A 226,031-nucleotide genomic window follows, 5' to 3' on the forward strand; every position below is an offset into this window, starting at 1 on the left:
AATCAGTCAAGCGTGCCAGCTTCCATCGCCATGCGTGCGAACTCGGTCCTGAGACGCGGCAAGGCGAAATCCGCGAAGGCGCGAACTTTGGGAACCGACATGCGGCCCTGCGGTGCCAGAAGATGAACCGGCATCGGCGGATGCTCGGCATCGGCCAGCACGATCTTCAACTGTCCGTCGTGGACATGGCGCGCGACATGGTAGGAGTAGAGCCGGGTAAGGCCGGTGCCCGCAACGGCGGAATCGACCGCTGCGCGCACGCTGTTGACGATGTAGCGCGGCGTGAACTGTACCGTGCGCGGGATCAGCGAACCTTCGGCCGGCGTAAAGGTCCAGGAATCAAGGCCGAAATTGGTGAAGGCGACGATCTGGTGCTTGGCGAGGTCTGCCGGCTCGTCGATGCGGGGATGACTGGCGAGATAGCGTGGGGAAGCGACGACGACGCGCCTGATATCGCCGCCGATGCGTGTTGAGATCAGCGAAGAATCCGCGAGCAGCCCTATGCGCAGCGCGATATCGACGCCTTCGTCGACAAGGTTCACGAAGCGGTCGAGCAGCAGCAACCTGGCCGAAACCGCCGGGTAGAGATTGAGGAAGTCGTCGAGGATCGGGCGCAGCATCTCTTCACCGAGGATCGGCGGCGAAGAGATCGTTACCGTGCCGCGCGGAGCCGCGCGCTCGCCGCCTGCGAGCATATCGGCCTCTTCGAGATCGACCAGCACCCGCCGGCAGGCGGCTGCATAGCGCTGGCCCGCTTCACTGAGTTTCAGCGAGCGGGTCGTCCGGTGCAGCAGTTCGACACCGACATGGGCTTCGAGCAGGTTCAGCGCGCGGCTGACGGCCGTTGGCGATCGCTTCAGCCGACGGGCCGCACCCGCAAGGCTGCCTTCGTCAATCGCCGTGACGAAGACCTTCATCGCATCGATACGATCCATTCTGCCGACTTTCGCAAGAGATGACGTCAATCAGCAAGAATTCGTCTGCAAGACGGCGGAAGTAAAGGGCCGACAGCACTGCGCCGGAAAGTGCTGTCCCTTCTGGGCTACGCCGGAAAGAGGCGAGCGATCAAATCGGACGCGGAGCCCTGCCAAAGCTCGCCCTTGCCGGTTCCCGACCACAAGGACAGAAAGTCTGGCGACCCCTTCGCGGTGGACGCCGCTCTGATGTCACGCGTGAACTTGTTCTGGGCCGGAAAGGGCATTACGGCGGCGGCATCCACCTCGTTCATGAAACGGTTTTCGACGCCGCGCGCAAACCGGCCGGAAAAGGCCCGCGTCGTTCGCGTCTTCCGCTCCGTGCCCTCTAGCGCCGCGCGATAGGGGGCCGACGTCCCAGCTTCGGCGGTCTTGAGGAAGGCCGTACCCATCTGCACGGCGCTGGCGCCTTTTGCGAGAACGGCTTGGATGTCGGAACCCGTCATGATCCCCCCCGCGGCGATGAGCGGTACCTTGACCTTTCCCAGGCTCCAGGCGAGCAGGTCTTCAAGGCCGATTTCGCTGTCCTCGGCGGACGGGTCGAAGATACCTCGATGCCCGCCGGCCTCGTATCCCTGCAGCGTGATGGCATCGACGCCGCTCTCTTCGAGTGCCAGGGCTTCCTCGGGCGTCGTTGCCGTGCCGATGATCAGCATTCCTGCGTCACGAGCAGCGCGCATGTGCTCGGCGGGCAGAACGCCAAAGACGAAGCTCAGCGCCGCAGGCTTTGCCCGCAGCACCGCCTCGAACTGCGCGTCGAAATCCTCTTCGTAGGGCGCTGCAAATTCCGGCGTGGGCAGGCCGAGTTCGACGCGGTATCCCGCCGTCGCGCGCCGGGCGCGCTCGAGCGCCGCGGCGTCGATCTTCGGCTGCGGATGCTGGATGAAGAGGTTTATGGCGAAGGGACAATCTGTCCGGGCACGCACGGCCTGGGCGAACTCTACGATCGCCGGCGGGCTCGAATAGGCCGCGCCGATCGAGCCGAGCGCGCCGGCGGCGGAAGAGGCTGCCACGAGCGCCGGCGACGAAGGACCTCCGGCCATCGGCGCGACGATCAGGGGATGTCTCAGGCCGAGTTTCGAAAGGGTGCCCTGCATAGTCGTGTCCTCGCTGCGTGTTGCCTGCCATCTGGCAGCGCTGCAGAGGTAGGGTGAGCGGTTACGGACGCAAGGGCAGGCGCCACAGTTTACCCGAATATCTTGTGGGTCGCTCGCGGCAGGTATGGCGGAGGCGATGGCCCCCTCGGGACCGTCGATCGCGCGGCAACTGTTGCAACACAGTCGGTTGACTGGCACTGTCGCTCGGTGGCGAGAGACCTTTCCAAGGAGCCCGCGATGTCGCGACAGACGGACAAGCAAGAGACACTTCCGAGCCTTGTCGAACACTACCGGCCCGTGCAGCTGAAGGCCGTGCTTGCGGCTTGCGCAATAAAGCACCGCGAGCCTCCGCCGCCATTACCGGAGGAGCGCCACTACGGATCGCAATTGCCGGAGGGATTTCACCTGCCGCAATCTGTCTACGACGACTGAGCGCCGGCTCCGCCCTCAGTTCGTTGCCAGCGTCCAGGCCATGCCGGCGAGCGCGCAGGCAAGCAGCGTGGTTATGACCGACACATTGAAGCGGAAGATCGCCACGCCGGCCGCGAGCGTCAGCAGCAGTGACGGCAACACCAGCGACCCTAGGACCGGAATATCGAGCGCCAACGGCCCGAGCGTCCAGGGGGCGACTTCGGCAAACAGCGTGTGCAGGCCAAACCAGACCGCAAGGTTGAGGATGACCCCGACGACGGCGGCGGTGATCGCCGACATGGCGCCGGTCAGCGCGACGTTGTTGCGCAACCGCTCGATGAAGGGCGCGCCCAGGAAGATCCAGAGAAAGCAGGGAACGAAGGTGACCCAGGTCGTCAGCATCGCTCCGAGGGTCGCAGCCGCCATGGGCGAAAGCGTGCCGGGATCGCGATAGGCACCCATGAAGCCGACGAACTGGACGACCATGATCAGCGGCCCAGGCGTCGTCTCGGCCATGCCGAGCCCGTCAAGCATCTCGCCCGGCTTCAGCCAGCCGTAGTGCTGCACCGCTTCTTGGGCGACATAGGCAAGTACGGCATAGGCGCCACCGAAGGTGACCACCGCCATCTGGCTGAAGAAGAGGCCAATCTGGCTGAAGACGTTGCCCGTGCCGAGAATGGCGACGAGCAACGCCAGCGGCACCAGCCACAGGGCAAGCAGGATCGCCGAGATCCGCAGCGACCAGGCGAGGTTCGGGCGCGCATGCGCGGGAATTTCGTCGCCGAGCACGGAGTCTTCGTCCTTGAGCACCGGACCCGTGCTGGCCTTGTGGCCTCCGCCGATGCGAAAGAAATCCGAGCCGGAACGTGCACCGATGTAGCCAAGCACCCCGGCTGCAAGAATGATGAGCGGGAAGGGGACCCGGAAAACGAAGATGGCGATGAAGGCGGCTGCGGCAATGCCGATCATCACCTTGTTCTTCAGTGCTCGCCCGCCGATGCGGAAGACGGCCTGAACGACGACCGCGAGCACCGCGGCCTTCAGACCGAAGAAAAGGCCCTCGACGACCGTGACATTGCCGAAGGCGGCGTAGATGTAGCTCAGGCCCAGGATCGCGAGGAACCCCGGAAGCACGAAGAGGATGCCGGCGACAAGGCCGCCGGCGGTGCGATGCAGGAGCCAGCCGATATAGACGGCAAGCTGTTGCGCCTCGGGTCCCGGCAGAAGCATGCAGTAGTTGAGCGCGTGCAGGAAACGGTGTTCGCCGATCCAGCGCTTTTCATCGACCAGGATGCGGTGCATGACGGCGATCTGTCCAGCCGGCCCGCCGAAGCTCAGCGCCGCAATCCGCGCCCAGACCCGGACCGCTTCGCCGAAGGAGATGCCGTGGCTTTCCCGTTGCCGCGCCGGTCCCGGCGCGGCCCTGTCCGCAATGTCGGTCATCTCAGGCGTCCTTCTTGGCCGAGGGCCAGTTGTGGGTCTCGTTGGTAGCATCCCGGCACCAGCGATAGAAGGCGTCGTAGAGCAGCATACCGGCGTCCAGCTGTTCCAGATCGTCCGCATACATGCGCGAAAGCCCGAGCGAGGCAGCAAGCAGGCCAGAGGCCTCCGGCGCGAGTTCCAGGCGGGCGGTATCGGCAGCCCGCACGATCCTGGCGAGCCGCAGCAACGGGGCCGTGGCAAGCCCGAATTCCTCGACCATGACGTCGAAGGTGCAGCGCTCGCCGCGGTGGCTCCAGCGCACGGGCGCGTCGATGTCGAACGGTGTCGCCCGGAAGCGCTCGCCGACCATCTCCACTTCCGACGGCGCTACGTAAAGGAAAACGGCATGCGGATCGACGAAGCGCCGGATCAGCCAGGGGCAGGCGATGCGGTCGATCTTCGGCCGCGCCCGGGTGACCCAGACCGTGTGCCCTTGGGCGTTCCGTTCCGGTAGAGCCGAAGACGGCACGGCGGGGCTGCCGCCTTCGACCCACGCCTCGAACCCGCCTTCGAGCACATCGGCGGAGATGCCGGCATTGCGCAGCCAGGCGGCAACGCCATGGCTGAGCTTCTTGCCCTGCTGGCAGATGACGATCGCCGACGCTTTGTCGACGTCGTGTGTCCAGTCCTGCACAGTGCGATAGTCGCGCCGGGCGGATCCCGGGACGAGACGTGGATCGGCGTCGAAGTCCTCGTCGACGCGAACGTCGATCAGCGCGGGACAGTTCGGCGTGCCGATGAGGCGAGCGAGTTTTTCCGATGATATTTCGAGATACGACGACATGACGCGTCCTCCGGATGAGCGGTTCTATGGACGCGATGCTTCGGCTGGCGCCTCATGGGGTGATCGCACCCCCATCCGCGAAGTTTGCCGCCGTTGGCCGCACGCTGTCAAGCCGCGCTTCGGCGGCGACTTTACGGGACATGGCGAAAGCGCTTCGCACTGAGGCGTGATCCGAGGCAAACTACCGAAGGATTGTTACAGGTCTTTGGCGGCAGATCTCAGTTACCGTCAAGGAAGCGACCTGAGTGCCGAAGGTCACACTCAGGTCGCGGAGAACGGCATTCGGGCTATTTGCCGGCCTCGTTGGCTGCGGCCTCGATGACGCCCGCAACCTTCTCCGGTTGCGACGCAAAGACAGCGTGGCTGGCCTTGATTTCGGTCACCTGGCTGCCGGCGCGCTTGGCCATGCTTCTCTCCAGGTCCGGGTTGATGGCGCGGTCATCGGTCGCGACGATCGACCAGCTTTTCTTGGTGCGCCAGGCGGGGTCGCCGACCTTGGCGGCGAAGACCTCCTTGGCGGCAAGGACCTGCGATTTCGCCGCAAAGGCCGCCTCCGCCGCAGGCAAATCGGCGGCGAAGTCGGCCGGAAACGCCTTTGGGTCGAGATAGAGATACTTGCCGTCCGGGGTTTCGCGCACGCTCATGGCGGCCGCAGGTTTCGATCCGGCGAGCGCTGCAAGGTTTTCGCCCTTGTCGGGCTGAAAGGCGGCCACATAGACCAGGCCTTCGACCTTGCTATGGTGTCCGGCCTCGGTGATGACCATGCCGCCATAGCTGTGGCCGACGAGCAGGGTCGGGCCATCCTGGAGATCGAGGATGCGGTTCGTCGCCTCGATGTCCGCGCCGAGCGACGTCAGCGGCTCCTGGACGACGGTCACGTTGAAGCCGCGGCGCCCGAGGATTTCGGAGGCTTCTCTCCAGCCGGAACCGTCGGCAAAAGCGCCGTGAACGATGACGATGTTCTTGATCTCGGCTGCTTGCGCTGCGAAAGCGACGACGCTTGTCGCCAAGGCAAGCGCGATGGTCGGGAGGATGCGGTGGTTCATGCGATCGTTCCTTCTTCTGTTCGTGAGGCAACGATCGCAATCTGTTCAGGCGAGGTATCCCGGATGTGTCGGTCTTCGCCGCAATATGTACCGCATTGTAGCGGCTCAATCTCGACGCCATGGCGAGAGGCCGAAGCGCGGTCTTTCACCCTGCGTGGCAAGGTACAGAGGCACACCGCGCGAAGGCGCGCTACGATTCAACCAGGATCACAAGCGATGACGGCACAACCCCGTCATAGGCCATGGCGTCCACCGCAGCCTGGCTTTGCATCGCCTGCGAGAGGGCGCCAATATCGGGAACATCCATCATGACGGCCACGCGCGTCGGGTCCTTTGGGTCGACGAAGGTCCGGATGTTGGTGATGCCGAGCGCGCCGAAGAGTTCCTTGCGTCTCGGCGATTTCAGCCAGTGATCGGCGCCTTTGGTAATGTTGTGATGGGCGATGATGGTCGGCATCGGATCCTCCCTCTTTTGACGCTGTGCACCGGCGTCGCAACTTTCCCGGCGCATCCGCGTTCCTTCAACGGAACGGCCTGAAGGCCGGGCTGTCAATTAGCCCGTCAGAGGTAGGCGCGTTTTTTCTCTGGCAACTTGAAGGAAGAGGTTCATGCCGAAATTTATCACCATCGGATACGGCGATCGCGCCGGCTACGATCGCACGGCGGCAGTGGTGCGCGATGCGGCGCATGCGCATGACGCGCGACTTCAGGCCGATGGCGTGTTGATGGGGATTGCCGGCGCGCCCGTGCAGGTGCGCAATGCGGATGCGGCGCGGGTCGAAACCAAGAATGGTCCGTTCCTGTCATCCCCGTTGCCGGTGGCCGGTTTCGCGGTGATCGAAGCGGCCGATCTCGACGAAGCCATCGCCCTGGTTTCGCAGACACCCTGCGCCGTTGCTCACGGCGTGGTCGAAATCTGGCCGCTTAAACTTCCTTAGGGAGTCGCCCAGGAGACCTGAGCGGCGAGCATGGATTCGGCCTCATCGGCCGTCTGGCGCTGGGATTCCGTGGCTCCGGCCGGAGCGATCTTCATCTCCGGTCGACCTTCCCTGAAGATCTTCCACTTTGTTGGTCGGAAGGCGATGCGGCTGTGGTCGCCGGCAGCGGCGCGCTCGGGCGAGAGTTCGATCTCGACATGCGGATGGTTGCGGCCAAGGTCGAGTTCGAGATGACGGGTGCCGGCAACCCGGCGGCTGGCGGCAACGAGGCCGGCAAGGCAACCGCCGGAGCCGTCGACCAACTCGATGTCATGCGGGCGGAAGTGCAGTTTCGCGGGGCCGTCGGGCTCGGACGGGGCGCGCAGCCCGATCGGCCGATCCTCGAACCAGATCTCGCCGTTCTGCAGCGTAACATTGAGGCAGTTCGACTGGCCGATGAAGCCGTAGACGAAGGGCGAGACCGGATGGTCGTAGATCTCGTCGGGGGTGCCGACCTGTTCGATCACGCCCTTGCTCATGACGACGACGCGGTCGGCGAGCTCCAGCGCCTCGTCCTGGTCATGGGTGACGAAGATCGTCGTGTGGCCGGTGCGGTCGTGAATGTCGCGCAGCCACTTGCGCAGTTCCTTTCGGACCTGCGCGTCGAGCGCGCCGAAGGGCTCGTCGAGCAGAAGCACGTTCGGTTCCACCGCCATGGCGCGGGCGAGCGCCACGCGCTGGCGCTGGCCGCCCGAGAGCTGCGCCGGATAGCGCTTGTCGAGGCCGGAGAGCTGCACGAGGTCGAGCAGATCGAGGGCGCGCTTGCGGATCTCGGCCGACGGCGGTCTGCGGTTCGACGGGCGGACCTTGAGGCCGAAGGCGACGTTGTCGAGCACGGTCATGTGGCGGAACAGGGCATAGTGCTGGAAGACAAAGCCGATGTTGCGCTCCTGCACGGTCTTTTGCGAGGCATCCTCGTCGCCGAAGAAGATCGTGCCTTCGGTCGGGCTTTCGAGCCCGGCAACGAGACGCAGAAGTGTGGTCTTGCCGGAGCCGGAGGGGCCGAGCAGCGCGATCAGCTCGCCGGAGCGGATGTCGAGCGAGACGTCGTCGAGCGCCGGGAAGCGGCCGAATTCCTTGCGGATGTTGTGAACGCGCACGTCCATGACAATACCTTTCGAATGCCGGCTTTCCCGGTCAGTGCCTGCGGCTGGCGGCGATCTCGGCGCTGTAGCGGATCTCCAGCGCCGTCTTCAAAATCAGGGTGATCAGCGCCAGCAGCGCCAGCAACGCCGCCACCGCGAAAGCGGCGACGAAGTTGTATTCATTATAGAGGATTTCGACCTGCAACGGCATGGTGTTGGTCTCGCCGCGGATATGGCCGGACACCACCGAGACGGCGCCGAACTCGCCCATGGCGCGGGCGTTGCACAAAAGCACGCCGTAAAGCAGCCCCCATTTGATGTTGGGCAGCGTCACATGCCAGAAGGTCTGCCAGCCCGATGCCCCGAGAGACAAGGCTGCCTCCTCGTCGCTACTGCCCTGTTCCTGCATCAACGGGATCAGCTCGCGGGCGACGAAGGGGAAGGTGACGAAGACGGTGGCGAGCACCAGGCCCGGCACGGCAAAGAGGATCTGGATGCCGTGGCTCTGCAGCCAGGGACCAAGGACACTGTGCGAGCCGAACAGAAGCACGAAGACGAGGCCGGAGATCACCGGCGAGACCGAGAACGGCAGGTCGATCAGCGTCGTCAGGAAGGCCTTGCCCTTGAACTCGAACTTGGCGATCGCCCAGGCGGCGGCCACGCCGAAGACGAGGTTGAGCGGCACGGCGATGGCGGCGACGATCAGCGTCAGGCGGATGGCGGAAAAGGTTTCGGCATCGCCAAGGGCCAGCACGAATTCCGTCACGCCCTTGCGCAGCGCCTCGGTAAAGACGGCGGCGAGCGGCAAAAGCAAAAACAGTGCGACGAAGGCAAGCGCCGTGATCGTCAGCGTCAGTCGGGCAAAGCGGCTTTCGGAGGTGGCGGCGGCCAGTTCCGGCAGGGCGGCGCGAGGGCCGGAGGCCGGACTGAGACCGGGACTGGGTGCTGAGGCGGCGGTCAGGTCATGCGACATAGACATATCTCCGCCGGCTCCAGGCCTGGATCGAGTTGATGAGGAGCAGCATGGCAAACGAGATCGCCAGCATGACCGCGGCAATTGCTGTCGCAGCCGCATAGTTGAACTCTTCGAGCCGGATGACGATCAGCAGCGGGGCGATCTCGGAGACGTAAGGCAGGTTGCCGGCGATGAAGATCACCGAGCCGTATTCGCCGACACCGCGGGCAAAGGCGAGCGCAAAGCCGGTGAGGCCGGCTGGCAAGAGCCCCGGCAAAAGCACCCGGCTGATCGTCTGGAAGCGGCTGGCGCCAAGGGTGGCGGCAGCCTCCTCCACTTCCTTGTCGATCTCCTCCATGATCGGCTGCACGGTCCTGACCACGAAGGGCAGGCCGACGAAGATCAGGGCAATGACGATGCCGGCCGGGGTGAAGGCGATCTTGAGGCCAAGCGGCTCCAGGAACTGGCCGATCCAGCCGTTCGGGGCATAGAGCGTCGTCAGCGCAATGCCGGCAACCGCGGTCGGCAGCGCAAAGGGCAGGTCGACCATGGCGTCGATCACCCGCTTGCCGGGGAACCGGTAGCGCACCAATACCCAGGCGAGGATGACGCCGAAGACGAGATTGATAACGGCAGCGATAAAGGCCGTGCCGAAGGAGATCTTCAAGGCATTGAGCGTGCGCGGATCAAGCGCCAGCGCCACGAACTGCGCCCAGCCGAGCCCGCTGGCGCGAAACACCAGACCCGACAACGGGATCAACACGATCAGAACCAGCCAGCTCAGCGTGATCCCGAGCGACAATCCAAATCCAGGCAAAACACTCGGCTGGCGAAATCGCCACCGGTTCCCATTGCGTCGCTCCGTCACCTTTCGGTCACCTCTTAGCCCCGCAGCCGCGAGCGGCTGCGCTATCCCCTCATCCAAACCGATCTTCAAACCGCCGGTTGGCCGGCTTGTTCGAGCGCCGGTATCTTTCGGCGCCAAACTACCAATTTCATGGGCTCCAACAACGCAAATTTTTGACGCTTCGGCGGCCGGAAGGGAAACTGATTTTCGCTTCTGACCGCGTCTCAAGAAACACTCTGCTCCCAACTTTGTTCCATGCCTGACATCTAAAATGATGGAAGGCAAACGATGCAGCTGAAAAGTTATGCTATAGAATTTATAGATATTGAATGTTCCTTGCTTACGCGCTGTGTCCCACTCTTCCATAATCAAGCCATGAATCGGGCGCGGCAGAATGCGCGGCCGTTACTTTGAAACATTCTCGTAAGCGGCTGATGTCATGGCAACAACGCTCATCATTCCCGGGCTGTTCGGATCGGGCAGCGGCCACTGGCAGCGCCATTGGCTCAATGACAATCCGCAGGCGGTTCTTGTCGAACAGGACGATTGGGATCGCCCGAGGCTCGATCTCTGGCGCGACAGGCTCGAACACGAGATCTTCCGGCATGGAACAGTCGACCTCGTGGCCCACAGCCTCGGCTGCCTTCTGGTCGCCAATCTCGTGCGGCGCCCGCTCGCCCGGCAGGTGCGCAGCGCCTTGCTCGTCGCGCCGTGCGATCTCGGTCCGACCGATCGGCTTCATCCGGGCGCCATCGACTTCGGGTCGATGCCCGACCTGCCCTTGCCTTTTTCGAGCCTCGTCGTCGGCAGCCTGAACGACCCCTATATGCCTTTCGACCGCCTGCGTCATTTTTCGACCCGCTGGGGGAGCCGCCTCGTCGATCTTGGCCATGCCGGGCACATCAACATTGCCAGTGGTTTTGGCCGCTGGTCGCATGGCTATGACCTATTGAGGGTGTTGAACGGGATTTCGCGTCGGGAGTTTGCACGTGCGCAGCCGGGCGAATTTTCAGAGCAGTTACCCTTGCCAAACGGCGTGGCTTGAACGCTCCAGAGCATGGCGAGGGAGACCGCTTTGCGTGGTCGTGTCACACGGCCCTTGATGTCGGCGCCGTTTCGCGCTCTAATAACGCACAAAGTTTATAGAGTATACCGTCTAGGGATGCGCATGCGCCAAGGTGCCAGGCCAGCCGGGATAGGACATACGGGCTCGACCGTCCTTGCGGCGGACGATATCTTCTCGCGACCCTGCAGATGGTCGCCGATACCCTCACAATTCGGTCGGTGTCTGCGTTGAGGACCGAAACAGCCATGCATTTCAAACTTTGCCGGCGGGGCCGGCCATAGGAGAGTGCACATGACTGTCCATGGATTGTTTGCCAAGACGTCTCCGACGGAAATGAGTTCCAGGGGCAAGCCGCATATCGCCATCGTCGGCCGCGGTTTTTCCGGTGTAATGATGGCTATCGCCCTGATGAAGTCTGTGCGGGCCGCCTTTCACGTCCATCTCTTCGATCCGCAACCGACGATCAGCGGCGGGCAGGTCCTGGCCGCCGCCCAGAGCGGCGAAATCCTCAACAGCCGCGTTCGCGACCTTTCGGTGGCCGCCGGTCAGCCCGAAGACTTCAACGACTGGCTCTCGGCCAATGCCGAGTTTCGCGCCGCCGTGCCGGCCGCCATTCCCGGGTTCCAGCAGATCTTCGTGCCGAAGAGCATCTTCAGCGACTATGTTTACCAGCGCTTCTCCGAGGCGCTGACGCGCCGGCCGGATATTTCGATGCAGCTCTCCTGTCAGGCGGTGCTTGGTCTTCGCAAGCAGGCTAATGGGCGCTTTCTCGTGGTGCAGGAGAACGCGACGGTGGAATGCGACGCCGTTGTGCTGGCGACTGGTTTTGGTTTGCGCCGCGGCGAGATGGAAGTTGCCGACGAGGAAAAGCCACTGGTGCGCGCCCGTCGTCTCGTCGTGCCGCGCCACACGGTCCTGCTCGGTAGCGGAGTCCGGGTGGTCGACCGCCTGCTGCAGCTTCGCGATAACGGCTTTGCCGGCGAGGTCACCATCCTCTCCCGCCATGGTTTCCTGCCGCAGCCGCATACCCGTCTTTCGGCAGCGCCGACATTTCCGGTCGAGCCGATGCCGACGCGGCTCGGCGAGATCGTTCGCTTCGTCCGGCAGGCCTGTGCCGAGGCAGAAGAAGCAGGGCTCGGCTGGCAGGCGGCCATGAACGGCCTGCGTCGACGGGCGCGGTCCTTGTGGCAGGCGCTGCCTGAGGAAGAAAAACATCGCTTTAACCGGCACCTGCGGTCGATCTACGACAGCCACCGCAATCGCCTGCCGGCACCCCTCTACCTGCGTCTCCGGCAGGAGCTTGCCAGCGAGCGGACCGTGCTACGCAAGGGCTGGGCCGGCCGGCGCCGTCCGGAAGGGTTGATGGTGCGCTTTGCCGGTGAAAGCCAGGAGACGCTGCTGTCAGCCGACCAGGTGATCGACTGTCGTTGTTCGGCGCCTGACCTTCAGGCGCCGTTGATGCAGAGCCTTTTTTCCGGCGGCCTTGCCGAGCCCGACGAACTCGATCTCGGCATTGCCGTCAGCCCGGCGGGCGAAGTGCTCGCGGGCGGAGCCCCGACGCGCGATCTCTACGCAATTGGGCCGCTCGGCGTCGGCAGCCTGCCCGACATCGATCTCGTGCCGGAAATCGTCACGCAGACCTATGCCGCGGCGCGACTGATCGCAACCCGGAACCGGGTCACTCTGAAGACTGGCTAAGGCTTGCCGCTTAACGCCGCGTTGCCCAGGGCACCAGCCAGCGCTCGATGAGGCGTGCCGCCAATTCGAACAGGAAGGCGACAGCGGCGATCACGACGATACCGGCGATGACCACGTCGGTCACAAGGAACTGGGCGGCGGACTGGATCATGAAACCGAGGCCGCGGGTTGCGGCGACGAGTTCGGCCGCCACCAGCGTCGACCACCCGGCGCCGAGCGCGATACGGGTTCCCGTGAGGATCGAGGGCAGGGCGCTCGGCACGATGACATGGCGCAGCACCTGCAGCCGCGACGCGCCGAAGGAGCGCGCCGCATTGACGTGATCGGCCGACGCGGAACGGACGCCCGTTGCCGTCGAAAGGATGACCGGCGGTAACATCGCCAGTGCAATCACCGCAATCTTCGACGCTTCGCCGATGCCGAGCCAGATGATCACCAGGGGAAGATAGGCAAGCGGCGGCAGCGGTCGCAAGAATTCGACGATCGGATCGAGGATGCCTTTGCCGAGACGGCTCGCTCCGATGGCAAGGCCGGCGGGAATGCCGGCGACGAGGGCGACGGCAAGCGCGCCGAAGATCCGCAGCAGGCTGGCGCCGACGTGCTCAGCGAGCGTCGCATCGACAAAACCGGTGATGGCAAGGCTCCGGAGTGCCTGGTAGACGGCAACCGGTGACGGCAGGAACAGCGGCGAGACGAAACCATAGCTGGAGGCAAGGCTCCAGAGGAAAAGCAGTGCCGTAATGGTCGCGAGCGAAATCCAGACAAGCGGCAATGGTGGTCGGTCGGCGCTCTGTTCCGGTTGCTCGTCTAGGTGACGTGCCGTCGGCATGATGGGCGGCAGGCCTTCAACCGAGATGCTCATGCGGCAATTCCTTCTTCTTCGGCATGGATGAGCACGGTCAATTCGTCCTGCAGGCGGCGAAAGGCGGCTGAGCTGCGGATTTCCGAAAGCGGTGTCCCTGCGAGGTGATCGCGGCCGAAGGTCGTGAAGATTTCGCTGGTGATCCGGCCGGGGTTGGGGGCAAGCACGATAACCCGCGTTGCCAGCAGCAGCGCCTCCTCGATGCTGTGGGTGATCAGGAGGGCGCCGACGCGATTCCGTTGCCATATGTCCAGAAGAAAGCCCTGCATACGGCTGCGGGTCAGCGCGTCGAGCGCGCCGAGCGGCTCGTCCATCAACAGAAACTTCGGGCTGGAGGCGAGCGCACGGGCAATGCCGACACGCTGGCGCATGCCGCCCGACAGTTCCCAGACATGCCGCTCGGCTGCATCGCTGAGCCCGACCTGATCGAGAAGGGCTCGCGCCCGCCGAAGCCGATCCGCCTTGGAAAAACCGCGCAGGCGCAGGGGAAAGGCGACATTGTCGAGGGCAGTCAGCCACGGATAGAGTGCATCGTCCTGGAACACGACGGCGCGCTCTGCCCCTGGGCCGGCGACCGGCGCGCCATCGAGCCGAACGCGGCCGCTGCTTGGTTTCACGAAGCCGGCAGCAAGATTGAGAAGGCTGGTCTTGCCGGAGCCGGAGCGGCCGATGACGACAACGAACTCGTCGTGGTCGATCGACAGATCGATCGATGCAAGCACCGGCGTGTTCCGGCCGGCATCGGCCGCGTATCGCAATGTGACATTCTCAAGCGAGAGGACGGACATGCTGTTCTCCTGGCATGGCGAAGTGCGCCCGCCCGAAGATTTCATCCGGGCGGGCAGCAATTGAGTGAACGTCAGAACGAGAGTTTTGCCGCTTCCTGCGCCCAGCGGGCGGAAACGTAGGGCGCGTAGTCGGGGAGGACTGCCGGGATCTTGCCCTGTTCGAGCAGGAAGGCCGAGGTCTGGGCGATCGCCTTGACGGTCGCGCCGCCGAGAAGATCAGCGCTCGCCTGCTCTTCGAGCGAAGGGAAGTAATAGCCCTTTAGCAGGTTCGGCACCTCCTCGGGCTTTGCACCGGTGAGCCGTGCGATCTTCTCGGCCTGGGGCGAGCCCGCGCTCCAGGCCTCCGGCTTGGTGCGGTAGTCCGCATAGGCGTCGCCGGTCACCTTGACGAAGCCGGTGACGATTTCAGGATATTCCTCGGCAAACTTCTTGCTGACGATCCAGGCGTCGAAGGTCGGTCCGCCCCATTTCGCGACGTCGCTCGATGTCGCAAGCACGGTCGCGGTCTTCTTGATTTCGGAGAGAACCGGATCCCAGACATAGGCGCCATCGATATCGCCGCGCTGCCATGCAGCGGCGATCTCCGGTGGCCGGAGGTTGAGGATTTCAACCGCCTTCGGGTCAATGTTCCAGTGTTTCAAGGCGGTGAGCAGGCTGTAATGCGCCGTCGAGACGAAGGGCGTTGCAATCTTCTTGCCGGCAAGCTCTTCCGGCTTGTCGATTCCCTTGACAGCCAGCGCCTCTGCGTCGCTGATCAGGCCGACGACGAAGATTGTTTCGAGCGGAATTTGGCGGCTCGCGGCGGCGGCCAGCGGCGAGGATCCGACATAGCCGATGTCGATCGACCCGGATGCAAGTGCCGCAATCACGTCTGCGCCACCGTCGAATTTCTGCCAGGTGATCTTGGCGCCGGTCACCTTCTCATAGGTCCCGTCTGCCTGCGGCACGCGCGACGGCTCGACGATGGGCTGGTAGCCGATGGTCAGCGTCGTTTCGTCCGCATGGGCTGGAAGGGAAAGCTGGCTCGCCGCCAAGAGGGCGGCACTGGCGGCAAGAAGGGTGCGTCTGCGGATCGTCATCGTATGCTCCTCAACGGTTGCGGCTTCCTCGGGAAGTCCTGACATTATGTTGATTAAAAGCATGGATTTTATGTAGATAAATTATTCCGCTTTTTGCGGCTTTGCAGAGAGCCCATTCCAAATTTGAGATCCGTGGCAGCGCTCTGTGCCATGCATGGAAAGCAGCGTCAGAACTGCACGCCGCCGTAGCGGCCGTTGTGGTAGACGATCGGTTCGCCGGTCCCCGCGGTAATCGCCACCACCCGACCGAGGATGATCGCATGGCTATGGCGCTCGATGATCTCCTCGACCTCGCAATCGATGGCGGCAAGCGCGCCGGCAAGCGCCGACGCGCCGCTGGCAAGCCGGATCCATTCGGCGCCATCGTAGCGAGCGGCGCCCTTGGTGCCATCGACACCGGAGAAACGCTCGGCGACCCTTTGCTGTTCGCGCGACAGAAGGTTGACGCAGAAATGCCGATAGCGCTCGATGACCGGCCAGGTGGAGGATGTGCGGTTGATGTTGACGATCATGGTCGGCGGATCGACGGCGAGCGCGGTTGCGGAGGTCACGGTGGCGCCGGTACGCTCTTCGCCTATCCCTGCGGTGATGACGGAGACGCCACCTGAGAAGTTGCGCATGGCCGCCTTCAGCGCCGGCGTGGTGATCGACCCGTAACCATTGGCGGTCGGAACGATGGCATCGAATGCGGGAGAAGCGGCAAGCGCAATGGTCATGGCCAAATCCTCGAAAAATTTAATCTAATTCCCGGTCGCTCACGGCTGTTGCGGGAAAAATTTTTCCTCACATCAAAAATGATCGTCCGAATTCTTATTGTCAATAAATTTTATAGAGTTTATGCTTTTTGGCAATCGAGGGACGCTCTTGCGTGCCTCCGAAGGAACCTGCGAGGAGGCTTGCGCGAATGGGAATTGTGCCCGACGAAATCCCCGAGAAGATCCCCGAAAAGATCAATGTGCTCTGGTTTCTGCCGACCCACGGCGATAGCCGCTATCTCGGAACCACGCGCGGCGGCCGAAACGTGGACCTCAATTATCTCAAGCAGGTCGCGCAGGCCGCCGATACGCTCGGCTACTATGGCGTGCTCATCCCGACGGGGCGGAGTTGCGAGGACAGTTGGGTGGTCGCTTCGGCGCTGGCGCCGCTCACTGAAAAGTTGCGGTTCCTGATCGCGGTTCGGCCCGGCCTGCTTTCGCCCACGCTCGCGGCACGCATGACGGCCACGCTGGACCGTCTCTCGGGTGGACGGCTGCTGATCAACGTCGTTACCGGCGGCGATCCGATCGAAAACAAGGGCGACGGCATACATCTCGCGCATGGCGAACGCTACGAGGTGACCGAGGAATTCCTGAACGTCTACAAGGCCGTGCTTCGCGGCGAAGAGGTCGATTTCAAGGGGAACCACTTCGATATCGAAGGCGGGAAGCTCCTGTTTCCGTGCGTACAGCAGCCCCACCCGCCGCTTTACTTCGGCGGCTCCTCCGGCAAGGGCCAGGAGGTGGCAGCGCGCACGATCGACAAGTACCTGACCTGGGGCGAGCCGGTCGAGGACGTTGCCCGCAAGATCGCCGAAGTGCGCGCCCTGGCCGAAGCCGAGGGCAGGGACGTTACCTTCGGCATCCGCCTTCATGTGATCGTTCGCGAAACCGCAAAGGAAGCGTGGCAGGCCGCCGACGAACTGATACAATATGTGGATGACGACACGATTGCTGCCGCACAGAAGGTGTTCGAGCGCATGGATTCTGTTGGTCAGAGCCGCATGAGCCGCCTGCATGGTGGTCGCCGTGACAAGCTCGAAATTGCTCCCAATCTCTGGGCCGGCGTCGGCCTGGTGCGCGGAGGGGCAGGAACGGCGCTCGTCGGCGATCCCGATCAAGTCAGGGCGCGCATGGAAGAATACCGACAAATCGGCATCGACAGCTTTATCCTGTCCGGTTACCCGCATCTCGAAGAGGCCTATCGCTTCGGTGAACTGGTTCTGCCGCATCTGCCGCTGGCCCACGCCATCCCGGCACGCGAGACGTCGATCAACACCGGGCCGTTCGGCGAAACCATCGCCGGCGATCATCGCCCGAAGCTGAAGGTCTCCCAGTCGTGACAGCTGTGCGGCGACCGGTCATTGCCATTGTCGGCGGCGGCTTCACCGGCGCAGTGGTCGCGGCGAACCTTGCACGCCATGCCGCCAGCGACGGCGCCGCCATCGTGGTCTTCGAGCCGCGAGACCGGCTCGGCGCCGGCCTTGCCTATGATAGCGGCAATCCCGCCCATCGCACGAATGTGCCTGCGGCCCGCATGAGCCTCGTTCCTGATGATCCCGACGATTTTTTGAACTGGCTGGCGGCCCATGGCGAGCCACGCGGCGACCCGGACGCAAGGGCGGCCGATGGCCATCTTTATGTGCGGCGGGCGGTGTTCGGGCGATACGTCGGCGCGTTCGTCGCGCCGTTTGTGCGGAGCGGCAAGGTCGTGCACCGGCGCGAGCGCATCGCGCGCATCGAGCGGCGTGGAGCGCGCTGGAAGCTGACCTCCGACGCTGGGACGGAGCTGCTGGCCGACATCGTCGTGATCGCCACGACGCATCCCTCGCCTTGTGCGCCGAAGCGCGTTGCACAGGCGCTCGAAGGCCACCCGCGTTTCGTCGCCGACACTACGGTCGCCGGGTCTCTTACCTGCCTTCGTCCCGATGATCACGTTCTGGTGCTTGGAAACGGCCTGACGGCGGCGGACGTGATTGCGTCGCTGAGGCTCGCCGACCACCGCGGCTCGATCGTCGCCCTGTCGCGCCGCGGACTTCGTTCGCGAGGCCACGCGGGAAGGGCACAGGAACCCTTCGGTGATTTTGTCGGTACCCCGGCGCGAACCGCGCTCGAACTGCTTCGACGCGTGCGCCTGGCGGTGCGGCAGGCCGCTCTGGCGGGGCTCAGCTGGCATGCGGTTTTCGACGCTTTGCGTAGCCAGGGCGGACAAGTCTGGCGGGCGTTGCCGGTTGCAGAGCGACGCCGCCTCGTGCAGCGCCTGCGACCGTTCTGGGACGCCCACCGGTTCCGCGTGGCGCCGCAGATCGATGACGCGATCCGACAGGCAATCGAGACGGGACAGTTGCGTGTCCTCGGCGCTTCGATCGAAGGCGTCGAGCGCTACGGTCAGGTCATCGCGGTCGATATCCGTCACCGGCAGACGCGCATCCGGGAACGCCTGTTGTTCGATGCCTGCGTCGTGACGACCGGTCCGGCGCATACGGGTGTTCTTTCCAGCCAGGACTGGCTCGCGGATCTGGCGTCGAAGGGCTGGCTGCGCCTAGACAGTGTCGGACTGGGGCTTGCCTGCGATGAGGCGAGTCGGGCGATCGGGACGAGTGGCGTGGCCGAGAGATCGCTGATCGTTGCCGGGCCGCTGGCGCGCGGCACCTTCGGCGAACTCATGGGCCTGCCACAGGTCAACGATCACGCCATCTTCATTGCCGATGAGATCGCCGAGATGCTGGCGCGGCCGGACAGGGCCGCCACCCGCCGCAGGTCGGCGTCATCCGTTCGGCAACGACTGGTCACGACCCTCGACGGCGCCGCCAGGCGTTGAAGCCGGAGCCTCGCCGTCGAGCCGGCGGGACCAATCTTCGACAGCCCGCGTCTGCAGGCGCTTGGCTGCATAGTCCCGCCAATTCGGGGGCAGGATGGCGAGATCGGCGATTTCGGACAGGGCATCGCAGTTGAGCGTATCGACATAGAGATAGTGCCACAGCCGGGCGATCGTCCATTCGGGATAGCGCCGCTCGACGAGTTGCATCCGCTCACCGGGCGAAACCAAGCCGGTTTCGATGACCCGGTAGTACCATCCCGTTCGGCCGGTCTGCTGGACGCGGCGGGCCATATCCGGCAGATCGAAACGGCGGTTCAGCTTCCAGCAGGGTTGCCGGCCCTGGCTCACCTCCAGAAGGGCTTTACCAAGGCGAAACCGGTCGCCGACCGCGACATCTCTTTCCGTCAATCCCAAGGCCGAGATGTTCTCGCCGAAGGCGCCCGGCTGCTCCAGCCTGGTTACGCTTCCGAGATCCTTGACCCAAGCCTCGTAGTGGTCGCGCGGGTAATGATGCACGGCCTTATCCGGGCCACCGTGCCTCTTCAGATCGCCCTGATGGTCGCCGGCAAAGCCGGTTGTGCCGAGATGTACCGGCCCGAGAGCCTGGTGTTTGTCGATACCGCTTAAGGTTCCGCGGTCGTCGATCGGCGTGAGGGTGCCGATGAGCAGGGCGTCGAGCGCAATCGGGGCCTGTTCAACCATCGATGTTCTCCAGCCATTCGCCGATCATCGACGCGGCCGCCGCCTCCAGGCGAGGCCCGTAACGTCGGGCGTCGGCGCGTAGGCCCGGCACGCTGAGCCCGGCGGTCGCCAGTTCGCAGGCGTGACCGACAAGCCAGCGTTCAAAGGCCGCGCCGGCTTGGGCCTCCGGGTGAAACTGAAGGGCGAGCACTGTATTGCCGCGCGCGAAGCCTTGCTGCGCGATCAGCGATGTCGAGGCCAGCAGGTCAGTGCTGGCCGGCAGGTCGTAGGTGTCACCGTGCCAATGCAGGACGGAGACGTCGGCGAGATGGCGGAGAGCCGAGGCCTCGCCTGCGGCGCTAAGGCTCAGCGGCGAAAACCCGATCTCCTTCAGGCCGGAAGGGTAGACGCGGGCACCGAGCGCGCGGGCGATCAGCTGGGCGCCGAGGCAGATTCCGAGCGTCGGCCGGTTGCCGGCAAGACGTGCCTGAAGCATGGCGATTTCCCCGGCGATGAAGGGATAGGCCTCGTCTTCATAGACACCGATCGGACCGCCGAGCACGATGACGAGATCGGGCTCCAACGGATCGAAAGAGAGGTAATTTTCGTCGCCGACATCGCGGTACTCGATTTCAAATCCCGCCGCCCGCAGCGGTCCGGCAAAGCTGCCGAGATCTTCGAAATGCACATGTCTGAGGGCGAGTGCCATTCTGGTCGTCATCGTCTGTTCTCCCATGCTCAGAGGTTCTATCCGGCACGCGCGTCGGGCACGCATCCTTCGCTCGTGCACCCGGCTGAAGTGGCGGTGGCCCCGCTGAAATCGGGGATCGGGGCGGAAAGGAGTGTCGCAAGACGCACGCCGATGACCATGTCGTCTTCGATGCCGAAGCGGTGGTGTTCGACATGACCGTCGCGTCCGATGATGATTGCCGTCGGCGTGCCTCGCATGCCGTAGCGCTCCATCGTTTTCGGTATCGGTCCCTGCTCGGAAGGCTGGTCGACGGCGATCGGGAAGGTCAGGCGATACTCATGAATGAAAGCCTTCAGCGCCTCGGGTGTCATGACCGCGTGATGCTCGAACACCGAATGCAGGCCGAGGACCTGAAGATCGGTATCCCGAAAAATGCTCTGGACGCGCTGCATCTGCGGCAGTCCGTGCGAAACGCAGGCCGGGCACAGCATCTGAAACGCATGAAGGAAAACGACCCGGCCGCGAAGCCGCGCAAGGCTCGGACGTTCCTGTGTGTTGAACCAGGTCGAAACGGCCAGTTCCGGAGCCGCGGTCCTGTGATTGCTGTTCATTGTCCTCATCTCCAAGACGGCCGGGCGAACGCTCGTCGCCCGGCCTTTGCGACATGTGCGGATCAGGCGGCTTCGCGAACGAGCTTCACGCCGGGGAAGTCGACCGGAACGGCAAGCGCGACGTTGATGTAGTTGGTGAAAAGGTTGAGCGCGACATGCGCGATGATCTCGACGACGTCCTCGTCATCGAATCCGGCGTCGCGCAAGGTGCGTACATCCACGTCGGATACCTGTCCGCGCGCCTCGACGAGCTTCTGTGCAAAGGTAAGGGCCGCCGCCGTCTTCGGATCGGCGGACTTGCCGTGCTGCGCTGCCGTCATCTCCTCGGCGGTCGCGCCGGCCTTGCGGCCAAGGGCAGTATGAGCCGCCAGGCAATAGTGGCAATCGTTGCGATCCGCGACGGCAACGGCGATCTGCTCGCCGAGCTTGGCGCCGAGGCGTCCCTTGCCGAGCGCGCCGAAGGAGCCCCACATGCTGGCAAGGGCCGCCGGTGAATTGGCGACGGCGCGGAACATGTTGGGTGCTACCCCGAAGGCGGAGCGGATTTCGCCAAGCAGTTCGGCGCTGGCGCCAGTTGCCGAAACGGGGTCGACTAGATTAATTCTGCTCATGGTTTTCTCTTTCTATTTGCTGGAGGGAGAAAATTGCCGGTCCGCCGATGGCAGTCGTCGGACCGGCGCCGACATCATCGTCTGTCCGCTTGCGACGCAGGAAACAGCGCTCGCGAATTCCGATGGTGAAGCTTGTGGCGAGGCGCCGGGGGGCTTAGCGACGCCTTCGGAACCGCCGGCATTGGCGCCGGCGGCTGGATCGTTTCGCATGATCAGACCGTCTCGCGATTGAAGAGACGCCAGGCGGCCCTTTGTGCTTCGGGTTCTGCCGTTTCGTATTCGCCGCAATCGACGCGCAGTTCCGCCGGTCCGAACGCAGCATCGACGAACGCGCAGTGATGCGGCGCCTTCGGGTCGTCATAGACATGCGGCCGGAAGTATCGACAGTTGACGCACATGCGCTGTTCCGGGATGGCGCCAGCCGCCTGCAGACTACGGATGATCTTGACGAGATGCATGAGCAGATCTTGCTGCTCCAGCCTCGAAAGCGAAGCGATGGCATCCTCCGTGGCCGATGCGAGCCGCCCCGCCTGTCGCACTGCGTCCTCGCCGGCCGGCGTGGTGGCAACCGAAAGGGCGCGCGCGTCGCTCGGATCCGGCCGCTTCTCGACCAGCCCCTTGCGCAAGAGCGCGTTGACCGAGTCCGTCGTCGTCGGCTGGCTGACGCCGAGATAACCGGCGATCTGTTTTACCCGCATTCCGCTGCGTCTACCGGCAACCAGGAAGGTCAGGATCTGCAATTGCGTCGGATTGAGGCCGATCGCTTCAGCACTCGACCAGGCCTCGGTGCGCATGGCCGTCGCTACGCGGGAAAGGCCGTCGCCGATACGGTCGATCAGGGGCGGTGTCGTGTCAGGTTCCTTGCTCATGTGGTCATTAATATAGGAATCCTATGTATTGTCAATGCCGACAAAAAAGCGGCGCGAATTTGACGCGCATCAAAGTGGAGGGGGCGTCTTAGGCTTAATCCTCTTCTCGAACAACCCGAGCACGGGCTGGTCGCTCAAATGGAGAAGACGATGTTGAATGCAATCAAGAGCGGATTTGGTATCGCGATCGCGGCAATGCTGGTCGCCGCACCGGCAGCCGCCGCGGACTTCGAAGTGCACATGCTGAACAAGGGCAAGGACGGCGCGATGGTTTTCGAGCCGGCGTCGCTGAAGGTTGCGCCTGGCGACACGGTCACCTTCATCCCGACCGACAAGGGACATAACGTCGAAACCATCAAGGGCATGATCCCCGATGGCGCCGAGGCCTTCAAAAGCAAGATCAATGAAAACTACAAGGTGACTTTCACGGCGCCGGGCGTCTACGGCGTAAAGTGCACGCCGCACTACGGCATGGGCATGGTCGGCGTCGTTCAGGTCGGCGATGCGCCGGCCAACCTGGAAGCGGTCAAGGGAGCGAAGAACCCGAAGAAGGCTCAGGAACGCCTGGACGCAGCCCTCGCGGCGCTCGGTAACTAAGCGACTTCTAGCGCTTCGGAGCGGGGTGGGGACAGGCCGCTCCTGGCGTCTGCGCACTGGGTGAGGCGCGGGCGCCATCATGCGGAACCAATGCGAAGCATTCGCGTTGGTTCCGCATGGATCAGATCACTGCCGAATTGTTCCCGCCATCGCAAATTCCCTATCCGGTCATTTTTGCGCGCATTCTTGGAGCGCTGCTGATGGGCGCGGTCATCGGCTTCGAGCGCGAGGTCAAGGCACGACCAGCCGGCCTCAAGACCCATATGCTCGTCTGCCTCGCAGCCTGCACCTTCGGCATCATCTCGATCGAAAGCGTCCGCCTCGGCGGCTTCTTCGACGAACGCGTCCGCATCGATCCTCTGCGCGTGGTGGAGGCGGTCACAGCCGGTGTCGCCTTTCTTGCAGCCGGCACAATCGTCTTGTCTCGCGGCGAGGTTCAGGGCCTGACGACCGGGGCCAGCCTCTGGCTTGCCGGCGCGATCGGCATTTCGGTCGGCTTCGGCCATTGGATCGTTGCCGGCCTGGCGGTCGGTTCCGCCTTCGCCGTTCTCACCATCATCGGCTACTTCGAAGCCAAGGCCGTGCGACACCAAAAGCCTGACGTGGAGCCGGAGGGTAAGGCGAGCGACGAGGGCGGCAAGAAGCAAGCCTAACGATAGGTTTGCGATAGTCCTGAGCGCCGTCTCGAGTCTTAGGGTAATACCCTGCCGTCTCAGGCTAGGTGCAACGCAATGCTATTCTGCACAGAAAGGTTGTGTCCCGCTGGCGCCCTCGACCCGGCGTCGCCATCGTGTCTTCAGGGGCGAGCCCATCTGTTTATGACCCGGTGAAGGCCGCCTGCGCCATATGGCGTGGCGAGGAAATGTGTTCGGCAATCCCGATCGAAACGGCTAAGCTCGTAAGCGGCCTGTTTCCAAGGAAGGTTCAATGGACGCCACCGGTTCCCTTGCTGCCAAGCTGTTGTCGGAGACCCTGATGTTCGACCAGACGTCATTGGCTGCGTTGGAAGCCTTGGCCGCCAATTCCGATCGCGGCATCGTGCGGCGCGGCGAGATCCTGGTCCGCCAAGGCGAGCCGTCGGACCGGTTTTTCGTGGTCCTGTCCGGCCGCTTTACCGTCCACCGGGATGACGTCTCCGACCCTATTGCCGAGATAGGGCAGGGCGAACTCGTTGGCGAGGTCGGTTTCTTCGCCGGGCTGCCGCGCATGGCTACGGTCGTTGCTGCTCGCGATTCCATTGTTCTTTCGATCTGTGACCACCAGTTCGAAAAGGCGGCGAGTGCCCTGCCGAGCCTGCGCCAATCGGTCACCACGTTTCTGGCGCGACGGTTTGCCAAGCAGGCACCGGCTTCGCCGCATGCCAAGGGCGCCTGCCGGATAAGGACGCTCGCAATTGTTGCTGCCGGAAGCAGCCGGGTTTCTCCCCGCTTCATCGACCTACTGCGCAAGGCTTTTTCCGGATCCACGCGCACGGCTTTCCTGGCGAGGGCCGACATCGAAGAGCGCTTTCCCGGCGTTCCGATCGATGATCAGCCGGTGCTGGACTGGCTCAACCAATTGGAAGCCAAGACCGGAGGCATCGTCTACATCACCGACGACGAACCAAGCGACTGGACGCGTGTCTGCATCCGCCAGGCCGATGGTGTCCTGTTGGTCGGCGAGCCGTCCGGCTCTGCAAAACTCAACCCGTCAGAGCAACTGGCGCTGTCAGTGCACTCGCCATCGAGCGTGCGGCTCGTTCTGGTGCATGACAAGCGCGCCGCAACGGTCGTCGGCACCAGCGGCTGGCTGAACGAGCGCCCCGGACTCCGGCAGCATCATCACGTGGCGCTCGAAGACATTGAGGATGTCGAGCGTTTGGTCCGCTTCATTGCCGGCCAGGCGAGGGGCTTTGTCGCAGCCGGCGGGGGCTCGCTCGGATGCGCGCATCTTGGCGTCCACAAGGCTTTTATCGAGGCCGGCGCCTCCTTCGACTATCTGGGAGGCACCAGTTCGGGAGCGGCGATGATGGCGGGCTTCGCCCGCGGCATGAACGCCGACGAGATCAATCGTGGGACGCACGAGATCTTCGTCCGCAGCCGCGCGTTCCGTCGCCTGACCGTGCCGCAATATGCGCTGCTGGATCACAAGGTGCTCGACCGCACCCTGCAGGCGGAATATGGCGACGTTCTTATCGAAGACCTCTGGCTGCCATTTTTCGCGCTGTCGACCAATCTCAGCACAGGGCAAGCGCATGTCCATCGCCGCGGAAAACTGTGGCAGGCCGTCAGGGCGTCGGGCTCGATCCCCGGCATACTGCCGCCCTTCTTCACGGCCGACGGTGACATGCTGGTCGACGGGGCGATCATGAACAATCTGCCACTGGAACAGATGAAGGAACTGAAGACAGGGCCGAACGTCGTCGTGAGCCTGGGTGGGGGCGGTCCGGGAAAACAACACATCGACTATGACAGTATTCCCGGCGCGTCCGAACTGACCGTTCGGTTGCTCAACCCCTTCGGCCGCTCGGGCTTGCCGAAAATCCCCAACCTGATCCAGGTCATTGCCGCAAGCATGCTGGCGCACCGGCCGCAGGAGATCGCTCTCGGGGAAAAGGACATCCTGATTTCCCCGCCGGTTTCAGCCGCGATCAGCTTTATGGATTGGAGCCGGCACTCCGAACTGTTCGCCGAAGCCTATCATTGGGCGAAATCATGGATTGATGAGCGTATTGGCGAGAACGACCCGAGGATGGAGGCCATTTGCGGCCTGCCGGCCCGCTATGGCTCGCCGGAAACACATGGCAGCGCGCAGGCGCATTCCGCGCTCTAGGATGCGCCCCGGCATCCGTGGCCTGATCGTTATGTAAGGCCCGCGAGTGCTTTGCATGCGCATGGATTTTCGACTGATCTTGCCGCCCCTGTTAAGTTGTCACTGTCCTCTTGCGGTTGTGGTATTTTAGGATAGCCTTGCATCGGGAGAGCCAGTCGCGGTTCTTTCGTTTTGCAGTGAAAAGACCAATGAATAGAGGGCCATCGGAGATATAGCGGCTCACATTCGAAAATGTTTCGTCCCCGAATTGCACTGCCATTTGGGTTTCCTTGGATGTAACTGCGGGACGTCCCTGGTCATGTGATGCACGGAAACCGTGTATCGCTTCGTCACAGAGCGCCCATTTGCTTGAAGTGGATCGACGTGATGTCTGACAACAAGAATGCCGGCGCACCTCCAAGTGCACAGGACCTCAGAATGCAGATGCTCCAGCGTGAAATGGACGAGATGGACAAGGAGCGGCGACTAAAATCCATCGAAGAGCAAAAGCTCGCCGACTTTGCCGCGGATTTTCTCAAGAAGCATGTAACGGAAGAGGAAATCGCCATCGTTCGCCGGCTGGTCGCGAACGCCGTGAAGGCCGGCAAGTTCGAAGCGATGGTCTACAGCTTCCCGTCCGAGCTTTGCACCGACAGCGGCCGCGCGATCAACAGCGGCGACCGGGATTGGCCAAACACGCTGCAGGGAAAAGCAAAAGAGTTCTTTGACCGCTATCAGGCCTTCGGCAAGCCAAGTGGCTACAAGTTGAAGGCGATGATCATCAACTTCCCGGGTGGCGTGCCCGGTGACGTCGGGTTCTTCTTGAACTGGGCTCCCGAAAAAGCCTGAGTACGACCGTCCCGGCGTCGCATCGCGTTGTCGCGCTGCGGCCCGTCCCGATCGAAAGCGTTCAAAGCCCGCACCTTTGGTGCGGGCTTTTCAGTCTTATAAAACGTCGGGCACGTTTCTACGCACGTGGTCGTCCGCAGCAAAGTCATCCGGTCGTTTCTGGCGCTTGCCGAGATCGGGCTCCGAGAATTTCACGCGCTCGTATGGGATCGACGAGAGAATGTGCGAGATGCAGTTGATGCGGGCACGCTTCTTGTCATCCGACGGTACGATCCACCAGGGCGCGAAATCGGTGTCCGTCATACGGATCATCTCGTTGTAGGCGCGGGTATAATCCCACCAGCGGCGATAGGATTCGACGTCCATCGGACTGAGCTTCCACTGGCGCAGCGGATCGGCAATGCGCTGCCGGAAGCGCTTTTCCTGCTCCTTCTCGCTGACGTCGAGGAAGTATTTGAGCAGGATGATGCCGCTTTCGACCATGGCCGCTTCGAAACGCGGCGCGAGCTCGAGAAAGCGTCGGGCACTGTCATCCGAGCAGAAACCCATAACGCGCTCGACGCCGGGGCGGTTGTACCAGGAGCGATCGAAGATCACGATCTCGCCGGCGGCGGGCAGGTGCTGGATATAGCGCTGCATGTAGATCTGCGACTTCTCGCGGTCGGTCGGCGCCGGCAGCGCGGTCACGCGGAAGACGCGTGGGCTGACACGCTCGGTCAGCCGCTTGATCACACCGCCCTTGCCGGCCGCATCGCGGCCTTCGAAGACGATGACGATGCGCGCGCCTGTTTTCTTCACCCAGGCCTGCAGATGGGCGGTTTCCTGCTGCAGCCGGGCGAGCTCCTTGGCATAGCCCTCGGATGACGAGTCGTCCGAAGTCGTCGCGTCATCGGCTATTTCGCCTTCGCTCTTGTCTTTGCCCTTTTTCTTCTTGCCGTCATGCTTGCCCATTTTTCCCTCCCGTTCGGACATGGTCATCTGGCTTGATCTCGACAGAACCGGTCGGCTGACCGTCGTTCCGCCCGTACTTGGTCTCGTAAGCGTCGAGCGCATCTTCCATTCCCTCGAAGATCATGCCCGGGCCGATCTTCTCGACGACTCCGGAGCGCTCGAGCAGGGCGCGCGCATCGGTATGCAATTCGGCCAGGCCGAGCGTGACGCCGCGGTTCTTCAGGTCGCTCTGCAACTCTCCAAGCATGTCCGCGGCGGTGCTGTCGATTTGCGGGATGGCGCTCGCATCGATCACCAGCCAGCGGGTAGGTTTCGGCAGGCTCTCGGCGATCACCTCGAGGCGCTCGCGGACGTAATCGGCGTTATAGAAAAGCAGACTATCTTGAACCATGCAGGCACCGAAGCCTGGAACCGGGCGTGCCTCGGTCACGCGATGCAGCTTGTAGAAGCCGTCGCGCCCGGGGATGCGGCCCAGCATGGCGTCGTGCGGATACATGGTCTGCAAGATGAGGTAGACCAGTGTTGCAGCGATGGCGATGACCACGCCGTTCAGCACGCCGAGGCCGATCGGTCCCCAAAGGGCAATCAGCGCGAAAATGAACTCGATGCGGTTGACGGTCCAGATCCGTCTGAGGCCGTCGATGTCGATCAGGCTGAGCGCCGTTGCCGCAAGGATCGCCCCGAGCGCGGCGACCGGCAGAATGCGAAGGACGTCACCAAGAAAGAGCAGCACCACCATCAGGGTCCCTGCCGCAACGAGGCTCGCGATCTGCGAACGCCCACCCACGGCAAAGTTCACGGCCGTGCGTGAATCCGAGGCGGTCACCGGAAACGTCCCGAACAGTCCTGCCGCAATGTTGGCGGCGCCGAAGCCGCTCAGTTCACGGTTCGGATCGACGCGGTAGCCGCCGAGCGCCGCAAAGCTGCGCGCGGCGATGACGCCGGAACCGAAACTGACGAGGAAGATTGCCGCGCCGCCGGTCAGCAATCCATCGATCGGCAGACCCTCGAGACGAGGCAGGACGAAGGTCGGCAAGCCGTCGGGAATGTTGCCGACGACCGTCATGCCGCGCCCTTCGAAGTCGAAGAGATATGACAACAACACCGCGACGAAGACGACGATAACAGGACCTGGAACGGGTGAGCGATAGAAGCGGGCGACCTGCAGCAGCGCAAAACACGCCAAGGCAAACACCAGAGTGGGCCAGTGGATGGAGCCGGCCTGCCTCAGAAGTTCGAGAATAGGGCTGATCAGCCCGTCCGACTCGATCTGGACGCCGGTGACGCGCTTGATCTGTCCAACCAGAATCGAGAGGGAAATTCCAGCAAAGAAGCCTGTGAGGATCGGGCGCGACAGAAAGGTCGCGAGCACGCCGAGACGGACGAGGCGTGCAATCAGGCAGAGCATGCCGACGATGAGGGCCAGCAGGGCCGCCGCCGTTACGCGGTCAGCGCTACCGGCAGAGGAGGCGAAGACCGTCGTCAGCACGGCCGCCAGCACCGTCATCGTCGCCGCATCCGGTCCGACGATCAGTTGCCGCGACGGACCGAAAAGGGCGTAGGCGACAAGCGGCGTGATGCTCGCATAAAGGCCCGTCTCGGGCGGCAGCCCGGCGATGGCGGGATAGGCGATGGCGCTCGGCAATCCGACCGCGGCAATGGCGACGCCTGCGGAAATGTCGCTGCGCAACCAACTTCCCTGATACCCCTTAAGGTTGTCCAGAAGCGGCAGGCGAGGCAGGTTCAGCATGCTGACGGTCCCCGGGGGCCTCTTAAAGTGCTCTAAACGCTACAAATCAGGCTGCGCGGGTAGCGCAAACACTGCACTCTACCATTGCGTACATTAGGGTTGCAAAACTTTCCTTTCATCGGCTTCGACAAAAAGAATAAAAGTTGCAGACAATTAGAGGTGGCCTGCCGCGTCGATCCGGCAAGTGCCGGACCGAGGGATCTGCACGAAGTTATGAAGCCCGTGTCAGCTGAGCTTTAACGCTTCAGTAGTAGGGGGAGACACACGCCTGCCGCGGACCGTAATACGGCTGGAACGTGTCGTCATAGGCCCTGTAGGACCGGTAACGAGCGTAGCACCAGCGGGTGTGGGCGCTGCCTCCGTAATAGGTTTGGCGATAGTAGCGCGGCGCATAGTAGCGCGGGGCGGAATAGGTCGGGCCGTAATAGCCTTCGTCATAATAGCCCGGGCCATAGTAGCGAGGCTGCGCGAGCAGCCCGCCGATGATCGCGCCGGTTGCCAATCCGCCGAGCGCCCATGCCCAGTCATCGCCACCGCCGTGGTGATGCCCGTGGTTGTAGCCGCCGTGATAGCCGCCGCCGTGGTGCCTGTACTGAACCGGTTGGACTTGAGATGCCTCGATCTCCGCCGTAACGGCTGGAGGAAATGCCATGGCCGGCGGAACACTCGTAGCCACCGCCGCCAGTGACAAGGCAAAGATTGCTAGCCTCTTCATTTGGCTTCACCTTCTTTCCACCCCGCACCCGATTATAGCGCGGAACCGGTTCGATGGCACTTCGTTTTCCAGGGTGCTTCCGCCGCCCGACCAAGCGGCTGTCTATTTGACGACAGTCACGCTCAATACGCCTTCTTCGATCTTTCCGTCTTCATAGGGGGAGCGAATGACAAGCCGGTCGCGGCCGGTTTAGCCGGGGTTCGGCGTATAGTAGGCGACGACGCCATTCACCTTGGTTGTCGCGCATTTTGACTGCTTGCCCACCAGTTTCGGATAGACCGCCTCGTGGACAATCTCCAGGTGGCCATGCTTGGGCTTCTCCGCAATCGTCATCGCCGGATAGTCGATCTGGCTGCAGTTATCGTCGATATGCCAGTTCTTGGCGACGAGCGTCTTCACCCCGCTGCGCGCCGTGATCGATAGCGCCTGCTGCCGGGAATCGTCGGAGGTTGTGGTGCAAGCCGACAAGGCGACAACGATTACGGGCAAAAAGAGATATCGAAAGGTTTTCATGAGGAATCCTGAGAATACTTTAAGTTTGGATTTAAGTCTCATGAGGGCCCGGGCCGCACCCGTTTCATCGAGATGCACCCCTTGGATCAACACGTTTTGCGTGTGCGATCATGCATTTTTTGGTCTCGGGGGATAGGGGGTGTCCTTCGCTCGTCGATCACGTGGCTTTCAAACATTCCGGGCAAACCGGATGAGAACCTCGTTCACGACATCGGGGCGCTCCTGCGGCAGCCAATGGCCGCTGCCGTGCACGATGATGCTTTCCTTGAGCTGCGGGACGAGGGGCGGCATTGCATCGACAATTTCGCGCATCCCGGGGATGGTGAGGCCCGTGTCGCGCTCGCCGACCATGAACAGGGCAGGAATTTCGACCTTTACGCCGGCGAAAGCGGCCTGCAGCTGCCAATTGCGATCGAGGTTTCGATAGTAGTTCAACCCTCCGCGAAAACCGGTCGTGGCAAAGGCGCTGATGTAGGTGTCGAGGTCTGCAGCAGTGAGCCAGTCGGGCATGCTGTCGGGCAGCGGCGCAAGCAGTCCATGCCGGCGCGATACCATGCCGAACGGATTGGGTGTCTGGTCTCCGGCCTGTCGCGCGCCCGCGTCGCCGGAAGCCGCAAAGAGGATCTTTCGCAGCGTCTGGCCGATGTCACGCTCTAGCTCCGCCTCGGCGACATCAGGCTCCTGGAAATAGAGCGTGTACAATTCTGCCTCGTCGGTCCGCGGGAAGATCCGGGTCGGCGGAACGGGCGGCTGGCCCATCATCGGCACGCTCATGGCGACGACGCCGCAGAAACGGTCGGGCCGCATATGTGCCGCCTGCCAGGCAACGGTCGCGCCCCAGTCGTTACCGACGAGGATGGCCGTTGATAGGTCGAGGGCATCCAGCAGAGCAATCATGTCGCCGACGATGTGAAACACGCTGTATTCGTCGACCGATGGAGGACATTCCGAGAGGCCGTAGCCGCGCATGTCAGGCGCGATCGCGCGAAAGCCCGCCTCCGCAAGTGCCGCTACCTGGTGCCGCCAGGCATGGGAGGTCTCCGGGAAGCCATGGCAGAGCAGAACGGCCGGGCCGTTTCCCCGTTCGATAAAGCCCATGCGGATGGTTCGGGTCTGGATTGTCTGGGCCTGCATCTTGGTTCCTTCTCGACACCCTGATACCGTACTTGTATAAGTTACGGAAACAGGTGGCGTCAAGAGTGCGTAACTTATAGTGTTACGCTATGGGGTGTCGAATGAAGCAAGACAGCCGGTTGGCGCGGATGATCCATGTGCTCATACACATGGCACTGCTCGGGGGACGGGAGACGTCAGAGACCATCGCCAAGATGCTGAACACCAACCCGGTGGTCGTTCGCCGGACGATGGGGGCGTTGAAGCGCAAGGGTGTCGTCGGTTCCGAAGGCGGCCGGGGAGGGGGCTGGGCGCTTCTGCGGCCGCTTGGGGAGTTGACGGTGCTCGATGTGCAGCGGGCGCTGGACGATGGGCAGGTTCTGGCGGCAGGCGTGTCCGAGGACCATCCGACCTGCCCGGTGGAGCGCGCAGCGAATGCGGCGCTGGTGGACGCCTTCGAAAAAGCGGAGCGGACCCTGCTGCAGGAGTTTGCCGAACTCAGGCTTTCAACGATTGCGGAGCGTGCGATGAAGGATGCTGCGGGGTCTCAGCGGGCAACGCACCTGGATCATCAAGCCTGAAGGCGCCATGCATGTGGGCGATGAACAGGCGAAGCGGCAGCATCGAGCGAGCTTGTGGTCAGGCCCTTTCGCCAAAAACTGAGCCGGCGGCTCTGCATGATCGTCCGGCAGGACAAGCGGCTTGATCTCGGCCTTCGAAAGACGCTGGCGGCGCCTGAGCGGCCCGTCAGCGAGCAGGACTAGGCGCGCGATACCGACGACCGTCTCGCCAGCTGATGCTCGCGCCAGATCGTGAAGAGACCGGCGCCGACGACGATGAGCGCGCCGACGATCATGTTGTGAGTGATCGTCTCGCCGAAGAGCATGACGGCGAAGATCACGTTGAGGACCAGCTGGAAATAGGTAACCGGCTGGACTTCGGCTGCCGGCAGCAGTCCGTAGGCTTTGATGAGGAAAAAGTGACTGAGGGTGCCACAGACGCAAAGCGCGGCAAGGGCAAACCAATCGGACGGCACCACCTCTGTCCAGTAGAACGGGCCAACCAGCGAGATCGCCACGGCGCCGACAACACCGGCATAAAAGAGGCTCGTGACGGCCGAATCCTCGCGACTGACGGCGCGGGTGGCAATGCTGTAAAGCGCGAAAAGCACAGAGGCTGCGAGCGGCAGAAGCAGCGACATGTCGAAGTGCACGTTGACGGGATTGATGATCACCAGAACGCCGATCAGACCGATCAGAATGGCCGCACCGCGCCGCCATCCCACGGTCTCCCCGAGAAGAGGGATCGAGAGGATGGTGATGATCAGTGGTGTCGCCTGAAAGATCGACTGGCTCATGGCGAGCCCGGCGTGAACGTAGGAAATGACGATGACGACGATTTCGGCGACGAGCAGCAGGCCTCGCACGACCTGCAGCCAGGGATGGCGCGTGTGAGCGGTCTTGCGAAGTCCACCCGATGACGAGGCGGCGAAAGCGAACACGAAGAGCGCAAACGCCCAGAATCGGATCATCGTGATGAACAAAGCGGGGTAGCGGTCGCCAAGATACTTGGTGATGGCGTCCTGGCCAGCAAAGATGCAAATGGCAAGGAAGGCAAACAGATAACCGCGGGTCTTGGGGCTCATTGCACTACAAACTCAGAATCGCTGGCCCCCTGAATAGCATAGTCTTGTCGCCGGGGCTTGAACCAAACGAATTCGGTTTGATGATCCTGGATCCGCGGCAGCAGGCGAGGGGCGCGTCGAGCCGGGACTGCCCCCGCGAAGGGGGCAGCCTGCCGCAGCTCAATGATATTTTTCCTGCTTGCGCGTGAGGATCGCCGGAGCGTTCAGACCGGCGATCGGTTGGTTGACATCCGTCGGAATGTCGCCTGACAGCTGCAGGTCGAGATAGCGCGCGCAGCAGACCCTCAGGAATGATGTGAAGTTCCCGAGATCATGCCCGGCATCGATGGACTCGTGGTGCAGCTTGGTGATCAGCTGCGTGACGTTCATACGATCGCGCCGCGCGATCTCCTCAAGCTTCGACCAGAAGAAGTTCTCCAGCCGGACGCTCGTCACCATGCCATCGATGCGCAGCGACCGGGTGGTGCTCTCCCAGAGCCGCGCATCCGCCTTTATGAACAACTCGCACATCTCGCCCCTCCCGTGGCCGCCTTCTCAGGCGGCGTCTGTTTGTAACAGGGCCGAGGCGTCGAGCACAGCCATGAACTGGCGCAGCCACGACGGATGGGCGGGCCACGCCGGCGCGGTAACGAGGTTGCCGTCGGCGACCGCGTCGCTGATCGCAATATCCGCATAAATGCCGCCAGCAAGTTCGACCTCCGGACGGCACGCCGGGTAGGCCGAACAGGTGCGGCCCTTCAACACGCCGGCCGCCGCCAGCAATTGTGCGCCGTGGCAGATGGCCGCCACCGGTTTTCCCGCCGCGAAGAAATGCTGGACAGCCTTGATGACATCCGGGTTGAGACGCAGATATTCGGGCGCGCGACCGCCGGGTATGACCAGCGCGTCGTAATCTTCAGCGCGGATGGCGGAGAAGGTGGCGTTGAGCGCAAAATTATGGCCGCGCTTTTCGGAATAGGTCTGGTCGCCTTCGAAATCATGGATCGCGGTCGCAACCGTCTCGCCGGCATTCTTGCCGGGGCAGACGGCATGCACCGTGTGGCCGCAGGCGAGCAAGGTCTGAAACGGAACCATCGTTTCATAGTCTTCGGTGAAATCACCGGTGATCATCAGAATTTTCGAGTTTGCCATTTGTTTCCTCCCAAAAACCAATGGGCGGAGTTTAGCAATCCGGCTGAGGCAACGGGTACTAGCGGAATACTACAAAGGAAAATTCAGGGCAGGGCCGCGGACTATTTCACGGCCGTCGTTATCTTGGCGATCCCTTCCAGAGTGCGATGGACCGGGCACTTGTCGGCAATCTCGGCGATCTTGGAGCGAAGCTCGTCTGCGACCTCGCCCTCGATCGCTATGACCCGCTCGAACCGGTCGATCTTCCCGCTGTCGGCGCGCTCCGTTGCAGCGCAGTCTTCGCAATCCCGCGCATGGATCTTGGAATGCGAGACCTCCACCTTGATGCGCCCGAGCGGCAGCTTCTTGTGGTCGGCGTAGAGGCGCAGCGTCATGGAGGTACAGGCAGCAAGCCCGATCGACAGGTAGTCATAGGGCGATGGCCCGGAATCGAACCCGCCGACGCTTTGCGGCTCGTCGGCAAAGAGGCGATGCCTGCCGGCTTGAACCGAATTCTGAAATTTGCCTTCGCCCGTTTCCGTCACCTGGACCTGTTCCACCGGCTCCGTGCCCTGCGGAGTGTCGGCCACGAGATAGCGGCTCAGCCACTCCGCAATCACCCGGGCGGCGTAGGCGGCATCGGCAGGATCGGTGAGCAGATGGTCGGCCTTGTCCAGCGAAACGAAGCTCTTCGGATGTTTGGCCGCCTGGAAGAGGTCGCTGGCGTTTTCGATGCCGACCGTTTGATCCAGCGGCGCGTGGAGAATGAGAACGGGTTTCCTGAGCGTGGCCACAGCCTCATGAAGGCGCTGGGCGCAAGCGTCGTCGACGAACTGTTTCTTGATCAGGAATTTGCGACCGGCAAGATCGACTTCGGCGGCATCACTTTCCTCTATTTCCTTGAGGCTCGCTCCGAAGTTCTTGAGCACATGGCCGACGTCCGCGGGTGCGCCGATCGTGGCCACGGCGCGAACTTCCGGAATTTCGTTGGCAACCGCAAAGACGGCTGCACCGCCAAGCGAATGGCCAATCAGGAGCGACGGCGCCTCGAAGTGTAGCCGTAGATAGTCGGCGGCCGAACGAAGATCCGCGATGTTGGACGAAAAGTTGGTCGAGGCGAACTCGCCCTCGCTTGATCCGAGGCCGGTGAAATCGAAGCGCAGGACCGCGATCCCTTCGCGCGCGAGTTCGGCCGAGATCTGACGCGCCGCCGCCAGATCCTTGGAGCAGGTGAAGCAGTGGGCGAAAACCGCATAGGCCCGCACCGGGCCGTTTGGAAGGTCGAGTCTGGCGCCAAGGGTAGCGCCGGAATGGCCGGTAAATTCAAGTCTTTGACTGTTGAAGTTCATGTGATGCTCCAGGAAGGAGAACAATCATCCCAAGGTCGCAACGACTGTCCTGAATTCGAATGATGCGGCCGGCGTCCATGTCCGCCGAACCTGGCGGCTGCATGCGGACACGGTTCGCCAGACGCTCGCCGGGGCGTTTGTTACTCCGCGGCGGACCGTCGCGGCAGCACCCAGTTCGGACGCGGGAAGTGGCAGGTATAGCCGTTCGGATAGCGCTCCAGGTAATCCTGGTGCTCCGGCTCCGCCTGCCAGAAGTCGCCAACGGGTTCCAGTTCCGTCACTACCTTGCCCGGCCACAGGCCAGAGGCTTCCACATCGGCAATGGTGTCCTCGGCAATGCGCTTCTGTTCGTCATCGACGTAGTAGATCGCCGAACGATAGGAGGTGCCGATGTCGTTGCCCTGACGGTTTTTCGTGGTGGGGTCGTGGATCTGGAAAAACAGCTCCAGAATCCGCCGATAGGAGGTATTCGCCGGATCGTAGAATATCTCGATGCCCTCGGCATGGGTACCGTGGTTGCGATAGGTCGCATTGGGCACGTCGCCGCCGGTATAGCCCACACGGGTGCCGGTGACGCCGGGGAGCCTGCGGATCAGATCCTGCATTCCCCAGAAGCAACCGCCGGCCAGAACAGCTCTCTCGGTCATTCAGATATCCTCCACCTGGTTCGTGAGCGCGTCTTCGCTTTGTCTCCCACTGGCTGCGGGCCAGCGCGGGAGATGGACTGTAATATAGGAACTCCTGCTGCCAAGATCAGGAGGTCGGTTCCAATCCGCGTTTTGGCTCAGCACGTGTCGAGTTGGACGCGCAAGCGCACGCGGCCCGTCAGGATCGCGGGAAGGGCGAGTTAGCTCTCCTTCCTATGCAACCGCAACGGTGACGATGCGCGCGCTAGTTTGCTGTCGGGGCGAGCAATCCATTCTATCGGGCGGCTGCCTCGCTTCCACGGGCTGCAGCCCTTCAGCTCGCCATCGGCATTCCAGGTGCGCGGTAACCTGTTTTCCCAAGGAAAACGGCGCCCAAGTAAGCAATCAAGAATTGCATGGCCGCGGGAAATAAATCTTCACTTGCCGCCCAGCTTCCGTTAATGCGCGAGGGGTCTGCGCCTAAGAACCTGCGCGCATGAGGAGAACCATCTTGAATGTCGATGAGAAGCTGGAACCAATTCTAACGGAAGTGCTGAGGCGCAACGCCGGCGAGCTGGAATTTCACCAGGCCGTACGGGAAGTGCTTGAAAGTCTGGGGCGTGTCATTGCCAAGCATCCGCGCTATGCGGAACAGGCCCTTATAGAACGGATCTGCGAACCCGAGCGGCAGATCATCTTCAGGGTGCCTTGGGTCGACGACGCCGGGCAGGTACAGATCAACCGCGGCTTCCGCGTGCAATTCAACTCCGCACTTGGGCCCTATAAGGGCGGGATACGCTTTCATCCTTCCGTCAACGTCGGGATCATCAAGTTCCTCGGCTTCGAGCAAACCTTCAAGAACGCCCTGACAGGCATGCCGATCGGCGGCGGCAAGGGCGGCTCCGACTTCAACCCGAGAGGGCGAACGGATGGGGAAATCATGCGATTTTGCCAGTCGTTCATGACCGAGCTCCACCGACACCTGGGCGAATACACGGACGTTCCTGCCGGCGATATCGGCGTCGGAGGCCGGGAGATCGGCTATATGTTCGGCCAGTACAAGCGGCTCACCAACCGGTATGAGGCCGGGGTGCTGACGGGCAAGGCGCTGATTTACGGCGGCTCGCGCGCACGCAAGGAGGCAACGGGCTTCGGTGCGACCTACTTCGTCCAGCGGATGCTCAGCACCAAGGGCCTCGATTTCGAAGGCAGGCGCGTGACCGTATCGGGATCCGGAAACGTCGCTATCTACACCATGGAAAAGGTCGCGGAGTTCGGTGGCAAGATCGTCGCATGCTCCGATTCCAACGGTTATGTCGTCGATGAGGACGGTATCGATCTTGAATTGGTCAAGCAGATCAAGGAGGTTCGCCGTGAGCGGATATCCGAGTACGCCAGGCTGAAAGGTTCCAGGGCACACTATGTCGAGGGCGGCTCCGTCTGGGACGTTCCTTGCGATGTCGCGATGCCCTCGGCGACCCAGAACGAGCTCACGGGCAAGGATGCCCGCACTCTGGTGAAGAATGGCGTCATCGCAGTAGGCGAGGGGGCAAACATGCCGTCGACCCCGGAAGCGGTTCGCATTTTTCAGGATGCAGGGGTCATGTTTGCCCCTGGCAAGGCCGCCAATGCGGGCGGTGTTGCGACATCGGCTCTGGAGATGCAGCAGAATGCCTCTCGCGACAGCTGGACGTTCGAGCAAACCGAAACACGGCTTGCCATTATCATGCGGTCGATCCACGACCGTTGCGCCGAGACCGCCGAGGAATACGGGAACCCCGGCGACTATGTGCTCGGAGCCAACATCGCCGGCTTTGTGAGGGTCGCCGAAGCGATGGACGCGCTCGGCGTCATCTAATGCTTCTGCTGGAGGGAGCCGGCTTGCGCTGGCTTCCTTCAGTAATTCGTCGAAGCTCTTGGGGCTGAGACTGTAGTACCACCGGTCACGACTAGTTTCGTGAGCATGGCGCGCGATCCTATGGGGAGGCCATACCACGCTGCTGGCTGGTCCGGGCTGCGAGACGGTAGCAAGAGCCAATCGGCGCAGATAGAATTTATGAAGCGACGAGACCGTCGAAAACCTCGAGCATGGCATCGCTGATCGCCTGGCCGAGGGCGGCCGCGGTTTGCGACAGGGTTTCCTCGTCTGCGCCCTGGGCTGCGATTGCGAAGGCTGCGCCTTCTCCCGTCACGATTTCCTGAGCGCGCTGAATGGCCCAAAGGGCAAAGTCGTTACGATCGCTGATTTCTACCGTTTCCATGATTTCCTCTGATTGTCCGTGTGGAAGAATTCTTGTGGCTTTGCCGGGCGGCCGAGAGCCCGGGGTCGGCTTCATAATCGGTTTGGCCCATCTAACCGTCAACGGCATCGCTGCCAAAGCCCTAGAACCGGTTGCAGGGTGCTTTGAAGCCTTAAAATGGCATCCCGGCTATCCGCCCATTTCCGTCGACTGTCAATCCGCAGTCAATGCCGCTTTGCAATTGCCTTGCCTTATCAGAGGCTTCGGGTCATCTTTTGAGAGACGTCGGCCTCCGTTGCGCTGCTGAAGTCGACAATCGTAAGCGCCTGTTTGCGGAGCATCTTTTAGCTTACGTCCCGCTTTCAACGCTCATCCGGCGCGCGCTCGACGACCGACCGAGTCACCACGCGCCCTTTACCCGATTTTCAGGGGAGCTCGAAAACTACATGTCTTAGGAAGATGCCGAACATGCGGTGCGCACGGTCATAGCGTGGTGCCGGATCGACGCCGCACCGCCAGTGCTGATCCGCTCCAGCAACCGGCGAACCTGGCGGGTGCTCAGCTCAAGCACATGTGCCGCCGACACCAACGTCATGCGTCCGGCGATCACCTTCGACAAAACCTCAATCCGCTGCAGATCGCGCTCGCTCATCGCAATCAATCCCATCCGCAATCTCCCAGGTCATCAAAACCCGGGGAGAGTGACATTCCAACTTTGCAGGATCAGGACACTTTAACTTTGCGGCTACAGATTTTGTCAAAGCTGAATAGGGCTGCGACGTCGCCAGCCATTTAGAAATGCGACACTGCCCGCCGGCTTGCTCTGCCAGTCAGCCCCCGATCCGACCGGCTGGTCCGGGTTGAAAGGGCGGAGCGGGGGCGGGTGATGACACTCCCCTTCGGCTTTAGCTTTCTCAGTAGCAATTGTTTTGTCGCCGGTTGATACTCGCTTGCACCTGCATAGGGCGAGGTAGGGATCACAGCCGCACGATGCTTCCGGAAATCAAGCTGCATGGTGACGTCGATGTCGCCGCACTGTCCCCACTTCTTCGCGGTATGCTTCTTTCGGTTGCCTATGCTGACGGTGAGGGCGGCATAGGATTGACGGCGACCGGCGCCATGAACCGCAAGTTCGTGCATTGGGCCGCTGTGCACTTCCTTTGGCCAGGCTTCACAGCCGAAGACCTCTACAGCATCAACAAGGTGCTCAATGAAAGCGACATGCCGCCGCTTTGGGTGGTGCGCGACATGACCCGTCATCTGAAGCTTCTTCGTCGGAAAAAAGATGTGCTGCTGCCAACCAGACGCGGCCGGGAGTTCCTGGTGAACCCGCAAGCCTTCTTCGATCTGATCGCCACGGATTATCTCTATTCGTATGTCCATACCACCGAGCGGGAAGAGGAGGTCCGAGCGCGGTTACGCTGGTGGCGCATGTTCCTCAATCTTCTCAATATCAAAGCCAGGGAAGGGTGCACGCCAATAGACGTTGTGAAGATCCTCTATCCAGATTTGGCGCCTCTGTCGGACACCGAAATGACCATAGAAGCCTGGAAGTTGAAATCCGATCTCCAATATGGCGTCTTTCGGCGCTTGTGCTGGCTCGGTGTGCTCTATGAGGCACGAGAGGGGCTCACGCTCCTCCAGCATGGAGCCTTCCACAAGACGCCACTTTGGCCAGCTTGCCTGCAGTTGGAATCGGATACGCAGAGCGACATCGGCGTGCATTGACGCTCTTTATTCCGCCGCTGGCCGCCTCATCAACGCTTTCTCTCGTCGCGCAATCACCGCCGGATCGTTCATGAAATCCGTCCGCCGGCCAGGCTTGGGACCACGCTTCTGGTAGCCGTTGGCTGTGCTACCGTCTCGAATGCCGAACATATGATCCGTTTGGCCCGTTCGGCTCGGACCACTCTTGCTGCGCTGCTGTTGGCGTCCGGCCTGCATCTCGGCGACAATTGACAGCATGTCGTCCAGCCGCTTGTTGTCGACGACCTCGGCACGATGCACCGAGCGCAACGTATCGAAGGTCCTGTAGGGCAGGGCAAAGCTCTCGTGCATGATCTCAAGCCGACCGTCCGGATAATCGCAGACAATCACCTTCTGGCCCGCCAATGGCCTGGAAATCTCGGTCGGATCGAGAATGAACAGCACCTTGTCGTAACGCAGCGTCAGGGATTGCGACAGCGTGCGCACTTCCTTGCGGCACATGGCACCATCGAGGTTCTCATGGTCGGACAGCGGCCGGTGCATGTCCTTCGGATTGCGTGGTTGCTTGCCAAAACGAGTGTTGAAATCTGCAATGAACTCAGGCGCATAGACATTGGCAGCTTCGATCGTATCGATGCCGCGAAGTCGCATCTCCTTGACCAGCCGATCCTGCAATGTCTGGTTGGCACGCTCCACTCGACCCTTGGCCTGCGGGGTGTTGGCACAGATGATGTCGATATTGAGTTCATAGAGCGCCCGTCCGAACTGCGTCAGGCCGCTTGTCCGGTCTTTCTTCGACGCATGGAGCGAGCGGAAAACGCCGTGCTTGTCGCTGTAGAAGGCCAGCGGCTTGCCCCATTGCTGCAGATAGGCCTTCGTCGCGTGCAGATAATCGAATGTATTCTCCGATCCAGCAAAGCGAAGATGTAAAAGCTTGCCGGTGGCGTCATCAATATAGACGAGCAGGGCGCATTTGGGGCCGCGGTTCTCGAACCACCAGTGATGCGATCCATCGATCTGCACCAGTTCGCCAAAGCAGTCGCGCCGGCCACGTGGCTGGAAAACCCGTTTCTTGCGTTCCCGACGCGAGATCCAGATGCCAGCCTCGGTCATCCATTGCCGCAGCGTTTCCTTGGCAACAGAAATCCGGTGCAGCTCGATGAGCTTCTCGCGCGCCAGCGTCGGACCGAAATCCAGATAGCGTTCGCGGATCAGATCCAGCGCCGCATTGCGGAAATCCTCGCCGTGGCGCCGATTGCTCGGCCGGGATCGCTTCTTCGAAACAAGACCGGCCGGACCATCTTGATCATAAGCCTGCAGCAGTCTGTGGATCTGACTTCGACTGAGGTTGAGCAGTTCGGCAGCCTGGACAACGCTCAGGCGCTCGTCACGGATCTTCTGGATGACTTCGAGGCGATGCAACTCTTTCTGCGACATGGTGATCAAACAGGACATGACGACTCCGACCGCTCATGGTCTCGACCAGGCTGAAGGTCGTCATCCTTGCTCCCAACGTTGGCTTTGACCAGTGCGTCGAGAGGCGAGACTGTCGCATCTCTAACTGGCCCAACTGTCGCATTACTAAATAGCCACTACAGATTTAAGTCGCATAACATACATTATGGAACTAACTTGCAAACACCCATTCGGGCCGCTTTAGCGGTTCCGTGCGGTGTCATCGAGGTCGATCCCGGCAAGACGCTGGTCTACACGTTTGCTGATTTCGAGCTGCACTGGACAATCCAGCCGGACGGTGACTGCTGCATTCGTCGGCTGGAGCATCGGGGCTTCGACCTTGAAAACCCGCAACACCGCTTCGCCGACGAAAACATGCCGACTGTTGGCGCACACTCGTCTTGCCGCGCTTGGCAACTCGAGGCCGCTCACATGACACCTTCGGCTTCTTGATCCGAGGCGCGGCAAACTAAACCTGCTGCGATCAAACTCCGAAGGCCCGGCGCCGATCACGTTGATCGTATTCTGGAAGACTGGCTATCGACCAGGCGGGCGCAAATCGGGCTCCCGCTACTCAGCGCCGGATAGCTCTCGCCGATTTTTAAGGGTGGACAGGAAGTTCTGCCGGAACATCTTCCCCTGACCTTCCGGCCATCATCCATGCCGGTTCCCACTGCCATCAAACATGTGGAGCGCTTCGGTGCTCGCCCCGACCTTCACCTCGTCACCGATCTCGTTGCGCGCGCGCCCGGAAACGCGAAAAACCAACTCGTCGCCGTTTTGGAGGCGACCGTGTATGAGGCTTTCGGCTCCGACCAACTCGATGCCGTCGATGCGCACCGTCGCTTCGAAGGCTCGCGCTGGAGCATCGGCTGACATCGGCGAAATATCTTCCGGACGGACGCCCAGCGTGTAATCGCCAGTCGGCCTGGTCACATCTGCGGCAAGCGACCAGCCCGCCGACATGTCCTTGCCGTGCAGCAGGTTCATCGAGGGCGAGCCGATAAAGGTGGCGACGAAGGTGGTCGCGGGCTTCTCGTAAAGCTCCAGTGGCGTGCCGACCTGCTCTATGCGGCCGGCGCTGACGACGACAAGCCGGTCGGCAAGCGTCATCGCTTCCATCTGATCATGCGTGACATAGACGCTCGTCGTTGCGAGCGAGCGCTGCAACCGCTTGATTTCGATGCGCATCTGCCCGCGCAGCTTGGCATCGAGGTTCGAGAGCGGTTCGTCGAACAGAAACGCGGCGGGTTGGCGAACGATTGCCCGCCCCATGGCAACGCGCTGGCGCTGGCCGCCCGAAAGCTGCCGTGGTTTGCGGTCGAGATAGGGCTCGATTTCAAGCGTCCTTGCGGCCGTGGCAATGCGCTGGTCGATCTCGGCCGGCGGTGTCTTCCGGTTCTTGAGCCCATAGGCAAGGTTCTGGCGCACCGTCATGTGCGGATAGAGCGCGTAGTTCTGGAAGACCATCGCGATGTCGCGCTCTGCCGGCTCGACGTCGTTGACCCGACGCCCGCCAATCAGGATATCTCCGCCGCTGATGTTCTCGAGCCCGGCGATCATGCGCAACAGCGTGGACTTGCCGCAGCCGGACGGCCCGACAAGAACGACAAACTCTCCGTCCTTGATCTCGAGCGAAACGCCCTTGATCGCTTCCACCGTGCCATAGGTCTTGCGGACGTCATTCAGGGTAATTTCAGCCATTACTTTTCTGTCTCCACAAGACCTTTGACAAACCAGCGCTGCATCAGCACGACCACGACGATCGGCGGGATGATTGCAAGGATCGCCGTCACCATCACATAGTTCCAAGGCGTCGAGGCGTCGGTAAAATCGATCATCCGCCGGAGCCCGATGATGATTGTGTTCATCTTCGCGTCATTGGTGACGAGCAGCGGCCAGAGATACTGGGTCCATCCATAGATGAAGAGGATAACGAAGAGCGCCGCGATGTTCGTTGCCGAGAGCGGCAGCAGGATATCCTTCATGAAGCGAAACGGACCGGCATTGTCGATGCGCGCGGCCTCCACCAGCTCCCCTGGTATCGTCAGGAAGAACTGGCGAAAGAGGAACGTCGCCGTTGCCGACGCCATCAGCGGCAGCGTCAGCCCCGCATAGGTGTCGATCAAGCCGAGATCGACGATCACCTTGTAGGTCGGCAGGATGCGCACCTCGACCGGCAGCATCAGGGTGATGAAGATCATCCAGAAGAACAGCATTTTCAGCGGAAAGCGGAAGAAGACGATCGCAAAGGCCGACAGGAAGGAGATGACGATCTTGCCGACAGCGATCGCGATCGCCACGACCGTCGAATTGAACAACAGCCGCTCGAGGCTGACGCCGACGACACGCTCGACGCCGCCGCCGATCGCCTCCCGATAGTTCTCGACAAGGTGATCTCCGACCACCAGCGACATGGGCGGCCGCACGATTTCGATCGAACTGTGGCTTGAGGCGACGAAGGTATAGTAGATCGGCAGCGCTACGATGATGATCCCGATGACGAGTATCAGGTGGCTTATCGCAGTTGATATGGGACGGTTCTCGATCATCTGCGCCTCACGAATAGTGGACCCGCTTCTCGACGAAGCGGAACTGGAACGCCGTCAGCGCAATGACGATGATCATCAGGATCACCGACTGGGCTGCCGAACTGCCGAGGTCGAGATTGACGAAGCCGTCGTTATAGACCTTGTAAACGAGCGTCTCCGTGGCCTTGGCGGGGCCTCCGCCTGTGACCGCGTGAATGATGCCGAAGGTGTCGAAGAAGGCGTAGACGGTGTTGACGACGAGCAGGAAGAACGTCGTCGGCGCAAGCAACGGGAAGACGATGGTCCAGAACCGTTTAGTGCCGCGGGCACCATCGATGGCTGCCGCTTCGATCAGCGACTTCGGGATCGCCTGCAGGCCGGCGACGAAGAAGAGGAAGTTGTAGCTGATCTGCTTCCAGGCTGCCGCCACGATCACCAGAAACATCGCCTGATTGCCGTTGAGCAGCGGATCCCAAGCGAAGCCATTGCGGCGCAGAATGTAAGAGAAGGTGCCCATTGCCGGGTTGAACATGAACAGCCACAGCATGCCGGCAACAGCCGGGGCAACCGCATAGGGCCAGATTAGCAGCGTGCGATAGACGTTGCGCCCGCGCACCACCCGGTCGGCCGCCGTGGCGAGCAGCAGCGCGAGCGCCATCGACAACAGCGCGGTCGCAAGGCTGAAGGCCACGGTGACCTTTAGCGAATGCAGATAGTCCGGGTTGGCAAGGATTGCCCGGAAGTTGGCGAGACCGACGAAGCCGGATTTAAGGCCGAACGGATCCTCGCGAAGCACCGACTGGTAGAGCGCCTGGCTGGCGGGCCAAAAAAAGAAGATGACCGTCAAGACGATCTGAGGTGCCAGCAGAAGATACGGCAGCACCTTGTTTGGAAACACGACGGACTGCATGGACTCCCCTCCCCATCAAAGACCGGTCCGCACCGCCTTTCGGCGATGCGGACATTTCGTTTTGGGGGTCAGTTTCCGACTGCAGTCTTGATCGCTGCGTTTGCTTTCACGACACCTTCGCTGAGCGCGGTCTTGGCATCCTTCTGGCCGGCAAGCATCGCTTCGAACTCTTCGTTGAGGATGTCGCGAACCTGCGGAAGGTTGACCAGGCGGACGCCCTTGGAGTTTTCGGTCGGCGCCTTGCCCATCATCTGCTTGATCGGCGTCTCGCGGCCCGGGTTCTTTTCATAGAAGCCGGACTTCTTGGTTTCCTCATAGGCTGCAAGCGTGACCGGCAGGTAGCCCGAAACCTGGTGAAGCTGGGCCTGGGTTTCCGTTTTCGAGAGGAAATGGAAGAACTCGGCCACGCCCTTGTATTCGCCATCGCTCTTGCCGGCGAAGACCCAGAGGCTTGCGCCACCCGGGATGGTGTTCTGCGGGCCATGGCCCTCATAGTAGGGAAGCTCGCCGACACCGTAGTTGATGCCCGACTTGACGATGTCGCCGAGGCCACCGGAGGATTCCGTCAGGATAGCGCACTCGCCCGACATGAACAGCTGCTTGGCTTCCGAGGTGCGACCGCCGTAACGGAAGGTGCCGTCCTTGGCGAGGTCGGCGATCGACTGGAAGTGGTCGACGAAGAGCGGCGCGTCGATCTTCAGTTCCACTTCGAGCCCGGCAAGCCCGTTTTCGTTTGTGCCGTAGGGCACATTGTTCCAGGCCGAGAAGTTTTCGGTCTGGATCCAGGTCAGCCAGGTCGAGGTGAAGCCGCAATTTGCCGCGCCGCTCGCCTTGATCTTCTTTGCCGCTTCGAAGACCTCGGGCCAGGTGGCCGGCGGCTTGGCCGTATCGATACCAGCCTTCGTAAAGGCGTCCTTGTTGAAATAGAGAATCGGGGACGACGAGTTGAAGGGGAAGGACAACATGGTCCCGTCAGCCTTGGAATAGTAGGCGACGATGCCCGGCAGATACTGGTCCTTATTAAACTCGTAGCCGCCCTTCTTAAGCACCTCCGCCACGGGGACCACGGCACCTTCCGCGCCCAGCATCACGCCACTGCCGGCGTCGAACACCTGCAGGATGGCGGGAGCCTGCTTGGAGCGGAACGCGGCGATACCCGCGTTCAGGGTCTCGCCATAGGTGCCCTTGAACACGGGGACAATCTTGTAATCCGACTGGCTTTCATTGAATTCCTTGGCAAGCCTTTCAACGGTTTCGTTGTTGGCGCCCGTCATCGCGTGCCACCAGGCAAGCTCCGTTGCCGCGAAGGCGTTCGAGGCGGCGAAGATCGAGATTGCAGATGTGGCCGCAAGCGTCCATTTCAAAACTCTCATGGCGGTTCCTCCCAATATTGAGACGACAAGTCTCGGTGCTCAGTCGCGTTGATCCTCCTCAATCAGTCGCGCCTGACTTTCGCATCGAAAGTGCGCTGATTAAAAACGAACGATAACGAACCTGCAAGAGAAAATAGAATGCAGAATTCGCAAATTTCCGCCTTCGGAATATTCGTTCTGTTTCATATATGAACGCTGGAGGCACAATTGTCCCGGGCGAGATACAAATCGCCAACCACCCACAGCCTGCGCGACCGACTTGCGGCCGATGGACTTGCCCGCCTCCTCGCCTTGATGCCTGTCGCCCTCCTGCTCTGCTAGGGGCGGCCGCCGGGGTTCTGACACTGCAGCCTATCGACGCGCCTTGGGACGTGTCGCGAGCACGTTGCGGATCGCAAAGCTCGAATGGATCCGGGAGACCCCCGGTAAAGCCGAGAGAATCTCCTTGTGGATGCGTTCGAACTCGCCGGCATTGGCGACTTCGACGCGCAGGAGATAGTCCGATCCACCGGTCATCAAAAAACACTCCCGCAACTCGGGATGTCTTCGTACAGCCGCCTCGAACCGGTCGAGATAGTCCTCCGTCTGGCGGTCCAGCGTGATGTTGATGATAACGGCAATGCTGGCCTCGACGTTCGAGGTGTCCACCAGGGCGGTATAGCCGCGGATGACGCCGGACTGTTCCATCAATTTTATCCGCCTTAGACAAGCGGATGGCGAGAGCCCGACCTCGGTCGCGAGGCTGGCATTGCTCCGGCGCGCGTCCAGGCGCAGCAGCCGAAGGATATTGCGGTCTATGGTGTCGAGCGCGGGCATTGCAGATTATTCCAATTCTTCGCTGTTTCATTCAAAGATCACGAATCCGCGCAACGATCAATCGACAATTCGTCGACAATTCTGCGATCGTTTCACTACCCTCCGGACAAGTTGGGAGGCTCGGCCATGGACGGCGCAGTCAGGGAAAATACGCAGCAGAAAGCGATCAAGGGCGGCGCCTCAGGCTACCTCACGATCGATCTTGCGGCGCTCGTTCGCAATTACGACCGGCTTGTGTCTGAAATTGCGCCGGCGCGGGCCGCAGCAGTCGTCAAGGCGGATGCCTATGGGCTTGGCGCGGACCGGGTCGCGGCGCGCCTCTATGACCACGGCTGCCGGCACTTCTTCGTGGCCCAGTTCGTGGAAGCTCGGCGCCTGCGACCTCAGCTTGCCCGCGATGCGATGATCTTCGTTCTGAATGGCCTGCAGCCGGGCAATGAGCTCGCCTGCGCCGACGATGGCATCGTTCCAGTCATCAATTCCCTCGAACAATTGCGGCAATGGGCCGGTGCGGCTGTAAACCTCAACCGTCGCCTTCCCGCGGCGCTGCAGTTCGACACAGGCATGTCGCGGCTCGGTGTCCCGCCGCAGGAACGACCGGCGATCGCATCGATGCTGCGGACCTGCGGCATGATCGACATCCAGTTTGTCATGAGCCACCTGGCCTCTGCCGACGATGTCTTGAGCGAGCAGAACGGCAACCAGCTTGCCGAACTCCGACGCATCGCCACGGAGTTTCCGGAATACGAACTGTGCTTCGCCAACTCGGGCGGCATTTTCCTCGGCGAAGCCTATCACGGCGTGCTCGTTCGGCCAGGGATTGCACTCTATGGCGGTGCTCCGACGGATGGTCATCCAAACCCGATGGAGCCGGTCATCAAGCTCGATGTTGCGGTGGTACAGACGCGTGAAGTGCCGACCGGAGCGCGCGTCGGTTATGGCGGCAGCCATGTCGCCGCAGGCCCGACCCGGCTTGCCACCATTGCTGCCGGCTATGCCGACGGCCTGCCGCGCAGCTTGAGCGATCGCGGTGCGGTCTATTGCGACGGTGTTCGCTTGCCGATCGTCGGCCGGGTGTCGATGGACAGCATCACCATCGACATCTCCGCCTTGCCGGAGGGGCGCCTGCAACTCGGCAGCCTGGTGGAGGTCCTCGGGCCCAACCAGACACTCGAAGACATCGCACGCGATGCCGGCACCATCTCCTACGAAATCCTGACCGGTCTCGGGCATCGCTACGAACGGCAGTATCGCTGAGCTTCCTTTCCTTTTGAGGACATCATGAAAGTTATCGTTCTCGGCGCCGGCATCGTCGGCGTCACCTCGGCCTACCAGCTTGCCAAGAGCGGACATGAGGTCACCGTCATCGATCGCCAGCCCGGACCGGCGCTGGAGACGAGCTTTGCCAATGCCGGCGAGGTTTCCTTCGGCTACTGCTCGCCCTGGGCAGCACCCGGGATTCCGATGAAGGCGATGAAATGGCTGTTCATGGAGCACGCGCCGCTCATCCTTCGACCCAAGGTCGATGCCGCCATGATCTCCTGGATGATCAAGATGCTCTCGAACTGCACGTCCGGGCGCTACGCGATCAACAAGAGCCGCATGCTCAGGCTTGCCGACTACAGCCGCATCTCGCTCGCCGCGCTGCGCGCTGAAACCGGCATCGCCTATGACGAGCGCATGCAGGGAACGCTGCAGCTCTTCCGCACCCAAGCCCAGCTCGACGCCTCCGGCAAAGACGTCAAGGCGCTCGCCGCCGACGGTATTCCCTACGAAGTTCTGGACCGCGACGGCTGCATTCGCGTCGAGCCGGCGCTAAAACATGTGCGCGAAAAGATCGTCGGCGGCCTGCTGACGCCGAAGGACGAGACCGGCGACTGCTTCAAGTTCAGCAACGAACTTGCGAAAAAGGCGGAAGCGCTCGGCGTGCGCTTCAACTACGGCAGCATCATCCGCAGCCTCGACGTGGAAGGCGGCCGGATCAAGGGCGTCGTCACGGCGCATGGCACGCTCAAGGCCGACGCCGTCGTCGTGGCGCTCGGCAGCTTCTCCCCTCTCCTCGTCAGGCCGCATGACATCCGTCTGCCGGTCTATCCGGTCAAGGGCTACTCATTGACGATCCCGATCACCGACGCTTCGCGCGCGCCGGAATCGACCGTTATGGACGAAACCTTCAAGATCGCCATCACCAGGCTTGGCGATCGCATCCGCGTCGGCGGCATGGCGGAAATCTCCGGTTATACCAACGATCTCGGCGAGCCTCGCCGCCTGACGCTCCAGCACTCCGTCACCGATCTCTTCCCGGGTGGCGACGTGTCGAAGGCAAGCTTCTGGTCGGGGCTTCGCCCAATGACGCCGGATGGCACGCCTGTGATCGGCCCGACGAAGGTCGCCGGCCTTTATCTCAACACCGGTCACGGTACGCTCGGCTGGACGATGAGTTCCGGTTCGGCCCGCGTCATCGCCGATCTCGTCAGCGGACGCCAGCCGGAAATCGACGCCACCGATCTCGCGATCGCCCGCTACGCATAAGCGTGTTCCAATCAACCACCAATCTCGGAGACGGATCATGATCCAGGAAATCCACACCACCGACGCGCCGGGTGCCGTCGGTCCCTTCTCACAGGCAATCAAGGTCGGCAACCTCCTGTTCGTTTCCGGTCAGCTTCCGATCGATCCGGCCACCGGAGAGTTCAACTCGGACGACGCGATCGCGCAGGCCGAGCAGTGCCTCAAGAACCTTGGGGCTATTGCGACCGCAGCGGGCACGACCCTTTCCAACACCGTCAAGACCACGGTTCTGCTCACCGACCTCGGACAGTTCGCGGAGATCAACAAGGTTTATGCGGGCTTCTTCACCAAGCCGTTCCCGGCACGCGCCTGCTACGAGGTCAGCGCTCTGCCGAAGGGCGCGAAGGTGGAGATCGAAGCGGTCATCGCCATCCCGTAAAGTTTGCTGGCGCCGACGCTATTTCGGGAACTGCGGGCGAAGCCGGCCGGCGGTCGACAGCCTCGCCGGCCAGGTTTCCGCGTCCGAGTTCGGATTCGTCATTTGGACGGCGAGGAAGACCTGATCATCCCGCTCATCTATTACCCAGCCCGGTTCCGCGCTTGCCTAGGTCTGTCGCTTGGCCTTGCCTCCTCCCCTCGCCCACGCAAACAATGAGTTGACCGTTTTAAGCGCCGAGGCGAAACTTGTGAGGTGCAGCAAGGCAGGAGGGTAATGATGGCTGAGGCGGACCACTGGCGTCATATGGCAAGCGCGCCGAAAAACGGGAGCCGGATCCTCGTCACGATCCGCCCGTCCGAACAAGGCGCCGCGGAAGTCGATCTCGCCTATTGGTCGAAGGGTGATCAGTTTGGGTCCGAAGGCTGGCGCGCCTCCGATTCCTCGCCCGGTCGCATCATCGAGTATGCCGAGCCTGAGCTGAAGTGTTGGATGCCGATGCCCATGGCAAATCTCGATCGCGCCGCGATGCCCCTGCCCTGGGAAGGCGAGGACGAACAGGAACTGGACGGCTCCGGGATCTAGGAGCCCAGGCGCCAGCTCGTCAGGTAGACCTTCGCTGTCCGTTGGCTTAGGCCGTCGCGTTGTCGAACTTTCTTCGCCACGGCGACACAATCGGCAGGTCGAGCCGATGCTCTTCATATCGCAGGGCACGGCCGCGGTGGTGCTCACCGCGGCCGCACAATCTGGCTATCGCATCATCGCCGCGACATTGCCGCCGTCGACGGTGATGACCGCGCCTGTGCTCGTGCGTGCCTTGGCAAGATGCACGAAGGCTTCGGCCACATCCTTGGCTGCGACTTCGCGATGAACGAGATTGCCGCGCATGTAGGCTTCCGGTGTGATGCCGCGGGCGCGGCTGCGCTCCTCGACCATCTGGTCGGTCATGAGACCGGTGCGGATGCGATCGGCGTTGACGGCGTTCGAAGTGATGCCGTCCGCGCCATGCTCGACGGCGTATTGCCGCATCAGCGCCATCAGCGCCGCCTTCGAGGTGCCATAGGGACCGAAGTTGGGGCCGGGATTGACCGCCTGCTTGGAGACGTTGAACACCAGCGCGCCGCCGGTGCGTTGCGCCTTCATGATCCTGGTCGCAGTCCGGGCAATGTAGTGATGCCCCCAGAAATTGAGCGCGAAGGCTTTCTCGAAGAGTTCGTCGGAGACCTCGATCATGGCGCCCTGGAAGGCAGCGCCGGCGTTCGAAATGACGATGTCGACACCGCCGAAATGTTCGGTAACGCCGGCGAGAGCGGCTTCAACGGCCTTGGGGTTGGTCACGTCGCAGGCGACGCCAAGGCCGCCAAGCCGGGCGGCCTCCTTCGTGACCGCCGCTTCGGCAAGATCGACGAGGGCGATTTCGGCGCCTTCCGCACGCAGCGCCTCGGCAATCGCAAGGCCAAGGCCGCCGGCGCCACCGGTCACCACCGCGACCTGTCGGCTGAGCGGCTTTTCCACCTGCTTCGCCAGTTTCACCTGCTCAAGCGACCAGTATTCGATGTCGAAGAGATCCTGTTCCGACAGCGCCTCGAAGCTCTCGATGCCCTCGGCGTTGCGGATGACGTTGATCGTGGCTTCCGCGACATCGGCGCCGACGCGTGCCGCCTTCTTGCTGGGACCTGCTGCGAAGAGGCCGACGCCGGCGACGTAGAAGACGCGGGGCATCGGGTCGAGCATCTTCTTGTTGCCGCCAACACGCGCGTTGTTGCGCTCGAAGTAGGCGCGGTATTCGGCGATGTAATCCGCCACCGCCGTGCGCACCGTCTCTGCCCAGGTGGCCATTTCTCCGGTAACCGGCGCCGGCAGGGCCAGTCCGAAGCGCTTGATGTGGATGACATGTTCCGGCGTCGCATTGCCGCGGCGCGCGAGATCGGCAGCGTTTTCTGCGTTGCAGAACTCGAGCACGGTCTCGCTCGCGCGGTGTTCGAGCACGAAGCGCTTCGGAGAGCCTTCGACACCGGTGTCGATGGCGACGGCGCCCCGCAGGATCGGGGCGATTTCGGCGGCCGACGCAATCGCTGCCGGTTGCTTTGCCTGAACGAACGGGCGCGGATTGCCTTTGGCGATGCGGCGCTCGGCCATGTCGATCGCCACGATCATCTTTTCATAGGCTTCGCGCGGATCCTCCGACCAGGTGAAGATGCCGTGCTTCAAGAGAATCATGCCGTCGGCGGTCGGATCGGCGCGGAAGGCCTCGTCGCAGGCTTTTGCGAGATCGAAGCCGGGCATGACATAGGGAACGATGATCGCCTTGGGGAAGAGTTCGCGAACGATATCTTCCCCGTGCGGCTGGTTGGTCAGCGATACGATCGCGTTGGCATGGGTGTGGTCGATGTGCTTGAACGGCAGGTTGGCGTGCAGGATCGCTTCGACAGAAGGATTGGGCGCCGCTGGATCGAGCAGCAACCGGCGCTGCAGCATGACCATGTCGTCGTCGCTAAGCGTCTGGAAACCGACCATCGCCTGCAGGGGCTGCAGGCGGACGGCCGGCAGTCCTGCCGGTTCGATCGTGCCCATGTCCCAGCCGCTTCCCTTGACGCAAAGAACCGGAATTTCCGAACCGTCGAGATCGGTAAAGGTGGTCTTCACCGACGTGTTTCCGCCGCCGTGCAGCACCAGTTCCGGATCCGATCCGAGCAGGCGCGTGGTGTAGGTGCGGATCGCCAGGTCGCGGTTGACGCCGTTGCGGACGTAGGCGTCGACGACACTGGCATATTCGGTTTCAGACCATCTCGATTTCATGCAAAGGCTCCTCAGCTTCCGGCAGACATCACCTGCGACGGCTCCGGACAAAAATGACATGGCGGGACCATGCCCACCGAGCCACGGGAGGCTGACGGGAAAGGCCGCTTGGGAAATTTGGGATCGGCGTCTGGCGCGGGCCGCGTCGAAGAGGCGCGGGTCCGATCCTGTCTGCCGCGGTCTCGCCTGCCCATGCGGCCACATTCGAGGCCGCGTGCTCAAGCGCGATTCCGTTCTCGATCGTCCGTCACAACGGAACGTAAACAAATGACAACATAGTGTGTCAAATGTCAATTGAGCGTTCGAATTTGTTTGACGGCAGCCGCTTTTCCGGTTTGAGGTGGCGCAAACGGTATCAAGCGGAGTGACGGATGACGGAGAGCGCGCGGGCAAGTTGGATGATCGGCGAAGGCAAGTCGTTGCCGCCCGAGTTCGATGACGGGGTCGTTTGGGCCGCCTGGCTCTACTACGTCGATCAACTGACCCAGAGCGACATCGCCAAGATCCTCGGCATGTCGCGCGCGACCATCGTCAACTACCTTCAGGAGGCCCGCGAGCGCGGCCTCGTCACCATCCGCGTCAACACCGATGTCGGCGGACGCGTCGCCGTGGCTCGCAAGCTCAAGGAGAAGTTCGGGCTCGAAGGAGCGCTGGTCATTCCCGCGGGAGAGCCTGCGTCGCTGGTGACGCGGCTCGGTGAGGCGGGCGCCCGCCTGCTTGCCGACATGATCAAGCAAGGCGACACGATCGGTGTGGCCTGGGGACGGACCGTACTTGCAGTCGCCGACCAGATCTCGCTGGCCGAAGCACTCGATGGGCTGACTGTCGTCCAGGTCTCGGGTAGTTCCATCGCCAATCCCGAATTCTCGCCGGAGTTCTGTACCTCGCTGATGTCCCAGCGCATTCACGCGCGCTGCGTCAACCTTTTGGCGCCGGCGCTGCTGTCGACGCCGGAACTGAAACGCTGGCTTCTCTCCGAACCGGTGCTCGTCAAGCAGTTCGAGCTTATCCATTCGACCAACATCCTGGTTTTCGGCGTCGGCGATATCGGTCCTGACACGCTGATCCGGTCGGCCAATGTCGCAAGCCAGGAGGACTTCGACTCCTACCAGGCGCACGGCGCAGTCGCGGTGCTGATCTGCCGGTTCATCGACGAGGCGGGCCGACAGGTGAGCGGCGAACTCGACGATCGCATGGTGGGCATCGAGCTCGACGAACTCGTGCGCATCCCGAGCCGCGTCTGTGTCGCCGGCGGCGCGAACAAGGTAACGGCAATCCGCGCGACGATGAATGGCGGCTACGCCACTCACCTTGTCACCGACATCGAAACCGCCGAGATGCTGCTGGCCGAAGGGGTCTGAGGCGCTCCGTCAGGAGCGCCCTGCCAGCCCGTCAGTTTGCCTTGACGCGCGCGGTGCGCATGAATGCCTGCGTCCCCTCGAAGGAGGTGATGCCGGCATCAGAACCGAGACCGGTCGCCACCAGCGCGGCCGAGGCCTGCGCGAACTTCAGTGATGTCTCCGTGTCCATTTTGTGGTGCAGGCCGGTGATGAAACCGGCATTGAAGGCGTCGCCGCAGCCGGTCGTATCGACGACGTCGATCTCGAAGGCCGGCAGTTTCACGGTCTTTCGGTCCGGATCCATGAAATAGACGCCGTCGCCGCCGAGTGTGAAAACGCAATGCTTCACACCGAGATCGCAGAAGAAGAGCGCCGCATCCTCGGCGGTTTTCCGCCCGGAAATCAGCATGGCCTCCTCCACCGACGGCATGAAGTAGTCGATATAGGGGAAGAGCGGGCGGATGAGGGAAAGCGTCTTCTCACTGGCGCCGAGCAGATCGAAGGTGACGATCCGGTCCTTGGCCTTGGCCGCTTCGAGAAGCACGCGGCTCGGCTCACCGTCGAGGCGGTCGAGCAGGCCCGTGCCGCCAAGGTGGACAATCGGCGCCGCCGTCACGCGATCGAGCGCTTCGGCTGCGATCTCGAAATGACCGGACGCGCCGCGGACGTGAAGAGCAGGCCTTTCGCCGTTGCGGCGGATGTTGAGGATCGTGGCAGACGTCGGAACGCCGGGGATCCGCTGCATCTCGGCCGTATCGACGCCGAAGCGCTGCAAGGTCGAAAGCACGAAATCGGCCTTCTCGTCGTCACCGACGGCGCCAACCGCGAGGCAGTTGAGACCGAGCTTTGCAAGGTCGACGACGGTGCCCCCGGCGGTACCGGCAACCGTCAAGCGGATCTCGTCGATAAACTCGACATTGCCGCCCTCGGGAATGCGATCGACCGGGCGACCGAGGATGTCGAGAATGTAAAGTCCGATGACCGAAACATCGTGCGCCATGCACTCAAACCTTTCTCAAGGAAACAGGGTTGTCGAATGACGCCGGCCCTGACCGCGCTTGGCGGCCTCGGGGCCAGCCGTCAGGATTGTCTGCCGCGGATCGAGAAGATCCCGCCGGCGAGAATGATAAAAATGCCGACGATGACGAGCTGCCAGGTGCTCGGAATGCCGACGAGAATGAGGACGTTACTGACGAGCGTGATCAGCACGACGCCCAGAAGCGTGCCGATGACGCTGCCGGAGCCGCCGGTGATACGCGCGCCGCCGAGGACCACCGCGGCGATGATTTCGAGTTCGGCGCCGGCGAGATCGAACGGGTTCGCCAGGCGGTTGCTGGAGACGTGAATGATCCCGGCGATGCCGGCGAGAAGTCCCGCATAAGCAAAGACAAAGATACGGACCGTGCGCAGGTTGTAGCCGAGCCGCTCGGCCACACCGGCGTTTCCGCCGACGGCGTAGACTGCACGGCCGATGAGGGTGCGCTCAAGGACCCACCAGGTGACGAGCGAAGCGATGGCGAGGATGAGCACGAAGGCCGGCAGCGTCGAAGTCGAACCGTTGGCGCTGTGATGGGTGAAGAGCGCAAGCTTTCCGAACGCGTCCATTGCCGCCGGAATGTTCATGAACAGCGCCGTGCCGACAAAGGTGAGCAAGAAGCTGCGGATGACATATTGCGTGCCGATCGTCACGATCAGCGATGGCGCTTTCAGGGCATGAACCAGAACGCCGTTGAGCGCGCCGAAACAGGCGCCGCCGACCGCGCCGAGCGCAAGGATCGCGACGATCGGCATGTCGGGCACGACATTCACGACCAGCATGGTGACGGCGTACATGACGAAGGCGGCAATCGCCGTGAACGAGACGTCGATGCCACCGGAAGCAAGGACGACGAGCACGCCGAGCGCGAAGAGGCCGCGGACGACGGACGCACGCAGGATGTCGAAAAGGTTCGACACCTGCCAGAAGTCCGTGTTGATTGCACCGACGACGAGCGAAACCGCGACGATCAGGATCAGCGTGAAGGCCGGTGGGTGGCGCATGAGCCACGTCCAGATGCCGGCAACGGCGCCCGCGCTTTCAGACCGGGGTTCTGCCGGGGAGAAGGTGGTTTCGCTCATTGAAGCCTCGCAATGGTATCGTCGGTCAGCGCGCGGGAGAGAACGTCTTCCGCCAGCCCCTCGGCGGCAAAGGTTTTGACGACTCGACCCTTGCGCATGACCATGATGCGGTCGCAGTTCTGCAGCAGTTCGGGCAGGTCGTCGCTGATGATGATGACGCCCATGCCGTCGCCGGCGAGCCGCTGGATGATCCGATAGATCGTGTCCTTGGAGCCGACGTCGACGCCGACGGTCGGGCCGTGCAGGATGAGCAGTTTTGGTTCGATCGTCAGCCAGCGCCCGATGAGCACGCGCTGCTGGTTGCCGCCGGACAACGACTGCACCGGCTTGTCGACGCCGGCCGAGACGACCTGAAGGTCGTCGACCGTGCGCTCGGCGAGCGCTCGGCTGCGGCGCCCGTCGACGATGCCGAAGGCATTGCGCAGCCGGTCGAGGACCGGAACCACGATATTGTCCTTGATCGATTGCGAAAGGAACAATCCCTCCGAGAGCCGGTCCTCGGGAACGTAGCCAATCCCGGAAGCGATCGCATCGGCGGGTTTGCCAAGGCGGATCTCGTTGCCTTCGAGAAATACACCGCCGCCGTCGGCCGGCGAAACGCCGGCGAGCGCAAGCGCCAGTTCGTTGCGCCCGGAATCGAGCAGACCGGTAATGCCGATGATCTCGCCCTTGCGCAGCGACAAGGACACGTCTGCAAAAAATCCGGTTCGTGAGAGCTTTTCGACATTGAGCAGCTTCTCGCCGAGCGTGACGGCGGACCGCTGGCGGGTGTCGTCCAGCACTTTGCCTGTCATCCAGAAGGCTAGATCGGCCTTCGAATGATCCTCGACGTCGCATTCGGCGACTTTCTGGCCATCGCGCATGATGATCGCCCGCCCGCCGAGCGACTTGCACTCGTCGAGCTTGTGGGTGACGAACAGCACGGCCACGCCCTTGGCGCGCAGGCGGTCGGCGACGCCGATGAGATTGTCGACCTCGTGTTTGGTCAGCGCGGTCGTTGGCTCGTCCATGATGACGAGGCGGGCGTCGGAGGCGATTGCGCGGGCAATGGCGATCAGCTGCCGCGTCGCCATCGGCAACTCGTCCGTCCGCGTTGAAAGAAAGGTCCTGCTCGCCGGCAGGCCGACGGCCGCAAGGGCGCGCTCGGCCGTCGCCCGCATCTTCGGTATGTCGAGCCGCCGCGCAAGCTTGCCCGACGAGGACACCAACTGCTGAGTCAGGCCGATGTTCTCGGCGACGGAGAGATTGGGGAGCAGCGAGAAATCCTGATAGACCGTTTCGATGCCGGCAGCGAGGGCTGCGACCGGTGTCAGTCCGGTGACCGTCTTGCCGTCGATCAATAGTTCGCCTGCATCAGCCCCTTGAGCCCCGGAAATGATCTTGATGAGCGTGCTCTTGCCGCAGCCATTCTCACCCATCAGGTGATAGATGTTGCCGGCCTCGATCGAAAGGCTCACGCCCTTGAGCGCGCGCACGCCACCGAAGTGCTTCTCGATGTTGCGCACCTCCAGAAAAGGGGTCGCGGGCTTGAGATGCGGTTCACCGCCAGTGGGCTGGGGCTGCATGGCTTTGTCCTGATGGTGCATGAGGGCGTTCGAGGGTCACGCCGCCGCGCCGGTTTATGGCGCGACGGCATTAATCGGCAGAACCGATCAGAACGGGTATTTGCCGTAGTTCGACTTGTCGACGTCGACCCAGGCTTCGCCGACGACGATGATACCGTCACCGGCACCCTTCTTGACCGTCACCTTTTCGTAGCCGGGCACGCCGAGATCCATGCCGTCCTTGATCTCTTCGCCCTTGATGACCATGTCGGCCACCTTGTTCATGACGTAGCCGGCATCCTTCGGATCCCAGAAGCTGATGCCATCGACGGCGCCGGATTCAAGATAGGATCCGGTATCCTTCGGCAGGCCGATGCCGAAGACGCAGGTCTTGTCCTGCAGGCCGGCCTCTTCGACGGCGCGGCCGATGCCGATGACGTCGATGGCGGAGCCGCCCTGGAAGCCCTTGATGTCGGGGTGCTTGCGCAGGATCTCGCGGGCCTTCTCATAGGCGCGGTTGGCGTCGTTGAAGGATTCGTTCTTCTCCGAGACCAGCTCCATTTCTGGGTACTTCTTGGCGTTTTCAGCGCCGCCGTCAGCCCACTGGACATGCGTCAGGCTGCCGAGCGAACCGACGAAGGACGTCCATTTTCCTGATTTGCCCATGCACTCGGCGATCTTCTCGTTGAAGCGGGCGCCGAAGGCCTTGTTCTCGAAGGCTTCGATGTCGACGAGCGTGTTCTTCATGCTGTCGGCCTCGTGGGTCACCACCTTGATGCCGCGCTGGGCGGCGCGCTTCAGCACGCCTTCGAGCGACGACGCATCCATCGGCACGACGGCAATCGCGCTGACCTTCTTGGCGACAAGGTCCTCAATCAGGCGTGCCTGCTGGGCGGCATCCGCCTTGCCCGGGCCGATCTGGCTCGTGGCAACCGTATCGTTGTCGTTGCCATAGGCGGCGACGCCCTCGGCCATGCGGGTGAACCAATTCTCGCCGGTGACCTTGACGACGGTCACGATGCTCGGCTTCTCCTCGGCCATGGCAGCCGCGGCACTCCAGATGGTGCTGAGAGCCACGGTGCAGGCGGCAATTTTACGAAAATCAGGCATAGTTCCTCCCATTGCGCCTTCGAAAGGAAAGAGCTGTGGCGCGCGAAGGCTCGCGCCCGGCCCTGGCGGAAACGGGGTTTAGCTGCGGGCCGCCCTGAACCAGGCTTTGAAGTCGAAGCCGGAGGTGGCGATGAAAACGAGCAGAAGAACGCCCCAGGCGAGGTCTCGGAAGAAGTTCGAGATGTTCATGAAGTTGAAGAGGCTGGAGAGCATCTGCAGCGACGTTGCCGAAAGCACGACGCAGATGACTCGCCCATAGCCGCCCTCGGGGCGAACCCCGGCCATGACGGCGATCAGGATAGCGATGAGGACATACGAGGTGCCGTAGTCCCACTTCACGCTCGAGGTGCGCGCGGCAATGACGATGCCGGCAACCGACGCCAATAGCCCGCAAACCGTATAGGTCAGGAACAGGATGCGCTTTTCCGGGATGCCCGCGTAGCGCGCGGCCTTGGCATTGTTGCCGAGCAGAAGCAGACGTTGGCCGAAGGGCGTGAAACGCAGGATGGCGCCGATCGCGAGCGCGACGACCAGGAACAGAGCGAAGCATTGGGGCACGCTCAGGATCGTGGCATTACCGAAATCGTCGAGCGGCTCGACATAGCCGATGCTGAGCGCCGAACCATTGGTGAGAACGATCGCCAGGCCGGTAAAGAGCAATTGCGTGCCGAGCGTGGCGATGATCGGCGTCAATCCAACCTTCGCGATCAGGAAACCGTTCAGCATGCCGCCGACAAGGCCGACGCCAAGCGCTAAGCCGATCAGGCTCCAGGTGAAGAGAAGCGGAGCCTCGTCGGCGGGAATCACGTCGCGCAGAAAGTAGTAGGCGGCAACGCCCGAGAGATTGGCAAGCGCGATGCCGGAAAGGTCGATGCCGCCGTTGCCGGACATCATGGCCAGCATGACGCCAAGGGCGAGGAACCCCAGTTCGGGGACCTGCGACGCCATGGACTGGAAGTTATAGAGCTCGACGAAACTCGCGCCGACGAGTATCGCACCGGCGACAATGGCGGCAACGTTCACAGTGGCGAGAAAGCCGAGCTGCCGATCCATCTGAAAAGCCACGATGTCCCCTCCCATGCTGGCATCTGTGCAGACGGAAATGCTTCCCGGTTCTTCGGCTCCAGGCTCCTGTCTCCCCTGAAACCAACCGACAACCCGCGTCCTCTGTACATTTCTGACATTTGCCAGTCATCGGTGTGTTTTGTCAACAGCGTTCTTCTAGCTGTCCTGTAACCGAAGTGGAGGGTGAGCGGAAATGCCGGGTTGCTATCCTTCTCCTCCGTGGAACGTCCTGCTTGGCGAGACTGCCAAAGCGTCCTCAGCCCAAGCGTGACACCCGCCGGATTTGGAACGGCCAGGGCTGCAAACGGCAAGAATTGGGTGACAACGGGAGGCGAACGGTGGAGTTTGGCTCGGGCGCGTTACGCTTCGGCCTTCTGTTGAGCGAGCCATTCCCGAATGATGGTGGCGAGGCGTTGCGGCGCTTCCATCGGGACCATGTGGCCAGTGTCGGCGACGACCTCGAAGCTTGAGCCGACGAGCCCATTGTGAAGCTCCAGCGTTTCGGCGCGCGACCTCAACCGATCCTCTTCGCCGGCAATGACCAGGCTTGGGCACTGGATCGACGCCAGAGCGTCCCGTTCGTCCCTCCGCTCGATGAGAGCTTGTCGGCGAAAGGCGTCGCCTCCCATTCGATGGCCTGCCACCTGGATGCGATCGAGGATATCGGTCCGCCCCGCATTGTCGGGGTGCAGGGACGAGAGGATAGCCGATCGGCTGAGCCCCTTGAATGCCGTGCCAGCGGCCTGCCCGGCGACGACAGCCTTTCGCTGGCGCTCGACGTCGCTGTCGCCGCGCGCGGACGTGGCAATGAGGATCAGTGCGGTCACCCGGTCGGGCGCCTGCCGGACGATTTCCCGGGCGACGTAGCCTCCCATGGAGAAACCGGTGAGTATGAAGCGATCCGGGGCATCCATCAGCGTGCGACGGGCCATGGCTTCGATCGAGCCGTCTTGCGACAGGTCGGCATAGGTCGCGGGACCGTACTCGCCGAGTGCGGGAACCACATCGCGCCAGAGATCGGCGTCGAGCATGAAGCCCGGAACAAAGAGCATTGCCACAGTCGCCACCTCCCCGCACACCTGCTCGTAGATTGACCCTATCGGAAGAAATGGCGGCGGTCGTCAAGCGAGATGCCGCCTTCGGGCGGAAAGCCTCTTGCGCCCTGGCAGTCATGCGGCGCGAACCGTGCAGTGCGCCTGCCCCTTAGTCGACTTCCAAAGATCGGCTCAGCGCCGATTTCCAGCCGGCGATGAAATCCGCCGAGATGCGCGCCTGCGGTACCATCGTGTCGAAGCCGTGATAGGCGCCGGGAACCACGGACATTTCGACCGGCACGCCGGCCACGACGAAATGGGATGCGAAATGTATCGATTCCTGTGCGAACAGGTCGAGTGTGCCAACGCCGATCCAGGTGGATGGCAGGCCGGCAAGATCGACGGCACGTGCCGGAACCGCCTCCGCCGGTGGTTCCGCCATCAGCGGCTTGCGACCGAGCAGGGAAGTCCAGCCAAAAGCATTCGACTGCGCGTTCCAGATGAAGGTTCCGACGTGAGCCGGTGGCAAGCGCAACACAGTGCGGTCGTCGAGCATTGGATAACGCAACAACTGGAAGCGGATCGGCCACTCGCCGCGGTCACGTACCCTCAGCGAGACGGCAGCGGCAAGCCCGGCGCCGGCACTCTCGCCCATCACGGCGATCCGCTTCCTATCAACGCCAAGCTCGACCGCAGCCTGATGCAACCAGCCGAGCGCCGCGTATGCGTCGTCGAGCCCAGCCGGGAACGGATGCTCGGGTGCAAGGCGGTAGTCGACCGAAACGATAAGCGCGCCCAGTTCCGCGGACAATTGCTGCAGTTCGGGAACGGCGACTTCGGGCTTGCCAACGACCAGTCCACCACCGTGAAGATGCTGGATTGCCGGCTTGTTCGGGCGCTCCGGCGCCGGATCCAGGACGACGACCCGCAGCTTCGGATTTCCCTCGCCGCCCGCGATGAAGCGTTCCTGTGGCTGCACGGCCGGCGGCGATAGCGCCGGCGGGAATTGGGCGTTGCGGATCATCTGGAGATTGTCCATGCCGAGGTCGACGGAATGTTCCCGAGGGTCGGCAATCTCGAGGATTCGTCCCTGATCGCCCGCAAGATCGGACGCACCGAAGCGTCTATCTTTGCAGCACCGGCGCTGTTCCCGGCACAGGGCATGTCACAGCTGCCTTCCGACCTAACAACCTATCAGTTGATCGACGAGCAGATCGCACCGGGCGAAAGCCAGACCTGGACACTCCACCATGCGGCGCAAGACCCGGTGAAGGTTGAGTTCAAGCCGCGCATGTGTGCCAATAGCGTCCGCGGCATCTCGGAGGCTATCGAGGCCGGGATCGGCATCGGCCGCCTGCCAACCGTCATCGGCCGCAGGATGGTCGCCGAGGGAACCGCCATACAGATATTGCCTGGCTGGGCCGGCCCCGGACTGGATATTTCGCTGATACATCCTGCGAGCCGCGGCATGCTGCCCGGTGTCTGCCTGCTGATCGACACGCTGAGCCGCGAGGCTGGCGCGTTTTTGTAAGTGATTTCGAAGTCAAACGGTGGTGCCGCCGCAATCACGCCAAGGGCCCGTACCCGAGAGAACAAATTCGCCTGTCATAACTGACATGGTCGCGATGAGCGTGCCACTGAACAGTATTCCGACTGGTTAGTCAGATTTACCAGTATGGATCGAAATCGAGGTCTTATCGTTCCAATCTTCCCCGCCTACCTTTTGCGTCGACACAGCAACGCAAGACGGAGGAGGAACTGGACAGGGCCCGCTGACTTTCGACGCTCCGAATGACAGCGCCTCCCCCAAATTCAGCTGACGCGGATAGGACGCGCGCTTGTCGCGCCCTCCCCGGCATCGAACAGCCGGAGGATGGCGACGTTCGCGATCGGCTGACGTCCCAACAGACAATCTATCGAGGAGAGAAACGTGCTTGATCGCATTCAATCGCAATTCGCAGCAGCAGGTGCGGCGGTTTTCCTGGGCCTTTCGCCGGAGGTCGCCTTCGCCCAATCCCTGGAGGAGCGTCGCGAACGCGGCGCCGCCGTCATCCGGACCCTCAACAATGGCGTGACGCAGCCCAATCTGGAACGGATGCGGCAGGAGTTTCCCTTCCTTGCCGATGCGACCGAGGCCTATGCCCTTGGCGACGTCTGGGCTCGCCCGGGTCTCGACAACCGGACGCGGCAACTGGCGGCGGTCGCCGCCTTCGCTGCGATGGGCCTGACGGAGCTGATGAATGTCCATGCCGGATACGCGCTCAACATCGGTGTTTCCGAGGATGAGCTCAAGGAAATCATCTACATGGTAACTGTTCCGGCCGGATTTCCCCGCGCCATTGCTGCCTCGCAATCCTTGTCGCAGCTCTTTGCCGAACGGGCCGAAGCGGGCAAGGACAAGCCTGCGGGAGAGCAGCCATGAACAATCTCCCCAAGCTTGCCGCCGCCACCCTTGTTGCCGGTCTCGCATCTCTCGACGCGCCCATCTCCCGTCAAGCCGTCGCGGAGGACGTCATGAGCAGCGAGGCTCAAAGCAAGCAAGCAGATCATCCCTATGTCGGCATGTGGGTGACCGAGGACGGGCGGATCCGCCGGGAGCTGTTGCCGAACGGCCGTTATGACGAGGCGCGCGGAAACCGAAAGAGCGCCTATCAGGGGCGCTACGAAGTGACCGGCAACCAGATCGACTACTGGGATGACACCGGCTTTACGGCCGATGGCGAGTTCATGGATGACGTGCTGCACCATGGCGGCATGGTGTTTTACCGCGAAAGGTGACTGCGGAAGGGGAGCACGTGAAGACCGTCGTTACGGGATCGCCCCGATCCTTTGATGCCAACGATGGTTGCCGCGTGTCTCCCGCCCCGCCTCTGCAGCCGAATGTCCATTGCGGCTGCAGAGGCGGGGCGGGAGGCGGGGAAGAAGTGAAGGCTCTGCCGGGCTCTTGCGATCAGGGCAAGCCTTCTGGAGGCGATCACAGGCGCGGTAGAACTCGCGGTGACATTCTTTGATGCCTTGAAGGTTGTCGATCGGCGGGCCATGATTGCATCATCACTCTGCCCAATCACACCGACACTGGTAAGTTGAGCCGTCCAATGGCCGTCGATCTTAATGCCATCTCCGTCTTCATGGCCGTCGCCGAGGCGCGGAGTTTTCGCGCGGCTGCCGAGCATCTGGGCGTTACCCGATCGGCCGTAAGCCAGTCTCTGCGGCGGCTGGAAGATCGGCTCGGCGTTGCACTCGTGCAGCGGACGACACGCAGCGTCAGCCTTACGGAGGCTGGCGCGCAACTTTACCTGCGCGTTGCCCCGGCCCTCGCGGAGGTCGGCCTGGCCCTGGACGCCACAGCCGACCGGGACATGGCCCCAACCGGGCTGTTGCGGCTGGCGGTGTCCTCGATCGCCGAAAGGTTTATATCAGGGGCGCTGCTCGCAAGCTTTGCCGAGGCCTACCCCACGATCCAGATCGATGTGACCGTCACGGACGAGGAGTTCGACATCGTGGCCCAAGGCTATGATGCCGGGGTGCGGCTCGGCGAAGTCATCGAGCAGGACATGATCGCAGTCCCGGTATCGGCCGAGCAACGCCAGACCGCTGTCGCGGCGCCATCCTATATCGAACGCTTCGGCAAGCCCATGCAACCGTCGGACCTCGCCCAGCACCGATGCATCGGCTGGCGTCCGGCGCCTCAAACTGCACCTTATCGCTGGGAGTTCGGCAAGGATGGGCGCGAGTTCGACGTGGCGGTGAACCCGCAGATCACCACCAACGACATGTCGCTGATGATCCGGACCGCCTGCGCCGGAGGCGGCATCACCTTCGGCATGGAGGAAACCTTCAGACCCTATGTTTCTGCGGGACAGCTGGTGCCGCTTCTCGAGGACTATTTCCCGCCGTTCGCGGGCTTTTATCTCTACTTTCCCAATCGACGGAACCTTGCGCCGAAGCTGCGCGCGCTCATCGAGCATGTGCGGTGGCGGCCCAACGCGGGATAGAGCGATCCGAAGCGGCTAAGCGACGATCTCGCGTACGAAGTCGAGAAAGGCGCGGAGTTTTGCAGGCATCAGGTCCGAGCGGCGATAATAGGCATGGAGCGGAAAGGTTTCTTCTGACCAGTCCGGCAGGATCTGGATCAGATCGCCGTCCGACAATTCGTCCCTGACATAGATCTCGAGCAATTGCGCGATCCCCGCGCCGCTGCGGCAGGCGGCAATCAGCGAGCCCGTGTCATTGACCATGACCCGGCCGGTCGCCGCGAACGGTATGGCTTCGCCACGGCTCTGAAACTCCCAGGCGAAGGGGCGCCCGGTCGCCGGGTCGCGGATGAGGACGCATTGGTGCCCGTGCGAAAGATCGGCTGGCACTTGCGGCCTGCCATATTTCTTTAGGTATTGCGCCGACGCGCAGGTGAACACACGCGTTTCCAGCAGCAGCTCCGTATGCATCGAATGGGCGCCAGGCTCGCCGAAGCGTACGGCAACGTCCGTCCCCTCGCCGACAAAATCGCCGATCGAGTCACGCACGAAGATCTCGACCGACAGTTCCGGATAGCGTTCGAGAAAGTCATTGATCCTCGGGGCGAGCACGAAGTGCCCGAAGGTCCCATCGACATTGATCCGCAGCTTGCCACGCACGTGCGTTTTGGTGCCGCCGGCCATGATCGCGGCCTCCTCGATTGCCGAAAGAAGTGGCGCGACGAGTTCATAAAAGCGCCGCCCCTCGTCCGTCAGCGAGATTGCCCGGGCGCTTCGATTGAAAATACGTATGCCGACGCGCTCCTCCAATCGGGCCACTGCGCGGCTGACCGCAGGCTGAGTCAACCCCATTGCTTCACCGGCCCGGGCAAAGCTGCCGGCCTCGACGACTGCTGAAAGCACTCCGATCCCGCTGAGCAAGCGCGCATCAAACGTCATGACAACTCATACTTTCAGTAATTTATCTCCTGCAAATTATGCATTTTTTCTTCTCTCATGCCAGGCGTATCCTCCTCGCGATCAATAGACGGAACACCTGAAAGGCTTGGCACATGAGCAACAGCAACAAGGTCGCGCTGGTTACCGGAGCGTCGCGGGGCATTGGGGCGGAAATCGCCAGGCGCCTCGCCGGTGACGGCTTCAAGATTGTCGTGAACTATGCGGGACGCACTGAGGCGGCCAAGGCGGTCGCGGACGAAATCATCGGCGGCGGTGGCGACGCACGCGTCATTCAAGCGGATGTCAGCGACGCCGGCGCGGTTGCCGCGATGTTCGACACGGCCACGCAAGCCTTCGGCGGGGTGGACGTCGTCGTCAACAGCGCCGGCATCATGAAGCTTGCACCGATTGCCGACGTCACCGACGACGTCGTCGACGATACCATCGCGATAAACCTGAAGGGCGCGTTCAACGTCTGCCGCGAGGCGGCGAAACGACTGCGCAACGACGGCCGGATCATCAACGTCTCGTCGAGCGTGATTGGAATGCGCCTGCCGACCTATGGCATCTACATTGCCACCAAGGCGGCGGTCGAAGGACTGACCCAGGTGCTGGCGCAAGAGATGCGTGGCCGCGGAATTCGCGTGAACGCGATCGCCCCTGGGCCTGTTGCGACGGAGCTGTTCCTGAGCGGAAAGAGCCCTGAACTGCTGTTCCGCATGGCAAAGATGAACCCCCTCGAACGGCTCGCTGAACCCGAGGATATCGCCCGTGTCGTCTCGTTCCTCGCCGGACCGGAAGGCGCGTGGATCAATGGCCAGGTCATCCGGGCAAACGGCGGCATGTGCTGAGCCGCACGCATCTCCTCACAACGAATGCTCATTCATGGAAGGAACTTCCCGTGACACAGGCTACCACGCATGCGAATGCCATGGTTCTGCCGGATCTGGGAGCAGCACCGGACTTTATCTGATCTTCAACCTCACCGCGGCCTTTGTCGCATTACTTGATGCTGAGGATCACAACGGGTGAAGTCGTGAGCTGGTTCGGCTGGGAAAAGCTCTTCAACGGCGACATGCCCCGTGACATCGAACTTTTCCAGAGTCGGGGCCTCGATCCGGCCGCTCGCCTATCTGACTATCGCCTTGGAGCTTTTCGGCGGTATCGCAATTGCGCTCGGGCTTCTGACGCGCGCCCTCGCCTTCATGCTCTTCATCCAGATGATCGTCATTCTGGTTGTGGTGATGATCCCGCGCGGCACGGGCTTTCAGCTTTCGACGGTATGGATCGGCGTCTTTGCCTATCTCAGCGCCCATGGGATCGGACGCTGGGCGCTGGACCGGCCGATTGACCGGCAGGTCTGAGCGTTCCACCGCAGATCATGTGAGGCCAGGGTCTGCCTTGACCACGAGCGCCTGAATGGGCCGGTCGCGCGATAGCGCGGCTGGCCACCCAGCGGTTCGTTTCGGATACCGATCGGGAAGAACTGTTGTGTTCCCTAAACCTCTTTGCTAGAGGTTCCTTGTCGTATTCAGCTTAGGCGAGCATTCATTCGCATCGCCATGACCCGAACCATCGGGGTCCGCAGCGCCGACACTCTCCCCCCCCCAAAAAAAACGCTTCGATCCTTCCGGCGCCACGAACGGGCTAGACGTCTTCGCGCGCCGGTTCTCTCCTGCTTCTCAAGCTCAAGGACGATAATCCGTGCCCTCACGCTTCATTTTGCCCACCCTCGCGCTCGCCGTTTTCTTTGTCGGCGCGACCGAGTTCATGCTGTCGGCGATGCTTTCGCCCCTGGCCGTGGCCTTCGAGACGACGCCGGCGCACGCCGCATGGCTCGTCAGCAGCTACGCGCTTTCCTATGCCGTGGCCGCGCCGATCTTCGGCTACCTTTCCGATCGCATAGACCGTCGCCGACTTCTGCTCGTGTCGCTGGTTCTGTTCTCGATTGACGGCCTCGCGCTGACGATCGCGCCGAGCTTCGGGGCAGCGATCGTCCTGCGGGTCTTCGGCGGCCTGGCGTCGGCGGCTCTGATTCCGACGGTCTTTGCCCTGGTGGCAGACATCATCCCCGCGCACCGACAATCCGCCGCGATGGGAGCGGTGATGATCGGCATGACATCAGGCATCGTCTCGGGGCCGGTCATCGCCGGCGTCCTGACGGAGGCACTCGATTGGCGTGCGCCTTTCCTGGTGACTGCCGCCGGCTGCCTCACGACAGTTGCCATAGCCCGGAGTGCGATTCCCGCCCGGGCGGGAAATCCCCCAGTGCCGAAGATGAGGCGTCCTGTCTGGCTCGGCCGTGGCAATTTGATCCGCCCCCTGGCCGCGAAAGGCCTTTGGAACGGAACGGCTGTCGCCGGTTTCCTTCTTGCCGGCGAGGTCCTGCGGCTTCGTTATGACCTCGGCGTTGCGGCCACCGGCGTCTCCATCTCGGCTTTCGGTCTGGGACTCTTGCTTGGCAACCTCGGCGTCGGCCGAGCCGCACGGCTGTTTCGCGGTGACGATCGCACGCTGATCGTTGCGCTGTTCCTCCTGAGTGCGGCGGTCGGCGGCTTCATGCTCACCCCCCTGTCGTTCACGGGGGACCTCGTTTTCCTGACGGCATGGGGCTTTGCCTTGGGGCTCGCCGCACCGACGAGCACCGCCATTCTTGCGAGCCTGGCCGGAGAGGAAAAAGGTCAGGTGCTTTCGCTTTCGGAAAGCCTCAACAACCTGATGATCCTGGCCGTGCTGCCGCTTGCTGCGATGCAGCTCGACGCGACTGGTGCAACTGGAGCGGCGCTGGTCCTTGCCGTATTCCTCGCGATCGGTGTTTTCCTCGCGATCGCGGACCTTGCCACCCGAAAGCCGACAGCGCCGTGAGACCTGTCTCGCGGGGGAAGGCCTGAGTCGGGGCGAACGAGGCGGCGGGGCAAGAACCGCGCCTTGCCGGCAAGCTCCGGGGCGTCCTCAGAGGAAGGCTGGCCAAGAAAGTGCCCGTGCGAGCCTAACCTCCCGCCCCGACAGCTCATTTTTTCGCGCGCAGCGTCATCCGGTGGTTGCCCGCCTATCGGAGGATGCATAAGCTCCCCGCCGCGCGGCATCGCCGCAGGCCGTTTCACGGCATCCTGGAGTCAAGAAATCAACCATGACAGTCGCCATCCCTGCCGTGACACGCCCGAAGACGCATCTGGCCGTCCTGGTCGTTCTCGGGGTCACCCATCTCCTCAACGACCTCATGCAGTCGCTGATCCCGGCCGCCTATCCGATCCTGAAGGACGCCTATGCGCTCGACTTCGTGCAGATCGGCATGATCACCATGACCTTCCAGATTGCCGGGTCTCTGCTGCAGCCGGCGATCGGCATGGTCACGGACAAACACCCCGCCCCCTATTCGCCAGTCGTCGGGATGATGTTCACGCTCTCGGGCCTGGTCAGCCTCGCCCTTGCCGATAGCTATGCCATGATCCTTGTCTCTGTCGCGCTGATCGGCATCGGGTCGTCCATTTTCCACCCGGAAGCCACGCGCATGGCGCGCTATGCCGCCGGCGGCCGGCAGGGATTGGCGCAGGGACTGTTTCAGGTCGGCGGCCAGGCAGGCGGCGCACTCGGTCCGGTTTTTGCCGCGGTTATCATCGTTCCCTGGGGGCAGCCGAGCCTCGCCTGGTTCGCCGCCCTGGCGTTGCTGGCAATGGTGCTTCTCGCGTGGATCGGCGGCAAGCAGCGGGAGATCAGCGCCGCATTCATGGCGCTGCGGGCGGACAGCAAGAAGGCGGGCAGCATCCGCCACGCGCCGGCGACGATTGGCGCCGCTCTGGTGGTCCTGACGCTGCTGATGTTCACCAAGAACGCCTATGGCGAAAGTTTCCGCTCGTTCTACACCTTCTACCTCATGGAGAAGTTCGGCCTCTCCATCCCTTCCGCACAGATGATGTTGTTCATCTTCCTGCTTGCCTCGGCCGCAGGCGCCCTGATCGGAGGGATTGTCGGCGATCGCATCGGACGCTACCGGATCATCTGGATCTCGGTTCTAGGCCCGCTTCCGCTGACGCTGATCCTGCCACATGCCGATCTGTTCTGGACCGGCGTGCTGACGGTGATGATCAACCTCATCATGGCAAGCGCCTTCGCATCGATCCTGATCTACGCCATCGAGCTGTTGCCGAACCGCATCGGGCTTATCGGCGGGCTGTTCTACGGCTTGAACTTCGGTCTCGGCGGCATTGCGGCAGCGCTTCTCGGGATACTGGCCGATAGCTACGGCGTCGAAACGGTCTATTATATCTGCTCGTTCCTTCCGCTTGCGGGGCTTCTCGCGTGGTTCCTCCCGAAGATCGAGGAAGGTCATTCTTGACGAACGTCTCCCGCTTTCTCGACGGAGAGAGCGGGAGAGGACATGCCCGATTGTGGGATGACGCAACGCGTTTCATACTCGCCCTGCGTCGGCGGCGGCAGCGTTCTAAAGAGAGGATAATGACATGCATGAACTTGCAATTCTTGCCTCCATCCTGGGCGTCTTCCTGCTTGGAGCCATGAGCCCCGGGCCGAGCTTCATCGTGGTGTCGCGGATCGCGATCGCACGGTCCCGCGCCGATGGATTGATGGCAGCGGTCGGCATGGGCATTGGCGGCTTTTTCTTCGCCTGTATTGCGGTCGCCGGCCTGACGGCGATCCTTCTTCAGGTTGAATGGCTCAACATCCTCCTGAGGCTCGCCGGTGGCGCCTATCTCGTCTGGATCGGCATAAGCATCTGGCGGGCCGCACCGCAGAAGATAATGATTGCCGAGACACCCGCCGACCAGCCGAGCACGCTCTGGAAATCCCTGTTGCGGGGGCTCTTCGTTCAGATCTCCAACCCGAAGACGGCGATCTTCTACGCCTCGATGTTCGCCGCGCTGTTGCCGTCGCCGGCGCCTACCTGGATGCTTCTCGCCCTGCCCCCGCTGCTCTTCATCAACGAGTTCGCGTGGTACGCAATCGTCGCCCTCGGCTTTTCCTCCCACGGCCCGCGGATCGTCTACCTGCGCTCCAAGACCTGGATCGACCGCGCCGCCGGCGCCGTGGTGGGCGCACTGGGGCTGAAGCTGATGACGGATAGCGCACGAACAATCGCCTGACGGCGCTTGTTCGCAGCGTTGCCTTATCCGAACGACCGGCGCGGCCGCCGGCACCTAAATCCGATCACCGGACGGGACGCCGCAACAGGGCGAGCGTATTCAGCGCGGTGATGACGGCGAGCGGGAATTGGGCGATCCCCGTCAATTCAAAAAGCAAATTATCCGGCAACCGGTACACGGGCTCGGGAAACAGGGACCGTGCTGCATCTGTTCCGAAGCCGAAATAGGCGGCGTTCTTGACCACATGGTTCCAGCCTCCCTCGTAGATGCCGATCATTGCGACCGGAAAGGCGAGCACGACAAGGGCGGCCAGCCAGGTCGCGACACGTCCAGCTGTGGTCCCGCTCCTCGACCGGCCAACGAACAGGGCGGCCACAATGACTATTGCCGCCGGCACGGCCAACTGGACGATATGGAGACGCCACGGTGTTTCATAGATGTAGGCGCCATAGGCGTGATGCAGGCTCGTCAGGGTGAGCAGGAAAAGCGCGCAGGCACCCGCTTTTCGAAATGGGGAAGAGAGAGGGGACGTTGCAGAAAGCGCAACCATGGCTGTTCCTCGATGTTGACTAGACGACATTCGGCTAGCACGATCCGGAACACGGTGTTCGGAAGTTGCGAAACAGTAGGGCGCCTCGTGTACCGAATGGGACTGCAACGCGCGCTCGTTCGGAAAAAGGAGAACAAACTTGCCGATCGATCGACGCGTGGCCCGAACGCGCACGGCGCTCTGTGAAGCTCTTCTCGCCTTGATACGCCGCAAGCACTACGAACTGATCACCGTCGAAGACATCCTGACCGAGGCGAATATCGGGCGGTCGACGTTCTATGCGCACTTCACGTCGAAAGACGACCTTCTGAAACGCAGTCTGGAGCGTCTGCGCGATCTGCTGGTGACTGCAAAAGACAAGACGATCTCATCGCCACGCGAGCGGGAGCGAGAAGAGGCGTGGGATCCCAGCCGCGCCTTGTTCGAGCATGTCGCCGAACACGCGGACATCCAGGTCGCACTTGCCGGCGGACGCGGAGGCGGCATCGTTCGCGATGCGGTTGACGGGGTGCTTGCGGAGGTCCTTCGCCAGTCGCTCCCCGCCACGATGCATGCCGCTCTTCCGCGTGACCTCGTGATCCGTCACATGGTCTCCACGTTCAACGCCGTTCTGCGCTGGTGGCTGGAGGAGCGACCGGAAATGCCTCCCCGGGAAGTCGACGCTGCGTTCCGAAAACTTGTACTTGATGGTCTGCCGCCGGAGACATGCCGGCCCTTCATCATGACGTCGTGACCGACAGCCTGCGCGGCAACCGAGCTTTGCTCCGCCGCGAACACGAAGGATTCGCTGCGAGAAGATCGTGCGCCTAGTTGGCGCACAGCATTCGGGCGTCGAAAGCGCTTTGCTCTTTGTTGAAGCGCACTGCGATGGCCTTCTTCAAACCATCCGGGTGCACTTGAAGCACGCCGTCGGCCTGGCCGGTTTCGGCAGGGGTCTCGATCTGCCGATAGTTCACGAGGCCGGGCACGAGATCCACCTGCTCGACATAGCCCGGCACTTCGAAGCTATAGACGATGTCCGTCGAGACGAGTTCGAGGTTCACCACCGCGCCGGCGGGAAGCGTGAACCGAGCGCCAACGGCGCATTGGACGGAGGGATCATCTTCGAGACGTTGGCCTGGCTTGCGGTATTCGAGCGTGAGCGCGCCCTTATCCGCCCTCAATAGGATCGTGAGATCATCGTCTGGCGACGCGGCCTCCTCTGCCGTTGCCTTACCCGACGATACGAAGGCCATGGTAAGAAAGAAGATGATCCTTGACGCCCAAGTCATTGTTCGGTCTCTCCTTTAGATCGGCAGTCGATAGACCGCCGATGGTCCAATTCGACCCAAAGGTGATAGCTTTGACAGGCTCAACCGGCAAGGCGGTTCGCTGTCACTTGCGCGACTTAGCCGGTCGACTGCCCGCCCGACGCCTGAACGACGGTGACGGCGATCATGTGGAAGACGTCGTCGGCGTTGCAGCCGCGCGAGAGATCGTTGGCAGGCTTCGCAAGCCCCTGCAGGATCGGGCCGATGGCGGTGGCGCCGCCGATGCGCTGGGCGATCTTGTAGCCGATGTTTGCCGCGTCGAGGTTGGGGAAGACAAAGACATTGGCCTCGCCATGCAGCGCCGATTGCGGCGCCTTTGCCGCGCTGACGGCCTCGACAAAAGCGGTGTCGAATTGCAATTCCCCGTCGATCACCAATCCCGGCGCTGAGGCATGGGCCAGGCGCGTCGCCTCCACCACCTTCGAAACGCGCTCATGCGCGGCACTGCCGGCCGTCGAGAACGAGAGCATCGCCACCTTCGCCGGTTTGCCGGAGAGCGCCTCGTAGGAGCGTGCCGAGGTCACGGCGATATCGGCAAGGCCGGTGGCGTCAGGATCCACAACCAACCCGCAATCGGCGAAAACGAAGGCGCCCTTCTTTTCGTGGTGCGGCGCGCAGAGCATCATCAGGAAGAAGCTCGACACCAGTCCGACATCCGGTGCCCGGCCGATGGTCTGGAGTGCGGCGCGCACGGTATCGGCGGTAGTGGCGACAGCGCCCCCGACCGTTCCGTCTGCCTGATCCTCGCGGACCATCATGGCCGCAAAGACAAGAGGCGAGCGTACGGCTGCTGCCGCGGCCGCTTCGTCGACACCCTTGCTACGACGGAGATCGTGGTAGGCAACGGCAAGGTGCTCAGTCAGCGCAGACGAAGTCGGATCCTCGATGCGGATTTCGTCTGGTGCGCCGCCGGCAGCGTGCAACTCCTCCGCGACGATTTTCCTGTCGCCGACGAGCGTGATCTTGGCGATACCGGCGCGCACGGCGCGCAAGGCGCCTTCGACGATGCGTGGGTCTTCGCCCTCGGCGAGCACGATATGGCGCGGGGCGGCTTTAGCGGCCTCGATAATGCGATCGAGCGGTTTCATCAGGCGTGCCCCAGATAGTGAATGCCGACGAGGATGAAGAGAGCGATGAAGACGGTTTCGGCGACGATCAGCGCGACGGCGTCGCCACCGACATCGAGCACGCGGCGAAGCGACGTGCGCATGCCGACGGCGACGATGCCGGCAAGCAGCGCCCAGCGCGACGTTTCCATGCCGGCCTTGGCCACCAGTTCCGGCACGAAACCGAAGGAATTCAGCGCTGCAAAGATCAGGAAGGCGACGACGAAGCCGGGCAAGAGCGGCGGGCGCTTACCGGTCTCGCCCTCAGGCTGCGGTACTTTGCGCAGTGACAGCGAAAAGATGAGCACGACCGGCGCCAGCATGGTGACGCGGATCAGCTTGACGAGCGTCGCCGTTTCGCCCGCCTCCGGCGAGACCGAGAAGCCTGCGCCGACGACCTGCGCGACGTCATGGATGGTGCCACCGAAGAAGATGCCCGTGGCGCGCGCGTCGAGCCCCATGGTCTGGGCGAGGATCGGATAGGCAATCATCGCAAGTGTCGAGAGCACGGTGACCGAAAGCACGGTGAAGATCAGGTTGCGCTCGGAGAACTCGTTCTTGGGAAGAACGGCTGCGATCGCCATCGCTGCAGACGCTCCGCAGATTGCGACCGAACCGCTGGTGATAAGCGCCAGCCGCCAGCCACGCCCGAGAAGCTTTGCGGCAAGCAGGCCGAAGCCGATGGTCGCGGCGATGGCTGAGATGAGGAGCAGGATCGTGCTTGCGCCAAGCCCGATGAGGAGGTCGACGCTGATGCGCATGCCGAGCAGCGCCACACCGATGCGCAGCACCTTCTTGGCACAGAAATCGATGCCGGCGACGCAACGCCCTTCCTCGGACAGAAAGTGAAAGGCGATGCCGAGCAGGAGCGCCATGAGCATGGCCGGCGCGCCGTAGTGGTCGGAAAGGAATTGGGCAGCGACGGCCACCGCCGCGGTAACGGCAAAGCCAGGCCAGTAGGCCGCAAAGCCGGAGGGCACGCTTCGGAAGCGTTCGTGGACGGAGGCGACGAAGGTCATGGTTCTGTTCCGGTCATCTGCGGGAGGCTTCGCCCCGCCCGGGTACCGGGCGGGGCTTGACGTAATCGAGGATCAGGCCCGCTTCTGGGGACGCATGTCGGCGCGATCGATACCGGCAACGGGCACCGGCTTCTTCATCGCGTCTCGGCGGAAGGGTTCGCCGAGCTCCTGGTTGAGGATGACTTCGATGAAGGTTGTCACGCCCTTCTTCTGGTCGGCGATCGCAGTGGACAGGGCTTCGGTGAGAGCTGCGGTCGTGTTGACCGCCACGCCCTTCAGGCCGCAGCCTTCCGCCACCTTGGCGTAGGAGAGGTTGGGGTTGAGCTCCGTGCCGACGAAGTTGTTGGCGTACCAGAGCGTCGTGTTGCGCTTTTCGGCACCCCATTGGTAGTTGCGGAAGATCACCATCGTTATCGCCGGCCATCCCTCGCGGCCGATCGAGCCCATCTCGTTCATCGAGATGCCGAAGGCACCGTCACCGGCAAAACCGACCACTGGCACATCAGGGCAACCGATCTTGGCGCCGACGATCGACGGGAAACCGTAGCCGCAGGGGCCGAACATGCCCGGCGCCAGATATTTGCGGCCCGCTTCGAAGGTCGGATAGGCATTGCCGATCGCGCAGTTGTTGCCGATGTCGGTGGAGATGATCGCTTCCTTCGGCAGGGCCGCCTGGATCGCACGCCAGGCCTGGCGCGGTGACATGCGGTTCGGCTCGCGCGAGCGTGCGCTTTCGTTCCATTCCGTGCCCGGATCGTCGTCCTCGTGATCCATCGAGGAGAGTTGCTGCTGCCAGGCCGAGCGGGTCTGGTGGATCGCGGCCTTGCGCTCCTCGCGGCCGGCATCGCCGGCAGACGGTGAGAGCAGCTCCAGGATCTGGCGGGCGACCTGCTTGGCATCGCCGCAGATGCCGACCGACACCTTCTTGGTAAGCCCGATCCGGTCGGCGTTGATGTCGACCTGGATGATCGAGGCGTTCTTCGGCCAGTAGTCGATGCCGTAGCCCGGAAGCGTCGAGAACGGATTGAGCCTCGTGCCGAGCGCCAAGACAACATCGGCCTTGGAGATCAGCTCCATCGCAGCCTTCGAGCCGTTGTAGCCGAGCGGGCCGACCGACAGGCGATGGCTCCCCGGGAAGGCGTCATTGTGCTGGTAGCCGCAGCAGACTGGCGCGTCGAGACGCTCGGCGAGCTTCATGGAATCGGAGATGGCATTGCCGATGACGACGCCGGCGCCGTTGAGAATGACCGGGAATTTTGCCTCGGACAAAAGCTTGGCCGCTTCGGCAATCGCCTGCGGGCCACCAGCCGGGCGCTCGAAGCGAACGATCGCCGGCAAGTCGACGTCAATCACCTGCGTCCAGTAGTCGCGCGGAATGTTGATCTGCGCCGGCGCACAGCCGCGCCAGGCCTTTTCGATCACCCGGTTGAGGACTTCAGGGATACGCGAGGGATCGCGTACTTCTTCCTGGTAGCAGACCATCTCCTCGAACATCGCCATCTGGTCGACTTCCTGGAAACCGCCCTGCCCGATCGTCTTGTTGGCCGCCTGCGGCGTGACCATCAGAAGCGGCGTGTGGTTCCAGTAGGCGGTCTTGATCGCGGTGATGAAGCCGGTGACGCCGGGGCCGTTCTGGCCGATCGCAACCGACATCGTGCCCGTGGCGCGGCTGAAGCCGTCGGCCATCATGCCGGCATTGGTCTCATGGGCGCAGTCCCAGAATTTGATGCCGGCCTTCGGGAACAGGTCCGACACCGGCATCATGGCCGAGCCGATGATGCCGAAGGCATGTTCGAGGCCATGCATCTGAAGAACTTTGACGAAGGCTTCCTCGGTGGTCATTTTCATGGGGTGGTTCCTTTCCTGGTATTATTTCAGAGAGTTAGAGGATCTCGTCACGGAGGTAGTACCAGCGGTACATTCCCCATTGGCCGAGCCGTCGGAACGGCGTCAGAAGCCCGTGGCCCGGCAGAGGCGAAGTGAAGATGGGAAGGTCGAGGCCGCCGCCTTTGCCGGCGACCATCTGGGCCATGCGACGGCCGGCCTGGGCGGAATACATCACGCCGTTGCCGCCATAGCCCATGGCGTAGAACAGCCTCTGGCTCCGGTCCGGCTGGAAGATGCGCGGCATCATGTCGTGGCTGACATCCACCCACCCCCACCAGGAGTAGTCGATGTCGATGCCGCGGAGTGCCGGGAACTTGCGGTAGAGACCGGCAAGCAGAAGCTCGAGATGCTTCGGATTGCTCGCGTCGCGTCCGGTGATGGCGCTGCGGCTGCCGATCTGCACCCGGCCATCCGGCAGCATGCGATAGTAGTGACGCAGCGTCCGCGTATCAGTGAGCGGGATGCGCGCCTTGAAGTTCAGCGCCTTCTGCTCGCTTTCCGTCAGCGGCCGAGTGACGATCGAGTTCGACAGGATAGGCATCAGTCGGTGGCGGGTGAGCGCGTTCATGCCGGGTGACGTGTAGCCGGCCGTCGCAATGCAGACGGCACGCGCCCGCACCGTTCCGCCAGGCGTCGTCAGGTAATGCATGCCGCCCTTGGCGGTGCAATCAAGCACCGGGCTCGACGTATGCACCTTTGCCCCCAGCTTGCGGGCAAGCCTGAGGTAGCCGAAGGCGAGCTTGGCGGCATGGATGCCCATGCCATCGGGCTCATACATCGCCCCGCGTGCTTCCTCGTCGCGAACGAAATCGCGGTGGATCTCGTCGCGCGAGACCATGCGGGCGCGATAGCCGAAGGTATCGTTGAGAACGCGAACCTCGCTTTGCAGCGCCGGCAGCATCTTGTCGCGGTGGGCGATATAGAGATGGCCGCCATCCTGCGGATCGCAGTCGATTTCGGGCTCGCGGACGAGAGAGCGAAAGAGGTCGAAACCCTCGGAAATCTCCGCATGCATCTTGCGGGCAACGTCCACGCCCCAGCGGGCGATCCATTGCGAGCGCTTCAGGCGGCCGGCGGAAATCTGTGCCTGCCCGCCGTTGCGGGTGCTGCAGCCCCAGGCGACGCCATTGGCCTCCAGAACCGCTGCCTTGATGCCGTGCTCGCGCGCCAGATGAATGGCGCAGGAGAGACCGGTATAGCCGGACCCGATGATCGCAACATCGACATCGATATCGCCCGTGATCGGACCGTCGTCCTCCGGTTCGGGACCGGCGGTGCCGATCCAGTAGGTCGGCGCATAGTCCTTGCCCGTGCCGGGGCTGCGGGCATGGTTGGGGTCATAGGCCGGGTCAAACGGCTCTCTTTCAGGCTTCAAGGGTGTGGCGCGCAGTTGCATGGCTCTAGCTCCAGGCCATCAGTAGCGGGGTTGCAGGACCGGGCGGTTCTTGCGGAACGCCTGCTTGCGCACGATCTTGCCGTTGCGGAAGGTGAAGAGGTCGCAGCCTTCTGCCTCGATGCGGCTGCCGTCGGCAGCCGTGCCGGAGAAGGTCCACTCGGACACGCCGCGATCGCCTTCGACGAAGTGGCTGTGGTTGCCCCATTCGGCGTCCGGCATCGATTTCCAGACGCCGCTGAAGGCATCTGCGATCGGACCGGTACCGACGAAACGGTTGCCGTAGACCTCCGGGCCGCCGACGGCGTTGAATACGCAATCTTCGGCGAAGAAGTGCATGACCCCGTCGATGTCATGCCGGTTGAAGGCATCGAACAAGGTTTTGAGATCGGTTGCCGTCAGTGTCATGGTCCAGTCCTTTGGCTTGGTCGTAAGGCATGGCTTCGCCGGAGACGGGAAAGGCCGTCTTCAAAAGGCCGCCAGGCCGTATTCAATTGAAGTGTCGGAGGTGGTCGCCGGTTAGAGGCGGCCCTTCCAGGGGATCAGCGCCTTTTCGAGGTAGCGGATCAGAAGATCGAAGGCGAAGGCGAAGATGCCGATGATGAAGATGCCCATGATCACCGTGTCGCTTTCGAGGTTTTCGGCGGCATTCAAAACCATGAAGCCGAGGCCTCGGTTGGCCGCCACCATTTCGGCGGCAACCAGGGTGGTCCAGCCGACGCCGATGCCGATGCGCATGCCGGTGAAGATCTCCGGCAAGGCCGCCTTCATGATCACCTGACTGATGACCTGCCCGCGGGTGGCGCCCATCGCATAGGCAGCGTGGATCTGTTCCGTCGAGACCGAACGCACCCCTGCCCTTGCGGCAATTGCCATCGGCGCAAAGATCGCCAGATAGATCAGGAACACCTTCGGGAACTCACCGATGCCGAGCCAGATGATGACGAGCGGCAGGTAGGCGAGCGGCGGCAACGGCCGGTAGAATTCGATGATCGGATCGAACAGGCCGCGCACGAAGCGATTGACGCCCATGAGCACGCCAATCGGCACGGCGGTCAGCAGCGCCAGCAGGAAAGCGCCGAACACGCGGCCGATACTGGCAAGCGTGTGCTGCATCAGCGTCGAGTTCGAAACACCGTCGGTCATCGCCAGCATGAACTTGTCCCAGACCGCCAGCGGCGACGGCAGGAACAGCGGCTTGACCCAGCCGCCTTCGGTCACGAGGAACCAGAGAGCGACGATGACGACCGTCGTCGAAAAGCTGATGAGGCCGCTGCTGCCTTCACCGGGCGCGCCGAAGATCTTGCCGGCCTTTACGGGCTTGGCGCGTGTCACTCTGTCAAGCATGGGCCACCTCCGGGTTGCCGGACGCACGTTCGTCGCCATAAATGATGCCGAGCACTTCTTCGCGCATGCGGATGAATTCCGGGCTGGATTTGATCGCGCGCGCATTGCCCTCGGCGAGGAACCGCTTGTTGAAATTGAGCTCGTAGGTGTGGGTGATGCGGCCCGGGCGCGGCGACATGACGATCAGCCGCGAGCCGAGGAACAACGCTTCTTCCACACTGTGGGTGATGAAGAAGAACATCTTGTTGGTGAGCTGCCAGACCTTGAGCAGCAGCTCCTGGATGGTCTCGCGTGTCAGCGCGTCGAGTGCTGCCATCGGTTCGTCCATCAGGAGCATCGCGGGATCGCAGGTCAGCGCCCTTGCGATGCCAACACGTTGCTGCATGCCGCCTGAGAGGTGATAGATCATGTGGCGGTGGAAATCCTGAAGGCCGACCAGAGCTAGGTTCTTGGTGGCAAGATCCCGCCGGGTCGCCTTGTCGACGCCGCGCAGCTTGAGGCCGAACTCGGTATTCTCGATGACGTTCAGCCACGGCAGAAGCGCGTGCTTCTGGAAGACGACGCCGCGCTCGGCGCCAGGTCCGTTGACCTGGTGGTTGCCAAGGGTGATGTCGCCTTCCGACGGGGCCATGAAGCCCGCCATCAGGTTGAGCAGCGTCGTCTTTCCGCAGCCCGATGCGCCCAGCGCAACGACGAAGTCTCCGCTGTTGATGGTAAGGTTGACGCCTTTCAAGGCGATGATTGCCTGGTCCGAATAGAGGCCCGGGTAGGTCAGACTGATGTTTCTGACGCTCAATGTTTCCATGAGAAATGCCTCCCTGCACCTCGGTCACGGTCTATGGTGGTGCGCCGGCCGCTCCTCAACGGCCGGGGCAATCGACAGATTAGCCTATTGTGCGGCCGCCTTGGCAAAGTCGGCGTTCACATAAGGCGCGTAGTCGTCGAGCGACTGGCTGATCTGCTTCTGCTCGACGAGGAACTTGGCGCTTTCGGTCAGTGCACGCGTGGCGCCGCCGCCGAGCCAGACCTCGGAGGCCTGCTCATCCGCATTCGGGAACGAAAGCAGGCGCAAGGCTTCGACGGTGCTCGGGCCATCGCCGCCGATCAGCTTGACGATGCCTTCCACTTGCGGCGACTCCTCCGTCCACGCCGCCTTGTTGGCGTTGTAGTCGGCATAAGCGTCTGCCAGAACCTTGGTGAAGGCTTCCATCAGCTTCGGGTTCTCCGAGGCCCAGGCCTTGTCGACCACCAGCCCGTCGAAGGTCGGCACGCTAGCCGCGCCAATCACCTCGGAATCCGAGATCGTCTTGCCGGTCTTCTGGATTTCTGAGAGCGCCGGCGGCCAGACATAGGCCGCGTCTATATCGCCACGCTGCCAGGCGGCAACGATCTGCGGCGGCTTCAGGTTGAGGATTTCCACCTCGCGCGGATCGACGTTCCAGACCTTGTTCATACCGACCAGCAAGTGAAAATGCGACGTCGAGACGAAAGGCACGGCGACCTTCTTGCCCTTGAGATCGGCCGGCGTCTCGATGCCCGAGCCCTCGCGGGCGACTAGCGCTTCCGACTGACCGATATTGTCGAGGATCCAGAAGAGCTGCAGTTCGACGCCGCGCGTCGCGGCAGCCGCAGTACCGGTCGAACCGAGAACGCCGATCGGCACGTCACCGGAGGCAAGCGCCGTAGTGATGTCGCCGGCCGAGCTGAATTGGCGCCAGTCGATCGAATAGCCGGCCTCCTTGGCGGCTGCATCGAAGCGGCCATCGGCGATCGCAGCCACGAACGGGCCAACGATCTGCTGATAGCCGACGACGAGTTTCGTTTCGGCATAAGCGACGCCGGATGCGGCCAGGCTCGCGACAATGCTGGCGGCTGCGGCCAGTCGTCTGAAATGTCCATGTAGCATTTGTCTTCCTCCTCTTTGTTTATTCGCTGACCGTTTCTCCGGTCTTGCTGATGACGATAAGGCCGAGATCCGGCTTGCGTTATATCCAGTCTGGAAGTTGAATAGATCCAGTTTAACGCCGTCGGGGGAGCAGGCGTCGTGCAGATGAACGTTTCCGAAACCATTTTTTTCATCGATCGCGACAGTGGGATCGGCCTGCAGGCGCAGTTGCGCGAGACGGTCGTTTCGGCCGTGCTCGCCGGAAGGGTGCAGCCGCGCGCGCATCTGCCATCCAGCCGCAAGCTCGCCGACTATCTGCGAATATCGCGCATCACGGTGACACTCGCCTATCAGGAACTGATCAACCAGGGCTATGTCGAGGCGGTCAACCGCAGCTCCTATCGCATCTCCGGCAATCCGCCGGGCATGGATGTGGAAGGGGAGCGCCGATCCGCCGGCTCCAATCCGATCGACTGGAGCCGCAAGATCAAGATGAGCTTTGGCGTCGTGCGCCAGGTCGCCAAGCCGCTGGACTGGCGGCGCTATCCATTCCCCTTCCTCTATGGCCAGATGGACCCGACACTGTTCGATCTCAATGCCTGGCGCGACTGTGCCCGCCGGGCTCTGGCGCGAGAGGATTTCGTGCTGATGGCGAGCGACTTTGCCGCGGCCGACGATGTGCGGCTGGTCAACTACATCTGCTCGCGCACGCTGCCGCGCCGGGGCATCCACGCCACGCCGGACGAAATCCTCGTCACCGTCGGCGCGCAGAATGCGCTCTGGATCGTGACCCGTCTGATCCTGGAGAAGGGCTCCGCCGCCGTCTGCGAAAACCCCTGCCATCCCGATATCAGCGCCTCGCTGCTGTTGAGCGGCGCCGACGTCACCACCGTCGATGTCGATGTCGAGGGCCTGTCACCGGATGCCTTGCCGGAAAACGTCGATGCCGTCTTCGTGACCCCGAGCCACCACTCGCCGACCGGCGCGACTATGCCAGTGGATCGGCGTACGCAACTGCTGCAGGCTGCGGAAGAACGGGATTTCGTCATCGTCGAGGACGATTACGAGTTCGAGATCAGCTACCTCGCTCCGCCTTCCCCGGCGCTGAAGGCGCTCGATCCGTCAGGCCGGGTGCTCTACATCGGCAGCTTCTCGAAATCGCTTTTTCCCGGGCTTCGGCTCGGCTACCTCGTGGCGCCAGCCCCCTTCATTCGCGAGGCGCGTGCGCTTCGCTCGCTGATGTTGCGCCACCCGCCCGGACACCTTCAGCGCACCGCAGCCTATTTCCTGGCGCTCGGCCATTATGACGCCGTGCTCCACCGGATGCGGACCGAATATCACAAGCGCCACGTAATCATGGCCGAGTCACTGCGTAGGGCGAACCTGAAAGTCGCAGGCTCCTCGACCTTCGGCGGCACGTCCTTCTGGATGGAGGGACCGGAAGGGCTCGATGCCGACCGGCTGGTCAGCGAATTGCGGCAGGACGGCGTGCTGGTCGAATCCGGCTCGCCCTTCTTCCCCAGAAGCGACCAGCCCTGCCGCTACTTCCGGATGGGATATTCGTCCATTCCAAGCACAAGCATTGCCGAGGGCGTCGCCCGGGTTCGCGCCCGCATCGACAGTCTTTGCGGCGGCAGCGAGCAGGCCTCCGTGGCGAAGTGACAGGTTGACCGCTTGTGGCTTTCCCTATCGAGCTGGCCGTAGCGTACCTTGGGCTAAGGCGTCCTCTCCATTGCCCACAATGTTGCTCGCGCCTGTGCAGATCAATCGGTCATTTGGATTGTCGCCATAATCGTATTCAAGATTGTCGACAAAGACGTTGACAAATACTTTTGGCGTGCGATGGTGCCGCTTAGCAGCAACGAGCTAGGGAGGAGCAGGTTGATGCAAGGGCTCCAGAAGACCGCGTACTCGCACGACTTTTCGCAATGCCGCACGTACGAGCCCGCACCGCCGGGCCGGCTCGCCTGACATCTCCTCATTCGATCGCCATTGCGGCGTCCAACCACCGACCTCGGGTTTCTGAACCGCCTCCATGAAGCGGCGCAGAGATATGCCCCTGTTCGAGTTGATGCTTGGCGTTGGCCATCGAATGACCGCCGATCGACAACGGGACTTGGTGCTTCAAGCATCGCCAGGAGGCTTTCGCTTGGGTGCATCGCCGTCCAGGAACGCCAGTTGATCAAGATTCCCGCATAGGCCGCCGAAGGTCTTTGCGGTGATCGACACGACCGAGAAGGTCATGCCGCGCAACAGCAGATCACGCCACTGGCCGCCCCTGTCGGGCGGCGAGATGGACGGCCTGTGAGCCGTCCTTGCCTCTTAAATAGAAGCTCCCCGTTCAAGGGGGCCGGTGACCTCAACAAAGGAGAACAGCAGAATGCTCAAGAAACTGATCCTCGCAGCCGCCATGTCGACGGCGCTTTCCGCGGCTGCTCACGCGGAGACGCTCAAATGGGGCTCTTCGCGCGATATCTACTCGCTCGACCCTTATTCCTATGGCGACAGCTACACGCTGTCTTTCCTCAATCACGTCTATGAAGGGCTCGTCCGCTTTGACGCCGACCTGAAGATCGAGCCGGCACTGGCGACCTCCTGGGAAACGGTATCGGACACGGTCTGGCGGTTCCATCTGCGCGAGGACGTCAAGTTCCACAATGGCGCTGATTTCACGGCCGATGACGTGATCGCCTCGCTGACGCGGGTCAGCGATCCGGCATCTCCGCTGCGGGGCAACCTACCGGCATACAAGTCGGCGAAGAAGGTCGACGACCGCACTGTCGATATCGAACTGACCGGCCCCTATCCGCTGCTCTTGAACGACCTGACGAACATCCACATTTTCGACGCCACGTGGCTCGCCGACAACAATTCGCTGAAGCCGACGGATGTCGGCAAGAAGATAGAAGGCTACGCTACCTACCACACCAACGGCACGGGTCCGTTCAAGCTCGAGAGCCGCACGCCCGACAGCAAGACCGTTCTGGTCAAGAACGGCGAGTGGTGGGACCCGGCGAAGTCCAACATCGATCGCATCGAGTTTACGCCGATTGTCTCAGCCGCGACACGCGTGGCGGCACTGTTGTCAGGCGAGATCGACTTCACTGAGAATGCGCCGGCGCAGGATCTTCCGCGCCTTGTCGCGCAGCCGGACCTGAAGGTGATGGAGCGCACCGACCTTCGCACCATCATGATGGGCTTCAACCGCAAACCGAAACTGGCCGACGGCGTCGACAACAAGTTCAACGACCTGCGTGTCCGCCAGGCCGTCGCCCATGCGCTCGACACAGAACTCATCCAGAAGCGGGTCATGCGCGGCAAGTCGAGGACAGCGGGTGCGATCGTTGCGCCGGAAATCCCGGGATATGTCGAAGCACTGGACAAGGTCGTGCCGTACGATCCCGAACTGTCGAAAAAGCTGCTCGCCGAGGCCGGCGCAAGCGATCTCCCCTTCACGCTCGTCTGCACGAACGAGGCCTATGTCAACGAAGAGGAGCTTTGCCAGAGCATCGTCAACATGCTGAGCCGCGCCGGCTTCAAGCCGCAACTCGACATCGGCCCGACGGCGGCACAGGCGCCCAAACGCACGGGCGGTCTGTCGGATGTCTACATCATCGGCTGGGCAAACGAGCCGATGCTCGACAGCTACTCGATCCTGCTTCAGATGATCGAGACGAGGAGCGACAAGGCGGGCGTCTTCAACTGGGGCGGCTGGAGCTATCCTGATATCGACAAGCTGATCATCCAGGCATCGACCGAAATGGATCGGACCAAGCGGCTCGATCTGCAGACCAAGGCACTGCAGATGGTCAAGGACGAGATCATCATGCTGCCGCTGCACCAACAGCCAATGGCTTGGGTGATGAGCAACAAGATCGATAAGGTCGCTCAGCTCGCCGACAACAAGCCGCGCCATTGGCTCACGCATATCGCGGACTAGCCCTGTTGCGGAGCTGGAACGGCGAACGTTCCGGCTCCGACAGGCCGGGACCGGCAGCCCGGACGCTGCCGGCCCCCTTCGTGCTTCTCCGCCTAGATCAGCCAGTCGGCGTCCAGCGCATAGGCCTCGATGGAATCGATCTTCATTTGCGACCCGTCGTCAAAATCGCCATCGGGTGTGCCGGCCATTCCGCCGACCGCGAGATTGACGAGCATGTACATCGGCTCGTGCATGTCCGCGGGGGTATCGGCGCGGGCGATCTCGGTATCGTCGAAGTACCAGACGATCTCGTCTTCCGTCCAAAGCACGCCGTAATCGTGGAACCCGTCGGTATCGGCGACTTGCGCGCCGTCTCTGACGATCGTGTGCTCGCCGCTTTCGTTGGAATGGGCGGTGGTGATGACAGTGTTGGTGTCCTGCCCGCGCATTTCGACGACGTCGAGCTCCGGCGGCCAGGAGCCGTCGGCGGGCAGCAGCCAGAAAGCGGGCCAGGCACCTTGATCGTCCGGCATGTCGGCCCGCATCTCGAAGTAGCCGTAGGTCTGCGCAAAGGACGAATAGGTCGTCAACATCCCGGACGTGTAGTCATAGCCGCCGATCTCGGACTGGATTGCGTCCGGTGCACGCTCTGCGGTGATCGTCAGTACACCATCCTCGACCGAAAACGGGTTAGCCGATGCGGTCGGCCCGTAACTCGGATTGACGTACCATTGCAGCTCACCGTTTTCCGAGAGCGTCGCCCCCTCTTCCGGCGCCCACCAGTATTTGGCATCCCAGATGCCGCCCGTGCCGTCGGTGAGCTGAAGCGTGTCGAAATCGTCCGAGAAGGTCTGCGTCAGGGCGGATCGGTCCAGGCTCAACTGGAACTGGCCCTCCTGCAGTTGGTCGGCTGTCGTATTGGCCAGGACCAGGCTTTCGCCATCGCCGAGATGGAGGCGGAGATCGTCTCCCTGCTGGCCTGCATTCGCCAGCACCTCTTCGAACGAGGTAATGCCGTATCCGTCGAGGCGAATGGTATCGTTGGAGCTGAAGTCGGAGACAAGGTCGCTGCCGTTGCCGTGCTCGAACACGAAGGTATCAGCGCCTCCGGAACCGACCAGCACGTCATTGCCTGCGCGTCCGTCGATGGTCTGGCTGCCGGAGCCACCGGTGATGATGTTGTCGGCGCTGTTGCCGAAGGCGTGTCGACCGTCACCGGTGACGGTCAGGTTTTCGAAGTTCTCCGGTAAGCTGTAGCTCATCCAGGTATCGATCGTGTCTATCCCTTCGCCGGGTGCCTCTTCGGCCCGGTTCGTCGATGAATAGAGATAGTAGACGTCGTCGCCCGTGCCGCCGAACATAGTCACATCGACGGAACCGTCGCCCCAGATCGAATCGTTGCCGGGAGTTCCGTAGAGCGTGGACCCGGATCCGGTTGCGGAAAACCATGCGGTCGAACTTCCGCTGTAATGGAGCGGTTGTCCGAGGGCGTTCATGGCAGTTCTGCTCATCGAGAAGTCTCCTGTTTATTGGAGTGCCCCTTCCCGATGAGCACCTCTAGCATCTCAAGCTGTCGCCCACACCCCCAACATTTGCGGATAATCCGGAGCAGCGGCCTCCCCACGAGGGAGCCGAGCGGACCCAGCCTAGACGTATTTCGACGCGAGAAGTGCTGCGATCTCCGCCTGACAGTTCACGAGCGGACGTGTGTGCTGATTGGCTTTTGCCATCGCCATCGCGCCGGAATAGGCGGAGATGATCAGGGTGGCGAGGCTGTCGGGTTGAATGCCTGCGACGCGCTTCAGGCGGATGTCTTCCTGGAATCGCGCCGCGAGCGCTTCTTCCCAAGCCTCAAAAATTGCACCCAGCGCCTGCTGCATCTCGTCATCATGCCTGGAGACTTCGATCGCCATATTGTTCAGCGGGCAGCCGGAGACGGAGCCGTTTTCGGAGAGCTCGCTGATGATCTCGGTGAAGATCTGATCGATCGCTGTGGGTGTATCGCTAGAGGTACGCAGCGGGTCGATCCACGTTTGCCGCACCGCTACGGCGACGCGGTCGCGGATAACCGCCAATCCAAGTTCCCGTTTGGCCGGAAAGTGATGGGCCATAGCGCCTCCTGAGACGGATGCCTTCGCGCGCAATTCCTGCATTCCCGTCGCGAGATATCCTTGGGTGACAAAGGCCTGGTAGGCCGCATCGACGATCCTGCGGCGCACCGCTTGAGGATCGTTGGTTCTTTTGTGTTCGCTCATGACCGCCGCCTGAAAAATCGTTCGCCATAGTGCCTTGACAAAACAGGTCGATCAACCTGTTATTAGAAACAGGACAATGGACCTGTTTTGGAGGATTCATGGAACCGCACGCCGTTTACGAACTTCGCCGCTACCGACTTCATCCCGGCGGAAGGGATCGCCTGATCGACTTGTTTGACCGCGAATTCGTTGAACCGCAGGAAGCGCTCGGAATGCGTCTTGAAGGCGAATTCCGCGACTGCGACGATCCCGACGCCTTCGTCTGGGTACGTTCCTTTGCCGATATGCCAACGCGAACCGACGCGTTGGCGGCCTTTTATTCGGGCCCGGTTTGGAAGGACCATGGGTCTCGCGCCAACGAGACGATGCTCAACTCGGACAATGTGTTGCTGGTCAAGCCAGTCGCTGGCACGCAGCCGTTTCCTCACAACCTTGCAAGGGAGCAAGAGGCACAATCGACCAGAGGTGTCGTCACCGTGAACCTCTGCTCGCTGGCGCCCGGCACGGAGGACCGTTTCGCTGCATTCTTCATCGCCGAGGCACTGCCGATCCTCGAAGACGCCGGTGCTCGCATCGACGCGGTGTTCGTTACCGAACGCAGCGCAAACGCCTTCCCGAGGCTCCCCGTCCGTGAGGGCGAAACGGTGTTTATCTGGTTTGAAATGCATGAGGACGACGACGGCCTTTCACGGCATCGGGAGCAACTGAACAAGGACGTCAGATGGACCAGTGAGGTCTTTCCTCGAATGGATAGCCAGTGCTGGCGAAGGATCGAGGTTTCTCGGCTGACCCCGACGTCGCGATCGCTTTGCACCTTGTAGCTGGCGCCCATACACGACGGATGGGTACGAACGCACCCACAGCCGCCAGGAACGCATCCTGGCGGAACCAAACCAGCCTCCAAACGTTGTATTGGGTTAGGGGAGGCACGGAATGAAACACGCGGATGTTCGAACAGTCGCCAACTCCCAGATCAGACATATCTGGGACGTCGCGGATTATTGCCGGCGGACCGGTATTCACAAAACCGAAGAGCAGCGCCTGATCAAGATGCTTGGTAGACAGGCAACCAGCCACGAGCTCCAGATGAACATCGTGCGCGTTCAGACGCGTATCCGCTGAAGCTTCGACATGGGAATTGCGCGAGCGGTCACCGCGTGATCGGTGGCCGGTTTCGACTTCTGCCCGTTCAGAAATTCCTAAACGTCTTCGCTACCTTAGTCGACGAACTCGACAATCACGCCAGGCTTGACCATCCCCGCCAACTCCTCCGCATCCCAGTTGGTCAGGCGAACGCATCCGTGCGATCCCGACTTGTCGATCATCGACGGCTCCGGCGTGCCGTGAATTCCGTAGGTGGGCTTCGAGAGATCGATCCAGACCGTGCCGACCGGACCGTTCGGACCGCCCGGCAAGGTCAAGATCTTTCGGTTGTCGCCCTGCTTGAAGTTGATCTTGGGATTGTAGACATAGGGCGGCATTCGGGCGACGCCTTTGACCTTGTGCGTTCCCGAAGGAGATGGCGTCTCCCGGCTGCCGATCGTTGCCGGATAGGCTGCGATCAGCGTATCGTCGGCGCCAAGTGCCACGATTTGACCGGTGCGCCGGTGCGCTTCAATGCGCTTGACCGTTCCCTGCGTCGATGGACCTGGGTTCACAACGGAAACCGTGTCACCGACCGAGAACGCCGAAGTCTGATTGAGCGCCTTGAGAAGGTCGATATCCATGTGGAAGCGCTCCGCCAGCTTCTCGGCGACGCTCGTGTATCCGAGCTGAGCCATCTTCGCCTGCTCGGAGTAGTCTTCGGGGATCTCAGAGACCAATCCTTGAGCATCGTCTTCGGAGATGACGTAGGGCTCGACCACTGTCGTCTGCTCCGGCAGTCGCCCGATGACTTCGGCGTCCAATGTTCCGTCAGCGGACAGGCCTTGCATGGTCTCGAAGGCGGCGATCGCCTTGGCGACATTCTCACCGGCGAAACCGTCGATCACACCGGGCGACGCCCCCGCCCGATCGAGAAGCACCTGGAGCCGGACGATGGCGGGGTCTGGCTTGTCCGAGGTCTCGGTCGTCCGTTCCAACAATGTGGGTGTAATCGATGCACCGTCGATGGCGTCTGGCTGAAGCGTCTGGGCATTGGCCAGCGCGGCGGGGGATAGCAGCATCAGCGCCGCCAATGGAACCTTGTTTTTCATGATCTCTCAATCGATCAGCCCCTGATTTGTTCCCGCCTCGCGGCGCCAAGATGCTGCTTTCTCAGGTGCAAACGGCATTGACCTTGCGGCTTTTTCGCCGCCGCCAATCGGCCCCAGGCCGAGCCTAGATCCGTGGCCCCATAGGCGCACCGACCTCGTGTCAGAGAAAGTCTCTTGACAGAACACGAAAGTCGAAATCTTATTGTAAAGCGTTTTAGTAAATCGGTTTACAACGGCAGGGGATGGAGCCAAGGTGACCACACGACGCGTCACAGGTCTGAAGGATGTAGCCCGAGCTGCCGGTGTTTCCGTGACAACGGTCTCGCGCCTGCTGAACGGATCGCTCGACCTGCCTTTCGAAACGAAGAAGCGGATCTCGGATGCGATCCGCGACCTCAATTACCAGCCCAACCCGCATGCCCGCCGGCTCAGCCGCGGTCGTTCCGAGACGATCGGTCTTGTCGTTCCCGATATCGCCAACCCCTTCTTCGCGACGCTCGTGGCAGCTGTCGAAGAAGAGGCGGATACCCGCGGGCTTGCCGTCTCGCTTTACGCCACCCTGAACCGGGCCGGTCGCGAGGTCGCCTATCTCCAGCTGATCGAACGCAATCACGTCGATGGCCTGATCTTCGTCACCAACCACCCGGACGACGGTCAACTCGCCACGTTGATAAACCGCACCGGCAAAGTCGTGATCGCCGACGAAGACGTTCCCGGCGCGCAGGCGCCCAAGCTCTTCTGCGATAACGAGCTGGGCGGAGCGCTCGCAGGCCGGCATCTGGCGGAATTCGGGCACAGGGATGTGCTGTTCGTCGGCGGCCCGCAAGCGATGATCAGTTCGCGTCGGCGCTCCAACGGTCTTGAGCGGACGCTGCGCGACGCGTTCGGCGAGGATATCCGTCTTTTAAAATACGCCGGTGACTACACCGTGGCCTTCGGTCGGCAGGCGGCGAAGCGCTTCATCGAGGAAGGTCGCCCGGCAACGGCGATCTTCGCCAGCTCGGACGAAATCGCCATCGGCATGATCGAGGTCTTCCGGGACCAGGGGGTTTCGATCCCGGACGATGTTTCGGTCATCGGCTTTGACGACGTCGGCCCGCTCCATCTTTTCGGTCCGCCTATGACCGCCATTCGCCAGCCGGTCCGCGCGATCGGCGGGCGTGCCCTCTCCCTTCTTCTCGAAACAAACTGGCAGGGCAAACAGGCTCTCGTCGAAGAGCTCCTGCCAGTCGAAATCGTCGTGCGGAAATCCGTTGCTCCGCCTGCGAAACGATAAATCACGCAATGGAGAACCAACAGAGGATGAGAACATGAACTGGAATTTGAAACGCAGGACTTTAGTCGCCACGCTTGGTTTCACGGCATTGACGACCCTCGGCGCTGCTCTCTCGCCGGCCCTTGCCGCCGAAAAGACCTTTGCACTCGTGCAAATCAACCAGCAGGCGCTTTTCTTCAATCAGATGAACGAAGGCGCGCAGAAGGCGGCCGACGCTGCCGGCGCGAAGCTCGTCATCTTCAATGCCAACAACGACCCGGCCGCGCAGAACAGTGCGATCGAAACCTACATCCAGCAGAAGGTCGATGGCATCGCCGTCGTCGCAATCGACGTCAACGGCATCATGCCGGCGGTCAACCAGGCAGCCGAAGCCGGGATCCCCGTCGTCGCCATCGATGCGATCCTTCCGGAAGGCCCGCAGAAGGCGCAGATCGGCGTCGACAACGCAACGGCCGGCGCCGACATGGGCAAGTTCTTCCTCGAATACATCAAGGCCAACGCCGATGGCAAAGCCAAGATCGGTGTCGTCGGCGCGCTGAACTCCTTCATTCAGAACGTTCGCCAGGAGGGATTTGAAAAGACCATCAAGGATGTCGACGGTATCAGCTCGGCCGGCGTCGTCGATGGACAGAACGTGCAGGACAACGCGCTCGCTGCCGCCGAGAACCTGATTACCGGCAATCCCGACCTGACCGCAATCTATGCGACCGGCGAGCCGGCCCTGATGGGTGCCATCGCCGCGGTCGAAAGCCAGAGCAAGCAGGATAGCGTGAAGGTCTTCGGTTGGGACCTGACGGCCCAGGCGATCGCCGGCATCGACGCCGGCTACGTCACCGCCGTGATCCAGCAGGACCCGGCTGCCATGGGTGCCGCTGCCGTCGACGCCTTGAAGAAGGTCTCCGACGGCGGCAGCGTCGAAAAGACCATCGCCGTGCCGGTAACGATCGTCACCAAGGACAACGTCGAGCCATATCGGGCGATCTTCAAATGATGACGACTGAAAGACAGCATCCTCCCGCTGTCGCTGGTGTCGGGGGGGCTCTGCCCTCCCGCACCGGTGTCAGTCCCCGCGTGTCCCTCAAAGGGATCGTCAAGACGTTCGGATCGCACCAGGCGCTGCGTGGCGTCGACCTCGACATCTATCCCGGCGAGTGCCTTGGCCTCGTCGGCGACAACGCCGCCGGCAAATCGACGCTGACCAAGGTCATCTCGGGCACCTACATTCCCGATGGCGGGACCATTACGCTGGAAGGCGAAGAGGTTCGGTTCTCAGGACCTGCGGACGCCCGTAACCGCAATATCGAAATGGTCTTTCAGGACCTGAGCCTTTGCGACCACATCGATGTGGTCGGCAATCTTTTCCTCGGTCGAGAAATCAGCAAAGGGCCATTCCTCGATACGAGGACCATGCTCGAGGAAGCACGCAAGATGCTCGATGCGCTGGAAATCCGCATTCCGCGTCTGACCGGCAAGGTCGCTCAGCTCTCGGGCGGACAGCGTCAGGCGATCGCGATCGCGCGCGCCGCTTCGTTCAATCCGAAAGTCCTGATCATGGACGAGCCCACCTCGGCGCTCGCCGTGGCGGAGGTCGAAGCCGTGCTCGCGCTGATCAACCGCGTCAAGGCAAAGGGCGTCTCGGTCATCCTGATCACCCACCGTCTCCAAGACCTGTTCCGTGTCTGCGACCGCATTGCCGTGATGTACGAAGGCACCAAGGTCGCCGAGCGCGAAATCGGCAAGACCAACCTGGAAGACCTCGTCAAGCTGATCGTCGGGGAAGGAGCCAAGCAATGACGGCCTATACCGAACGTGCGAAAGGCTCGCCGGCGGCAGACTTCCTTTCGGAAAACGCCCAGGTCCTGTCGATCGCCTTTTTCTTCCTGGCCTGCGTCGTCTTTTTCGCGGCCACGACCGATACCTTCATGACGCTCGGCAACATTCTGAACGTCATCCGCCAGGCAGCGCCGATTCTCATCGTCGCCGTTGCGATGACGCTCGTCATCATCACCGGCGGCATCGACCTCTCTGTCGGCTCGCAGGTCGCCCTGGTCAATGCGGTTGCGGCCATTGTCTTAGCGATGGGCTATCCCTGGCCTCTCGTCGTCGTCGCGATGCTCTTCTTCGGCGCCTTTCTCGGCTTCGTGCAGGGATGGTTCACCGCCTATCAGGGTATTCCGGCCTTCATTGTCACACTTGCCGGCCTGTCGATCCTGCGCGGCTTGGCGCTCTATCTGACGCAAGGGTACTCGATCCCGATCAAGGACGCTCCCGGTTTCTTCATGCTCGGCCGCGGCGAATTGCTGGGCGTTCCGATGCCTGCGCTTATCGCGGTTGCGGTCGCGGTGGCCGGTTATGTCGTCATATCCTCCACCAAATACGGCCGCCAGGTCGTCGCCGTCGGGTCCAACATGGAAGCGGCTCGCCGCGTCGGCATGCCGGCGAAATGGGTGATCGCCTCGGTCTATATGATCGCCGGCGTTGCCTGCGCCCTTGCTGGCCTATTGATCGCCGCGCGCCTCGGCTCCGGCTCTTCGAATGCGGCCGTCGGCTTCGAGCTTCAGGTTATCGCCGCCGTAGTGCTGGGCGGGACATCGCTGATGGGGGGGCGCGGCACGATCCTCGGGACCGTGCTCGGCACGATGACGATTGCGGTCATTGGCAACGGCCTGATCCTCATGCATATCTCGCCGTTCTTCACGCAGATTGTTACCGGCGCGATCATTCTCGTTGCGATCTGGCTCAACACCCGGATCTTCACCGCCAACTTTCGCTTCGGCGGCAAGAGATGACCGTCATGAGCAAGGAGCTGTCAGAAGGACATGTGCGGTCCGGCAAGGTGATGACGGTGAACGGCGCGATCGACGCGGATCAACTCGGCATCACACTGATGCACGAGCATATCCTCAACGATTGCCGCTGCTGGTGGAACGCACCGCAAACGAAGGAGCGTCAGTATCTCGCCGAAGGCTTCGTCTGCATGGAGATCCTCGGCGAACTGCGCCAGGACCCATTCGTTAACAAGCACAACATCACGCTCGACGACGAACCCTTGGCGATCGCCGAGTTGCAGGCTTTCGCGACCGCAGGCGGCCGTACAGTCGTCGAACCTACCTGCAATGGCATCGGTCGAAACCCGCTCGCCTTACGGCGGATCTCCAAGGCGACGGGTCTCAATATCGTGATGGGGGCCGGATACTATCTTGCCTCCTCGCATCCGGCCGAGGTCGCCGACATGAGCGTCGACCAGATCGCCGACGGCATCGTCCGCGAGGCCATCGACGGTGTCGACGGCACGGGCGTGAAAATCGGACTGATCGGCGAGATCGGCGTCTCCTCCGATTTCACCCGGGCCGAGGAGAAGTCCCTGCGTGGGGCCGCCCGGGCGCAGGTCCGGACCGGTTTGCCGCTGATGGCGCATCTGCCGGGCTGGTTCCGGCTCGGCCATCGGGTGCTCGATGTCGTCGCCGAGGAAGGGGCGGATCTGCGCCACACCGTGCTTTGTCACATGAACCCGTCCCACGACGATTTCTCCTATCAAAGCGAGCTCGCCGAACGCGGTGCGTTCATCGAATACGACATGATCGGCATGGACTTCTTCTATGCCGATCAACAGGTACAGTGCCCGAGCGACGAAGAGGCAGCACGAGCGATCGCCAGGCTGGTGGACGCCGGCCACATGGACCGCATCCTGCTCTCGCACGATGTGTTCCTGAAGATGATGCTCAGCCACTACGGAGGCAACGGCTATGCCTACGTCCTGCGCCACTTCCTGCCGCGTCTCAAACGACACGGGCTGGAGGACGGCGCGCTCGACAGAATGATGCGGGACAACCCCCGCTCGGTATTCCAAACCGGGGCCTGATATCGGCTTCCAACGCAATTCAAGACAGACGGATTGACCATGACAAAGAAAGTGCTTCTCGTCGGCGAGAGCTGGGTAAGCTCCGCCACCCACTACAAGGGTTTCGACCAGTTCGGCAGCGTGACCTTCCATCTGGGCGCGGAACCGCTCGTCAAGGTGCTCAAGGACAGCGAGTTCGAGCTGACCTACATGACCGCACACGACGCCGTGGACCAGTTCCCCTATGAAATGGCAGGCCTCGACCAATACGATGCGATCATCCTGTCGGATATCGGCGCCAACTCGCTGTTGCTGCCGCCGGCCGTATGGCTGCATTCGCGCACCGTTCCGAACCGGTTGAAGCTCATCAAGGCCTGGGTCGAAAAGGGCGGAGCGCTGCTGATGGTCGGCGGCTACTTCTCCTTCCAGGGTATCGACGGTAAGGCGCGCTGGCGCCGCACGGCTGTCGAAGACACGCTTCCGGTGACGTGCCTTCCCTATGACGACCGCGTCGAGATTCCCGAGGGCGCGGTTGCCGACGTCGTCAAGCCGGACCATCCGACCATGGCGGGGCTTTCGGGCAGCTGGCCGTTGCTTCTCGGCGTCAATGAAGTGGAGGTTCGCGATGGAGCCGAGGTCATCGCCCGGCTTCCCGAAGATCAGGGCGGACACCCGCTGCTCGTCCTAGGCGGCTTCGGCAAGGGCCGCACCGCCGCCTGGACGTCCGATATCGGGCCCCACTGGCTGTCGCCGGCATTCTGCGAGTGGGAAGGCTACGGCCGCCTCTGGAAGAACATCCTTGGGTGGATGACGGAAACGGCGCGCTAACCGCAGCGAGGAGCGCGCGCTGAGGAGAGCCTCAGCGCGCGCTCAGGATCGCTTGCAACTGCTCGATCGACGGAAACGCCGAACGGGTTCCGGGACGGCTGACAGTGATGGCAGCGGCGCGCGTTGCATGTTCGATCGCGGTGCGATCGAGGCGAGTGCCACGAAGTGCGGCGGATGCGAGCGCCACCGCCATGAACGTGTCGCCGGCGCCTGTCGTGTCGACGACGTCGCATTCGACGGCGCCGATCGGGACGCTGCTTTCTGCGGTGACGAGCATGGCTCCGTCGCCGCCGAAGGTCAGGACGACCTCGCGAACGCCGGCCGCAAGCAGCTTGCGGGCAGCCTCTTCGCCGCTGGTACCGGTCATTGCCTGCGCCTCACCCTGGTTGAGGAAAGCAATGTCAACCAAGGGCCACAGGGTGCTGAAATAGGGACGCAAGGGAGACGGATTGAAGGCGGTGATCATGTGGCGGGCGCGCGCAGCGTCAAGGACACCGCGCGTCGTCTCGTCCGACAGGTTTCCCTGGAGCACAGCAAGGTCGCCGGGAACCGCGTCGGCCAGCGCCGCCACGGCGTCGGCAAGCGTGAGGTTCTGGGCAGAGTCGGTGGTCGTGATGTTGACGTTTTCTCCATCCGGCGTGGTCAGCACGATCGAGAAGTCGGTGGACTTGCCGAGGACCGGCACAAGTCTGCTGACCACCGGTTCGCTTGCCAGATGCTGGCGGATCATGTCGGCGCGAAAACCGTCGCCGAAGGCTGCGACAAGGCTCGTCGGCAGGCCGGTGCGGGCCATGACAACGGCCTGGTTCGCGCCCTTGCCACCGAGGTCCCGGGACCGCTGGCTACCGTGGATCGATGCGCCCGCGGCCGGCATTTCCGACACGGCGATGGTCTCGTCCACCGTCACATTACCGATTACGTAAGCGTGCATGAACATACCTTCGAAAGGGAGAGAAATGCAGGAAATATCTGACAAGTCCACAAGCGCCATAAGGGAAATATTTGGGACTGACAAGGTTCTGATCGGCATGATCCATTGCCCGGCCTTCCCCGGTGCGCCGCGCTATCGGGGCACCGATATGTCTGTTATCTACGATGCCTGCATGCGTGACGCCGAGGCGTTGGTCGACGGTGGCCTGCATGGCCTGATGATCGAAAATCATGGCGACGTGCCGTTCTCCAAGCCGGAAGATATCGGCCACGAAACGGCAGCCTTCATGTCGGTCGTCACCGACCGGATCGCGCGGGCGACAGGTGTGCCGCTCGGCATCAACGTCCTTGCCAATGCGCCGATCCCGGCCTTTGCCATAGCCATGGCGGGCGGCGCCAAGTTCATTCGCGTCAACCAGTGGGCCAACGCCTATGTCGCCAACGAAGGCTTCATGGAGGGGCGGGCCGCAGAAGCGATGCGCTACCGCTCATTGCTGCGTGCCGAGCACATCAAGGTCTTTGCCGACAGCCATGTGAAGCACGGCGCCCACGCCATCGTGGCCGACCGATCGATCCAGGAGTTGACGCGCGACCTCGCCTTCTTCGACGCCGACGGTGTGATCGCCACCGGTCAGCGCACCGGCAATACGGCAACCATCGAGGAGATCGAGGAGATCGGCTCGGCGACGCATCTGCCGCTTCTGGTCGGCTCGGGCGTGACCAAGGACAACATCGTCGAAATCCTCAGGCGCACCAACGGCGTGATCGTCGCCTCGTCTCTGAAGCAAGGCGGGGTCTGGTGGAACCCGGTCGATATCGAGCGGGTTAAGGCTTTCCGCGCCGCTGCCGAACCCGCGCTGGAGGCGTGACAATGGCGGCTGAAACGCTTTCGGAACAGATCCTGCGGGAAAACGCCACCGTCTTCGAAGCCATGGTCAAACATCGCTTCGTCGAGGACATCGTGATGGAGCGTCTGTCCCCGCAGGTTTTCGAACGCTATCTCGTCTATGAGGGGGCCTTCGTCGAAACCGCGATCTCGATCTTCGCCTTTGCGGCGGCGAAGGCCGAGACGATCGAACAGAAGCGCTGGCTGATTGCCGTTCTGGATGCGCTCGCCAACCAGCAGATCGCCTACTTCGAACGGATTTTTGCCGAACGCAATATCGATCCCGGCGCCTATGATCTCAATGTTGCCGAGGTCGATGCTTTCCGAACGGGTATGCTGGACATCGCCCGCAACGGCGGTTTCCTCGATACCGTCGCTGCCATGTTTGCGGCCGAGTGGATGTACTGGACCTGGTCGAAAAGGGCCGCCCGTTCATCGTTTGCCGATCCACATTTGAAGGAATGGGTCGAAATGCACGCCGATGATGAGTTTGCGGCTCAGGCGAAGTGGCTGAAGCAAGAACTCGACGTGGCCGGCGACGCGCTCGAGGCTTCCGAGCGCAAACGCCTGAGCGCTATCTTCGGGCGAGCGCAGCAACTGGAAATCGCCTTTCATGACGCAGCCTACGTCTGATCAAGGCGACATTTGGGAACGACCATGACCTCTCGCACCACAGTGGACGGCAAGCGCCTGCTCAAGCGTCTTGATGATTTCGCAAAAATCGGCGGGACGCCGGCCGGGGGCGTCAACCGGCAGGCTTTGTCGGTGGAAGATCGGGGCTCCCGCCGGCTGCTAGCGGAACTCGCGCTTGCGCGCGGTTTCCGCGTCTTCCAGGATCCGATGGCAAACCTGTTCATCCGGCGGGAGGGCCTTTTTCCTCAAAGGCCGCCGTTCGTGATCGGCAGCCACCTCGACAGCCAGCCGACCGGCGGGCGCTTTGACGGAGCGCTCGGCACCCTGGCGGCCTTTGAGGTGATGGAAAGTCTCGAAGATGCCGGCATCGAGACTGATTTTCCGCTTGAGGTCGTTGCCTGGACGAACGAGGAAGGAAGCCGCTTTGCCCCCGGCACGATGGGATCGATGGCTTTTGCCGCCGGTGCCATCCCCGAGGCCTGGTCCGATCTTCGCGGCCGCGACGGAGCGTTGTTCGTCGATGAGTTGGAGGCAACACTGAAAGCCCTGCCGGAAGCCGAAATGCGCCCGCTCGGCTTCCCGATCACCGGCTACCTTGAGCTTCATATCGAACAGGGCCCGTCGCTCGAACGGGAGAACATACCGGTTGGCATCGTCTATGGCATCCAGGGCACGCGGTGGCTGGAGGTCAGGATCGATGGGCAGGCAGCGCATGCGGGCACGACGGCGCTCGAATTCCGTCGCGACCCGATGGCCGCGGCCGTTACCGCGCTTGAACCACTGTATAGGAGCGCCATGCCGGGCGACCCGCGCGCACGCTTTACCGTCGGCCGCTTCGCAGTCGAACCAGGTTCGGTGAACTCGATTCCGGGGTCGGTCACGTTCACCGTCGATCTGCGCCACCCGGAGACCAACGCCATCGACGACCTGGAAGAGCGGGTCCGGCAGGCATGTGACAACGCCTCTAAAGCCAACGGTTGCCAGAGCACAACGCGGCAAATCTTCGACATGCCGCCGGCCCTCTTTTCAGACGACCTGCTCACCTGCCTCGATCGCGCTGCCGCATCGCTCGGACTGAAGACCAAGCGTATGCTCTCCGGCGCCTTCCACGATGCCTTGTTCGTCAGTCGTGTCGCGCCGGCAGCCATGATCTTCGTGCCTTGCCGCGATGGGCTTAGCCACAACGAAGCGGAATATGTCGAGCCCGCGCATTCCATCGAAGGTGCCCGTATGCTGCTTGCCGCGACCCTCGAAGCGTTTGCTGCGAGCGCATAGAGCGCGCGCGGGTGCGGCTCGCCGCCCCTGTAGCCAGCGCAGGCGCGCTTCGGTGATGCCAGCGGGCATGCGCTCCGAAACTGCTGCATCCGGATGGATCATATTTTTTTCGTCGACGATGGATGAGAAATCGCATCGGCTCCGTATATGCGGGTATGGAATCGAAAAAAGGCGCTTTCGACGTTATTGGGCAGCTGGCCGCGCTGCGGCGCTACGCGCGTTCGCTTGCGCGCAATTCGCCCGACGCAGAAGATCTCGTTCATGATGCCTTGGTGAGAGCCTACGAGCGGCGCTCGACGTTCCGGTCGGGAGCGAACCTTCGAAACTGGCTCTTTGCCATCGTTCGCAACGCCCATATCGACCGCGTACGATCGGTAATATCGCGCGGCCAGCGTGACAGCCAGACGGCGCAGGAAGCCGTATCGTCCTACCCGGCCCACCAGGAACACAGCGTCCGGCTCGCTCAGGTTCGCGAGGCGTTCATGCTGCTGCCGGAGGAGCAGCGCGAAGCCCTACATCTGGTTGCTGTCGAAGATCTCTCCTACCAGGAGGCCGCCGACATACTCGACATCCCCGTCGGGACCTTGATGTCGCGCGTCTCCCGTGCACGAGCAGCGCTCAGAGATTTCGAAAGCGGACGGAGGAAGCCTAACCATCTGAAGCTTGTCGGAGGCGACAATGACTGACGTCGAGACGATTACCGATGGCGATCTCGACGCCTACATCGACAATCAGCTCGACGCGACCGGTCGGCTGCGGGTCGAGACCTGGCTTGCCAGGAATCCGGATGCGGCGGCGCGCGTCATGGCCGACCTCGGCATGCGCACCACGCTCAAACTGGCGATGACGTCGGATGTCGTTGCCGGTCGTCCAGAGACGCGCGAGGCGGCCCGGCGCCTTTCTTCTGGGCTTGCGAATGCGCGCGTTTGGAACGCGCTGCAAAAGGTTGCGGCGGTCGGCTTGATGGTGTCAGTCGGGTGGATTGCCCATTCGGCGGTCGGCCCGAGCGAAGTCAATGCCTCGGCCCATCCGCCGGCTTTCGTGGAGCACGCCATCCGCGCCCATCAGACCTCGGTCGTCAGGGCTGGAATGCCGTCGCAGCCTGAGGTTCAGACCTATGACCGGGACGACATTCGTGCCGCGACCGCCATCGTCATGCCGGAGCTCCCGAAGGGCTGGAACGTCGTCGATGTCCAGGTGTTCCCCTCGGAATTCGGACCCAGCGTCGAGATGAGCGTCAAGACCGACGCGGGCACGGTCATTTCACTTTTCGCCGGCAGGCCCGGTCGTTTCGCGGTCGAACCCGTGAAGGATCTCAACCTTTCCAATGCCGAGGCTGCCTGGTGGCAGGTCGGCGAGGTTGCCTATGCCGTCGTTTCAAGCAAGCCGGGCATCGGCCTCAGCGACGAGGCCGAGCTTCTCAAGAACTCACTTTACTGAGGAAACCTTCATGTATCAGAACCAGAACCGCTTCGGCGGCATGAGTCAGGCTTCGGCCGCCGCCCTCGACGAGGGCCTTCGCCAGCACATGCTGCGCGTCTTCAACTATATGGGCCTCGGCCTCGTCGTGACGGGCCTTGTCGCCTTCATCGTCGGCACCACGCCGGCGCTTTACGTGCCGATCTTCTCCACGCCGCTGAAATGGGTGGTGATGCTGGCGCCGCTCGCCTTCGTCTTCTTCTTTTCCTTTAAGATGCATTCGATGTCGGCATCCTCGGCACAGATGACCTTCTGGGCCTTCTGCGCCGTTATGGGCCTGTCGCTCGCTTCCGTCTTCCTGGTCTTCACCGGCGCCAGCATCGCCCGCACCTTCTTCATCGCCGCCACCATGTTCGGAGCGACGAGCCTCTACGGCTATGTGACGAAACGGGACCTCGCGAAGTTCGGTTCGTTCATGATCATGGGTCTGATCGGCGTGATGATCGCCTCGATCGTCAACATCTTCCTCGGTTCCAGCGCCCTTCAGTTTGCCGTCTCGGTGATCGGCATCGTCGTCTTCGTCGGTCTGACCGCCTGGGACACGCAGAACATCAAGGAGCAGTATGCCGACAACTTCGACCAGGAATCCCAGCAGAAGCTGGCGGTCTTCGGCGCTCTCTCGCTCTACCTGAACTTCGTCAACATCTTCCAGCTGCTGCTGAATTTCACCGGCCAGCGCGAAGAGTAACAGTCGCCGATATCAAGGACATATCTTATGGATCGCAATGATCAGCAGGCCATAGACGGCCTGTTCTCCAAGCTCGCCCAGGCGGAGCGCCAATCCGCTCCGCGCGACGCGGAAGCCGACCGCTTCATTCAAGAGCGGATAGGCCAGCAGCCGGGCGCGCCCTATTACATGGCGCAGACGATCGTCGTACAGGAACAGGCACTGGAGGCGGCTCAACGCCGTATCGAAGAACTGGAAGCGCACACCGCACAAAGCCAGCAGCGCGGCGGCTTCTTCTCCTCGATGTTCGGCAGCAACGCTGCTCCTCAGCGCCCGGCGCCACAACAGGCCGGGTATGGCCGTGCGGCCCCGAGCTCGCCATGGGGCAACCAGAGCCAGGCTTACGGCCAGCCGATGCAACAGCGCACCGGCGGCGGCTTCCTCGCGGGCGCCGCGCAGACCGCAATGGGCGTCGCCGGTGGCGTCCTGCTCGGCAATGCGATTGCCGGCATGTTGGGTGGTAACGAGGCCCAGGCCGCTCAACCAGCCGCCCCTGCCCCGGAGCCGGAAGCGCCCGTTGACGACATGGATTTCGGCGGCGACGAAGATATTTGACGCCGCTTTTGGCTTCCGGGGACCATCCCCCTCCCCCGGAAGCCAGCCTTCCCTCAGAGCCAACCCTTTCTCATGATCCCAGCTGCACCAAGCCCACCGCCTGTCCCCCATCCGGTCACGATGACCCGCCACCTTGTCGGTCGCGCAGGGTGGGCGGAGTTCGGCTTGCTGTTTGCCGCCCGCTCCATGGCCTATCCGACAAGGCGGACCACGCGGCATGCCTGACGACGCCGACCCTGACCAACGTTCATCAGACCCTACAAGCGCGGCTCCGCTGAAGCGGTTTCGCGGTCACCTACTTTGCGCCCGCAACCGTCGACCAGACGGGCGGGCGACGCTTTTTCTTTTCCCATCAACAATAGAAGGATTGGCCTTGCCTTGAGGGCTGGCCTTTAAACCCAATGATGTTCGAATGGATGTCTGATCCGGCCGCCTGGGCGGGTCTCGCCACCCTCATCGTTCTCGAGATCGTGCTCGGTATCGACAACCTCGTCTTCATCGCCATCCTCGCGGACAAGCTTCCAGAGCATCAACGGGAAAGAGCCCGACTGATTGGCCTCGGACTGGCGCTGGGCATGCGTCTCGTCCTGCTTGCCTCGATCGCCTGGATCGTGACGCTGACCTCTCCGTTGTTCACAGTGCTCGGCGCTGAGATCTCCGGCCGCGACCTGATCCTTCTGTTCGGCGGCCTGTTCCTTCTGTTCAAGGGGACGATGGAGCTGCACGAGCGCCTCGAGGGCCATGCCGGTCACAAGGAAGGCAAGGTGGAGCATGCGGTCTTCTGGCAGGTCCTCGTGCAGATCGTCGTCCTCGATGCCGTCTTCTCGCTGGACAGCGTCATCACCGCCGTCGGGATGGTTCAGCATCTCTCCGTGATGATGATCGCGGTCATTGTCGCCGTCGGCGTGATGCTGCTTGCGTCCAAACCACTGATGGCCTTCGTGTCGAAACACCCGACCGTCGTCATCCTCTGCCTCGGCTTCCTGATGATGATCGGCTTCTCCTTGATCGTCGAAGGGTTCGGTTTCCATATCCCCAAGGGCTACCTCTATGCGGCGATCGGCTTCTCGGTGCTGATCGAGGCCTTCAACCAGATCGGACGCCGCAACCGCGAACGCTTCATGACGACGGGTGACTTGCGCGAGCGTACGGCAAATGCCGTTCTCTCCCTCCTCGGTCGACGCAAGAGCGAGACGTCGCTCGGCGAAACGGCGGATGTCATCGCGGAGCGGGCGACGGAGGACGAACTGTTCACGCCGGTGGAGCACGAGATGATCGAAGGCGTACTGACACTTGCAGAGCGCCCGGCAAAATCGGTCATGACCCCGAGGCTTGATGTCGAGTGGCTGGATATCGAGGAGAGTGACGACGAGTTGCGCCGCAAGATCATCGAAACAGGTCATTCGCGCTTCCCGATCGGACGCGGCAATCTCGATGAGTTCCTGGGCGTCGCGCTGGCGAAAGACCTGTTGAGAGACCTGCTCGAGACCGGCAAGATCGACTTCAGCCGATCCCTTCGCCAGCCCTTGGTCGTGCATGAAACCGTCAGCGCGCTGCGCCTGCTTGAGCAGTTGCGACAGTCTCCCCTTCAGGTCGCGATCGTCCTTGACGAATATGGCTCGATGGAAGGCCTGGTGACACCAACAGACCTGCTCGAAGCCATCGCCGGCGACTTTGCCGACGATGATGATGATCAGTTGACGGTCGAGCGCGAGGAAGACGGAGCGCTCCTCGTCGACGGGTGGATCGATATCCGGCATGTCTCAAAACTGCTGGAGGTCGATCTCGTGGATGAGGCCGACCGCTACTCCACACTGGCAGGCCTCGTTCTTTGGCGCCTCGGACATCTGCCCAACCTGGGTGAAAGCGTCAGCTTTGGTGGCCTGACCTATGAAGTCGTCGCCTTGGATGGCCGCAACGTCGACAAGGTCAGGATCCGAAGGCCGCAGATGGAGGAACTGACGGGCGCCCAGTTTCGCTGAGCTTCCGCCAGGCTGAGATGAAGCAGTTGCGCCGCCGATTTTGCGCCCGAGAGCGGCTATTCCGCCGGCTCGGGCGTGAAAAACACGTCGGCATGCATGTCTGAGCGGTTCAGGCCGCGCGCAAACGCAACCTCCATTGCCGCATCCACCATCGGCGGCGGGCCGGCGACATAGGCTTTCCATCCGTCGAGGTCAGACAGATCCTCGGCCACAGCCTCCGTCACGAATCCACGACGGTACCCTGCCGAATCGGCCTCCGACAAGACGGGCCTGAAGACGAAATTGGCGTGCCACTCGGCGAGCGCGCGGAAATGATCGACGAGATAGAGATCGCGTTCGCTGCGTGCGCCGAAGTAGAGATGGATCGGCTGCTTCAGGCCGTGGGCAAGGGCGGTTTCGACGATCGATTTGATCGGTGCGAGGCCGGAGCCGCCGGCGATGCAGAGGATCGGGCCGGAGTGGTTCTCTCGCAGATAGGAGGATCCCATCGGGTATTCGAGCGTCACCTTGTCCCCGGCCTTCAAAGCGCCGTGCACATATTGCGAGGTCGCTCCGCCGACCACGTGGCGAATGTGGAACTCCACCCGGCCGTCGCCATGCCGGTTGGCCATGGAATAGCTGCGGGCGGGGACCCCATCGAAACTGACCTGCGCATATTGTCCAGCGACGAAACGAGAGCTGCCCCCATCTTCCGCATCGATGCGCACCAGCTTGATGTCGTGCGTGAGGTCCTCCAGATGCGTAACGATGCCGCTTAGCCGTTGGGGCGTTTGGACGGCATCTTCTTCGCCGCCTCCAAGCCATGCCACGGCGGAGTTCGTTACCGGAAGCGCCCGGCAGGCAAGGATGAGACCGCCGGCTTTCTCCTCATCGGTGAGGGCGAAGGGCGAATGCTGGAGAAGCTCCACCTCGCCTTCGATCAGCCGAGACTTGCAAGCGCCGCACCGCCCGGATCTGCAGCCATGGGGGTAAGGAAGCTTGGCGGCGAGCGCAGCATCGAGAATGGTCTGGTCGGCGTGCACTTCGAGGTTTGTTCGTGCCGATCGTATGTCTATGCGTTTGACGGTCATATCAAATGTTTCCTCACAGAGTTCGAATTCTCTCGCGGGCCGGTTCCTGACGGCGGCAAGCGAAAATGCCCTCAGGCTGCGGCTTCCAGCGCTGGTAAGGTCAAGGGGTATCGGATCACCGCCGACGTTCTCAGTTTCGGAGATTGGAATGCGACGGCGAACCTGGACCGATTGCCTAGTGGGACCCTCGGCGCGACTACACGAATGACGGTGGCGTGGCGCCCCAGCAAAGAGCACAGATCAGTCGTGGTCGGCGGCCCCCCGCCTGAGTGCCAGCCGGGGGGAATACACAAGACGAAAATCCCGATTTTCCAATCTCTTATCGGCAGAACCTGACCATTCGCATCAGGGTGAGCGAAAGAAGTTTCAGGAGGTCTTGACCTTTCCATCGTTGGAAACCGCACCTTCGCGAAGAACTGATCGCTGCCGTGGCCGCCCCGGCCGCAAGCGTGAACAAAATGAAGGTGAACGAGAATGAGTAAAAAGGCCGCCGCCCTGTTCCTAGCCGGTATCGCAACCGTTGGAGGGCTTGCGCTTGCCGACGGCGATGGAATGGGAACCTTCGCCAGTCGGCTTCTTGGGCTTGCCTCCTCGACCAGTGCGTCGGAGGCAGTCGCGGCGACCGGAACCACGGGTGCGCCCATGCCCAAGGTTCCGGTCGCCGAGGTCATCACGCGAGAGGTCGCGCCAGCCGTAGAGTTCACGGGCCACTTCGAGGCGGCAAAATCCGTTGAACTGCGTCCGCGTGTCGGCGGCGCCATCGACAGGGTGAGTGTTCCCGAAGGCGCTCTCGTCAAACCGGAACAGGTCCTGTTCCAGATCGATCCGCGACCGTTCCAAGTCGCCCTGGACGCCGCCAAGGCGCGCTTGAAACAGGCGATCGTTCTTCTCGATCACGCCGACATCGCGTTCCGCCGCGCCAAATCCCTGGCTCCGAACGGGACCGTGTCGCGCAAGACCTATGACGATGCCGAGGCAGTGCGGCGCCAACGGCAGGCCGAGGTCGAAATCGCCAAGGCGGCAGTGGCTGCGGCAGAGCTTGATCTCTCCTTCACGCGCGTCGCAGCCCCGATTGGCGGGCGGGTCGATCGTGTCCGGGTGACCGAGGGCAACCTTGTTTCAGGCGGCAATGCGGGTGCCGCCACGCTCCTCACCACCATCGTCTCGACGGACCCGCTCTACGTCTACTTCGACATCGACGAAGCGACGTTTCTCGATTTTGGCGGGCGAGCGCGTCCTGACAATGGAGAAGGCGGAACCGAGAAGTTGCCGGTCGGGATTGGCCTCATGACGGATGCCGGTTTCCCCCATGCCGGCGTGCTCGACTTCATCAGCAACCAGGTCGAACGCAGCACCGGCACGATCCGGGCCCGCGCGATCGTCCGGAATCCGGACGGACTGCTGGCCCCGGGTCTGTTTGCTCGGGTGAACCTTGTGACGGCCCAGCCAGCCCGCACCGTTCTGATCGACGATCAGGCGATCGGTACCGACCAGGGTCGCCGCTATGTGCTGACGCTGGGCTCGGGGAACAAGGCCGAGTACCGGCCGATCGAACTCGGTCCGATGATCGACGGCTTGCGTGTCGTCGCAAGCGGTCTCAGGCCGGGTGAGAAGATCATTCTCAAGGGCCTCGTGCGCCCTGGTATGGAGGTTGACCCGCAGACGGTTTCGATGGTGTCGGGCGAAGCGGCCAAAGGTGACTTAGCGGCCGCCGCTTCGCAGGAGGCGCGTCGATGAACATTCCACGCTTTTTCGTCGACCGCCCCATCTTTGCGGTCGTTCTCTCCGTATTGATGCTGATCGGCGGTGGCCTGACCCTCCTAAAGCTGCCGCTCAGCGAATATCCCCAGGTGACGCCGCCGACCGTGCAGGTGACCGCAAGCTATCCGGGTGCCAGCCCCGAAGTGATCGCCGAAACGGTTGCGGCTCCGCTGGAGCAGGTGATCAACGGCGTCGAGAACATGCTCTACATGAGCTCGCAGGCCGCAACTGACGGGCGCATGACGCTGACGGTGACCTTTCAGCAGGGCACCGATCCCGACATGGCGCAGATCCAGGTTCAGAACCGGGTTTCGCGCGCGCTTCCGCGTCTGCCGCAGGAAGTTCAGCGCATCGGTGTCGTGACGCAGAAGACCTCGCCCGATATCCTGATGGTCGTGCATCTGGTTTCGCCCGATGACCGCTACGATCCTCTCTACCTATCGAACTTCGCGACGCTGCAGGTCCGCGACCAGCTCGCGCGCCTGTCGGGTGTGGGTGACGTGCTCGTCTGGGGAGCCGGCGAATACTCCATGCGGGTCTGGCTCGATCCGGCCAAGGTCGCGGCGCGCGGATTGACCGCTTCCGACGTGGTTGCTGCAATCCAGGAGCAGAACGCTCAGGTGGCCGCCGGCTCCGTCGGCCAGCAACCGGATGCCTCGGCAGCGCTGCAGGTCACGGTCAACACGCTCGGCAGGCTATCCAACGAAGAGCAGTTCGGCGCCATCGTCGTCAAGACCGGCGCCGATGGCCAGGTCACCCGGCTGCGCGACATTGCCCGCATCGAGTTGGGCGCCGACTCCTATGCGCTGCGCAGTCTTCTTGACGGCAAGCCGGCGCTGGCGCTGCAGATCATCCAAAGCCCCGGCGCCAACGCGCTCGACGTGGCGAGTTCCATTCGCGCCACGATGGAAGACCTGCAGAAAGGCTTTCCTGAGGGCATAGAGTATCGCATCGCCTACGATCCCACCGTCTTCGTGAAGGCCTCGCTGGAGGCCGTGGTGATGACGCTACTTGAAGCGATCGTGCTGGTCGTCATCGTGGTCGTGCTTTTTCTTCAGACCTGGCGCGCGTCGATCATCCCGCTGGTTGCCGTGCCGATCTCCTTGGTCGGCACATTCGCGCTGATGTACATGTTCGGCTTTTCGCTCAACACGCTGTCGCTGTTCGGCCTGGTCCTCTCGATCGGGATCGTGGTCGACGACGCGATCGTCGTCGTCGAAAACGTCGAGCGTCACATCGCGCTTGGCGAAACGCCGAAGGAAGCGGCGCGCAAGGCCATGGACGAGGTGACCGGGCCGATCATTGCGATCACGTCCGTGCTCTCGGCCGTGTTCATTCCGTCAGCGTTCCTATCCGGCCTGCAAGGCGAGTTCTATCGTCAGTTCGCCTTGACGATCGCAATCTCGACGATCCTGTCCGCGGTCAACTCCCTGACGCTTTCCCCGGCGCTAGCCGGCGTGCTTCTGAAGCCGCACCACGGCGAGGTGAAGCGCGATCTCCTGACGCGCGTGATAGACGGCCTGTTCGGCTGGTTCTTCCGGCTCTTCAACCGGTTCTTCGAGCGCGCTTCGAACGCCTATGTCTGGTCCGTCCGCCGTGCCGTCAGGTTCAGCGCGCTCGTCCTTCTCGTCTACGCTGGCCTGGTCGCCACGACATGGCTGGGCTTCCACACCGTGCCGAACGGCTTTGTCCCGGCGCAGGACAAATACTACCTGGTCGGCATCGCCCAATTGCCGACAGGAGCCTCGCTCGACCGAACCGAGGCGGTCGTCAAGAAGATGTCGGAGATAGCCCTCGCGGAACCGGGCGTCGAAAGCGTCGTCGCTTTTCCGGGGCTTTCGGTCAACGGCATGGTCAATATTCCCAATGCCGCCGTCATCTTCACGATGCTGAAGCCCTTCGACGAGCGCAAGGATCCGTCCTTGTCCGCATTCGCGATCGCAGGTCGCCTGATGGGCAAATTCAGCCAGATACCCGACGGCTTTGCCGGCATCTTCCCGCCGCCGCCCGTCCCGGGTCTCGGTACGACCGGCGGTTTCAAGTTCCAGGTCGAGGACAGGGCCGGGCTCGGCTTTGCGGCGCTTGCCGAAGCGCAGGGCGCGATTATGGGCAAGGCGATGCAGACGCCGGAGCTTGCCGGAATGCTTGCAAGCTTTCAGGTGAATGCGCCGCAGGTGCAGGTGGACATCGACCGGGTGAAAGCCAAGTCTCAAGGAGTGCCGCTCAACACCATCTTCGAAACGCTGCAGGTCAACCTCGGTTCTCTCTACGCCAACGATTTCAACCGCTTCGGCCGGACCTATCGCGTGGTGGTCCAGGCAGACGCGCCATTCCGCATGCAGCCGGAAGACATTGGCCGGCTGAAGGTGCGCAACGCGGCGGGCGCGATGATACCTTTGTCGGCGCTGTTGACGGTCAAGCACAGTTCGGGACCGGATCGCGTCATGCATTACAACAGCTTCCCGTCGGCCGATATCAGCGGCGGTCCGGCGCCCGGCTATTCGTTCGGCCAAGCAACCGCGGCCATAGAACGGATCGCGGCGGAGACGCTGCCACCCGGCATGACCTTCGAATGGACGGAGCTCGCCTATCAGGAAAAGCAGGCCGGAAACACCGCGATGTACATTTTCCCTCTGTCTGTCCTGCTGGCGTTTCTCATTCTCGCCGCCCAGTACAACAGCTGGTCTTTGCCCTTCGCCGTGTTGCTGATCGCGCCGATGGCGCTGCTTTCCGCAATCGCAGGCGTCTGGTTTACCGGCGGCGACAACAACATCTTCACGCAGATCGGCTTTGTCGTTCTCGTGGGGCTCGCGGCCAAGAATGCGATCCTGATCGTCGAGTTCGCGCGAGCGAAAGAGGATGAAGGTGCCGATCCTCTGTCCGCCGTGCTTGAGGCGGCCCGCCTTCGGCTCAGACCGATCCTGATGACGTCGCTTGCCTTTATCGCAGGCGTCGTTCCGCTGGTGATTGCTAAAGGCGCTGGCGCAGAGATGCGCCACGTCATGGGCATCGCCGTCTTTGCCGGCATGCTCGGCGTTACCTTGTTCGGCCTCGTATTGACGCCGGTATTCTATGTTCTGGTGCGGAAGTTGGCGATCCGGCGGGAAAAAGGCCGAATCCCTGAAGGGGCGTCGCTGGAACAGCGAGCCTAAACCAACCATAACCATCGCACGCGGTCATGTCGGGAAGCCAGATGGCCACGTGCGATGCCTCCCGTCCGAAGGCAAATCCGATCGGCCTGGCGAACTGAGCGCAAGTGCAAATAGTCGTCAGGTTTGCCGGCTAGGGCGCACCTGGTTTCCGGTCGCAAACCGCAGGGCTCACGCAAACGTGCAAGGACGTGACCGGCAAAGGATTGCATCGGGTCGAAACCCTGCTAACACCCGGCTCCTCAAGCACCGCGTTGGAAGATCAGCAAGCGGTCGACGTCGGAATTTCGAGTGGGGCACTGCTTTGCCTGGCGCTCTTCGTTGATCCCGACCGACCTCTCTCCCATATGCGACGAGCCCGGCCTCTCCTCCCGGCGGGCTCGACAACAACGACCCAGGAAGAATAAAAATGAACAATAATGGACGCCTATCGGGCAACTCCTTCGCTGCGCATAACCTGCGCGATCGCCTGGCGGCCGACGGTCTCGCCTATCTGGTCGCGCTGATGCCCGTATTCCTGTTGCTCTGCTAAGCTCGACTGCCGCGTTTCAGGACGCCTGTCGTGGACGCGCTCTGTTCGCGGCCTCAAAGCCACCTTCGGCGCAAGAAAGATCCCCATTCGGCTTCAATTCTCAGCTTTCGGAGGCGATCGCCGCTTGTGACGTGCGCGGCGTAGGAATTGGTAAAGGTGACGAGCAGGATGCGCGCCATCTTCGGATCTCCTTCGGTTCGCTCAAGTTCGTCGGCGATCTCTCGGTAGAGAGCTTCGCTCGACGTGGGCTCGGCGATACGCCGTTCCGCCATCTCCAGCATCCGTTCGACAAAGGCGAGATCGATCACATAGGCCGGCATCGATTTTCCGATCATGATGATGCCCCGCTGCCTGCAGAAGAGGTCCGGCATGGTGTCTCGTGCGTGGGAACGCACGGGCGGTCCGTCTGAGAGAAGGTGGGAGTCCGGGGCGTGTCCTGTCCTGTTCGGAAAAGTATCATGCTCCATCTCCTTCTCACGCTATAGGCCCGGCAAGGATCGGGCCGAAGGATATCCCTATGGGAGCCCAACCGCCAAAGGCGCGAAGAGTTCCAAGGGAAAATCAACTTTTGCGATCAAAGGTCGCCTTCGCGCGACGACGCCAAACGCATGGAAGGGAGCGCGTGAGGCTACCGGCGCGTTTCTAAGGTCAATGCGAACCGCTCGAGCCCAGATGCTCGAACAGGTCTCGCGCCGGCGGGGACAGTTCCTCTTCCGCGCGCACGCAGACGGACAGCCGCCGCGTCGCCCAGTCATCAGCAAGGCGCACGAACGCGGTCTTGGGAGATCTGCCGCCGCGCCGTGCCGCCGTCTCCGGCATGATGGCAAGGCCGACACCCGCCGAAACCATGTGACACATGCCTTCGAAGCTACGCATGCGCGAGCGCATCTTCAGCGTCAGCCCCAATCTCCGAGCTTGTGCATCGATATGGCTCTGCAATGCGCCATCTGCCAAGCCGACGAAAGGCTGGTCCGCAATGTCGGCGAAGAGTGCCCGCCTGCGTGCCGCGAATACGTGATCGCGTGGGATGACGGCGACGAGCCGGTCGACGGCAAAGGGACGCAGTTGCAGGCCGCCAGTATCGACCGCGTCCGAAAGAATGCCGATCTCCACGAGGTCGGCGGCGACGGCTCTCGCAATCTCGATGCTTTGCCGTTCCTTCAGATCGACGTCGATCCGCGGATGCGCCGTCATCCAGGCGCCGAGCCGCTGTGGCAGAAACTCTGTGAGTGCGGCGGTGTTCACCGCAAGCCGGATTGTTGCTCGAAGGCCATCGGCGTGTTCACCAAGCTCGCCGCGCATCCGCGCCATCTGGCGCAGGATCAGCCGGGCGTGATGCGCGAGCGCTTCTCCGGCCGGCGTCGGCCGCACCCCGCGGCGACCACGTTCGAGCAGTTTGACTTTGCCGATCATCTCCATGTCGCGCAGACGTTCACTTGCCGCCGGCAACGAAAGCCCGGCATCCGCAGCACCATGGGTCATGCTGCCGGCATCCACCACGGCAAGAAACAGACGAAGGTCGATAAGATCGAAACGCATGCAAAGGAGGCTAACGGAAAAACAGCCTTCGGACCAGCCGAAGTCTGACTGCGGATGATCCGCATTGTGCCGATGCGGGTATACGCTATGCCGATGGCATGTTCGATCTTGCTCCGTCCCTCGTCGTTGCGATTGCCGCAACTTTCTTCGCCGCCGGCATCCTCAAGGGCGTCACCGGCATGGGGTTGCCGACCTTGGCGATGGGCGTGCTCGGTACGCTCATCTCTCCACTTGCGGCCGCCAGCCTGTTGATTGCCCCGTCCTTCGTGACAAATGTCTGGCAGCTTCTCGCGGGCCCGAGCTTCGGCGCGCTTGCGCTCCGGCTTTGGCCGATGATGCTGGCGATCGTTCTTGGCACGCTCAGCGGTTCTTCGGTGCTTGCCGGTGGCAGCACCGCGCTCACGACGGGCGCGCTTGGTGCGGCCCTCCTTCTCTACGCCGCCTTCACGCTCTTTGCGCGCCAGCTTCGCGTTCCGGCGAAGTGGGAGCCGTGGCTGTCTCCCGTGGTCGGCGCGGCAACCGGGATCGTCACGGGCGCAACCGGCGTCTTCGTCATCCCGGCCGTGCCCTATCTGCAGGCGCTAGGTCTTGAACGGGACGAACTGGTGCAGGCGCTCGGCCTCTCCTTCACCGTCTCCACAGTCGCCCTCACCGCCGGGCTCGTCTGGCGGGGCGCTTTCGAGGCCGACAATCTGCTCTTCTCCGGCCTCGCGATTGCGCCGGCGCTCGCCGGCATGTGGGCGGGGCAAGTCGTTCGCAACCGTGTCGACCCGCCCGTATTCCGGCGCTGGTTCCTCATCAGTCTGCTCGTCCTCGGCGCCGAAATGCTTGCGCGGCCGCTTCTGTAGGTCCTCGCCCAGTCCGTGGTTTGGTCATCTTGGGACGGAAAACTGCCGCTACGGGACCCATTACGCAAGACGCGGATCGCGCTGGCTGACGTTCCCAAGAGCTTTGCTGAGAAACATCGATCAATATATTGAAGAAACTACGTTTTAATGCCGACTCCGGCCCGGAATTCAGGCCGGCACGATCTTCAGCGCGATGACACCGCCGGCGATCACCAGCATTGCGGTTGCCCGCGAGACTGTGATGGTTTCTCCAAAGAGCAGCACACCGCAGAGCACGGAACCGACGGCGCCGATGCCGGTCCAGACCGCGTAGGCTGTTCCGAGCGGCAAGGTCTTGAGCGCCTGGGTGAGCAGGGACAGAAAGATCACCAGGGCAACGATCGAGACCAGCGTCCAGGACAGGCGGCTGTAACCGTTCGAGAACTTGGTGCTGACGGCCCAGGCGACGTCTGCAACGCCGGATAGCACGAGGTAGATCCAGGCAAGCGATGTGGATGACATGGCAATTCTCCAGGGTTCGGCAGATCGCGATCGGTTGCGGCTTCAGACGAGTTTAATAACGGCGACACCGGCCAACAGCAGCACCACGCCGCCCAGGCGCAGCCCCGACACGGACCTCTGCGGCAGACGGAACCAGCCATAGCGATCGACGAAGACACTTGCGACCTGCTGGCCGGCCACGGTGAGACCAACCGCCGCGGCCGCACCAATCGCTGGGATTGCGGTAAAGACCGTGGTGACATAGGTCGCTCCGGCGAGACCACCGAGCCAACCCCACCAGGGCATCGTCTGCACGCCGGTGATGTTGGGACGGGATGTCTTTTGCCCGGCGAGCACCAGAAGCATCACCGCGGCCATGGCGAGCGTGGCGACGAGAAACGAGATCGCACCCACCGCGAACGGCGCACCCCCGAGATCATGGCGCAGGAGCGCATTGACGGCACCCTGGACCGGGAGCACGGCCCCTGCCATCAGCGCAAGGGCAATCCAGCCAAGCCGGTCGACTTTAACATTGTCTTTTCCGCCTTGCCCGAACACCACCATAGCAACCCCGAGGAGCACGACGAGCGTGCCAACGGCGGCCCCGACCCGCAGTCCCGTCGGCGGAACGCCCAGCAAGCCGAAACTATCGAGCGTCAGGGAGGCGAGCATCTGTCCGGCTATGAACAATCCGACGGAAACGACGGCGCCAAGGCGGGGGAAGAGAACGATGGTCGAGACGACATAGACGGCTGAGGCGGTGCCTCCGACGAGATGCCACCACTTGACCGCGGGAATTGCACCAAGCGCGGCGATTGTTCCCGTCAAGAGGGTGACGAGAAGCAGCAGACCGGTACCAATCGCGAGCTGAAGTGTGGTCGCCGCAAAAGGCGATCCGACAGCTTTGGAAAGTTGTGCGTTGGCACCCGCCTGGACAGCGAGCAGACCACCCGCAAACAAGGCCAATGGGACGAACAGGGTCTCCATGACGGGACCTCCTTGATGAGAATGAGTTGAAAATGGAGGAAGGGTTGATCAGGTGGACGTGCTCTGGTGCGCCCGGACCTGAGGAAGGTGCGGGGCGGTCGGGTGATCACTCGTCTCAGGCACCAGATCGCTGAAGAATGGGATCATCTTGCGTCGCTCCACCGATCGGCCCATCCGATCGTGACACCATCTTTAGACGGTGCTCGGTTGCAGAACGATCTGTCGTTTCGCCTACTGCCTCTGCATATTTGCACAGCCGCTTCAATGACGGTACCACAGCGAATAAGGCGTTTGACCGTGGAGCTCGATTGCGCAGAGCGATTGACAATACGCGGTGATAGCGGTGCAAATTCGCTCATCCGATGAACAACCTGTCTTAGGTTTGCCCAATCATGCACAGCCATCACCGTATCGACTGGGAAGACCTCCGCTTCGTTCTGGCAGTCGCGGAGGCGAACTCCCTTGCTGCTGCTGCCCGGGCGCTTGGCGTCAATCACACAACAGTGTTAAGGCGTGTCGGGTCGTTCGAACAGAAGCTCGGGGTCCGGCTGTTTGACCGCCTCCCGTCCGGCTACATGCTCACCGCCGGCGGCGAGGAGCTGCTGGCCGTGGCCCGGCAGATGGCTGAAACGGTCACGGAGCTCGAGCGCCGCTTGACGGGTCAGGATCTGCGGCTCGAGGGTAGCCTGCGGATCACCACCACGGATACGCTGATGGCGTCCATCCTGCCGTCGATCCTGGCGGATTTCCGTCAACGCCATCCCGGCGTCCTGCTCGAGGTCAGCACCTCGAATGCGCTCGCAAACCTCTCGCATCGCGACGCGGACGTTGCCATCCGCCCCGCGGTCGATTCACCGGATGCATTGGTCGGTCGCCGGATCGCGAAGGTCGCTTTCGCCGTCTATGCGGCGCCGTCCTATCTCGATGTGCGGGAGCTGACAGCCGACACGCTGGACATTGCACGGGAGCACTGGATCGGGCTTGGTGACGCGCTTGCGTCCACGAGCGTGGCACGATGGATGCGCGCGACGCTCGTGGCACCCGCGGTCTTGCGTTGCGATTCGCTGGTTACGGCCCGCGAGGCGGCAAAGGCCGGCATCGGTCTTGCGGCCCTGCCCTGTTATCTCGGAGACACGACGCCCGGTCTCATCCGTATCGGCGCACCGGTCGCCGATATGACGAGAGAGCTTTGGCTTCTCACACACGAGGATCTGCGGCGCACGGCCCGCGTCAGCGCCTTCACCGAATTTGTTGGCCAGGCGCTCGCGAAACATCGGCCGCTCCTCGAAGGCAACAAGCCCTCAACTTAGGAGTTCCCCCGGGAACGGCCAATGCGGACGGAGCGCTTAAGATCGCTTTAAATCCAGTTGATCAGGGACACGTCAGATGCCAAGCTCAGTTTGCGAAACCTATCCCGGAATATGCGAAAAAAACCGCCTGAAGTATCCGCGGCCACCCCGCCTCCTGCGTGCTGCCAACCAGAACCTCCGAGGTGCGCCACGGCCGATATCGTTCGCGCCGGTAGCCATTTCACTGACCGTTGAAAGCGAAAGCGCTTCGGCAATCCGGATCGGATCGGCTATCTCGATGCTGGGATTGCTCGTTCTTGCCGCGTACGCCGGGACGACGGCCGTTGCAGGGATTCTTGCCGGCGGATTCGATGGACTGTTGATCGAGGCGTCGTCGAACCTCTGGTGAGTTCGGCACTGGGCGACCCGTCGCCTCAGGCCGTCAGAAGCGATTGACCGCATTGCGGTTCGTCAACGTTCCCGTTGCAAAAGCAAGGCTTGCCGCGGCGACAAGCGTGTCGCTGTAGGCGGTCGCCTTTGCGACTTTCGCCTGGAGCAACGCCGTCTGCGCGATGCTGACATCGGTGATCGTGCCCAGGCCCTGCTTGTAGTAGTCGACCGCAGCATCGTAGGTCGTCTGAGCGGCCGTCGTCAGCTCGCTTGCGGCCGCATAGCCGGCCAGGCTGGTGCGCAGCAGATCATAGGCGACGACGACTTCCCGCGCCGCAGTGTTTTGCAACTGCGCCATCTCCTGCTCGGCAGCGCCGACCTGCGCCATCGCCGACTGCAACCGCGCGTCGCGCAGTCCGCCATCGTAAATCGGGAAGCTCAGGCCGATCATCAGGTTGGCGTTCGGCTGGTTGACGCGGATCGTCGAGCGCTGGTCGAAACGGGTGTCTTCGACGCTGAGCGAGCCGATATTGCGGTTCACGTTGCCCACCAGCGCGACCTTCGGCATGAACTCCGCGCGGGCGGCCGCAATACCGTTCTTGTCGGCCTGCAGGCGGGCAAAAGCCGCCTGCACATCCGGGCGACGCTGGAGCGATGTCGCAATCAGCCGGTTGAGGTCCTCGGGCACAGCCTTCGGCAGAGCACGATTGCTGCCGTCGGCGATGCGGATCTCGAGCGTTGGCGAGACCCCGACCGCTTCGAGAAGCGTCATATAGGCATTGCGCTCGTGCCCTTGCGATTGGGTCAGGTTGAAGCGCGCCTGCGCCACTTGCTGGTTTGCCTGCGCGACTTCGATCGATGTGGCGATGCCGCGACCCATGCGCGCCTTGGCGGCTGCCTGGACAAGCTCGGCATTCTGCACCGTCTGGCGGGCGATCTTCAGCTGAACACGCGCCGCCGTCAGGACGAAATAGGCGTTGGAAACATCGAAGATCAGCTTCTGGTGCGTACCGTTGAAGGTCACGTTTGCGGCAAACGCCAATTGCGTTGCCGCCTCTCTCCCCGCATCCCGCCCGCCGAAATCGAGAAGCAGCCACTTGACCGTAAGGGATGGAATGAACTGCGCGCCAGTTGTCGTCAGCGTGCCGGGGGCGATCGGTATGGGACCGCCGATGCCGGGCGCAGTCGCCGACGTCTGCTCCAGACCGGCGAGTACATCGGCCGTCAGGAGAGGCAGGTACACCGCTTCGGTGATGCCGACGGCAATCGCCGCCTGCCGGGCGCGCTGCCAGGCGGCACGGGTGATCGGATTGGTTCGCTGGGCGATATCGACCAGTTCCGGCAAGCTGTAATCGTGTTTCGGATCGATCGACGGCGTCGCGATCGTAATCGGGATCTCAGGGTTCGGCGCGAGAGAGAAATCCGGCGCGCCGGCACTCACCTTCGAGGCGTCCTTGGTGCCCGTTCCCGAAACGGCCGGCCGGTCGGCGCTCGGTGGCGCCAGATCATCGAGTGCAGCGGACGTGCAGGCTGCCGGGATCGACAATGCGCCAAGGAGAAGAGAGCCTCGGGCAGCACGGCACATGCTTCGGCAAAGGGCGATCACCCCTACCGAAACCCACCTCGCCCCCGCAGAAACCATCATTCCAAGGCATCCCCCGCTGCCAGCCGCCGAACCACAGTCTCGATCTTCTCGTAGAGTGCAAGCCTCCAGGCGAGCTCGTCGCGAATTCGCCGGGGAAAACCTCCGGCATGTATGCTTGCCTTCCGGGCGCGGGCGAGACGCGCTTTCAGCCGCCGAAGCGCCAGGGCCAGATCCGCACTGGGCTTCGGCCGGTGCCATGCCTCTAATCCCTCGGCCTGATCGTTCAGCCATTGCGCCACCGCGTGTTCATAGCCGAGAACCGCGCGCTTCAGCGGCGTCGGCGCGCCCCGCAACGGACCGAAGGCCCGGTCGTGTTCGCGCAATTCGACGATCGGGGGGGCCAGTTCCTGCAGGCTGAGGGCAATGCGCTCCGTCGTCCGGGCATCGATGTCTCCCCGCCGCACGTTTGCAGGCTCGAAACGCAGCAGTTCACTCTGGCGCAATGCGCCAGCGACACCGCTGATCAGGTCGGCATAGTCGCCGGTGGGGCCGCCGCGGCGCGCTAACAGATTGGCAAGCGTGGCACCGCTCGTAGCAAGGCTCTTGCGTATTCCCTGCCCGATGCTGACCGGCCAGATCGTCGAGAAAACGACCGAAACGACGATGTTGCCGAAGACGATGCCGATGATGCGATCCCGCGCCTCGTTGAGATCCAGACTCGGGCCGAAGCCGTGCAGCACGACGAGAAAAAAGCAGAGCGCCATCTGCCAGCCGATATAGGAAATGCGCTCCGAGCCGACGGAGATCCATGCCGCAATGAGGCTGACCGCACCGACAAGAAAGGCGAGCTGGCCGATATCCGTCATGTGCGGCACGAGCCAGATCGTCGAGCCAATCGCCACGGCGCCGCCAAGGAGGCAGCCCGTCAGCCGCAGTGCCAGCTTGTGCATGGTCTCGCCCGTCGTTCCAAGCGCTACCATGAAACAGGTGATCAGGGCGGTGTGGATCGCAAACCAATCGAGGGCCGTGTAGGTGATGTAGGTGATCATCACCGCAAGCAGAGCCTTCAGCGCGAACTGCGTGTAGAGCGGATTGCTGAAAGCATCCGGCAGGAAGAACCCTCCCTTATGCGCATCTGACACCGGCCCGGGCGGGTCTGCTTCCGATAGGATATCGACGATCCTTTCGACCTGATGCGCCGGGAGCGCATCACCGGCTTCAAAGGCGCGAAAATCGGGTGAGCTTAGCAGCGTCTGTTCCGGCGGCTTCCGCCTGCGGATCGCTTCGGCAATGCGGCGAAGAACCTCCGGCGCCGCAGCGTTTTCCCGCGGCCTTCGTTCATCAAGCGATAGGGCGAGTGCCAGCGTCAGCAAATCATAGGACGCGTCCGTCGCCGCCTGCATGCGCGGCACGTCGTGCTTGTCCATCAACGCCAGAAGCTTTGAGAACCCGGCATATTTCTTGAGCTCGCCATTGCCTTCGGCCAGCAACGTCGCAGCCACGCGTTTCGCCGCGTGGTCTCCACTGGACAGGAGCTGGCCCGCCACCTCCAACCGCTCGGCGATCGCCGAGCGTAGCCGTCGCGCCGGGCTGTGGCCGGTGATGAGATGGATCGCGATCAGGTAGACCACCGGGAAGAACACGACCACCCACATCCAAGCGAGCCCTCGGATCAGCAGTTCCGGGATCGGCACGATATCGTAGAGCGTCATGACGAAGGCAAAGACCATGGCGACCGTACCGATCGGCGGCCCGGCACGGCTTGCCTGCGTCAGGTACATGCCGCCGAAGGTAAAAAAGGCGACAAGTGCCAGGCGCAGTGCCGGTTCGTCCGCCACCACCATCAGGCAGACGATGGCCAGCAGAATTCCGATCGTCGCCCCGACAAGCAAGCCGATGGCGATCAGGATGCCGGAGCCGGCATCAGCTCTGAACGCGAAGAAGACGAGATAACAGGAGATCGCCGCTTCGGGGACCCGCAGCGCCATCGCCGTTACAGCAACCAGCGTGGTGACCAGCGCCATGCGCAGGGAAAGGTCCAGCCGGCCCGGATAGGGTTGCAATTCGTCCCAGAGGATCGACGTGTAGCGGACGCTACTTCGCGGCTGGAACAGCATCGGCGTCGTTATGCGCGGGCCCGATGACGACGACGGCGGAGGCGCCGACGCGCATCAGGTCCTCCGGCGGATTTTCAAGCCGCACATGCACGGGAAAGCGCTTGGCGACCCTCACCCAATTCAGCGAGTTGGAAACGATCGGTATGCCGAGGATCGTGGCGGAATCTTCCGAACGCACGCCCCAGCCGACGCCCTCGACCGTGCCGGAAATACGGCGCTCCGGATCCGCCATCACGAAGACATCGGCGCGGCTGCCGATGGCGATCGCCTTGAGTTCTGTTTCGCGGAAGAAAGCGACGGTTTCCCATTCGGCGGTATCGATCAGAGTGAACAGCGTTTCGGCGGGAACCACGACCTTGCCGACCGTCGTGCGCAAGCCGACGATCTTGCCGTCGAAGGGCGCCCGCACGATGGTGTTCTCCAGGTCCCGCTCGGCAAGTGCTACCGTCGCGCGTGCGACATCCGCCTGGGCTTTCCGAGTGTCGAGGGTACCGATCACCCGGTTGGCTCCGTGGGCCGACTGCAACGCCTGAGCAAGGCTGACTTCGGCGTCTTTGACGGCGGTTCGCGCCTCGTCAACTTGCTGCGCCGTCACGAAGCGCCTCGGCAAGAGCGGCTCCAGCCGTTCCTGTGTCTGGCGCGCAAGCAAGACATTGTTCTGAGCACGGGCGATCTGCCGGTCCGCAACGTCGGCATTGGCGCGCTCGAGATCGAGATTGCGCTCTCCCTGCGCCACTTCCGACTGCGTCGCCTTCAGTTCGGCCTGCGCCTGTTCGAGACGCAGGCGATAGGGTTCCGGATCGAGGCGGAAGAGCACGTCGCCCTTCTTCACGCTCGCATTGTTACGCACCTCGACGGCGATTATCCGGCCCGGCACGCTCGCGGCGATCGCAACCGTCGGCGCATCGATTTCAGCGACGTCCGTGCGCGGGCTGCGGTCGACCTGCCAGAAGGTGAAATAGACCGCGACGGCCGCACTGGCGATGATGAGCGGGCCGAGAGTGCGTGCAACTGCACGCCGGAAGACGTCATCGGCACTCAATTCGGCGCTCCGCCAAAGGCCAGAAACCAGTAGACGATGCTGGTGGTGAGCGCGAGCGAGAGGTAGACGAGAAGCGGCGCGGGCAGGTGTTCGTCGATACCGGCGTGGACGAGGATCAGCCTTGCGACAACCGTGGTGACGATACCAAGCCCGGCACAAAGCAGCCAGGCTGGAAAGTAGGACCCGAACACCACGACCGACGGGGCAAGCGGATCCCGGGCACACCCCGCGGCCGTCAGCATCCCCACCGATAAAAGTGCGCGCCCGATCGTCCACCGCCGGCGGCCGGCACGCATGCTAAGTCGAACCACACCATCCCCCGTGTCATGGCCATTGTCATGCAATTGCCGATACTGGTGAATTACGCGAGCCAATTCAACCATTCATGGACCTGCATCACCAGGGTTCGAGAAACGACCGGTCGTTGAGGGGCTGGTGATCTGTCGTTCTTGGGACGGACGGCCTCGCCCCATGTAGAGGCGATCAAGGGTCGGGCTAGTTGTCGGCGCGCTCCGCCAGGCGCCGCAACCCGGGAATGTCCTTCAGCGTCAGCTTCTGCCGTCCGCCGACGACCAGACCCTGCCCCTCCCAGGCGCTGAGGATGCGCGAAACCGTGTGCAGCGTTGTCCCGGTCATCTCGGCGATATCCTGGCGTGAGATCGGAAAGTCGATGCGGATGCCGCCGCTTTCGGGTTTGCCAGCCTGTTCGGCGAGCCGGAGCACCGTGTGCGCGACGCGGCGCTCTACCTCTTCAGTCGACATCTCGCGGATACGGGTATGCGCCTCGTCGAGCCGCTGGCCGATGGTGTGGAGGGCATTGACCGCAAGGTGAGGATTTTTCTCGACGAAGATGTTCCAGAGCTCCGTCGGCCAGGCGAGAACCAGGCTTTCGGTCGCCGCCGTTGCGGTGCCCGGATAGTCGCTGCGCTGGAGCGCTCGGGCAAAACCGAAGAGATCGCCGGGATTGACGACCCGCACGATGATCTGCTGCCCGTCCTTGGTGACCTGTGTCACCTTCAGCCGGCCATTCAGCAGCAGGAAGAAGAAATCGGCCGTGGCCCCCTGTTCGAACACGGCTTCGTTCTGCGGCACGCGCCGCACCGTGGCGCGCGTCAGCAGCGTGTCCAGTTCCGGGTCGCTCATCTTCTGAAACAGGGGGAGCGATTTGACGAGTGTGCGATCGAGTGCAGCCACGTTGGCCCTATATCCTGCCGATTTGAAATTGCCTTTGCTCTAGCATAGAGCCGGGTCCTGCAAAAGGACCCGGCATTTATGCCCGAGCGACGGTTTTCCCAGCAATTTCATCGGCCGTCTCATCTCAGCCCGCACCGTGGAGCCGCCGTTCAAAGGCATAGAGGTAGCCCGAATACCAGCGGCCGTCGCGCACGAGCCGGAAACCGAGATTGTCGGGCGGCACGCCGACGGCGCAGCCGCCGCTTTTCGGATCCCGGATGAAGAAGCTCATCGACGCCCGGTGCTTGCCGTTGACGACGAAGATGCCGCAAGCGGGAGCCTCCTTCAGCACCTCGCCGTCGTCGCCGATCGTGACGCGGCGGTGGCAGGTCTCGGTCCATTCCCAGACATTGCCGTCGAGATCGGCAACCCCATACTCGTTCTCACCGAAGGCGCCCGTGGGCAGCGGCCTCGGGTTCTTCGCCCTCTGCCGGCTGGATTCGCGCTCGTAGTCCGCAAGCCAGCGCAGCGCCGGATTGTCCTTGGTGCCGTCGATCCCCAGCGCATCGTCGGGGAATTTGGACCCGGCGGCAAACGCCCATTGTTGGTCGGTCGGAAGGCGCCAGACCTCGCCGGTCTTCTTGGTCAGCCATGCCGCATAGTCGGTCGCGTCCGTGTAATTGACCCCGGTCATCGGCACACCCGACAGGCCGGCGCCATGGCCGCCCTCCGGCTGCTGGCAGCCGCCATCGGCGACGCAGCGCTCGTAGTCGTCGCGCGTCACCTGATACTTCATGATCTCGAGCGGCTGCTTGATGGCTGCCACCACGATCGGCGCGTCGACGGCAAAACCGTTCTTCAGGAAGTGTCCCTCCGCCCGATAGCTCATCTGTCGCGGCGCGATCGTCACGGTCACCGGCGGCCTGATCGACGGATCGATGCCGTCCTTGAGATCGTCGAACAGCCCCACCTTCGCCGAAAGCACGCCGCCGATTGCCGCCAAAAGGACGACCGGTGCTGCTAGCGAGAGGAGCGAAACCGCAGTTTTCTTGGTGGTGGGCATGGAAGGTCTCCGGGGGAAGTGGCACGCGCCGGCAAGCGCGTGCCTTTGTTCGCGCGTGGGGTCGCTGTGAGCGCGGCCCCACGATCATCCGCTGTCACCCGGCTACATCGACGCCGGCTTGACGACCGATGTCATCAGATCGTCGTTCCATTCGCCGGTCACCTTGAAGTGGCCGGCGGCACCCAGCTCGAACGCCTCGATCAGGTTGTGGTTGACGTAGGCGTACACACCCGGCTGGCGGAAGGTGTAGAAGGCAGCGCCCGCGGTTCCGCCCGGAATGAGCCAGGTTTCCTGGTCGAGATCCGGCGGGTTGCGGAACTTGCCGGTCGCCCAGACATAGTCACCATGCCCGCCGATCAGGTGCGGCCGCGTATCGCGGTTGGCCTGCGAATGGACGACGAGCACACGCTCGCCCACGGCCGCAGTCAAAGCATGGTCGCCGGTCAGCGCGCCGACCGCACCGTTGAAGACGATGTGGGTCGGGGTCAGCGTGCGCATCGCCTTGACAGCATCTTCATAGGCTTCGCCGGGGGTTTCGTACTTCTTGTAGTTCCCGGCCTCGTCCTTCGGCACGTAGAAGTCCTGCTCGCCGACATAGTAGATCTTGTCGTACGTCAGCGGCTGGCCCTTCTCGTCCTTCAGTCCGTCGCGCGGCAGCACCATGATGGCGCCGTTCATGCCCGAGGTGACGTGCCAGGGCACCATGCCCTCCGGCGCGCAATGGTAGACGAAGACGCCGGGCTTGGTCGCCTTGAAACGAAGCGTGGTTTCCTCGCCCGGGTTCACCTGGGTCAGCGCCCCGCCGCCGAGCGCACCGGTTGCGGCGTGGAAGTCGATGTTGTGCAGCAACGTGTTGGTGTCAGGGTTGATCAGCCGCAGTTCGACATAGTCGTTCTCATGCACCACCATCAGCGGACCAGGCACCGAACCGTTGAAGGTCATCGCGTGGATCTCGGTGCCCTCGCGGTCGATCACCAGCTTCTTTTCCTCGATCGTCATGGTGAACTCGACGACGCGCGGTCCGGTCTTGGCGACCTGGTCATGGGCGTGCACGAAAGGCGGCTTGACGAGGTCGACCTTCACGCGAGGCAGGGTCGAGATATCGACGGGGGCAGCACCGGCTGCCGCGGCAGCGCCAGCGGCATGCGCCTGAGCGGTGTGGAGAAGCGGCGCAACCGCGCCCGCCAGGGCAGCGCCGGCAAGCATCGTCCGGCGGGTCATCTGAAGTTGTTCAGTCATCTTGCTCTCCTTCGGCGCGTTCCAGCGGCCGGGATTGGCCTTCTGCGAAACGCGCCTGTATTCAACGAGTTAGGGTGGGCGGCGCCGACTTGGGCGGCCTCACCTCCGGTCTCGACCACCGGTCCCCCAGCAGTCACTAGAGAAGTAGAACCACAGACGAATCTCGTCTTTGTCTTGGAACAAATCGTTGCGAGGAGATCGCTTTTCTTTACGCCTTGCGACGTCGGCGGTCCGACCGGGCAGCGATACTTGCGTTTTCGCAAAGAGGGCCTTCGAACCCATTGATAGATCAAGCCTCATCCGCAAGTCCGCGAGGACGCACGACGAGGAACACGACCATGTTGGACAGATTGATAAGACCGAAACCGAGCGGCGGCATTCCGCGCGGACTCTCGACCACCGGCCCGGTGCTCTTCTCCTATGGCTTCCGGCCGTTCTTCCTCGCAGCCGCCCTCTGGGCGATCGGCGCCATGGCGCTGTGGATCGCCGCACTGATTCTCGGACTAGACCTAGCCGGCGACTACGGTGCCGCCCATTGGCACGCGCATGAGATGCTGTTTGGCTTTTCCTCCGCCGTTCTCGGCGGCTTTCTGTTGACGGCGATCCCGAACTGGACGGGAAGGCTGCCGGTTTCCGGCCGACCGCTCGCTGCCCTCTTCGGACTCTGGGTCATTGGTCGGGTTGCTCTCCTGTCGAGCGGCATCATCGGCCTACCCGTCGCAGCCGCTGTCGAGGCGCTGTTTCTGCCGGTGCTGTTGCTGATCTGCTCGCGCGAGGTGATCGTCGGTCGCAAGTGGAAGGACCTCAAGGTGATCGGCGGGCTCATAATTTTGTCGGCCGCCAATATCTGGTTCCACCTCTCGGTCCTCGGCAATCTCGATGTCGACGCCGCAGCGCGGCTGGCGATCGGGGCCTACACCATGCTGATCATGATCGTCGGCGGACGCATCGTGCCGAGCTTCACGCGCAACTGGCTGAACAAAGTTGGCCGCACCGATTTCCCCGTGCCCTACAACAGGTTCGACACCGCGGCGATCCTGATCGGCGTTGCAGCGCTCGGTGCCTGGACCTTCGCGCCCGTTCACATCGTCACCGCAGCGATTGCGGTGATCGCGTGCGCCTTTCATACGGTACGGTTGCTGCGCTGGCACGGATCACCGACCTGGCCGGAGAAGCTGCTCTTCGTTCTGCACGCGGCTTACGCCTTCGTGCCGCTCGGCTTCCTGGCCATATCGGCCGGCGCGATCGAGCTCCTCGCCGACTACCCGGTCATGCATGTGCTGACCGTCGGCGTGATCGCCTTCATGATGCTCGCCGTGATGACGCGCGCCACTCGCGGCCATACCGGGCGGCCGCTGGTGGGATCGGCACTCACCAGCGCCTCCTATGTCGCGATCGCGGGCGCCGCGCTAATCCGGCCGCTGGCCGAGGTGCTGCCGGAGCATTATCATCACCTGATCGCGCTCTCGGGTGCATTGTGGAGCGCGGCCTTTGTGCTGTTCACGCTCGAATACGGACCGATGCTGGTGCGCGAGCGCCGCGCGCCGCGCGCCTCACCCTGACCGGACGTCGATACCCAACGCAAAAGGCGCCGCAGATGCGGCGCCTTTTCTTTTCTAGAAGGCTGGTCCTAGAAGATGCTGCCGTGGCCAAGTTCCAACGCGCCGTCGGCGATCATGTCAGGCGTCCACGGCGGCTCGTACGTCAGCCGGACCTCGGCATATTCGACACCCGGCACATACCAGACGCAGTTCTGCACCGCTTCCTTGAGGAAGGCAGTCGCCGGGCAGCCCTTGATCGTCGTCGTCATGGTGACACGGGCAATGCCGCCCTCCTGAACGTCGATGTCATAGATCAGGCCGAGATCGACGACGTTCTTGCCCATTTCGGGGTCGATGATGATGCGCAAGGCATCGCGGATCCTCGCCTCGAGGTCCAGGGTTTCAGGCGCCGACATGGGAGCGCCTCCCACCGATGCGGATGAGGATCCGGTAGGTCTCGCCGGTCGCATCGAAATTGCCGGCCCATTTGTGGCCGCGCTTGGCGAGCTCCGGATAAAGGAACAGCGGTTCGCGCGCGAGCAAGGCGAACAGAACCTCGCCTTCGGCCATCTTCTCGGCCGCTGCCAGAATGCGCACCATAGGCTCCGGCGGATCGAGCTCCGTCAGGTCGAGCTGGCGGCTCGGGTCGGGCCAGGCGTCGAGATCCGTTTCGCTGACCGAAAGCCTGATCCCCTCGACCTCGCCTTCGGGCGTAAACAGAACCTCCCAGTCGCCATTGTCGAGCGGGCGGTCCTGATGGGTGAAGCCGCGACCCGCCATGACGCTGAAGAGCGGAACGGGCCGGAAGGTCGCGATCAGCTTCAGCGCCTGGCCCGGCGCCAGGCTGTCGACTGCATTCATGATGGCCTGGAACGGGTCGCTGCCGCCGCGCAAGTGCGGTCGGACGTCGAGTTCATAAGGATCTTGGCTCATGGGAACCTCCGTGAGGAAAAGATGGCAGAAACAGGCCTGGTCGAACAAGTCCATCAGGCAATCGAAGTTCGGCCGGAACGTTGATCAGTCGCCGTGTTCGCACGAACTCCAGGATGAGCGCATTGACGGCAATCAACTGGCCGAGGCTTGCAAAACGAAAAATAGGCGCGCTGCCGATCAGGAGGGCGAGCGAGCCAACCGCGACCGTCAGATAAAAGAGCCGGAACCAGCGAAGGGCGGACGTTTCGCTGACGAGGTCCTGGACCCTCGGGGTCGGCATGCGCCCAAGCGCCGGCCCGTAACATTCGAGCCAGGTCATGAACGGCACGATCTTGTAGAGCTGGGCGAGCCCCATGCCCGTCAGCCATCCAAAGGTGGCGAGATAAATAACGGCGCCGATAGCCTCATCAAGGCGGCCGGCCGAGAGCAGCGCGACGAAGAGTATAGCCGCGGCGACCAGTGACACGAAGGCGCCGATGCTGGCGCGGCTGTTGAGTTCGATCGCCTTGCGCCGGCGCTCCCGATAGATACGCAGGATATCGCCGACATAGATCGCGACAACGGCCGCGCCGGAACCGACGGCAAGGAGGAAAAGCGGCGAGCGACCAACGGTGCCCACGAGAATGACGGGCACTGCGGCCGCCAGAACGCTGAGGCAAAAGGCACCAAGCATGAAGACAACACGGCTGCTTGTCCGCTCTTTGTCTGGCGACAGCATGAACATGGTCAAAAGTCGATAGCTGACGCCCATGGTGGTGAAGCTCAACCAGCCGCAGAGGCCGAGGGAGGCATGAAGCGAGAGACCATCGACGGTGAGGTCGATCGCGCCCGCCGCGTCGATCAGGCCCGAGAGCACGCCAGCATAGACGCCGCCGAGCAGCATCGTGCCGAAGAGAGCGGCAAGGCCGACCGCGACGAAGCGGGCCGGTAGTGGCAGGGGGCGTGCATGCCAAAGCGTGACCGCGAAGGAAAAGCCCAGCACCGAAAAGCCAAGAATCGAGAAAGCGGCGCCAAGAGGAAGCAGCGTCACGGGAACATCGATCGCACCGGAAAGACCGACGAAGCCGAGGGTCAGGGTGGTGATGCCGCCAATAAGTATCAGGAGCGCCGGCAGGGCGACGCTCGGCAAGGACAGCGGCTGGCCGACGAGAACAGGCACGAATTGCAGCAATGCGCCGGTCATCAGCAGGCTTAGCCAACCGAGAGCGACAATATGGACGAGCGCCAGCGTTTCAGGCGCCTCAAGGGCTAAGACCGGATAACCAAAGCCGAGAACCATCATGGTCTCGCCAAGGACGAGGAAAATCAGCGCGGCCGCGAAATAGGACATGGTCCAGCGGGATAGCGTGGCTGCGAACATGGTGGTTCAACCCTTGGATCACGATGGCTCTGGTCGAGCCGAACAAGCGTGATCGATTCTGCTAAGTGGGAGCGGGATGAGAGCGGAAAATGACGCACGCTTTTTCTCACCCCGCTCTTGAAGGACACCAGGGGCTCAGTGCCCGCCGCAGCAGCAGTCACAGCCGGAGGACTGTTGCCGACCGATCTCGACTCGCCATACCTCCGGCCCCTGCTCGAGGTATTCCCAGGTGAATTCGCCCGGATAGCGGGTTTCCAGCTGGTAGTGCAGTGGACGCGGATCGTGGTCGTTAACGATGATGAAGGCGCCACCCTCGGCAAGCGCGTTCAACATGCCGAAGATTTTCGGATGGCGTTCTACCGGCGGGATCGTCCGCACATCGATAAAGGGCTTGTCGGTCTCTGCAATGGTCATGGTTGTCCGCTTCTGAGCGCCGTGGTTTGATGATGATCCGGGAAGCGCCGGCGCACACGCCCCGGATTTCCGCAACCTAGCGACAGCGCCGCCGCGACATTTTGTCGAAGCGCAAACAAATCTCGCTTTGGCCTCGACCAACCCCATCCTTGACTTTTCGCAAAGAGGTGCCTGCCGGCGCGGCCTACAAAAGCTGTATCCATCGCCACCCAGATGAGGACGAAATGTTAGCTTCCGCGCTCCTGAAATACGGTGAAATGCGCCTGCCGCGCTACACGAGTTACCCGACCGCACCGCGCTTTGCCGCTGATGTCGACGATCACACCTACGGCGACTGGCTGAAGGCGATCCCCGAGGGGCAGAACGTGTCGCTCTACCTGCACATCCCCTTCTGTCGTTCCATGTGCTGGTACTGTGGCTGCCACACGACGATCACCAAGAAGGACGACCCGATCCTCGACTATCTCGATGTACTCCGAGACGAGATCCGCATGGTCGCCGATACCATTGGCCAGCCGCTTCCGGTCTCGGAGGTACATTTTGGCGGCGGCACGCCGACGATCATCGAGCCACGTGAATTCCTTGCGCTGATGACGTTGATGGGCGAGCGCTTCGCGCTGTCACCATCGGCCAATGTCGCCGTCGAGATCGATCCGCGCCGGCTGACGCTCGCGATGGCCGAGGCACTCGGCGAAGGCGGCGTTAGGCGTGCCAGCCTCGGCGTGCAGAGCTTCGATCCCGTCGTGCAGAAGGCGATCAACCGCATCCAGAGCGAGAAGCAGACGGCCGAAGCCGTCGACCATCTGCGCGGCGCGGGCATCGGTGGCATCAATTTCGACCTGATCTACGGCCTGCCGCATCAGACGGTGCGCTCCTGCGTCGAGACGGTCGAAGCGGCCGCGGCGATGCGACCGGAACGGTTCGCGGTTTTCGGTTACGCCCATGTGCCGAGCTTCAAGAAGCACCAGCGCATGATCGACGAGAACGCGCTGCCCGACAGTGCCGCCCGCGCCGAACAGGCGATGGCGATCAGCGAAGCGTTGGTCAAAGCCGGCTACCGCCAGATCGGCCTCGATCATTTTGCGCTTCCTGACGACGATCTCGTCACCGCGCAGGAGGCTGGGCAGCTCCGCCGCAACTTCCAGGGCTATACGACCGACACTTGCGAAACGCTGATCGGTTTCGGCGCCTCGGCAATCGGCCGCTCGCGCGACGGTTATGTCCAGAACGAGGTGCCCCCCGGCGTCTATGCAAGCCGCATCGCATCGGGACGGCTCGCAACCACCAAGGGCTACCGACTGACCGACGAGGACCGTTTGCGCGCCGCGATCATCGAGCGGCTGATGTGCGATTTCAGCGCGGATATGTCCGCAATCGCCGCAGCGCATGGCCGGGACTGGCAATCGTTCGTCGACAGCAATAGCAAACTGGCCGAACTGCGAAAGGATAGCGTGATCGATATCGCTGATGGCGTCATCACTGTGCATCCCGAGCACCGCTTCGTCATCCGCGCGGTGGCGGCGGCCTTCGATGCCTATATCGACGAGTCCCAGAGGGTGCACAGCAAGGCGGCTTGAGGGCGCTGGTCGCCGGGAAGGTTTGGCTATTGCCAAGCATTCCCGGCGCAATCACGCCGGCAAAGCGCCGTCCGTCTCTTACGTCATGCTCGACCCGAGCACTTCGTTGTTTTGTGCCACGAAATACGTTCGGATGCGCCTTGGATCCTCGCCTCAAGGGCGACGATGACGAAGTTTGGGGCAACTGCGCTCCCTGAAAACGAGCCGTTTCCAAGCTTATCGCTGGCAGCTCAGCGATACACTTTGGCAAAACTGCCCATCCAACACGTCATGCCCGGCTTTTCCCGAGCATCGAGACCCAGCCTCCTCCCCCCGAGAATAGCCGCGAGCGGATCGGCAAATCCGTCCCGAATGGCCGCGAAACGGCGCACGCGCGGCGGGCATACGGCTTCCGTTGAATCAAAGAGGCCCGGCGGTTGCAGGGCCTCTTGCTTCTCTCTCGACTTGGGGACCGCCCTACCCCACCAGATTGCGGTAGATCGCCGGCAGTGCCGCCGGCAGCCGCGAGATGTTGCCGACTACGGAATAGCCGTTCTGGCCGAACATGGCGGGCACGTAGGACTTCGCCTCCCGGTCGACCGTGACAGCGAAGGTGTTTATGCCGCTGCGCCGTGCCTCCGTGACCGCGCGACGGCTATCCTCGAGCGCAAAACGCCCCTCGTAGTGATCGATATCGTTGGGCTTGCCATCGGTCAGAACAAGCAAGAGCTTCTTGCGGTTCGGCTGCCGACGAAGCTCGGCCGAGGCATGCCGGATCGCAGCACCGATGCGGGTATAGTAGCCGGGTTTCAGTGCGGCAATGCGCGCTTCGACCAGCGGCCCCATAGCCTCGTTGAAGGCCTTCACGGTTTCCACCCGCACCCAGTCACGCCGCCTTGAGGTGAAGGTAAGGATCGAGTGGTTGTCGCCGCAGGCCGACAGCCCGTGCGCAAGGATGAGCAAAGCTTCTTTTTCCACGTCGAGCACCCGCCGGTTGTCTGACCAGGAATCGGTCGACAGCGACACGTCGACGAGGATCGTCACCGCCAGGTCATGCACCTGCGGCCGACTCATCAGATGGATGCGGTCGCTGCCCTGGCCGCCGGCGGCGAGATCGGTGCGGGCACGCACGACCGCGTCGAGATCGAGATCGGCGCCGTCAAGTTGTGCACGCAGCATCTCGTGCCGCGGGCGCAGCACTTCGAACTGGCGCCGCACCCGGCGGATCAAGCTCCGGCTTTCCTCGGTCAGTTCGCTCCGCTCTTCCTGGGCGGAAGCCGGCATTGCCAGCACGCGGCAATGGTCCTTGAGGTACTGCCCGGTCCGGTAGTTCCATTCGGGATAGGTCAGCTCGGCCGTCAGCGGCGTCGGATCGACGGCTTCCGGCGGCAGATCGAGATCGAAGCGGAATCGCGCCGAGGGCCGTCCCTTGCGCTCGCCGAGCGTCATGTCGTCCAGTTCCTCGGCAGCCTTGCTGTCGTGGTCGTCGCTGTCGTCGCCGGGACGGTCGACGTTGACCATCTCGGCCATGGCCAGGATCTTCTCGAAGCGATTGAGGATGAACGGGCTGCGTTCGCCCTTGCGGTTCTCCGGGTTTTCGCGCACCGCCACGTGGCGCTCAACCTCGACACCCTCACTCTGCGTGCCCGCTGTCGCGGCCACATCTTCGTCGCGCACGGTCGTGGTTTCGGCCCGCAACAGCGTGTCCGGCCACAGCGGCATCGGCAGCATCGGCAGGTAGCCGGGCGGCGCACGATGCGGGAAGATCACCGGCAGCGTCGTATCTGCCTCGCCTGTGGCCCTGCGCAACAGCCGCAGGATGCGGTTTTCAAGATGCTGCTCGATCGACGGCAGAGCGCCCCGCTTCCGCTCGGCAAGGGTAGCCTCGGCCAGACGCCGATAGCGCCGCCTAAGGCCTGGGAACCGCTGGAAGACGTCCTCGACCGTTTCCAGCGCGCGCGATATCAGCGCCAGGTCACGACGGAGCGGATCGGTCTCGCTGACGGGGTCGACCGGCATCGTCGCCATATAGGCGACGAGCCAGTGATAGAGATCCTGGTTCAGGTCTTTCGTCGGAAAAATGTCGATCTCGCCCGGCAGCATCAAGGACGCGTGGTCACGCGCCGGCTGGACGAGCTTCTCTTCGCCAAGTCCCATGCGCTGCCGCCACCGCAAGCGATGGGTCGACGTGCGCCCGCGGGCGGGCACGATCTGCACCGCTGGCTCGCCGCCATGTCCGCGAAAGCAAACGCCGAGCACCGGCAGCATGTCGGCGAGCTTCACCGCCTCCTCCGGATAACGCCGCCAGGTTCTGGTGTTGCCGACGAAACGGTGCCAGGCTCGTCCGACGGTTTCTTCGAGCTCGAGGAAATCAAGCATGGCTCACCTCAGGCGATCAGAGAACCGGCCACTTCGAGAAGTGCTGAGCGCACATCCGGTTCGTCGGTCAGAGGCTCGATCATCGCGGCCCGCACCGCATCCTTCACCGGCATTCCGGCATCAATCAGCGAGGCGCAATAGACGAGCAGCCGGGTCGACACGCCTTCTTCGAGATCATGCCCTTTCAGAGCGCGCAGGCGCTGCGCGAGGTTGACGAGCGGCGCCACCTGGCTCTCCAGCAGTCCGCTCTCTTGCGAAACGACTGAAATCTCGGCGTTGCGCGGCAGGAAATCGAACTCGATCGCCACGAAGCGCTGACGGGTGCTCGGCTTCAGGCTCTTCAAAAGGTTCTGGTAGCCGGGATTGTAGGACACGATCAGCATGAAGCTCGACGGTGCTTCGAGCAGTTCGCCGGTCCGTTCAAGCGGCAACATGCGGCGATCGTCGGTCAGTGGATGCAGGACGACGGCGACGTCCTTGCGGGCTTCCACGATCTCGTCGAGATAGCAGACGCCGCCGTTGCGCACGGCCCGGGTCAGGGGGCCGTCGACCCAGACGGTGTCGCCGCCCTTGAGCAGATAGCGACCGGTAAGGTCGGCGGCGGCCAGATCGTCATGGCAGGAAACGGTCGAAAGCGGCAGGCCGAGCTTCGCTGCCATGTGGCTGACGAAGCGGGTCTTGCCGCATCCTGTTGGTCCCTTCAAGAGCAGCGGCAGCTGGCGCACCCAGGCGCTTTCGAACAACGCGCATTCATTGCCGGAGGGGCTATAGGCGGGGATATCGAGCGACGCGCGACTGACGGCAGATTGGACAGGGCTCATGGCAAGTCTCCATGCTGGGAATTCTTGGGGAGATGCCGGCGCGGCGAGCCGCGCCGGCTGGTCGGTTATTCAGCGGGTTGGACGACACCGGCGAGCTTCTCGCTGCGCTCGCGTCCGGGCACCAGAACGGCCCAGATGAACATCAGCGCCGAGATCAGGACGACGGCACCGGAACCGAGGCGGATCCAGTAGAACAGCGCCAGCTGGTCCTGGACGTCCATGTAGCTTTCGCCGAGCACGCGCTGCAGATGCGCCTGGAGAACACCGGCAAAGGTCAGCGCGAAGGTCATGACCGACATGGCGGTGCACATGATCCAGAAGCTCACCATCGACAGCCACTGGTTATACGGCGCACGGCCGCGGATCTCCGGGATGGCATAGGCCATGACCGCGAGGTTCAGCATCACGTAGGCGCCGAAGAAGGCGAGGTGTCCATGGGCCGCGGTCACCTGGGTGCCGTGGGTATAGTAGTTCACCGAAGACAGCGTGTGCAGGAAGCCCCAGACGCCAGCGCCGAAGAAGGCCATGACCGAGCAGCCGATCGACCAGAGGAGGGCTGCGCGGTTCGGATGCTTGCGGCCGGCCTTCCAGGTCATCACGAAGGTGAAGACCACCATGGTGAAGAAGGGGGCCACTTCCAGCGTCGAGAACAGCGAACCGATCCACTGCCAGTAGCCCGGCGCGCCGATCCAGTAGTAGTGGTGGCCCGTGCCGAGGATGCCGGAGAAGAGCGCCAGGCCGACGATGACATAGAGCCATTTTTCGACGACCTCACGGTCGATGCCGTTGAGCTTGATCATCAGGAAGGCGAGCACCGATGCCATGATCAGTTCCCAGACGCCTTCGACCCAGAGATGGACTACGTACCACCAGTACATCTTGTCGAGCGCCAGGTTGATCGGATTGTAGAAAGCGAAGAGGAAGAAGATCGCGACACCCCAAAGCCCGAAGATCAGGATGTTGGTGACGGTCGTCTTGCGGCCTTTCAACACCGTCAGTGTGATGTTGTAGAGGAACATCAGCGCGACGATGACGATACCGACCTTGATCGCGAAGGGCTGCTCGAGGAACTCACGCCCCTCGTGGATGTGCATGAGGTAGCCGACGACGGCAATGGCAGCGGCGATCAGGAAGATCCAGAACTGCGCGATGGCGATCTTCGTGCTGTAGAGCTCGGTTTCTGCCTCTTCCGGCAGCAGGTAGTAGGTCGCGCCCATGAAGCCCATGAGCAGCCAGACGATCAGCGCGTTGGTGTGGACCATGCGCACGATGTTGAAGGGCAGGAGCTCGGAGAGCGTGTTGGGCAGGACGTAGATGGTGCCGGCAAGCACGCCGAACAGCACCTGGGCGAGAAACAGGCCAAGCGCTCCGTAGAAATAGAGCATCGCGACCTTTTGGGTTTGGTATTTCATGGTGTCACACTCCACTCGGTTCGCTTAACCTGCCTCGTTCGGCGGCCAGTTCTGGGTCTTGATGCGGCTCGTCCATTCGAGGAAGTCGGCGAGGTCGTTGAGTTCCTGTTCGGTGAGATTGAACTGCGGCATCTGCCGCCGTCCCTCGATGCCGGTCGGCTGGGCAGCCATCCAGGCCTTAAGCGTATCGCGGGCGCCATCCGGATCGGCCTCGCCGCCGAATCGCTTCCAGACGTTGCCGAGCTCGGGCGCGAAATAGGCGCCCTCGCCGAGAAGCGTGTGGCAGTTGATACAGGAGTTCTTTTCCCAGACGTGTTTGCCGCGGGCGACCGCATCGGTCAGCGTCGTTTCATCCGTCGAAGTCGTCCGCATGTAGTAGTGGCTGTGGGCGGTCAGCCCGACGAAGATTGCGAAGAAAAAGAAGGACCCGCCGTAAAAGACGTTACGGGCCCCGGTTTTGGTGAGGCGTTCTGCCATCACGTGGTCCTTTCGATTTCAGTTGGCCGCTGAGAGTGCGGCCGGCTGATCTGATCCCCTCCCCGTGCGGCGCAGCCGGCAACAATCGGGGCGACCTCATGTCTAGGGAAATCGGCGGCGGCTTCTTTGCGTTTCGGCAAACAAGTCCGCGGCTAGCCTCAGCTGATGAAAGCAGTGCTCAGGACCAGCTTCGCTGCAGCGACGAGGACGAGTGCTGCGGGCCAGATCAAAAGGCCAAGACGAAGGGCCGACGGCGCCTGCCGGAGCCCCATGAAATCGAGCGCGACGAACCGGCTTTTGACGATGGCGAGCCCGAGCAACACGACGATGACGAGGGTGGCCGGCCCGGCGACCGCCATCAGCGCCATGCCCGACATCACGGCTACGGCAAGCAGCAGCCAGGTCTTGAACAATTGTCTGGGATTGCGATCGGTCATGGCACTCACACGAGATAGACGAGCGGGAACATCACGATCCAGACCAGATCGATCACGTGCCAGAGCGTGGTGATCAGCTCGACATTGCCGGGTTTCGGTCGCCAGGCAACGATGATGAGCACGAAGGCACCGAAGACGACGTGCAGCAGATGGAAGCCCGTGACGAGAAAATAGAGCTCGAAGAAGGAGCCGAACTGAGGATCGCCGGCAACGCCGGCCTCGGCGCTATATTCGAAGAGCTTGATCCCCACGAAGGCGAAGCCGAAAAGTGCTGCATTCACCAGCGCCCGCCGACGCTGCTTAAGCGATGCACTCGGCCTCGTCGCCAAGGCCGCCTGCCAGCCGCTTGTCAAAAGAACAAGCGTGTTGATACCGGCAAGCAGCGGATCGAGATGCGAGCGGGCGGCGGCAAACGCGTCCGGCTGGAGAAGACCCACAATCAGGAAGCCGACAAGCAGAATACCGAACGCGGCAAGTTCACTCCAGACGAGCACCCAGAGCAGCAAGGCGTCCGTCGTATCCTCTTCCACCGTTGCGGCAATCGGATGACTGCGGGCATCCATGTCAGCGCCTCCGTTCAAAAAACATCGTTCGAGCTAGGCGCGAGCGCGCACCCTGTCTTTGCGATTGAGCAAAGAAGCCGGCAGGGGGCGGGGCTATTGGCTGACAACAAAGGAGCCTTCCGATGACAGACGCACAGATCGGCCTTTCCGTCGCCACCCCCATCATCATCGTCTTCGCCCTCGTGCTCTATCGCATGGGCGTGCTTCAGCGCGGCGCGACGCTGTCGGCGATCCTCTCCTCCGTTGCGATCGCCATCGTTCTGTTTCTCGATCGCTGATCTGCAGACTTTGAGAAATGTCAAAGAGGATCATTGCCGTCGGGTGTAGTTCGAACCAACACTCAACGGAGCAGATCGATGCAGCAGCAATTTTCAGAACATCACGAGCTGGGGCAGGCTTACCGCGAGCTTTTATCCCTGTGTGATCGCCTCGAGACGCTGGCCGATTCCATCCCGCGCCGCATCGACCTGACGAGCTGCCGCGTGATCCTGACGGAGCTGCCGGAAAAGCTCAGGCGCGTCCACGCGCTGGAGGAAATGATCCTGTTTCCAGCAGTCGAAATTCAGCGGGCAGACGACGGCCGTTACGCCTTGATCGCACGGCTGCGCGCCGAGCATGACCAGGACGATCGGGCAGCCGTCGAGCTGGTACGTGTGCTGAAGGCGGTTCTCGACAACAGGCCATCGCTCAGCTGGGATGCGATCGGCTACATGCTGCGGGGCTTCTTCGAAACTGTTCGCCGCCATGTCGCAACGGAGCGCCTGCTTCTCTGGCGCCATGCGTGAGACAACCGATATGACCTATTTTCTCCTCGCCTTCGCCGTCTTCCTGCTGCTCCATCTGGTGCCGGCCTGGCCGGCGTTACGCCAGGGCCTGATCGACCGGCTCGGTCGCTCGACCTATTTCGCGGTGTATTCGCTTCTTTCCGTGCTTGCTCTCGGCTTCGTCTTTCACGCGGCCCTTCAGCTCGATTTCATCCCGCTCTGGGAACCGGCGGCCTGGCAGGCCTGGGTAACCTTCGTGCTGGCGCCACTCGGCATCTTTCTCGTGCTGGCTGGCCTCTTCAGCGAAAACGCGCTGTCGATCTCCATCTATCAGGGAAACGAGCGGCCCGGCGCCATCGTAACGATCACCCGTCACCCGGTGCTCTGGGGCTTCCTGCTCTGGGCCGCCGGTCACATCGTGCCCAATGGCGACTTGCGCGCGCTGGTTCTTTTCGGCGGTTTCGCACTGTTTTCCGCCGGTGGCTTCTTGATGCTTGAAAAGCGTGCCCGCCGGCGTTTGGGTGACAACTGGCAAGCGGCCTCGAAGGGCACGTCAGTCTGGCCCTTTGCGGCCATCATTCGAGGCGAAACCCGTTTGCGCGCCGATCCCGTGATGATCATCGCCGCCTTTGCCACCGTCGCGATTGCCGTGTGGCTGCTGCTTGGCGGTCACGAGGTCCTGTTCGGCGCCGATCCGCTGCTTCAGGCCACCGTCTCCTAGATCACGATGATTTTTGGTCCTCACCCTGCCAGGCCATAGCCTGCGGGGTGATCGGCAGTGCCAGCAGGTCGATCGCTCGGGCCGCCAGATGGTCGACGATGGCCGAGACGCTCTCAGGCCGATGATAGAAGGCCGGCACCGGCGGCATGATAATCGCCCCCATTTCCGTGACGGCGCACATATTGCGCAGGTGACCGAGATGCAGCGGTGTCTCGCGTGCCATCAGCACCAGCCTGCGCCGCTCCTTCAGATGCACGTCGGCTGCCCGTACCACGAGGTTATCGGCCATGCCGGCAGAGATCGCCGCAAGTGAGCGCATGGAGCACGGCGCGACGATCATGCCGGCCGTCGAAAACGATCCGCTCGCAATCGCCGCGCCGATATCGGCGTGGTCATAGGTCCGCGCGGCCAGACGCAGCAGGGATGGAAGAGCGCCTGCGCCGACCTCATGCGCGAGCGTGCGGTGCGCCGCCGGCGACAGAACCAGATGCAGCTCGACGCTTTCGATTTCGCTGAGCCGCTCCGCGATGCGCACCGCAATCGCAGCACCCGAAGCCCCGGTGACACCGAGGACGATCTTCAACCGGTTCATCGGGTCAGCCCTCCAAGCCCGAGACCGGCCCAGATCGCATCGACCTGACCCACGACCTCCGGCGACATTTCGAGCACCCGCCCCCATTCACGGTCGGTCTCGGCGCCGATCTTGTTGGTGGCGTCGAGCCCGAGCTTGCCACCGAGGCCGGAGCGTGGCGACGCGAAGTCGAGATAGTCGATCGGCGTGCCCTCGATCACGGTCACGTCGCGGCTGGCATCGAAGCGGGTCGCAAGAGCCCACATTACGTCGGACCAGTTGCGCACGTCGATATCCGGGTCGACGGCGATGATCAGCTTGGTGTAGCTGAACTGCGGCAAGACAGACCAAAGCCCCATCATCACGCGCTTGGCCTGACCGGGATAACGCTTGTCGATCGCGACGACCATGGCTCTGTAGGAGCAGGCCTCCGGCGGCAACCAGAGATCGGATATCTCCGGAAACTGCTTGCGAACCAGTGGCACGAACAGCCTGTTCATCGCCTCTCCGAGCCGCGAAGGCTCGTCCGGCGGTCGGCCGGTATAGGTGGAAAGATAGAGCGGATTCCGACGCATGGTGATCGCCGACAGACGCATGACCGGGAACGGCTCCACCGAATTGTAATAGCCGGTATGGTCGCCATAGGGGCCCTCCTCCGCGGTCTTGCTCGCCGAGACCGTACCCTCGATCACGATCTCCGCATTGGCCGGCACTGAAAGTGGCACGGTCTTCGCCTTCACGAGTTGCGTCCTGCCGCGCCGAAGCAGGCCTGAGAAATTCAGCTCGCTCAGTCCGTCCGGCAGCGGCATGACCGCAGAAAGGATCGTCGCTGGGTCGGCACCGATGACGACCGCGATCGGCATGTCCTGACCCAGGCGTTGCCAGAGACGATGGTGGCGGGCGCCGCCGCGGTGGGCGAGCCAGCGCACGATGGCGCGATCGGGCCCTAGCACCTGCATGCGATAGATCCCGACATTGACATCGAACGGATCATCCGGCGCGCGCGTGATCACCAGTGGCCAGGTAATCAGCGGCGCCGGCTCTCCCGGCCAGCACCATTGAACCGGCAGGCGCCCAAGGTCGATTTCCTGATCGCGCCAGACGACCTCCTGACACAGCGCACGCGTTACCTTTCGTGGCCGCATATACATCGCCGATCGGAGCAGAGGCAGCCGATCCCAGGCGTCGCGCAGCGACTGCGGCGCTCTCGGATCGCGCAGCTCCGCAAGTTCACCCGCAAGCGCATCGAGCCCGCCCGGCGCCAGGCCGAAACCACGCTCGATCCGGCGTTCCGACCCGAAGAGATTGGTCAGAAGCGGGATCGGTTGTGCGGCGCCTGTCGCATCGACCGGCCGCTCGAAGAGAAGCGCCGGCCCGTCGGCGGCAAGCACGCGGCGGTGGATTTCGGTCACCTCATGCACCAGCGAAACCGGTCGCGAAATCCGCTTCAAATCGCCTTCGCGCTCGAGCGCGTCGATAAAATCCTGAAGCGTTGCAAAGCCCTTTGACGGGCGAAAGGTCCTGTTCATGGAGCCTGTTTGTGGCGGCGAATGGCCCTTGTCTTTGACGTGGCGCAAACAACGACCGGCAGCAGGCGACTAGCATGCGCCGCATCGTTCGATTCCGACGCTCCACAGGTAGCAAATGACACTTCCGCTCGCGATCACCGCCCCCCTTAGCTTCGTTCCCATCGTCGCCATCGAAAGCGTGGTGCAGCGCGTCTTTGCCCATGTGATCGCGAGCCATCCGGGCCTCTTCGACCGTCTCGCGGATCATGCAGCCAAGCGCTACGCCTTCCAGCCGTCTGACCTGCCGATCGGCTTCCTTGTCGAACCGGCCGTGCCGCGCATCTCCGTACATCGCAAGGAGCGCACGCCGGTTTCCGATGCCTGCATGGAAGGCGAGCTCGTACTGCTCTTGGCGCTGCTCGAGGGCCGCATCGACGGCGACGCCGTGTTCTTTTCGCGCGATCTTGCCGTCAGCGGCGACATGGAGGCGATGCTGGCGCTGCGCAACGCACTCGACGACTGCGAGATCGACCTTCCAAGCGATCTCGCTGACATGGCCGGACCGCTGGCCCCGCTCGTGCGCCGCGCGGGAGAAAAGATCCGCGAACGTGCGCTTGGCCGCGTTCTCAAGGAGGAGGCTCCCCAATGGAACTGATCTGCCCCGCCGGCACGCCAGCTGCCTTCCGCGAAGCCGTCGATGCCGGTGCCGACGCGGTCTATTGCGGCTTTCGCGACGAGACGAACGCCCGCAATTTTCCGGGGTTGAACTTCTCGCGCGACGAACTCCGAACGGCAATTGCCTATGCCAAGCAGCGCAGGGTGATGACCTTTGTTGCGATCAACACCTTCATGCGCGCCGGCCAGGAGACGCTCTGGCATCAGGCGGTGGATGACGCCGTGGCACTTGGTGCCGATGCCGTCATCCTCGCGGATTTCGGCCTGATGGCTTATACGGTGGAACGCCATCCGCAGCAGCGGCTGCACGTTTCCGTCCAGGCCTCGGCCTCGAATGCCGACGCCGTGCGCTTCCTCGTCGAGACCTTCGCGGCAAAACGCGTTGTGTTGCCGCGCACCCTGACGATCGCCGACATCGCTCGCCTTGCCAAACAGATCGATTGCGAGATCGAGGTCTTTGCCTTCGGCGGCCTCTGTGTCATGGCCGAGGGGCGCTGTTCGCTCTCTTCCTACGCCACGGGCAAGTCGCCCAACATGAACGGTGTCTGCTCGCCCGCAAGCCACGTGCGCTATCGCCAGGACGGACGCGAGCTGGTGTCCGAGCTCGGCGATTACACTATCAACCGCTTCCCGGCGGGCGAAGCCGCTGGCTATCCGACGCTCTGCAAGGGGCGCTTCGACATTGCGGAGGACCGCGGCTACGCCTTCGAGGACCCGGTTTCACTCGACGTCATGGACCATATCGATGCCCTGCGCAGCGCCGGCGTCAGCGCGCTGAAGATCGAGGGCCGGCAGCGCGGCAAGGCCTATGTCGCCGAGGTCGTGTCAGTGATGCGGCGGGCGCTGACCGCCAGCGCCACCGAGCGGCCCGCATTGGTGTCGCGGCTGAAGGCGCTCAGCGAAGGCCAGAAGACGACAACAGGCGCCTACGAAAAGCGCTGGAGGTAATCGGCCCATGACCATATCGACAAGCCCATCCAAGCCCGTCCTGAGCCTCGGCCCGGTCTACTATCTCTGGGATGGCCCCAAATGGCGCGATTTCTATTTCCGCATTGCCGACGAAGCGCCGATCGCCCACGTCACGATCGGCGAGGCCGTCTGCTCGAAGCGGCTGCATTTCATCGAGCCCCATGTCGGCGAGGTCATCGAACGGCTGGAGAATGCCGGCAAGCAGGTGAGCCTCGCCTCGCTCGCGCTGGTGACGCTGGAACGTGAAAGCCAGTTGGTGCGCGGGCTGGTGCGTGACAGCGCCCATCCGATCGAGGTCAATGACCTATCCGCGCTGCACCTGCTTGCCGGCAAGCCGCATTCTATCGGGCCGCTGGTCAACGTCTATAATGGCGCGACTGCCCGGCTCTTGGCCTCGAGGGGCGCGATGAGCATCTGTCTGCCGCCAGAACTGCCGATGACGTCGGTGCGCGGCATTATCGAGGAAAGTCCGGGGGTCGCCTTCGAGGTCTTCGCGTTCGGCCGCGTACCGCTCGCGATTTCGGCGCGTTGCGCCCATGCCCGCTCCAAGGGGCTGATCAAGGACAATTGCCAGTTCATCTGCGGCGAAGACCCTGACGGCCTGACCGTCGAGACCCTCGACAGCCAGGCTTTTCTGGCGCTGAACGGCGTACAGACCATGTCGCACACCTGCCAGGCGCTGATCCAGGAACTGCCGGAGCTTGCCGCCGCCGGCGTTTCCCGCATTCGGCTGTCGCCGCAGGATTGCGACATGGCGGCCGTGGCCCGCATCTTCGACGATGTCATCGCCGGGCGATGCTCACCACGTGAAGCACAGGCGGATCTTGGCGGCGTTTACCCAAACAGGCCGTTTTCGAATGGTTTCCACCACGGTCAGACAGGAGCGGCATGGATATCCGCCGAAGCAAGTTAGCGAGGTGAGGAGGCGCATACATCGCCTCGCATTTGCGAATTGCGTCCTTCGCAGGATCCACCTGTCGGTTACAGCGCTTGCGCAGGCTGATGAACCGACGCATTGGCGACAGCGAGAAAGTTTGCGCATGCCGCGTTCCGATCATTGGTGCGCCAAAGCAAGCCAGTTTCAACTGTCGGGACGCGCCCGGAAAGCGGCAGATAGGTCACCCCGTCTCGCTGCAGCCTGGTCATGGACTGCGGAACCAGTGCGACACCCATCCCGGAGCCCACCAGTCCGATGATCGTCTGCATCTGTATAGCCTCCTGGAAGACGGAGAAGGCTGAGCGATGCTCGGCGAAGTAGCCCGAAACAAGGTCGTGAAAGATCGGCGCGGACCGCCGTGGAAAGAGGATCAGTGGCGCGGCGAAGAACGCGGCAGGTTCTAGTATCCCCTCGCAGAAGCCGTCGCGCCCTTCGTCTATCCAGGATGACGGGACCGCGGCAATCAGCGGTTCGCGAAGGATCGGGCGATAGCTCAGGGTTTGGCTCAGCGAACTGGATGGCGGAGCGATGACGATGCCGACATCGACTTCGCTCCTCAGCAGGGCATCGATCTGCACGTCGCTTGTCGCTTCGCGCAGAGAGAGCTCGACGTTTGGATAGGCAGCCCGAAAGCGACCGACGGCTGCTGGCAGCAGGCTATAGTCGACAGTACTGACGAAGGACAGGCGCAGGAGCCCCATTTCGCCGCGTGCAAGCTTTCTCGCGATATCAGGCAGCGCTGTCGCCTCTGCCAGAACGCGTCGGGCATGCACAAACCATTGCTCGCCGACGGGCGTGAGTTTCACCTCGCGTTTGGTGCGATCGAAAAGCCGCAATCCGAGTTCTCTTTCCAGCGCCTGGATCGCTTGACTGAGCGGCGGTTGCGTCATGTTGAGGCGTTCGGCGGCGCGGCCGAAATGAAGTTCCTCGGCAACCGCCACGAACTGGCGAATCTGTCTCAGGTCCATGTTGCTCATTAATATGTCCAGAGACCTAAATTGGCGTCATAAATATATTTCACAACTCTTTTGCGCGCCAGTACGTACCAATCATCCGAGAGAATAGTGACGCCTTCCACTTGAATTCGGTGTGCAATGCTCATGCTGCCCTCCATTGATAATGGCTGTGATGCGGTCGGGCAATTTCGTGCATTTTCGTGCAATGTCAAGATTTTTCGTGTACGGACGTCGCCCTGCGGCAGGGATATCGGGCGGCGTTTGTTGCGGAAACGGCGAGTGCCGTGGGGTCAATCCCGCGGCACTCGGGTCAGCCGATTATGGTCTAACGGCATCCGCCTATCGCAACGGGAAGGCGACCGGCCGGATCGGAGCTGCGTCGGCGCCACGGAACTTCAACGACGCGCCGACGAAGGCAAACTCGTAGACCCTGTCCTTGGACAGTTTTTCGAGATTGATGAGCTCAATGATCGGAGCGCCTTGCTGCGCGAGCAGGTAGGTGTGAACGGGAATGTAGTTGTTTTCCGTTTCGGCCGGGAAGGCTTCGAAGCTCAGGTTATCTGCGCCCACCACCATGGCGCCGCCGTCCTCGACGAGGAACTTTGCCGCGTCGATGCTGAGGCCGGGAGGGTTGCTCATATAGGCGGACTTGTCTTCGTAGTTCTGCATGCGACCCGTGCGGATCAAGGCGACATCGCCCTCCGCCAGCGTCACGCCCTGGCTTTTCAGCGCGTCTTCGAGATCCTTGCGCGTGATCCGGTAGTTGTCGGGCAGCATCTGCATGCCTTTGGCTGCCGCGACGTCGATCATCACGCCGCGCGCGACGATCGGCGGCAGCTTTTCGGCGCCGGTGATGGTCCAACCCTGGTCCCCGAGGTGATCGGCAGCGGCATAGCCATTCCAGATCTTGCTGTTCAGGCCGAAGTGATTGAGCGCGTCGATGTGCGTGCCCATGTGCGCATACATCGAAACCGCCGAGCCGGTGTAGCTGACATGGGCGTTCATCTCCTTGCCGACCTTCATCGGATCGGAGACCAGAGTGCCATTCGGCGTGTGCGTCATCCACATCTGGTAGGGTGGGTCGCCGGCCGCCTCCCAGCTGGGCATGCCGATGAAATACTCGACCGCGAGGTCGTAGGACTTGCTTCCCTCGATCCGCGACAAAATGGCGGCCCGGGATTCCGGCGTGATGAGGTTGAGGCGCCCGATCTCGTCCTTCGGCCCCCACGGGCTCTTGCCGACCTCCTGCGCGAAGGCCGCGCCGCCGACGAGGCTGACGACAAGAGAAGCGATCAAGACACGCTCCAGGACTGCGGTGTTGAACATGATGAACTCCTTCTTCTGGTCTTCCCGCGATATCAGGAAGCTGGGCTCACCTTATTGCTGGCGCTGCAGCGCATAATCAGCGATGAATTGAAAACATAATTTACTTTGGAGAAAATATGGATCTGCTGTCCGCCATGCGTTCGTTCCGGCGCGTCATCGAACTTCAGAGCTTCAACAAGGCGGCGGAGGAGCTAGGACAGTCGAACGCGTCGATCAGCAAGCAGGTCCGGCAACTGGAAGAACGGCTCGGGGCCGTGCTCATCGTGCGCACGACCCGGCGCATGAGCCTGTCGGAAAACGGACGCGCCTATTTTTCCGAATGCTGCCGGCTTCTCGACGAGCTCGATCATCTGGAGCGCACCACCTCCGGCGAGGCCGGCGAGATCAACGGCCGGCTCCGGCTCAATGCGCCCCTCTCCTTCGGATTGACCGTGCTTGCGCCGATGCTCGCGCGCTTCATGACACTTCATCCGCAATTGAAGGTCGACATGACGCTCGACGACCACGTGCTCAACGTCGTTTCGGAAGGCTTTGACGTTTCCATCCGGGTGCGCGCGGCTCTGACGGATTCATCGCTGATCGCCCGGCGGCTCGGCGACATTGGCCAAGTCATCTGCGCCGCCCCGGCCTATCTCGCAGACAATGGCACGCCCGCGACCGTTGCCGATCTCAAGAGCCACCATTGCCTCACCTATCGCCTGGCCGACCAGCCCGGCAGCTGGAGGCTGGAAGGGCCTGACGGCGCCGTCATGATCGACCTGCCGGCACGTTTCGTCGCCGACAACAGCCTGATGCTCAGCGAAATGATTCAGGCGGGCATCGGCATTGGCGTGTTGCCCTCCTTCATCGCCACGCCGTTGCTTGCCGAGGGCAAGCTCTGCCAGGTGCTGCCTGGTCACAAGCTCGCCGAACGCGGCATCTACGCGGTCTATCCTACCAATCGGCTGTTGCTGCCGAAGGTGAAGGCCTTCACCGAGTTTCTGGCAAGCGAGATGCGACAGGCCGGGCTTTAAGGGCTTGGCGTGACAAATACCTCAGAACCGGGTCGTGAGGTTCACGCGGAATATGCGCCCCGGTAGCCGCATTGAGATAGCGGTCATGTTCGGCCAACTGAAGATGGCGCGGGCGCCGTCGATCGCGAACGCCTCGTAATCATGTTACCTGGGTGACAGCTCAGATTATGGAACGGCCAAACTTTCCAAATTCGTTTGACAGCAATCGGCGGCGCGAATATTTTGGAAAGCATAAAGTTTCCTTATTTGGCCAACCGTTCATTTCGACGCGCGCCGCACCGGTGAAAGGAACCGGAAATGAGCCAGCAGTCATTCAGCATCGAAAATGCCCAGCCTATGAAAACGATGGAGGCCGTGCCCGGCGTGGAGGCACAGCGGACGCTGCCTGTCATCCCGACTGTGATCGCCACGAACGCTATCGGAACCCGCAGGCGCTGGCTTCGCAATGTGCTTTTCGCATCCGTTGCCATCGCCGCCGTCGCCGGCGCGACCGATTTCGGTTGGGCCTACTGGACGACGGGTCGCTTCGAGGTGTCGACCGACGACGCCTATGTGAAGGCCGATAGCACGACCATTGCCCCAAAGGTCTCGGGCCATATCGCCGAGGTGCTGGTCACCGACAACCAGCAGGTCAAGGCCGGACAGGTTCTCGCCCGCATCGACGATCGGGACTTCACAGTCAGCCTCGAACAGACCAGGGCCGGCGTCGAAGCCGCCGAGGCCAATATCGCAAACAAGCAATCGGCTCTCATCGCACAGCAATCCGTGATCGATTCGGCCAAGGCGACGGTCGAGGCCGACAAGGCCGACCAAACCTTCGCCGAGCAGGACGACAGGCGCTATTCGAAGCTCGCAAGGCAAGGCTTCGGTACCCTGCAGAACGCGCAACAGGCGGCCTCACGCATTGCCGCTGCAAGGGCCGCGGTGACGCGCGACACGGCAGCGCTCGCAAGCGCGGTCAAGCAGCTCGACGTGATCAAAGCCGAAGTCGCACAGGCAAAGGCCGCGCTCGACAGCGCGAAAGCGGCCGAGCATCAGGCCGAGCTCAACCTATCCTACACCGCGCTCGCAGCACCGATCGACGGCGTGATCGGCAACCGCACCTTGCGCGTCGGCCAATATGTGCAGGCCGGAACGCAGCTGATGGCAGTCGTTCCCACGCACGCGGCCTACATCGTTGCCAACTACAAGGAAACACAGCTTGCCGATGTCGTTCCCGGCCAGACCGTGGCGATAGAGGTGGACACCTTCCCGGGCCAGGTCTTCGAGGGCCACGTCGACAGCATCTCGCCGGCAAGCGGCCAGGAATTTGCGCTGCTGCCGCCCGACAATGCGACGGGAAACTTCACCAAGGTGGTGCAGCGCATCCCCGTCAAGATCGTGATCAATCGCGACAGTCCGCTCGACGTGGTGCTGCGGCCCGGCATGTCCGTCTACCCGACGATCGACACCCGAACCGCAGGAACGGCGGTGGCCGCCGTGTCGGCAAGCATAAACTGAAGGACGCTCAGGCGCCGTTCCCAGCTTTAAGGGCTGGCAGGAGGATGCAATGTCCACCACCACGATGCCCATGGTTTCGCCCGGCGTGCGTGAGCCCGCAGCAACGTCGCCCGACAAGGCAAGTACGACGGCCTGGATTTCCGTTCTTGCCGGCCTGATCGGCGCCTTCATGGCGATCCTCAACATCCAGATCACCAACGCCTCACTGCTCGATATCGAAGGCGGCATCGGTACCGGCGTCGACAACGGCGCCTGGATATCGACCTCGTATCTCATCGGCGAAATCGTCGTGATCCCGCTCACCGACTATTTGAGCCGCGTCTTCTCGTTCCGGCGCTATATGCTGACGAACGCCATCCTGTTTCCGCTGTTTTCGGCGGCCTGTGCGTTTGCCCATGATCTAGGCTCGATGATTGCGCTGCGCGGTCTGCAGGGTTTTGCCGGCGGCGTGCTCATTCCGATGGCCTTCACCATGGTGTTGACCCGCCTGCCCAAAGCGCAGCAGCCGCTCGGCCTGGCGCTGTTTGCGCTCTCGGTCACCTTCGCCCCGGCGATTGGCCCGACGATCGGCGGCTATCTCACCGAGAATTATGGCTGGCAGTCGATCTTCTTCGTCAACGCCCCGCCGAGCCTGGTGATGGTAATTGCGCTCTACTTCACCCTTGAGAAGAAGCCGATGCAATTGTCCCTGCTCAAGGAGGGCGATTGGGCCGGCATTATTACCATGGCCATCGGCCTTTCGGCGCTACAGACGGTTTTGGAGGAAGGCAACAAGGACGACTGGTTCCAATCGCCGTTCATCGTCAAGCTCGCTTTGACGGCGGCCGTGTTCCTGATCGCCTTCATCATCATAGAGCTCAAGGTCGAAAAGCCGCTGGTGCAATTGCGCCTGCTCAAGCAGCGCAATTTCGGGGTCGGCGTTCTCGTCAACGTGCTTGTCGGCGTCGCCCTGTTCGGCACGGTCTACATCCTGCCGCAGTATCTCGGCCAGGTGCAGCGCTACAATGCCGAGCAGATTGGCCTCGTGCTTGCCTGGACCGGGCTGCCGCAGCTTCTCATCATCCCGCTCGTGCCGGCGCTGATGAAGCGGTTCGACGTGCGCTATATCGGTTTCGTCGGCATCAGCATCTTCGCGGCCAGCTGTTTCATGAACACGACGCTGTCGCTCGACAGTGCCGGCGACCAGTTCTTCGTCCCGAATATCGTACGCGCCATCGGTCAGGCGCTGGTGCTGACGCCGATCACGGTGATCACCACCGCCCGTATCGCCCCGAACGACGCGGCAGCCGCCTCGGGCCTGTCGAACATGCTGCGCAATCTCGGCGGCGCCGTCGGCACGGCCACCCTTGCGACGGTGCTGACCAAGCGTGAGCAGTTTCACTCAAACATCATCGGCCAGTCGGTGACCGTCTATCGCGACGAAGTCCGCGACCGGATCGGCGATCTGACGCGGCATTTCATGGCCCATGGCGTCACCGATGCCGCCGTCGCACAGCACAAGGCGATCGCCGTGATCGGTGCTACGGTTCGCCGGCAGGCGCTGATCCTCGGTTTCAGTGATACCTTCGCGGTGATCGGGATCGTGCTGGCGCTTGCAGCCATCGCGCTGCTCTTCACCCGCAAGATCCAACTCGGCGGCGCCGGCGCGGGTGGCGCACACTAATTCGAAGATACGATGGAAGGAGGAAGGCCCATGCAAGGTTCCAGACCGGATCGTCTCTATCTGGAGGATCTTCACGTCGGACAACGCTTTACCAGCGCGACGCATACGGTCGACGAGGCGCAGATCAAGACTTTTGCCGCACAGTTCGACCCGCAGCCGTTTCATCTGGACGAGGCGGCCGCCAGTGACACGCTCTTCAAGGGCCTGGCCGCAAGCGGGTGGCACACGGCGGCGATCACGATGCGGCTGAACGTGGAGACCGGCCTGCCTTTCGCCGGTGGCCTAATCGGCGCGGGCGGAGACATCACTTGGCCGGCCCCGACGCGGCCCGGCGATACCCTGCGTGTCGAAAGCGAGGTGGTCGAGATCATTCCCTCGCGCTCGAAACCCGACCGCGGCATCGCCGTCGTCGTCAGCCAGACGATCAACCAGCGCAACGAGGTCGTGCAGATCCTCAAGGCGAAGCTCGTGATCGCGCGCAAGCCGGGCTGAAACGGCCGGCCGTGCTTGGCGATCCTTCGGGGTAGCGCCGCGCGACGCGCTCTGGATTTTCTGTCGTCGGGACCGTATTTTCCCCGGCAGGCGCCCCGCGCAGCCGGACAGCAGCAATGGAAGGCTGTGCAAGAAAGCCTGCAAATGACAAGAATGATCAATGTTACCGAACAACCGTCCGTTTCTTGAGCGGCCCTTTTTTCTTGCTGCCCTTTGGTGTCTCCTCCTGCTTGTCGGGGCCGTGGCTCTCGGCGCTCGTGAGCGACAGTCCCTCGTTGCCGAACTGGAGCAGGAAAGTACCGTGCTCCATGGGCTGGCCTCCCAGCGCGCCGATCAGCACGATGCCCATTTGACGGCGCTTTCGGCCGTGGCGGTTGCGTCCGAAGGGCGCCGTCACGATCTCTTCCTGGATGTCGCGCGCACGATTACCCGCTTCTATCCGCGCATTGATGAAGTCCAGCTTGTCTCGCTTGATCCGGAGACAGAGACGATCGGGACCGGTCCGCTGGATGCGGCGACGGCCAAGCGCATTCGTGCGGCGGCCAAAGCTTCCGACGGCCGGATTGCGCTTCTGCCGCATCCGCAGCGCCCCGATCATTACATGATGGTCAAGCGCAGCCCCAACACGAACGAGGCGCGCTACGGGTTGATGCTCGCCATCGATGCCGGCAAGCTGATCGGCGATGGCGGGCCTTTCTGGTCCCGATCGAGCACGGCCGGCCGGCTTTCGCTGCCGGACGGGCACAATCTGCTTCAGCCGGCCACGCTGCCCAATGCCATCCGCTTCTCCAGGCCGCTCAGCAGCGCGTCACAACCGCTCTTGCTCGAAACCGGTATGGATATCGGTCTCTCCGATATGTTTCCGCCCCTACAGACTGGCCTGACGTTCGTCGCCCTGACGCTCGCCTATCTCGCAGGCTTGGCGGCCTTGCGCCAACGGGCGCGAACCCGCGCGGCGGAACAGCAGGCACGGCTGAGCGCGCTCGATTCGCGGCTTAGCCATGCCTCACGGGTCAATGCGCTTGGAGAGATGGCAAGCGGCATGGCCCACGAGTTGAACCAACCCTTGACCGCAATCCTCGCGCAGGCTCAAGCCGGGCGTCGCCTCCTCAACCAGGGGAACCACGCTGCCCTCGCCTCCGTGCTCGACGATACCGTCAGTCAGGCGCGCCGGGCTTCCGGTATTCTGGAGCGGTTCCGCAACTGGTCGCAGCCGAATGCGGTACCTGTGAGTGCATTCGACCTGCGCCGAGCGCTCGGCAATGTCGAGGCGCTGCTGGAGCAGGACGCCCGGTCCCGCAGCATCCTGCTGGAGTTCCACCTGCCGGAAACGCCGGTGATCGTGACAGGCGACCCGGTCGAAATCGAGCAGGTAGCCTTCAATCTGGTGCGTAATGCGATGGAAGCACTTGACGGTCACGCAGGCGAAGCGCCCGGCGTGGTCGTGACCTTGAGGCAAGAAGACTCCATGGTGGTTTTCGATGTCGTCGACAATGGCCCAGGTATTCCCGAAGCCTTGCGCCCGCGCCTTTTCACCCCGTTCATGACGACGCGGGCGGGCGGCACGGGACTTGGCCTCGCCCTCAGCCAACGCCTGGTGGAACGCGTCGGCGGCGAGATTACATTGGTGGCCGGCGACGAGGGCGCCACCTTCCGGGTGACACTGCCCAAGGCGCGAGCCCGTCTGGAAGAGACACAATGACCGTTCCCGTCTATCTCGTCGACGACGACGATGCGGTCCGCCGCGCGCTCGGCCTGCTGCTCTCGACGGTCGGCATCAAGGTCATCCCCTTCGCCGATCCGCAGGCTTTTCTCGGGCAATTGTCGCGCCTTGAGCCGGGTTGCCTGATCCTCGACATCCGCATGCCGGCGATCTCCGGGCTGAAGCTGCAGGAAAAGCTCCGCGAAAATGGCGTGGACTGGCCGACAATCGTCATTTCCGGCCATGGCGATATCGAAGCTTGCCGGCGCGCCTTCCGCAACGGCGCCATCGACTTTCTCTCCAAGCCCATAGACGAAGAGGACCTGATCGACGCGATCCACAAGGGGCAGGAAATACTGGTGCGTACGATGCAGGCACGGGCGGAAAAGGCGGAAACTCTTGCTCTGTTGGCAGCGCTCACGCAGCGTGAGCGCGAGGTTCTCGATCGCATCGCTGCAGGTTTCACCACCCGCCAGATCGCCGAGGGGCTCGGCCTCTCGCCGCGAACGGTGGAAAGCCATCGCGCGGCGATCGGCGCCAAGCTCGGCAGCACCTCGCAGGCGGAGATGACCCGCATCTGGCTCGAAGGGACGCAAACTCCGTAGAACTACGGATGGTGATGGAAGAGCTACGAATATCGATGGGCGGCGTCCCGCAATAACCTTTCCATATCAACAGGAAAGGAACCCATTGATGATCCGCAATATCGTACTTGCAGCAGCTCTTCTCGCTCCCGTTGCCGCCACCGCCCAGGAGCTTCCGACCGCCGCCTACCTGCCGCTCGACATGGCCGTCAAGGCGGCCGGCGCAGCGCTGAAGGCATGCGCCGCCGAAGGCCACAATGTCAGCGTCGCGGTCGTTGCACGGGACGGTTCGACCAAGGTGCTGCTGAAGGCCGACAATTCCGGTCCGCACACCGGAAACAGCGCCCAGGGCAAGGCCTTCACCTCGGCGGCCATGGGGCGCGACACGGCTGGCCTCGGCGAATTCATCGCTTCCAAGCCCGCCAATGAAGGTCTCCGCGACATGGACGCACGCATGGTCATCCAGGCCGGCGGCGTGCCGATCAAGTTCGGCAAGGCGCTCGTCGGCGGCATCGGTGTCGGCGGTGCGCCGTCGGGCGACGTTGACGCAAACTGCGCGACAGCAGGCCTTGCTGCAATCGGCGCGAAGTAATTCGCTCCAAGGGGGCTCTCGCCCTTGAAAAGGCGGCGGGCCTCTCCATTTAAAGGCCACTACCCGTTTCGAGAGCTCTCAGCCGTCGGCGCCTTTGGCGTGCGATAGCGGCACTCCGGGTTAAAAACAGGGCGCTCCCCGGCACGGGTCGAGCGCCCTGTTTGCTTTAGCAGGTCATCGATCAGCCGAACGATCTCACCAGGTCTTGCTGAGCTTCAACGTGACCGTACGCGCATCGCCATATCCGCAAACAAGCAGGCCATTGCAGCCGCTGACATAGTGCTTGTCGAACAGGTTGGTGACATTGAGGGCAGCGCCCCAGCCGTCCTTCTCGTAGCGCAGTGCTGCGTCGAAGACGGTCGACGCCGGCACCTTCGCGGTATTTTCCTTGTCCGCCCAGCTCTCGCCGCGATAGCGCACGCCGGCGCCGAGGCTGAGGCCTTCCAGCGCGCCCTGCTGCACCGTGTAGTCGAGCCACAGCGAAGCCTGCGTATCGGGGACGAGATAGGGCGACTTGCCGATCAGCGCACGGTTTGCGTCCTCGGTCACCTCGATATCCATGAAATCGAGGCCCGCAATCAGCTTCCAGCTTTCGTCGAGATTGACCTTGCCCTCAAACTCGATGCCGCGGGAACGCACTTCGCCGGTCTGGGTCGAGATGCTGGTCAGCGGATCGGTGACGAGAGCGTTGCGCTTGGTCAGCTGGTAGATGGACGCCGTCAGCACGCCATCAAAAAAGGTCGGTTCGTACTTGATCCCGGCCTCGAACTGCTCACCCTCTTCCGGCTTGGTGTTGCCGGTCGCCGTTACCGCCACGACCGGATTGAAGAAGGTCGCGGCGCTGACGTAAGGGGTGAGGCCGTTGTCGAATTCATAGGCAAGGCCGGCGCGGCCGCTAAGCGCGCCTTCGCTGTAGTCGAAACTCGAATTCTGGGTCGGCGCCCAGAAGGTCGGCCCGTTGTCGGTCTTGGTGTCGACATAGTCGTAACGGCCGTTGAGCGTGACGAGCCAGCCGTCGCCAAAGCGGATCTGGTCCTGCGCGTAGACGCCGATCTGCTGCTGTGTGATCACCTGGTTGATGTAGATGGCGTTCGCGGGTTGCGGCGCGCCATAGACCGGATCAGTTGCGCTGATCGGCGTTCCCGCCGACGACGCCTGGACGTGGTCCAGCCGGAAGAACTTGTAGTCGAGGCCGACGAGCAGCGTATGCTCGAGCGCTCCCGTCTCGAACTCGCCTTCGAGCCGGTTGTCGACGGCGAACGCATCGACCTTCGACGTCGCCTCGAAGCCGAGGCGATAAAGCAGGTTGTCCGGGGTCGCCGGCGTGTTCGAAACCGGAAAAGGAAGGCTCGGATCGTAGTAGCCGTAGGTGTAAGGCCCGTTCTCGTGCTTGTAGAGATGACCGTAGCGAAGGTTCTGACTGAACTGCCAGCCGCTGTCGAACTCGTGCTTGAATTCGTAGCCGAGCATCTGCTGTACATAAGTTCCGGTATCGATGTCCGGCTCGCCAAAGAAGGCCTTGCGGTCGATCTTGCCGAAGGGCGCATCGACGACCGAGCCGACATAGGGCAGGAAGCCGCCACCGGTATGAACCTGGTCGAGGCCCTGCAGCAGGCCGTAGACGGTCAAGCTGGTCGCATCGTCGGGTTGATAAGTGATCTGCGGCAGGATGAAGCCGCGCAGATCCTCCGAATGGTCCACATAGTTGTCGCCACCTGAGATCTTGCCGGTGACGCGATAGTTGATTGCGTCGTCCAGCTGCCGGTTCACGTCAATCCCGAGGAAGGCATTGCCGTTGTTGTTGATGCCGGTCTCGACATAGGCGGAGTTTTCCCCCGTCGGCCGCTTGCTGATGAGGCTGACGATCCCGCCCGGATTGGCGCCGCCATAAAGCACCGAAGCCGGACCTTTCAGCACCTCGACACGTTCCAGCATGAAGGGATCGATCTGGAACCCGCCAAAGCCGTAGGAAAAGAGGTTGAGGCCGTCGAGGAACACGCCGGTCTGCGTCGCGTCGAAGCCGCGGATGTAGAACCAGTCGGTATCCGGATCGACGCCGAAGGGCTCGGCCATCACGCCCGGCGTGTAGCGCAGCGCTTCGTCGACCTTGTTGACGACGCCGCGGTCGTCAAGCTCCTCGCGTCCGACGACGGAAACGCTCTGCGGGATCTCAGCGATCGGAGTTGCGGATTTCGAGCCGGTCGTCGTCGCCTTGGCGACATAGCCGTCGACCGGACCTGTGGCGTCGTTCTCCGTCCTCGCGCCGGTCGCCTCGATCGTTTCCAGCCTTGTCGCCGGCGCATCCTGCGCCATTGCCGCGCCGGTGGCCAGAACCGCAATGGCGGCGACCCCGCTTGCCAGCCACTCCGTCAGCCGTACTGCCTTACCTCTTACCATCATCTGTCTGCCATCTCACCCGAACCACCGCAGTGCCTTACAGGCGGCGCGGCTTACACCCTCTAATAAGGTGAGTGTTTATATCAACTATTCCGGTGGCTCTTGTCGCGATCAGCGGAAATTGAACGTTTCTGGGCTATTTGATGCGAACAACCGCCCTTCAAGATGGAACTTGCTCAGCTCAATCGGCTGCGTTTCCAAGACGCAGGCGTCGCGCCCACGACCTTGCGGAAGACCCGGGTGAAGTGCGCCTGGTCGGAGAAGCCGGTCTCGGCCGCAACCGTCGTCAGCGACGCCTCGTTCTTCAGCAACAGTTGCTTGGCTCTTTCAACCCGCGCATTGGTCTGCCACTGGTGCGGTGCCATGCCGGTCGACGCCTTGAAGGCGTGACTGAAGTGCGACTGCGACAGTCCGGCAAGGGACGCCAGCTCCTCCAGGCGGATGTTGCGCCCCCAGTTCTCGTCGATGTATTCGACCGCCCGGCGGAGTTGCCAGGTGGCAAGCGCGCTGCGTTTGCGGGCATCGCTGCGATTAAGCTTCATCAGGTCGATGAACAATGCGACCGTCAGGCCATCGCCGTAGAGATCGTGCAAGGGCTGCGGATTGAGGCACTCGGCGGCGATCAGCTGTGCAAGCTGCAGGAAGCGTTCGTCGTAAAACATCAGCCGTGGCGTGTCGCATCGCCCCGCATCGAGCTCCTCCTCCAGCCGTCGGCCGAGAACCTCGAGATTGAAATGCAGGTCGAGGTGGCGGATACGCCTGACATCGACCATGTCCGCCCAGATTTCCATGCCCGCCGGGATATAGGAAAGCGCCTGCTGGCGCTCGTTCTCGACCGCGCCGCGCCCATCGGGCGAAAGTCTGACGTTGCAACGGCTACCGCCTTCAGCGTCGAGCACGATGAACATGCGCGGATCATCCGAGAGGTAGTGGCCACCTGCCCTCGCCTCGCATTCGACGTCCCAGACGTCGGCGATGATCCCGTTCCATTCCCGCCGGTGGAGCCCGCCGATCACCTTGAACCCGGAAATTTTGTTCTGCATCCGCGGTTGAAACGACATCTAGGCGTATCCAATGCTCTAGGATGAGGCGACGCCTCCGGCTAATTCCTTCCTCTATTACTCATCTTTAATGTTTGACGGAAGCCCGTAATCTTTCCAACGCGATTTAAACGGTCAGAACGCAATGGACCGGTGCATATCCGGGAGCGGAAAGGCAGCGGTGGAGCGCCGATTCGGGCAGCCTGCCTGCCCGAACCGGTTGCGCGCGATCAGAACCGGACGCGGGCGCCGACCTTGGCACCGGCCGACTTCGAACCGTCGCCCTCGATGTTGAAGAGCAGCGAGAAGTCGAGGTCCCAGTTGTCGTTGTTGCTGAGCGCAAGCCCGGCCGACACCCGCCCGAACAGACCCTCGCCGTCAAGCGAGGCAAAGCCGACATCGGCGCCGACTGTCGGCGACAGGATCAGCCCGTTTTCCAGCTCCAGGGTGCGTTCGACGTCGAAGCCGATGCTGAGACGGGCCTGTTCCTCGATGAAGCCCTTGAGATCGATCACCTCGCCGAGCGGGTTCTTGACGGTGTAGTCCTCGGTCTCTTCATTGAAGTAGACGGCTCTCAGCTTCGGCATCAGCACCGTCGCCTCATCCAGTTGCCATTCGCCGGTCAGCTTGACGTCCGCCATCCAGCGGGTGGTGTCGAACGTGCCGGTGAAGATGCCGGTGTCGATGTCGTTGGACGAACCGCCATAGAGCAGGTTGGCGTCGAGGAAGACGCCCTGGCCGATCTCGAACGAGGCATAAGGACCGGCCAGCCAGCCGTTGCCTTTAAGCTCGGCATCCGCGTCGGTCGGATCGGTCATGTAGTCGTAGTGGAACGACAGGCCGATGAGCGCCCGATCGCTTAAGAGATAATCGGCGCCGAGCGAGAACAGGGCGAAATTGCCCCACTTGTCGTTTCTGTCGTCTTCATCCTTGTGGAACAGGAAACTGCCGTTCACCCAGATGTCGAACGGCCGGTCGGTCGCCACGAAGGTTTGACCGGTTGCTGCCGCATCGGCGGCATCGCGCGCCGCCTGGATCTGCGACAGGCTGGAGGAGAAGCCGAGGCGGGCACCCTTTTCCGACGGCGTCACCGCCGTCGTCACCGGATCGGTGCTCATCGCCGCCCGCCGCCGTTCGATCAGGCCGGGCACCTTGACCGTCGACGACAACAGGTTCTGGCGATTGCGCACAAAATCGCGCACCAGCCCGTCGATCTCTTCGCCGGCAGCCTCCCGATCGAGCGCGATCTTGTAGGTGACGGAGCCAATATTGGACGAGCCTAGCGCGCTCCTGAGCGTATAACTGACCACCGCCGAGCCGGAATAGGACGGGTTCGGCGTGAACTTCAGATAGAAGCCGACCGGCGTGAAGCTGGTGGCAGCGGCAAGCTCGCCTTCGATGATTTCGGCCGTGCCGGCAAAGGGCGGCGAGACCGAGGCAACCGATGCGTCGGTGAACGGACCGCCGGTGGCGCCACCGTTGAGATAGACATCCTTCGGCGTCGAACCGGCCGGAACCTCGACGACGACATTGGGCACCGTCACCGCACGAGCGTTCAGTTTCAGCGTATAGGCGGCCGAACCGCTGGCGCCGCGGCTGTCAGTCACAGCAATGGTGAAGTGATAGCTGTCAGGCACCGCATCGGCCGCGAGCGGTCCGGTCAATTCGCCAGTGGAGATATTCAGCACCATGCCATTCGGCAGGGCGCCGCTCTTGAGGCTGTAGACCAGCGCGCCGGTGCCACCGGTCGCCGAGACGCGTTGGGAATAGGCTTCGCCGACCATCGCGTCGGGAAGCCCACCGGCCGACGGGGTAAAGACGAAACTGGCGGAGGCAACGGCGATCTGATAGCTGGCCTGGCCTGTCGCGCCATTGGCATCGGTCGCCGTCACGGTGAAGGCGAAATCGCCATCGGCCGAAGGTCGTCCCGAGATCGTCCCGCTTGAGGCATCGAGCGACAGACCGCCCGGCAGAGCACCCGACGAGACCGCGTAGTTGTAGGGGGCCGTGCCGGCGCTGGCTGAGATGTTCTGGCTGTAGGAAACGCCGGGCACGCCGTTGGCAAGCGCCCCGCCTGCCGGCGACAACAACAGCATCGGCGGCGAGACCGTGACGGAAACGGTTGAAGGCGCCGACGTGCCGGTCGCGTTCGTTGCCGTATAGGTGAAGCTGTCAGCGCCCGAATAGCCGGCATCAGGCGTGTAGAGGATCGTTGTCCCCGTCGCCGTAGCTGTGCCATGCGCGGGCGCGGTGGCGATCGCCACAGATGTTGCCGCCCCGCCGGTCAGACTGAGGCTGATAGCATTTGGGCTGGAGTTCGCAGCAACAGTCGCTGCAACCGGACCGGCCGATGGCGCTTCGACGGCGACCGCGAGACTATAGTTCGCGGTGCCCGTCGCATTGTTCGCGTCGGTCGCCGTCACCGTGAACGTTGCCGCTCCATCGGCGGTCGGCGTTCCGGACAGGCGACCGTCGGCAGCAAGCGTCAAGCCGGCCGGAAGTGCACCACCGGTGACCGCATAGGTGTAGGGAGCCGTTCCGTTGGCGGCGATGATCGTCAGGTCATAGGCGTCTGCAACGGTCGCACCGGCAAGCGCACCCGCAGCCGGCGTGAAGGCGAATGTCGGCGGAGACACCGTCACCGTGACCGTCGCTGCAGCGGACGTTCCGGTCGTATTCGCCGCCGTGTAGGTGAAGCTGTCGACGCCGGAGAAGCCGGCCGCCGGCGTATAGCTGAATGTGTTACCCGCGACCGTGGCCGTACCGTGCGATGGGGGCGCTGCGATAGCGACCGAAGCGGCCGTGCCGCCCGTAAGGTTCGGCGTAATCCCGTTGGCCGACGAGTTGGCGGCAACGGTTGCCGTCGTGGCGTTGGCGATCGGCGCCTGGATGCGAACCTCCAGGCTATAGCTGCCGCTGGTTGCGGTCGCGCCATGGGTATCGGTCGCCTGAACCGTAAAGGTGAAGCTGCCGTCCGCCGTTGGCGTGCCGGACAGCGTACCGGCAGCGTCGAGCGAAAGTCCGGCCGGAAACGCGCCGCTGGCCAAGGCGTAGCTGTAGGCCGCCGTGCCGCCATTGGCCGTGAAGCTCTGGCTGTAGGTCGTTGCCACGGTTGCGGTCGGCAAAGCGCCGGCCGCCGGCGTGAAGGCGAATATCGGCGCGGAGACGAGGAAGGACTGGCTCACACTGGACGCGGCCAGGTAAGCGCTGTCACCGGCTTGCGAGACCTCGATGGTGCAGGTGCCGCCATTGCGGAATGTGACATCGCCGGTTGACGTGACGACGCAGACGGGCGTCGTCAGAGACTGGAACGTGACCGGCAGAGCGGAACTGGCGCTCGCCGAAAGCGTCACCGGCGTTGCATAGTCCTGCGGGCCGGGATTGGCGAAGGTGATCGTCTGTGGCGCCTTGGGCGTCACCGTGTTCGACGCACTGGAGGCCGGTCCCGCGCCGACAGCGTTGGTCGCCGTCACCGTGAACGTGTAGCTGGTGCCGTTGCTGAGACTGCCGACCGTGACCGGGCTCGACGTGCCCGTTCCAACAAAACCACCGGGATTGGACGTGACCGTGTAGCCGGTGATCGATGCACCGCCGGCGCTTACCGGCGCGGTAAAATTGACGGACACCTCGCCATCGCCAGCGATAGCCGTGCCCACCGTCGGGGCGTCCGGAACAACCGCGTTGACGGTAAAGCTCTGGGTGACCGTCGTCGCAGGCAGATAGGTGCCGTCGCCGCCCTGGTCGGCAGCAATCGCGCAGGTCCCCGCGCTGTGGAAGGTCATGCTACCACCCGGCGTGATCGTGCACACGGCCGCGGTCGAGGATGTGAAGGCAACGGGCAAACTCGCGTCCGACGATGCCGTCAATGTCGGCGTGGTCCCGAACGTCTGCGCGCCCGGATTGGCAAAGGTGATCGTCTGGGTTGCGCGCGGCGTGACGGCGTTCGAGGCCGCCGACGCTGGCCCCGCGCCGGCACTGTTGGTTGCCGTCACCGTAAATGTATAGCTGGTCCCATTGCTGAGACCCGTCACCACGACCGGGCTTGACGACCCCGTCCCGGTGAAGCCACCCGGGTTCGACGTCACGGTGTAGCTAGAGATCGACGCTCCACCCGTGCTCGCCGGCGCCGTGAAGGCGACGGACGCCGAAGCGACATCGGCGGTTGCGGTTCCGATCGTCGGTGCGCCGGGTACGACGGCATCGACCGTGAACGTCTGTGAGACCGTCGGTGCAGCCAGGTACGTTCCGTTGCCCACCTGATCGGCTGCGATGGTGCAACTGCCGGCCTGATGGAAGGTCAAATCGCCCTCGGGCGTCACAGTGCACACGCCGGCAGTCGACGAGGTAAAGGCAACAGCCAGGCTGGAGCTTGCCGTCGCCGTCAATGTCGGCGACGTGCCGAACGCCTGCGTACCCGGATTGGCGAACGTGATCGTCTGTGCGGATCGCGGCGTCACCGCATTGGAGGCGGCCGACGCGGTGCTTGTCCCGGCGCTGTTGGTGGCGGTCACGGTGAACGTATAGCTCGTGCCGTTGATCAGGCCAGTCACCCTGATCGGGCTCGTCGTATCCGTGGCCGTCATGCCGCCGGGGTTCGACGTCACGGTATAGCCCGTGATCGTCGCGCCGCCGTTCGACGCCGGGGCGGTGAACGACACGTCTGCATAGGCGTCCCCCTCCACGGCCGCACCGATGGTGGGCGCGTCGGGCACGGTCGGCGCGACGTCGACAGTGAAGACCTGGCTGCCGGTCGCGCCATAGGCGTCCGTTGCCGTAACGGTAAAGGTGACGGCGCCACCGATCGATGCAGTGCCCGACAACACTCCGTTGTTCGCCAGCGTCATGCCAGCGGGCAAGGCATTCTGCGTGACGGCGAATGTGTAGGGGCTTGCGCCGCCTGATGCCGCCAGGGTTTGTGAATAGGCGGTGCCAGCGGTCGGATCAGGAAGCGTCGCCGGCGAGAGCGCGATCGTCGGCGCAGCGATGGTGATGGAGAATGCGCGCGAGGCGGTCGAGCCTTCGGGATCGGTCGCTGTCACTGTGAAATTGAACGGACCGCTTGCCGTTGGGGTGCCGGAGACGACGCCGCCGCTCGAGATCGCCATGCCGGCGGGCAGTGCACCGGAGGTCGTTGCGTAACTCAAGGTGCCCGATCCCCCGGTGGCACTTAGCGTTTGCGCCGCATAGGCCTGGTTGTAGACCGGGTTCGGCAGCGTTGTAGTCGAAATCGCAATCGGTGCGTAGGCAACCGAATTGTCGGTGCTGGTGGATAGGGCGTTGGTAAAGCCGGCCGCGCTCGTGGCCTTGCCGGCGGGTATGGACGCCACGACCGTGCCTGCCTGCGTCATTCCGCTGACCGAAACGGTGTAATTGGCGCCCGATCCCGAAACACTCGCCGTCGTCGCGCCGGCCGTGCCTGAAATCTGGACGTCGCCAGCGGAAAAGCCGGTGACGGACTTGCTGAACACCACATCGAACGCAACGGATGTCTTGGCGCTGGGATCGGATTGCGAGCCTGCCTGGTTGATCGCGACCGTCGGTTTGGTGTCGACCCAGTGGCTGGCGCCGGTCGCAGTGCCGGTGCTGCAGCCGCTGCCGCCACCGTAGCTGGCGGAAACCGCGTGCTGTCCGAGGGGCAGCGTCGATGTCTGGAAGGTCGCAGACGATGCCGTGCTGACGGGCCCGGTCGGCGTCAACCCAAGGGTCGTCGACTGCGATCCGATCGTGATCGTCACGTTTCCAGGCGGAGACTGTCCGGCGTTACAGCCCATCGACGATACCGTTGCCGTCACCGAAACCTGTTCGCCCGGCAGCGACGGTCTCGGGGAAGATACGACATCAACGACAACCGGTCCCCCTGTGGCCGCCTTGACGACGATGTTGTTGCTGTTGGCGGTGTAGTTGCCGCCCGTGCGCGTGCCCGTGAATGTGACCCAATCGGAAAACTGGCCGGACATCGCATCGAGGGAATCGACCTGATAGGAGCCTGTGCAGGTCACGGAAGACGTCGTGCCGCCGCCCGGGATTGCCGGGCATGAAACGACGACGCCCTTGTTCGCGGTGGTCGCAGGCGCGATGCTGAGAATATTGTAGGATCCGGGGTTCAGCACATAGCTGAAATTGATCGTGTCGCCAGCCGCATTGAAGGTCGCCGGGTTCGCCGAAATCGTCACAACCTGCGCCGAGGCACCAATGGCAGAAGCCAGAAGAATGCCAATCGCCGCGAAAAATGTCCTGAAATACAAACCCTGGAATGCAGACGAAAAAATCTTCCCGCCCGCGACGCTTCCGCACCGCAGCCCCATAAATACCCCCAATATATGCCGGGAAAATTAGCCCCATCTCCCAGTCGAGGCAGCTAATAAAGTGGAAGGTACTGAGTCAATCGCACAACTCACCATTGCCGGAGAAAATGCGGTCGGCCGTTGCCATGTGGCTTATCTATCACACTTTTTGGCGCCGCAGCCGACTGAACTTCAGCTGCGCCGAGTGACGGCCCCAAGGTCAGCAACTTCAGGAGGAGTGCACGAAAATGGCGGCCAGCCGTCGCGAAGAGAATCGTTATTCCGCGCTTGGCCTCTTCCGGCTTCGAAAGACGAGGTATGCGCCCCCCACACTCATGGCCGCCAGCGCGAACCACGTCAGCGCGTAGACAAGATGGCTGTTGCGGAAGCTGACGACTGTGAGACCGCCGATCGGTAGGCCGCCTGGGTTTGGCGTCGCGTCCGCGTCGATGAAATAGGGCGCGACATCCGTCAGCTCTTGTGCTGCGGCGATTGCCGCGACATCGCGGGAAAACCAGCGATCGCCAGCCGGATCGTTGGAGCGAAGAAAGGCGCCGCCGGGTTCGCTGATGCGCAAGAGCCCGGTGATCCCGGTGGTCCCAGGCGTTTCGCCTTCGGCGCGGGCAGTCCGATCGCGCCGGTCGGCGGGCACGAAGCCACGATTGACGAGAACCGTCGTGCCGTCTTCGCGGCGCATCGGCGTCAACACCCAGAACCCGGCGCCCCGCTCGGTTACGGCCTGCACCAGAACCGACTTGTCGTGGCTAAAGGTACCCGTTGCCGTGACGCGAAGGTATTCGTCGTTCTCTCGGGTGATGCCGCCCCAGTCCGGCCGCGACGGGGCCGGGACGGCGTCAGCGTGCACACGCGCATCGACGCGAGCGATCAGATCGAGCTTCCAGAAGAGCCGCTGGATCTGCCAGGTCCCGAGCGCCACGAAGATGGCGCAGAGAAACAGGAGCGCGCCGGTCAGAAGGAACCTGGCGCGAGAGGATGCTTTCGCACCCTCCCCTTTCACGTCGCGGCCGCCGGTCATGTTCGCGTCTACCCGCCCCTGATCAGGGCATGTTCTTCATCATCTCGTGGGTCATCGGCATCATGTTGGTATTGAGATGATGCATGACCCAGAGCGAGCCGGCGAGCGCAATACCGACGATGATGATCGTGAAGATCAGCGCCATCAGCGTCCAGCCGCCTTCCGAACGGGCGTTCATGTGCAGGAAGTAGATAACGTGCACGACGATCTGGACGACGCCGATACCCATGACGAGCACGGCGGTCAGCAACTTGCTGTCGAGCGCGCCGCTCATGACCAGCCAGAACGGGATAGCCGTCAGGATGACCGACAGGATGAAGCCCGTCATGTAGCTCTTGAGCGAACCATGCCCGGCAGCGTCGCCCGGATGGCTGTGCGCGTGGTGAGGCTCGAACGCGCTTTCGTGGCCAGGATGCTGCGAACTCATCCGAGTACTCCCAACAGATAGACGAAGGAGAAGACGCCGATCCAGATGACGTCGAGGAAGTGCCAGAACATGGAGAGGCACATCAGGCGGCGGCGGTTTTCCGGGTTCAAGCCATGTTTTTTGACCTGCACCATCAGCGTGATCAGCCAGATGATGCCGAAAGTGACGTGCAGCCCGTGCGTGCCGACCAGCGTGAAGAACGAGGACAGGAAGGCCGAACGCGTCGGACCGGCACCCTCGTGGATCAGGTGGTAGAACTCATAGAGCTCGAGCGCGAGGAAGATCGCTCCGAACACGCCGGTGACGCCGAGCCAGAACAGCGTCTCCATCTTGGCGTTGCGCTCCATCTGAAGCATGGCAAAGCCGTAGGTGATCGACGAGAACAACAGCATCGCCGTGTTGATGGCGATCAGGTTGAGGTCGAACAGGTCGGCTGGTGCGGGACCTGCCGCGTAGTTGCGCCCGACCACACCGTGCGTGGCGAAGAGAACGGCGAAGATCAAGCAGTCGCTCATCAGGTAGAGCCAGAAGCCCAGCATAGTGCTGTGCTCCGGGTGGTGCTCTTCCTTGAGGTAGAACTGCGGCTTTTCTGTTTCTTGGACTTGGGTTTGGCTCATCGTTTCAGATCCGTTCCGCAAGCAGTTTCGAGCGTGCGTCTTCGGTCGCCGCGACGGTTTCCGCGGGAATGAAGAAATCACGGTTGTAGTTGAAGGTATGGCCGATGGAGACCGCAATCAGGGCGATGAAGGATACCGCCGCCAGCCACCAGATGTACCAGATCAACGCGAAGGCGAGCACGACGCTGATGCCGGAGAGAATGATGCCAGTGCCGGTGTTCTTCGGCATGTGGATCGGCTTGAAGCCTTCGAGCGGACGCTCGTAACCCCGGTTCTTCATGTCGTACCAGCTGTCATGGTCGTGAACGACGGGCGTGAAGGCGAAGTTGTAGTCCGGCGGCGGCGACGAGGTCGACCATTCGAGCGTGCGGCCATCCCAGGCATCGCCTGAGGTTTCACGCAGTTGGTCGCGACGCAGGAAGCTGACGACAAGTTGGATGATGAAGGACGCGATGCCGATGGCGATCAGGACCGCACCGAAGGCGGCGATGATGAACCAGATCTGCAGCGAGGGATCCTCGAACTGGCTGACACGCCGGGTGACCCCCATCAGGCCGAGCACGTAGAGCGGCATGAAGGCGAAGAAGAAGCCGATCTGCCAGAACCAGAAGCTCATCTTGCCCCAGAAGGGATCGAGCTTGTAGCCGAAGGCCTTCGGCCACCAGTAGACAAGGCCGGCCATCAGCCCGAACAGCACACCGCCGATGATGACGTTGTGGAAGTGGGCAATCAGGAACAGCGAGTTGTGCAGCACGAAGTCGGCCGGCGGGATCGCCAGCATGACGCCGGTCATGCCGCCGATGACGAAGGTCACCATGAAACCGATCGTCCACAGCATCGGCAGTTCGTAGCGGATACGGCCGCGATACATGGTGAAGAGCCAATTGAACATCTTCGCCCCGGTCGGGATCGAGATGATCATCGTGGTGATGCCGAAGAAGGCGTTCACCGAGGCACCCGAACCCATGGTGAAGAAGTGATGCAGCCACACCAGGTAGGAGAGGATCATGATCACGCAGGTGGCGTAGACCATCGACGTATAACCGAACAGGCGCTTGCCGCAGAAGGTCGCGACGACTTCGGAGAAGATGCCGAAGGCCGGCAGCACGAGAATGTAGACTTCCGGGTGGCCCCAGATCCAGATGAGGTTGATGTACATCATCGGATTGCCACCAAGGTCATTGGTGAAAAAGTTGAAGCCGAGGTAGCGGTCGAGCGACAACAGCGCAAGCGTCGCCGTCAGGATCGGGAAGGTCGCGACGATGAGGATGTTGGTGCAGAGCGACGTCCAGGTGAAGACCGGCATCTTCATGAAGGTCATGCCCGGAGCGCGCATCTTCACGATCGTGGCGATCAGGTTGATGCCGGATAAGGTCGTCCCGACGCCCGCCACCTGTAGGCCCCATATGTAATAGTCGACGCCGACGCCGGGACTGTAGTCGGCACCCGAGAGCGGCGGATAGGCGAGCCAGCCGGTGCGCGCGAATTCACCGACGAACAGCGACATCATGATAATGACCGCACCGCCCGTCGTCATCCAGAACGAGAAATTGTTGAGGAAGGGGAACGAGACGTCGCGCGCGCCGATCTGCAGCGGCACGACATAGTTCATGAAACCGGTGACGAAGGGCATCGCCACGAAGAAGATCATGATCACGCCGTGGGCAGTGAAGATCTGGTCGTAGTGGTGCGGGTTGAGATAGCCTTCGTTGCCGTTGAAGGCGATCGCCTGCTGTATGCGCATCATGATCGCGTCGGCAAATCCGCGCAAAAGCATCACGATCGCCAGGATGATGTACATGATGCCGATCTTCTTGTGATCGACCGACGTGAACCACTCGTTCCAGAGATAGCCCCAGAGCTTGTACTTCGTGATCAGCGCGAGGATCGCCAGGCCGCCCACGGCCACGGCTGCGAAGGTCACGACAAGGATCGGCTCGTGGTATGGGATCGCTTCCCAGGTAAGCCGCCCGAAGATGAATTGCGTGAGGCTGGTGTCACCAAACATGGGTCTTCCAATATGTCTCGAATTGCGGCCCGAAGGGCCCTGGCGCTCGCTGGATCAAAGCCGGCGAGCGCGCGAAAGTCCTAGTGCGTCTTGTGCATGTCGTGGTTCATGGGCTCAGCCGCGGGCTGCTCTTCCTTGACGCCCTCGGCCGGTTCCTCGCTCTTGGCGGGGTTACCGGTTTCGGGGAAGGTCGCGGCCGGTGCGGCCGCTTCGGTCACTCCGCCCGTATGGCGGTTGTCATGCTCGAGTTTGGCGCGGTTCTCATGGCTTTCGACGCCGGCTCCGCCCATCATGTCGATGTGCATCATATCCTTCATGCACATCTGGCCTTCGCGCACGCACATGTTGAGAACGGCTTCATAGAGGCCGTTTTCGACGGAAGCGTAGTAGCGCACCGGCTCCTTCACGCTCGGCTTTTCGAGCTTCAGGTAGGCGTCGCGATTGAGCATCGTGCCGTTCTGCTTGACGCGGGCAACCCAGGCGTCAAAGCCCGCCTGGTCCACGCCGTGGAACTTGAAGCGCATGTGCGAGAAGCCGTCGCCGCTGTAGTTGGACGAAAGGCCCTCGTATTCGCCTGCCTTGTTGATGACGGCGTGCAGCTTGGTCTGCATGCCGGGCATGGCATAGATCATGCCGGCGAGCGCCGGAACGTAGAACGAGTTCATCACCGACGAGGCAGTGATCTTGAAGTTGATCGGCACGTCGACCGGCGCCGCCATCTCGTTGACCGTGGCAATACCGTATTCCGGATAGAAGAACAGCCATTTCCAGTCGAGCGCGACGACTTCGACGGTGATCGGCTTCATCTCTTCGGTCACCGGGCGCGCCGCATCGATCCGATCGAGCGGTCGATAGGGGTCGAGCTTGTGGGTGCTGACCCAGGTGATCGCGCCGAGCGCGATGATGATCGCGAGCGGCGCCGACCAGATGATGACTTCGAGGCCGGTGGAATGGTGCCATTCCGGATCATACTTGGCGGCCGTGTTCGACTGGCGATAGCGCCAGGCAAAGAACAGCGTCAGGAAAAGGACGGGAACGATGATCAACAGCATCAGGACCGTCGAAATAACGATCAGATCCCGCTGCTGCGCGGCGATATCACCGGAAGGCGACATGACCACCATGTTGCATCCCGAGAGAACGGAGAGCAACAGGACGGCAATCGTCGATCGTCCGGCTAAACTGTATGGCTTCGGCATTGCGGCCTCAACTTGCGTTTTGTCTAGTCGGCATTACTCGGGCATGATCGGGCATGGAAGTGAGGTCCATCGTCGCAGCGCAACATTTTGCCGCAGTGCAGTGACGACCGTATCGCTCTATGCGCGTTTGTACGGGCGCAAAGGCATATTGTCGGTTCGATGCCGGCTGTTCCAGCGAACGTTAGGCACGAACTCGAATGAGGCATGTGCGCAGGTACGTGCACGGCATTCTTGATATCAGACGCCAATTGGTCAACACTCTAACGACAAGACGTTCGATCGTCGGAGAAATTCATGGTTTCGGTCGCTAACCCAACATCGTCTGGTCTCGAGCGGGATGCACGTCGCATTCACGAGGACGACAAGCCTCTGTCCCCGGGCAGCATCGCCATCGGCGTGGTCATTGGACGAACCTCGGAATTCTTCGACTTCTTCGTCTACGGCCTCGGCTCGATCCTCGTTTTTCCGAAGCTGATTTTCCCGTTCGCGCCCAATGCGGTCACCGCGACGCTCATGTCCTTCGCGCTGTTCCCGCTCGCTTTCCTCGCCCGCCCGGTTGGCTCCTTCGTCTTCATGTGGGTCGACCGCAACTACGGGCGCGGCACGAAGCTGACGATCGCGCTCGTCATTCTCGGTGGCTCGACGGCGTCAATCGCCTTCCTGCCCGGCTATGACACAATCGGATATTGGGCGGTGGCGCTATTGGCGCTGTTCCGGCTGGGCCAGGGCTTTGCGCTCGGCGGCGCCTGGGACGGCCTCGCATCGCTGCTGAACCTCAATGCGCCGCAGAATCACCGCGGCTGGTACGCGATGATCCCGCAGCTCGGCGCGCCGATCGGCTTTGCGCTTGCGAGCATCCTCTTCGGTTATTTCGTCAGCAACCTTTCGCAGGAAGATTTCCTCGCCTGGGGCTGGCGCTATCCGTTCTTCGTCGCCTTTGCGATCAACGTCGTGGCGCTTTTCGCGCGCCTGCGCATCGTCGCCAGCAAGGAGTTCGGCGCCGCCATGGAAGCCAAGGAGCTTGAGGCGCGGCCGGTCTTCGAGATGCTGAGCAAGCACAGCATCGACGTCGTGCTCGGCGCCTTCGTGCCGCTCGCAAGCTTCGCAATGTTCCACCTCGTCACCATCTTCCCCTTGAGCTGGGTGACGCTCAACGGCGGCCAGTCGGCGGCTGAATTCCTGTGGGTTCAGGTGGCAGGTGCCGTCGTCGGCGCCATCGGCATCGTGCTTTCGGGCGTAATTGCCGACCGGGTCGGTCGCCGCAACCAGCTGATGATCGGTGCGATCCTGATCGCGATCTTCAGCTTCTCGGCCCCCTTCCTGCTCGATGCCGGCGGCAAGGGCCAGGACGCTTACATCCTGATCGGCTTCGCCATCCTTGGCCTTTCCTTCGGCCAGTCCTCAGGCGCCGTCTCCTCGCGCTTCACCCAGTACTATCGCTACACGGGTGCCGCTCTGACGTCGGACCTCGCCTGGCTCGTCGGCGCCGCTTTCGCGCCGCTCGTGGCACTCGGGCTGGCCAGCAGCTTTGGCATCATCTTCATCGGCGGCTACCTGATTTCGGGTGCGATCTGCACGATCGCGGCGCTGAGCCTCAGCCGCGCGCTCGACCAGCAGTAAGATCCAGAGGCAGGCGGGGCGCAGTTACAGGCGTCCCGCTTGTTCGTCCTTTCCTCGCGTGACCTTGATTGCGAGGAACGGAAACGCGACCGGATTGACCGGTCCTGCAGCCGTCAAAGGCGGACTTCGACCTCAAACCCCTGCGTCTTGCCGCGCGCCGGCGAAGCGATGAGCAATTGGCCCTGCATCTGCGCGACCAGCCGCTCAACGATGGCAAGCCCGAGCCCGGAACCGGAGGCCTCGGTCGGCCCGCGGACGAAGCGCTTGGTCAGGTTGGCGCGGACGTCCTCGGCGACAACAGCGCTTTCGTTCGTGACGCGGATACCCATTGGGTCAACATGGAGATCGACCCGGCTGCCCGGCGGACTGTGGATCAGGGCGTTTTCAAGAAGATTGCGCAAGACGATCGCAAAGGCGTCCACGCGGATCGGCCGTTCAAGTACGGTGCCCTTGGCGACCTGAACGTTCAGGCGGTTGGCGCCGAGCGCGGATCGCTCCAGATCCTGCATCACGACCATCAACACCGGCAGCAGATCGTGCTGCTCGTCCGAAATGGCAATCTCCGCTTCGGCGCGCGACATCTGCAGCAACTTCTCGGCAAGCCGGCTCAGATGCACGAGCGCACGTTCAATCTGGGCGGTTCGCGGTTGGTATGCCGGCGGCACCTCGCGCGCCAGCCGTTGGGTTTGCGCGAGCGCACCGGCAATCGGGGTCCGCAGCTCATGGGCGCTGTTCGAGGTGAATTCCCTCTCCGCCTCTAGGCCCGCCTTCAGCCGCGCCAGAAGCAGGTTCACGGAACGCGCGATCGCCCGCAGTTCGCGCGGCAGCGTCGCCTCGTCGATCGGCGCCAGATTACCGCTGTCCTTGGTCAGGATATCGTCGCGCAGCTGCGACACGGGCGACAGCGTGCTGCGAACGACGAAGACGATCGCAAGGATGCTGCCCGGTATCAGCACGAGCAGCGGCAAAAGCAGCGCCGTTCCGCCTTCCATGAGCGCTTCTGTGCGATGTTCGATCGCATCGGCAACTTGCACATAGAGTGATCCGTCAGTCGTTCCGGCCGTGTAGATCCGATGGGTGGGGGTCTGCGAGAAGCCGGTCGCAAGGGGAACCGCGAAGGGCTCCGGCGCGCCGTCGTCAAAGAGAACGCGGCCGTCGCGGTCGCGCACCTGGTAGGTAAGGAATTGCGAATTGAGCGCGGGCGCCGTAACCGACGCCTGGGCCAAGCCGCTGGGCGCGTCCCTCGTCGTCTCGTTAGCCACGATCTGCAACAATCGTTCGGCGGTTTCCTGCACGCCGCTGTCGAAGATTTCGGTGAACTCGTCCTGCATCACATAGACGCCAAGCCCGAGCGCAACAAACCAGAAGAGGGCGACGACGCTGGTGAGCGCAATGGCCAGTCTGCGGGTCATGCTCCTCTTGTCGGACATGCGATCACCTGAGGCAGTAGCCGAGACCGCGCACGGTCTCGATCCGGTCAGACCCGATCTTCTTGCGCAGGCGGCTGATATAGACCTCGACCGTATTGCTTTCGATCTCGGCACCGAAGGCGTAAAGCGCATCGTGCAACTGCGCCTTCGACACGAGGGCGCCGGGATGCGCGGCCAGCTTGTCCAAAACGGCCCATTCCCGAGCGCTCAGGCTCTGGCTGTCGCCATTAACGGCGATCTTGCGGTGAACCTGGTCGATCTCGATGCCGGGCAGCTTGACCGTCGGCGTCGCGTTGCCCGTATAGCGCCTGGAAACGGCCAGCATGCGGGCCGTCAGTTCATTGAGATCGAAGGGCTTGACCAGATAGTCGTCCGCCCCGCTGTTGAGCCCCTCGATCCGGTCGGATATCTGGTCGTGCGCTGTCAGAATGATTACGGGCGTGCCGTCGCCGCGTGCGCGGAGAGAGCGCAGGAGCGTCAGCCCTTCGTCATCGGGCAATCGCAGATCGAGCAGGATCAGTCCGTAGGTTACCGTATCGGTCGCCGCCACCGCATCGAGGATGCGCTTGAACCAATCGACCGCGTGGCCGGCGGCGGCGACATGGTCGCGCAGCGCCTCCCCCAGAACCTGATCGTCTTCGACTAGTAGGACTCTCAAGATATCACCGGACACTTGTTCGTCCTTGCCTAGGGTCGATCGGGGATGGCCGTCAAGTCCTTGAGCGCCCAAGCGGCGAAATGCGGTGAGGCTGCCCGTCTCGGCCGCCGCATACAGGGCGCAAGAATGGGAGGATTTCAGGAGGCGACGGGATCGCGAAAGGCCCCGCGCCTCTTCTTGTAGCTGATCACCGCCGTCGCGATCCCGACCAGAGCCATCGCGCCGCCAAGAACGGCCAGCACGCCAACATTCCGGCCTGATGGCTCGTAGGTCGCGAGCTTGTACATCTCCGTCGCAAGCACCGCGATCATGGCCGCCGAGACGGTCGAGTAATCCTTGCCGACGACACGTCTGATGTTGAACGCCATTCCTTCCGTGGATTTGCTGAAGTTTGAAAGGCGCAGCGCCCAGCGCGGCACGTCACGGCAATAGGCCTGATAGGCTTCGCCGAAGGTGCGAAGCAGAAAAGCCTCCTCCGCATAGACGATGCATTGGTACATGAAGGCAAAGAGCCCAATGCCGATCACGATGAGCAGCGGGTTGCCGTGCAGCAGGAAAACGCCGCAGTAGAGCAGCATGTTGCCGACATAGAGCGGGTTCCGACAAACGCCGAACATGCCCTCGGTTACCAGGTCCTTGGCGTAGACCTTCTTTCTCAGGCCGCCACGCTGGATATACTGATAGCCGACGACCGTCGCGCGAAGCGCGAGGCCGGCCAGAATGACAAGGATCGCGACCGCATCCTTGGCCAGCGTCAGCAGCGGGTTGTCTAACACCAATGCCGGCGGCGGCATCAGGAGGAACAACACCACGATGATCGCGGGAAAAAGCTGGTTGCGGAAGCGGAAGAGAAAATTGCCGATCGCGATCATGGTCGGTCCGTCCTACTTGATCGCGACAATGCCGCAGAAATTATACCAGCGGAAAAAGACCTCGACGCTGCGGAAACCCACTTCCTTCAGCAGCTGGAAATTTTCCTCCAGGCGGTACGGAATGAGGACGTTTTCAAGCGCCTCGCGCTTCCTGGCGATCTCGATCTCGGAATAGCCGTTGCGGCGCTTGTAGTCGTAGTAGTGCTCGATGAACAAGCGGTTGAACGTCGAGTCCTCGCTGGTCAGCTTCTCGACGAGCAGCAGAGCGCCGCGCTCGTTGAGGCCGTCATAGATCGAGCGCATGACGCGCTCGCGGTAGAGGGGGCGCACGAACTGCAGGGTCAGAAGCATCAGGACGACGCTGGCATTGTGGATTTCGATGCCGTGGTGCAGGTCGCCGCCCCTCAGATCAATCGCCCGGTTGGAATTTGCCTGGACGATCTTTTCCTTCGCCTTCTCGATCATGTCCGGAGCGTTGTCGATGCCGACGAAGCGCACGGCGGGATCAACCATGGCGTCGAGCCCGAGCAGCGTCGTCGCGGTCGAGCAGCCGATGTCGTAGAGGTTGGTATCGGCTTCGGCAAAGTCACTGGCGAGTTCGCAAACCATCCGCTGGATTTCGCCGTAGTAGGGAACCGAGCGGCTGACCATGTCGTCGAAGACGGCGGCCACGGTGGCATTGAAGGCGAAGTCGCCGACGTTTTGGTCCGGTGCGGCGAATACCTCGTCCCGGCGGTGGCTGTTGTCGTGCACGTGTAGATGCGGGGCCTTGCCAACCATTCGCACTTTCCTTTCTTTTCCGGAGCACGCCAAACGAGAGGGCAATCGCCTCTGTCCCCGGAGCGATCGATGCACCACACAAGCCACCCTAACCTGACACAAACCTGAAAGGTTTGGCGGCAGCGGTTTCGGCAAATCGGGGACCGGGGACGCGGCATCACGGCGTGATCACGCGATTTTGCCGGCAGGCGCGCGCGCTTTTCTCGATAATCGGTGGCGCGAAACGGGAGCAAAGACCATGCGGCCGAGACTAAGGTGTACAGCGTTGATCGCCAGCCTCGTCATGTCGATGGCCGCTGTGGCATGGGCGGCGGAGCTGCCACGCTCCGGTGAGCCGACATTCGACCGGGTGATCGAGCTGGTGAATGCGAACTTCTTTGACGGCAAGGCGCTTGACCGTTTCAATACCGCCGCCCAGGCGGAGATCACGGATCCCGTGGCGGCGCTTTCCAGGACGAGCCCGGCTTCACGCGTCGATGCGGCGGTCACGTCCGTCCTTGCAAGTCTTGGGGTTTCCCATACCGGACGTTTCAAAGCCGACACGATCGACTATTTCGAGCTCGCCGACATTTTCCGCTTCGCCATCCGTGACGATATGCGGCGTCTCTTTCCGCCGGATGGCGCCGCGCGCTATCCCGGCATCGGCATGGTGACGACACTCGATAACGGGCAGCGCTTCGTCAGCGATGTTTATGACGGGTCGGCTGCAAAGAAGGCGGGCCTCCTCGTCGGCGACGAGATCCTTTCGGTCGACGGGCAGGCTTATCATGAGATCGGATCCTTCGAAGACAAGGTCGGCCGCACGGTCGAGCTTCGGCTCCGCCGCCATCGCGATGCGGACCCATTGTCGCTGCAGGTTCCGGTCGAGAGGTTGCGACCACTTCCGATGTTCGAGCGCGCGATCGAAGAGAGCATCGCACTGGTCGAGACCGGCGGCCGGAAGATCGGCTATGTGCGCCTCTGGACCCTTTCAACGCGAAACGGGCTTGATGTCCTCGCCGAGGCGCTTTCGAGCGGCCGCTTGAAGGCTGCTGAAGGCCTCGTCGTCGACCTGCGCGGCCGCTGGGGCGGCGGGCCGGCAGACGCAGCCGAGTTTCTGGTCGGCGGTACGCCAACTTTCCGGTTGGTTCCGCGCCGGGGCGAAGCCACGCTTGCCAATTTCCGCTGGCAAAAGCCTGTGGTCGCGCTGATCGACAACGGAACCCGCAGCGGTCTCGAACTTTTCGCCTATACGTTGCGGCAACACGGGATCCCGCTCGTCGGCGAGCGGACCGTCGGTGCTCTGCTTGCCGGCCGTGCTTATGTGCTACCGGACGACAGCCTCTTGGAAGTGGCAGTGTCGGATGCGGTCATCGGCGACGGGCTAAGGCTTGAGGGGGTGGGCATCGCGCCAGATCTGCAGGTGGCCTTTCCGCTTGCCTATGCGGCCGGCAAGGATCCGCAACGGGAAGCCGCGATCGCTGAGATGGTTCGCGTGCTCCAAGCCACGCCGGAGCCAGAAACCTTGCCGGCGCAAGAACCGGCCGCAACCCGGTGACGCTTGGAGGCTTGCAGAACTATGTGTCAGCCGATGCCGCCGCCTGCGACGATCTCCCCTCCGAGTCTCACAACTTCGCGCACGAACTGGTCCAGGTCCTCCCCGCGTCCGGTGATTGTTGATTGCCACGCGCTGCCAATGCTCGCCGTGTACCGTCGTGTCGGAGATGACGGCGTTCGTTCTGGTGCCGGGTGGTAACGGAAGCAGACGATGTTGATGTTGATCGGCGTCACGAGTTCGAGCTGCGGCTCTGCCTCGACGAGGCCGCTCAGATAATGGCTTGAGCGACATTTTGGTCGACGAGGCGGCCAAACTTCTCGATGCTGTGCTCCGTCAACGACATCCAGATTTACAGGGCGCGAGAACCACGCACTGTCGACTCCAGGATACTCTGGCGTAACGGCGAAGGCGCCCCGGTGCGCTGCCGCATCGCGAACGCAGCCCTTCTCGAAGGGTGCCGTGCGGTCTACCTCATAACCCACGCGAGCTTCGTCAACCCGATCGTACCCGTTCGCAAATAAAATCCGCAATTGCGGGAACCGTTCCAGTGAAATCGATTTCGCTCTTAAACGCACCAAAGTGGATTTCCGTGATCTCGGGCTCTTTAGGCTCCTCCACTACCACCGTGCCGCCAGCCTCCTTAATTGCCCTCAGTCCCAGCCTTCCATCCTTCAACAGCCCTGTAAGGGTTACACCAATTACGCGTCTCCCGGCGCTATAGGCGAGTGACGTAAAGAGCGCATCTATTGTGTACCCTCGATAATATCCGTCGGCGAGGAGGTGCGTCCGGTGTCCGGATCCGACGGTCAGGAGCTTGTCCGGCGGTCCGACGAAGCAAGCCCCTATCTCGAGGGGTCCTCCCTCGATTGGAACCACAACACGCAAATGGGCCACCCGCCTCAAAGTCTGTGGCAGATAGCTATCGGGGAATGGCGAGCGGTGAAGAACCACTAGGACGGCCGCCGACAGGTTTTCCGGCAGTCGCCCAACGAGATCCGTGAGGCTTTCTACCCCCCCAGCAGGCGCACCAATTGCCACAATGTCAGGTCTCATGGTTCAAACTGATACCAGCGCTACGATATATTAGGTCTAGCTTATTTTAACGCACTGCGCGACATCATTTCAACACACGTGAAGGGATTGTTAGGAGGCGTCGCCATGCGCGAACGCCCAGTCTAGCGATCCTGCGCATAGCGCTGAGGGCGGACATAGCGGATGTTTATAGGACCACTTAGCGACTGCATTACCGTCGAATCCCACTGCGAAGCAGTTCTGGTCGCTAACCTCCTGTCGAACGCGCGCCAGATGAAGGCATCTCTGGACAACTCAAGGCCGGCTCATCGACAGAGCAGGCGTCCTTCGCCCGCAGAAAGCGAGAATTCGGCTTGCTACAAACGGCTTGATTTCGCGGACAAGCGGCAGTCGACAACCGTATGGACCTGAAGGATAATACCCACATGGCACGAGAAAACGACACGGTTTCACCTAGAGGTGCGGAGTATACCGCAAGCCTTCGACGGGCAACGCTCTTCCTTGGGTTTCTTTACCAGTTGATGCAGTTCGTCATCAGCAACACGCTGTGGTCTTCCCTCGGATACGACCCAATAGAGATGTTGCCGATCACGCTCATCCTAATGCTCAGCGGGACACTCATGTCCTATGCGATGGCGGCGGTGCTCTTTCGCTTCCGTGACCAGTCTATCCTATTCAAGCTTCTGCTCGGCTCCGCCCTGTCGCTCGGCGCCGGAGCGATCAACGCCGGCGTCGGCTTCCTCAGTTATGGCCTGATTGAGCATGGCGACCAGATCGAGACTGTCTGGCCCAATGTTAGCTACAACGTCATCTACTGCGCAGCGCTGTTTCACGGATGGGCTTTTCTCTATATCGCGCTTCTGGCAAATTTCGAACTACGCGAGCGGCGCTGACTGTGCAAATGCGGGCGCTGTGCTACCACGTCAATCCGCTCTTTCCGTTCAATAGCCCGGCGATTTTTGTCGTTACTACAACCAGAGCTCCTGCCCTGGCGGCATATTCTTGGCCGCGGAAAACCAGTCTGGATGCTCCGAAAGAGCGATTGCGCCGAATTTAAGGGACCCGTAATATACCTGAGTGAGCTGAGAGCAGCGAAAGTGCAAGGAATCAGAGTGGCCGGCATCACGGGCGCGCGCATAACCATCATTGTTTCTGCACTCGGCGCCGGCGGCACCGAGCACGTCGTCAGTCTCGTTGCCAGCCACTGGGCCCGCCTCGGCTGCACCGTCACGGTGATTACGCTCGAAGCGCCGACCTCCGAACCCTATTACAGGCTCGATCCGCGCGTCACCATCGAGCGGCTCGACGTGCCGGTTCAGAAGGCTGGGAAGCTGCGGGCCGCCTGGCTGGTGGCAAGGCGGCTCTACCGACTGCGCTCGACGATCAGCCGCACCCGTCCCGACTTCGTGCTGAGCTTCCTGACGCGCACGAACGTGTTGACGCTGCTCGCAACACGAGGCCTCAGGCTTCCGGTGATCGTGTCCGAGCGCAACAACCCGGCGGTGCAGCCCTTCGGCCCCTTCTGGAAATGGCTGCAGCTTCGTCTCTACCCGCGCGCCTTTGCGCTGGTGACGATGACCAAGGGTGCGCTGGACTATTTCCCGCCGAATGTTCGCCGCTCCAGCCGGGTGATCGCCAATGCGATCAATCTGCCCGACGGCTGGCAAAAGAAGCGCGGCAACAATGTGCTCACCGCCGTCGGGCGCCTGACTGAGCAAAAGGGCTTCGATCTGCTGCTCGAAGCCTTCGCAAAGGTGGCCAGCGACCACCCCGAATGGAAGCTCGTCATCTGGGGCGAAGGCGAGGCGAGAAAAGCGCTGGAAGCCCAGCGCAACGCGCTCGGATTGGCCGACCGGGTGGAAATGCCCGGCGTCACCGCGAAACCCGGCCTCTGGGTCGAAACCGCCGACCTCTTCGTCCTGTCATCCCGCTACGAAGGCTGGGGCATCGCCCTGCTTGAAGCGATGGCCGCAGGCCTCCCCGTCGTCTCCTTCGCCTGCGAATGGGGCCCGACCGACATGATTGCCAACGGCGACGACGGCATCCTCGTCGAAAACGGCGACATCAACGCCCTCGCCGAAGCCCTCTCCAACCTGATGGGCGACGAGACCCTGCGCGCCCGTCTCGCGGCCAACGCCGAAGCCAATGTCCGACGCTACGACGCCGAACATATCCTCTCCCAGTGGGACGCCGTGGCGTTGGCGGCGCGCGAGCACACGGCCGGCGACAAGACCGAAATCCTGCGCCGTGCTCCACTTCGACTAGACGCTTGATGTTCGCTTGCACGAAGCGCTGTGTTGGAGTTCGTGCGGGGTCCGGATGCGAGACCCACATCGCTAACGCGTAGGCTTGTGTATGTTGAGAGCAAGCGGGTCGGTCGATCTGTGGAGGGCCTGTCGCTCAGTCAGAGCCGTCGGCTTCTGTAACGGACCATCTGCCAAATCCCCGATAAAGCGTATCTCATCGCCGGTTTCATGCTTTGGAACGTAATCGCCGCCTAACGACCACCTTGACTCGCGCAACCCACGATATAATCTTATTTTAGGAAGTTCCGATGTTGCGGGGCCGCACATGTTTACATCGGTCACCTTATTCGCAATCCACGGTATAAATCCGGCCCCCTGGAAGGATAAGCTATTTCCCGTGTTCGAACTGCGGCAGACTGTGGAATGCTTAAATGCGACGGATGTCAAGGAGGGGCCAAAGTCGATCAACTCATTCATCATTGCGACCTGCAGCGACGTACTTGACGTCACCGTCCAATGCCCTGGTGTTCACCTGCTGGACTGCCTCGGTCCACTATCGAAACGTTCGATCGGCAGATAATGTCGGGATTTCCGGTTCTGACGGCCGCAATGCGATAATGGAAGCAGTGGAAGAAACGCTTCGGTGGCAGGCGTGGACCCAAAAGGGTCTGCTTTCACAGGAAGGGAAACAAAGGTGTCTGCTCAGGCCCTCAATCTGGTCCCTGACTTCACGCCAGTCGCCAGCCCTCGATCCAGCAGTATGTCGGAGGCTTTCGTCAAAACACTGAAACGCGACCATATGCATCTCGCTTTGCGTTCGCCGACAAGTGCTCCGGAACTCGGTAGACGTATCGAGGTTTACAGCGGGATCCATCCCCGCTTGGCGCCGAAAGTGGCATCACCCAGGCACATTAACCCGTTTTAATACCTGACTCGTCAGGAGAAATGGTGCACTCCCTAACGCTGGCGCTTTTTCAGAGAAGCTCAATGGGAGTAGTATATGCAAGTAAATATCTACACGATTTTAGTGAGTTGCATGAAAAAGAATTATACAATTGGATGTTAGCGTGATGATTTCTAGAAAAACTTCGGCGATTTTATGTGGGGTACTTGCATCCTATTGGCTGCTGAGCCCAATCTACGCTGTTTGGCATTTCGATGAGTATGCCTCCACCGCCCCCCTCCTTGTGCGATACGTTCTCGTCCCTGCCGCATTATCGCTGATCGTCCTTTGTGTGGGACTCCTCGCTCCCCCAAGGGTGGCGACCGGCGTGGGTATCTACGGCTTGAGCATCCTGATGGGACTTTTTCTCTTCGAGGCGCTGCTCACCGTGCGCTCCGTACCGGTTCGTCTATCGATGCTCGGGCAGCTGTCAAAGCAGCAAAGCGAGGCGATGGCGCAACGCGAAGACATGGTCCGAGGATTCACGCTCGCACAGCTCAATAAGCTATCCGGCGCAACCAAATTACGCGAAGCCGTTCTGTCAGGGTTCCCGAAGACGCAAGTCGTGCTTTGCTCTGGACCGGATAGTGTTGTTAGTTACCGCGCCGATCGCTACGGCTTCAACAATCCGGATGCTCTGTATGAGACAACGCGTTTAGAATCTATGTTGCTAGGAGATTCTTTCGTTGAGGGCTTTTGTTTGCCGCCGGAAGAAAACATGGTGTCGCAGCTGCGCCGAGAAGGCATTCATGCCATCGGCATGGGAATTCGCGGTAACGGACCGCTGACAGAGCTGGCGACGCTGGGGCGGTTTGGCCCGATGTTCAAACCACGCCACGTCTTTATGGTTTTTTTTGAGGGCAATGACTGGGAAAACCTCCAAGCCGAACTTGAGCGGCCCTGGCTGCGTCCGGCTCTCGCCGAAAGCGCCGATTATGGAACGCCTTCAACCGCGAACGAGATGATGCAGCGCGCAAAGTCGATGATGGACGATATCAATAGCCGACCAGTAACAGCCGCCGACCTTTTTACAAAAACCGAGATCCTTCGGAATTTTATCGCACTGCAGCAAACTTTCACCCGGCTCGGGCTAATCTTTCCGAAAGCGACGCCTGCTATTCCCGAGTTCGGCGAAGTCCTCCGCAGAGCAAAAACCATGGCGATCGGGTGGAGCGGATCATTCACATTGGTCTATGTGCCACAGCTCGACCGATTTATCGGACCTCTGCCAGCGGCGCATGCTTATGAACCGCTGCGAACTCGGGTTCTGGGAAGCGCTTCCGAGGCAGGGGTAGACGTAATCGATCTAACCTCAGCACTCGAGAAAGAACTCCAACCAGAAACCTTTTATGGCCCGGACGGACACTTCAACAGCCGGGGGGCTGCATTCGCGGCCACTATTTTGGCCGCCCATTTGCGGGGCCTCGCGGTTGTGCCTTCGGTAGCCAACTTTAGACCTTAGCGGTGCCGGTTTTCAGCTTTCATGGCGGCCAGACAAACCCAGGCTGGCGACGCCGCGCGGAGTTGCCCCATAACCGGGCATGCTCAGGTTTGAGATTGCGAGCTGATGGACTCGCGCGGCGATTGATATCTTAACGCCGCTCCATGCCGATGTCGCGCAGCAAGGACGCGGCGTCCCTTGCGATGAAGCAGGATTCTTAGCACCTATGGAAGGGTTGAGTTTCGGCGACTGAGCCGTCCGTGCGCGCAGCTTTTCGCTGCAAGCGCGCACCGCGGCCATGGTCAGCGGAATTTCTCTAGAATGTGAATGCTCACAACCATTCCGGAGGGACCGACCATGATCGTTTCAAACACTATACCCGCTGATGCCGTACTGGTAGCTATGGATATCGCCAAGGCCCGCAATGACGTTTTCATCGAGCGCCTGGCGACAAGCGCCGTCGTCGGCTGCAGGTCCTCGACATGCGCGCGGAACAAGATCGGCTGATCAAGAATCTCCAATGTTATGGTCTACCAGTCATTTGCGGCTTCGAAGCAACTATCACCGACCCATTGCATGGCGACTGGCTGAAGCGAGCTTTGGGGTGCGGCTGGTATCATTATTGCTGACGAGCGCGACGCTGGCCGACGCCGGAAACCCCAATTTCCTTGCACCAATTGATGACCTACTGGTCCTTACGTACGGCGGCATGATTGCGGCCGCCGACGTTCGATCCCTGTTCGGCTGCAAGAACCAAGCACACCGGTAAAGTTGTCCGAGCGCATATACCAGGCCCAAAGGGTGGGAGGACGTTGCCCATGGGATAGCCGAGCACGTTTTCTGCTACCGACGCGTAGATCTCCTCAAGCGGCTTTGGCGTTCTGGGAAGCGGGGCAGAAAAGCTCCCCCGCACCATGTCGGGCATGTTGCACCATGCCGGTCGTTCCCGGACCTGTCTGAGATAGTCGATCGCATCGTCGACGATCCGATGCGACAGAGCCCGCTCCCCGCTCCGTCGTTCTCTTCTGCTATGGTCGCGTGCCGGCGATAATCGTTGCCGTCGAGCGCAGTTCCACCTTTCCCGCCCGGATCGCCTGGCCTGCCAGGTCGAGAACCTCGCTGCGGATGCGGTTGCGCTTCTGATCATCCGCCTGTGCCAGTCCGGCGACGACGGGTGCGGCGATCTCGGTCATGAAGGCCCAGTAGTCCTCCGGGGTCTCGTGGACCATCGTGGTGGTGACCTCCTCCTCGTGGATGTCGTGCAATCCCGCATCCTCGAAAACGGCCTTCATCAGGCCTGCAGACGCGCAGCGAAACAGGCCGGGCGCGCCGGCCGGAGGCTTCGGCATGTCGACGTGCCGGGCGATCGTCGCCATGATCGTCGTTGCCCAGGCGTTCTTTTCCGGTGCACCCCACACCGCAGCGCATACACGCGACTGGGGCTTTGCGACCCTCGTCAACTGTTGGGCTGCCGCTGCAACGTCGGGAAAAAACATGAAACCGAACCGGCAGAGGACGGCGTCGAATGTTGCTTCCGGAAACGGCAAGGCGCCAGCGTCGCAGGCCCTCGTTTCGAAATTCGTAAGACCGCGATGCCTGGCGTTCTCCTTCGCCACCTGCAACATGCGCTCTGAAAGGTCGGTGACAGTCACGCGGCCCTTCGGTATCGACGCCGCCACCGTCAGGCCTGGTTCTCCAGTTCCCGCAGCGACGTCAAGCACCCGGTCGCCGTCCTTGATGGTCGCCTGCCGGATCATTGCCTCGCCGAAGGGGGCGAGCCATCCGAGCACCAGTGCGTCCCACTTCTTCCAGCCGGCGGAGAAGCGGTCCCAGGTCTCTCTTTGCTGATCGCGGATTTGATCGAGATGCGCCGACATGCAGGCTCCTCCCTCGGTGCCGTGTTACGACCTCGCTCACGAAACTATGAACCCTCTGCGGAGGGTTGCAATTCAACTTTCCCGCCGCAATTCGGGCAGTGTGCCGCATTGTCACGCATTTTACGGTCCGCGCTGTGACCGCAGTTACATGTGGGCGCAGACAATCCGCGCTAGGGAGAGAGGGTAAGGCAGGCTATATTCTACTCGAGGAGACCGGGAAGGAGAGATTCGCACCGATGTCGAACCGGACGAACGGCAAAAATAGCGGCCGGATAGAACCCAGCGACGAACAATCCCTCGGTGATCAATTGCGGATGATGCATCGGGCCTTCATGGCCTCGCCACTGCGCAACAAGATCATCTGGCTGAGCATAAGCATCATCGTTGTCATCGTTGTGACAGCCTTTGGTCAGATTATCCTCAACCGATGGTACAAGCCGTTCTACGACACGCTCGAGCGACGCGACCTTCCGGCCTTTCTCCATCAGCTCGTCGTCTTCGCCCAGATCGCCGGCGTGCTCCTCGTTCTCAATGTTTTGCAAACCTGGCTCGGCCAGGTCATCAAGCTGCGGCTGCGCGAAGGCCTGACCCAGGACCTGATCACCGAATGGATGCGCCCGACGCGCGCGTTCCGGCTGGCGAATGCCGGCGCCATCGGCATCAACCCGGACCAGCGCATCCATGAGGACGCGCGCCACCTGACCGATCTCTCGGCCGGACTTTCGATCGGCCTCTTCCAATCCGGCATTCTGCTGGTGAGCTTTATCGGCGTGCTGTGGTCACTGTCCGACGGTTTCGTCTTCCATGTCGCGAGCTATTCCTTCGACATTCCCGGCTACATGGTCTGGGCCGCGATCCTCTATGCGGGCACCGCCTCCTGGCTGAGCTGGCTCGTCGGCCGGCCTCTGGTGGCGCTCAATGGCGAACACTATGCCCGGGAGGCGGCGCTGCGCTTCTCGCTGATGCGCGTCAACGAACATATCGAGGCCGTGTCGCTTTCATCAGGCGAGGCCAATGAGAAAAAGCGGCTGCAGCGCGACCTCGCCTCGGTGCTCGAGATCAGCTACGGCCTGCTGCGTGCGGTTACGCGGCTCACCTGGGTGACCGGCGGCTATGGCTGGATCACCGTCGTCGCACCGATCGTCATTGCTGCACCGGTCTATTTCGCCGGCGATCTGAGCTTCGGTGGGTTGATGATGGCCGTCGGCGCCTTCAATCAGGTGCATGCGTCGCTGCGTTGGTTCGTCGACAATATCGGCGCGATCGCCGACTGGCGCGCCACATTGCTGCGCGTCGCCGCCTTCCGCTCGGCTCTCTTGATGACCGACGAACGGCATGAGGGCGACAAGCGCATCGACTTCAGGACCTCCGATACGCCGCAGATGAGCTTCGACAACATCGAGATCGTCTCGCCGACCGGCTGCATCCAGCTTCGCGAACCGAGCGTCACCATCGATCCGGGCGAACGCGTGCTCGTCACCGGCGCGCCGGAGGTGGAAAAGGCGCCGTTCTTCCGCGCGATCGCCGGGCTCTGGCCCTGGGGACACGGCCGCATTGCGCTGCCGGTCGACGACGGCCTCGCCTTTGTGCCGAAGTCTCCCTATTTCCCGCCGGGCACGCTTGGAGAAGTGCTCGCCTATCCGAGCCCGCCCGATACCTACAGCAAGGGCGAACTCGCCGCCGTTCTCTCGAAGGTCGGCCTTGGCCGCCTGAGCGGCCGGCTCGACCAGGATGCGCGAAAGCAGATGAACCTCAGCGAGGCCGAGCAGCGCCTACTCGCCATTGCTAGGCTCAGCCTGCACAAGCCGCGCTGGCTGATCATCGACGAAGCGCTCGATACCCTTGAGGACGACGCCTACCAGCGCGTGCTGAAGTTCATGGACGACGAGCTTCAAGGTGTTGCGATCGTCAACATCGGACGCACCGAACGCGGCAGCGACTTCTTTACCCGCGTGCTCCACCTCGACAAGAACCCGACCGGCAACACGCTCAGGCGTCTCCAGCCGCGCAGCCTGCAGCCGGCCGATCCGCAACTGGTGGACTGAGAAGGTGAACGTGCCCTTCCGTTAAACAACGGGGTGCGACTGCCGCCATAGTCATCTGATTGCAAAGAAAAACCGCGCGTTCGGTGGAACGCGCGGTTTTGTCTATCCTAGAGTGGGCTCGCTTAACGCGAGCGCAGCTTCATGTGGCGGTTCACGTCCTTGTATAGCAGGTAGCGGAACTTGCCCGGACCGCCGGCATAGCAGGCCTGCGGGCAGAAAGCGCGCAGCCACATGTAATCGCCGGCCTCGACCTCGACCCAGTCCTGATTGAGCCGGTAGACGGCCTTGCCTTCGAGCACATAAAGGCCGTGTTCCATCACGTGCGTCTCGGCAAAGGGAATGATCGCGCCGGGCTCGAAGGTTACGATCGTCATGTGCATGTCGTGGCGCAGGTCCGTCGGGTCGACGAAGCGGGTCGTTGCCCACTTGCCTTCCGTGCCCGGCATCGGCGACGGGGTGATTTCGGCCTCGTTGGTGAAGAAGGCCTCCGGCGCGGGCAGGCCATCGACATACTCGTAAGCCTTGCGCACCCAGTGGAAGCGAACGATCGCTTCACTTCCGTTGCGAACGGTCCAGTTGCTCGCCGGCGGAATGAAGGCGAAGCCGCCCGGCTGCATCTTATGCGCCTTACCGTCGAGCGTGATGGTCAATTCGCCCTCGACGACGAAGATCGCGCCCTCGGCGCCTTCGTCGAGTTCCGGCCGGTCGCTGCCGCCGCCCGGAGCGATTTCCATGATATATTGTGAAAATGTTTCAGCAAAACCGGAGAGCGGCCGGGAAAGTATCCACAGCCGGGTCTTGTCCCAGAACGGCAAATAGCTGGTGACGATGTCCATCATCGTCCCCTTCGGAATCACTGCATAGGCTTCGGTGAAGACCGCGCGATCCGAAAGGAGTTGGGTTTGGGGCGGGTTGCCGCCATGCGGCGCATAGTAACTACGGTTGGTCATATCTTCCTTCAGTCTGCTTGCAGGCACCGCCTCCTCTAAAGTGCGGTGCAATGGGTCGCGCGCGCCGCATCAAAGCAATGCGGTGCGAAGATCGCGGGGCTGGTCTTTCTCCTCGTCCAGGTCCAGCTCCGCTTCGACGTGGTTCAGGTGCTCGGCCATTTCCTTGATCGCGCTCGCGACGTCGCGTGACGCGATGTACTCGACCACGGCCAGATGTTCGTCCGGTCCGCAATTGTGCAGGTGGTTCGACCGGTACATTGCGGTGATCAGGGATGTCCGGGACACGAGGTCGCGCAGGATACCGAAGAGGAAGGCAGACCCCGAAAGCTCCGCGAGCAACAGGTGGAAACCACCGGAAAGCCGAACGATATCAGAGAGATTGCCGGATCGGCCGGCAATGCGCTCCTCTTCGATATGGGCGCGCAACCGGACGAGATCCTTGGGATTGGCGCGCTCGCAAAGCCGCTCGACGACCCGCTGTTCGATCGCCCTGCGGGCAACGAAGACATCGCGTGCCTCGTCTACCGAAGGCTCGGAGACGAAGGCGCCCCGGTTCGGCATGATCGTCACCAGGCCATCGCGCTCGAGCGCTGTCAGTGCCTGGCGGATGCGAGCCCTGCTGACGGAGAATATTTCGGCAAGTTGTTCTTCTTTCAATCGCGTTCCCGGCCGTAGCCGACGCTCTGCGATCGCAAGCCAGATCTTCTCGCAAATGATCGCCGTCGGAGCACCGGCGACTTCGTCCGCGTTATACATGAAATCTCCCTTAGCCGTTCGCTTACTCTCGCCGTGCGGCGCTCAAAGTCAATTCCATCCGCTGCAGTTAGATATTGACTACAAAATTGTAGACAATATTGTGTACCGCAACTTGATGTGCAATGGCAACCGCTTAAACACGACCGTGCGACCGGCAAATAGACCGGGCCGCGGCGCCAATTGAGAGCTCCGATGGACTTCGATTTCACAGAACTGCCGGCCCAGGACCGTTACCGCCTGCTGACGAACTTCATCGGTCCGCGACCGATCGCGCTGGTCTCGACGCTCTCGCCGAGCGGACAGGACAATGCCGCGCCGATGAGCTTTTTCAATGTCTTCTCGCACGACCCGCCGATCGTCATTCTCGGTATCCAGACCCGCCCGAATGGGGAAGAGAAGGACACGGTCGCCAATATCCGGCGCACCAACGAGTTCGTCGTCAACATGGTAGACATGGCGATCGCCGACCAGATGCTGGTCTGCGGCCTGTCCTTCGAGCCGGATGTCGACGAAGTGGCAATCGCCGGACTGACGGCGGCTGACGGCCTCAAGGTCGGCGCCCGCCGTATCGTCGAGTCACCCTGCTCGATGGAATGCCGCGTTGAGCGGCTGATCGAATATGACCGCCGCGTCATCGTTCTCGGCGAGGTCGTGCATATGCACGTGCGTAAGGATTGCCTCGACGAGGAAGGCCGCTACGTCGACCCGTCCCAATACCAGCCGATCGCACGGCTGCACGCCAACAACTACATCACATCGGATCGTCAGTTCGTCATGCCGACGCCCGACATTACCGCCTATGCCCCCCCTGCAAACGCCATGCGGAAGACGAGCTGATCCATGCGTATCCTGCTGATCAATCCGAACTCCACCCGCTCGATGACCGAACAGGCGCATCGCAGCGCCGAGCGCGTCGCTGCATCCGACACCCAGCTCGAATCGATCAACCCGACATCGAGCCCAGCCAGCATCGAAGGCCATGCCGACGAAGCGATGGCTGTGCCAGCGATGCTTGCGGAAATCCGCAAAGGCGAAGCGCGCGGCATCGATGCCTATGTAATCGCCTGCTTCGACGATCCCGGACTTGGCGCTGCACGCGAGATCGCTCGCGGTCCGGTCATCGGCATCTGTCAGGCGGCCGTGCAGGTGGCGATGAACATTGCGACCCGGTTTACGATCATCACCACCCTGCCCCGCTCCGTGCCGATCATCGAGGACCTCGCCGAGGCATACGGTGCCGGCCATCGCTGCCGCAAGGTGCGATCGGTCGACATGCCCGTGCTGGCGCTGGAGGAGGATTTGGCCCACACCGAGGAGATGCTGGTTCAGGAGATCCTGAAAGCACGCCAGGAGGATGGCGCCGAAGCGATCATCCTCGGCTGTGCCGGTATGTCTGAGCTCTGCGACCGCCTGAAGGCGCGTACCGGCATGCCTGTGATCGACGGCGTCACGGCAGCCGTGAAGCTTGCCGAGGCGCTCGTCGGGGGCGGTTATGCCACCTCGAAGGTCGGTGCGTACGACTATCCGCGCACCAAGGAAGCGCCGGCCTGCCGGCTGGTCGACGCCAGCTGAGCGCATCCGAATATGTCACCGGGCGCACATGGCGCCCGGGACATTTTGTTTCCGGCGCCGTGCTGTCAGCGCGTCAGGGCGTCAAGCTGCTCCTCGAGCGTCGCCACCTTCCGCTCAAGCGCTTCCTGTCGTTCTTCGAGAGCCGATAGGGCCGAACCGCTCGGCGCCGACGACACGGCCGCCCTTTCGGCAGGCTGCTCGACTTCACCACACAAGAGATGCGCGAAGCGGTCTTCGCGCTGGCCGGCACCCCGGTTCAGTTGAACGATGAGCGGCGGCCGGCGGCCCATCATCAGATCCAGATTGTCCTTCAGCTCCTCGATCGACGAGAACCGCGCCATGCGCTCGCTGCGCGCCCAAAGCTCGTAGGCCGTCTGCGGGCCGCGCAGAAGAAGCAGGCCGAGCACGACGATCTGCGGCGACGTCAGCGAGAAGCGGTTGGCTGCGAGGTGCTCGTAGCGCTCGACCCGCGAGGCAAATGCTTGCCGGACCAACCCTTTCTGCCCCAGAGACGAGAGAGCGCGGTGGATCTCGACCTGCTCGAGCGCCATGACTGGATCGCGCGCCGTTTTCTGGTTGGCAGCCGAATGCGCCGAATTGAGCGTCAGCGGATAGACGTCGGGCGTCGTTTCCTTCTTCTCGATCAGGCATCCGAGAACGCGGGCTTCAACGGCATTGAGGACGGGGAAATCGGTGTCGGAGGTCGTGTTCATAAGCCAACTCTTCAAATCAACGCATTTCGATCCCGGCCGGATGTCCCGAGCGGGAAGCGGTCCGACCATAGGCCCCTACCCTAACGTGAGTGTTGGAGCCCGGGAATGGTCATCGGTCTATTTCGTTGAATTCCGGTTAGCAGCCTAGCACTTGCCCCACGACAGCGATGCGAAAGGGGCATGCGAACTGCTTGGCGCAAAAACTGAAAATTGCCGGCGGCAAAAAAGAGGCTCCGCGACTGGTACGACACGGAGCCCAAGTCTTCAGGGAAAGAGGTTGGCGTTACGCTGCGTTGATCGCCTTCACAGTTTCTTCGATGCGGTGGCAGGCGGCACGCGAGCCGTCAGCGAAGCTGCGCATCTCCGGCCGCTCGCTCTTGCAGCGCTGGTCTGCAAACGGGCAACGCGGATGGAAGGTACAGCCGGACGGCGGGTTCAGCGGGCTCGGCACTTCGCTCGCCGCAATGCTGCGCCCGCGCTTTGGATGGGTAATATCCGGGATCGTCTCCAGCAGCAGCTGGGTATAGGGATGCCTCGGATTGGCAAAGAGTGTCTCGGTGTCTGCCTCCTCGACGATGCGTCCGAGATACATCACGGCGATCCGGTCCGACATGTGGCGAACCACGCTCATGTCGTGGCTGATGAACAGATAGGTCAGCCCCATCTCGTCCTGCAGCTTGCGCATGAGGTTGAGGATCTGCGCCTGGACCGACACGTCGAGCGCCGAGGTCGGCTCGTCGCAGACGAGGAACTCCGGCTCGCCGGCAAGCGCGCGGGCAATCGAGATACGCTGGCGCTGGCCTCCCGAAAACTCGTGCGGGAACTTGGCACCGTCCGAGGGCGCAAGGCCGACGATCGTCAGCAGTTCGCCGACCCGGTCCATGATCTCGGCTTCGGAGTTGCGCAGCTTCAACTCGCGCAGCGGTTCGGCGATGATGTTGCGCACCCGCCAGCGCGGATTGAGGCTTGCATAGGGATCCTGGAAGATCATTTGGGCCGAGAGCGGCTCGCCGTTCTTGCTCGGTGCAAACCGCACCTCGCCTTCGCTGGCGCGATAAAGACCTGTGACCAGCCGCGCCACCGTCGACTTGCCGCAGCCAGATTCGCCGACGAGGCTCAGACAGCCGCCCATGGGCACGCTGAAGCTGATGTCGTCCACGGCGCGCACGAACTGCCGCGGTTTGCGCTCGATGACGCGGTTCAGCCAGGGTGCCGAAACGTCGAAATTGCAGGTCAGGTCGTTGACCGTCAGGGCATCACTCATAGCACTCCTCCTGCATTGAGCCAGCATGCGGCGACGCCGGTCCCGACTGGCGCCGGTTCGGGCCGGTCCTTGCGGCAACGCGGCCCGGCATCCGGGCAGCGCGGGTTGAAGGCGCAGCCGGCGGGGATCGCGTTCAGCCGCGGCATGGAACCGTCGATCTGGTTCAGCCGCTCGACGCGGCGGCCAAGCGCCGGGATCGAGCCCATCAGGCCCCGCGTATAGGGATGACGGGCGTTTTTCAGCACCTCGGCGACAGGGCCGATTTCGACGAGCCGCCCGGCATACATGACCGCGACGCGATCGGCCGTCTCGGCAATCACGCCCATGTCGTGGGTGACGAGCATGACCGCCGTTCCGTGATCGTCGCAAAGACGGCGAAGCAGCGAGGTGATCTGCGCCTGGATCGAAACGTCGAGCGCCGTCGTCGGTTCGTCGGCGATGATCAGCTTCGGTTCCGCAGCAAGTGCCAGGGCGATGACGACGCGCTGGCGCATGCCACCCGAGAACTGATGCGGATAGTGGTCATAGCGTGCCTCGGGCGCCGGAATGCCAACTTCCTTCAGGAGCTGAATCGCCCGCGCCTTGGCATCGGCCTTGGAAAGCTTCAGGTGAAGGCGGATGGTTTCAACTAGCTGCGCCCCGACGGTGAAGAGCGGGTTCAGCGAGGTCAACGGATCCTGGAAGATCGCCCCGATCTGCCGGCCGCGCACCTGCTGCATCTGCTTGTCGTCGAGCTGGTCGATGCGGCGGCCGCCGACCCAGACCTCGCCGCCGGAAATGCGGCCAGGCGGCTCCAGAAGACCCTGGACGGCTAGACCGGTCATCGACTTCCCGGCGCCGGACTCACCAACGACGCCAAGAATTTCGCCGGGGCGAATGCTGAGCGAAACGTCGGATAGCGCCTGCACCGTTCCATGGCGGCCAGGGAATTCGACGCAGAGACCGCGCACGTCGAGCACGGCCGATGAGGTATGTTCAGTCATCGCTGCACCTCCAATGGGTAGCTCGGCGGGAAGATCTCGCTGACAGGCGGGTGACCGAAGCTCCGCTCCGGATACTTGGCAATCAGGCCATCGAACTGGACCTGTGCCTGCGCGCGTGCCGCGTTCATGTCGAAGCCTGCCACCGCGCCATATCGCATCGACAGACGGCCATCGACGAAGACCGCCTTGGTGACGCGTCCGGAACCACCGACGACGAGCGTCGTGATCGGATCGATCGCCGGCGCCATGTGATGGTCCATGAGATCGAACACGGCAATATCGGCACGGGCGCCCGCTTCCAGGCGACCGAGATCCGAGCGACCGAGGGCCTTGGCGCCGCCAAGTGTCGCAGCATCAAAGAGATCGGCGCAGCTGACGGCTGACGGGTCGCCTTCGACGACGCGGGCAGCGATCAGGCCGACGAGCAGGTTCATCAGCATGTCCGGCGGCGTCGTATCGGTGCCCATGGCAATATTGACGCCGCGGGCCTTGACCGAGCGGAACGAGTTGAGCGTGCTGCCGCCGCGGGCCGAAACCAGCGGGCAGTGCACGATACTCACGCCGTTTTCGGCATAGAGACGCAGATCGTTGTCGGTCGCCTGGGTCGCATGCGGCGCAATCAGCCGGTCGCTCAAGAAACCGAAGCTCGCCAGCCATTCCGGCGCCGTCTTGCCATGCAGGCGGCGGACGGTGTCGACCTCCATCGTGCCCTGCGCAGCATGAAGCCGGATCGGGCAATTGAGGTCGCGCGCCGCATCGGCGGTGCGCACCAGCAGTTTCTCGGTGCAGGTTTCCACCCGGTCGGGAGCCAGCAGGCCCTTCACCAAGCCACCATGGCGACCTTCATGGTCACGGATGAAGCCAATCGCGTCGTCAAGGCCCTTCAGACCCCTTGCCTCGTCGAAGATCGCTTCGAGTTGACCCGGCGCCGTCACCATCATGCCGCCGGCGCGATAGGCCGGGCTCAGATAAACGCGAAGACCCAGGTCACCTGCGGCGTCGGATGCGGCGGCGAATTCAGCAACGGTCTCGCCCCATTCGCGATAGAAAAGCGAGGCGATCGGCGCTGCGGTGGTGATGCCATTCAAGAGAAGCTGCGCGAAGGCGAAGCGCTTCTGGAACGCCAGCTCCTCCTGCGTGTACATCTCATAGGGGCCGCGCTCGATGTAGCTCAGCGGCCAGACGCGACCCTTGGCCCAACCAGGCTGATGGTCGATCGCTAAGATCGTCGTGTCGAGATCAGACAGCGCATCGAGGTCGATGAGCCCGGGGCTGATCATGGCTGCGCCGAGATCGATGCGGCGTGCCACCTCTCCTTCGAAACGTGGGCCGACATAGAGCAGCGTGCCGCCCTCGATGACGACTTCGCCGTTCGGGATCAGCCGGTGCGAACCGTCGCGGTGCCCGAGCACCCATTGTGCTGTCAGAAGCGTGCGTCCTTCGGCGCGCTCACCGAGCGTCAAATCCTTGATGTTGGTCATGGGATCGCCACCTCCGCCACGCCGTTGCGGGCGACGACGCGGCCACGCTTGACGACCAGCGGCCGCGGCGCGACGTCGACGACGGCATGCGCCAGCGTCTCGCCGGTGAGCAGGGTGAAATCGGCATCGCAGCCAACATCGAGGCCATATCCCTTGATATCCATGACGTCGGCGCCGCCCTTGGAGCAGACGTAAAGCGCATGTTCGAGATCGACGTCGCGGCGCAGGCCGTTCTTCATGCCGAGAATGCGGGCGCGATCCATCATGTCGGGCTGGCCCCACGGACCCCAGGTGTCGCGGATACCGTCGCAGCCGGCAGCAACCTTCACGCCGGCATCCTTCAGACGCAGGATCGAAGGCACGGTCGAAGACGGAGAGCCTGTCGTGACGATACGGATATCGAGTTCGGCGATCTGTTCGATGAGACCGCCGACGCGCAGATAATCCGGTGCGCCGAGCGCAAAGGCGTGGCTGATTGCGACCTTGCCTTGCATGCCGAGCGCGCGGATGCGCTCGAACATCATCTCCATGCTGAAGGCGCCGAGTTCGCCCTGCTCATGCAGGTGAATGTCGATCGGCTTTCCATGTTTTTCGGTAAGGCCGAAGATCGCGTCGAGATGGCCCTTCGGGTCGCGATCGATGCCACAGGGGTCAATGCCGCCAAGGACTTCCGCGCCATTGCTCAGAGCCTTGTCGAGCAACTCGACAGTGCCGGGCCGCGTGACGAGGCCCGACTGCGGGAATGCGACGACCTCGATATCGATGACATCTTTCAGCACCTGGCGGGTCTCGATGATACCTTCCATCAGCCGGAGGCCATGGGTGGTGTCGATGTCGACATGGCTGCGGATGTGGCTTGCGCCATTGGCAGCGAGCATGATCGCCTGGCGCATGGACTGGCGGTGCGGATCAATGCCGATTTCCAGCCGCTTTTCGCGTTCGAAATCGATGCGTTCGCGCAGCGTTGCGGTCTTGGCGTTGACGTGCCAGGGCATGCCCCAGACCGACTTGTCGAGATGGGTATGCGCCTCGATCAGACCGGAGATCACGATATGACCGTTGCCGTCTTCCACGGCCACGCCATCGGCGGCGAGGCCCTTGCCGAAGGCGGCGATCTTGCCGTCGCGCACGAGGATGTCGGTCGCTTCGCCGGCATTGGGCCTGACGTTACGGATCAGGAGATTGGACATCATTCACCTCAATTTCGGATTGAGCGCATCGCGCAGCCAGTCACCGAGAAGGTTGACCGAAACCACGAGAAGGCAAAGCTGGACGACGGGGAAGAGCACCACCCACCATACGCCCGAAAACAGGAACTGGTTGCCGAGACGGATCAGCGTTCCAAGGCTCGGCTGGCTCGGCGGCATGCCGATGCCGAGGAACGACAGCGTCGCTTCGGTCAGGATCGCCATGCCGAAGTTCAGGGTCGCGGCAACCATGATCGGCGTCAGCGTGTTCGGCAGGATGTGCTTCAGCATGATGCGCCGCGCCGGCGTTTTCAGAAGACGCGCCGCCTGAACGTATTCCTTGCCGCGCTCGACGATCGTCTGGGCGCGCACGGTACGGGCATATTGCACCCAGGCGCTGAGCGTGATCGCCAGCACCAGAACGGCGGCAGAGCCGACGTCCCGCAGTTCCGGCGGCAGCATCTGGCGCGCGACGGCACTGACGAGAATGGCGATCAGGATCGTCGGGATCGACAGAAGCACGTCGCCGATGCGCATCAGGAAGTTGTCGATGAAGCGGCCGAAATAGCCGGCAACGAGGCCAAGGCTAAGGCCGACGGCGAGCGAAAGCACGACCGAGGCGACGCCGATCAGGATCGAGATGCGCGAGCCATAGAGAATGGCCGAGAGCATGTCGCGCCCTTGCGTGTCGGTGCCGAGCACGTAAGGCCATTGGCCGTCGGCTTCCCAGATCGGCGGCAGTTCGGAGTTCCAAAGCTCGAGCTGGGCCGGATCGAAGGGGTTCTGCGGCGCAATCAAAGGTGCTGCAAAGGCGGTCACGATCAGGAACGCAAGGATGATCGCGCCGATGATTGCCGAAGGCTTGTGGGTGAAGGACCACCAGAGATCGCTCTGGCGCCAGCGGGCAAGCCGCGAAGGCTTGCGCGCCGGTGTGGTTTGCTGGACGTGATCTGTCATGGCAACGACCTCAGCGGGTTGCATCGCGCAACCGCGGATCGATGACCGCATAGGCGATATCGACGAGCGTATTGAGCGTGACGAAGATGAAGGAGACGATGCAGAGATAGCCCGCCATGACCGGCATATCGAGGAAGGTGACCGCCTGGATGAAGAGCATGCCCATGCCCGGCCACTGGAACACGGTTTCGGTGATCAGCGCGAAGGCGATCAGCGAGCCGAAGTTCATCGCCGTCATGGTGACAACCGGCATCAGACAGTTCCTGAGCGCATGTCGGAAATAGATCCGCCACCGCGGCACGCCACGGGCGCGTGCGAACTTGATGAAGTCCGAGCGGAGCACTTCCATCATTTCTGCGCGCACCAGACGCATGACCAGAGTGATCTGGTAGAGCGCGAGTGCGAGCGACGGCAGAAGCAGCGATGCGCGGCCCGACGACGTCAACAGGCCGGTGCTCCACCAGCCGAGCTGCACCACATCGCCGCGCCCGAAAGCAGGTACGAGGCCGAGCGTTACGGCGAAGACGAGGATCAGAAGGATACCGACGACGAAGCTCGGCAAGGAGACGCCGATGATACTGACGAACTGCAACCCCTCGGAATACCATCGCCCTCGGTGGATAGCGGTCAGGACACCAAGTGGAAGACCGATCAGGAGCGACAGGACGGTTGCGACCAGCGCCAGTTCCATCGTTGCCGGGAAGCGCTCGGCAATGAGCTTCATCACATCCTGGCCGTTGCGGTAGCTGATGCCGAAATCGCCCTGGGCGGCATTGCCGACGAAGCGGCCGAACTGGGTGAGGAACGAATCGTTGAGCCCGAGCTTTTCGCGCAGCTCGATACGGTCGGCCTGCGACATCTGCTCGTTGGCCATCAACTCGACCGGGTCGCCGGCGAAGCGGAAGATCAGGAAGGCGAGCAGCGCGACGGCGAGCATGACCAGAACGGCATTGGCCAGCCGCTTGATGAGAAAGACAATCATTGGGTTTCTCGCTGAATGAGGAGCCCCGGCAAAGGACGCTCTGCCGGGGCAAGAAAACTCAATCGCCGATACGGGTCAGCCAGTGACGCGGCTTGTTGTCGGCCCGAATGGTCACATCCGTGACGTTCTTCGACATTGCCCAGGCCATCGGCTGCTGGTGCAACGGGATCATGATGACCTCATCCTTGGCGAACTTCAGCGCCTCGGTTTCGATCGCCAGACGCTTGTCGTGATCCATCTCGAGCGCGGCCTTCTTCACCATCGCGTCGAGTTCCGGATAGGACCAGCCGCCATAGTTGGCGACGCCGGCCGCGCCTTCGCGGGTCGAGAGAACCTGAACCAGGATCGAGTAGGCATCGAGCGTCGGCTCGTTGGCCCAGCCGATCATGTAGGCGTCGGACTTGCCGCCGGCGCGCTTCGGCGCCTGCACGGCGCGCGGACCGATGTCGAGGGTCGGCTTCAGACCGACGCGCGACAGCATAGAGACCAGTGCGCTGCAGACGTCTTCCTCGTTGACGCTTTCGTCGTTCATGCAGACGAGCGTGAACTCCTTGCCGACGGCGCCTGCCTCTTCGAGCAGCTTCTTGGACAGTTCCGGATCATACGCGGTCGGCACGTCGAGTTCGGCGCTGTAGCCCGGGATTTCCGGAGCAACCATGGTGCCGGCGACATGCGACTTGCCGCGCATCACGCGCTTGAAGATCAGTTGGCGGTCGATGGCATGGTCAATCGCCTGGCGCACCTTGATGTTGTTGAAGAAGTTTTCGCGACCGTCGGCGAAGGTCTCGTGACGGTTGAAGACCATGTGAACGGTGCGCAGGTCAGTGCGCTCGATGACCTTGATGTCCGGCGAGCTCTTCAGGCGCTCAAGATCCTGCACCGGCGCACCATCGGTCAGATCGATTTCGCCCGAAAGCAGCGCTGCGACGCGGGTTGCGGCCGAAGTAATCGGCATGAATTCGATGCGGTCGAGATTGTGCTTCGGCGTATCCCACCAGCCGTCGTTCTTGATGAGAACGGTCTTGCTGTCGGGCACGCGCGATTCGACCTTGAACGGGCCGGTGCCGTTGGTGTTGTAGGTGGCGTAGCCTTCGACCTTGGCGCCGACGTCGGTCGGAAGCTCCGACTTGTTGTCGACCAGCCAGTCCTTGTCGAACATGAAGATGTTGGTCATGTCGTTGAGGAAGAGCGGGTTCGGCGAATTGACTTCGATGTCGACCGTGTAATCGTCGACCTTGGTGGTCGAGACATAGGCCGGAATGTTGCCGCGCAGCGGCGAGGTCGGATGGCTGACGCGGGCCATGGAGGCGACGACGTCGTCAGCGTTGAACTCGGCGCCGTTTTGGAACTTTACGCCCTTGCGCAGATGGAAGCGCCAGACCTTGTCCTTGACCATCTCCCAGCTCGTGGCGAGCGCCGGCTCGACCTTGAACTCCGGCGTATAGCGGGTCAGGCCTTCGTACACGTGGTTGAGGAAGGCAAGGTTCGAGGTGCTGCCATAGGAATAGGGGTCGAGCGAGAAGATGTCCCGCGGGCTACCCCAACGCAGCGTTTCGGCGGAGGCCGAGGATGCGAGAAAGGCAAATGCCAACCCCGCGAGGAGATGCTTTCTCAGTTTCATGTCGTTCCCTCTGTTTTCTCATCAGTCGCCATATGCAGGCGCCCTCACCCACTCGTGAGCAAGTTGCCCTAGATTTGAAGCTGTCGGCGACAATGTCAACTATTTTGTCGACAATTTTGTATGCATGATTGTTTAAAGTCGCATACGGCGGTGAAAACGGCGGCCCACCAGCGGACCAGGGCATGGGAAAAATAAGGGGGAAGCGGCAACCATGGAGCGAATCGAAACCGGAGAAGCGCCCTTGCAAACCGGCGGCGGGCATTCTGGCATGCCTGCGTGCAAACAGGATTCGTTAGGGAACACCCGTATTTAGGAGTGTTTCCGCATGTGAACGTGGCGGAGACCGAGCCTTCAACGACCTGCGAGCCTTCCCGTGGGATGGTGCGCGCGCCGGTGGCGGCGGTTGCGATCGCAGCCCCCGCTGACATCGGCTGCAGATTTTGACACGTCCGCATGACCAGCTCGCCCGCGTGGCATGCGCAAATCTCCGGAATTGACCGAAGGTGGCACATGGCGAGCCACGGGCGTCTCCACCGGTGCGGCAATGCGCTCAGCCAGCATACCTGCTTCCCACGCTCCAAAAAACCGTGGGCAAGCTGAAGTCCATGGCTAGGCTCGGCGCTGCAGCTCTCCTAGATTGGCCGCTCGAAAATGTGAGGAGAAATGCGCGTGAAAGTCTATCTCGCTGGCCCGGAAGTGTTTCTGCCCAATGCGGCGGAGATTCAGAAATTGAAGGCAGAGTTGGCGCGTGCAGCCGGGTTCACACCGCTCGTGCCCGGCGATCTTGAGATTCCGCCGGCTCCGACCAAGCATCAGCGCGGCCTTGCGATCTACGCCGTCGACGAAGGCATGATGCTTGCCGCCGACATCATCATCGCCAACCTGACACCGTTTCGCGGCATCAGCGCCGATGTCGGCACGGTCTTCGAACTCGGCTTCATGTGCGGTCACAGCAAGCACGTCTATGCCTATACGAACACCTCCCGCAGCTACTACGAGCGCATCTTGCACGACCACTACGGCGGCAAGGCCGGCTTGCGCCTCGACGGCCGCATGGCCGGTCCGGACGGGCTCAGCATCGAAGACTTCGATATGGCCGACAACCTGATGCTCGATGGCGGCGTTCTGCGAAGGGAAGGCAGGCTCGTCCAGCGCGAAGTGCCTGAGGCCGATCGCCTGACCGACCTGCAAGCCTTCAAGGAATGCCTTGCGATTGCCGCAAAGCGGCATTTGGCATAACGACCGATTGGGCCGCGGCTTTGTGACGGCGATCAGTCGCTGGCGCAGGGCCAGCCCGCCGGCGTGCTCATGCCGGCGGGAAGCTTGGTCGAGCTGTCACCGCAAGTCATGTCGACCTGCTCCTGTTCAAGTCCGGTTGCCTCGGACAGGTCGACGCCCTCGATACGTGTCAGGAACATGAACGCCCCCTGGAAATCGATCGGGCCGGAAAAACTCGTGCTGGTCAGGTCCGCGCGCGAAAGGTTGGCATGGGTAAACCGGGTTCCGGTGAGCTCCGCCTTGTCGAAATTCGCCCGGCCGAGTTCGGCCTTCTCAAAGCTTGCCCCCGTCAGGCGGGCACCGCTGAAATTGGCCCGCTGCAGCTCGGAATTGACGAACGATGCCTTCTCGGCGGAGACGCCTGCGAAATTGCACCGATAGGCTTCGATTTTGGAGAAGTTCGCGCCATTCGCGGTCGCGCCCGCAATCGAGGATCGAACCAGAGTTGCCTTTTCCAGATTGGCTTCTGTCAGGTTCGCACCGCGCAGATCCGTCAAGGTGAAGTCGGTGTTGACGAGATTGGCACCCTGAAGGTCGCTGCCGCCGAGCATAAGCGCTTTCTTGTTGCAGTCGGTCCAATCGGCTCCAGGCGATGCGGAATCCTTGCAACTGGCGGCATGCGCCATCGACGGCGCTGCGAACGCCACTAGGCCTATAGCCGCCGCCGGAACGACCAGTGCCTTCATGACGTCGGCCACGATCCTCGATGCCTTTGCGCTAGCCGGGCGCAGCGTACCGCGCTCCTGGCCGAGATTGATTTTGAGGATGTTCATGGCGCCGCTCCAGGACCCGAGGGTCGAATCGATTGCATATCAGGTGCTTCGCGCGCCTTTCCGCCGACTGGCATCGCCGGTCATGCGCGCGTGTTCGTTAAACGTATGACGTTGCTCGCCTTTATGCAAATGACAGAAATGAAAACGGTCCGTTTCAGATCGATTCGGCCAGCAGCCAGTCACGCAACGCCGCGCTTGGTCCATGGTCGCCGATCGCTGACGGCGACAGCAGATGATAGGCCGTACCGTCTTCGATAAAACCGCACGGCGCGGCCAGGATGCCATTGTCGATATCGTCGCGGACGAGTTGCCAAGGCCCGATCGCCACGCCGATCCCGGCGATGGCCGCCTGAAGGCTGATATAGAAATGCTCGAAGACTTGGCCGCGCTGTTCGGGTGCGGCGCGGTCTGCCGTCGTCCCCCAGGTCTCCCACGCATTTGGCCGCGTTCGCGTATGCAAGGGGATCGCGTCCTTGCGCAATTGAGGCAAAGAGCCGGCCTCAGCCTCGTTAAAAAACAGGGCGATTTTGTCCGTTCGGCAGACCGGACCTATTCGCTCTGGAAAGAGCGGCACGGCATGAGTGCCCCCCGATCGAGGAAAATCATCGCGTCGGATCGCCAGATCGATGCCACGGCCCAAGGACACCGGCCCACCTCCGGCAACGAGATGGATAGACACCTCCGGATGCCGCGCCTGGAAATCAGGAAGGCGCGGTATCAGCCAGCGCATCAGAAGGGTCGGCTCGCAGGAGACCACCAACGCCGGCGTTCGCGCCACGTCCCTGATCTCCCGGACGGCACTCTCCACCAGACCGAAACCTTCGCGCACGGCCGCCGCCAACTTTCGCCCCGCTTCTGTCAGGAAGACACGCCGGCTGCGGCGTTCGAACAGCGCCACGCCGAGTTCGTCTTCGATAAGCCGGACCGCGCGACTGATCGCGCCGTGCGTCAGATGGAGCGCGTCCGCGGCGCGACTGAAGCTCTCGAGTCTGGCCGCCGCCTCGAAACAGCGCAGCGCCGCCAGCGGCGGAAGCCGCGTCGCCGACATCTGTGAGTGCAGCTCACCAAAATGGTCAGAACTCATCGTTAGTCGCTTCTCACCGATCAAGTTATTTAGACATTAATGAAAGAGGCGAACGGGAAAGACAATGACTGAACTGTTAGCTGTAGTAACCATTACAATCTTTGCAGTCATCAGTCCGGGGCCGGATTTCGCGATGGTGACACGCAACAGCCTGCTTTTGTCGCAGCGGGCCGGCGTCCTGACGGCGCTCGGTATCGCCGCCGGCGTCTGGGTCCATGTCGCCTACACTTTGCTCGGCGTCGGCCTCTTGATTCGCCAGTCGCTATTTCTCTTCACAGTCCTGAAGTTCGTCGGCGCCGCCTATCTGATCTGGCTTGGCATCAGGATGCTACGCACCAAGCCAGCCGAAACGACGGGCTTGGCCGCACATCCCGCCCTCTCCGACATCGGTGCGCTGCGTGTGGGGTTTCTCACCAACGCGCTCAACCCCAAAACGACGGTCTTTGTCGTCAGCCTGTTCATGCAAGTCGTCGGGCCGACCACGGCTCTGCCCGTCCAGATGGGTTACGGCGCGTTTATCTCTGCCGCACATCTGATCTGGTTCGCAATCGTTGCCCTGTTCTTTTCCTCCGGGACGGTACGGCTTCGTCTTATCGCGCTTCGCCACTGGATCGATCGCACCTTCGGCGCCCTGCTCGTCGGCTTCGGCGCGTTGCTGGCAACGGCAAGCGTGACACGCTAGGCGACGCTTGGTCGCGGGCGCGCCGCTGCATTCCCACTGTTAACACTTGCCCTCAATCGGATAAACATGCAATATCCATACAATTAGCATGAGGTAATCGCGATGGCGGACGTGCGCTTGGGAATTTCGTGGCAACCGGTAATCCGTAAATCGGATGGACCGCTTTATCTCGCGATCGCCGACGCCATCGCTGCCGATATCAGCGAAGGGCGCCTGTCCGAGGGGATGCGTCTGCCGCCGCAGCGCACGCTTGCCGAGGCGCTGGGGATCGACTTCACCACCGTCAGTCGCGCCTATAACGAAGCCCAGCATCGCGGCCTCGTCGAGGGCCGGGTCGGCCAGGGCACCTACGTGAAAACGCGACGCATCCGAACCGGCAGTACGCCGGCAGGCGGCCTCATCGACATGAGCATGAACCTGCCGCCGTTGTTCGACGACCCGATGCTCGCCGCTCGGCTCTGGGACGACATGGCGGCGCTGCAGGCCGATCATGGGCTCGAACTCCTGATGCGATACCAGCCGCCGGGCGGCACCCTGCACAACCGTGCTGCAGGCGCCGCATGGCTGAAACCCAGGCTGGGCGAGGTTCCGGCTGAGCGCGTTCTGATTGCCGCTGGCGCGCAAGGAGCTCTGCTTGCCACGCTTGGCAGCCTGACCAAGGCCGGTGACATGATTTGCGCCGAGGCAATCACCTACCCCGGCCTGCGCGCGCTCGCAGCACATCTCGGCATCAGGCTGCACGGCCTCGCCATGGATCGAGAGGGCCTCCTGCCCGAAGCATTCGAAGAACTCTGCGCGAAGCAAACGCCGAAAGCGCTCTATTGTAATCCGACGCTTCACAATCCCACGACAACGACACTTTCGCTCGAACGGCGCCAGGCGATCGTCACAATTGCCCGGCGGCACGACGTAGCGATCATCGAAGACGATGCCTATGGCGCCCTTCCCGTTTCGACGCCGCGCCCGTTGGCGGCGCTGGCGCCTGACCTCGTCTACTATGTCGGCGGCCTTGCGAAATGCCTGTCGCCGGCCTTGCGCATCGCCTATCTTGTCGTGCCGGACAGCCGAAGCTCGGTCCGCGTCGAAGGCGCGATCCGGGCCACTGTCGGCATGGCGTCCCCTCTTGCGGCCGCTATCGCCACGCGCTGGATCGAGGACGGGACGGCTGACGCCGTGCTCGCAGCCATACGTAGAGAGACGGCGGCGCGACAGCGCATCGTCTCCGAGCTTCTTCCAGCCGGCGTCGCACAAACGCATCCGCATGCGTTTCACGCCTGGCTGCAGTTGCCGCCGCCCTGGACACGCGGCGAACTGAGCGCGCGATTGCAGGCAGCCGGCATCAGCGTCGTTGCAAGCGACGCCTTTGCGCTCGGCGCGCCACCGGAAGCCGTCCGCCTCGGCCTGGGCGCCGCTGCCGGCCAAGCGGAGCTGCGACGCAGTCTTCTCGTCATCAACGACCTCATCGGCCGGCCCCCCGCCGCCTCAAGCTTCGTGGTGTAAATGGTCGGCGGGCGAAATTGTCGCAGACATGTATGCATACAATAAATTGACAATGTATGTTTTTCGGCGCCTAATCCTGGCGAGCCTGATGCGGCCCCAAGAAGAAGAAGCGGCCGCATATCCAGGCAATCTCGGCGCAAAACTCCAGCGCCAACCGGAACGCCTGAAAGGAACAAACATGTCTTCCGATAGTGATTGGCCGCCGATCCCGCCCATGCAGAGTGGCTTGCGCGGCCGCTGCCCGCGCTGCGGGCAAGGGCACCTGTTCAACGGCTTCCTGAAGATGCGCAAGGAATGCGAAGTCTGTGGCCTGGATTACTCCTTTGCCGATCCGGCCGATGGCCCCGCTTTCTTCGTCATCTGCTTTGCCTGCGTACCGAGTGTTTTCCTTGGCGTCTGGCTGGAAGTTCAATACAGCGCACCGCTCTGGATACACCTACTGGTGACCGGGCCCTTCATGCTGCTGACCTGCATTCCGCCGCTTCGCCCCCTGAAGGGCTGGCTCGTCTCAAGTCAGTTTTTCTACAAGGCTGAGGAAGGCAAGGTCGTAAGGCGAAACACTGAGCCGCCGGTGGCGACGACGCAGTAGGTCCTGAGTGCCGGAGAAGCCTAGAACCTCCAAATATATCGCTAGAAAATAATTGCGCCGCCTACTGTTCATAGTTGACGGCGCTTTCACCGGATGTCTCTCTTCTTAAAGGCCGGCTCTACCAAACGAGGTTTGGAAGAGGATGAAGCCACCGATCTTGAGGCAGATTTCGGTGCCCGGGATGTAGAAGTATCCAGTGCCGAAGCGTCGCAAACGCGAACGTATTCCATGGCTGCGGCTCCGCTGCAACGATGGGATCGGCGGCCTGGGCGCCGGAAAATGCTGCGAGAGCAGCAGCGGAGCCGAGAGCGATCTAGGTGGCAGTCGGACGACCAGGTTCTCGGCTACGTCCGTCTGCAGCGTAACTTCTAACCCGATTAAACTCGGATGAAGGAGCCCCGCAACATCTCTCGACCTTGCGGGCTCTCTATGTGTTGTGCCAGTTGCGGCGGATCGCGTGAGCGGCTTAGTTTGCCGGTGTCGGCTCTCCAAGTGAGAGCATCAGCCGGTTTGCCCAGTTGAAGAAGGCGGCACCATGGATGATGTCGGCGATCTCCAGTTCGTCGAGGCCCCCTGCCGAAAGTCGGGAGATGTGCTCCTCTCCGAAGGCGGGCGGGGTCGCCGTCAACGCCACAGAAGCGGCGACGATTGCATTCCAGCGTTCGCCGAGATCGGTTCCGACGCCCTCGTCGAGGAGCTTCTGCACATCCTCTGTGCGCTTTGAGTGATGCGAAGCGAAGCGCGAATGTACCGAGGCGCAGAAGATGCAGCCGTTATATCTAGACGCGGCGGTCGCCGCCAGTTCGCGCTCGGCGCGCGGCAGGCCCGAGCGGGTGTTGTAGAAGATGTCCTTGTCAGTTTTCGTGCGCGCTTCAAGCACTTCCGGATCGCGCACGAGCAGGCGGAAGTAGGGCGACTTTGCGCGCCCAGCCTCGACCAGGCCTTTGAGGTGACGCTCCGTCAGTTCTTCCTCAGGCAAAGGCTGCAGCCACGGTGTCCATCCGATCTCGGCCTGCGTGAAGGTAACAGGAGGATTTTCAACGATCGGGATGATGGCATGTTCGGTCATTCGCATGTCCTCTTGAGGTCTTAAGCCGTAGCGCGCTTCGTGGCGGTCGACAGTAAGCCAAGACCGGTGATGACGCGGATCTGAAACGCAACGAAGGAAACCAGCTGGGACAGGGTCACGACACCATTTGTCGTCCAGCCAGCGTCGAGCAAGGCTTGCAACGCCTGCGGGCTGGCATCACGCAAATGGAAGACCAGCAGGTGGGCGTGCTCCAACGCCGCGGACAGCTTACGACCGAGCACCTCGCGGCTTGACCGTGATACTTGATAGAGTGGGCCGGCTTCGTTCTCTCCATTAAGGGGCCCGTCCGGATAGTTGCCGTATGGCCCTGTTGCCCGTCCTGCCCCGATCTCGGCCTTGATAACCTCGATCAACCAGCGATCGGTGTCGCTATCCTCGAAAGGACTGCTGTAAAATTCGAAAATGTCCGGCTGACGGTGCAGGCCAGCAACGAAACTTGCGATCGCATGCCGCTCCGCCGCCGACACGTCGCCGAAATCCGCGGGCTGAAAGAGTGCAAGATAACTATTCTGCGCCTGTTCGCGGGTTTCCGGCCGTTGGGCGCGAGTGCGGTCGAGCGCCGACCCGGCGGTGATGCCGGCCAGCAGATCGATGATATCCGGTGACCTGGTGGTCATGACGTCGTCTCCTTTGAAAAATGGAACCAGCTGTCCGTTTCAACCGACGGCGCCGAAACGCCGGGCATGGAATTTCTCCTGCGGCGACCAGCCGAGCGCCGGAGCGACCTTGGTGGCGATGAGCTCGATGGAGCGCAGAATCAATGGGTGCGGCGGATCAACGGAATGAACCTGGAACACCAGATCGGTGACACGCTCCAGCGTCTCATCTGCGCTGAGACTGGCGATGACGTCGTCAACGGAGCCGACATGTACGTCGAAGGCCGCAATCAGATCGGCAAGCGAATTGCCGGGAACTGTATGACCGCTAGCGATCAGTCGTTCCGCACCCCGTCTCAACCCAACCTCGGCAAGCCGCAACGCTTCGGCGCGGCTGTCGGCAACGAACAGGCTGCGTGAACCGAGGATACGCGGCGCGCGGCCGGAAGGAAGCGCATGCAGATAGGCGTCGATGATCGGGTTTTGCAACTCCGCCAACGAAGCGTGCGGATTGTCTTCTGGCCGCGGTTGGGTGCGTGACAACATCAGGCCGTCGCCGGCCCGCCCAGCCCGCTCGCCACCCGCCACCGAAAAGGTTGCCTGCCAGATACGGCCGAGCAGTTGCGGCGCTGACGGGTAGAGGCGATCTCCGCCTGGAAGGCCACGACCTGCCCAAGCGTCGAGAACCGTTTGGAGATGCCTGCCGAAGATCGCGCCGCGATCGGCGCTTTCCAGGCCAAAGGCCGTGAAGGAGGACGGCGTGCCGCCGGTCCCGAACCCGACCTCCAGTCGCCCGCCGGAGAGCAGATCGAAAACGGCGGCGTCCTCGGCCACCCGGATCGGATTTTCGAGCGGCAGCGTAATGACACCGGTCCCGAGGCGGATGCGCGTCGTCTCCGCGGCGACATGGGCAAGGAAAACCAGGGGCGCCGGAAGGCCGCCTTCGTCCGCGTGGAAATGGTGCTGCGCGACCCAGGCCGTGTCGAAGCCGAAACGCTCGGCGGTGACGATCTGCTCCTTTGCGTAGTAGTAGCGGGTGCCCGCCTGAACGTCGTCGAGCAGTCGGGTAAAAAAGCCGAGGCGTTTGCGTGGCGTCGTCTCAATCATGGTCGGTCCTGTCTGTAGTCCGCTGCTTCAGGCCGCAGCCCGGCGGTTGCGTCCGGGAATGGCAGTGATCAGCTCACGGGTGTAATCGCTGCGAGGGTTTTCGAAGACGTCGGAAACGGTTCCGCCGTCGACCAGCCGCCCATCCTTCAGAACCGAAACGGTGTCCGAGATCTGACGCACCACGGCGAGGTCGTGGGAAACGAAGAGGTAGGTGAGCCCGAGGTCGCCCTGCAGTTCGTCCAAGAGGTCGAGAATGCGGGCCTGCACGCTGACGTCGAGTGCGGAAACCGCTTCGTCGAGCACAACCAGTTGCGGATCGAGCACGAGCGCCCGGGCGATGGCAACACGCTGGCGCTGGCCGCCGGAAAGCGCATGGGGCCGCCGTGCAAATGCGTCCTCAGGCAAACCGACGCGGCCAAGGATCGCCCTTGCCTTCTCCTCACGATCAGAACGTAGAAGTCCCGGGTAATTCGTCAGCGGCTCGGTCACGATCTGCAGCACGCTTTGACGCGGGTCCAGCGAGCCGTAGGGATTCTGGTAAACGAGCTGGACCTTGCGGCGGAACTGCCGAAGCCCTTCTCCGCTCAGGCCCGAGACATTGGTGCCGTCGATCTCAATCCGGCCGGCCGTCGGCCTGTCAAAGCCGACGATGTTGCGGATCGTCGTCGTCTTCCCAGAACCGGATTCCCCGACGATCGCATGTGTCGTTCCGCGCCGGACGCGGAAGCTCAGGTCGTCGACGGCGCGTAGCGGGGATCCGCCGTCCTTGCGAACGAATTCGCGGACAAGGCCCTCGACGACGACGATATCGTCTGGAGCCTCCGCAACGGGTGGTCGAACCGTTGCCAACCTCGGGGGGGCGGTAAAGGATGGCGCGTCCGAAAGCAGTTGTTTCGTGTAGGGACTGCGTGGTGCGGCCAGAATAGCGCCCGTTGCGCCCTGCTCCTGGATCCGGCCGCCCTGTAGGACGACGATCCGATCGGCTCGGTCGGCGGCAACACCGAGATCGTGGGTCACCAGAAGCACGGCCGTACCATATTCCGTTCGCAACTCGTCGATGAGATCAAGAATGCGCTTCTGGACTGTGACGTCGAGCGCGCTGGTCGGCTCGTCGGCGATGATCAGCTGCGGCTTCAGCGCAATCGCAATCGCAATCAAGACCCTTTGGCGCATGCCGCCCGACAGTTCATGCGGATACTGCCGCGCCCGAAGTTCCGGCTCGCTCAAGCCGACGCGGGCCAGAAGAGAGAGCACCCGGGCCTCGATCTCGTCGGATCGCAGCGCGCCGTGGATGCGGAACATCTCGCCGAGTTGCGAGCCGATCGTCTTGACCGGGTTGAGCGAACTTCCCGGATCCTGAGGCACGAGGCTGATCCTCGCGCCGCGCACCGTGTCCAGTTGCCGATCCGTCCAGCGGGCAATGTCGGTTCCATTCAGCTTGATGGTGCCGCGTTCCACTCGGCCATTCGCAGCGAGCAGACCGATGATCGACTGTGCGGTCGTCGTCTTGCCGGAACCGGATTCACCGACAAGGGCCACAACCTCACCTGGATTGATGCGAAACGAAACGTCATGAACGGCGCGGCGTTCGCCGCTGCTGTCAGCGTAGGCAATGCAAAGATCCTCGACCTCGAGAACGGGGGGAAAAGGTCCAGGTATGACGGTCATGCTGCGGCCCTCCCGAAAGATTGGCTGACGCGATTGGCAGCCAGCACGACGAGGACAACCACGATGCCGGGCGCGGTGGTCAGCCACCATGCGGTCGAAATGTAATTGCGCCCCTCGGCGATCAGCAGCCCCCATTCCGGGGTCGGCGGCGGCGCGCCGTAGCCGAGAAATCCGAGCGTCGAAATCTGCAGTACGGCCGATCCGAATTGCAGCGCGGCAAAGGCGACGACCGAGGTTAAGGAATTCGGCAGAATATGGCGCCACAGAACCGAGGCGAAGGTCCCGCCACTGCCGAAGGCCGCCTCGACATAATCGCTGCGACGCACGCGCACGACTTCCGCCCGCGCCAGCCGGGCAAAGCCTGCGACCGAGGTGACCCCAACAGCGATTGCCGCGTTCACAGTTCCAAAGCCGAGCAGGATAATGATGCTGAGCGAAAGCAGCAGCGGAGGGATCGACAGGAGCACGTCGACAACGCGCATGATCGCATCGTCGAAGCGACGCCGCACCGAACCAGCGACGACGCCGAGACCGGTGCCAACCGCAAGTCCCAGCCCAACGGCGACAAAAGCACCTGTCAGGGAATGAACGGCCCCGTAGACGATGCGCGCATAGAGATCGCGCCCGAGCGCATCGGTTCCGAGCAGATGATCGGCGCTCGGCCGCTGCAACTGCGCGCCACCGACGCCCTCAAGCGGGTTGTAGCCTGTGAAGAACGAGGGGGCGACCGCCCAGAGGAAAACAGAACCGAGGATAAGCCAGGAAAGGGCCAGTCCTACGGGTACACGGCGCAGCCGCGATGCCGCGCCAGAACGCCGCTCGCTCTTTGCCCTTGGCGCCGCAATAGCGTCATCGCGAAGCGTATCGAAGGTCGTCATGCAACGGCTCCCGTTTTGGTCCTGAGGCGTGGGTCGAGCACCGGATAGAGCAGGTCCACAGCGAGATTGATGATCACGAAGGCCAGCGCAGACAGAACGACGATCGCCTGAAGCACGGCTGCGTCCTGGCTGCCCACGGCGCGTTCGGTCAGCCCGCCAATGCCGTTCAGCCCGAAGACGGTCTCGGTCACCACGGCCCCGGCAATCAGTTCGCCGAACAACACGCCGGCAATCGTCAGCGTCGGAAGCAGCGCGTTCTTCGCGACGTGCCGCCAGAGAACCCAAAGGCGAGTGGCGCCCTTTGCCCGCGCCACGGCGACGAAGGGCCGCGTCATCACCTCGTCGATATTGCGAACGAGCACCTGCGCCAGTGGCGCGGAAATCGGCACGGCAAGCGTTGCAACCGGCAGGATCAATTCCTGCCAGGGACCAGGGTTGATGACGGGCACGAGTTTCAGGCGGAAGGAGAAGATCTGGATGAGCATGATGCCGAGCCAGAAGGTCGGGATAGAAATGAAGAGCGACGGAACCGACTGCAGCGCGCCACGCAGCCACGCAAACGGCGCGAGACTGGAGAGGAAAGCGATGACGGTCGCCAGGATCGCAGCTAGCAGGAAGCCTAGTCCCGCGAGCTTCAGCGTTGCCGGCAGATGCGCAGCAAGCAGACTTGAAACCGGAACACCGGCTTGAACCGAGTAGCCGAAGTTGCCGGCCAGGAACTTGCCGATAGTCCGCGCGTATTGCATCGGCACGGAGCTATCGACCGCATAAGAGGCGCGGATTTCGGCGACCTCTTCGGCGGTCAGGCCGAGATCGGGGTTCTGGAACTTAATGAGGATCGCATCGCCGGGCATTGCCTGCAGCAGCACGAAAGAGATCGTGAATGCGGCCCAAAGCACAAACAGAGCCTGAGCAACACGATTGAACAAATAGGCGGACATGATCCGTTCCTCGCAGGCGGATTTCAGAGACGACGGCCACCGACGTTGCGGTGGCCGTCGAACCGATCAATGTTCAGCAAGCCAGGTGCTGTAGAAGCTTGGACGCCCGACGGCCTCGAATGCCACACCCTGGACGTAGGGCGCACCTGCATAGGCCTGCGGCTCCTCGAAGATCGGGATCGCATAGGCTTGATCGACGACGTAATCCTGAACCTCGCCGGCAATCGCGAGGCGCTTCTGGCGATCCGGCTCGGACGCGAGCGCATCGAGCAGACCATTCAGCTTGGTATCGACGAAGCTCTGGACCTTGTCGCTAAGCCCGCCCTTCTGGCGCAGCACATCGCGGTTCTTCGGATAGTACTGGCTCTTGATCACATCGGGATCGGCACGGCCGACCATGGCAGGCGACACCGGCGTCTTCAGCGGATCGAGATCATCCACCGTCTTGCTGCCGCTATCGCCGGCAAGAACGCTCAGCTTGACGCCCACCTTTCCCCACTGCTGCGCGACCAGTTGCAGCGTTTCCTTGTTCTGCGGCTGCGGCAGCGATTCATAAGCCGTCAGCACCAGTTCCTTGCCGTCCTTCTGGCGCAGACCGTTGGCGGCGACCGACCAGCCCGCTTCATCGAGCAGGGCCTTGGCCTTCGCCGGATCAAAAGCGAGCTTGGCCGAGATATCCTTGTAGCCGAGGGCCGACGACGCGATGATCGAGGTTGCCTGCGGATAATTGGCAGAAAACAATGTGGTGACGATTTCCTTGGTGTCGGTCGCATGCAGCAGCGCCTGACGCACCCTGATGTCGGACACCAACGGGTTGTCTGGGCGGAAGACGACACTGTTGTTCACCCCGCGGGTGGAGGGCGCGTAGATCTGATAGTCCTGCGCCTCGACTTGGCCCTCGTCATAGGCCTGGACCTGGCGGATGAAATCCGCCTGCCCTGCGAGCAGTGCACCAATGCGCACGCTGTCTTCACCGGTGATGATGTACTTGATGCCGTCGAGATAGGCGCGGCCCTGGTGTTCGAGTTTGGCCGGGCCCCAATTGTATTCGTCGCGCGCCGTCAGGTTCAGTTCCTTGCCGATCGTCTCGCTCTCAACGACAAACGGTCCGGAGCCGATGATTTTCGTGGCGTCGCCGAGTTCTTCGAAGGGCAGTGCCAGCGTGCTTGCCGCGACCAGGCCCGAACCGATCACGGACGTTCCCTGAAGGAACCCCGGCGACGGCTTCTTGAAGTAGAATTTGACCGTCAGCGGATCGACGACTTCGCTGCGCTCGTAGTTGTTGATGACCTCGGAGACCGGCTGCTTCAGGGCTTTGTTGCCGAGGCCGAAGACGTCGTAGTTCTTGGCAACGGCAGCCGCGTCGAGCGGCGAACCATCGGAGAACGTCACGCCGGGACGGATCTTGAACGTATATTCGGTCGCATTCGCGTTGACCGTCCAGGACTCGGCGATCCAGGGCTCGATCTCCAGCGTCTTCGGGTTCTGATAGGTCAGCTTGTCGGTGATCTGGTTGAGGATGCCACCGTTCGGATAAAAGCCGCCGGCCGGCGGGTAGAGGTTCGTATGGGCCTGCTGCTCAAGATAGATCAGCGTACCGCCCTTGACCGGATCTGCCGCTTGCGCCTGCGCGTCGCTCAGAGCCAGGCCAGTGGTCGCAAGTGTGGCGAGCGTCAGTGCCAAGCGTTTCAGTTTCGTCGTCATGAGAGCCTTCCTTCAGAAATCTGGAGGCTATGGTACGACTGCGGCCGGCGTAATCAATTAAATCTAGTAAATTAATATGCTATATGTTTTACCCGAACCGAAAGAAGCATCTAGCGCGCCGTCGCCGGGGAGATAATTGTCCCTTCCCGCATTTTTCCCACCAATTTTGAAGGGCCGGGATCGACGGAAGTGTGGAAAGAAGCCCGCTGGTAACCACCGCCACATACGCGACATGGACACGTGCTTGATTGCGCGCGGCATTGACACCATTGTCGTCATCCGTTGAAAAATCTTGGCAATTTCTCTGAACCTCCCAAGGATCGTAAGCATCATGGAAAGCAATAAAGTCCTCGTCGTCGGCGGTGCCGGCTACATCGGCTCGCATACGTGCCTCGAACTCGCCAACAAGGGTTTCGAGCCTGTCGTTTACGACAACCTTTCGAACGGCCACGAAGAATTCGTCAAATGGGGCGTGCTGGAAAAGGGTGATATCCGCGACCGAAAGCGGCTCGACGAAGTCCTTGGCCGTCACAAGCCACGCGCCATCCTGCATTTTGCCGCGATGATCGAGGTGGGTGAATCGGTGAAAGACCCGGTTTCCTTCTACGACAACAATGTCATCGGCACGCTGACCCTGCTTTCGGCTGCCCTTGCCGCGGGCGTCGAAGCGTTCGTCTTCTCTTCGACCTGCGCCACCTATGGCCTGCCGGAGAGCGTGCCGATCGACGAACAGCACCGCCAGGCGCCGATCAACCCTTACGGCCGGACCAAATGGGTGTGCGAACAGGCATTGAAGGACTACGGGCAGTACAAGGGCCTGCGCTCGGTGATCCTGCGCTACTTCAACGCCGCTGGCGCCGATCCGGAAGGCCGCATCGGCGAGTGGCACGAGCCGGAGACGCATGCCATCCCGCTCGCCATCGACGCGGCCCTCGGCCGACGCCAGAGTTTCAAGATCTTCGGCACGGACTACGACACCCGCGACGGCACCTGCGTGCGCGACTACATCCACGTGCTTGATCTTGCCGACGCCCATGTGCGCGCGGTCGAATACCTGCTTTCGGGCGGCGACAGCGTCGAGCTCAACCTCGGCACAGGCACCGGCACGACCGTCAAGGAACTGTTGACGGCGATTTCCGAGGTTTCGGGACGCGAATTCCAGGTCGATCTCGTCGACCGCCGCGAAGGGGATTCGACCACCCTGGTCGCCAACAACGACAAGGCGCGCGACATTCTCGGCTGGGTTCCGAAATACGGTCTCACCGACATCACGCGCACGGCCTGGAACTGGCATTCCCGTCGTAATCAGGGTGTCTGAGATAAAGACCACGTCTGGCGCGGCGGTGATCGCCGCGCCAGACGGCTCCGATTTGTCAGGCCGTGTGCTGCACCGGCCTTGAGAAAAAGCCCGAGCGCAGCCGTGTGGCCAGCGGCTTCTCGATCAGAAGATAGGCGAAAACGCCAAGCGCGGTCCCCGCAATGACCGCCAGCAGCGCCGATGTGAGCAGCCCTATACCCATCATTCCACAAGCCTTGACCACGACCGAAATCGCAAAGGTGTGCCAGAGGTAGATCGAGTAGGATGCGCCGCCAAGCATCATCGGCAGCCTGCTGGGGCGGAACCAGCCCTGCGCTTCGAGCGCCAGCGTTCCCAAGACGAGCATGACGGCCAAAGGCCCGAGGATGAATTCGTCGAAAGGCAGGCGAAGCACGGCGACCGCCGCAAATCCTGAAAACGCGCCGGCGACAAGCATAAGGCCGGACATTGCGCCGGGCACCCTGCCTCTCAGCCACAACTCGGCGACGATCATGCCTGCCACAAATTCAAGAATGATCGGCCGCGTATAGGTGACGAAGAGCGCGCTGTCGCTGTCGACGGCAAAGCCGATGGCAACCAGCGCCGAGAAACAGCCAGCGATCGCCGGCAGCCGTCTCGACCGCGGCAACAGCAGTGTCAAGGCGAAGACCGCATAGAAGAACATCTCGTAGTTCAGCGTCCACCCCTGCACCAGCACTGGCCAGATTTCGCCGCTGCTTGGCGATCGCATGGGAATGAACAGCAGCGAGGAAAGCACATGCGCGTTGCTCAAGACAAGATTGGGAAACAGGCCAACAAGGCCGCCGATGACCATGACCGCGGTTGCGAGCCAGTAGATCGGCGCGATCCTCTGGATGCGATCGCGGAGGAAGGCGAGCGGTGACACCGGCCGCCGTTCGCTGATCACCCACATGATGAAGCCGCTGATGACAAAGAAGACGTCGACGCCGGCAGCACCAATTGCGAAGTGGTGCCCGGTGCGCTCGGCGGCATGAAAGACGACGACCCCGAGCGCTGCGACGGCCCGCAGATACTGAATGCCGTAGATCGTTGTCGTCGGGGCGCTGATCATTGATACCTCAGTCGTAGCGGGATCTCCGATACGGCCGGCGCCGGACGATCTTCGACGCTCTGGTGCGTGCGCGCTTCCGGTAAAGTCAGCTTTCCGGCGGCGAAATAGAGCAGGAACGAGCCGATGTGATAGGGGTTCATGATGTCGATTTCGACGAAGGACCGCACCAGCAGAAGCAGCGCTATGCCGAAGAGCACGGAAGATTGCGTGTCATGATCCTGCGTCAACAACCGCTTGGTATGCCCGAGCACGGTTATCAGAAGGATGCCGGACAGAAGCACGAGCCCGATCGCGCCGGTCTCCACCGTCGCTTCGATAAAGGTGTTGTGGAAGTGGAAGCCGGAGCGCGTGGCAATATAGAACTCTTCCCACAGGCGTTCGGGCTCCGAGAAGCCCTGGACCCAATAGGCCTGATAGCCGACACCGACCAGCGGTGACGACATGGCCGCCTCGATGCCCTGCTGCCACAGATAGGTCCGTCCGGTTAGGGTGGAATCCTTGCCGAAAAGCCCGAGGACAAGATCGACGCCCCCACCATAGATGGCCGCAACGGCGACCATGACACCACAGACGGCGGCGGCGAGGAAGAGCCCCTTGCGGTGTGCCGGCGACAATAGTCCGACCAACCGCATGCCCAGCCACAGCCCGATGATGACCACTGTGGTCAACACCGACGTCGCCGATTGCGAGGCAAAAAGTGAATAGGCCGACAGCAACGCGACCAGGCTGGCTGCCGCGAACCACAGGCCGCGTTCGCCAAGCGCGATCGGCGCGACAAAGGCGAAATAGATGCCGAGCGAGGCGTAGAATCCCAGCTGGTTCTTCGAGGCGAAAGCGCCGACGAAGCTGTAAGTGCCGTCGAGAGGATCGAGGTGGTAGACGCCGAAGAGGAGTGAGTAGACGAGAACGACGCCGGTTCCAGCAATCGCGCCGCGCACCAGGGTCCTGATGCCGACAACCCGCATGGCAATCAGGGCGCAGATCACGTGGGAGAGATACTGTATCCCCGTTCGCGCCGTCATACCGGGCGCCGCCGACCAGAAGACCGACAGGCAGGCGAAGATCGCAAATCCTAAGATCCAGAGGCGGATTCCGTAATTGCCGAGCACACGACGGTAATCGACCAGCACCAGCGGCAGCCACAGGCCATAGTAGAGCAGGATCGACGCCTGTCCGAAGCGCGAGGAATAGGCGAAGACGAAGAGCGATAGCGCGATCGCAACGGTGCCATAGACACCATTGCGATCGGGAGAAATCAGGCTCGCCTTCGAAATTTTCACAGCCGTTCCTACTGCGTTGCCAGGTTGGCTTCGACCTTGATCACGTCACCGGGCAATACAGGCGTATTTTCGTCGGCGGAGATCTCCGTCGGCTTTCCGTCGCGCTCGCGCATGATCGAATAGGCGATCGTCGCCTCCGCCGTATTGTCCTTCGACTGCGCGGCTTCGGCCGATTGCAGCAACGCTTCGGCCATCAAGTCGCGGCTGGTGCCGAGCTTGATCGAAAGCGTGTCGAGTTCGGCCTCGGTGTTCTGCAGGTCCTGCGCCAGCTGAGCGTCCCAATCGTTGCGAAGATTGGTTTCGTCCTGGCCCGCCTTGCTGACATCCTGTTTCGCCTTCAGCGAAGCAGTATCGATGTCGAGAAGGGCGGCCTGCAGTTCGGCTACGCGCTGCTCCAGGGACAGCTTGCGCTGGCTGAGCGCCAGGCCCTTTTCGGCGAGGCTTTCGACCTTCTCGCGGTCTTCAACGACGAGCTCGAGCTGGCGGTTCTGGGTTTCCGTCTTCTTTGCCAGCGACTGGATTTCGCTTTCGAGCAAGGACTTCAGATCGGCGAGCGACTCCAGTTGCAGCTTCTGCTTCCTGTCACGCGAGGCCATCAATGCGGTCTCGTTTGCGAGAAGCTTGTCGATACCGGGAACGCCCTGAAGGTCCTTCGGCAGTTCGATGCCATCCTTTTCGGCGATCTCAGCCTGAAGGCGGGCGCGACGGATCAGCAGCCGGTTGCGCTCGGACGTCTGGACGCTCGAATCGCCATGCGCATTTATGTAGTCGCGCGCAAAGCGCTGGCCGCTTTCCGAACGGCGCAATCCGCCGCCAAGGCTTACGGCCTTCAGCACCGTCAGATTGGGGGCAAAAGGATATTCGCCGGGCTTCTGGACCTCGCCTGCGAGGTAAACCGGGCGGTACTGCGCGAGTTCGACGGAGGCGGACGGCCGATCGCGCAGACCGAAGAGCGTCTGCATCTTCTCGCCGATCGCTTCACCGACTTCGGTCGTTGTCTTGCCCGCCGCCGGCAGGTCGCCGATGAAGGGCAAGGATAGAGCACCCGAAGGACCAACGGTGTACTCGCCGCTGACGACTGACCAGTCGCGGACAGCCCCCTCCGCGGTCTGCCATTCAGCCACGCGAATTCTCAGCCTATCCATAGTGCCGAGCTGATACTCATCGGCCCAAGCCGGAAAAGCACAAGTGAGCGCCGCGGCGATGAGAACCGCCCGGCGCAGGAAACGGGGTAGCGTGCGCGGCATGCGCGACTTTCCCGACAGATGATGTTCTCTCATTTGGGCTTCCCGAATGAAGGCGCCTTCCCGCGACCGGTCGCGCGGGCTTTCCAGGCGCTGTTTCGTCAGTAGCTGCCGCGCGAAAGGCAAACGGCGGGAATGGTTCTGACAACGATGGAGAAGTCCTTCAGCAGCGACCAGTTCTGGACGTACTGGGTATCGAACGCGATGCGGGTTGCGTAGGATACGTCGTTGCGCCCGCTGATTTGCCAAAGGCCGGTAAGACCGGGTCGGGATTGCAGGTAGTAGACGGCGGCGCTGTCGTAGAGCTCCAGTTCGTCCTCCACCACCGGGCGCGGGCCAACCATGCTCATTTCACCGCGCACGATGTTGACGAGCTGCGGCAGTTCATCAAGGCTTAGTTTGCGCAGGACACTGCCGACGACCGTGACACGCGGGTCGTCCTGCAGTTTGCGCGTCGCGCGCCATTCCTCGTAGGCGGCCGGATTGGCCTTGAGGTAGTCCTGCAGGATCCGGTCCCCATCAGGGCGCATGGTGCGGAACTTAAGGCAACGGAACGACTTGCCGTTGTGGCCGATGCGGCGGTGGCCGTAGAAGATGCTGCCGCCGTCGGAAAACTTGACCAGCGCCATGAGCATCAGGAACAGCGGGCTTAAGAAAACGAGGGCGAGGGAAGCGGCAAGCACGTCGAAGCCACGCTTCGAAACGCCACCCACGGGTGGGATTGCCGCAAACTCTGCGGCACTGAAAAACGGCGAATTGGCCGATCTGGTCGCAGACTTCATAGAGGTGACTCCATTTACGTTTGGCGATTTGTCGGTCTCCCCAGGGGGGCCTACAGCCCACACTGGGGCGCGCTCATCGTGAATAATGAACGTCCGGTAAGGATTTGCTTTTTGAAGGCGAAATAAAGGCGAGTATCCAAGCAGGGGCCAAAATGCGTATATCACCACTTTCGAATATGCAATATTTCTCGTGACAGGCGCTGCTATATTATTGCGAGTAACAGTATCACCTCGCACGTATTCCTGTATTGTTTCTGGCGAGCCAAATTACATTTCCGTCGAAGTGGCGATATCTTCGCAGGCCGATGTTTTCCTTGAGCTTCGGGAGCGTGATTTCCCCTGCTCCAAAATTAACGGTCGTCCGTATTTCCCAAATTTTGCTGCGTCGCACCAAGTCTTCGCGGCGCACACAAAGACTCGCAGCATCGTTCAAACTTGTAATAAAAGTTGATCAGCACGTGAGTGTGGCGGCAACCATCGGGCGATGCGGAGACCGTCTCCCGACGGGAGGTGGAAAATCAGCTGCCGAGCGCAGGCTCGCGTCACAATGGCGTTCGAGGCCAATCAACTGATTTTGATTCGATCGACGCTGCTCGAAACGCGACATAAAGATTTGCCTGTTTCTATGTGCCAAAGCGGCGGCTATTGCCGGTTGCAGCCGATGTCCGTCGCCAATATATTAACATTTACAGAGGAAAGGCCGATTTTGCGATGACGTCTGCAGCGATAGAACCGATTGCGAGCTAGTGCCATGTACGCACCACGCGTCTTCGTGAGTATGATCGGCGCCCTGACGGTTTTTGCGGTCGTCACCTATTTCCTCAATGGCTCTCTCACATCCACGCTTATCCAGACGGCGATCTGTGCGGTCCTCATTCAGATCGGCTATTTCCTCGCGGTCGTCTTCCTAATCTGGAGGAAAGCGCGCGAGCACGGAAAAAAAGCGGCTGAAGTGCTGCAATCGGCCAATGACGACAAGCCGGGCAGCAATAGCCACCGCCTGGACCGGCCCGGTCACTTCAATCGTTGATCGCACGGCCGGACAAGCCTGCCTCGCTTCAAAAAAATCGCCTTTGACGCGGTTGCGACATGATCGCCCTGCATGGTGCGGCCCGTTACGGCAAGATTCCATGCCGGGCTGCATGATCTAGCGGGTCGCCAATGACTCGGCTGCGTCATGCAGCGATCGAGAACTGGTGCAGTCCACTTGGCCCCTAGGCGCCGCGCTGCCCGCGAGACACGATACTGGAGGCCCCCATGACCACAGTCGCCCGGACAGATGTCTGCGTCATCATTGCTGCGAAGAATGCCGAGGCGACCATCGCCCGCGCGGTCGCGTCGGCGCTGGCCGAACAGGAAACCGCCGAAGTGATCGTGGTGGATGACGGTTCCACCGATCAGACCGTCGCCGCGGCGCGATCTGCCGACGATCACAGCGGACGGCTGACGATCGCACGCTTTGAAAGCAATCGCGGTCCTTCAGCAGCGCGCAACCATGCGATTGCCATCAGCCGCGCCCCGGTCCTGGCGATCCTCGACGCCGACGATTTCTTTCTACCCGGCAGGCTCGGCAGGCTGCTCGCAGTAGAGGAGTGGGATTTCATCGCCGACAATATCGCCTTCATGGGCGAGGCCGCAGTGACTGGTGCGGCTCCAAGGGTCGATGACTTCCCGCCACGGCCGCGCCTTCTCGGCCTCATTGATTTCGTCGAGGGCAATATTTCGCAGCCGGGCGTGAAACGTGGCGAGATCGGCTTCCTGAAGCCGCTGATGCGCCGCCGCTTCCTCGATAAGCATGGCATCCGCTATCAGGAGGTGCTTCGTCTGGGGGAGGATTATGACCTCTATCTTCGCGCACTGGCCAAAGGTGCACGCTACAAGGTCATTCAAAGCTGTGGCTATGCGGCGATCGTGCGCGGCAATTCGTTGAGCGGCAGCCACCGGACCGAGGATCTAAAGCGCCTCTACGAGGCCGACCGCGTCATACTCGCGGCAAACGACCTCGACGGTGAGGCAGCGGCTGCCGTGCGACGGCATGAGCGTCACGTGCGTGGCCGCTACCAGCACCGCCACTTCCTCGACCTCAAGAAAGAGCGCGGTGCTATGGCTGCGATCGGTTACCTCATGCGGCGCCCGGGCGCCGCGCCGGCCGTCACCGCCGGTATTTTCGCCGACAAGACGGAGCGCTTCAGGCCGCGCCAGGATGCGGCACCGGCGGGCGGAGGCGCGGCAGTGCGCTACCTTCTGCCCATCGGCGCGGAGCACGCGCGCTAGCACCACGCGTTGCGGCGTCGGCGCCACGTCGAACCATCGCGAGCGGAATACGCTCCGGCATCTCGTCCGGAGCGTCGTTTGTCACATCCTAGAAGTAGGCGCGCCGTACGGCGGCCAACGCATCCTGGAAGCGTTCCTTGCGTTCGGCGAGCCGGCTGTCGCTGCTCAATTGCGGCTCTGCGCGAGTGGCCTGCCAAAGTGCAAGCGTCGACGGCGCCGCAAGCACCTGCTTGGCCGCGCTGCGCAAGAACGTCTGACGCGGTTCTCTGGCCGCGACGATCACCTCGCCGTCGGCGGATCGCAGGTTCGCAGCCTCCGGCACGGTCTGCGCCTCGAAGCCCATGCCCCAGAAACGTGCGCCCTTGATCATGGCTTCGGTGCGGCTGGAGACCGGAACATGGCGGGGACGGTATTCGACGCCGACGGTTTTTGCCCAGTCGTTCCACTTGAAGCTGTTGATGCTGTCCGACGTCGTCACCGCCACCCAGGGAACGCGGAATGCATCGGCAAGAATCGCCCCATGCATCGATTCGGCGACAATGAACTCCGATTGCGCGATCTCGCGGATCACGCTCTTGGCCTCGCCGCGCGGGTCGATGTAGTGCATGCCGACGGTGCCGCAGGTGACGGGCCACATACCGGCGATCGCACTTTCCCAATGGGGAATGAAACTGCGCTTGTATAGCTTAGGCAGGTTCCGGAATTCCGGCATGTCGGCGACCATGACCGCAGGATCGACAATACCGCGCTCCGGCGCAAGGCCGATCTTCTCGGCTGTCAACGGCCCGCGCACGCAGCGAAGGTCCCATTCGGCGGCATCCCGCATGTCCGGCAAGCTGCCGTAGCCGAAACCGCTGCCGATAACGAGCTTGCGGACGCCATCAGGCAGCAGCGCGCGGTTGAGCACCGTGCCGACGCCGACGAGGAGGATGTCGTCATGGACATCGCGAAAACCCGGCAGCAGGAAATCCCAAAGCCAGAGGTTGAGGTCGTCGCCGAAATTGCCGTGCTGAGATTCCCAGTAATAGGGCTTCATGGGCGGTCCCTTCTTTCAAATGCGAGATAGGTTCGATGCCGCGCCTGGCGGGCTTGTTCTTCCTCCAAAAGGAGTTTCTGTCCGGATCAGCGTGAACGGGAAAACTTGCCGACGGCAAGCTCGAATGCGCTTTGCAACAGCTTGGGATCGCGCAGGACCCAACGTGCCAGCAGTCGAAACTGCGGCGACTTCCGCCGCTTCAGCCGGCGCGCCTGGCTCCAGAGCGCCTGACGACGGGCCGTGTGTTGGTAGGACTGGATCGACGCGACGGCCGATGGCTTGCGCGAAAGCCGGTGCTCAAGCGTCTCAAGGGCAACAAAGGTGTTGAACTGCTGCTGCAGGAATTGCGGCGAATCGTTGTCGATCGAGTGGAAGATGTTGATGCCCTCCCCGCGCACGGCACCGGCTGCATCGCAAAGCACGACACGATTTGCCGCCAGAATGCAGTCGCAGAAGAACAGCACGTCCTCGGCCGCGAGACGCAGCTCGGCATCAAAGCGCACCGTCTCGAAAAGCCGGCGACCAACCACCATGCAAGACAGGTGCAGGAAGCTCCAGTTCCGCAGCATGACATTGGAAAGATCGGGAATTTCGACGACAAGCGGGCTTTCCTGCAAGCGCACGACCGTATCGCTTGCCTCGAGGTCGGCGACGCCGAAATGGTAGTAGAACGCCTCGCCGCCTGTTATCGACGCCCAGTAACAGTCGGCACCAAAGCGGCTCATGCTGTCGACGGCATTTTGGAGATGATCGGTGGTCCAGAGGTCGTCGGAATCGAGGAACGCGGCGAACGCGGCGTCGGCCGGAACGTTGTCGAGCCCGGTGTTGCGCGCGCCGCCTGGACCCTTGTTGTCCTGCCGGATCACCGTCACGCGCGCCCGCTCGCCATCGGCAAGCGGCCTCAACTCCTCGTCGATCGAGTAGGGAGATTGATCGTCTATCACCAGGACATGGAAGTCTTGATAGCTTTGGGCAAAGACGGACGCGAGCGCGCGCCGAAGAATACCCGGCTCCTTCTGGTAGTAGGGAATAATAACAGTCAGCTTCGCCATCTTTTCGCCCCTGCGGTTTCTCTAAAAGAGTATTTCGTGGTCTCCTCCCACCGGGTCGCGACCTCAAATCTAGCGCTTGCCCTTTGTCGGAAATCCTTCAAAGGCATCACGGGATGCTCACATGCCTTCAAACGTAAATGCCAAGTCTGTGACTCGGAACGTCGGCTGGAGCGTCCTTTCAAAGACAGGCACATTCGGGCTGAAGTTTGTCACCGTGCCGATTCTTGCGCGTATCCTGACGCCCGAGGAGTTCGGAACGGTCGCCGTCGCGCTCACCGTCGTGCAGTTTCTGGCGATGATCGGCGGCGCCGGTCTTGCCTCCGCTCTGATCATCCAGCGCGACGAGGACATGGAACTCATCCACTCCGCTTTCTGGGCCAATCTGGTGGTTTCGCTGATGATGGCGCTTGGGCTTTTCGTCTTTGCCGAACCGCTGGCGAGCCTGCTGGGTGCGCCGGAGGCAAGCCATCTGCTCCAGATCATGAGCCTGCTCATCCCATTGCAGCTTGCCGGCGATGTTGCTTATTCACTGCTTGCCCGGCGGATGAATTTCAGCAAGGACGCGGTCTGGACCATGCTCTCCGAAATCCTCGGCGCGCTCATCGCGGTCGGGGCGGCGCTTCTCGGCTTTGGGGTGTGGTCGCTGCTCGCCCAGCTTTTCGTTTCTGCATTCATCCGTTTGGCCGGTCTCTACGCCGTCTCCGGCTATGTCCCGCGTTTCGTGTTCTCGGCACGGCGCGTACTTTCGCTCTGCCGCTTCAGCTTTGGCATGATGGGCTCCGAGATCGCCAACTTCGTCACCTTCCAATCGCCGATGGTCGTCATCAGCCGTTATCTCGGCCTTTCGGATGCCGGCGCCTATTCGGCGGCGAACCGCTTTTCCAGCATTCCGAACCAGATCGTCCTTTCAGCAGTCATGGGCGTTCTCTTTCCCGCCTTCAGCCATATGGGCGAGGATCGCCAGCGGCGCTCGCAAGCGCTGATGCTCAGCACGCAGGTCACCACCGTGCTGCTCGCGCCGATGATGTTCGGCCTCTGGGCGCTTGCCGAGCCGGCGATGCTCGTGCTCTTCGGACAGCAATGGGCCTCAGCCTGGCCGGTGCTCGGCCTGCTCGCCCTGTCGAAGGGCCTGCTGACACCCTGCAGCACCTACATTCCCTATCTCAAGGGTATCGGCCAGGGCACGACCCTCTTCTGGTGGGCGGTGATCCGGGCAATCGCCACCACTGCTGCCGTCGCCTATGCCGCGATCGGCGGATCGCTCGTCGAAGCGATGATCGCCCTCTGCCTCGTGAACCTAGCGACGCTTGTCGGCTATTCCTGGGTTGTCTTTCGCGCCGACCAGCTGCCCTTCCTGCGCGGGCTCCTGATTTCGGTGAGGCCGCTGGTCTCGGCTTTCATCATGGCTGTCGTCGTAAGGCTGCTGCTGGACCACTACGTCACGCTTCTTCCAAGCGCGGTGCTCCAGGTTCTTGTTGGCGCCGCGATCGGTGCCCTGATCTATCTGGTGCTGGTACTCGTTACCGAACGGTCGCTGCTGGCAAAGCTCACCGATATGGTTCGTTCCCGCGGTGCTTCGAGTTCGGTACCGTCCGCCGCCGAGTAACGGCTGGAATAGCGCTAAAGACTGCCCCACCCTTGCCGCATTTCGGCGAGGAATGAGGTCCGCGGCATTGTCTTAACTGAAAAACAGAAGAAAAAGCGCACAACTTTTCGGCGTTACATATGCACTTTAACAAGCAGAAGCATCAGAAAATCAGCGGCCGACAATATTCCGCAACTGACGCCCACGTCATGGTTTTTTCCCAGTCCAGGTGCGGGGATAGGCCTATTTTCCTAGTATTGCCGCGATTTCGAATGCTGCATCGCAGCAAACCAAGGCCGATTCGTTTGCTGCGGCGCCATATTTTGATCCGTCCCCGAGCCTAATCTTCTGGGTGCGGGCTCTGGTCTGCTCTGTTGAAACGGCCGCTTCTAAACGCGCTGCCAGATGGGGGTGACGGATATCGTTGATGTGAACGCGAATATCTCCTCGCGGATCAATCTGATGCGCATCGTGCTGATCTCAGGCATTGTCTTTGTGCATGTGCCTTATGATCCGGCGACCAGTCCGTATGTCGGCACCTATGGCGGCATCGACTGGTTGCGCATTTTCCTGGGCGACAGCCTCTTCCGTGTCGGCGTCCCCTGCCTCAGCGCGATTTCCGGTTATCTCCTATTCCGTCGCGGTCTCGAAAATTTCGACTATGGCCGGACGCTGAAGACCAAGGCTCGCACTGTACTTTTGCCATTCCTGTTGTGGAACCTGGCGTTTCTCGCGCTGGTTTTCGTCGCGCAGAGCAAGGACATCAGTTCGGGCTATTTGCCGGAGGTCATCGGAGCCAGCCCCAGAGAGTGGCTGAGCTTTGCCTTCGCGCTCGAGGATCTGCCGATCAATCTACCGCTCTATTTTCTGCGCGATCTCCTGCTTTGTATCGTTCTTTCGCCAGCGCTCGCCTGGCTGATCAAGCGCTATCCGGCACAGACGCTCGCCGTCCTCTTCGCCTATGCGGTGCTGCCCGTTCCGAACGGCATCTTCTTGAAGAAGACGATCCTCTTCGGGTTTAGCGCCGGCATCTACATGAGCCTGCATCGCATCGATGTCCGCAGCTTCGATCGCTTTTCCTGGCCGATTATCATCGCGTTCCTAAGCGCAGCCGTGCTCCTGTCCATCCTGCTCTATCAATTTGGCCCGAACTTTCCGGTGTGGCTCGAGATGCTGCGCAGCCTGATTGCGATTTCCGGCATCGTCGGTTCATGGGCGGTTTCGGCACTTCTCGTGCGAACCAACATCGGCGCTCAGCTTTCGCGCGGCAGCGGTCTCAGCTTCTGGATCTTCTGCACGCACTTTCCGCTGCTCGTGCTCTTCTGGATGATCTGGAACCGCTCGGACATCGGCTACTATCCGGCGTTCTACTGTGCGGTTCCGCTCATCACGATCGCCTTCCTCGCGGGCGCCTACGCTCTTTCCGCGCGCTGGCTGCCAGCCCTCACCGCCATTCTCACCGGCAGCCGGACCGGCTCCGCCCGCGACATGCGTGCGCGGACAGGGGCTGTTCGCGCCGGTCCCTCCCCCCAGCAAAGGACCTGACCATGAGATCGAAACGACCTCACCGCCTCGCCCTGCTCACCCTTGTCGCCGTCGGCCTTGCCGGTCCGGCCCTGGCCGAAGAGACCACGACGGGTGCGTCTTTCATCGACAACTTCGATACACTCGACACCGCCGTCTGGTACGTCTCGGACGGCTGGAACAATGGCGCGCATCAGAACTGCACCTGGTCGAAGAAACAGGCGAAGGTCGTCAACGGCATCGCCGAACTGACGTTTGCTGAAGGAAAATTCGGCGAGCGCAATTACGCCTGCGGCGAAATTCAGACGCGCAAGCGCTTCAGCTATGGCACCTACGAGGCGCGGATCAAGACGGCCGACGGCTCGGGGCTCAACTCCGCCTTCTTCACCTATATCGGGCCGGCCGACAAGAAGCCGCATGACGAGATCGATTTCGAAGTGCTCGGCAAGAACCCGGCAAAGGTCCAGATCAATCAATACGTCTCCGCCAAGGGCGGCAACGAGAAGCTGGTCGACGTGCCGGGCGGCGCCAACCAGGGCTTCAACGACTACGCTTTCGTCTGGGAGAAGGAGCGTATTCGCTATTACGTAAATGGCGAACTGGTCCACGAGGTCACCGACCCAGCGAAGATCCCGCCCAATCCGCAAAAGATTTTCTTCAGCCTTTGGGGAACCGATACCCTGACGGATTGGATGGGCGCCTTTGCCTACAAGGGTCCCTCGATGATGCAGGTCGACCGGGTCGCTTTCACCGCGCCGGGAGACGAGTGCCAGTTCCCCGAGTCGATCGCCTGCAAAATAAACTAGCCGACGATGGGAGCCGCGCCGGTGGGCGTGGCTCTCGCCGTTGCAAGGCGCAAAATTTGAACCGGCGCAGCCGGACAGAAAACTGGATGTTCATGCTGCAGATACTTTACTTCGCCCAGGATCTTGCCGACCCCGCCGTTCGCCGACGCGTGCTGATGTTGCTTGCCGGCGGCGCAAAGGTGACGCTTGCCGGGTTCAGGCGCGACGCAAACCCGCTGGCCGCGATCGATGGCATCGTACCTGTCGAGCTCGGCAACACCCATGACGGCCGGTTCGTCCAGCGCGTCGGTGCGATCGCGAAGAGCTGTCTCTCGCTGAAGCAGGCGCTGCGCCGCGTCGAACGTCCAGACCTGATCATAGCCCGCAACCTCGACATGCTGGCCATCGCCAGGAAGGCCGTCAGCCTCTTCGGCGGCGACGTCCCAATCGTCTATGAATGCCTCGACATTCACCGCCTGCTCCTTTCCCCCGGCATCGCTGGCAAGGCGTTGCGGACAAGCGAGCGCCTGCTCGGCCGTGACGCGCGCCTTTTGATCACCAGTTCTCCCGCCTTCGTCGAGAACTATTTCCGCCCGTTATCGGGTATCTCGGCACCGACCATGATGCTTGAGAACAAAGTGCTCGAGCTCGACGAAACCGATGCACGACCATCGGTGACCGCTGCCGCCGCACCGACACATGGCCCATGGCGGATTGGCTGGTTCGGTGCTCTGCGCTGCCGCAAATCACTTGCGCTGCTGGCGACCTTCTCGCGCCGCATGGAGGGTCGCTTCGAGATCGTGCTGCGCGGCCGGCCGGCCTATCGCGAGTTCGACGACTTCGACGGCTTCATCCGCAACGAACCTTTCATGACGTTTCACGGCCCCTATCGTAGCCCGGAAGAGCTTGGCGCGATCTACTCCGACGTGCACTTCACCTGGGCGATCGACTTCTTCGAGGAAGGTCAGAACTCCAAATGGCTGCTGCCGAACCGGCTCTATGAAGGCTGCCGCTTCGGGCGGGTGCCGATTGCACTTCGCGGCACCGAGACCGCGCGGTTTCTGGCCATACGTGGCCTTGGCGTGCTGCTCGAAGAAGCTGATGCCGACGCGCTTGCCGCACTCATGGGGTCGATGACCTCCGAGATTTACGACGCTACATCCCGGCGGATCGCGGCCTGCGCGCCGGAAACCTGGATCTTCAATCGCAGCGATTGCGAGGGCCTCGTGCGCCGTCTCTCGGCCGTCACGTCCGCCGCTCCGCCGCGCATCGCGCTGGACTTCCCGCAAGCACATCAAAACACCTCAACGCCCCAAAACGAAGGTGGATTGTCATGAGCATACGTGTCCTCATCGTCATTCCCTGCCTCAACGAGGCGGAACATCTGCAGGGCCTCGCCGAAGCCTTACTACCCGCGGCAAGGCGCCTCAACGGCGCCATCCTGATCGCCGACGGTGGCAGCACCGACGGCACCCGTGAGATCGCGGCGCGTCTTGCCGAGAAGGATCCGGCCGTGCTGGTGCTCGACAATCCGAAACGCATCCAGAGTGCTGCGATCAATCTCGCCGTCGCACGCCACGGGGTCGGTTTCGACTACATGATCCGCATCGACGCGCATGGCACCTAT

Annotated in this window: 212 protein-coding genes and 3 pseudogenes (1 of these 215 only partly in view); 88 read left to right on the forward strand and 127 right to left on the reverse strand. The window is 62.3% G+C overall.

Going from position 1 to position 226,031, the window contains the following annotated elements; translation table 11 throughout:
• Positions 1 to 2: 2 nt before the first annotated feature.
• Positions 3 to 935, reverse strand: a complete 933-nt coding sequence (locus FA04_RS23005; protein WP_034799682.1) for a LysR family transcriptional regulator — start codon at positions 933 to 935, stop codon at positions 3 to 5.
• A 107-nt stretch (positions 936 to 1,042) separates the two neighbouring features.
• The gene (locus tag FA04_RS23010; RefSeq protein ID WP_034799685.1) at positions 1,043 to 2,071 is read right to left on the reverse strand and encodes an NAD(P)H-dependent flavin oxidoreductase; all 1,029 of its coding nucleotides are present in this window, start codon (positions 2,069 to 2,071) and stop codon (positions 1,043 to 1,045) included.
• 237 nt (positions 2,072 to 2,308) lie between these two features.
• Between FA04_RS23010 and FA04_RS23015 the strand changes: the two genes are divergently transcribed.
• The gene (locus FA04_RS23015) at positions 2,309 to 2,503 is read left to right on the forward strand and encodes a hypothetical protein (protein ID WP_034799687.1); all 195 of its coding nucleotides are present in this window, start codon (positions 2,309 to 2,311) and stop codon (positions 2,501 to 2,503) included.
• Positions 2,504 to 2,518: 15 nt separating this feature from the next.
• Here FA04_RS23015 and chrA read toward each other — a convergent pair whose 3' ends face one another.
• From chrA to FA04_RS23035, 4 genes are all read right to left on the reverse strand, one after another.
• On the reverse strand, positions 2,519 to 3,925 hold the full coding sequence (chrA, locus tag FA04_RS23020) for a chromate efflux transporter (protein WP_034799690.1): 1,407 nt from the start codon (positions 3,923 to 3,925) through the stop codon (positions 2,519 to 2,521).
• Position 3,926: 1 nt separating this feature from the next.
• Positions 3,927 to 4,748 carry a chromate resistance protein ChrB domain-containing protein gene (locus FA04_RS23025; protein ID WP_034799692.1) on the reverse strand — a complete coding sequence of 274 codons (822 nt, stop codon included), beginning with the start codon at positions 4,746 to 4,748 and terminating at the stop codon, positions 3,927 to 3,929.
• A 287-nt stretch (positions 4,749 to 5,035) separates the two neighbouring features.
• Positions 5,036 to 5,794, reverse strand: coding sequence for an alpha/beta hydrolase (locus tag FA04_RS23030; RefSeq protein WP_034799694.1), 759 nt, complete (start codon positions 5,792 to 5,794; stop codon positions 5,036 to 5,038).
• Between the two features lie 190 nt (positions 5,795 to 5,984).
• Entirely contained in the window at positions 5,985 to 6,251 is a 267-nt protein-coding gene (locus tag FA04_RS23035) for a hypothetical protein (RefSeq protein ID WP_034799696.1), read from the reverse strand.
• Between the two features lie 151 nt (positions 6,252 to 6,402).
• Here FA04_RS23035 and FA04_RS23040 point away from each other — a divergent pair, with 151 nt between their 5' ends.
• Entirely contained in the window at positions 6,403 to 6,732 is a 330-nt protein-coding gene (locus FA04_RS23040) for a YciI family protein (RefSeq protein WP_034799698.1), read from the forward strand.
• Here the strand turns inward: FA04_RS23040 and FA04_RS23045 are convergent.
• The 3 genes from FA04_RS23045 to cysT are packed head-to-tail and all read right to left on the reverse strand — an operon-like array spanning position 6,729 to position 9,679.
• Positions 6,729 to 7,877 carry a sulfate/molybdate ABC transporter ATP-binding protein gene (locus FA04_RS23045; RefSeq protein WP_064817028.1) on the reverse strand — a complete coding sequence of 383 codons (1,149 nt, stop codon included), beginning with the start codon at positions 7,875 to 7,877 and terminating at the stop codon, positions 6,729 to 6,731. The two genes, FA04_RS23040 and FA04_RS23045, sit on opposite strands and share 4 nt — an antisense overlap.
• A gap of 31 nt (positions 7,878 to 7,908) precedes the next feature.
• Positions 7,909 to 8,829: a sulfate ABC transporter permease subunit CysW gene (gene cysW / locus FA04_RS23050; protein WP_112773461.1), complete on the reverse strand. Its 921-nt coding sequence runs from the start codon at positions 8,827 to 8,829 to the stop codon at positions 7,909 to 7,911.
• The gene (gene cysT / locus FA04_RS23055) at positions 8,819 to 9,679 is read right to left on the reverse strand and encodes a sulfate ABC transporter permease subunit CysT (protein ID WP_064817029.1); all 861 of its coding nucleotides are present in this window, start codon (positions 9,677 to 9,679) and stop codon (positions 8,819 to 8,821) included. The genes cysW and cysT overlap by 11 nt, the downstream gene beginning before the upstream one ends.
• 418 nt (positions 9,680 to 10,097) lie before the next feature.
• On the opposite strand from cysT, the gene FA04_RS23060 reads away from it, so the two are divergent.
• Together FA04_RS23060 and FA04_RS23065 are read left to right on the forward strand one after the other, a co-directional pair.
• A complete protein-coding gene (locus FA04_RS23060; RefSeq protein ID WP_034801968.1) occupies positions 10,098 to 10,703 on the forward strand; it encodes an RBBP9/YdeN family alpha/beta hydrolase in 606 nt (201 codons plus the stop codon).
• 312 nt (positions 10,704 to 11,015) lie between these two features.
• Complete coding sequence (locus tag FA04_RS23065) at positions 11,016 to 12,422, forward strand: FAD/NAD(P)-binding protein (RefSeq protein WP_034801970.1); 1,407 nt, start codon at positions 11,016 to 11,018, stop codon at positions 12,420 to 12,422.
• A 10-nt stretch (positions 12,423 to 12,432) separates the two neighbouring features.
• Here FA04_RS23065 and FA04_RS23070 read toward each other — a convergent pair whose 3' ends face one another.
• The 4 genes from FA04_RS23070 to FA04_RS23085 form a co-directional block, all read right to left on the reverse strand.
• Positions 12,433 to 13,284 (reverse strand): ABC transporter permease subunit, encoded by an 852-nt coding sequence (locus FA04_RS23070; RefSeq protein WP_034801973.1) that lies wholly within the window; start codon positions 13,282 to 13,284, stop codon positions 12,433 to 12,435.
• Positions 13,281 to 14,072 carry a taurine ABC transporter ATP-binding protein gene (locus FA04_RS23075; RefSeq protein ID WP_034801977.1) on the reverse strand — a complete coding sequence of 264 codons (792 nt, stop codon included), beginning with the start codon at positions 14,070 to 14,072 and terminating at the stop codon, positions 13,281 to 13,283. The genes FA04_RS23070 and FA04_RS23075 overlap by 4 nt, the downstream gene beginning before the upstream one ends.
• A gap of 71 nt (positions 14,073 to 14,143) precedes the next feature.
• Complete coding sequence (gene tauA, locus FA04_RS23080) at positions 14,144 to 15,151, reverse strand: taurine ABC transporter substrate-binding protein (RefSeq protein WP_034801980.1); 1,008 nt, start codon at positions 15,149 to 15,151, stop codon at positions 14,144 to 14,146.
• 167 nt (positions 15,152 to 15,318) lie between these two features.
• Positions 15,319 to 15,867, reverse strand: coding sequence for a flavin reductase family protein (locus tag FA04_RS23085; RefSeq protein WP_082566455.1), 549 nt, complete (start codon positions 15,865 to 15,867; stop codon positions 15,319 to 15,321).
• A gap of 188 nt (positions 15,868 to 16,055) precedes the next feature.
• On the opposite strand from FA04_RS23085, the gene ssuD reads away from it, so the two are divergent.
• A complete protein-coding gene (ssuD, locus tag FA04_RS23090; RefSeq protein ID WP_034801983.1) occupies positions 16,056 to 17,249 on the forward strand; it encodes an FMNH2-dependent alkanesulfonate monooxygenase in 1,194 nt (397 codons plus the stop codon).
• Complete coding sequence (locus tag FA04_RS23095) at positions 17,246 to 18,727, forward strand: FAD/NAD(P)-binding protein (protein WP_051659603.1); 1,482 nt, start codon at positions 17,246 to 17,248, stop codon at positions 18,725 to 18,727. The genes ssuD and FA04_RS23095 overlap by 4 nt, the downstream gene beginning before the upstream one ends.
• On the opposite strand, the gene FA04_RS23100 is transcribed toward FA04_RS23095, so the two are convergent.
• From FA04_RS23100 to FA04_RS23120, 5 genes are all read right to left on the reverse strand, one after another.
• Positions 18,674 to 19,429, reverse strand: a complete 756-nt coding sequence (locus tag FA04_RS23100; protein WP_034801985.1) for an MOSC domain-containing protein — start codon at positions 19,427 to 19,429, stop codon at positions 18,674 to 18,676. The two genes, FA04_RS23095 and FA04_RS23100, sit on opposite strands and share 54 nt — an antisense overlap.
• Entirely contained in the window at positions 19,422 to 20,129 is a 708-nt protein-coding gene (locus FA04_RS23105) for a glutamine amidotransferase (RefSeq protein ID WP_034801988.1), read from the reverse strand. The genes FA04_RS23100 and FA04_RS23105 overlap by 8 nt, the downstream gene beginning before the upstream one ends.
• Before the next feature lie 26 nt (positions 20,130 to 20,155).
• Positions 20,156 to 20,710 (reverse strand): peroxiredoxin family protein, encoded by a 555-nt coding sequence (locus FA04_RS23110; RefSeq protein WP_156553051.1) that lies wholly within the window; start codon positions 20,708 to 20,710, stop codon positions 20,156 to 20,158.
• A gap of 62 nt (positions 20,711 to 20,772) precedes the next feature.
• On the reverse strand, positions 20,773 to 21,321 hold the full coding sequence (locus tag FA04_RS23115; RefSeq protein ID WP_034801991.1) for a carboxymuconolactone decarboxylase family protein: 549 nt from the start codon (positions 21,319 to 21,321) through the stop codon (positions 20,773 to 20,775).
• A gap of 212 nt (positions 21,322 to 21,533) precedes the next feature.
• Positions 21,534 to 22,190, reverse strand: a complete 657-nt coding sequence (locus tag FA04_RS23120) for a MarR family winged helix-turn-helix transcriptional regulator (protein ID WP_051659604.1) — start codon at positions 22,188 to 22,190, stop codon at positions 21,534 to 21,536.
• A gap of 150 nt (positions 22,191 to 22,340) precedes the next feature.
• Here FA04_RS23120 and FA04_RS23125 point away from each other — a divergent pair, with 150 nt between their 5' ends.
• The 4 genes from FA04_RS23125 to FA04_RS23140 all read left to right on the forward strand — a co-directional run bounded on the left by FA04_RS23125 (position 22,341) and on the right by FA04_RS23140 (position 26,426).
• A complete protein-coding gene (locus FA04_RS23125) occupies positions 22,341 to 22,787 on the forward strand; it encodes a pseudoazurin (RefSeq protein ID WP_082005895.1) in 447 nt (148 codons plus the stop codon).
• A 116-nt stretch (positions 22,788 to 22,903) separates the two neighbouring features.
• Positions 22,904 to 23,440 (forward strand): MgtC/SapB family protein, encoded by a 537-nt coding sequence (locus FA04_RS23130; protein ID WP_034801997.1) that lies wholly within the window; start codon positions 22,904 to 22,906, stop codon positions 23,438 to 23,440.
• Between the two features lie 274 nt (positions 23,441 to 23,714).
• A complete protein-coding gene (locus FA04_RS23135; protein ID WP_051659605.1) occupies positions 23,715 to 25,598 on the forward strand; it encodes a patatin-like phospholipase family protein in 1,884 nt (627 codons plus the stop codon).
• A 366-nt stretch (positions 25,599 to 25,964) separates the two neighbouring features.
• Positions 25,965 to 26,426 carry a hypothetical protein gene (locus FA04_RS23140; RefSeq protein ID WP_034802042.1) on the forward strand — a complete coding sequence of 154 codons (462 nt, stop codon included), beginning with the start codon at positions 25,965 to 25,967 and terminating at the stop codon, positions 26,424 to 26,426.
• Between the two features lie 96 nt (positions 26,427 to 26,522).
• On the opposite strand, the gene ppk2 is transcribed toward FA04_RS23140, so the two are convergent.
• The 5 genes from ppk2 to FA04_RS23165 all read right to left on the reverse strand — a co-directional run bounded on the left by ppk2 (position 26,523) and on the right by FA04_RS23165 (position 31,489).
• Entirely contained in the window at positions 26,523 to 27,377 is an 855-nt protein-coding gene (gene ppk2, locus FA04_RS23145; protein ID WP_034802000.1) for a polyphosphate kinase 2, read from the reverse strand.
• Positions 27,364 to 29,127 (reverse strand): SulP family inorganic anion transporter, encoded by a 1,764-nt coding sequence (locus FA04_RS23150; protein WP_051659606.1) that lies wholly within the window; start codon positions 29,125 to 29,127, stop codon positions 27,364 to 27,366. The genes ppk2 and FA04_RS23150 overlap by 14 nt, the downstream gene beginning before the upstream one ends.
• Positions 29,128 to 29,371: 244 nt before the next feature.
• Entirely contained in the window at positions 29,372 to 29,842 is a 471-nt protein-coding gene (locus tag FA04_RS23155) for a BA14K family protein (RefSeq protein ID WP_034802004.1), read from the reverse strand.
• Positions 29,843 to 30,031: 189 nt separating this feature from the next.
• Complete coding sequence (locus FA04_RS23160) at positions 30,032 to 30,355, reverse strand: hypothetical protein (protein ID WP_234798805.1); 324 nt, start codon at positions 30,353 to 30,355, stop codon at positions 30,032 to 30,034.
• A 168-nt stretch (positions 30,356 to 30,523) separates the two neighbouring features.
• Positions 30,524 to 31,489, reverse strand: coding sequence for an alpha/beta fold hydrolase (locus FA04_RS23165; protein WP_034802007.1), 966 nt, complete (start codon positions 31,487 to 31,489; stop codon positions 30,524 to 30,526).
• A 101-nt stretch (positions 31,490 to 31,590) separates the two neighbouring features.
• Between FA04_RS23165 and FA04_RS23170 the strand changes: the two genes are divergently transcribed.
• Positions 31,591 to 32,049 carry an Rrf2 family transcriptional regulator gene (locus tag FA04_RS23170; protein WP_051659609.1) on the forward strand — a complete coding sequence of 153 codons (459 nt, stop codon included), beginning with the start codon at positions 31,591 to 31,593 and terminating at the stop codon, positions 32,047 to 32,049.
• Between the two features lie 179 nt (positions 32,050 to 32,228).
• Here FA04_RS23170 and FA04_RS23175 read toward each other — a convergent pair whose 3' ends face one another.
• The 5 genes from FA04_RS23175 to msrA all read right to left on the reverse strand — a co-directional run bounded on the left by FA04_RS23175 (position 32,229) and on the right by msrA (position 36,219).
• The gene (locus FA04_RS23175) at positions 32,229 to 33,113 is read right to left on the reverse strand and encodes a DMT family transporter (protein WP_034802010.1); all 885 of its coding nucleotides are present in this window, start codon (positions 33,111 to 33,113) and stop codon (positions 32,229 to 32,231) included.
• 159 nt (positions 33,114 to 33,272) lie between these two features.
• Positions 33,273 to 33,623 (reverse strand): ribbon-helix-helix domain-containing protein, encoded by a 351-nt coding sequence (locus tag FA04_RS23180; protein ID WP_034802012.1) that lies wholly within the window; start codon positions 33,621 to 33,623, stop codon positions 33,273 to 33,275.
• Positions 33,624 to 33,647: 24 nt separating this feature from the next.
• Positions 33,648 to 34,244 (reverse strand): DJ-1/PfpI family protein, encoded by a 597-nt coding sequence (locus tag FA04_RS23185; RefSeq protein WP_034802015.1) that lies wholly within the window; start codon positions 34,242 to 34,244, stop codon positions 33,648 to 33,650.
• A gap of 101 nt (positions 34,245 to 34,345) precedes the next feature.
• A complete protein-coding gene (locus FA04_RS23190) occupies positions 34,346 to 35,572 on the reverse strand; it encodes a bifunctional alpha/beta hydrolase/OsmC family protein (RefSeq protein ID WP_034802017.1) in 1,227 nt (408 codons plus the stop codon).
• Between the two features lie 140 nt (positions 35,573 to 35,712).
• Complete coding sequence (msrA, locus tag FA04_RS23195) at positions 35,713 to 36,219, reverse strand: peptide-methionine (S)-S-oxide reductase MsrA (protein WP_034802021.1); 507 nt, start codon at positions 36,217 to 36,219, stop codon at positions 35,713 to 35,715.
• 490 nt (positions 36,220 to 36,709) lie between these two features.
• Here msrA and gdhA point away from each other — a divergent pair, with 490 nt between their 5' ends.
• Positions 36,710 to 38,056, forward strand: coding sequence for an NADP-specific glutamate dehydrogenase (gdhA, locus tag FA04_RS23200; RefSeq protein WP_090429132.1), 1,347 nt, complete (start codon positions 36,710 to 36,712; stop codon positions 38,054 to 38,056).
• Between the two features lie 196 nt (positions 38,057 to 38,252).
• On the opposite strand, the gene FA04_RS23205 is transcribed toward gdhA, so the two are convergent.
• Positions 38,253 to 38,459 (reverse strand): hypothetical protein, encoded by a 207-nt coding sequence (locus tag FA04_RS23205; RefSeq protein ID WP_034802023.1) that lies wholly within the window; start codon positions 38,457 to 38,459, stop codon positions 38,253 to 38,255.
• Between the two features lie 206 nt (positions 38,460 to 38,665).
• Here FA04_RS23205 and FA04_RS34355 point away from each other — a divergent pair, with 206 nt between their 5' ends.
• A complete protein-coding gene (locus FA04_RS34355) occupies positions 38,666 to 38,893 on the forward strand; it encodes an AAA-associated domain-containing protein (RefSeq protein WP_234798806.1) in 228 nt (75 codons plus the stop codon).
• Between the two features lie 29 nt (positions 38,894 to 38,922).
• Here FA04_RS34355 and FA04_RS23210 read toward each other — a convergent pair.
• Positions 38,923 to 39,105, reverse strand: a pseudogene (locus FA04_RS23210) (helix-turn-helix domain-containing protein); the annotation flags it as partial.
• A 323-nt stretch (positions 39,106 to 39,428) separates the two neighbouring features.
• Here FA04_RS23210 and FA04_RS23215 point away from each other — a divergent pair.
• Positions 39,429 to 40,166: a hypothetical protein gene (locus FA04_RS23215; RefSeq protein ID WP_034804388.1), complete on the forward strand. Its 738-nt coding sequence runs from the start codon at positions 39,429 to 39,431 to the stop codon at positions 40,164 to 40,166.
• Positions 40,167 to 40,172: 6 nt separating this feature from the next.
• Here the strand turns inward: FA04_RS23215 and FA04_RS23220 are convergent, their stop codons facing one another.
• Entirely contained in the window at positions 40,173 to 41,600 is a 1,428-nt protein-coding gene (locus FA04_RS23220) for an ISNCY family transposase (protein ID WP_034804391.1), read from the reverse strand.
• 177 nt (positions 41,601 to 41,777) lie between these two features.
• Between FA04_RS23220 and FA04_RS35285 the strand changes: the two genes are divergently transcribed.
• Positions 41,778 to 42,053: an SRPBCC family protein gene (locus tag FA04_RS35285; RefSeq protein ID WP_143034232.1), complete on the forward strand. Its 276-nt coding sequence runs from the start codon at positions 41,778 to 41,780 to the stop codon at positions 42,051 to 42,053.
• 201 nt (positions 42,054 to 42,254) lie between these two features.
• On the opposite strand, the gene FA04_RS23230 is transcribed toward FA04_RS35285, so the two are convergent.
• The 5 genes from FA04_RS23230 to FA04_RS23250 form a co-directional block, all read right to left on the reverse strand.
• On the reverse strand, positions 42,255 to 43,304 hold the full coding sequence (locus FA04_RS23230) for a sn-glycerol-3-phosphate import ATP-binding protein UgpC (protein ID WP_034790367.1): 1,050 nt from the start codon (positions 43,302 to 43,304) through the stop codon (positions 42,255 to 42,257).
• A complete protein-coding gene (gene ugpE / locus FA04_RS23235) occupies positions 43,304 to 44,152 on the reverse strand; it encodes a sn-glycerol-3-phosphate ABC transporter permease UgpE (RefSeq protein ID WP_034790368.1) in 849 nt (282 codons plus the stop codon). The genes FA04_RS23230 and ugpE overlap by 1 nt, the downstream gene beginning before the upstream one ends.
• Positions 44,153 to 44,159: 7 nt before the next feature.
• A complete protein-coding gene (gene ugpA / locus FA04_RS23240) occupies positions 44,160 to 45,041 on the reverse strand; it encodes a sn-glycerol-3-phosphate ABC transporter permease UgpA (protein ID WP_034790369.1) in 882 nt (293 codons plus the stop codon).
• A gap of 68 nt (positions 45,042 to 45,109) precedes the next feature.
• Positions 45,110 to 46,414 (reverse strand): sn-glycerol-3-phosphate ABC transporter substrate-binding protein UgpB, encoded by a 1,305-nt coding sequence (gene ugpB, locus FA04_RS23245; RefSeq protein WP_034790370.1) that lies wholly within the window; start codon positions 46,412 to 46,414, stop codon positions 45,110 to 45,112.
• Between the two features lie 351 nt (positions 46,415 to 46,765).
• A complete protein-coding gene (locus FA04_RS23250; protein ID WP_034790372.1) occupies positions 46,766 to 47,230 on the reverse strand; it encodes an Lrp/AsnC family transcriptional regulator in 465 nt (154 codons plus the stop codon).
• 126 nt (positions 47,231 to 47,356) lie between these two features.
• On the opposite strand from FA04_RS23250, the gene alr reads away from it, so the two are divergent.
• From alr to FA04_RS23270, 4 genes are all read left to right on the forward strand, one after another.
• Positions 47,357 to 48,487 (forward strand): alanine racemase, encoded by a 1,131-nt coding sequence (alr, locus tag FA04_RS23255; RefSeq protein WP_034790374.1) that lies wholly within the window; start codon positions 47,357 to 47,359, stop codon positions 48,485 to 48,487.
• 24 nt (positions 48,488 to 48,511) lie between these two features.
• The gene (locus FA04_RS23260; RefSeq protein WP_034790377.1) at positions 48,512 to 49,762 is read left to right on the forward strand and encodes a D-amino acid dehydrogenase; all 1,251 of its coding nucleotides are present in this window, start codon (positions 48,512 to 48,514) and stop codon (positions 49,760 to 49,762) included.
• A 37-nt stretch (positions 49,763 to 49,799) separates the two neighbouring features.
• Complete coding sequence (locus FA04_RS23265; protein WP_034790381.1) at positions 49,800 to 50,180, forward strand: RidA family protein; 381 nt, start codon at positions 49,800 to 49,802, stop codon at positions 50,178 to 50,180.
• 276 nt (positions 50,181 to 50,456) lie between these two features.
• Complete coding sequence (locus FA04_RS23270) at positions 50,457 to 50,762, forward strand: hypothetical protein (protein WP_034790383.1); 306 nt, start codon at positions 50,457 to 50,459, stop codon at positions 50,760 to 50,762.
• Positions 50,763 to 50,927: 165 nt separating this feature from the next.
• Here the strand turns inward: FA04_RS23270 and FA04_RS23275 are convergent, their stop codons facing one another.
• Positions 50,928 to 52,976 (reverse strand): bifunctional aldolase/short-chain dehydrogenase, encoded by a 2,049-nt coding sequence (locus FA04_RS23275; RefSeq protein ID WP_034790384.1) that lies wholly within the window; start codon positions 52,974 to 52,976, stop codon positions 50,928 to 50,930.
• Positions 52,977 to 53,347: 371 nt separating this feature from the next.
• On the opposite strand from FA04_RS23275, the gene FA04_RS23280 reads away from it, so the two are divergent.
• Entirely contained in the window at positions 53,348 to 54,337 is a 990-nt protein-coding gene (locus tag FA04_RS23280; RefSeq protein WP_226020752.1) for a sugar-binding transcriptional regulator, read from the forward strand.
• A 31-nt stretch (positions 54,338 to 54,368) separates the two neighbouring features.
• On the opposite strand, the gene FA04_RS23285 is transcribed toward FA04_RS23280, so the two are convergent.
• The 7 genes from FA04_RS23285 to FA04_RS23315 all read right to left on the reverse strand — a co-directional run bounded on the left by FA04_RS23285 (position 54,369) and on the right by FA04_RS23315 (position 62,211).
• The gene (locus tag FA04_RS23285) at positions 54,369 to 55,316 is read right to left on the reverse strand and encodes a carbohydrate kinase family protein (protein ID WP_034790386.1); all 948 of its coding nucleotides are present in this window, start codon (positions 55,314 to 55,316) and stop codon (positions 54,369 to 54,371) included.
• Between the two features lie 80 nt (positions 55,317 to 55,396).
• Entirely contained in the window at positions 55,397 to 56,356 is a 960-nt protein-coding gene (locus FA04_RS23290) for an ABC transporter permease (protein ID WP_234798819.1), read from the reverse strand.
• A 74-nt stretch (positions 56,357 to 56,430) separates the two neighbouring features.
• On the reverse strand, positions 56,431 to 57,999 hold the full coding sequence (locus FA04_RS23295; RefSeq protein WP_051659210.1) for a sugar ABC transporter ATP-binding protein: 1,569 nt from the start codon (positions 57,997 to 57,999) through the stop codon (positions 56,431 to 56,433).
• Between the two features lie 87 nt (positions 58,000 to 58,086).
• Positions 58,087 to 59,088 carry a substrate-binding domain-containing protein gene (locus tag FA04_RS23300; protein WP_034790392.1) on the reverse strand — a complete coding sequence of 334 codons (1,002 nt, stop codon included), beginning with the start codon at positions 59,086 to 59,088 and terminating at the stop codon, positions 58,087 to 58,089.
• A 78-nt stretch (positions 59,089 to 59,166) separates the two neighbouring features.
• Positions 59,167 to 60,141 carry an ABC transporter permease gene (locus tag FA04_RS23305; protein ID WP_034790394.1) on the reverse strand — a complete coding sequence of 325 codons (975 nt, stop codon included), beginning with the start codon at positions 60,139 to 60,141 and terminating at the stop codon, positions 59,167 to 59,169.
• A gap of 371 nt (positions 60,142 to 60,512) precedes the next feature.
• The gene (locus FA04_RS23310; RefSeq protein WP_210337640.1) at positions 60,513 to 61,205 is read right to left on the reverse strand and encodes an alpha/beta fold hydrolase; all 693 of its coding nucleotides are present in this window, start codon (positions 61,203 to 61,205) and stop codon (positions 60,513 to 60,515) included.
• A gap of 151 nt (positions 61,206 to 61,356) precedes the next feature.
• Positions 61,357 to 62,211: an alpha/beta hydrolase gene (locus tag FA04_RS23315; protein WP_167550713.1), complete on the reverse strand. Its 855-nt coding sequence runs from the start codon at positions 62,209 to 62,211 to the stop codon at positions 61,357 to 61,359.
• Here FA04_RS23315 and FA04_RS23320 point away from each other — a divergent pair.
• The 4 genes from FA04_RS23320 (at position 62,194) to FA04_RS23335 (ending at position 65,182) form a co-directional block, all read left to right on the forward strand.
• Positions 62,194 to 62,718, forward strand: a complete 525-nt coding sequence (locus FA04_RS23320) for a LysR substrate-binding domain-containing protein (protein ID WP_156553053.1) — start codon at positions 62,194 to 62,196, stop codon at positions 62,716 to 62,718. The two genes, FA04_RS23315 and FA04_RS23320, sit on opposite strands and share 18 nt — an antisense overlap.
• Before the next feature lie 450 nt (positions 62,719 to 63,168).
• The gene (locus FA04_RS23325; RefSeq protein ID WP_210338678.1) at positions 63,169 to 63,609 is read left to right on the forward strand and encodes a carboxymuconolactone decarboxylase family protein; all 441 of its coding nucleotides are present in this window, start codon (positions 63,169 to 63,171) and stop codon (positions 63,607 to 63,609) included.
• A complete protein-coding gene (locus FA04_RS23330; protein WP_034790408.1) occupies positions 63,606 to 63,965 on the forward strand; it encodes an Atu4866 domain-containing protein in 360 nt (119 codons plus the stop codon). The genes FA04_RS23325 and FA04_RS23330 overlap by 4 nt, the downstream gene beginning before the upstream one ends.
• A gap of 317 nt (positions 63,966 to 64,282) precedes the next feature.
• Entirely contained in the window at positions 64,283 to 65,182 is a 900-nt protein-coding gene (locus FA04_RS23335; protein WP_034790409.1) for a LysR family transcriptional regulator, read from the forward strand.
• Positions 65,183 to 65,197: 15 nt separating this feature from the next.
• On the opposite strand, the gene FA04_RS23340 is transcribed toward FA04_RS23335, so the two are convergent.
• The gene (locus tag FA04_RS23340; protein WP_034790410.1) at positions 65,198 to 66,100 is read right to left on the reverse strand and encodes a LysR family transcriptional regulator; all 903 of its coding nucleotides are present in this window, start codon (positions 66,098 to 66,100) and stop codon (positions 65,198 to 65,200) included.
• A 113-nt stretch (positions 66,101 to 66,213) separates the two neighbouring features.
• Here FA04_RS23340 and FA04_RS23345 point away from each other — a divergent pair, with 113 nt between their 5' ends.
• From FA04_RS23345 to FA04_RS23365, 5 genes are all read left to right on the forward strand, one after another.
• The gene (locus tag FA04_RS23345) at positions 66,214 to 66,951 is read left to right on the forward strand and encodes an SDR family oxidoreductase (RefSeq protein ID WP_034790416.1); all 738 of its coding nucleotides are present in this window, start codon (positions 66,214 to 66,216) and stop codon (positions 66,949 to 66,951) included.
• A 231-nt stretch (positions 66,952 to 67,182) separates the two neighbouring features.
• Positions 67,183 to 67,464: a DoxX family protein gene (locus FA04_RS23350; protein WP_051659195.1), complete on the forward strand. Its 282-nt coding sequence runs from the start codon at positions 67,183 to 67,185 to the stop codon at positions 67,462 to 67,464.
• A 340-nt stretch (positions 67,465 to 67,804) separates the two neighbouring features.
• Positions 67,805 to 68,965, forward strand: a complete 1,161-nt coding sequence (locus tag FA04_RS23355; RefSeq protein ID WP_034790419.1) for an MFS transporter — start codon at positions 67,805 to 67,807, stop codon at positions 68,963 to 68,965.
• Positions 68,966 to 69,230: 265 nt separating this feature from the next.
• On the forward strand, positions 69,231 to 70,436 hold the full coding sequence (locus FA04_RS23360; protein WP_090297361.1) for an MFS transporter: 1,206 nt from the start codon (positions 69,231 to 69,233) through the stop codon (positions 70,434 to 70,436).
• A gap of 124 nt (positions 70,437 to 70,560) precedes the next feature.
• The gene (locus tag FA04_RS23365) at positions 70,561 to 71,199 is read left to right on the forward strand and encodes a LysE family translocator (RefSeq protein WP_034790420.1); all 639 of its coding nucleotides are present in this window, start codon (positions 70,561 to 70,563) and stop codon (positions 71,197 to 71,199) included.
• Positions 71,200 to 71,263: 64 nt separating this feature from the next.
• Here the strand turns inward: FA04_RS23365 and FA04_RS23370 are convergent, their stop codons facing one another.
• On the reverse strand, positions 71,264 to 71,749 hold the full coding sequence (locus FA04_RS23370; protein WP_034790421.1) for a hypothetical protein: 486 nt from the start codon (positions 71,747 to 71,749) through the stop codon (positions 71,264 to 71,266).
• A gap of 139 nt (positions 71,750 to 71,888) precedes the next feature.
• Between FA04_RS23370 and FA04_RS23375 the strand changes: the two genes are divergently transcribed.
• Positions 71,889 to 72,482, forward strand: coding sequence for a TetR/AcrR family transcriptional regulator (locus FA04_RS23375; protein ID WP_051659196.1), 594 nt, complete (start codon positions 71,889 to 71,891; stop codon positions 72,480 to 72,482).
• A gap of 73 nt (positions 72,483 to 72,555) precedes the next feature.
• On the opposite strand, the gene FA04_RS23380 is transcribed toward FA04_RS23375, so the two are convergent.
• The 9 genes from FA04_RS23380 to tauA (FA04_RS23420) all read right to left on the reverse strand — a co-directional run bounded on the left by FA04_RS23380 (position 72,556) and on the right by tauA (FA04_RS23420) (position 81,717).
• Complete coding sequence (locus tag FA04_RS23380) at positions 72,556 to 73,020, reverse strand: cupredoxin domain-containing protein (protein WP_034790422.1); 465 nt, start codon at positions 73,018 to 73,020, stop codon at positions 72,556 to 72,558.
• 116 nt (positions 73,021 to 73,136) lie between these two features.
• Positions 73,137 to 74,147 carry a phosphate acetyltransferase gene (gene pta / locus FA04_RS23385; protein WP_034790423.1) on the reverse strand — a complete coding sequence of 337 codons (1,011 nt, stop codon included), beginning with the start codon at positions 74,145 to 74,147 and terminating at the stop codon, positions 73,137 to 73,139.
• Positions 74,147 to 75,184 (reverse strand): YeiH family protein, encoded by a 1,038-nt coding sequence (locus FA04_RS23390; RefSeq protein ID WP_034790424.1) that lies wholly within the window; start codon positions 75,182 to 75,184, stop codon positions 74,147 to 74,149. The genes pta and FA04_RS23390 overlap by 1 nt, the downstream gene beginning before the upstream one ends.
• Before the next feature lie 72 nt (positions 75,185 to 75,256).
• Positions 75,257 to 77,032: a sulfoacetaldehyde acetyltransferase gene (gene xsc, locus FA04_RS23395; RefSeq protein ID WP_034790425.1), complete on the reverse strand. Its 1,776-nt coding sequence runs from the start codon at positions 77,030 to 77,032 to the stop codon at positions 75,257 to 75,259.
• Positions 77,033 to 77,066: 34 nt separating this feature from the next.
• Positions 77,067 to 78,467, reverse strand: coding sequence for an NAD(P)/FAD-dependent oxidoreductase (locus tag FA04_RS23400; RefSeq protein ID WP_034790426.1), 1,401 nt, complete (start codon positions 78,465 to 78,467; stop codon positions 77,067 to 77,069).
• 18 nt (positions 78,468 to 78,485) lie between these two features.
• Complete coding sequence (locus tag FA04_RS23405) at positions 78,486 to 78,866, reverse strand: nuclear transport factor 2 family protein (RefSeq protein WP_090297417.1); 381 nt, start codon at positions 78,864 to 78,866, stop codon at positions 78,486 to 78,488.
• A gap of 117 nt (positions 78,867 to 78,983) precedes the next feature.
• Positions 78,984 to 79,811 (reverse strand): ABC transporter permease subunit, encoded by an 828-nt coding sequence (locus FA04_RS23410; protein ID WP_034790428.1) that lies wholly within the window; start codon positions 79,809 to 79,811, stop codon positions 78,984 to 78,986.
• Positions 79,804 to 80,616, reverse strand: a complete 813-nt coding sequence (locus FA04_RS23415; protein ID WP_034790429.1) for a taurine ABC transporter ATP-binding protein — start codon at positions 80,614 to 80,616, stop codon at positions 79,804 to 79,806. The genes FA04_RS23410 and FA04_RS23415 overlap by 8 nt, the downstream gene beginning before the upstream one ends.
• An 84-nt stretch (positions 80,617 to 80,700) precedes the next feature.
• A complete protein-coding gene (gene tauA / locus FA04_RS23420) occupies positions 80,701 to 81,717 on the reverse strand; it encodes a taurine ABC transporter substrate-binding protein (protein WP_034790430.1) in 1,017 nt (338 codons plus the stop codon).
• Positions 81,718 to 81,861: 144 nt separating this feature from the next.
• Here tauA (FA04_RS23420) and pdxR point away from each other — a divergent pair, with 144 nt between their 5' ends.
• Both pdxR and FA04_RS23430 read left to right on the forward strand, forming a co-directional pair.
• A complete protein-coding gene (gene pdxR / locus FA04_RS23425; RefSeq protein ID WP_034790431.1) occupies positions 81,862 to 83,358 on the forward strand; it encodes a MocR-like pyridoxine biosynthesis transcription factor PdxR in 1,497 nt (498 codons plus the stop codon).
• A 718-nt stretch (positions 83,359 to 84,076) separates the two neighbouring features.
• Positions 84,077 to 85,636, forward strand: a complete 1,560-nt coding sequence (locus FA04_RS23430) for an ABC transporter substrate-binding protein (RefSeq protein WP_034790432.1) — start codon at positions 84,077 to 84,079, stop codon at positions 85,634 to 85,636.
• A 92-nt stretch (positions 85,637 to 85,728) separates the two neighbouring features.
• On the opposite strand, the gene eglC is transcribed toward FA04_RS23430, so the two are convergent.
• Together eglC and FA04_RS23440 are read right to left on the reverse strand one after the other, a co-directional pair.
• Complete coding sequence (eglC, locus tag FA04_RS23435) at positions 85,729 to 87,126, reverse strand: endo-1,3-1,4-beta-glycanase EglC (RefSeq protein ID WP_034790436.1); 1,398 nt, start codon at positions 87,124 to 87,126, stop codon at positions 85,729 to 85,731.
• Positions 87,127 to 87,261: 135 nt separating this feature from the next.
• The gene (locus FA04_RS23440) at positions 87,262 to 87,870 is read right to left on the reverse strand and encodes a TetR/AcrR family transcriptional regulator (protein ID WP_034790437.1); all 609 of its coding nucleotides are present in this window, start codon (positions 87,868 to 87,870) and stop codon (positions 87,262 to 87,264) included.
• A 98-nt stretch (positions 87,871 to 87,968) separates the two neighbouring features.
• Between FA04_RS23440 and FA04_RS23445 the strand changes: the two genes are divergently transcribed.
• Together FA04_RS23445 and FA04_RS23450 are read left to right on the forward strand one after the other, a co-directional pair.
• Entirely contained in the window at positions 87,969 to 88,691 is a 723-nt protein-coding gene (locus FA04_RS23445; RefSeq protein ID WP_034790446.1) for an NIPSNAP family protein, read from the forward strand.
• Positions 88,692 to 88,803: 112 nt separating this feature from the next.
• A complete protein-coding gene (locus FA04_RS23450; protein WP_034790447.1) occupies positions 88,804 to 88,992 on the forward strand; it encodes a hypothetical protein in 189 nt (62 codons plus the stop codon).
• Between the two features lie 95 nt (positions 88,993 to 89,087).
• On the opposite strand, the gene FA04_RS23455 is transcribed toward FA04_RS23450, so the two are convergent.
• Complete coding sequence (locus tag FA04_RS23455) at positions 89,088 to 90,065, reverse strand: L,D-transpeptidase family protein (RefSeq protein WP_034790448.1); 978 nt, start codon at positions 90,063 to 90,065, stop codon at positions 89,088 to 89,090.
• 253 nt (positions 90,066 to 90,318) lie between these two features.
• Here FA04_RS23455 and FA04_RS23460 point away from each other — a divergent pair, with 253 nt between their 5' ends.
• Genes FA04_RS23460 through FA04_RS23485 form a run of 6 tightly spaced genes read left to right on the forward strand, consistent with a single transcriptional unit; the run spans position 90,319 to position 96,010 of the window.
• Entirely contained in the window at positions 90,319 to 91,341 is a 1,023-nt protein-coding gene (locus FA04_RS23460; RefSeq protein ID WP_090427740.1) for a LacI family DNA-binding transcriptional regulator, read from the forward strand.
• Positions 91,342 to 91,375: 34 nt separating this feature from the next.
• Positions 91,376 to 92,332 (forward strand): substrate-binding domain-containing protein, encoded by a 957-nt coding sequence (locus FA04_RS23465; RefSeq protein WP_034790449.1) that lies wholly within the window; start codon positions 91,376 to 91,378, stop codon positions 92,330 to 92,332.
• Positions 92,332 to 93,135, forward strand: a complete 804-nt coding sequence (locus tag FA04_RS23470; protein WP_034790756.1) for an ATP-binding cassette domain-containing protein — start codon at positions 92,332 to 92,334, stop codon at positions 93,133 to 93,135. The genes FA04_RS23465 and FA04_RS23470 overlap by 1 nt, the downstream gene beginning before the upstream one ends.
• Positions 93,132 to 94,130 carry an ABC transporter permease gene (locus FA04_RS23475; RefSeq protein ID WP_034790450.1) on the forward strand — a complete coding sequence of 333 codons (999 nt, stop codon included), beginning with the start codon at positions 93,132 to 93,134 and terminating at the stop codon, positions 94,128 to 94,130. The genes FA04_RS23470 and FA04_RS23475 overlap by 4 nt, the downstream gene beginning before the upstream one ends.
• Positions 94,131 to 94,135: 5 nt before the next feature.
• Positions 94,136 to 95,203, forward strand: a complete 1,068-nt coding sequence (locus FA04_RS23480; protein ID WP_034790758.1) for a phosphotriesterase family protein — start codon at positions 94,136 to 94,138, stop codon at positions 95,201 to 95,203.
• Between the two features lie 39 nt (positions 95,204 to 95,242).
• Positions 95,243 to 96,010, forward strand: coding sequence for a glutamine amidotransferase (locus tag FA04_RS23485; protein WP_034790452.1), 768 nt, complete (start codon positions 95,243 to 95,245; stop codon positions 96,008 to 96,010).
• Between the two features lie 31 nt (positions 96,011 to 96,041).
• Here FA04_RS23485 and FA04_RS23490 read toward each other — a convergent pair whose 3' ends face one another.
• A complete protein-coding gene (locus FA04_RS23490) occupies positions 96,042 to 96,941 on the reverse strand; it encodes a ribokinase (protein WP_034790761.1) in 900 nt (299 codons plus the stop codon).
• A gap of 25 nt (positions 96,942 to 96,966) precedes the next feature.
• Here FA04_RS23490 and FA04_RS23495 point away from each other — a divergent pair, with 25 nt between their 5' ends.
• From FA04_RS23495 to FA04_RS23530, 8 genes are all read left to right on the forward strand, one after another.
• Complete coding sequence (locus tag FA04_RS23495) at positions 96,967 to 97,809, forward strand: BtpA/SgcQ family protein (protein WP_034790454.1); 843 nt, start codon at positions 96,967 to 96,969, stop codon at positions 97,807 to 97,809.
• 2 nt (positions 97,810 to 97,811) lie between these two features.
• Entirely contained in the window at positions 97,812 to 98,459 is a 648-nt protein-coding gene (locus FA04_RS23500; RefSeq protein WP_034790456.1) for a TenA family protein, read from the forward strand.
• Between the two features lie 24 nt (positions 98,460 to 98,483).
• Positions 98,484 to 99,734: a Zn-dependent hydrolase gene (locus FA04_RS23505; RefSeq protein WP_034790458.1), complete on the forward strand. Its 1,251-nt coding sequence runs from the start codon at positions 98,484 to 98,486 to the stop codon at positions 99,732 to 99,734.
• Between the two features lie 155 nt (positions 99,735 to 99,889).
• Positions 99,890 to 100,420 (forward strand): sigma-70 family RNA polymerase sigma factor, encoded by a 531-nt coding sequence (locus FA04_RS23510; protein WP_034790462.1) that lies wholly within the window; start codon positions 99,890 to 99,892, stop codon positions 100,418 to 100,420.
• On the forward strand, positions 100,413 to 101,174 hold the full coding sequence (locus FA04_RS23515; RefSeq protein WP_034790465.1) for an anti-sigma factor family protein: 762 nt from the start codon (positions 100,413 to 100,415) through the stop codon (positions 101,172 to 101,174). The genes FA04_RS23510 and FA04_RS23515 overlap by 8 nt, the downstream gene beginning before the upstream one ends.
• A gap of 10 nt (positions 101,175 to 101,184) precedes the next feature.
• On the forward strand, positions 101,185 to 101,901 hold the full coding sequence (locus FA04_RS23520; protein WP_034790478.1) for a Bax inhibitor-1/YccA family protein: 717 nt from the start codon (positions 101,185 to 101,187) through the stop codon (positions 101,899 to 101,901).
• A 27-nt stretch (positions 101,902 to 101,928) separates the two neighbouring features.
• Positions 101,929 to 102,495 carry a DUF2076 domain-containing protein gene (locus FA04_RS23525; RefSeq protein WP_034790482.1) on the forward strand — a complete coding sequence of 189 codons (567 nt, stop codon included), beginning with the start codon at positions 101,929 to 101,931 and terminating at the stop codon, positions 102,493 to 102,495.
• Positions 102,496 to 102,896: 401 nt separating this feature from the next.
• Positions 102,897 to 104,477 (forward strand): TerC family protein, encoded by a 1,581-nt coding sequence (locus FA04_RS23530; protein ID WP_034790519.1) that lies wholly within the window; start codon positions 102,897 to 102,899, stop codon positions 104,475 to 104,477.
• 56 nt (positions 104,478 to 104,533) lie between these two features.
• Here FA04_RS23530 and FA04_RS23535 read toward each other — a convergent pair whose 3' ends face one another.
• The gene (locus FA04_RS23535) at positions 104,534 to 105,547 is read right to left on the reverse strand and encodes a 2Fe-2S iron-sulfur cluster-binding protein (protein WP_034790521.1); all 1,014 of its coding nucleotides are present in this window, start codon (positions 105,545 to 105,547) and stop codon (positions 104,534 to 104,536) included.
• 474 nt (positions 105,548 to 106,021) lie between these two features.
• On the opposite strand from FA04_RS23535, the gene FA04_RS23540 reads away from it, so the two are divergent.
• The 3 genes from FA04_RS23540 (at position 106,022) to FA04_RS36405 (ending at position 110,989) form a co-directional block, all read left to right on the forward strand.
• Positions 106,022 to 107,284 (forward strand): efflux RND transporter periplasmic adaptor subunit, encoded by a 1,263-nt coding sequence (locus tag FA04_RS23540; RefSeq protein ID WP_034790524.1) that lies wholly within the window; start codon positions 106,022 to 106,024, stop codon positions 107,282 to 107,284.
• On the forward strand, positions 107,281 to 110,460 hold the full coding sequence (locus tag FA04_RS23545; RefSeq protein ID WP_034790527.1) for an efflux RND transporter permease subunit: 3,180 nt from the start codon (positions 107,281 to 107,283) through the stop codon (positions 110,458 to 110,460). The genes FA04_RS23540 and FA04_RS23545 overlap by 4 nt, the downstream gene beginning before the upstream one ends.
• 406 nt (positions 110,461 to 110,866) lie before the next feature.
• Complete coding sequence (locus FA04_RS36405) at positions 110,867 to 110,989, forward strand: hypothetical protein (protein WP_255380984.1); 123 nt, start codon at positions 110,867 to 110,869, stop codon at positions 110,987 to 110,989.
• 53 nt (positions 110,990 to 111,042) lie between these two features.
• Here the strand turns inward: FA04_RS36405 and FA04_RS23550 are convergent, their stop codons facing one another.
• Together FA04_RS23550 and FA04_RS23555 are read right to left on the reverse strand one after the other, a co-directional pair.
• Entirely contained in the window at positions 111,043 to 111,360 is a 318-nt protein-coding gene (locus FA04_RS23550; RefSeq protein ID WP_034790534.1) for a hypothetical protein, read from the reverse strand.
• A gap of 277 nt (positions 111,361 to 111,637) precedes the next feature.
• The gene (locus tag FA04_RS23555) at positions 111,638 to 112,528 is read right to left on the reverse strand and encodes a LysR family transcriptional regulator (RefSeq protein WP_034790537.1); all 891 of its coding nucleotides are present in this window, start codon (positions 112,526 to 112,528) and stop codon (positions 111,638 to 111,640) included.
• A 98-nt stretch (positions 112,529 to 112,626) separates the two neighbouring features.
• Here FA04_RS23555 and FA04_RS23560 point away from each other — a divergent pair, with 98 nt between their 5' ends.
• Positions 112,627 to 113,376, forward strand: a complete 750-nt coding sequence (locus FA04_RS23560) for a sulfite exporter TauE/SafE family protein (RefSeq protein ID WP_034790540.1) — start codon at positions 112,627 to 112,629, stop codon at positions 113,374 to 113,376.
• Positions 113,377 to 113,544: 168 nt separating this feature from the next.
• On the opposite strand, the gene FA04_RS23565 is transcribed toward FA04_RS23560, so the two are convergent.
• Both FA04_RS23565 and FA04_RS23570 read right to left on the reverse strand, forming a co-directional pair.
• Positions 113,545 to 113,877 (reverse strand): DMT family transporter, encoded by a 333-nt coding sequence (locus tag FA04_RS23565; protein ID WP_034790543.1) that lies wholly within the window; start codon positions 113,875 to 113,877, stop codon positions 113,545 to 113,547.
• A 42-nt stretch (positions 113,878 to 113,919) separates the two neighbouring features.
• On the reverse strand, positions 113,920 to 114,843 hold the full coding sequence (locus FA04_RS23570; protein WP_034790550.1) for a DMT family transporter: 924 nt from the start codon (positions 114,841 to 114,843) through the stop codon (positions 113,920 to 113,922).
• A gap of 392 nt (positions 114,844 to 115,235) precedes the next feature.
• On the opposite strand from FA04_RS23570, the gene FA04_RS23575 reads away from it, so the two are divergent.
• Complete coding sequence (locus FA04_RS23575; RefSeq protein WP_034790552.1) at positions 115,236 to 116,153, forward strand: LysR family transcriptional regulator; 918 nt, start codon at positions 115,236 to 115,238, stop codon at positions 116,151 to 116,153.
• Positions 116,154 to 116,574: 421 nt separating this feature from the next.
• On the opposite strand, the gene FA04_RS23585 is transcribed toward FA04_RS23575, so the two are convergent.
• The 7 genes from FA04_RS23585 to nirK form a co-directional block, all read right to left on the reverse strand.
• Entirely contained in the window at positions 116,575 to 118,167 is a 1,593-nt protein-coding gene (locus FA04_RS23585) for a TolC family protein (protein ID WP_082566507.1), read from the reverse strand.
• Entirely contained in the window at positions 118,164 to 120,224 is a 2,061-nt protein-coding gene (locus tag FA04_RS23590; RefSeq protein WP_051659198.1) for an FUSC family protein, read from the reverse strand. Before FA04_RS23590 ends, FA04_RS23585 begins: the two co-directional genes overlap by 4 nt.
• On the reverse strand, positions 120,202 to 121,266 hold the full coding sequence (gene mdtN / locus FA04_RS23595; RefSeq protein ID WP_051659199.1) for a multidrug transporter subunit MdtN: 1,065 nt from the start codon (positions 121,264 to 121,266) through the stop codon (positions 120,202 to 120,204). Before mdtN ends, FA04_RS23590 begins: the two co-directional genes overlap by 23 nt.
• Entirely contained in the window at positions 121,263 to 121,577 is a 315-nt protein-coding gene (locus FA04_RS23600) for a YtcA family lipoprotein (RefSeq protein ID WP_234798807.1), read from the reverse strand. Before FA04_RS23600 ends, mdtN begins: the two co-directional genes overlap by 4 nt.
• A 184-nt stretch (positions 121,578 to 121,761) precedes the next feature.
• Positions 121,762 to 122,409 (reverse strand): Crp/Fnr family transcriptional regulator, encoded by a 648-nt coding sequence (locus tag FA04_RS23605; protein ID WP_082566519.1) that lies wholly within the window; start codon positions 122,407 to 122,409, stop codon positions 121,762 to 121,764.
• Positions 122,410 to 122,584: 175 nt separating this feature from the next.
• Positions 122,585 to 123,502: an SUMF1/EgtB/PvdO family nonheme iron enzyme gene (locus FA04_RS23610; protein ID WP_051659201.1), complete on the reverse strand. Its 918-nt coding sequence runs from the start codon at positions 123,500 to 123,502 to the stop codon at positions 122,585 to 122,587.
• Between the two features lie 102 nt (positions 123,503 to 123,604).
• Positions 123,605 to 124,741 (reverse strand): copper-containing nitrite reductase, encoded by a 1,137-nt coding sequence (gene nirK / locus FA04_RS23615; RefSeq protein ID WP_034790564.1) that lies wholly within the window; start codon positions 124,739 to 124,741, stop codon positions 123,605 to 123,607.
• A gap of 338 nt (positions 124,742 to 125,079) precedes the next feature.
• Here nirK and FA04_RS23620 point away from each other — a divergent pair, with 338 nt between their 5' ends.
• The gene (locus FA04_RS23620; protein WP_034790565.1) at positions 125,080 to 126,303 is read left to right on the forward strand and encodes an NnrS family protein; all 1,224 of its coding nucleotides are present in this window, start codon (positions 125,080 to 125,082) and stop codon (positions 126,301 to 126,303) included.
• Between the two features lie 68 nt (positions 126,304 to 126,371).
• Here the strand turns inward: FA04_RS23620 and FA04_RS23625 are convergent, their stop codons facing one another.
• From FA04_RS23625 to FA04_RS23640, 4 genes are all read right to left on the reverse strand, one after another.
• Positions 126,372 to 126,698: a metal-sulfur cluster assembly factor gene (locus tag FA04_RS23625; RefSeq protein ID WP_034790566.1), complete on the reverse strand. Its 327-nt coding sequence runs from the start codon at positions 126,696 to 126,698 to the stop codon at positions 126,372 to 126,374.
• Positions 126,685 to 127,215: a DUF2249 domain-containing protein gene (locus FA04_RS23630; RefSeq protein ID WP_034790568.1), complete on the reverse strand. Its 531-nt coding sequence runs from the start codon at positions 127,213 to 127,215 to the stop codon at positions 126,685 to 126,687. Before FA04_RS23630 ends, FA04_RS23625 begins: the two co-directional genes overlap by 14 nt.
• Entirely contained in the window at positions 127,196 to 128,575 is a 1,380-nt protein-coding gene (locus tag FA04_RS23635; protein ID WP_051659202.1) for a hypothetical protein, read from the reverse strand. The genes FA04_RS23630 and FA04_RS23635 overlap by 20 nt, the downstream gene beginning before the upstream one ends.
• 135 nt (positions 128,576 to 128,710) lie before the next feature.
• Positions 128,711 to 128,989: a DUF2249 domain-containing protein gene (locus tag FA04_RS23640; protein ID WP_034790571.1), complete on the reverse strand. Its 279-nt coding sequence runs from the start codon at positions 128,987 to 128,989 to the stop codon at positions 128,711 to 128,713.
• 224 nt (positions 128,990 to 129,213) lie between these two features.
• Here FA04_RS23640 and hemN point away from each other — a divergent pair, with 224 nt between their 5' ends.
• On the forward strand, positions 129,214 to 130,566 hold the full coding sequence (gene hemN, locus FA04_RS23645; RefSeq protein WP_034790574.1) for an oxygen-independent coproporphyrinogen III oxidase: 1,353 nt from the start codon (positions 129,214 to 129,216) through the stop codon (positions 130,564 to 130,566).
• A gap of 456 nt (positions 130,567 to 131,022) precedes the next feature.
• On the opposite strand, the gene FA04_RS23650 is transcribed toward hemN, so the two are convergent.
• From FA04_RS23650 to FA04_RS23675, 6 genes are all read right to left on the reverse strand, one after another.
• Complete coding sequence (locus FA04_RS23650) at positions 131,023 to 132,924, reverse strand: nitric oxide reductase activation protein NorD (protein ID WP_034790593.1); 1,902 nt, start codon at positions 132,922 to 132,924, stop codon at positions 131,023 to 131,025.
• Positions 132,925 to 132,932: 8 nt separating this feature from the next.
• Positions 132,933 to 133,745, reverse strand: a complete 813-nt coding sequence (locus FA04_RS23655) for a CbbQ/NirQ/NorQ/GpvN family protein (RefSeq protein WP_034790595.1) — start codon at positions 133,743 to 133,745, stop codon at positions 132,933 to 132,935.
• A gap of 65 nt (positions 133,746 to 133,810) precedes the next feature.
• The gene (locus FA04_RS23660) at positions 133,811 to 135,157 is read right to left on the reverse strand and encodes a nitric-oxide reductase large subunit (RefSeq protein WP_034790597.1); all 1,347 of its coding nucleotides are present in this window, start codon (positions 135,155 to 135,157) and stop codon (positions 133,811 to 133,813) included.
• 24 nt (positions 135,158 to 135,181) lie between these two features.
• A complete protein-coding gene (locus FA04_RS23665; protein ID WP_034790599.1) occupies positions 135,182 to 135,634 on the reverse strand; it encodes a c-type cytochrome in 453 nt (150 codons plus the stop codon).
• 158 nt (positions 135,635 to 135,792) lie between these two features.
• Positions 135,793 to 136,071, reverse strand: a complete 279-nt coding sequence (locus FA04_RS23670; RefSeq protein ID WP_034790601.1) for a cytochrome C oxidase subunit IV family protein — start codon at positions 136,069 to 136,071, stop codon at positions 135,793 to 135,795.
• A 5-nt stretch (positions 136,072 to 136,076) separates the two neighbouring features.
• Positions 136,077 to 136,634 (reverse strand): cytochrome c oxidase subunit 3, encoded by a 558-nt coding sequence (locus FA04_RS23675; RefSeq protein ID WP_089044839.1) that lies wholly within the window; start codon positions 136,632 to 136,634, stop codon positions 136,077 to 136,079.
• Between the two features lie 122 nt (positions 136,635 to 136,756).
• Between FA04_RS23675 and FA04_RS35290 the strand changes: the two genes are divergently transcribed.
• The 3 genes from FA04_RS35290 to FA04_RS23685 all read left to right on the forward strand — a co-directional run bounded on the left by FA04_RS35290 (position 136,757) and on the right by FA04_RS23685 (position 138,119).
• Complete coding sequence (locus FA04_RS35290) at positions 136,757 to 136,912, forward strand: hypothetical protein (protein WP_089044838.1); 156 nt, start codon at positions 136,757 to 136,759, stop codon at positions 136,910 to 136,912.
• Between the two features lie 78 nt (positions 136,913 to 136,990).
• Positions 136,991 to 137,419: a hemerythrin domain-containing protein gene (locus FA04_RS23680; RefSeq protein WP_051659203.1), complete on the forward strand. Its 429-nt coding sequence runs from the start codon at positions 136,991 to 136,993 to the stop codon at positions 137,417 to 137,419.
• A gap of 10 nt (positions 137,420 to 137,429) precedes the next feature.
• The gene (locus FA04_RS23685) at positions 137,430 to 138,119 is read left to right on the forward strand and encodes an NnrU family protein (protein ID WP_034790603.1); all 690 of its coding nucleotides are present in this window, start codon (positions 137,430 to 137,432) and stop codon (positions 138,117 to 138,119) included.
• Between the two features lies 1 nt (position 138,120).
• Here the strand turns inward: FA04_RS23685 and FA04_RS23690 are convergent, their stop codons facing one another.
• Both FA04_RS23690 and FA04_RS23695 read right to left on the reverse strand, forming a co-directional pair.
• On the reverse strand, positions 138,121 to 138,711 hold the full coding sequence (locus FA04_RS23690) for a UbiX family flavin prenyltransferase (RefSeq protein ID WP_034790605.1): 591 nt from the start codon (positions 138,709 to 138,711) through the stop codon (positions 138,121 to 138,123).
• Positions 138,708 to 140,219 (reverse strand): UbiD family decarboxylase, encoded by a 1,512-nt coding sequence (locus FA04_RS23695; RefSeq protein WP_034790612.1) that lies wholly within the window; start codon positions 140,217 to 140,219, stop codon positions 138,708 to 138,710. The genes FA04_RS23690 and FA04_RS23695 overlap by 4 nt, the downstream gene beginning before the upstream one ends.
• A gap of 115 nt (positions 140,220 to 140,334) precedes the next feature.
• Here FA04_RS23695 and ubiT point away from each other — a divergent pair, with 115 nt between their 5' ends.
• Genes ubiT through ubiV form a run of 3 tightly spaced genes read left to right on the forward strand, consistent with a single transcriptional unit; the run spans position 140,335 to position 142,755 of the window.
• Positions 140,335 to 140,853, forward strand: coding sequence for a ubiquinone anaerobic biosynthesis accessory factor UbiT (gene ubiT / locus FA04_RS23700; RefSeq protein ID WP_034790616.1), 519 nt, complete (start codon positions 140,335 to 140,337; stop codon positions 140,851 to 140,853).
• Positions 140,844 to 141,821: a ubiquinone anaerobic biosynthesis protein UbiU gene (gene ubiU / locus FA04_RS23705; protein ID WP_034790618.1), complete on the forward strand. Its 978-nt coding sequence runs from the start codon at positions 140,844 to 140,846 to the stop codon at positions 141,819 to 141,821. The genes ubiT and ubiU overlap by 10 nt, the downstream gene beginning before the upstream one ends.
• 7 nt (positions 141,822 to 141,828) lie before the next feature.
• Positions 141,829 to 142,755 carry a ubiquinone anaerobic biosynthesis protein UbiV gene (ubiV, locus tag FA04_RS23710; RefSeq protein ID WP_034790621.1) on the forward strand — a complete coding sequence of 309 codons (927 nt, stop codon included), beginning with the start codon at positions 141,829 to 141,831 and terminating at the stop codon, positions 142,753 to 142,755.
• 68 nt (positions 142,756 to 142,823) lie between these two features.
• Here the strand turns inward: ubiV and FA04_RS23715 are convergent, their stop codons facing one another.
• Both FA04_RS23715 and FA04_RS23720 read right to left on the reverse strand, forming a co-directional pair.
• On the reverse strand, positions 142,824 to 143,756 hold the full coding sequence (locus FA04_RS23715) for a LysR family transcriptional regulator (RefSeq protein ID WP_234798768.1): 933 nt from the start codon (positions 143,754 to 143,756) through the stop codon (positions 142,824 to 142,826).
• 318 nt (positions 143,757 to 144,074) lie between these two features.
• Entirely contained in the window at positions 144,075 to 145,061 is a 987-nt protein-coding gene (locus FA04_RS23720; RefSeq protein ID WP_034790623.1) for a cyclase family protein, read from the reverse strand.
• Positions 145,062 to 145,177: 116 nt separating this feature from the next.
• On the opposite strand from FA04_RS23720, the gene FA04_RS23725 reads away from it, so the two are divergent.
• The 4 genes from FA04_RS23725 to FA04_RS23740 all read left to right on the forward strand — a co-directional run bounded on the left by FA04_RS23725 (position 145,178) and on the right by FA04_RS23740 (position 149,729).
• On the forward strand, positions 145,178 to 146,074 hold the full coding sequence (locus FA04_RS23725) for a LysR family transcriptional regulator (RefSeq protein WP_034790625.1): 897 nt from the start codon (positions 145,178 to 145,180) through the stop codon (positions 146,072 to 146,074).
• A 297-nt stretch (positions 146,075 to 146,371) separates the two neighbouring features.
• Entirely contained in the window at positions 146,372 to 147,574 is a 1,203-nt protein-coding gene (locus tag FA04_RS23730; protein WP_034790627.1) for an HlyD family secretion protein, read from the forward strand.
• A gap of 70 nt (positions 147,575 to 147,644) precedes the next feature.
• Complete coding sequence (locus FA04_RS23735) at positions 147,645 to 149,237, forward strand: DHA2 family efflux MFS transporter permease subunit (RefSeq protein WP_034790820.1); 1,593 nt, start codon at positions 147,645 to 147,647, stop codon at positions 149,235 to 149,237.
• Between the two features lie 30 nt (positions 149,238 to 149,267).
• Positions 149,268 to 149,729, forward strand: coding sequence for a MaoC family dehydratase (locus FA04_RS23740; RefSeq protein WP_034790629.1), 462 nt, complete (start codon positions 149,268 to 149,270; stop codon positions 149,727 to 149,729).
• A gap of 163 nt (positions 149,730 to 149,892) precedes the next feature.
• On the opposite strand, the gene FA04_RS35915 is transcribed toward FA04_RS23740, so the two are convergent.
• Positions 149,893 to 150,039 (reverse strand): hypothetical protein, encoded by a 147-nt coding sequence (locus FA04_RS35915; RefSeq protein ID WP_234798769.1) that lies wholly within the window; start codon positions 150,037 to 150,039, stop codon positions 149,893 to 149,895.
• On the opposite strand from FA04_RS35915, the gene FA04_RS23745 reads away from it, so the two are divergent.
• The 3 genes from FA04_RS23745 to FA04_RS23755 all read left to right on the forward strand — a co-directional run bounded on the left by FA04_RS23745 (position 150,031) and on the right by FA04_RS23755 (position 152,607).
• Positions 150,031 to 151,431, forward strand: coding sequence for a sensor histidine kinase (locus FA04_RS23745; RefSeq protein WP_234798770.1), 1,401 nt, complete (start codon positions 150,031 to 150,033; stop codon positions 151,429 to 151,431). The two genes, FA04_RS35915 and FA04_RS23745, sit on opposite strands and share 9 nt — an antisense overlap.
• Positions 151,428 to 152,036, forward strand: a complete 609-nt coding sequence (locus tag FA04_RS23750; RefSeq protein WP_034790631.1) for a response regulator transcription factor — start codon at positions 151,428 to 151,430, stop codon at positions 152,034 to 152,036. The genes FA04_RS23745 and FA04_RS23750 overlap by 4 nt, the downstream gene beginning before the upstream one ends.
• A gap of 88 nt (positions 152,037 to 152,124) precedes the next feature.
• Positions 152,125 to 152,607 (forward strand): GlcG/HbpS family heme-binding protein, encoded by a 483-nt coding sequence (locus FA04_RS23755; RefSeq protein WP_034790633.1) that lies wholly within the window; start codon positions 152,125 to 152,127, stop codon positions 152,605 to 152,607.
• Between the two features lie 195 nt (positions 152,608 to 152,802).
• Here the strand turns inward: FA04_RS23755 and FA04_RS23760 are convergent, their stop codons facing one another.
• From FA04_RS23760 to cyoA, 8 genes are all read right to left on the reverse strand, one after another.
• Positions 152,803 to 155,007 carry a TonB-dependent siderophore receptor gene (locus tag FA04_RS23760; RefSeq protein ID WP_034790635.1) on the reverse strand — a complete coding sequence of 735 codons (2,205 nt, stop codon included), beginning with the start codon at positions 155,005 to 155,007 and terminating at the stop codon, positions 152,803 to 152,805.
• Between the two features lie 173 nt (positions 155,008 to 155,180).
• Positions 155,181 to 156,065, reverse strand: a complete 885-nt coding sequence (locus tag FA04_RS23765) for a helix-turn-helix domain-containing protein (RefSeq protein ID WP_034790688.1) — start codon at positions 156,063 to 156,065, stop codon at positions 155,181 to 155,183.
• 209 nt (positions 156,066 to 156,274) lie between these two features.
• Positions 156,275 to 162,217, reverse strand: a complete 5,943-nt coding sequence (locus tag FA04_RS23770) for a putative Ig domain-containing protein (protein ID WP_167550714.1) — start codon at positions 162,215 to 162,217, stop codon at positions 156,275 to 156,277.
• 388 nt (positions 162,218 to 162,605) lie between these two features.
• On the reverse strand, positions 162,606 to 163,364 hold the full coding sequence (locus FA04_RS23775) for an SURF1 family protein (protein ID WP_051659207.1): 759 nt from the start codon (positions 163,362 to 163,364) through the stop codon (positions 162,606 to 162,608).
• A 22-nt stretch (positions 163,365 to 163,386) separates the two neighbouring features.
• A complete protein-coding gene (gene cyoD, locus FA04_RS23780) occupies positions 163,387 to 163,791 on the reverse strand; it encodes a cytochrome o ubiquinol oxidase subunit IV (RefSeq protein WP_034790693.1) in 405 nt (134 codons plus the stop codon).
• The gene (gene cyoC / locus FA04_RS23785; protein WP_034790695.1) at positions 163,788 to 164,408 is read right to left on the reverse strand and encodes a cytochrome o ubiquinol oxidase subunit III; all 621 of its coding nucleotides are present in this window, start codon (positions 164,406 to 164,408) and stop codon (positions 163,788 to 163,790) included. The genes cyoD and cyoC overlap by 4 nt, the downstream gene beginning before the upstream one ends.
• Positions 164,409 to 164,412: 4 nt before the next feature.
• Positions 164,413 to 166,416 (reverse strand): cytochrome o ubiquinol oxidase subunit I, encoded by a 2,004-nt coding sequence (gene cyoB / locus FA04_RS23790; protein WP_034790697.1) that lies wholly within the window; start codon positions 166,414 to 166,416, stop codon positions 164,413 to 164,415.
• 80 nt (positions 166,417 to 166,496) lie between these two features.
• On the reverse strand, positions 166,497 to 167,615 hold the full coding sequence (cyoA, locus tag FA04_RS23795) for a ubiquinol oxidase subunit II (protein WP_034790699.1): 1,119 nt from the start codon (positions 167,613 to 167,615) through the stop codon (positions 166,497 to 166,499).
• Positions 167,616 to 167,909: 294 nt separating this feature from the next.
• Between cyoA and FA04_RS23800 the strand changes: the two genes are divergently transcribed.
• Positions 167,910 to 169,235 (forward strand): MFS transporter, encoded by a 1,326-nt coding sequence (locus tag FA04_RS23800; protein WP_034790732.1) that lies wholly within the window; start codon positions 167,910 to 167,912, stop codon positions 169,233 to 169,235.
• Between the two features lie 113 nt (positions 169,236 to 169,348).
• On the opposite strand, the gene FA04_RS23805 is transcribed toward FA04_RS23800, so the two are convergent.
• From FA04_RS23805 to cmoA, 4 genes are all read right to left on the reverse strand, one after another.
• The gene (locus tag FA04_RS23805; RefSeq protein WP_034790734.1) at positions 169,349 to 170,665 is read right to left on the reverse strand and encodes a sensor histidine kinase; all 1,317 of its coding nucleotides are present in this window, start codon (positions 170,663 to 170,665) and stop codon (positions 169,349 to 169,351) included.
• A gap of 4 nt (positions 170,666 to 170,669) precedes the next feature.
• Positions 170,670 to 171,323, reverse strand: coding sequence for a response regulator transcription factor (locus FA04_RS23810; protein WP_034790832.1), 654 nt, complete (start codon positions 171,321 to 171,323; stop codon positions 170,670 to 170,672).
• A gap of 137 nt (positions 171,324 to 171,460) precedes the next feature.
• Positions 171,461 to 172,195 carry a methyltransferase family protein gene (locus tag FA04_RS23815; protein ID WP_034790736.1) on the reverse strand — a complete coding sequence of 245 codons (735 nt, stop codon included), beginning with the start codon at positions 172,193 to 172,195 and terminating at the stop codon, positions 171,461 to 171,463.
• Between the two features lie 12 nt (positions 172,196 to 172,207).
• Entirely contained in the window at positions 172,208 to 172,975 is a 768-nt protein-coding gene (gene cmoA / locus FA04_RS23820; protein ID WP_034790738.1) for a carboxy-S-adenosyl-L-methionine synthase CmoA, read from the reverse strand.
• Positions 172,976 to 173,213: 238 nt separating this feature from the next.
• On the opposite strand from cmoA, the gene FA04_RS23825 reads away from it, so the two are divergent.
• Positions 173,214 to 174,512 carry a S41 family peptidase gene (locus FA04_RS23825; protein WP_051659208.1) on the forward strand — a complete coding sequence of 433 codons (1,299 nt, stop codon included), beginning with the start codon at positions 173,214 to 173,216 and terminating at the stop codon, positions 174,510 to 174,512.
• Positions 174,513 to 174,538: 26 nt separating this feature from the next.
• On the opposite strand, the pseudogene FA04_RS34365 reads toward FA04_RS23825, so the two are convergent.
• Both FA04_RS34365 and FA04_RS23830 read right to left on the reverse strand, forming a co-directional pair.
• Positions 174,539 to 174,970 (reverse strand): annotated as a pseudogene (locus FA04_RS34365) (pyridoxal phosphate-dependent decarboxylase family protein); the annotation flags it as partial.
• A gap of 34 nt (positions 174,971 to 175,004) precedes the next feature.
• Positions 175,005 to 175,565: a chemotaxis protein CheB gene (locus FA04_RS23830; protein ID WP_051659209.1), complete on the reverse strand. Its 561-nt coding sequence runs from the start codon at positions 175,563 to 175,565 to the stop codon at positions 175,005 to 175,007.
• A 404-nt stretch (positions 175,566 to 175,969) separates the two neighbouring features.
• Between FA04_RS23830 and FA04_RS23835 the strand changes: the two genes are divergently transcribed.
• The 3 genes from FA04_RS23835 (at position 175,970) to FA04_RS23850 (ending at position 180,195) form a co-directional block, all read left to right on the forward strand.
• Positions 175,970 to 176,437 (forward strand): hypothetical protein, encoded by a 468-nt coding sequence (locus tag FA04_RS23835; protein WP_143106268.1) that lies wholly within the window; start codon positions 175,970 to 175,972, stop codon positions 176,435 to 176,437.
• Between the two features lie 219 nt (positions 176,438 to 176,656).
• On the forward strand, positions 176,657 to 177,817 hold the full coding sequence (locus tag FA04_RS23840) for a glycosyltransferase family 4 protein (RefSeq protein WP_234798771.1): 1,161 nt from the start codon (positions 176,657 to 176,659) through the stop codon (positions 177,815 to 177,817).
• A gap of 1,043 nt (positions 177,818 to 178,860) precedes the next feature.
• Positions 178,861 to 180,195 (forward strand): alginate O-acetyltransferase AlgX-related protein, encoded by a 1,335-nt coding sequence (locus FA04_RS23850; protein ID WP_034797906.1) that lies wholly within the window; start codon positions 178,861 to 178,863, stop codon positions 180,193 to 180,195.
• A 1,007-nt stretch (positions 180,196 to 181,202) separates the two neighbouring features.
• Here FA04_RS23850 and FA04_RS23855 read toward each other — a convergent pair.
• The gene (locus tag FA04_RS23855) at positions 181,203 to 182,051 is read right to left on the reverse strand and encodes a class I SAM-dependent methyltransferase (protein ID WP_034797908.1); all 849 of its coding nucleotides are present in this window, start codon (positions 182,049 to 182,051) and stop codon (positions 181,203 to 181,205) included.
• 236 nt (positions 182,052 to 182,287) lie between these two features.
• Here FA04_RS23855 and FA04_RS23860 point away from each other — a divergent pair, with 236 nt between their 5' ends.
• A complete protein-coding gene (locus FA04_RS23860) occupies positions 182,288 to 184,096 on the forward strand; it encodes an ABC transporter ATP-binding protein/permease (protein ID WP_034797910.1) in 1,809 nt (602 codons plus the stop codon).
• Between the two features lie 122 nt (positions 184,097 to 184,218).
• Here the strand turns inward: FA04_RS23860 and FA04_RS23865 are convergent, their stop codons facing one another.
• Together FA04_RS23865 and FA04_RS23870 are read right to left on the reverse strand one after the other, a co-directional pair.
• A complete protein-coding gene (locus FA04_RS23865) occupies positions 184,219 to 185,046 on the reverse strand; it encodes a bifunctional allantoicase/(S)-ureidoglycine aminohydrolase (RefSeq protein WP_034797912.1) in 828 nt (275 codons plus the stop codon).
• 69 nt (positions 185,047 to 185,115) lie between these two features.
• A complete protein-coding gene (locus FA04_RS23870; RefSeq protein ID WP_051659389.1) occupies positions 185,116 to 185,802 on the reverse strand; it encodes a GntR family transcriptional regulator in 687 nt (228 codons plus the stop codon).
• A gap of 192 nt (positions 185,803 to 185,994) precedes the next feature.
• Here FA04_RS23870 and FA04_RS23875 point away from each other — a divergent pair, with 192 nt between their 5' ends.
• Positions 185,995 to 186,639: a flavin reductase family protein gene (locus FA04_RS23875; protein WP_034797914.1), complete on the forward strand. Its 645-nt coding sequence runs from the start codon at positions 185,995 to 185,997 to the stop codon at positions 186,637 to 186,639.
• 3 nt (positions 186,640 to 186,642) lie between these two features.
• On the forward strand, positions 186,643 to 187,374 hold the full coding sequence (locus FA04_RS23880; RefSeq protein WP_034797916.1) for an aspartate/glutamate racemase family protein: 732 nt from the start codon (positions 186,643 to 186,645) through the stop codon (positions 187,372 to 187,374).
• A 65-nt stretch (positions 187,375 to 187,439) separates the two neighbouring features.
• On the opposite strand, the gene FA04_RS23885 is transcribed toward FA04_RS23880, so the two are convergent.
• From FA04_RS23885 to FA04_RS23920, 8 genes are all read right to left on the reverse strand, one after another.
• On the reverse strand, positions 187,440 to 188,087 hold the full coding sequence (locus tag FA04_RS23885) for a YceH family protein (RefSeq protein WP_034797918.1): 648 nt from the start codon (positions 188,085 to 188,087) through the stop codon (positions 187,440 to 187,442).
• Positions 188,088 to 188,370: 283 nt separating this feature from the next.
• Positions 188,371 to 189,351, reverse strand: a complete 981-nt coding sequence (locus tag FA04_RS23890; protein ID WP_234798773.1) for an ABC transporter ATP-binding protein — start codon at positions 189,349 to 189,351, stop codon at positions 188,371 to 188,373.
• Positions 189,348 to 190,334, reverse strand: coding sequence for an ABC transporter ATP-binding protein (locus FA04_RS23895; RefSeq protein WP_034797922.1), 987 nt, complete (start codon positions 190,332 to 190,334; stop codon positions 189,348 to 189,350). Before FA04_RS23895 ends, FA04_RS23890 begins: the two co-directional genes overlap by 4 nt.
• Positions 190,331 to 191,815, reverse strand: a complete 1,485-nt coding sequence (locus FA04_RS23900) for an amidohydrolase family protein (RefSeq protein WP_034797924.1) — start codon at positions 191,813 to 191,815, stop codon at positions 190,331 to 190,333. The genes FA04_RS23895 and FA04_RS23900 overlap by 4 nt, the downstream gene beginning before the upstream one ends.
• Positions 191,812 to 193,005, reverse strand: coding sequence for an amidohydrolase family protein (locus FA04_RS23905; RefSeq protein ID WP_034798062.1), 1,194 nt, complete (start codon positions 193,003 to 193,005; stop codon positions 191,812 to 191,814). The genes FA04_RS23900 and FA04_RS23905 overlap by 4 nt, the downstream gene beginning before the upstream one ends.
• 3 nt (positions 193,006 to 193,008) lie before the next feature.
• Positions 193,009 to 193,959: an ABC transporter permease gene (locus tag FA04_RS23910; protein ID WP_034797925.1), complete on the reverse strand. Its 951-nt coding sequence runs from the start codon at positions 193,957 to 193,959 to the stop codon at positions 193,009 to 193,011.
• Positions 193,960 to 193,969: 10 nt separating this feature from the next.
• Positions 193,970 to 194,941 carry an ABC transporter permease gene (locus FA04_RS23915; RefSeq protein ID WP_034797927.1) on the reverse strand — a complete coding sequence of 324 codons (972 nt, stop codon included), beginning with the start codon at positions 194,939 to 194,941 and terminating at the stop codon, positions 193,970 to 193,972.
• Positions 194,942 to 194,999: 58 nt separating this feature from the next.
• The gene (locus FA04_RS23920; protein ID WP_060539346.1) at positions 195,000 to 196,562 is read right to left on the reverse strand and encodes an ABC transporter substrate-binding protein; all 1,563 of its coding nucleotides are present in this window, start codon (positions 196,560 to 196,562) and stop codon (positions 195,000 to 195,002) included.
• 663 nt (positions 196,563 to 197,225) lie between these two features.
• Between FA04_RS23920 and FA04_RS23925 the strand changes: the two genes are divergently transcribed.
• A complete protein-coding gene (locus FA04_RS23925; RefSeq protein WP_034797929.1) occupies positions 197,226 to 197,801 on the forward strand; it encodes a nucleoside 2-deoxyribosyltransferase in 576 nt (191 codons plus the stop codon).
• A 32-nt stretch (positions 197,802 to 197,833) separates the two neighbouring features.
• On the opposite strand, the gene FA04_RS23930 is transcribed toward FA04_RS23925, so the two are convergent.
• Positions 197,834 to 198,526, reverse strand: coding sequence for a pentapeptide repeat-containing protein (locus FA04_RS23930; RefSeq protein WP_034798066.1), 693 nt, complete (start codon positions 198,524 to 198,526; stop codon positions 197,834 to 197,836).
• A 241-nt stretch (positions 198,527 to 198,767) separates the two neighbouring features.
• The gene (locus FA04_RS23935; RefSeq protein WP_034797931.1) at positions 198,768 to 199,697 is read right to left on the reverse strand and encodes a LysR substrate-binding domain-containing protein; all 930 of its coding nucleotides are present in this window, start codon (positions 199,695 to 199,697) and stop codon (positions 198,768 to 198,770) included.
• A 64-nt stretch (positions 199,698 to 199,761) separates the two neighbouring features.
• Here FA04_RS23935 and FA04_RS23940 point away from each other — a divergent pair, with 64 nt between their 5' ends.
• The 3 genes from FA04_RS23940 to FA04_RS23950 all read left to right on the forward strand — a co-directional run bounded on the left by FA04_RS23940 (position 199,762) and on the right by FA04_RS23950 (position 202,468).
• Positions 199,762 to 200,379: a LysE family transporter gene (locus tag FA04_RS23940; RefSeq protein ID WP_034797933.1), complete on the forward strand. Its 618-nt coding sequence runs from the start codon at positions 199,762 to 199,764 to the stop codon at positions 200,377 to 200,379.
• A 102-nt stretch (positions 200,380 to 200,481) separates the two neighbouring features.
• Positions 200,482 to 201,879 carry an aminotransferase-like domain-containing protein gene (locus FA04_RS23945; RefSeq protein ID WP_034797935.1) on the forward strand — a complete coding sequence of 466 codons (1,398 nt, stop codon included), beginning with the start codon at positions 200,482 to 200,484 and terminating at the stop codon, positions 201,877 to 201,879.
• Positions 201,880 to 202,057: 178 nt separating this feature from the next.
• Positions 202,058 to 202,468, forward strand: coding sequence for a DUF983 domain-containing protein (locus FA04_RS23950; protein ID WP_034798067.1), 411 nt, complete (start codon positions 202,058 to 202,060; stop codon positions 202,466 to 202,468).
• A 120-nt stretch (positions 202,469 to 202,588) separates the two neighbouring features.
• On the opposite strand, the pseudogene FA04_RS34375 reads toward FA04_RS23950, so the two are convergent.
• From FA04_RS34375 to FA04_RS23985, 8 genes and pseudogenes are all read right to left on the reverse strand, one after another.
• Positions 202,589 to 202,781: pseudogene (locus FA04_RS34375) on the reverse strand (porin); the annotation flags it as partial.
• 153 nt (positions 202,782 to 202,934) lie between these two features.
• Positions 202,935 to 203,537, reverse strand: a complete 603-nt coding sequence (locus tag FA04_RS23955; RefSeq protein WP_034797937.1) for an alkylhydroperoxidase domain protein — start codon at positions 203,535 to 203,537, stop codon at positions 202,935 to 202,937.
• Between the two features lie 20 nt (positions 203,538 to 203,557).
• On the reverse strand, positions 203,558 to 204,175 hold the full coding sequence (locus FA04_RS23960) for a CMD domain protein (RefSeq protein ID WP_034797939.1): 618 nt from the start codon (positions 204,173 to 204,175) through the stop codon (positions 203,558 to 203,560).
• Positions 204,176 to 204,214: 39 nt separating this feature from the next.
• Positions 204,215 to 205,261 (reverse strand): putative FMN-dependent luciferase-like monooxygenase, encoded by a 1,047-nt coding sequence (locus FA04_RS23965; protein WP_034797947.1) that lies wholly within the window; start codon positions 205,259 to 205,261, stop codon positions 204,215 to 204,217.
• Positions 205,262 to 205,288: 27 nt separating this feature from the next.
• Positions 205,289 to 206,929, reverse strand: coding sequence for a dipeptide ABC transporter ATP-binding protein (locus tag FA04_RS23970; protein ID WP_034797949.1), 1,641 nt, complete (start codon positions 206,927 to 206,929; stop codon positions 205,289 to 205,291).
• Positions 206,926 to 207,807 (reverse strand): ABC transporter permease, encoded by an 882-nt coding sequence (locus FA04_RS23975; protein WP_034797950.1) that lies wholly within the window; start codon positions 207,805 to 207,807, stop codon positions 206,926 to 206,928. The genes FA04_RS23970 and FA04_RS23975 overlap by 4 nt, the downstream gene beginning before the upstream one ends.
• Positions 207,804 to 208,748 (reverse strand): ABC transporter permease, encoded by a 945-nt coding sequence (locus tag FA04_RS23980; protein ID WP_034797951.1) that lies wholly within the window; start codon positions 208,746 to 208,748, stop codon positions 207,804 to 207,806. The genes FA04_RS23975 and FA04_RS23980 overlap by 4 nt, the downstream gene beginning before the upstream one ends.
• A 66-nt stretch (positions 208,749 to 208,814) precedes the next feature.
• Complete coding sequence (locus FA04_RS23985; protein ID WP_034797954.1) at positions 208,815 to 210,452, reverse strand: TIGR04028 family ABC transporter substrate-binding protein; 1,638 nt, start codon at positions 210,450 to 210,452, stop codon at positions 208,815 to 208,817.
• A gap of 331 nt (positions 210,453 to 210,783) precedes the next feature.
• On the opposite strand from FA04_RS23985, the gene galE reads away from it, so the two are divergent.
• The gene (gene galE / locus FA04_RS23995) at positions 210,784 to 211,770 is read left to right on the forward strand and encodes a UDP-glucose 4-epimerase GalE (protein ID WP_034797957.1); all 987 of its coding nucleotides are present in this window, start codon (positions 210,784 to 210,786) and stop codon (positions 211,768 to 211,770) included.
• Between the two features lie 55 nt (positions 211,771 to 211,825).
• Here galE and FA04_RS24000 read toward each other — a convergent pair whose 3' ends face one another.
• The 4 genes from FA04_RS24000 to FA04_RS24015 all read right to left on the reverse strand — a co-directional run bounded on the left by FA04_RS24000 (position 211,826) and on the right by FA04_RS24015 (position 216,148).
• Positions 211,826 to 212,842 carry an acyltransferase family protein gene (locus FA04_RS24000; protein WP_034797959.1) on the reverse strand — a complete coding sequence of 339 codons (1,017 nt, stop codon included), beginning with the start codon at positions 212,840 to 212,842 and terminating at the stop codon, positions 211,826 to 211,828.
• On the reverse strand, positions 212,839 to 214,122 hold the full coding sequence (locus FA04_RS24005) for an O-antigen ligase family protein (RefSeq protein ID WP_034797961.1): 1,284 nt from the start codon (positions 214,120 to 214,122) through the stop codon (positions 212,839 to 212,841). The genes FA04_RS24000 and FA04_RS24005 overlap by 4 nt, the downstream gene beginning before the upstream one ends.
• 8 nt (positions 214,123 to 214,130) lie before the next feature.
• Positions 214,131 to 215,402: a polysaccharide biosynthesis/export family protein gene (locus FA04_RS24010; protein WP_034797963.1), complete on the reverse strand. Its 1,272-nt coding sequence runs from the start codon at positions 215,400 to 215,402 to the stop codon at positions 214,131 to 214,133.
• Positions 215,403 to 215,467: 65 nt separating this feature from the next.
• The gene (locus FA04_RS24015; protein WP_034797965.1) at positions 215,468 to 216,148 is read right to left on the reverse strand and encodes a sugar transferase; all 681 of its coding nucleotides are present in this window, start codon (positions 216,146 to 216,148) and stop codon (positions 215,468 to 215,470) included.
• A 751-nt stretch (positions 216,149 to 216,899) separates the two neighbouring features.
• On the opposite strand from FA04_RS24015, the gene FA04_RS24020 reads away from it, so the two are divergent.
• Positions 216,900 to 217,178, forward strand: a complete 279-nt coding sequence (locus FA04_RS24020) for an exopolysaccharide production repressor protein (protein ID WP_034797967.1) — start codon at positions 216,900 to 216,902, stop codon at positions 217,176 to 217,178.
• Positions 217,179 to 217,405: 227 nt separating this feature from the next.
• Positions 217,406 to 218,422: a glycosyltransferase family 2 protein gene (locus tag FA04_RS24025; protein ID WP_034797969.1), complete on the forward strand. Its 1,017-nt coding sequence runs from the start codon at positions 217,406 to 217,408 to the stop codon at positions 218,420 to 218,422.
• 88 nt (positions 218,423 to 218,510) lie between these two features.
• On the opposite strand, the gene FA04_RS24030 is transcribed toward FA04_RS24025, so the two are convergent.
• Together FA04_RS24030 and FA04_RS24035 are read right to left on the reverse strand one after the other, a co-directional pair.
• A complete protein-coding gene (locus tag FA04_RS24030) occupies positions 218,511 to 219,458 on the reverse strand; it encodes a polysaccharide pyruvyl transferase family protein (protein ID WP_034797971.1) in 948 nt (315 codons plus the stop codon).
• Between the two features lie 86 nt (positions 219,459 to 219,544).
• Complete coding sequence (locus tag FA04_RS24035; protein ID WP_034797973.1) at positions 219,545 to 220,510, reverse strand: glycosyltransferase family 2 protein; 966 nt, start codon at positions 220,508 to 220,510, stop codon at positions 219,545 to 219,547.
• 121 nt (positions 220,511 to 220,631) lie between these two features.
• Between FA04_RS24035 and FA04_RS24040 the strand changes: the two genes are divergently transcribed.
• The 5 genes from FA04_RS24040 to FA04_RS24060 all read left to right on the forward strand — a co-directional run.
• Positions 220,632 to 222,116: a lipopolysaccharide biosynthesis protein gene (locus tag FA04_RS24040; RefSeq protein WP_034797975.1), complete on the forward strand. Its 1,485-nt coding sequence runs from the start codon at positions 220,632 to 220,634 to the stop codon at positions 222,114 to 222,116.
• A 408-nt stretch (positions 222,117 to 222,524) separates the two neighbouring features.
• Complete coding sequence (locus tag FA04_RS24045; RefSeq protein WP_156553055.1) at positions 222,525 to 223,640, forward strand: acyltransferase family protein; 1,116 nt, start codon at positions 222,525 to 222,527, stop codon at positions 223,638 to 223,640.
• A 2-nt stretch (positions 223,641 to 223,642) separates the two neighbouring features.
• Complete coding sequence (exoK, locus tag FA04_RS24050; protein ID WP_034797993.1) at positions 223,643 to 224,425, forward strand: endo-1,3-1,4-beta-glycanase ExoK; 783 nt, start codon at positions 223,643 to 223,645, stop codon at positions 224,423 to 224,425.
• A gap of 92 nt (positions 224,426 to 224,517) precedes the next feature.
• A complete protein-coding gene (locus FA04_RS24055; protein WP_034798068.1) occupies positions 224,518 to 225,741 on the forward strand; it encodes a glycosyltransferase family protein in 1,224 nt (407 codons plus the stop codon).
• A protein-coding gene (locus tag FA04_RS24060) for a glycosyltransferase family 2 protein (protein WP_034797997.1) crosses the window boundary here: on the forward strand, positions 225,738 to 226,031 show its beginning. 687 nt of this gene lie beyond the right edge of the window; 294 of the gene's 981 nt are visible here — the first part of the coding sequence; its start codon is at positions 225,738 to 225,740; its stop codon lies beyond the right edge, outside the window. The genes FA04_RS24055 and FA04_RS24060 overlap by 4 nt, the downstream gene beginning before the upstream one ends.

Origin of the sequence: Ensifer adhaerens (assembly GCF_000697965.2) — a bacterium.
Classification (GTDB): Bacteria; Pseudomonadota; Alphaproteobacteria; order Rhizobiales; family Rhizobiaceae; genus Ensifer; species Ensifer adhaerens.

Coding starts and splice junctions, on each gene's coding strand:
- FA04_RS23365 (WP_034790420.1), top strand. CDS start 70,561: ATGCATGAACTTGCAATTCTTGCCTCCATCCTGGGCGTCTTCCTGCTT.
- FA04_RS23880 (WP_034797916.1), top strand. CDS start 186,643: ATGCGTATCCTGCTGATCAATCCGAACTCCACCCGCTCGATGACCGAA.
- FA04_RS23690 (WP_034790605.1), bottom strand. CDS start 138,711: ATGAACCGGTTGAAGATCGTCCTCGGTGTCACCGGGGCTTCGGGTGCT.
- cysW (WP_112773461.1), bottom strand. CDS start 8,829: ATGTCGCATGACCTGACCGCCGCCTCAGCACCCAGTCCCGGTCTCAGT.
- FA04_RS23380 (WP_034790422.1), bottom strand. CDS start 73,020: ATGACTTGGGCGTCAAGGATCATCTTCTTTCTTACCATGGCCTTCGTA.
- FA04_RS23045 (WP_064817028.1), bottom strand. CDS start 7,877: ATGGACGTGCGCGTTCACAACATCCGCAAGGAATTCGGCCGCTTCCCG.
- FA04_RS23490 (WP_034790761.1), bottom strand. CDS start 96,941: ATGCACGCTTACGTAATCGGTAATGTGACGGTGGACGAGACCATCGCC.
- FA04_RS23850 (WP_034797906.1), top strand. CDS start 178,861: ATGATTTCTAGAAAAACTTCGGCGATTTTATGTGGGGTACTTGCATCC.
- FA04_RS23720 (WP_034790623.1), bottom strand. CDS start 145,061: ATGTTCAACACCGCAGTCCTGGAGCGTGTCTTGATCGCTTCTCTTGTC.
- FA04_RS23980 (WP_034797951.1), bottom strand. CDS start 208,748: ATGTCCGCCTATTTGTTCAATCGTGTTGCTCAGGCTCTGTTTGTGCTT.
- FA04_RS23280 (WP_226020752.1), top strand. CDS start 53,348: ATGACGGAGAGCGCGCGGGCAAGTTGGATGATCGGCGAAGGCAAGTCG.
- FA04_RS23135 (WP_051659605.1), top strand. CDS start 23,715: ATGGACGCCACCGGTTCCCTTGCTGCCAAGCTGTTGTCGGAGACCCTG.
- FA04_RS23480 (WP_034790758.1), top strand. CDS start 94,136: ATGAGCAAGGAGCTGTCAGAAGGACATGTGCGGTCCGGCAAGGTGATG.
- FA04_RS23120 (WP_051659604.1), bottom strand. CDS start 22,190: ATGAGCAAGGAACCTGACACGACACCGCCCCTGATCGACCGTATCGGC.
- FA04_RS23260 (WP_034790377.1), top strand. CDS start 48,512: ATGAAAGTTATCGTTCTCGGCGCCGGCATCGTCGGCGTCACCTCGGCC.
- FA04_RS23970 (WP_034797949.1), bottom strand. CDS start 206,929: ATGACCGTCATACCTGGACCTTTTCCCCCCGTTCTCGAGGTCGAGGAT.
- FA04_RS34355 (WP_234798806.1), top strand. CDS start 38,666: ATGCCGCTTTGCAATTGCCTTGCCTTATCAGAGGCTTCGGGTCATCTT.
- FA04_RS23630 (WP_034790568.1), bottom strand. CDS start 127,215: ATGAGCCAAGATCCTTATGAACTCGACGTCCGACCGCACTTGCGCGGC.
- FA04_RS23575 (WP_034790552.1), top strand. CDS start 115,236: ATGCACAGCCATCACCGTATCGACTGGGAAGACCTCCGCTTCGTTCTG.
- FA04_RS23895 (WP_034797922.1), bottom strand. CDS start 190,334: ATGACTGAACATACCTCATCGGCCGTGCTCGACGTGCGCGGTCTCTGC.
- FA04_RS23865 (WP_034797912.1), bottom strand. CDS start 185,046: ATGACCAACCGTAGTTACTATGCGCCGCATGGCGGCAACCCGCCCCAA.
- FA04_RS23965 (WP_034797947.1), bottom strand. CDS start 205,261: ATGATTGAGACGACGCCACGCAAACGCCTCGGCTTTTTTACCCGACTG.
- FA04_RS23675 (WP_089044839.1), bottom strand. CDS start 136,634: ATGGATGCCCGCAGTCATCCGATTGCCGCAACGGTGGAAGAGGATACG.
- FA04_RS23805 (WP_034790734.1), bottom strand. CDS start 170,665: ATGTCCGACAAGAGGAGCATGACCCGCAGACTGGCCATTGCGCTCACC.
- FA04_RS35915 (WP_234798769.1), bottom strand. CDS start 150,039: ATGGAGCACGGTACTTTCCTGCTCCAGTTCGGCAACGAGGGACTGTCG.
- FA04_RS23075 (WP_034801977.1), bottom strand. CDS start 14,072: ATGTCCGTCCTCTCGCTTGAGAATGTCACATTGCGATACGCGGCCGAT.
- FA04_RS24015 (WP_034797965.1), bottom strand. CDS start 216,148: ATGAAGTCTGCGACCAGATCGGCCAATTCGCCGTTTTTCAGTGCCGCA.
- FA04_RS23125 (WP_082005895.1), top strand. CDS start 22,341: ATGTTGAATGCAATCAAGAGCGGATTTGGTATCGCGATCGCGGCAATG.
- FA04_RS23755 (WP_034790633.1), top strand. CDS start 152,125: ATGATCCGCAATATCGTACTTGCAGCAGCTCTTCTCGCTCCCGTTGCC.
- galE (WP_034797957.1), top strand. CDS start 210,784: ATGGAAAGCAATAAAGTCCTCGTCGTCGGCGGTGCCGGCTACATCGGC.
- FA04_RS24000 (WP_034797959.1), bottom strand. CDS start 212,842: ATGATCAGCGCCCCGACGACAACGATCTACGGCATTCAGTATCTGCGG.
- FA04_RS23030 (WP_034799694.1), bottom strand. CDS start 5,794: ATGAACCACCGCATCCTCCCGACCATCGCGCTTGCCTTGGCGACAAGC.
- FA04_RS23735 (WP_034790820.1), top strand. CDS start 147,645: ATGGTTTCGCCCGGCGTGCGTGAGCCCGCAGCAACGTCGCCCGACAAG.
- FA04_RS23525 (WP_034790482.1), top strand. CDS start 101,929: ATGGATCGCAATGATCAGCAGGCCATAGACGGCCTGTTCTCCAAGCTC.
- FA04_RS23100 (WP_034801985.1), bottom strand. CDS start 19,429: ATGGTTGAACAGGCCCCGATTGCGCTCGACGCCCTGCTCATCGGCACC.
- FA04_RS23060 (WP_034801968.1), top strand. CDS start 10,098: ATGGCAACAACGCTCATCATTCCCGGGCTGTTCGGATCGGGCAGCGGC.
- FA04_RS23310 (WP_210337640.1), bottom strand. CDS start 61,205: ATGCTCTTTGTTCCGGGCTTCATGCTCGACGCCGATCTCTGGCGCGAT.
- FA04_RS23920 (WP_060539346.1), bottom strand. CDS start 196,562: ATGAAACTGAGAAAGCATCTCCTCGCGGGGTTGGCATTTGCCTTTCTC.
- cyoB (WP_034790697.1), bottom strand. CDS start 166,416: ATGTTTGGTGACACCAGCCTCACGCAATTCATCTTCGGGCGGCTTACC.
- FA04_RS23560 (WP_034790540.1), top strand. CDS start 112,627: ATGTTCGATCTTGCTCCGTCCCTCGTCGTTGCGATTGCCGCAACTTTC.
- FA04_RS24010 (WP_034797963.1), bottom strand. CDS start 215,402: ATGAGAGAACATCATCTGTCGGGAAAGTCGCGCATGCCGCGCACGCTA.
- FA04_RS23315 (WP_167550713.1), bottom strand. CDS start 62,211: ATGATCCGCAACGCCCAATTCCCGCCGGCGCTATCGCCGCCGGCCGTG.
- FA04_RS23715 (WP_234798768.1), bottom strand. CDS start 143,756: ATGAGCAACATGGACCTGAGACAGATTCGCCAGTTCGTGGCGGTTGCC.
- FA04_RS23285 (WP_034790386.1), bottom strand. CDS start 55,316: ATGGCGCACGATGTTTCGGTCATCGGACTTTACATTCTCGACATCCTC.
- FA04_RS24025 (WP_034797969.1), top strand. CDS start 217,406: ATGACCACAGTCGCCCGGACAGATGTCTGCGTCATCATTGCTGCGAAG.
- FA04_RS23345 (WP_034790416.1), top strand. CDS start 66,214: ATGAGCAACAGCAACAAGGTCGCGCTGGTTACCGGAGCGTCGCGGGGC.
- FA04_RS23250 (WP_034790372.1), bottom strand. CDS start 47,230: ATGCCCGCGCTCGACACCATAGACCGCAATATCCTTCGGCTGCTGCGC.
- FA04_RS23360 (WP_090297361.1), top strand. CDS start 69,231: ATGACAGTCGCCATCCCTGCCGTGACACGCCCGAAGACGCATCTGGCC.
- FA04_RS23470 (WP_034790756.1), top strand. CDS start 92,332: ATGACGACTGAAAGACAGCATCCTCCCGCTGTCGCTGGTGTCGGGGGG.
- FA04_RS23695 (WP_034790612.1), bottom strand. CDS start 140,219: ATGAACAGGACCTTTCGCCCGTCAAAGGGCTTTGCAACGCTTCAGGAT.
- FA04_RS23485 (WP_034790452.1), top strand. CDS start 95,243: ATGACAAAGAAAGTGCTTCTCGTCGGCGAGAGCTGGGTAAGCTCCGCC.
- FA04_RS23545 (WP_034790527.1), top strand. CDS start 107,281: ATGAACATTCCACGCTTTTTCGTCGACCGCCCCATCTTTGCGGTCGTT.
- cyoC (WP_034790695.1), bottom strand. CDS start 164,408: ATGAGCCAAACCCAAGTCCAAGAAACAGAAAAGCCGCAGTTCTACCTC.
- FA04_RS23265 (WP_034790381.1), top strand. CDS start 49,800: ATGATCCAGGAAATCCACACCACCGACGCGCCGGGTGCCGTCGGTCCC.
- FA04_RS23445 (WP_034790446.1), top strand. CDS start 87,969: ATGGAACCGCACGCCGTTTACGAACTTCGCCGCTACCGACTTCATCCC.
- FA04_RS23185 (WP_034802015.1), bottom strand. CDS start 34,244: ATGGCAAACTCGAAAATTCTGATGATCACCGGTGATTTCACCGAAGAC.
- FA04_RS23230 (WP_034790367.1), bottom strand. CDS start 43,304: ATGGCTGAAATTACCCTGAATGACGTCCGCAAGACCTATGGCACGGTG.
- FA04_RS23180 (WP_034802012.1), bottom strand. CDS start 33,623: ATGTGCGAGTTGTTCATAAAGGCGGATGCGCGGCTCTGGGAGAGCACC.
- FA04_RS23390 (WP_034790424.1), bottom strand. CDS start 75,184: ATGACCTTCGTCGCCTCCGTCCACGAACGCTTCCGAAGCGTGCCCTCC.
- FA04_RS23110 (WP_156553051.1), bottom strand. CDS start 20,710: ATGAACAGCAATCACAGGACCGCGGCTCCGGAACTGGCCGTTTCGACC.
- FA04_RS23940 (WP_034797933.1), top strand. CDS start 199,762: ATGACTGAACTGTTAGCTGTAGTAACCATTACAATCTTTGCAGTCATC.
- FA04_RS23670 (WP_034790601.1), bottom strand. CDS start 136,071: ATGACCGATCGCAATCCCAGACAATTGTTCAAGACCTGGCTGCTGCTT.
- FA04_RS23540 (WP_034790524.1), top strand. CDS start 106,022: ATGAGTAAAAAGGCCGCCGCCCTGTTCCTAGCCGGTATCGCAACCGTT.
- ubiT (WP_034790616.1), top strand. CDS start 140,335: ATGACACTTCCGCTCGCGATCACCGCCCCCCTTAGCTTCGTTCCCATC.
- FA04_RS23070 (WP_034801973.1), bottom strand. CDS start 13,284: ATGAGCATCTCGGTTGAAGGCCTGCCGCCCATCATGCCGACGGCACGT.
- FA04_RS23625 (WP_034790566.1), bottom strand. CDS start 126,698: ATGTCGGCGCCTGAAACCCTGGACCTCGAGGCGAGGATCCGCGATGCC.
- FA04_RS23155 (WP_034802004.1), bottom strand. CDS start 29,842: ATGAAGAGGCTAGCAATCTTTGCCTTGTCACTGGCGGCGGTGGCTACG.
- ubiU (WP_034790618.1), top strand. CDS start 140,844: ATGGAACTGATCTGCCCCGCCGGCACGCCAGCTGCCTTCCGCGAAGCC.
- FA04_RS24055 (WP_034798068.1), top strand. CDS start 224,518: ATGCTGCAGATACTTTACTTCGCCCAGGATCTTGCCGACCCCGCCGTT.
- tauA (WP_034790430.1), bottom strand. CDS start 81,717: ATGCTACATGGACATTTCAGACGACTGGCCGCAGCCGCCAGCATTGTC.
- FA04_RS23130 (WP_034801997.1), top strand. CDS start 22,904: ATGGATCAGATCACTGCCGAATTGTTCCCGCCATCGCAAATTCCCTAT.
- FA04_RS23535 (WP_034790521.1), bottom strand. CDS start 105,547: ATGACCGTCAAACGCATAGACATACGATCGGCACGAACAAACCTCGAA.
- FA04_RS23500 (WP_034790456.1), top strand. CDS start 97,812: ATGGCGGCTGAAACGCTTTCGGAACAGATCCTGCGGGAAAACGCCACC.
- chrA (WP_034799690.1), bottom strand. CDS start 3,925: ATGACCGACATTGCGGACAGGGCCGCGCCGGGACCGGCGCGGCAACGG.
- FA04_RS23530 (WP_034790519.1), top strand. CDS start 102,897: ATGATGTTCGAATGGATGTCTGATCCGGCCGCCTGGGCGGGTCTCGCC.
- FA04_RS23555 (WP_034790537.1), bottom strand. CDS start 112,528: ATGCGTTTCGATCTTATCGACCTTCGTCTGTTTCTTGCCGTGGTGGAT.
- ugpE (WP_034790368.1), bottom strand. CDS start 44,152: ATGATCGAGAACCGTCCCATATCAACTGCGATAAGCCACCTGATACTC.
- FA04_RS23960 (WP_034797939.1), bottom strand. CDS start 204,175: ATGACCACCAGGTCACCGGATATCATCGATCTGCTGGCCGGCATCACC.
- FA04_RS23620 (WP_034790565.1), top strand. CDS start 125,080: ATGTTGGACAGATTGATAAGACCGAAACCGAGCGGCGGCATTCCGCGC.
- FA04_RS23665 (WP_034790599.1), bottom strand. CDS start 135,634: ATGGCAGAACGCCTCACCAAAACCGGGGCCCGTAACGTCTTTTACGGC.
- FA04_RS23335 (WP_034790409.1), top strand. CDS start 64,283: ATGGCCGTCGATCTTAATGCCATCTCCGTCTTCATGGCCGTCGCCGAG.
- FA04_RS23150 (WP_051659606.1), bottom strand. CDS start 29,127: ATGCTGAACCTGCCTCGCCTGCCGCTTCTGGACAACCTTAAGGGGTAT.
- cmoA (WP_034790738.1), bottom strand. CDS start 172,975: ATGGTTGGCAAGGCCCCGCATCTACACGTGCACGACAACAGCCACCGC.
- FA04_RS23190 (WP_034802017.1), bottom strand. CDS start 35,572: ATGAACTTCAACAGTCAAAGACTTGAATTTACCGGCCATTCCGGCGCT.
- FA04_RS23475 (WP_034790450.1), top strand. CDS start 93,132: ATGACGGCCTATACCGAACGTGCGAAAGGCTCGCCGGCGGCAGACTTC.
- FA04_RS23410 (WP_034790428.1), bottom strand. CDS start 79,811: ATGCTTGACAGAGTGACACGCGCCAAGCCCGTAAAGGCCGGCAAGATC.
- ssuD (WP_034801983.1), top strand. CDS start 16,056: ATGGGAATTGTGCCCGACGAAATCCCCGAGAAGATCCCCGAAAAGATC.
- FA04_RS23725 (WP_034790625.1), top strand. CDS start 145,178: ATGGATCTGCTGTCCGCCATGCGTTCGTTCCGGCGCGTCATCGAACTT.
- FA04_RS24030 (WP_034797971.1), bottom strand. CDS start 219,458: ATGAAGCCCTATTACTGGGAATCTCAGCACGGCAATTTCGGCGACGAC.
- FA04_RS23655 (WP_034790595.1), bottom strand. CDS start 133,745: ATGAGCCCTGTCCAATCTGCCGTCAGTCGCGCGTCGCTCGATATCCCC.
- FA04_RS23765 (WP_034790688.1), bottom strand. CDS start 156,065: ATGTCGTTTCAACCGCGGATGCAGAACAAAATTTCCGGGTTCAAGGTG.
- FA04_RS23370 (WP_034790421.1), bottom strand. CDS start 71,749: ATGGTTGCGCTTTCTGCAACGTCCCCTCTCTCTTCCCCATTTCGAAAA.
- FA04_RS23275 (WP_034790384.1), bottom strand. CDS start 52,976: ATGAAATCGAGATGGTCTGAAACCGAATATGCCAGTGTCGTCGACGCC.
- FA04_RS23455 (WP_034790448.1), bottom strand. CDS start 90,065: ATGAAAAACAAGGTTCCATTGGCGGCGCTGATGCTGCTATCCCCCGCC.
- xsc (WP_034790425.1), bottom strand. CDS start 77,032: ATGAAAATGACCACCGAGGAAGCCTTCGTCAAAGTTCTTCAGATGCAT.
- cyoA (WP_034790699.1), bottom strand. CDS start 167,615: ATGCCGAAGCCATACAGTTTAGCCGGACGATCGACGATTGCCGTCCTG.
- FA04_RS23640 (WP_034790571.1), bottom strand. CDS start 128,989: ATGACCATTGCAGAGACCGACAAGCCCTTTATCGATGTGCGGACGATC.
- FA04_RS23885 (WP_034797918.1), bottom strand. CDS start 188,087: ATGAACACGACCTCCGACACCGATTTCCCCGTCCTCAATGCCGTTGAA.
- FA04_RS23065 (WP_034801970.1), top strand. CDS start 11,016: ATGACTGTCCATGGATTGTTTGCCAAGACGTCTCCGACGGAAATGAGT.
- FA04_RS23495 (WP_034790454.1), top strand. CDS start 96,967: ATGCAGGAAATATCTGACAAGTCCACAAGCGCCATAAGGGAAATATTT.
- FA04_RS23760 (WP_034790635.1), bottom strand. CDS start 155,007: ATGATGGTAAGAGGTAAGGCAGTACGGCTGACGGAGTGGCTGGCAAGC.
- FA04_RS23290 (WP_234798819.1), bottom strand. CDS start 56,356: ATGCGCCACCCACCGGCCTTCACGCTGATCCTGATCGTCGCGGTTTCG.
- FA04_RS23975 (WP_034797950.1), bottom strand. CDS start 207,807: ATGACGACCTTCGATACGCTTCGCGATGACGCTATTGCGGCGCCAAGG.
- ugpB (WP_034790370.1), bottom strand. CDS start 46,414: ATGAGAGTTTTGAAATGGACGCTTGCGGCCACATCTGCAATCTCGATC.
- exoK (WP_034797993.1), top strand. CDS start 223,643: ATGAGATCGAAACGACCTCACCGCCTCGCCCTGCTCACCCTTGTCGCC.
- FA04_RS23035 (WP_034799696.1), bottom strand. CDS start 6,251: ATGCCGACCATCATCGCCCATCACAACATTACCAAAGGCGCCGATCAC.
- FA04_RS23415 (WP_034790429.1), bottom strand. CDS start 80,616: ATGGAAACATTGAGCGTCAGAAACATCAGTCTGACCTACCCGGGCCTC.
- FA04_RS23955 (WP_034797937.1), bottom strand. CDS start 203,537: ATGACCGAACATGCCATCATCCCGATCGTTGAAAATCCTCCTGTTACC.
- cyoD (WP_034790693.1), bottom strand. CDS start 163,791: ATGAGTTCGCAGCATCCTGGCCACGAAAGCGCGTTCGAGCCTCACCAC.
- FA04_RS23905 (WP_034798062.1), bottom strand. CDS start 193,005: ATGTCCAATCTCCTGATCCGTAACGTCAGGCCCAATGCCGGCGAAGCG.
- FA04_RS23590 (WP_051659198.1), bottom strand. CDS start 120,224: ATGCTGTTCCAGCCGCGAAGTAGCGTCCGCTACACGTCGATCCTCTGG.
- FA04_RS23515 (WP_034790465.1), top strand. CDS start 100,413: ATGACTGACGTCGAGACGATTACCGATGGCGATCTCGACGCCTACATC.
- pdxR (WP_034790431.1), top strand. CDS start 81,862: ATGAACGTTTCCGAAACCATTTTTTTCATCGATCGCGACAGTGGGATC.
- FA04_RS23750 (WP_034790631.1), top strand. CDS start 151,428: ATGACCGTTCCCGTCTATCTCGTCGACGACGACGATGCGGTCCGCCGC.
- FA04_RS35290 (WP_089044838.1), top strand. CDS start 136,757: ATGACAGACGCACAGATCGGCCTTTCCGTCGCCACCCCCATCATCATC.
- FA04_RS23450 (WP_034790447.1), top strand. CDS start 88,804: ATGAAACACGCGGATGTTCGAACAGTCGCCAACTCCCAGATCAGACAT.
- FA04_RS23140 (WP_034802042.1), top strand. CDS start 25,965: ATGTCTGACAACAAGAATGCCGGCGCACCTCCAAGTGCACAGGACCTC.
- FA04_RS23170 (WP_051659609.1), top strand. CDS start 31,591: ATGAAGCAAGACAGCCGGTTGGCGCGGATGATCCATGTGCTCATACAC.
- FA04_RS23510 (WP_034790462.1), top strand. CDS start 99,890: ATGGAATCGAAAAAAGGCGCTTTCGACGTTATTGGGCAGCTGGCCGCG.
- FA04_RS23945 (WP_034797935.1), top strand. CDS start 200,482: ATGGCGGACGTGCGCTTGGGAATTTCGTGGCAACCGGTAATCCGTAAA.
- FA04_RS23860 (WP_034797910.1), top strand. CDS start 182,288: ATGTCGAACCGGACGAACGGCAAAAATAGCGGCCGGATAGAACCCAGC.
- tauA (WP_034801980.1), bottom strand. CDS start 15,151: ATGACGATCCGCAGACGCACCCTTCTTGCCGCCAGTGCCGCCCTCTTG.
- FA04_RS23890 (WP_234798773.1), bottom strand. CDS start 189,351: ATGAGTGATGCCCTGACGGTCAACGACCTGACCTGCAATTTCGACGTT.
- FA04_RS23910 (WP_034797925.1), bottom strand. CDS start 193,959: ATGACAGATCACGTCCAGCAAACCACACCGGCGCGCAAGCCTTCGCGG.
- FA04_RS23085 (WP_082566455.1), bottom strand. CDS start 15,867: ATGACCATTGCGCTTGCCGCTTCTCCCGCATTCGATGCCATCGTTCCG.
- FA04_RS23870 (WP_051659389.1), bottom strand. CDS start 185,802: ATGTATAACGCGGACGAAGTCGCCGGTGCTCCGACGGCGATCATTTGC.
- FA04_RS23680 (WP_051659203.1), top strand. CDS start 136,991: ATGCAGCAGCAATTTTCAGAACATCACGAGCTGGGGCAGGCTTACCGC.
- FA04_RS23115 (WP_034801991.1), bottom strand. CDS start 21,321: ATGAGCAGAATTAATCTAGTCGACCCCGTTTCGGCAACTGGCGCCAGC.
- FA04_RS23295 (WP_051659210.1), bottom strand. CDS start 57,999: ATGCAGCCCCAGCCCACTGGCGGTGAACCGCATCTCAAGCCCGCGACC.
- FA04_RS23685 (WP_034790603.1), top strand. CDS start 137,430: ATGACCTATTTTCTCCTCGCCTTCGCCGTCTTCCTGCTGCTCCATCTG.
- FA04_RS23175 (WP_034802010.1), bottom strand. CDS start 33,113: ATGAGCCCCAAGACCCGCGGTTATCTGTTTGCCTTCCTTGCCATTTGC.
- FA04_RS23010 (WP_034799685.1), bottom strand. CDS start 2,071: ATGCAGGGCACCCTTTCGAAACTCGGCCTGAGACATCCCCTGATCGTC.
- FA04_RS23440 (WP_034790437.1), bottom strand. CDS start 87,870: ATGAGCGAACACAAAAGAACCAACGATCCTCAAGCGGTGCGCCGCAGG.
- FA04_RS23740 (WP_034790629.1), top strand. CDS start 149,268: ATGCAAGGTTCCAGACCGGATCGTCTCTATCTGGAGGATCTTCACGTC.
- FA04_RS23915 (WP_034797927.1), bottom strand. CDS start 194,941: ATGATTGTCTTTCTCATCAAGCGGCTGGCCAATGCCGTTCTGGTCATG.
- FA04_RS23430 (WP_034790432.1), top strand. CDS start 84,077: ATGCTCAAGAAACTGATCCTCGCAGCCGCCATGTCGACGGCGCTTTCC.
- FA04_RS23815 (WP_034790736.1), bottom strand. CDS start 172,195: ATGATCGCGATCGGCAATTTTCTCTTCCGCTTCCGCAACCAGCTTTTT.
- FA04_RS24040 (WP_034797975.1), top strand. CDS start 220,632: ATGCCTTCAAACGTAAATGCCAAGTCTGTGACTCGGAACGTCGGCTGG.
- FA04_RS23305 (WP_034790394.1), bottom strand. CDS start 60,141: ATGGATCGGCAGCTCGGCTTTCTCGCCACTGTGAACGTTGCCGCCATT.
- FA04_RS23935 (WP_034797931.1), bottom strand. CDS start 199,697: ATGAGTTCTGACCATTTTGGTGAGCTGCACTCACAGATGTCGGCGACG.
- FA04_RS23605 (WP_082566519.1), bottom strand. CDS start 122,409: ATGAGCGACCCGGAACTGGACACGCTGCTGACGCGCGCCACGGTGCGG.
- ppk2 (WP_034802000.1), bottom strand. CDS start 27,377: ATGGGCAAGCATGACGGCAAGAAGAAAAAGGGCAAAGACAAGAGCGAA.
- FA04_RS23825 (WP_051659208.1), top strand. CDS start 173,214: ATGCGGCCGAGACTAAGGTGTACAGCGTTGATCGCCAGCCTCGTCATG.
- FA04_RS23875 (WP_034797914.1), top strand. CDS start 185,995: ATGGACTTCGATTTCACAGAACTGCCGGCCCAGGACCGTTACCGCCTG.
- FA04_RS23220 (WP_034804391.1), bottom strand. CDS start 41,600: ATGTCCTGTTTGATCACCATGTCGCAGAAAGAGTTGCATCGCCTCGAA.
- FA04_RS23985 (WP_034797954.1), bottom strand. CDS start 210,452: ATGACGACGAAACTGAAACGCTTGGCACTGACGCTCGCCACACTTGCG.
- FA04_RS24035 (WP_034797973.1), bottom strand. CDS start 220,510: ATGGCGAAGCTGACTGTTATTATTCCCTACTACCAGAAGGAGCCGGGT.
- msrA (WP_034802021.1), bottom strand. CDS start 36,219: ATGACCGAGAGAGCTGTTCTGGCCGGCGGTTGCTTCTGGGGAATGCAG.
- FA04_RS23270 (WP_034790383.1), top strand. CDS start 50,457: ATGGCTGAGGCGGACCACTGGCGTCATATGGCAAGCGCGCCGAAAAAC.
- FA04_RS23025 (WP_034799692.1), bottom strand. CDS start 4,748: ATGTCGTCGTATCTCGAAATATCATCGGAAAAACTCGCTCGCCTCATC.
- FA04_RS23015 (WP_034799687.1), top strand. CDS start 2,309: ATGTCGCGACAGACGGACAAGCAAGAGACACTTCCGAGCCTTGTCGAA.
- pta (WP_034790423.1), bottom strand. CDS start 74,147: ATGAAACCGCTCGATCGCATTATCGAGGCCGCTAAAGCCGCCCCGCGC.
- FA04_RS23660 (WP_034790597.1), bottom strand. CDS start 135,157: ATGAAATACCAAACCCAAAAGGTCGCGATGCTCTATTTCTACGGAGCG.
- FA04_RS23800 (WP_034790732.1), top strand. CDS start 167,910: ATGGTTTCGGTCGCTAACCCAACATCGTCTGGTCTCGAGCGGGATGCA.
- FA04_RS23215 (WP_034804388.1), top strand. CDS start 39,429: ATGCTTCCGGAAATCAAGCTGCATGGTGACGTCGATGTCGCCGCACTG.
- FA04_RS23040 (WP_034799698.1), top strand. CDS start 6,403: ATGCCGAAATTTATCACCATCGGATACGGCGATCGCGCCGGCTACGAT.
- FA04_RS23520 (WP_034790478.1), top strand. CDS start 101,185: ATGTATCAGAACCAGAACCGCTTCGGCGGCATGAGTCAGGCTTCGGCC.
- hemN (WP_034790574.1), top strand. CDS start 129,214: ATGTTAGCTTCCGCGCTCCTGAAATACGGTGAAATGCGCCTGCCGCGC.
- FA04_RS23900 (WP_034797924.1), bottom strand. CDS start 191,815: ATGACCAACATCAAGGATTTGACGCTCGGTGAGCGCGCCGAAGGACGC.
- FA04_RS23570 (WP_034790550.1), bottom strand. CDS start 114,843: ATGGAGACCCTGTTCGTCCCATTGGCCTTGTTTGCGGGTGGTCTGCTC.
- FA04_RS23730 (WP_034790627.1), top strand. CDS start 146,372: ATGAGCCAGCAGTCATTCAGCATCGAAAATGCCCAGCCTATGAAAACG.
- FA04_RS23165 (WP_034802007.1), bottom strand. CDS start 31,489: ATGCAGGCCCAGACAATCCAGACCCGAACCATCCGCATGGGCTTTATC.
- FA04_RS23585 (WP_082566507.1), bottom strand. CDS start 118,167: ATGATGGTTTCTGCGGGGGCGAGGTGGGTTTCGGTAGGGGTGATCGCC.
- FA04_RS23830 (WP_051659209.1), bottom strand. CDS start 175,565: ATGAGACCTGACATTGTGGCAATTGGTGCGCCTGCTGGGGGGGTAGAA.
- FA04_RS23550 (WP_034790534.1), bottom strand. CDS start 111,360: ATGCCGGACCTCTTCTGCAGGCAGCGGGGCATCATCATGATCGGAAAA.
- FA04_RS23565 (WP_034790543.1), bottom strand. CDS start 113,877: ATGTCATCCACATCGCTTGCCTGGATCTACCTCGTGCTATCCGGCGTT.
- FA04_RS23005 (WP_034799682.1), bottom strand. CDS start 935: ATGGATCGTATCGATGCGATGAAGGTCTTCGTCACGGCGATTGACGAA.
- FA04_RS23930 (WP_034798066.1), bottom strand. CDS start 198,526: ATGAAGGCACTGGTCGTTCCGGCGGCGGCTATAGGCCTAGTGGCGTTC.
- FA04_RS23835 (WP_143106268.1), top strand. CDS start 175,970: ATGGCACGAGAAAACGACACGGTTTCACCTAGAGGTGCGGAGTATACC.
- FA04_RS23650 (WP_034790593.1), bottom strand. CDS start 132,924: ATGCTTGATTTCCTCGAGCTCGAAGAAACCGTCGGACGAGCCTGGCAC.
- ubiV (WP_034790621.1), top strand. CDS start 141,829: ATGACCATATCGACAAGCCCATCCAAGCCCGTCCTGAGCCTCGGCCCG.
- FA04_RS23205 (WP_034802023.1), bottom strand. CDS start 38,459: ATGGAAACGGTAGAAATCAGCGATCGTAACGACTTTGCCCTTTGGGCC.
- FA04_RS23300 (WP_034790392.1), bottom strand. CDS start 59,088: ATGCCTGATTTTCGTAAAATTGCCGCCTGCACCGTGGCTCTCAGCACC.
- ugpA (WP_034790369.1), bottom strand. CDS start 45,041: ATGCAGTCCGTCGTGTTTCCAAACAAGGTGCTGCCGTATCTTCTGCTG.
- FA04_RS23950 (WP_034798067.1), top strand. CDS start 202,058: ATGTCTTCCGATAGTGATTGGCCGCCGATCCCGCCCATGCAGAGTGGC.
- FA04_RS36405 (WP_255380984.1), top strand. CDS start 110,867: ATGAACAATAATGGACGCCTATCGGGCAACTCCTTCGCTGCGCATAAC.
- FA04_RS24020 (WP_034797967.1), top strand. CDS start 216,900: ATGTACGCACCACGCGTCTTCGTGAGTATGATCGGCGCCCTGACGGTT.
- FA04_RS23610 (WP_051659201.1), bottom strand. CDS start 123,502: ATGCCCACCACCAAGAAAACTGCGGTTTCGCTCCTCTCGCTAGCAGCA.
- FA04_RS23400 (WP_034790426.1), bottom strand. CDS start 78,467: ATGCAACTGCGCGCCACACCCTTGAAGCCTGAAAGAGAGCCGTTTGAC.
- FA04_RS23505 (WP_034790458.1), top strand. CDS start 98,484: ATGACCTCTCGCACCACAGTGGACGGCAAGCGCCTGCTCAAGCGTCTT.
- FA04_RS23925 (WP_034797929.1), top strand. CDS start 197,226: ATGCGCGTGAAAGTCTATCTCGCTGGCCCGGAAGTGTTTCTGCCCAAT.
- FA04_RS23340 (WP_034790410.1), bottom strand. CDS start 66,100: ATGACGTTTGATGCGCGCTTGCTCAGCGGGATCGGAGTGCTTTCAGCA.
- FA04_RS23465 (WP_034790449.1), top strand. CDS start 91,376: ATGAACTGGAATTTGAAACGCAGGACTTTAGTCGCCACGCTTGGTTTC.
- FA04_RS23635 (WP_051659202.1), bottom strand. CDS start 128,575: ATGTTCGCAGCCACGCTATCCCGCTGGACCATGTCCTATTTCGCGGCC.
- FA04_RS23330 (WP_034790408.1), top strand. CDS start 63,606: ATGAACAATCTCCCCAAGCTTGCCGCCGCCACCCTTGTTGCCGGTCTC.
- FA04_RS23160 (WP_234798805.1), bottom strand. CDS start 30,355: ATGAAAACCTTTCGATATCTCTTTTTGCCCGTAATCGTTGTCGCCTTG.
- FA04_RS23775 (WP_051659207.1), bottom strand. CDS start 163,364: ATGACCGGCGGCCGCGACGTGAAAGGGGAGGGTGCGAAAGCATCCTCT.
- eglC (WP_034790436.1), bottom strand. CDS start 87,126: ATGAGCAGAACTGCCATGAACGCCCTCGGACAACCGCTCCATTACAGC.
- nirK (WP_034790564.1), bottom strand. CDS start 124,741: ATGACTGAACAACTTCAGATGACCCGCCGGACGATGCTTGCCGGCGCT.
- alr (WP_034790374.1), top strand. CDS start 47,357: ATGGACGGCGCAGTCAGGGAAAATACGCAGCAGAAAGCGATCAAGGGC.
- FA04_RS23105 (WP_034801988.1), bottom strand. CDS start 20,129: ATGACGACCAGAATGGCACTCGCCCTCAGACATGTGCATTTCGAAGAT.
- FA04_RS23855 (WP_034797908.1), bottom strand. CDS start 182,051: ATGTCGGCGCATCTCGATCAAATCCGCGATCAGCAAAGAGAGACCTGG.